Raw genomic sequence first — 172,280 nt, forward strand, 5'->3', positions numbered from 1 at the left:
TAAAATAATACATCAATGGAAAGAAGGCATAGTTTTTAGTGCTAAAAAGATACTTAGATTTGCAATTATCTTTTATGGTTTTAACTTAACTTTTCAACTTATAGCATCAGTCGGTTTAGCAGGACTATCTGTTTCTATAATTATGCTAGTTTCTACATTACTAATAGGTATTTTTCTAGGTACTAGAGTCTTTGGACTAGATAGAGATAGTTCTATCTTAGTTGCAGCTGGTAGTGCTGTATGTGGCGCTGCTGCTGTATTAGCAACTGAAGGCACACTAAAATCAGAACCATATAAAGCAGCTATGGCTGTAGGTACCGTTGTTCTATTTGGTACAACTGCAATGTTTCTATACCCTATCTTAATGAAAGCAGGCCTTTTAGGCCATATGAGTGATACTCAATATGGTATATTCGCTGGTGGCTCTATTCATGAGGTTGCTCAGGTTGTAGCAGCTGGAAGTGGTGTTAGCGCTCATGCTGAAGAAGTAGCAGTAACTGTTAAAATGATACGTGTAATGATGCTAGCTCCGATGCTAATTGTTATTGGCATATGGTTAGCAAAATCTGCTGCTAAAGCTACTGGTAAAATTGGTACTCGACCAGAAAAAGGTTCTATCAAAAAAATAATCCCATGGTTTGCTATAGGTTTTATCATTGTTGCTGGATTTAACTCTTTAGATCTATTACCTGTAGCAACTGTAAGTAGTATTAGACTAGCTGACCAATTTTTATTAGCTATGGCAATGACAGCTTTAGGATTAGAAACACATGTATCTAAATTTATCCAAGCAGGAATCAAACCTTTAGTATTAGCTCTAATACTATTTGCATGGTTATTCTTTGGTGGCATAGCTATCACATATGGCGTAACTAGCATAATATAGTATCTTATTTACCTAAAGCTATCCTATTTTGTTATTAAATAATGTATCATATAAAAAAATAATTATTATTACAAAATCTCTACTATGAAACCCATTCTTAATGTTGTAACAACTATCGCTAGAAAAGCTGGAAAAATCATCCTTCAAGCACAAAATGATCCAAGTACTATAAAAATTTCAAAAAAACCTGACAACTCTGTTGTATCTAACGTTGACGTTGCAGTTGAAAATTTTATCATCGATAATATTAAAAAGTCTGGTTTTAATGATTACTTTATAACTGAAGAAAATGGCGAGTTTGGTAACAAAGATAGTCGTTTTACTTGGATTATAGATCCAATTGATGGCACTAGCAACTTTGTGCACGGATTACCGCACTGCTGTATTTCTATAGGTGTAAAAAAGGATGATGATATTGTTCTTGGTGTTATCTATAACCCTTTCTTAGATCTAATGTTCTATGCTTATAAAGGTGAAGGTGCCCTTTTAAATGGTAAAAAAATCCGTGTAGCACAAAAACAAGATTTAACTGATACTCTTATTTCAGCATCTCTTAAATACTCACGCAGAATATTTAATGATAGCTATGTTGCGGAAATCATAAAACTACAACAAGTAATTTCAGGATATAGATACTCCGGTAGTATAGCTATGGATATGGCGTATGTGGCTGCTGGTTATATTGATGGTTTATGGGCTTGTGGTAATGTGAAAATCTGGGATCTAGCTGCTGGTTATATCATCATGAAAGAAGCTGGTGCTATTGTTACAGATATCCATGGTACAAATAACCTAAACTCAGGATTAATAGTTGCTGGTAATAAAAAAGTTCAACCTAAACTTATCAAACTTTTAGCAAAACATATTAAACAATAATGAATACTCGAGCTATAGCAGCTAAAGTTATCTTAGATATTCTAGATCAGCAATATTCTCTTTTAACTATTGAACACAAGCTTTCAAACCTAGATATATCTGATCAAGATAAGTCCTTTGTTAAACTTCTATGCTATGAATTTTTTAGAAACTACTTTTCTTTAGAGAAGATTCTAAAGCCACATATCTCAGACAAAACCAAACAAAAAGCAAAGATTTTAATAATGCTTGGAATTCTACAGATTTTTGAGATCAATCAGCCTCACTATGCAAGTATTAATGAAACAGTCTCTGCATGTCAAAAGCTAAAGATAGTTTGGGCAAAAAAATTAGTTAATGGTGTTCTTAGAAAAATTCTTAGAAATATAGATAGTCTAACTGAAGAATATAATAACCATAAGAAATATGATATGCCTGAATGGCTTATTAATATATTAAAACAACAGTACCCTAATAGCTATCTAAATATTATACAAGCTAGTAATTCAAAAGCAGATATGTTTGTGCGTTTAAATAGCTCAAAAGATCCTGCTAAAGTTATAGAACACTTTAATGAAAACGATATCCCTTATGAGTCACAAAATAAGCTTAAAAACTCAATAAAGCTTAAAAAACCAATAGCTGTAGAAAAAGATACCCTTTTTCAAAAAGGCTATTTTACAGTACAAGACTTATCTGCTCAATACGCAGGTTGGATAATTAATCCACAAAATGATGATAAAATCCTCGATGCATGTGCTGCTCCTGGAGGCAAGACTTCACATATTTTAGAACTGGCTCCTAAAGCAGACATTACAGCTATAGATATCTTAGATAGGCGCCTAGAACTTCTAAAAGAAAACCTAAATAGAGTCTCTCATAATAATAACGTAAAAGTTATTAAACAAGATCTTACAAAAACACTTGACGACAGATTTAACAAAATAATCCTCGATGCTCCTTGTACAGCTTTAGGAACTATTCGAAGAAATCCTGATATCAAATTATTACGTAATAATAGTGACATAAATAATATTACAAAGTTACAAGCACAAATTTTACAAAATATTTGGGATAATAATTTAGAAGATAATGGCCTGCTTCTATACGTGACTTGTTCAATATTAAAACAGGAAAATCAAGATCAAATAGAAAAATTCTTAGCAAAAAATAATAATGCAAACATTGTTAACGTTGATATTTTAGAAGAGTATAAAACTAAGTACGGTTATCAAATACTACCTGACACTAAAAAAGGTGATGGATTTTATTATTGTCTGATTATAAAGACTTCTTCTTTTTAGCTGTTATTTTAGCTGCTGCTTCCTTAGGAGATACAGTTAGCTTCAACCTATTTAGTTGATAATCATTATCGAAGAATATATCTTCTATCTTATCATCAATAACAAAACCTAATGCTGTATAAAATGCTAAAGAATGTATATCATTTGAATACACATAAGCAGTATCTATTTCATGCTTCTCAAATAAGTATTTAACTACATTTTCACCAATTCCTTTACCAAAGTATCTAGGATCTATAGGAGTAAAAAGAAGCTCTCTATCACGGATACATGTAAATCCAACAATCTCATCATCTATAACTTGAACAAAGGATTTAACATTTGGATCTTTAAAGTATTTTGCTTCTAAAGCTTCCATCTCTTTATTGATCTCACTTGTTGTAAGAAATTGACAAGTTTTAGATATGCACTCTTCCCATATGATCAACATATCTTTAAAATCTTTTGGAGTTGCCTTTCTTATTTGCATTTTAATCCTTTAAATTAAATGAGTTTATAATATGTAACTTCACGTAATTCTACGATAAAGAATTAAGGTTGTAAACAATTATTGCATATATACGTAAACCAATTCCAATAAATATTTCATTTAAATTTCATCAAATATCTACTTAATTTTTATCGCAAAACCTTAATATTAAAGGCTTTACTAGTATTAAATACCTTGTATTATTGTCATAGTAAAATATTGTAATATAGCAATCTTTGTGTTAATCCTAAATTAAGTTAATTTTTTGGGAAAAATTATGATTAATTGGAAGCCTCATCAAAAACACACTGTAACGGGCTGTTTTATCAGTTGGACTCTCGATGCCTTTGACTTTTTTATTCTAGTTTTTCTATTTCATCGTATCTCAGCTTATTTTAATACGAGTATTACTGTAATATCTTTTACCGTAATGCTAACTTTGATCTGTAGACCAATAGGAGCCTTTATATTTGGTATACTTGCAGAAAAGTATGGACGAAAAAGAACTTTATTAATTAATGTTGCTAGCTACTCGATAATACAAATTATCTCAGCCTTTTCCTCTACTGTTTCATTCTTTATGGTTACTAGACTTATCTATGGTATTGCTATGGGTGGGGTATGGGGAGTCGCATCAACACTAGCATTTGAACAATCTCCTGCAAATGCTAGAGGCGCTATATCTGGATTATTCCAAGCTGGATACCCTTTTGGGTATTTATTAGCCTCCATAGTATATGGCATCTTTATTAATTTCTTTGATTGGCAAGGTATGTTTATTTTAGCAGGACTTATTCCTCTTGTATTTTTATTACCATACCTATATTTCAAAGTACCTGTATCTGATGTATGGCTTGAGCAAAAACAACAAAGACAGAACAAAAGTGTTGCTATCGATATTGTTCATTCAATCAAAAATAATTGGAAGGTTTGTATCTTTATAGTAGTAATGATGGCTGCCTTTAATTTCTTCTCTCATGGAACACAAGATCTATATCCCACATTCCTAACTATCCAACATCATCTAGATAGTACAACTGTTAGTATAATTGCTGTCTGTTATAATATTTCATCAATCATTGGTGGTATATTCTTTGGTATATTTTCTCAAAAAATAGGTAGAAGAAATGCAATTTTAATAGCTGCTTTATTAGCCTTGCCAGTAATACCTCTTTGGGCATTTGCTGGAGCCCCTATTTGGTTTGGCTTGGGAGCTGTCTTAATGCAATTCTTTGTTCAAGGTGCTTGGGGAATTGTACCTACTTATTTAAATGAACTAACTCCAAAACAAGCCCAAACGACTTTACCGGGATTTGCATATCAATTAGGAAATGTGGTTGCCTCTATTAATGCTCCTCTTCAAGCAATTATAGCAGCACACCATGGCGGCAACTATGGTGTAGGATTAGCTTGGGTTGCTGGAGTAGTAAGTGTCATACTAGTAATATTAATGCTAGTAGCAAAATTGATGCCTAATATTACTAATCCTAAGAATCTATCTACTATTTAGTTATTCATCGATTTTCAAATAAATGATATATTTAGTGACAATATAACTAATCTTAAAAATTTTGGTAATTTAATATGGAAAATAACTACGATGTAGTAATTATTGGAGCGGGTATTATTGGATTATCTACAGCCTGGCAACTATTAAAAAATCATCCTTCATTAAAAGTTTGTATCTTAGAAAAAGAAGATAATCTTGCAAAACATCAAAGTGGTCATAATAGTGGAGTAATTCATGCAGGAGTGTACTATACACCAGGTAGCCTAAAAGCCAAGCTTTGTCTAGAAGGTTGTAGAGAAGCTAAAAAATTTTGCCAAGAATATAATGTAGATTATAAAGAAACAGGAAAATTAATAGTTGCACTAAATGCTCAAGAGTTAGAATGGATGGAAAACTTGATCCTCCGTTGCCAAAAGAATGGATTATCTATACAACGATTAGATAAAGATGAGGTTAGTAAAATACAACCAGGATTAAAATCTGAAGGTGGCTTTCTTGTTAAAGAAACCGGAATAGTTAACTGGAAAGATGTTTGCTTAAAATACGCTGAGTTATTTCAAAATTTTGGTGGAGAAATATTTTATAATAAAATTGTTGAAAATATTAATGAATCTTCACAATGTATAGATATCTTGACTAAAGATAAAACTACAATTTCTACAAAATATCTAATCTCATGTGCAGGACTATATTCTGATAGAATTCTAAAGATGTCTGGAATTATCCCTGATTATAAAATTGTTCCTTTCCGAGGAGAATATTATAGTTTAGATTCAGAGCTTACAAAAACTATTAAATATTGTATATACCCTGTTCCGAACCCAAATCTACCATTTCTAGGTGTGCACTTTACTCCTCAAGTTAATCAAGACGTAACTATCGGACCTAGTGCTGTTCTAGCACTAGCCAGAGAAGGATATAAGTGGAGAAATATAAATCTAAAAGACTGCGTAGAAACTATATTTTACCAAGCTTTCTGGAAACTAGTATCAGCTAATTTAAAAGCAACCTATGATGAGCTTAAAGACTCTATGTTTAAAAAATCATATTTAAAAAAAGTACAACAATACTTTCCAAATATTCAAACTGGAGATTTAAAGCCTTACCCAGCCGGTGTTAGGGCTCAAGCATTAGGAAAAGATGGCAAGCTTGTTGATGATTTTCTTTTTAAAATAACATCTCGAGCTTTACATGTCTGTAATGCCCCTTCTCCTGCAGCAACATCTAGCTTACCTATTGGCAAATATATCATTGATAAATTTGAGAAAGAGATTTTACAATCTTAATAATGTTTAAATATCTAGGAAAAACCGCTTATAAAACTTCTCATCTAAAGATAAATTATTTGGATGCGAACCTGATAATCCTTGTGGAACCTTAAGTCCATACTGATTATAAAACTCTATCCAATATTGTGAAATTGTAGAATCATTTTCAGAAATATAGTTAAGCTCATGTTGTGTAAAGTATTTTTGTTTACTTGCTAAGTTAAAAGCCTCATGGATTAACTCTGAGCAGTAAAGCTTTCTTTTTATATCAGGTAAAAATAAGTCATTATAGCTAAAACCAATAAATTCTTTTGCTTGTAAAATAACTTTATCTAAAAAGTTATTACTTTCATTTACTCGTGCTGCAAGAATCTTTTTATTTAAATATTTAGAGATATTGGATTTAATTACTCCACCAACCTTTACAGCTTCAATAATCTCTCCAGATCCGATATACAAAGCACAATGATAGTAGCTATCTTGAGCATACCCTCTTGATAATTCAGATATGTTTTTCTCAGAACTATCAGAAATAAATAGTACATCACCCTTCTTTAAGTTTTGAATATTCATAATAGATCTTTTAGTTGCTCTTCATTTATAACATCTACACCTAAATCTTGAGCTTTTGTAAGTTTGCTACCAGCATTATCTCCATAGATAACCATATCAGTCTTCTTAGAAACACTTGAAGTAACCTTAGCACCGATTAATTTTAAAAGCTGAGTAAGTTCAGTACGACTATAATTTTCAAAAGTACCTGTAATAACTACTGTCTTACCAACAAAGTTATCATTAGTCTCTGACTCGACTTTCTCAGGGTTTTGTATATCAATTCCGACGCTTAGAAGATCATTAACAATATTTATATTTAATGAATCTTGCCAAAAAGAGACTATATTATTAGCCATAATCTCACCGATATCACTAATTTCTACTAGCTCTTCAATAGTTGATTTTTTAAAGCTCTCCAAATTACCAAAATGATTTGCTAGTGCTTCTGATGAAACTTCACCAATATCTTTGATACCAATAGAGAAAATAAATCTCGCTAAGCTTGGAGTCTTACTTTTAGCAATAGAATCTAAAACGTTCTGTGATGATTTAGTTCCCATTCTTTCTAAGTTAATTAATTGCTCAAAACTAAGCTTATATATATCAGCAGGGTATTTAATCAAATCCGCAGCAACTAGCTGTTCTATCAATTTTGCACCTAGCTTGTCAATATCCATAGCTTTACGTGATACAAAGTGTTTTAATCGTTCTGTAGTTTGCGCTTGGCAATGCCACCCACCTGTACAACGATATATAGCTTGATCATTAATATTCTCTATCGATGAGTCACATACTGGACAACATAAGGGCATCTCTACTATTTGAGCATCTGGCTTACGATATTGCACTAATGATTTAACAATCTCAGGAATAACATCTCCAGCTCTACGCACTATCACCCTATCACCTACACGAATATCTTTACGCCTAATCTCATTGATATTGTGCAATGTAGCATTTGAGACTATCACACCGCCGACAGCAACAGGTTTAAGTCTAGCTACAGGAGTAATAGCTCCTGTCCTACCAACTTGAAACTCCACATTTAAAATCTCTGACTCAACCTCTTCTGCTGGGAATTTATAAGCAATAGCCCACTTAGGACCTCTTGCCGTATAACCAATAGCATCTTGTAGCTTAATGTTATTTACTTTAAAAACTAAGCCATCAATATCATAAGCTAAATCCGCACGTTGATGACTCATTTTACTATGGTACTCTTTAAGCTCTGCAAAATCTTTTGCTAAAAACATATTATCACTAATAGTAAAGCCAAAATCCTTTAACTGATTCATCAAATCAAACTGTGTTTCTGGATGGATAAAGTCTTTTGAAAAATAACCTATACCATAACTGTATAGTTTTAACGGTCGCTTTGCTACAACTCTAGAGTCTAACATACGAATACTACCAGCTGCTGCATTACGTGGATTTGCAAAAGTTTTATTTTCATTAGCCTGCATATACTCATTAAGAGCTAAGAAACTTTGCTTATCTAAAATAATCTCCCCCCGAACCTCTAATTCTTCAGGTGGATTCGCTGTATTTAATTTAAGTGGGATATTTCTAATAGTCTTAACATTTTCAGAGACCTTTTCACCTTGAATACCATCACCACGTGTCACAGCATAGTCAAACTCACCATTTTTATAGAAAATGCTAATAGCTAGGCCATCCATTTTAGGCTCACACTCAAGCGCAACATCATACTCAATTTTTTCATAAAAATCTTTAAGTTCTTCAAGACTAAAAACATTAGCTAAAGAAGTCATTTTCTTTTTATGTTTGATAGTTTCAAAACCTGCCAACACCTCTCCCCCAACTCGATCAATGACTGAGTTTACAGGTTTAACCTGAGGATTTTTATCAACTAAATCCTGAAGTAATTTAAAAAGCCTGTCATAGTCAGAATCAGAAATTATTGGCTTATCTAAGGTATGATACAGATAGCTTTGGTGATTAAGAAAATCTGCAAGTTTATCAATATTTACTTTTAGTTCTGTCTGACTAAGGACACTATAGTTTAGAGAAAGAAAATCATTAACATTCATGAAAATAAGAATGGTCTATAAGTTATTTTATAAGGGATATTTTATACTATTTAATTACTTTGTATAAGGCAAAATCAATCAAATATTCTTTAGATAAAAAGAAAATATAAATCTCTTATTGTTTGTATTAAAAGCATTGTCATCAAACTAAACATATGGTATAAATTCACGTTGTGAAAATAAGACTGTATACATTATAAGTAACAGTACTTATAAATAGCATTGATATTGACCTATCTTATAGGCAATAATAGTTAAAAATTAATTTAAAAAATGGACTTGATTTATGCAACAGGTACCTAAGTATGTAATTGTCGGCGACGGCAATGTAGCATCTCATATATGCTACTATTTCGAATGTTTAAAATTAGATTTTAAACAATGGTCTCGTAAAGAAGATATATCTAGATTAAATAATCTACTAGATAAAGCAACTCATGTTTTAGTTTCAATCAAAGATGATCAAATAGAGAACTTTATAGAAAGCAATCTTTCTAACAGATTAGACTCTCTAGTTATAATACATTTCTCTGGCGCGCTAAGTATTGAGAATGCAATTGGAGCACATCCACTACAGAGTTTTCCTGATAAATGCTTATACACACTAGAAGAGTATAAATCTATCCCATTTATTATAGATAATAAAGATATAGAGTTTAGTAAACTTTTACCTGGATTACCTAATCCTAATTTCTCAATAAATAAAGACGCCAAACCTTACTATCATGCGATGTGTGTTCTAGCAAATAATGTAACTGCTATAATTTGGAAAAAGTTTTGTATTGAAATGGAATCTCGCTTCAACATTAACAAAACTCATCTAATGCCTTACCTAGATAAAACATTTAAAAATATCCAACAAAATCATAATGCAATATCTGGACCAATTTCAAGAGGAGATAATATAACTTTACAAAAAGATCTTGAAGCCTTGGTTGGCGATGATTTTTATAACTTCTTTAAGGCTATCGTTAATCAATTTATAACTACGGATAAAATATGAAATCAATTTTAGACTTCGAAAAAGCTAAAGCAAAGCAACAAAAGATATCCATGATTACATGTTATGATTACTCTTTTGCGAATATTATCAACAATACTGATATTGACTGTATTCTTGTTGGTGATAGTGGTGGTATGGTTTTGCTTGGTAAAGAAAATACTACTCATACTACTTTAGCTGATATGCAATTTATGACAAAAGCAGTAGCTCGAGGAGCTAAAAATAAGCTTATAATTGCTGATTTACCATTTATAAGCTATAGACAGTCACTTGAGATAACAATGCAATCTGTAGCAACCCTGATACACTCAGGTGCCCAAGCAGTCAAATTAGAGGGTGCGGCTGGTAATTTAGATACTATAAGACATATTGTTGATTCAGGCGTTCCTGTAATGGGTCATATTGGCTTAACTCCACAATTCATAAATGGTTTAGGTGGATTTAAAGTCCAAGGTAAAACTGAAGTTGCTGCTATAAAACTACTAAATGAGGCAAAGCAACTAGAAGAAGCTGGGTGCTTTTCAATAGTATTAGAATGCATCCCTACTAAAGTTGCTAAGAAAATAACACAAGCTTTAAATATCCCAACAATAGGCATAGGAGCTGGTTCAAATACCGATGGTCAAGTTATTGTTCTACAAGATATGTTAGGAATGAATAATGATTTCCAACCTAAATTTGTAAAAAAGTTTGTAGATGCTTCACAATCTTTTTCTAAAACAATAAATAACTATGTTAAAGAAACAAAAACGGGTATTTTCCCAAGTAAGGAACACACATATGATTATAACTAATAATATTGAAAATTTTCAGCTAGTAAGGTCTAGCTTTGGTAGCGAGAAAAAGATTGGTTTTGTTCCTACTATGGGTACTTTACACAGTGGTCATGTTAGTTTGATTAAAAAAGCTCAAGCAGAAAATGATTTGGTTATAGTTAGTATATTTGTAAACCCAACTCAATTTAATAATCATCATGATTTTCAAACTTACCCTAATAATTTAGAGCAAGATATAAAAATACTAGAGTCTCTAGAGGTAGATATATTATTTAATCCTAATCAAAAAGATATCTATCCAGATGGCGATTCTCTTAAGATACTGCCTAATATTGAAATAGCTAATATATTAGAGGGAAAAGCACGCCCTAGACATTTTAGTGGTATGTTAACTGTAGTTCTAAAGCTTTTACAAATAACTAGACCAAATAATTTATACCTAGGTGAAAAAGATTATCAGCAGCTAGCTTTAATTAGGCAACTTGTAAAAGATTTTTTCATTGATACTAAAGTAATTGGTTGTCCAACAGTTAGAGAAGATTTTGGACTACCTCTTAGCTCAAGAAACAAAAATCTATCAATCTCTGATATCGAGATTACTAAAGAGATCTATAACATTCTCAAAGATGATGATTTCTCTAACTTAGAAGATCTTTACAGCAAAATTGAAACTATAGGAGCAAAACCAGAATATATAAAAGAGATAGATAATAGAATATTCTTGGCATTTTATGTCAAAAAAGTACGCTTGATTGATAATTTTTTTAAGGAGACAGGACCAGCATGCTAATTTCAATGTTAAAATCAAAAATCTCATATGCTACAGTAACAGGTAAAGATCTATTTTATGTTGGAAGTATAACTATCGATAGCGAAATAATGAAGCAAGCTAATATTGTAGAAAATGAGAAGGTCCAAGTAGTAAATCTAAATAATGGCGAGCGCCTAGAAACATATGTAATAAAAGGACAAGCTAATAGTAAAACTATCGCACTAAACGGCCCAGCTGCGAGAAAATGTGAGAAAGGAGATCAACTTTTTATTATCTCATATGCACAGATTGATCCTAGCAAAGAAACACTAAAACCTAAACTGGTTGATCTAAAACACGGAGAATAAAAAATGTTAGTATGCATTGATATCGGAAATACGCATATATTTGGTGGAGTTTTTATAGGTGATAAGATCAAATATAATTTTAGATACCCCTCAACTACACCATGTACTTCTGATACTTTAGGCATATTTTTACTTTCATTTTTTGAAAGAAAAAAACTGGATATCGAAGATATTGAGGCCGTTGTGCTATCTTCAGTGGTTCCTCATTTAGAGTATTCTGTTAACTCTGCATGCAAGAAATACTTAGGCATAACTCCACTTGAGCTAAAACCTGGAATAAAAACTGGACTCAAACTCAGTATTAAAAATCCGCTAGATTTAGGCGCAGATCGTGTAGCAAATTCAGTGGCAGCAATGTCACATTTTCCTGCAAAAAATATTATGATTGTTGACTTTGGCACAGCTACTACTATCTGTGCTATCTCAGATAACAAATCATATATTGGTGGTGCGATCCTACCTGGAATTAGCTTATCAATGGATAGCTTATCTAGAAAGACAGCAAAGCTATCTGATGTCACAATATCAAAACCAGACTCAGCTTTAGGTAAAACAACTATCTCACAGATCCAATCTGGTTTAGTCTATGGACAATTAGGTGCAATCAAAGAAATAGTTAGTCGTATATCTCAAGAAAGTTTTCCTGAAACAGCCTCTGTATTAATAGCTACAGGTGGTTACGCTCACTTATTTGAGAGTGAAAAATACTTTGATGTTATTATTCCTGATTTATTACTTCACGGTTTAAAAATAATTCACAAGATGAATAAATAAACTTACAATTTGAAGAATGTTCTCAAAATTTTTATCTATTCAAATATGATAATAAAACTAAAAAGAATCTATCTAGAACCTATACAAGAGAAACATGCTCTTAAAATGAATAGCGCAATAAATGAATCATATTTTGAGTTAAAAGAATGGTTATACTGGTTAGACAAAAGACCTACTAAAGCTGAGTCTTTTGAGTTTTGTAGAGAAATATATAAAGATTTTTTAAATCAAAAGTCTATGCAGTTTTCTATTGTAAACAATAAGAGTGATGATTTTATTGGATGTATAGGAGTAAATACTTTTAACTATCAAAACAACCCTAAGCATCTAGAAATTGGTTATTGGATTAGTACTCGATATACTAAAAAAGGCTATATGATGGAAGCTCTTTTAGGCCTTATAGACTATATAAATAAAAATATAGAGTATGTAAATATAATTATAACTACAGATCCTGCTAATACATCAAGCAATAAATTAGCAGAAAAATCTGGTTTTATTCTACTAGAAACAAGAGTAAATGATTTTAAAAAGCCTAATGGTGAATATAGAGATACAAATGTTTATGCTTATAATAAATAAATTACCCATATCCATCGCAGTATTATATTTCATAGAGATCACATCTCGTAATATTATAGTGTTTTTAGCTAATAATACTTAAAATAAGTACTTATAGTGCTAATAAAAAGAATTATAAAGAAAATTATTTTTATTAAATTCATATTCTTATTTGAAACAATATGGCCTCCAAACTTTCCACCTATATAAGCTCCTAAGGCCATCACAATAGCATATGTGTAGTTAATCTTGCTAGTAATAATAAATACTACCAAAGCACTGATATTTCCTAGTAAATTCAGTGGTTTTGTATACATTATTGCTGATTTTATATCTAAATGAAAAAACTTCATTAGCATAATTGTCCAAAGAGACCCTGTTCCTGGACCAAAAAAGCCATTATAAAACCCTATTGATGTCCCCATAACCATAAACTTAGTTTTATCTGGTTTTAGAGTATCACTTTCTGATTTATTCTTTCTCATAAATATCGTCAAGATCATTTGAATTAAAACATAAGTTAGAAGAATAGGTATCAATTTTTCTAGCCACGATACTGAAATAAACAAAAGTATAATAGTTCCTATTACAGAACCTAAAATAACAAATATAAAACATGGTATTACTAATTTATAATTAACGCTTTTCTTTTTAAAGAAATATAATGTTGAAGATGCTTCACCAATAACCGTTTGAAACTTATTTGTCCCAAGAGCAAGCACCGGAGGTAAACCACAAAATAATAAAGCGGGTAACGTTATTAAACCTCCTCCACCTGCTATAGTATCAGTAACCGATGCCATAAACCCTACGACAAATAATATTGGATCAATAATGTGTTGGTAAATCATATTTTATCTATGCTAAAGTTATTAAAATCTAAATATTTTTTAGAATAAAGATTATAAATTAAAAGAAATTTAGCAATTTGTGGATAAAATTACTATTAAATATTTAGCAATTACTGAGCTTAGCTTATTTTATTAATTATTCGTGTATGAACACCTAATTTAAAATAGTAAATGTTATTTATTCTATAAATAGAATAATCAAATATTTGTTGATGGTTTATTATAGATTTTTAACCATAAAATAGCTAAAAAAATAAATGTAGTAATTATTCCATATAAAATATTAACATTAGAAAATTTTACTAATACAATACTACTTTGTGCCACATACTGAGAATACAGACCAGCTATAATTATACCTATAGCATTTCCAAATGTACTAAACATAAAGTACATCCCTGTAACCGAGCCATAATTACTATTATTGGTTGATTTTGTTGTTATTGCAAGTAATGATGGTGATGCTATCGCATACCCAGCCCCTAATACAATAATAAGAAACTCTAAGAATAAAACTGAACCATTTCCATATCCAGAACTTAGAATAATATATGCTACTATCATTAGTATAAGTCCACTTAAAGTAATGCTATAGATAGATATTCTTAAATCTATCAACCTTCCACTAACAAAAGCTAAAATAAATAAACAAATAGTGCAAGAAAGAAATGATAATCCTGCCTTGAATGGAGACAGGTGAAAGTAATTCGATACATAGATTATAAATGAGTACGTGAAACCCATAAAAACAGTTTGGAATAATAATCTACAAATACAACCTATTAATACATTACGATCCTTGAATAAGTTAATTTTGATAATTGGATTATTTTTATACTTTAAATAAACTCCTAATACAAAGCTTAGTACAACAATTGTTATTAAATATAAAAGATGAATATATAATGTTATTGAATTAAATGAACTTAAATAAAAAGATATTGTTAATAATAATAAACAAGTAATCAATACCCCTAAATAATCGACTTCCTTTTTTGAATTATTTTCTGAAGTAAAATTTGATTTATAAAAAAAATGAAAACCGCATATTACTAACATAGCTACAGCAGTTATTATAAATATTCCTCTCCAACCAAATAGATCCGTAAAATAGCCACTTACTACAGGCCCTGAGGCTATTGCTAACCCAACAGATGCTGTAAATAGTCCTATTAACTTACCTTTAGGATATATATCTGTTTGTTTTAAAATCAATGATGCCGCGTTAGGCCAAACAAGAGCCCCTCCAACACCCTGTAAAATTCTCATTATTATTAACATAGTAAGGCCATTTGAAAAAGCACAACCAAGTGTAGAAAGTAAAAAAACATATATACCTATAAGATATATATTCTTACTATGATATATATCTCCAAGCCTACCAGCGATAATTACAGTCGATGAAAAAAATACCATATATATACTGCCAATCCATTGAGCACTACTTATAGATATATCTAAATATCTAGATATATTATTAAGCAATACTGCGACAGCATTTATTTCCAAATTAACAAAGAAAATAGCCGCTAAAAAAACATATATTAGAACTTTATTTTGAGATATTTCCATCCTTTTATATCTCGATTAGATGACATATATTATTGTAATAGCATTTTTTATATTTATCATAATCACCAACATTTACTGTTTTCATAAACCACCTTTGTTTTGCATATCTGGGTTCTTATAGATAATATTGTCTTAGAATGATCTATCATCAAGAAATTTAACAGCAGTTATTCATCTATTATTGGGTTATATGAGTTTCTTTATCTATCAAGTATTGTATATTTGAATTTCTAGTTACTGATTTTTTTATAACTTTATTGAATATCTTTGATTGGCTAATTATATCTAGTTTATTTTTAGTCCTAGTTATAGCTGTATATATAAGCTGCTTTGTTAAAGCTTCATTATCATTATCAGGTAATATAATAGCTACCTCTTCAAACTCTGAACCTTGAGTTTTGTGAATTGTCATTACATATACTGTTTCATAATTAGGAAGCATATTCAAAGAAAATACTCTATCATCTTTACCATCAAAATACGCCCGAAGCTTACCGCTAGAGTCTGGCCAAATAATACCAATATCACCATTAAACAAACCTAATGAATAGCTATTTTGCGTTATCATAATAGGCCTAGCTTTATAGTTAGAATCTATTGTTTTACCCAATAACTTCTCAATCTTCTGATTTAGCTTATCTGTACCAATATCTAAATTTTTATTTGCTACTAATATTCTAAATTTACTTAGCAGTTCCAAAGCTTCTTTATAGCTACTACATTTTTCTAAAGCTTTATATTTATCTGTATAGTTTCTAAGCAGTTTTTCACTATCTCTCGAGTCATAAAAACTAATATTCTCACTTCCATGATCCACTGGTGATACTTCACCTATCAATACACTATTTGCAAGATTATTTATATTTTGCTGTGAACGATAATTCTTTAAAAGCTTAGTCGTATAGTTTGGTATATTTCCAGTTATATCAACAGTTAAGCTTGCTAAAAGGCTTCCTACTTCTACTGATGGTAATTGATTAATATCTCCTAACAATATTAACTTGGTATTTTCACCAACAGCTCGTATAAGTTTGATAAAAATATTTATATCTAACATAGATGCTTCATCTACAATAATCACATCATAAGGAGCTTTTAATTCTTTATGATACTTAATATATTTTGAATTTGGACGCAAGCCTAAAAAGCGATGTATTGTTTGAGCTTCTAAGTTTTGTAGATAGTTAATAAGCTCCTGATCAGGGTTAGGAATGACTGAAAGAGCTAAAATACTAGCCAAAGTTTTCTTTAACGATTCTGTCATTCGCTGTGCCGCTTTACCTGTTGGTGCTAAAAGTGCTATCTTCTGCTGTTTATCATTAAACATTTGCATGGCTAATAGTAACTTTGCTACACTAGTTGTTTTACCTGTTCCGGGTCCTCCAGAAATTATGCTAAAGTCATAGTTAAAGCTATTTAAAACAGCTTGTCTTTGATAATCTATCTCTTCAGTAGTTTCAAACAGTCTAGATGCGATCTCATTTAGTTTAGCATTATCACTGCAAGCTATGTTTTTACTAGTTTTTTGCCTAATAAATTCTGCAATTTCTTTCTCATAACACCATAACCTTTTGATATATAAAGAATCAAACTCTTTAGCAAAATAAACAGGGAGTTTTGTATAGTTTATAGAGCCTAAAATATCTATAAGCCCTTTATAACTAGGTAGCTTATACCCTTCTCTAAACTCTTGCTTATCATCTTGTGAAGCAAACAAAGTCTTATCTGCTAAATCTTTTATCTTAATACAGCTATGTCCAAAACTATGTGCTGACATAAGCTTCATTAATAAGTGAAATAAAGTATCTTTAGAGCTATTCTCTAATCGTATATTATGAGAGTTAATCAAAGCTAATACTTCTTTAGCAAAGAAAAAATCTACTGCCTGAATATCTGCCAACCTCTCTTTAGCTTCATGGAAAGTCTTATACATTAGTACCTCCATTTAGTAAATTAGATAATTTACTAATAATTTCAAAAGATGGACTAGCTTGATATATTCCATAACCATTTTTCATACCACGTAAATAGAAATAATATACGCCACCAAAATGCTTCTCGAAATTATAATTTGGAATATTTTGTTTTAGATATTTATTTAACGCAACACTATATATTAGATACTGTAAATCATAAAAACTACTTTGATTTTTCTCCTGCATAGCTTGCTGATTATAGTCTTCCAATTTATCACCAAGATAATTTGATTTATAATCCGCGACGTAAAACTTACCATCATATTCAAAAATCAAATCTATAAAACCATGTAGCATACCAAAAATCTTATAATTACCTAGTTCATCAACCATTATTGAGCTATTACGATATTCTTCTAAGATCTTAATAATATTGTTTTTATAAAGCTTCTCATTAGCAATAGGAAAGTAGAACTCTGCTTCCTTAAGAGTTTTTGAGTTTGGAATATCTTTTAAGCAAAAGCTTTTTATATCCGTATTATGTTGAAATTGATTTGGCATTTCACCGTTATTATCAAACAAGCTATATTGAATATCTTCATTAGAGTTTAACGATTTTGAACTAGATTCTGATATGTCACTATTTTTTATAGGCTTAATCTCTGCAACTAAACATTCTTCTAACCAAGTTTTTAAATTATCAAAATCCTCTGTAGCAACCACTCTATACCTGTCCATTTGCTCTTGTAACAAAGTATGGTCAATTAAACCTGTACTAAAATCAGTATATTCTAAGACATTATGCAATATATTACCTATATCAGCACCTTTTACAGCTGTAAATCTAAACTCTAATTCATCTTGTGATTCTTGAATTTGACTATCTTCCGACTCATCATTTTCTTTTTCTAAAGCTGTATTTTGTGCTTTTGATTTGGATATTTTTGAGAAAGATAACATCTCCCAATTATCATCTTTTAATTTAGCTATTTCATTAGCTTGAAGATGCTGATTAACTTCTGTTTTATTTATATTATCTAACCCTAAAACTTCAAAATTATTTATCTCTAAAAGCAGACTTTGATTATCTGGATTAGCTGTGATTTTTTGTACTTTTTCTAACCAGCTTTCATCTTTTTCATACCCTAAAAACTGTGCTAAAGGACTGTTAAATGAGTCATCACTAGCTACTTTAGCTCCCCCCTTTTTAGACTGATATCTAGCAACGCCAATATAACATCTATGTTCAGCTCGAGTTACCGCGACATAAAATAGTCTCATTATCTCTTGTATAGTTTCTTGCTCAACTAGCTTTTTAGTCACATCACCTTTACCAATCTTATAAACAGTCTGCTCTAAGCTGCTATCATAATATTTATTAGCATTATTTAAGCTAAGTTTTTTAGAACTTATATAGCTTGCAAAAGGTATAAAAACAACTGAATACTCAAGCCCTTTTGAACCATGTATCGTAATTATTTTAATAAGATTATCATCACTTTCTAGTCTAAGCTCTCCCTCTGCTGTCAATGAACTTTTAATCTGCTGACGATACCATTTGATAAGTTGGTTCGGGTGTTTATATTTATTCTCAGCTACTTTTATAAGCTCTGCTAGATGTAATATATTTGTGATAGTCCTTTGTTTTGAACCATCTCTTTGACTAAAGCTTTCATGGATTAGTTGCATTATAAAAGCCATAAAACCACATTTATGCCATTTCATGCGTAGACTTTTAGCTTTTTCTATTTCCTCATCCCATGCTGAGATATCATCATCGTCTGTATATTTTATAAATTTATCAGCACTACCTCCTAAAAGACTAGTTGATAATGCTTTTTTTAATAAAGATTTATTCTCAAGCTCGTTAATACCTTCCATAACAGCTAATATTTCTGTCGATTCTTGGCTATGGTAGACATTATCCCTTTGACTTAGATAAACTGAACTTAATTTTTTATTACTCAAAGCTTGCTGAATTTCTTTAGCTTGGGTACCATTTTCAACTAGTATAGCAATATCATTTTCTGCTACTTTTTTAGAGTTTAATAGTCTGACAATTTCATTTGCTGTCCATGCTGATAAATTTTTATCAATATCATTTTTTTTATCTTCTTCTGATACTTCATAATAGAAATAGTTTATCGGCTTTAAACCATCTCCAAAATCTCTAGCCTTCTCATTTGCTTTTGGTGATGCTTTAACAGTCTGATAACCAATACCTTTGCTAAATATATTTTCCCCAAGTTTACCCTCATCTTTTGGTTTATAATCTTCTTTATAAAAAAGACGATTATAAGCTTTTATCATTTCGCTAGTTGAGCGCCAGTTAGTGTCCATACTCCATTGATTTTCTTCTGGACAACTATTCTTAGCTTTCAAATATGTAAAGATATCCCCGCCTCTAAAACCATAAATTGCCTGCTTAGGATCGCCAATCATAAGAAGTAATAACTCATTCATTCCCCTTTGGGACGAAGGGGTGGCAGTCGTAGACTGACGGGGTAGTTTACTATCTTGAGGATAAATAGTATCTAATATTTCATACTGCTCAGCATCCGTATCTTGAAACTCGTCAATAAGAGCTACAGGATACTGTGCTTGTAAGGTTTTTACTAAATCTGGAGAACTCTTAACACTTTGACAAAGCTTGGTAATTAAATCATTAAAATCTAAAACTCCTTTTTGCGCTTTAGCATTTGCAAAATCTTGGCGAATCTTTAGACATACTTCTTTAATAAATTGAGCTGATTTTTGCTGTCTAATTTCTAGCTGCAATTCTTTTAGTTCTTTAACACTAACAAATACTGGCTTTACTTTAGCCCCTTTAATCTTTTTACCATTTGTAATTATAGATATACCATCTGGAAATGGTGTTTCATCATCTAGTTTTAACCAGTCTAAAATTTTATGATATTCTTCTACTCGCCTTCCCTCTGGCTCCCCTTTACCTAACTTAGATAGAAAGTCATCAACAATATCTTGATTATTACTAAGAATATCTACTTGTTGTTTTTTACGTATATTAAATTCATCTAGACTAATAGGTTTATCAACAACTATTTGATGATTAGACCTAATAACATTTAACAAACCACTTCTATCTAAAAACTTCTCTGGAGTATGTAGTTTATATGCTTTTAGATACTCAAAATTAGTTTTATTTTTATTGATATGTTTCCTAAAAAAATCCTCAACTACTTTTTGCAAGATATCAGAAGTATCAACTTCCATTGAAACATCCATCTCCATACCGCTTGCAAATGCTTGCTCATTCAAGACTTTTTTACAAAAACCATGTATTGTAAATATAGCAGCTTCATCGATCTCAAGTAATGCTCGTTTTAGATGTTTATAATTTTCACTATCAGATTCTTTTTTCTCATCCGTATAGCTAGCTAATACTTTTCTGATCTTAGCTTCAACTCTACCAATAATTTCTTGGGTTGCATCTTTAGTGAATGTCATTACAAGAATATTATTGGGCAATAACTTTTTCTCTAACAAAAGTCGGATATAGAGCTTAGTGATATTAAAAGTCTTACCCGTACCAGCACTAGCCTCGATAATATGGCGATCTTGTAGGGGTATTATTTTTGCATCTAGGTTTTTCATACTCATTAATTTTAGTCTTAAACCTTTTGAGATTATAGAAATTGACTAAAATAATTATAACCTAAGCACCTTTCTTTCCATAATTAGAATCCACTTTTATAAACTTCACACAAATTAATAAAGGTACAACTATGAGAAATATAAAAACAAATGTCCACTCATAGCCAACTAGTTCTTGGATATAACCACTAACAGCACGTATTGGAATCTGTACTAAAGTTATAAACCCTGAAAAAAATGCAAAGTGAGATGTTTTATAACTGCTATTTCTTATTAGATACATCATAAAAATGGCATACGCACATACAGCAAATGTAAAGCAAAACTTTTCAATTATAATAAATATTAATACTATGCTGTAACTCATATTTGGATCATGTGCAAGTATTATAAATAAACCATGAGGAACATTCATAATCAACACCATAGGTGCTAACCAAAATTTCAACCCCTTTTTATATATAAGATAGCCTCCTAATAATCCAGCAATAATAGTAAAAGGCACCACAACGGTACCATAGGCAAACCCAACTGATGCGTTACTCAGACCCATACCACCATGAGCATGAGTATCTATAAGAAAAAGCGGAAATATTGCTGAAACTAATAGCTCTCCAAGCTTATATAACACGATAAATGCTAGACCTATCCAGATTCCCTCAAGCTGGAAAAATGTTTTATAAATTTGACATATCCGTTCAATTACACCTTCTCTTGGAGTTAGAGAATCAGTATTTTGCTTTTTATAACTATTAGGTCTCTCTGGTAATACAAAAAAGTGATATATAGCAAGACATAGTGTCACTATAGCAGCTATAGCTAATGATATTTGCCATGCAATAAAATAATTATGTGTATAACTAAAAACAATACCTGATAATATAACCAAGAATCCTTGTGAAAAAAATTTCCCTAAGACAACAAATACAGACTGAAAGCCTAAGAAAAAAGATTGCCTCTCTGTCGGAAGATTTGAGACATAGTTACCTTCAACAGACATATCATGAGTATTACTATTAATAGAAAGTAGAAAAAATAATGCTATAGTTATTGAGAAAAAATATGAACTACTAAGTGCTAGAATTATTAATAAAATAAATAAAGCTAATAATAGCTCTGTCATATATATCCACCACCTATTTGATTTATAGATATCTAAAAAGACAGCTAAAAATGGCATTACTAATGATGGAAATAGAAACAAACTTGTATATGATGTAATCACTGCATTACCTACACCTAAATTCTTAAGCATAATACTAGATACTACGAATATAAGAATATAAGGAAATCCTTCCATAAAGTATGTAGTTGGAACCCAGAACATACCTGATTTTTCGTATTTATTTAAATACATAGAGCCTCTTGACCTTACGTCAACATTGTTCACGCGTACATAGTATTATTATACTAAGGATAAATGTTTGCAAACTATCTCTAGCACTTAGACAAATATATGTTTATAAATGAGTAAATATTCATTTATGAAAACTTGTAGTTATATAGGGAAAATAATTAAAGCAGTAGATTAGGTGTCAAATTACTTAACAAGTCGGTAAACTTCTAAGATTTAAAAAGAATTAATCCAAAATCTGCTCCAAAGCAGCCAAAGCTCTTTCTCTAATAGCCCAGCCTGTACCAGCTTCAACATAATTATCATTAGGATTTATTCTAATTAGCTTGGTATTATCACCATGTATTGCCAAAGTCCATTCATTATTCATACGTACTGTTGGAATTGTTGTGCCACAGCCTATTTCTATGATTGCTAGCTTTTGGTTTTTCGCCATAACAGAATCATGTAGCCATTTTTTATATTTCCCTTTTTGTTTGTCAGTATGATTAGCAACCCAATAGAAATCATCAAACATTAATATATTTGGTCTAGCTATACCACCACAATTATTACATTTAGGAAACCTATCAACTGTCATTTGCTCTTGATTGACATATATAATTTCACGGTTATTCCATATCTCATCATTACAGTTCATAGCACATTGTAAATGATGGATGCTACCGTGTATCTCATATATTTTATTATCATCATAACCAGCTTTTTGAAAGTGTCCATCAACATTTGAAGTATATACAAAATAGTTATTATTCTTGCTTTTGACTAAATCTAATAGCATCTTAAAACCTACATGAGGTTGAGTTTTACGATACATCTCCAATCTATGCCCATAAAATGCCCATGCTATATCAAGATTTGAGAAAAATTGTTGGACACTTGCAGCTTCCATAAAATCTATATCTAACTTCTCAAATAATGGATATTCTTTCCAAAAACCATTCTTACCTCTAAAATCAGGTAAACCACTATCTACACTCATACCAGAGCCAGTTACTATAAGTACAGCATCAGCTTCTTGGATATAGTCTTTTATTTGGTTTAAATTTTCTATCATTATTTCACCTGTATACTATTACTATGTGCATGAAGCTTTATATCATAGCCAAAGCTCTCAATACGCAATATATTCATCAAATCCAAATCTGTATGGTCATACAAAGCATGAAAAACATAACAATGATTAAGACAGTCAAACTCTCTAATAGTGCAATGATCTTTTTCATTAAGCTCTATACCAAATGGATGAATCTTAAGATTTCTACGAGCGACTTGCATATTTGACTCTAAAGTAACTAGGATATTATCAGCATCTTCACGATACAAAGGGTCTAGCTCTCCAACATGACCTTTAATCAAAACTGAGACTTCTAGATCAGTATCCCATAAAAAAATATCCCCTCGCATATACATCTTGGCAAGCTTCATATACTCTTTTGTAACTTCTACAGTAACTTTTTCGAGTTTCTCATTTATATCCCTAAAACCACTTATAAACTTAGTAGCTAGCTCTTGATCGCTCAAAGGTTTATTTAGAAGCAAAAGAGGCATTGGCTCTACACCACAGTCATAATCATATTTATAACCATCTTCATAAAGCATATGCTTTCTTTCGATCTTTTTAGATTTTTCGTGCCAGTATTTTTCTACCATCATATATCCTCCCAAAACTCTGCTGTGTCTCGTTCTGTATATTTGCCTTACCATATGACAATATACAAAGCCGTACATTGCCATCTAGTCGCTCGCCAGTATAGTTAAAATACCCATCTATCTTTTGTATCATTTCGATAGAGTCATCATTAGGTATATCAATATAAATATCACCACAATATCCTGCTAAGATACGACTATCTTTAAAAAATGGACCGCAAATTTCATGAGGAATATTATTTGTCTTCTAGCCATTTCTTTGTTTCTTGCCATGGTTTGTAACTTTCATAATGCTCAAAAGATTTCAAATGATTGGATTTAACCTATATAAATAAGACATCTCTTTGCTTTTCTCTAGCTATTTGATCGATGGTTTTTATTGCTCTCATTTTTTCTCCTGATCCTGTCCATACATCATGCCCATTACATTTTTCAAAAGAAGCATTCCAATCATTACAGCAAGGCCTTTTTTGAAAAATCCAGATTGAGGATTTTGTACTGTATGTACGCACCAACCAACTATTGAAAAATATAAAACTACCAAAGCTAAGATTATAAAAACACATATTGCTATTAGTATATACGGATGAGCATCAAAAAGACTTGTCAGATTTTGCATAATATCTCCTTATAACTTTATTAGTACAAATTAATTATAAAGAACAAAAATGACAGCTTTATGTCGTTGATTTAAACTTCTAGAAAAATTAATTTAGCTATCCCAAGTAACTTTTGAAACCATTTTTGTCATCCTATAGCTTGACCATAGGATCTAGCTGTCATGAGCTCAAAACTTAGATTCTACGATCAAGTCGTAGAATGACTTATTTCTTTTGAGTTAACTATACTTAAGCTATTTGATCAAGTACTACTTTTAAGGGTAGTAGGCTATATTTTAAAACTTACTCAAATACCTTTCAGATACTCTTCTAGCATATTTTTTAGAGAAATATTTAAAGACTGTGGCTCTATAACTTTGATATCAGGAAGCCATCTTTTTATAACTGGTAAAATCTCCATTTCATGACTAACTGTTACAGATATTACTAAACCATTTTCATCTTGTTTGATAATCTTTTGCGTTGGTGAGCATGGTTTTCTAATCAAATATCTAGCTATCTCTTGAGAGACTTCTAACTTCACTTCAAATGGTTCATTGCTCTCTTGAAACCACACATTTGTTGATTCTGTAAGCATCTTATTGATATTTCTAGTTATCTTAAAAGTTTTATCTGTGATAAAAATATTACCAATACCTTTTAGATAGTACTTTTTGACGATCTCATTATGTACAGCCATTAGATACCAAAAGCCATCATAGTTAATAATTTTCAAAGGCCAAGCTTTGACTATATAGGTTACTTTATTTGAACTATACTCAAACTCTATCCAAAGTTGCTGACTAATAGCCGATTCTAATTGTTTAAGCTCAGCTAAGTTTGCTGATACATCTTCTATATGTAGCTTTGCATAGATTGTGTTATCTTGCTCATTTGTGATTTTAGCTAGTAACTTCTTAGTACGGCTATAAAACTGCTCACCAACACTCTCAGCAAATTTATCAAGGATTTTAAGCACAAGAGAGTCTTCCGTATTTAAGTTCTTCTCAAGTGTATAGCCTTTGATAAAGTACCATTTGCCTTTATCCTTATAGATTGGGAACATTGCTAGTCTTTCGCTAAAATCTCTTTGGATAGTTCGCACCGAGACATTAAACTCTTTAGCAATATCTTTACTAGCTACTCCCTGCCCTGTGTTTAGGATGTTTAAGATACTTACTAGTCTTGTTAGGGTTTTGTCGTAGTCGTGTTTATACAGCATTTTGGAGTTCCTATTTACCCACTTAATTGTAGATCTTTTCTATTTCTTGCTTCTTATCAACTATCTTTTGAATATCTACCTTCACTCTTCTTATAAGATCATTGTTACTTATTCCATCTATTTTAAAATATTTATATTTAAACACTGAGTTTTTCCCTTTAAATTGATTATAAAGCTTACATTTCTTAGATGATTTATTAGGATAGATTTTACCCTCATCAATATCATCACCAAAGCTAAACCATAGATTGTCTTTAGATATTGATTTTAATAAGTTACAAATATCTTTTTTAGAACTATCAAAAAGCTCTACAAAATGACGATACTGATTACCTTGAATTTGTATACCAATAAAAAAATTATCATTAACTCTATACTTTATATCCACTAAACCACTGCTGTTAGTAAAACCATGATATATAGATATATTTTTATGATTGTTCGGCTTACTCGTATACTCAACTTTACTTTTTAACTTATCAAGCTTATATAGTTCATCATATATAGCACAAGCAAAACTCTCATATAAACCTTTTAAGAAAATATCATGCATTTTAATCTCTCTTAGAGACTCTAAGTATTTATAACACTCTTCTTTTTTTATCATATAAGTTAGATATTTGGATTACATCTATGTTGATTTTATCAATTAAATTATTTTTGATATCTGTTACAAATTTTACATAATCATCTATCAAAGACTTATGATATTCATTTTTAAACTCTAAACTTTGAAAAGCCTCTAATAAATTTTTGTATGATAATCTTATCCAACCAATATCTTTTAATTCCTTATCCGATATTTTACTCTCTTTTAGAGAGAGTAATACTAGCTTTTTATTTGCTACTTTTTTGAATTTATCAGTATATTTTTGTAGCTGCTCAATACTAGCAATACTTTTAACTTTATTCTCAATAAGAACAAGAGTATCACCAAGCTTAAAAGATATATCTATATTTTGTTTTTCTCTTTGGATTTTTTCTATTTTATTACTATTTGATAACTCTAATTTTTCTGAGAAAAACTTACCCAACTGCTCAAAATAAGTTTCTAATACCCATGCTATAAAGTTACTATGAAAAAGTTCTTTTGAACTTAACGACATATTGAATATTGGTGATTTTTTTAAATCCTTTATCCAATTGCTTTCTATATTTCCCATAACTTTTCAATCTCCTTTTAAACACCTACAAACCATAATACACCACAACCATGACAATACCATGTCGTAAAATCTTCTTTACTCTTCTTAAAACACAATTAAACCTTTTGAGAATTTTATTGTTCTAGTTAGTCATTGAGCAAAGATTTTATAGTTGTGTTTTAGATGTTTTTGTAAGATTTAAATTATAGTAGTATAGATCTGATATATGATGGACTTATGTCACAACTCAACTAACTAGTCCGTATCTTAAAAATTCGACTAATAAAGATAAAAAATAATGCTATTGCAGTACCACTGAAAGTCTCAATCAAACGTAATCCAGTATTCACAAAAGGTGAATAATTAGGTTGATATAATCCTAATGCAACTATCACTCCAGCATTAGCACTACTCATTTTCACAGCATTTTCAAGACCAATACTTGCTGTAATAAAAACACTAATAGCGACAGCTAAGATCATAATCCAATAATAATAGCCAAAAATAAATGTAAAAATAAAGGCTGTAACTCCTCCAATGATCGATCCTACAAATATTTGAAAAGCTGCAGAATACGAATCTTCAACACTTAGTTGTAATATTGTAGAAACGGTAATCAAACACCAGAAACCTCCGATAATTGACTGTCCTTTATGTAATAAATCAGAGACATAAAAACCAAATAAGAAACATAAACAAGCAGCTATAGCAATCTCAAAGCTTATGTATATATTTTTATATGTCTGTGGTACTTTGTAATATCTATTTAAAATTTTCATTTATAACCTTAAAAAAATCTCGATAAATTTCTTCGCCTTCAAAATCCTCAACTTTTGGGAACTTTGTATAGAAAAGTTTAAAATATCTATCATCTTCTAAAGCACTAAAACTATACTCCGAAGATTTTATAACACCTTGCCATGCATTTAATCTATCACTATTATTTTCATGATTATAAATAGCTTCTGCCAAAGCTAAATGTACTAATTTAACTTCAGATACTATTTGCTCAGCCTTTCTTATATAGTGCTCAAGCACTTGCTTAGATGTTGCATACTGAATATTCTCAAACCTAAATTCTTCAACCTTATTATCCTTTAATCCATAATATACAGCTGAAATATCTCTTTGCTCAATATGCGACACCATTAGTGCTGTTAAATATAGCTCGAATTTTTTTGTTATACTCAAACGAGAAGTAGTAGATAACAAAACATAATTATCTTTAATATAACAACTTATTTCTAGCTCATATCCAGCGATATCTTGAAAAAATGTGCGTTGTTGATAGCTTTCTAAACCTATCTCTTGTATTAGAGCTTTTATACTTTCAACTTCAGAATCTAACTCTATATCTGTAAGTAATGATTCTGGAAATTTACCACTTAATTTTGCTGTTTTAATTGTTAAACTATTATCTCTATTATCTTTCAAAACATCAAATAACTCTTGCTTTAAGCTATACTTCTCAAGACTATCAATATCAAATGGCTCACTATCTTCTAACTCTTCAAAATTATCTTCAAGATATAAATCTAAACTATAGTTTGTGTATGCTTTTAAAGGATTTTCAAAAATCTTAGCTAATTTAGATATTGTGAGGCTTTGAGGTAATTTGGTATTTATATTAATACTATTGTCATTCTCACGCAGGTGGGAATCTCTTAAATTTATCCCATCACTACTGAGATACTCTCGGTCACTGAGCGGAGTCGAATGTGCGCGGGTATGACTATGCTCTTTATTGATGGATTCCGTGGTCAATCCTGACAGAATGACAGAATTATTAGCACTCCCCTTCGCTTCGTGAAGGGATGGATTGCGTAAGCAAGACGGGGTAGTTTTTTTAAAATCATAAAAAGGCTTAGGTTCCGCCTGTAACAAATTAAGCCACGCATTATCATAGCTTCTATATTCTTCGGAATAGCATTTTGGACTAAAAGCATGTAATGGATACTCTTTTATATCACTAACTATATTCTTCCTTTCAGGTTTATGTTTCTGCTTCTCTTTAATTTCGTCCTCAAATGTATACCAATTATAATTTGCTCTCAAATAGCTAATTAATTCTTTAAGAACTAAGCTAGGCTGTTGCTCAACATTAGTCTTAACACTTCTACCTAGATAGCTAAAATATAAGTAATCTCGAGCTGATAGTATTGCTTCTAAAAATAAGTACCTATCATCATCTCGCTTCGTTCTATCACAGGCTCTTCTACCTAACCTTGCCATTAAATCAAAACTAATAGCTGACTCTTGACGTGGAAATTTACCATTATTTAAGCCAAGCATCGCTACAACTTTAAATGGAATACTCCGCATGGGTGTCATTGAGCAAAAAGTAACTTTACCATTAAGAAAGTGGTTATTAATAATCGGCTCAGATAACTGTGAGATTAAACAATATCTAATTGTATATAAATCAATAAGTATATCAGCAGATATTTCTTTAGCAGTCTCAATTGTCCTAGCTATAATATCTTTTATTTTTTTAGCAATATATTGTTCTTCTTGTGTAATGTCAAAAACATTATCAAACATCTCTAAAAGATAACTATGCCAATCCTCAAGGCTCCTAGTTTCAAGTAGTTCCTCAGAGTGTGCTGCTAAAAGCTCTAATAACTCATATAACCCTCCTAATTCAGCTACTTCACTACCCTCGATAATAGGTACAGTCATCAGCTGATCCAACTCCTGAAAATCCATATCAATTCCCCTTTGGCACGAAGGGGTGGCAGTCGCAGACTGACGGGGTAGTTTTAAATCAACAACATAATTATCATCACTATAGCTAAACCCAAGCATTAATCTCTTTAGCCCCCAGCTCCATGAGAATGTCTCCCCATCATTACTATGATGGATACACGCCTCTTTTAGCCAATAGCGTATAGTTTCTAATTGCTCATTTGAGATTTTAAATTTATGCTGTATTGCTGGAACTGATAAGTAATCTAATATTTTATTAACCTCAAAATCACTCTCTGGCAACTGTAGAAGTTCTATAAAACTAGCAGCTAATGGCTCTGAATCAAGTAGCGTTCTATCTGCTATTGAACACGGTAGCTTTTTATCTTCCGCATATCTAGAGAAAACACTATCAATATATGGTGAATAATCCTCAATATTCGGACACATTACCAAAATATCGCGAGGTTTGATATTAGGATTATCATTTATCATATCCAAAAGTCTATCATGTAGCACTTGTACTTCTCTAAGAGGACTGTGACAAGAGTTAATACTTATTGATATATCTTTTTGATGTGAGTAGTTTTGACAATTAAGTTCAAGTAAATTGCGTTGTAGACTGACTAGTTGACTTTGATTATTATCTTCAAGCTTTGCAAAATTCAAATAATCATTATCAAATTTCTCAAATATTTCTAGCTCATTTTTTTCTTCATTATCTAATAATTCACTAAAAAACTCTTTGCCCTGCTGACCTAAATTTGCTAAAAGTGGCTGGATCTCATAATCATCATTATCTAGCCAAACAGAAACTTTATCTTTCTTTAAATCATACCAATATTCACTACATGGATTAATATACAAAATATTCACATCAATGTGCTTAGCTAATGCAAATATGAAATTAAGATTTTTCTTTGAAATACTATTTATACCAAAAATATAGATACTATTAGGAACATTTATATTTTTCAAACTTTCTTTGCTTAATAACTCTAATGCTTGAGCTTGTATTTTATATGGAGTTGCTGGAACTTCTTCAACTAGTCTTTGCCAAAGTTGCATTTGCCAAAGCTCATCGACTTCTTCTTTAGTAGGATTTATAAATTTGTTTTGTTCCCAAACTTCTAACCAATCAGTACGATAAGCTAGATATTTTGAAAAAACTTCAGCTATTTTTGCTGATAATTGATATTTTTTTAGATCACTATTTTTATAATATTCTTTAAGCTTATCATTATCAATATCATCTAAATGTTTAAAAACTCGCCAAGCTAATATATCTTTTGTATAAGCTTTTTTATATTCATGATTTTTCGTTAACTCATAGCAAATATCTAAAATATAACCATTAATCATGTCGTACTTGAGATTCATAGCAATATCGCGTGTTTCTGCTAACTGCATACTCAGCCAATGTTGCATACCACGGCTACCAACTATTAATTGTGTTGGTGTAAATAAATCTTTTTTCTCAAGATCTAAGAGCTTAGATAAAACTCTAACCAAATACTCTAGCTTATTTGATGGATAGGTATATAGTGACATTTTTCTTAGATAAGAATACTTGTAGATAATATTTTAACAAATAAATCTAGACTATAGTTTAGTTATTTTTTGGAAAATCTTTTATTGCTGATAAAAACTAACTCCTTTATTTATTTGACAGTTTATACTGTAACCTTTGTCCATTGCTGAAAAATCACTAGCATTAAGAGTTTTTGTATTAATTGCTAAATTTCCTTTAGAATCAAGCTTATATGATACACTCTCATAAGTAGGTTTACCTTTGTAACGAGGATTGTTTACTGTAAAATGTAGATCTGAAAAACTTATATTCTTAGAAGACTCATACATTACTGCATCAGGAGAAAAAGAAGCTTTTAGATCCATCTTTTTCATATCCATTACTTTTGAAGAACAATTTTTAAAATCAATTGCAACAGTAAATCTATTTCCTTGATTTAATGATTTCTCAATGTCTTTAAAGCTATTAAGCTTCGTAGATGCAAACACAAAAACTGGCAATAAGCTAAGAACTACTAAAACCTTTTTCATAAGCTACAATTAATTATCAATTGGTATAATATCAGTATCACCTTTTAATTCATCATTAGTCAATATATTAACAGCACTAACTGAATTACACTCAAAAAGAATCCGCTGAAGATTTTTCCCATGATCTCTTAAATGTCTTTGGAATATTACCTTCAACTAAGCAGTTTTCAGAAATAAAATCATATAAATCAATATATGACTTAACTTCGTTTACAGATATACGTTTTTTCAGATTTTCAGGTCCAACATCTTTAGCAGAAGTTAAGCCCATAGCTCCTATAATTTCAGCACATGATCTAATAGTTGCTTTATGGAAATTATAAACACGATGCTTTTTATCATCTACAACTAGGGCTTTCTCTAAACGAGGGTTTTGAGTAGCTACACCAACAGGACAAGTATTGTTGTTACATTGGCGAGACTGAATACATCCAACAGTCAACATCATAGCTCTAGCTGAGTTACAAGTATCAGCGCCCATAGCGAATAGCCTCACCATATCAAATCCCGAAGCAACTTTACTACTCGCTACGATACGAATCTCATCTCTTATTCCACAGCCCACTAAAGCATTATGAACAAAAACCACACTATCCTCTAGAGGCATACCAATATGATTAGCAAACTCTACAGGAGCTGCACCTGTCCCTCCATCTGCACCATCAACAGTTATAAAGTCTGGTTTTATACCAGTCTCTAGCATTGCTTTACATATAGCTAGAAACTCAATATGGCTTCCAATACATAACTTAAACCCAACAGGCTTACCACTTGATAAATCTCTTAACTCTTTTATAAAATAACAAAGTTCTTTAGGTGTCGAAAAGGCACTATGTGCAGGGGGAGATAATACATCCTGACCCATAGGTACACCTCTAATCTTAGCAATCTCTGGTGTAATTTTAGCAGCTGGCAAAACCCCTCCATGAGATGGCTTTGCCCCTTGAGATAGCTTAATTTCTATCATTTTTACATTTTCTAAATTAGCCCTCTCAGCAAATTTTTCAGGTGAGAATTTACCATCTTCTGTACGACAACTGAAATACCCTGTACCTACTTGATAAACAAGATCACCTCCTTGTAAGTGATAGTCTGTTAAACCACCCTCACCAGTACTATGACAAAAGCCTCCTAGCTTAGCACCTTTATTTAAAGCCATAATAGCATTTCCAGATAAAGCTCCAAAGCTCATCGAAGAAATATTTAAATGCGATGCCATATATGGCTGCTTACAATCAGGCCCCCCAAATTTAACACGCGTTTCAACTTCGTCTAAATGCTTTGGTGCTAGTGAATGTGTTACCCATTCATACCCTATTTTATAAATATCCTTCTCTGTACCAAAAGCCCCTGTATCATTAACTCCTTTAGCACGACGATAAATAGTAGAACGTTGCTCTCGATTAAAAGGCTTCTCACTTTCATTATCAGCAATAAAATACTGCTGAATTTCCGGACGTAAAAACTCCAAGATATAACGGATGTGTCCAAGTATAGGAAAGTTCCTTAAAATAGAATGACTTTTTTGAGAAAGATCATACACTGCAATTACTACTAAAATTGCTATAAAACCAATACTAAACCATATTGAGGCATGAAATAAAGAAAGAGATAATAAAACTATTATTACGAAAATGCCTAAACCAATATACCATTTTCTACGTTCACTTATATGCATAGGAGATTTTCCACAAAAGCTATTTAAATCTTATAATAATAATGCTCTTCAAAAGTAGATTTTGCAATAAGAGCAGGATAAATATTTAAACTCTATTTAGGTATAATAGTCTCATCTTCTGTAGGTGTTGATTCCACTGATGTAAAATCTGCTGGATAGGAAATATCAATATCATGATTTAAAGCTATTGGATTACTTGAATATACTGACTTTATAGGTGGTGAAGATAGTTTACGTCTAGGAGTAGGTAATGCAGTAGCATAAATATTATAATCATTACCACACTCTACTTCACCCACACTTGCTCTAGTTTGTCCTGAGAAAGCAATATTTCTGTAATCCTGATCCTTTTTGGTATTAACCATATTTAAAACTACTCTATCTGAGTCATTATAAACACTTGGTTTAATCCTTATATATACATTACAAAGGTTCCCATCTGCGAAGACAAATATAGGCAACATTATTATGCTTGATAATAAGAGTGTACATTTAAACAATTTCATTATTTATAATTTCTTATATTGTTTGGTAATAAAATACTATTATCAACAACCTAAAACAAGTGATAAGCTAAAAAGTAGCCTCTGAATTTAAAAGATATATTAATTATCATCTTCTTGACTTAAAGATTTTGCTGTTTCCTGAGGTAGTTTGAATACCATATAACCAGCACCTCCTACTGCAAGCCCAGCTGCGGCAAATGGCGCTACAAAAATATTAACTATATCACTATCTCCAGAGTGATGTTCTCCATTATATAAAATAGCGTTAGTCTTTGTTATTCCTTCAAATACCCCAACAAACGCTCCTATTGGAGCCATTATTAAGGATGCTACACCTATCCCAACACTCTTAATAGGCTTAATAATAATATTACCTAAAGTACTACTATCACTTACTTGAGAGCTTTCAGAAGAACTTGTAGCCTTTACAGAAGCATTAGCTTTATTATCATTAGATAAACCATAGCTAAACAATATAAGAAAAACAAATACATAGCATGCTAACTTTTTAATCATTATTTTTAACCCTTTTAAATAATATTAATTAAAGCCTAACATCTAGTTAATATCAATATTTCAACAATTAAATTATGCAATAATGTTTTTTATATTATTCATGATGGTTTGTTTTTTGATAATTATTTTTCTCATACCTAAGCTAGCTCCATTATTGGAGGAGGAAAAGAATCACTAGATACTTGATTTGCCAGCCCATAACTATAACCAGCTGAATTTAAACTTAACAGTATTAATATAGAAAATATTGCTTTTTTCATTTCAATTAACCTCTCATTTAACTCTATATCTCACACTCCTATTATGATCAAAAATTCTCTTATAGTTAAATATATAGTTCTTACTATTCCTATAACATTATCTTATACATATAATTTATATATTTTGAGACAGTACTTTCTCTTAGGTTTACATAGGCGCATATGGCTATAATTTATTATTAAAATAAGCTATGATATTTTAAACCCACTCTTCATTATTTTTTGATATGAACTCTAGGTCTATTGGCTCAATTTTTCTTATAATTGGTACAACCACTGGTACAGGAATGTTGTCATTACCGCTAATTGTATCTGCATGCGGCTGTTTTACCGCAGTGATACTCCTAATTCTATCATGGAGTATAATGTATATCGCAGCTAAGAAGCTTTTAAAAACCTGTGCCGAACATCCTCTTGGTGCTGATTTTACATCAATAATGTATTCAAAAGTACCAAAGCCATATTTGATATTTTTTACTATTATCTACTTACTTTTCTTTTACTCAATGTTATCCAGCTACATCTCTCAAGGCTCTTCACTTTTATATAATTTAGATGGCATGTATCATTTAAATAAATCTCAAACAGGTATATCTTCAATTATTTTTATACTAATATTTGGAGCCTTAATATTTAGTTATAAAATCAGTGATTATACAAATAGAATCTTTGTTATTTTTAAATTTATATTTTTTATAATAGCAATAATAACTATGTTATTTTACATAAATACTAATTATTTAAGTGATTCTCCTGCTGGAGCATCTGCAATTATATATGCTTTCCCAACTATCTTACCTGCATTTGTATTTCATAGCATAATCCCCTTCATCTATGAATATCAAAAAGGTGATGTAAAACGCATAAAAAAAGATATCTTAATAAGCAGTATAGCTGTTCTAATTATTTATATAGCTTGGGTTTTCGTATCATTAGGGGTCATTCCTCAACATAACCAGTATAGTTTCCATAGTCTTTACTTATCAAATAACTATACACCAAGTGGCTTAATTCATGAAATTAGACTTATATCAGGATCCAATATACTAGACTTTGCATTAAATTTATTTATTCATTTTGCAATAATAACTTCATTTATAGGTGTTAGCATAGCTTTAGTACACTATATCCGAGATATATTTAATAAATATAATAAACATCTCAGTAGTTTGGCTTTAATACTAATATACTTTATCCCACCGTTGGTCTCTGCTGTACTATATCCTTCAGAATATATACTTATTCTTCAGTATGCCTCGATATTTACTGTTATTATATTTATCTATACACCAATGTTTCTTAATACAAAAACAGATCTTAAAATATATTTTTCTCATACGTATATAGTATCTATCGGGAGCGTGATTATTCTATTTGAGATATTTAACTTATTCTATGAAACTAACCCTTTTATGTGGTTTTAATAAAATCTTTTAATTTCAAAATTTAATTAATGATGAATATAACAAATAAATGGCACAGGACCAACGAATCATATACTTTAAAATATTGATGTATAAAGTTTTAATTCTAAATAAAAGTACCAATATAGCAAAAAGTACCCTATATCTTGATACTTTTTACTTAAGATGCTAGCTGCATTACTGGAGGTGGAAAAGAACCTCTAGATACTTGACTAAAAGAGCTATAACTAAAACCAGTTGAAACTAAACTTAAAACTATTACTGTTGATAATATTACTTTTTTCATTTTGATGATCTCTTATAATGTAAATTTTATATTGCTATTATGATCTTTGATTTAATTAAAGTGAAATATATAGTTTCTATGAACTCAATAAGATTAAGTTATGCAACAATATTAGACTTTTAAATGACATTTGATTTTCTTTTGAGTATTTCCAGTTTCTTTATCAAATATACTTACTATTTACCAAGGCTCTATTTCATCTATTTTGCGATACTTAAGCTTTGGTAGTATATATTTTATCAAGTAATCTTTTATTTTGCCTATAAGTATCTTCTGATCTCCAAAGGTCTCCCTTTAATATCAAAGTATTTATTAGCTATATTTACAAATAAACTATCTGCTTGTAGTTTTTACTTTTCTTTACCTATCTTTGGATTCTTAGAAGCTTATTATATTCCGATACCTTATCTCTGGCCTCTGCTATTGATATATCTTTATACTTTCCAAGAGTAATCTTATCTCTAGTACCATTGTATGTAAATCTGTAGAACCAACTATGATTACCTCCAGGTCTAGCCAATAGGTATAGTCCATCACCATCTCTATAGGCTTTGTCTTTCTCTAATTCTTTTATTTCTTTTGATCTTTCTATTAATTGTTTAGTTAAAATACCCATAATGATAAATAAAAAATCTCAAGGTACCACAAAGTCAGAGATTGGGCAATACAATTTGATACGTGATGATACAATGAAAGTATCTCAAAGTATTGATTTTATTATGATTATGATACAGCTTGAAACAGCATGAAATAAGAATATGGTGCCCGGGGCCGGACTCGAACCGGCACGGAGGTTAAGCTCCGAGGGATTTTAAGTCCCTTGTGTCTACCAATTTCACCACCCGGGCAGTATGGAGGCTGAGGCCGGAATCGAACCGGCGTCCAAGGCTTTGCAGGCCTCTGCATAACCATTTTGCTACTCAGCCACACATGCAAGAGTATGTGGAGCGGGAAACGAGGCTCGAACTCGCGACCCCAACCTTGGCAAGGTTGTGCTCTACCACTGAGCTATTCCCGCTTTATAGAGACATATATTACCCTATTTAAAAGTTTTGTCAACACTGATATACGCTAAATTACTATAATATTTTCTTTATTTTATTATTGGTTTAACTATTAACATCAAAAGTTATTTTAAATATTTTCTGTATATCGTTTATTAGCTTAATGTTAGGTGATTTACTTAGATCAACTTTCCCATTTTTTTGTTGCATAGGGTTATGTCTTTTTAATGCTTTAGTATCATCTACCAACATATTTAATAACGCTGTCTGATTCACAGGCTTATTAGCTTTAGCATGTATACTTATATTTTTAGGATTTTGTAAAAATATCGCAAAAGATGACAATACCTTTCTCAAGAACGGATCTTGCTGCTGTGTTGCAAAAAGTTGCAATAACGCACCATATGATCCAAGCACTTGTTGCGGTGTTGTATTTGGATCTTTATTAGTATATCTAGCAATTTTCTCTAATAGTCCACTATTTGCAAAACTAAAATCAATGTCTGTCAAACATAGCTGATTGTCGCAATTATATAGATCTTTCTGGTTTTTACCATTTGCCCCAACATACGGTAATAAACTTAGCTTACCATTAACTATAGCCTTAGTGCTTGCGCTTAAGTTAGCTAAACCATCGGCTTCTAAGTTAAAGTTATTATTATATTTTGAATCTTTATAACTATTGTTTGAAGTTATTTTTATATTTAAATCTTTTTTACCTAGAATATTTAGGACTTGTTGCATTGGTGATTTTTCAGAGAAAGAATCTTTATTAAAGTTCAAATCAATAGCAACATCTGCAGAATTTGTCTCAATATATGCATTTTTTAGGAAAGCATTAGATCCACTTACTATATCTTCTATTGGAGTATTATTTAAATCAATACCATCAACTATAATATTATATTTAACATGACTTTGTGTGCCTAAATTACCATTAACATTAAACTCAAGTTCGCCCGGTGTTTTACCTAAAGATCCGTTAATATCTAAGCTTGGTGTTTGCTTATAGTCTTTACCTAAATACTCCGAAGTTATTTCTTTCAAAACTTCTGTAAAGTTACCATCAAATTCAAGGTTTTCAATTTTTGAGCTCATCACCTTATTTTTTAAGCTTGCTAAGAAGTCATTATCAAAGCTAGTATCAGATAAGTCAAAGCCTTTTAACTTAACATCTTCTTTAACAAAAGCTTTATTATTCACTGTAGAGTCAAGATCAAATTTTAATGTACTATCACTATGATCATAATCAATTTCAAAGTTATAAACACCCTTACCTATAGTGTTCATAACTATCTTATAAAGACTACTATCACCAGATAGATCCTTATGATCCACTCTTGCACTAACAACATTACTACTTGCAATAGAGGATGCTAGATTTGTAACCTTTAAACCTTCTACTTTTACAGAGACATCATCATTAATCTTTTGATTAACCTTCAAGCCTTTAACTATAAGCTTATCGATAGATAAATTAGGATTATCTTTACTACTACTTACTATTAAAATATTTGAAGCGGTAATATCACCATTACTATCTTTATCAACCTTACCCACTGTAATATTAGTTTGAAAAGGAAATAAAGAATCCAAGTTACTAATAATAGTGTTTTTTATAACACTATTATCCTGTGTGGTAGTCTTATGTGATGGTGTAACTACCACAGCATATAGATTAGTAGTTGCTAAAGTAGCTGTACAGATTGATGTCACTAAAAATGCTTTTTTAAAACTCATTTTACCCCTCTTTTTAGTTTATTTTCTCTAATTTTAAAAAGTCTAAGTCTTTCTTACGTAATGAAAAGATTCCACAATTTGTCTCAAATGCTATAGGGCCGCCAAATATAGATTTATTTATAACAGTCATTTGTTGACCTTCTATAACTCCCATAGCTATTATCTTATCTTTAAAAGCATTTGGACAGCTTTCATGAAAACCTTTAATAATAAATTTATCATTTTTCTGATAGCTCATAACAAAACCCTATATATTTTTATATCACTATTAATTATAATCTTTGTTTAGTATAACACTAATAAATTAAACCATAGTTTAGTTTATAAAAAAATTGTTGCCAAAATAAAGCTTATGAAAGATCTATCAAAACTAGATATACCTAAAAAACAAAAGAGTGAGGTTCCTCAAGAGCCAAAGAAAACTAAATTAAATAAGAAAAAGAAATTGCTAATTATCGGTGTAGTATGTCTTTTGTGTATTGCTGTTGCTTCAAAACTTATCAACAAGCATTTAAAGAAAATTAGAGCTGAAGAAAAAGCAAAAATAGAGCTACAAACAGATAAAAACAAAACAGCCACAAAAGACTCTAAGCCTGATAAAAAAACTAATAGTGATCAAAAGCCTAACTTCTCTGAGAATACGCCTAGTGGCAAGATGGTATTTACATTTTATGATAACCTCAAACACGATAGTGTCAGTGTAAATGTCGAACCTGAAGCTAAGCGAGCTCAATATAAATATACATATATTTACCAAGTTGCATCTTTTAGAAATATGGATGAAACATCTTGGTATGTTAGCAAAATGAAAAAAGTTGGCTTAAATCCACAATTCAAACGTGTCGGAAATTGGGTTAGGATGTACATAGGTCCATATGATAGTAAACGAGCTATGGCTCCAGACATTATTAAATTACAAAGAATAGGTCTAAATGGTGGATTCCCTAGAGAAATTAGTCGCACCAAAATAGAACCTAAAGATGATAAAAAAGACTCTAAAACATCTGATAATAAAAAAAATAATACTACTGAAGAAACTCAAGATTAATAAATAGTAATTAAAAATTATTTTTTAACTCTCGTAATTTTACAAACATATCTCTACCTAGTAAATGACCTGGTAATGCTTGCTTAAGAGTACTATCATTAATTGACCTAATAAATATATTAAGTCTACTTTCCTCTGCCAAGTCAACTATTGGTTTTGCTTCAGCATCTAAGTCACCAATTTGCTCTCTATAGTGTTTAAAACTTTCATCATCCGGTAAAATGCTTAAAGCAAAATCTAAATTACTTTGCCAGTAATCATGGGCTGGATAAGGTTTAATATCTGCATCTAATTTTGCTATTCTAACTAATGATTCATATAGCTCATTTACATCTGCTGTTTCAGCATGAACACCACCAACCCCCGCATTGAAAAGTGTATCGCCACAAAATAGCGCTTTCTCTTTCTCAAACAAGAAGCTCACATGGTCTGAAATGTGCCCAGGAGTATACATAATTTTAAAACTAGCAAAACCTAAGTCAATTGCATCACCATCTTTAACATATACATCCGGCTTAAATAAATCATTATCTGTATATGCATAAATCTTAGCACTAGGATATAACTCTACTAACTTTTTTACTCCAGCTATATGATCTCCATGCTTATGCGTTATAAGTATAGCCTTAAGCTGTAAATTATTTTCTCTAATAAAATCATCAAAAATGTCAGCTTTTAAAGGATCTACAATTATTGCATTATTATTATCATATAAAAGATATTGGTAGTTTCTCAAGCTATTGTTTAAGAACCATCTTTTAACTTGCATATACAAACCTCTTAATTAATTACTTCTATAAACTAGTCTTGCTTCAGATAAGTCTAGACCTGCAGTTTCACCATTTTTTATAAAAAACTTACATAAAATATGTGAATATTTTTCCAAATCCGACTTTGAAAGCAAGTCTTTAATATTTCTCTCAATATAATCATAAATCATTTTAAAACTTACATTATCTGATTTAACTACAGCTAACTCTAATAATGTAATAATACTACTATAGTCACTATTGCCTTTATCTAAGATTTTAGGTACTAGTTTTGAAACTGGAATACCCAATGCATTAACATAAAGCCTCAACATTTCTGTAGACAAATTTAAATTATTTAATTGTTTTTTTGCAAATTTCTCTGCAAGAGTCATCTCATTAAACCCTACTAATTGTTCTAGATACACTCTACTTAAAACAGGTGTAGTGTCTGATTTAGTATAAATATCTGACAATTTATCAACATTTTCTGCTTGTTTTAACGCTAGTATTATTAGCTTTTCTTCAATATCAGTTCTTAAATAAGCATCATATTTTTCCAAAATCTTTAATGCAAAAGTATCGTCTTTATCAGACAAAGCAATAGATCCTGCCAAATTTGCAACACTTGGTAAAAATCTATTGTCATTACACTCAAGTAATACTAAGACTCTTGTCTTAGCTTCCCCAAGCTTCTGCACCATATAAAACTTATATACTTCAAAATATTTATATGTAAGACTATCACTCTTTAATTGCTTCAAAGACTTTTCAAGCTCTTTCACCCCACCTGAAGTAGATATCATTTCAAACTTCCTAAAAAGAATATAATCTCTCAAATATTTAGGTGTTAATTTCACCAAAGCTGAAACACTTATTTGTTGCATTAATTTGTTATTTTCTAATGAAATATCAGCAACTATATCTATGAACTTTTCTTGTTTATCAACTACAAACAAGCCAAAAAACCAACTAAACAATAAATAAGGAAAGCTGAATATTAACCTGATAATTCTAACACCAAAAACTATTAAAAAAAATAATATAGCTATTGCAAAAACAAATGCCACTAAATTCATCTTTATAGTTTTATCAGATAAAACAAGCATAATGTAACCATGATATTTAGTAGCCCAAATACCAACTATCGTAGCTATGATAACTGCTATTATAAGTTTTATAATATTTATCATTTATTACTTCCTTTTTTACTTGCACTAACTTTTAGCTGAGACTCTTTAGTTAAAAGTTCATTTTGCTGACTCGATAATTGATTAATAACTTTATCAAGAGCATTATTCAGATCTTGAGTTCTTCGAGCTTGAATATTTTGTATAGATTTTTCAAGGTTTTTTGCATTATCATCTTGAACGAAGTACTTTTGTAAAATATTTGTAATATTTATTTTTGCTTTTGTAATATCAGCTTCATTATTTGTATACATTGCTGTTTGTAAAGCTATTAAAGATTGGTATAAATTATCAGATATAAATTGTTTTGCTTGCTTGCTTGATACAATAGTTTGATTTTTAGGTATATCTTGAATCTCCACGATCGAACTTAACAGCTTCATATATTTACTCTTAGTCTGATTCCCTTTTGCCGAACTAGCATTTTCAGGCGTTATATACTGTAACTTACCAAACTGCTGTTCAATATTAATAAATTCTTTTATTACATCCTCTTTAGAAGCATAATTTTTCAAAACATTTTTGATATTTTGGCGATCATTTGCACTGATATTTGCAACCTTACTTGCTTGAATCTTATCAAAAGCCATACCTACCAAATCATTTGCTCTTTGAACATCTCCACTAAACGCTACAACATCTTTAGCTAAAATTAGATAGTCAATAGCTGACTGAATATTTATAATGCTCATCTGCATATACAAATCTTTTGCAGGAGTCTCTAACTGACTATTTACTGTAGTTAACTGTGATTGGATTGCTTTTATACTATTTTGTTGTGAATCATTTTGACTACTTAAATCATTGATAATACCATTTTGATCATTTTGAGCTTGTTTAAGCTTATTTAGCAGTTTTTCTAAAGAAGAATACTGCTGATTTGTATCATTAGTTTTATTTTTATGTTTGATTACTGAGTCAGCTGTCACATATCCAGCCATGCCTATAGCTACTAATGATATTACAATACTAAATTTAGATAGACTTGATTTTGATTTTTTTACTTTAGTTGTGTCTTTTCCTACAATAGTGCTTTTAGCATCACTACTTTGCTGATGGGAGTTTTTTGTTGCCGACATTTTTACTAGCCTCTGTGATTTCCAGTATTTTTTTATAAATATAATCGTTGTTTATTTTCTCAAGCTCTAAAGTATTCTTAAAGCCTTGCTTATTTACAAATTCTAGCATTTTTGAACTAGTTATGGTAATAATTGCGTCTATCGGGAGTGATGTTTTTGCAAAAACTCTAATTAATGATTTAAATACATCGAGGCTTGTCACAACTATAAGTTCTGGATATTTTTCTGAAAAGAACTGTTTATATTTAGCTTCTAAAAGATCAATATCTATAAACACCCTCTCATATATTTCAAACTTTTTACACTTTGTTACTTTAGAAAGCTGTTTTATTAAAAGATCATTACCCCCCACGCCAGATGCTATCGCATAGTTTTGTTGAGATGGATTATCTTGAAAAATCAGTCTAAATAATTCCTGAGAATTATACTTAGTATGAGGATATTTTGCTACCAAACCAAACTTAGCTAAAAGATTAGCTGTACTAGCTCCTATTGCGTATATTTTTTTGTCTGCAAAAAATTCTGGTGAATACTTTTTAAATAAACCTTGAACTGCATATTTGCTTGTAAATATAATCGAGTTATACTCATAAATTTTTTTAGAAATATCTTTATAATAAATTTTTATAGTTGGTAGACTAATAGCATTACAGTTATGAGAATTAAGTAACTCAACTAAACCATAAGCATCTTTTTCTGGTCTACAAACAAGTATTTCCATTTACTGATTTCTAGTAGCTGTTGCGTATATGAAATTAAGCATTGATTTTAAGCCATTAGCCCTATTTGAACTTAAATTATTACCAAAGCCAATCTGCTGGATAAAATCAGTATTTGACTCTAATATTTCAGTTGGAGTTGCATTATTATAAACTTGCAACAATATAGCTATAAGCCCTGAAACAATTAATGCATCACTAGTTGCAATAAAATTTAACTTACCATTTTCAACACAGCTATCAAACCAAACTTGTGATTGGCATCCTCTAACTAGATGATCTTCCGTCTTTCTATCCTCAGGAAAGTCTGGCAACTGTTTACCAAGTGAAATAATATAGTCATATTTATCTTCCCAGTCATCAAAAAAAGATAACTCTTCTATTAACTCTTGCTGTTTCTCTATAACTTGATTAGTCATTTTATTAAAAGTAAATTAGCTAAAAACTTAGCGAATATATTAACATAAATACAGATTCATATAAAAGATTATAAAAAGCTATAAAAACTTTAAAAAAACATTGACAGCACATGAAAAGGATCATATAATACATCTCGTTACTCCCCGATAGCTCAGTCGGTAGAGCAGTTGACTGTTAATCAATTGGTCGGCGGTTCAAGTCCGTCTCGGGGAGCCACAAAAAATTTCAGAAAAGTTCTTCATGCACTACTATAAATTAAGTTTTACTTAGAGCTGTTTAGTAGTTTATATTTTTCTCCTCCTTTCTTATCTCTAAATTATGAATTCTAAACAGCTCTAAGTGCGCGTGTACATAATGTATAAATTAGATTTATGTAACATAAAACATACATAACTTAAATTTATACTTAATGAAAAAATAATTAATTTTTAATCATCTGCCATAACTTTATTACTAGAAAGATTCTCCCTATCTCATAGAATACTATCGATTTAATAATACTTTATTGAATATAGATCATATGTTTATTAAACCCACCTATTTATCAGTCATTTATCTTTTATAAACAACTGCGAAATTCGCTGTAATAATTATTGATTTATTTTTCTTTTATTATAAAATATTTAGTCTTAAAAGTTCCGATGTTTGAAATAATCCCTATATTTAACATCTTACTTTTGGGCTCATAAAAAATGACTTTAGATAGAGACTCCTTTTTAGTTTTTTCATATCTCCTTACTTTCCCTATCTAAGGTCAATTTTTATATTTTATAATATTTTTTTTGCTATAATTTAGCTCATATTTTGATTTATAAAACTTATTAAACTTATGAAAGCAACTCAAACTCTTATTGCTACAACTAAAGAACTTCCAAAAGAAGCTGTACTTACTAGCCACCAATATATGCTAAAAGCTGGTCTTATTAAAAAACTGGCTTCGGGTATATACACTTGGATGCCTATGGGACTAAAAGTATTACAGAAAATCCAAGAAATTGTCCGTTCAGAGATGAACAAAGCTGGTGCTAGTGAGTTACTACTACCAAGCATATTGCCATCGGAGCTTTTACAAGAAACTCACCGTTGGGATAAGTTTGGACCAGAGCTTTTAAAACTTAGAGATAGACATGACAGAGATTTCTGCTATGGCCCGACTCATGAAGAACCTATAGTAGATATGGCTAGAGATACTATTAAAAGCTATAAACAACTACCTTTAAATTTATATCAAATCCAAACAAAATTTAGAGATGAAATACGCCCTCGTTTTGGAGTAATGCGTGCTCGTGAATTTATAATGAAAGATTCATACTCTTTTCATGAGAGTAATGAATGTCTAAACAATACCTACAAAGTAATGTATCAAACTTATTGTAACATTTTAGATAAAATAGGTTTAGCATATCGTCCGGTAAAAGCTGATAGCGGTGCTATTGGTGGTGATAATAGCCATGAGTTTCAAGTACTAGCAAATGCTGGTGAAGATATTATCTGTTATAGTAGCGATAGTGATTACGCTGCAAATATAGAGCTCGCTACTTATGCAAAACCTGATCTTAGCAAAAGAGAAATATCGCAAAACTCAATAGAAAAAATTCATACACCAAATATAAAAACTATTGAAAAACTTTGTAAAGAAATGAAGTTTGATATTAAACAAACTATAAAAACTATGGTTATAAAAGATTCCCAGGGGAAATTCTTTGCATTAGTAGTTAGAGGTGATCATGAGCTAAATGAAACAAAGATTCATAAGCTTCCGCAAGTATCTGCTCCATATACTTTAGCTTCACGTGAAGAAATTTTTGGGCTTTTCAACGCAAATCCTGGCTCACTTGGAATATATAACTCCCCTATTCAAATAATTGCTGACTATAGTGCTGTAGCAATCTCAGATTTATGCTGTGGTGCTAATGAAGATGGTTATCACCTGACAAATGTAAATTGGGATAAAGATGTAACTAACTATGAAGTTGCTGATATCAGAAATGTAGTTGCTGGAGATATTTCTCCTGACGGTAAAGGCACTCTAGAGTTAACAAATGGTGTAGAAGTTGGTCATATCTTTGAGTTAGGAGATGTCTACTCAAAACCAATGAATGCGACTGTAATTGCTCAAGATGGTAAATCTAAGCCTATATTAATGGGATGTTATGGATTTGGTGTATCTCGAGTTATGGCTGCAGCTATCGAACAATCACATGATGATAAAGGCATAATATGGCCAGAAGCTATAGCTCCATTTGAAGTCGCTATACTTCCAATCAATTACAATAAATCAGAGAATGTCAAAAAAGTTGCTGATACTTTATATCAAGAACTATCAGTAAAAGGAATAGATGTATTATTAGATGATCGTGGTGCAAGACCTGGAGTAATGTTTGCTGATGCAGATCTTATTGGCTACTCTCATCACGTTGTAATCGGTGACAGACTTTTAGAGCAAAATCTAATAGAATATAAAAACCGCAAAACCCAGGAAAAACAAGAAATAACCCTAGAGCAATTAAGAAATCTTTTTTACTTATAATTATCTATAGGAACACCTATAACACTATTAAAATCATAGAATTTTGCAAATGCGATATTACTATATGTATTTTTATCGGCCGTAATATCATTAATGAAAACTGTCTGCCCTATATATTCAGGAAGCATTGGTAATACTGGATTACTAACATTATTCTGATGGCAATACACAATCAGGCTTTTACGGTCTTGTTCAAACTCATATATTGAAAAATAAATACTAAATATTAAATAAAGCTGTATAACTAATAATATAGAAAAAAGCCAACTTAATTTCTTCATATTTAAATACAACTTGTCCATAAAATTACTGCTATGATTATAAAATTGCTGTAAAAAAGCAATAAAGAAAATAACATAATAAATAAGCAACACTCTTTGATTTAATGCATAAGATTTTGCTACTGGTGTTAAAACAAAAATACTTCCAATAAGAGCTATACTATAAATGCTCGCCTTAAGTCTAGAGACATTTTTATTTAGAAATATAAGAATTAAAAAAAGTGCTATTAATATTATAAGTATTGTAGTGTCAGGGCTATTCATTATTTGACTTATCAAATTTACCAAATTTCCAAAAATTGAAATATCTACATTTGATGAAGTAGCAGAATCTAGCCTTACATAGTTTCCTGGAGCTGCAATTAGAATAACACCTCCAACAAAACAACTAATAAAAAAATAAATTATACTTTTATTAATATTCTGCCTAGATATTTTCTTATCTATAAAATAAGCTAAACAAAGTAAAAGAGTAACCCCAACGAATATCTCGTTATATAACCCTATAAAAAAACCAATAAGTAAGCTAAACACGATACTTGACTTATCTTTTATAATAGTTAAATAATAAAAAACTGTTAATAACGTTATTCCCCAAAAATACTGTATTGCGGCAGTTTTCCAAATTATATTGGCTATAAAGCCTGTTTGATAAAAAACAAATATGAAAAAGAATACATATAGCAAAAAGTCTTTTGATAAAATTTTACCTTTATCTAGAGTTACAATTCTAAAAGAAATTAATAAAAATAAATAAAAACAAATAGAGTTTAAAATATTGATAATAAAAACCAATATATGAATATACGACTTATTAAGGAATAAATAAATTAATGCCTGAGCTGTTATTCTACCAGTCCAATGAAAATAGTTTGAGCCTATACCTCTTAGATAAATTATAAATCCTTTACTAAGAGCATCAGTATAAGCCCTCCCAAAATCATCTGCTCTTAATGGCTGTAAATAATTTAATAAGAAGAAATAAGATACAAATAAAATTGATATTACAAAGATAAAACAATATTTTTTTCTCATTAGTTTATAAAAACTGTAATAAATAGATAACCTATTATATTTTGTTAGAAAAGAAAAAAATAGCTTAAATATTATCTGATAAACAATTTCTATAAAAATTTAAAAATTCTAATATTTCTACCGAAACTATTTTATTTTATTTAACTAATAAAAAGCTGTATTATTAGTTCCTAGATAAGTTAAAAAGTAAGCTATTACCAACAATAATGAGTAACATAAAATATAGAAAAGATATTGATGGATTAAGAGCACTAGCTGTTCTATCTGTTGTATTATTTCATCTTAATTTAAGCTGGGTCAAATCAGGGTTTCTTGGAGTAGATATCTTCTTCGTTATTTCAGGATATCTTATAACCTCTATAATAATTAGAGATTTAGACAATAATTCATTTTCCTTGAAAAACTTTTATTTAAGAAGAATGAGAAGAATATTACCAGCTTTAATCACTGTCTTGATATTTTCAAGTGTTTTAGCATGGCTAATATTACTACCACAAGATTTAAAAAACTATTCTGAGTCACTTGTTAGTGCTATTGCTTCTGTATCAAATCTCTTTTTCTTTGTGAAATTAAACTTCGGATATTTTGGAGCAGACTCTCAACTCATCCCTCTTTTACATACATGGTCTTTAGGAGTAGAAGAACAGTTTTACTTATTATGGCCTATAATTTTGATATCCCTATTTAAAATAGGAATATCAACAAAGAAAAAGCTTTTCACAATATCAATAGTGCTCCTAATTGTTTCTTGTCTACTTTTTTTATCCGGAGAGGTTGATATTTACATGCTAAGCTCTCAAAGATGGTATTACTTTCCAACTCATAGAGCTTTTGAGCTACTATTTGGTTGTAGTTTAGCAATTTCATTATATAAAAAAAATATTAAAGTAATAAATAATAGACTTCTTCTTAATACAATTTCAATAGTAGCGATACTATTAATGATAATTCCTATATTTACTATCAATGTTGGGTTTCCAAGCCTTTGGACTATAGTAGCCTGCTCTGGTGCTACACTATTTATTTACACAGGTAGTAACAAAAGTTTCACTCCCATTGCTAATAAAATATTATCTATAAGACCTTTCGTGGCTATAGGATTAATTTCTTACTCCTTATATTTATGGCACTGGCCTATAATTGCTTATGTAAATTACCTTAGCATAGATAAAACTGGAGAGGTCTGCACAATAATATTTATAATAAGTATATTATTAGCAACTCTTTCATATTTTCTAGTAGAAAAACCTTTTAGGCATAAATTCAAATTCAGCTTTGCTAAGAGCTTTTTTGCATTATGGCTTATACCTTTAATTATTGCTATGTGTTTTTACACAGCTTCAACAAATCATAAATTTGGATTTAATCAACCTAAAATAAACCAGAATGAACTAACCTACTCTTATGGATTTGAAAATATTGATAAGAACAACTGTTTTCTTATGATTGCATCTAGTAGTTTCGAATCAAAACAATTACCAAATATAAATAAGTGCTCTATTGGATATAAAAACATAGAGAAGCCTAATACCTTGTTAATAGGTGATTCTCATGCAAGATCTGATATTCCTATGGTTAGCGTTTGGTTAAAAAATGTAAAACAAAAAGCATATGTCATATCTCAAAAGACTACTCCTTTTATTTATGATTTTAAGAATGTTGTCGAGTATGTATCTGTTACAGATAGAAATCATGCCATAGCACAATTAATTAAAACTAAAAAATATAAATATGTGATTCTTGCTGGTGAATGGTCAAAAGGAATATATTCTAGCTCAATAAAGTCAATTAAGAAATCAATAAAACTAATTATAGATAATGATGCAACACCTATAATAATCCTTGATACCCCTACTCTTTCATCAAATATTAGCAATCTATGCCCACTAGAACAGCAAAATTTACCTTTTCTTTTTGACAAGCATTCTTGTCAAATAAATGCAAACTTTGTTAAAGAACAACAGCTTGCATTCTCAAATCTAATTAGAAAACTAAAAAAAGAATTTCCTCAAATGATTATAATAGATCCTAAAAAAGCGATATGTAATGATAAGTTCTGTAATATTGAAATAAATAATATTCCAATATACGCAGATTCCAATCATTTGAACTATATAGGATCTAAGTTACTTGGTAAGAAATATATGACAGAATATGGCAACCCTCTAAGCTTTATGAAATAGTTTAAGTTATTATATGTAATTTCATGATTTACTTATTTAAATTTTCACACATATTTATTAACTTAAAATAGTGTCATGGCAAGATTTATAATATAATTTATCCTAATACATTATCACAAAATACGGGATAGTAACTTATGATCCAGTCAAAACCCTACATTGATACAACACCTTCAATATATGGTACATTCGGTAGTTTAACAGCAAGCCATAAGGCTCTTAATTTTACTCAAGGAGCTCCAGACTTTGATACTCCAGAATGGTTAATTGATCGCACAAATTTTCATATGAAAAAAGGAGAAAATAAGTACTCTCCAATTCCTGGAGTTATGGCTTTACGTCAAGCAGTAGTTCAAAAGACTAAGATTTGTTACGATGTAGATATCACAACTGATAATGTCGCAATTACTGTTGGCGCTCAAGAAGGGTTATTTACTACTATATCCGCATACCTTGATAAAAATGATGAAATTATAATGTTTGATCCCGTATTTGATGCTTATGTAGGGATTACAAACTTTAACCAAGGTAAAGCTATAAGGCTTAAGTTACTACCAAATGGCAACATTGATGTGCAAGCTATAGCAAATGCTATTACAGAGAAGACAAAAGTTATACTTCTTAACTCTCCTCATAACCCAATGGGAACTACTATTTCAAAAGAAGAATATCAAGAAATTGCCAGCATTGTTAAAGATAAAGATATTTTAATAATCTCTGATGAAGTCTATGAACATATATATAGTGGAGATAGCTTTACGAGTGCCTTACAAATTCCTGAACTAAGAGATAAGCTTATAGTACTACAATCTTTTGGTAAAACATATAATCTCACTGGTTGGCGTCAGGGATCAATGATTGCTCCAACAAATATTTTAAAAAATATCTTAGCTATAAAGCAATTTTCAACTTTCTCAGCTTGTACTCCGATGCAACTGGCATTAGCAGAAGGAATTTTAGAACACCCTGAATTCTATCAAAATCTACATAAGCTATACAAGAAGCAAAATGCTCTACTAAGAGAAAGCCTAAAAGGATCAAGGTTTAATCTTTTAGAATGGAAAGGCTCTCCTTTTCAAGTTCTAGACTATAGCCAAATAAGCGATGAAGATGATCATACTTTTGTAACAAAACTTATCAAAGAACATGCTATAGGACTAATCCCACTATCTTCATTATTTGTAAACCCAGATAAAGGGTTATTAAGACTCTGCTTTGCTAAAAAAGACAATACTATAATTGAAGGAGCAAAAATACTAACTCAAATATAAAAGTTATCCTAGCTTCCTTCTACTAAACTAATAAATGTAGCTGATTTAAGTGAGTTTCCTTTCTTACCATACTTCACTGCTAAGTTTGTTGTATTTTGAGATACCTTATTCATCACAACTTCTATAAAATCATTAGAATCATTATCATTAACTGCTAGTACTAAGGCTTTCTGATCACTCTTTTGATTTGTATTTATTGCATAAGATTCACCTGCTAAGCTAGGAGCTTGCCCAGATTCTATCAACCTTAATGTTTCACTATAAACCTTATTTAAGCTTTTATGGACATTCTCCGAAGAATAACCTTCATTATTATATTTGATATTATTAGTAGCACATGCTGAAATAAAAGCCATAATAATAACTAAGACAAGGAATTTAAAATTCAATTTAATATTTTTCATTTAAAAAAATGTAAATTAGAGTAATTTCAATTATGTTATTAGAACACTCATTTGTCAATATTTTAAAATTAGTTAGATTTAGAGTTTATGAATTTAGCATTTTTGAAATAATAATAGATAAATATTTATTAAACATCAATTAGGAATTAAAACCATTATAAATTAAAAATTTGGAGTTACTTTAGATATGGGCTAGACATACTAATTAACTTTATTCAAAATTTAGTTTTTCTACGAGACACATTTCTCTCTGTATAAAAAAACTAAACAACCTCTAACTTAAAGTTGGGGGTTTTTAGCTTGCCTTGTTTGTATAAACTTAACCCACTTCTTCTCATTAAAACTATCTTAACATAGTTATCTAGAACAGCCACTAAATTAATTATATAAAGCAACTAAGTTTATAAAGAATCATCATGTGTACAGAGAAATTTTACATTTTAATAATCTTTTTTAAAAACAGGTATACAATCTTCACGTTGGATAGGTTGTTTAAAGCTTTTATCTTTATATATTTCATGGGCATAATATAGTCTTTGAGCATATTCATTATCTGATGTAAGTTTCCATGAAATAACATCCTCTCTCAAGAAAGCTAAGCCAGTAACTTTAATACTTTCTATCGTAGCATTGTCATTTACTTTTCGAAGGTAAAATATCCCGACATATTCATAACCAATCGGCATATCATCGTAATCATTTTGAGATTTTTCAACTATAGATTCTAAATATTTTAAAGTTTCATCATATCTTTGATTTGATGATTTTGAAACTATAAAGTCTCTCATATAAGTATATAAATCAATAATTCTCTTAATATGGTCAGTATTAGTTTTAAGCTGTTTTCTTTGTCCTAACATTATCATCTCCTCTTTTTTCTTTCTTCTGAGTTGAACAAGTTAGTTACAGTTTCAGAGTATACTAAAAAGCCATATTTGGGAATTAATACTATATTGAATTTAGTATAAAAATCATTACATTAACTCTATTATAAATATAAATTTAATTATTGTTATTTTTAAATTATTCTTCTCGATTCCCTTTTATAAGGCCAAAAGCTTTTATTAAAGATCTTTCATTCTATACTCTATACTTAAACAAATTTATCTAAGTTTTTTTGATAGTAGCATAGTTTTATAGGCACTATTACTAAAATAAGATGTGTATGTATCAACCCCATCTCCCATGTAAAATTCTGGGATATCATCCAGCTTCATATAATAACTTGATTTTATTCCGAAAATATTCCATTTAATTATAATAGTAAATCTTTTTGATAATACTATGTCTATAAAAACTCTTCATTGAATGAAGTTCATACTATAATCATTTTGTAAAATGGACAGCTATAACAATGCCACCATCAGTAGTATTCATATCAACTAGCTATGTAAAACATACAGATTTATATTTTACAAATGCTATACGAAAATACCTGTTTGTCATAATTTAACAGAATCTAGACATAAGGTCTAACAGCTAAAAGTAATACTAGTGATGATCAATATTACCTTGTATAATCGGAATTAAAGCTGATGATCTAATAGCATTGCCTTCACTTCCATACTTTATAGATACTTGTGTTTTATCTTTTGATTTTTTCTCAATTACAATTTCAACAAAATCTGTAGGAGTACTATCACTCTCTGCAGCAATTACCGCTTCATTTGACATTTTTTTATTTATTTTAATGTCATACGGACTGCCATTTAAATCATATGTTTGTCCATTTTTTATAGTAGCTAATGAAGCTTTGTAGACATTATCAAAATTTTGATTTAATGTCGTTGTGTAATAGCCATTATTAAAACTAGAGCTATCAAAGGTTGAACACCCTGATAATATTGTTATAGTAGCAACTAAAATTATTAAACTAAGCTTAGATTTTAAAAATCTCATTTCTTTACACTCCAAATTACAATAAAATGATTATCTTATTAGATATCTTATTTGTCAATATTCAAATAAACTAGATTACTTTTATAAAAATAATTAAGATTTATTTAAATTATCACTTTGTAACATAGAAATAAAAGCCGATGACCCTATCGTATCACCATTCTTATTATGTTTTACAGCAACTTTTGTCTGGTCCTTTGATCTTTTAGTAAAAATAATCGCAATAAAATCAGATGAATCAACACTACTTTTTGCAATAATCTCTGCTTCATCTACCATTTTTTTATTTACATCAATATTATATTCGTGTCCTGTATAATCTCTCAACTGACCACTCTTTATAAGGTCTAGTGATTTGTTATATACTTTTTCAAAACTTTGATTAATAGTTACTACTAAATAACCATCTTTATAATAACCATCTCTATTAATACTAGAGCACCCATATATTAGAGCAAATACTATAACTAAAATAAATACACTTAATCTTAACTTCAAACTCCTCATTTCTTACACCTGAATTCTAAATTAAATTAATTTTCATTATCTTCCTGAGATTTCTTGTTGTCAATAATTTTAAAAGCACTTTAATATTTTTTATATAGGATAACTTAAATACAATAATCACAGCTCAAAAAGTGTTAGAATTGTGATATTTAGCTAAATACATCTATTTATTTAAGGTACGAAATGTCGAATTTAAAAGTTAGCATAATTCAAACAGACATTATTTGGGATAATAAACAGCAAAACTATAATAATTTAGAAAGAAAATTAGCTCAAATAGATAATGACATAGATATTGTTGTTTTACCAGAAATGTTTAATACCGGTTTTATAATGAACCCTACTAATGAAGCTAGTACAGAGCAAGATATTATAGACTGGATGTCCAAGCAAGTGAAAGGTAAAAACTATGCTCTTGTTGGCAGCGCTGCTACATTTACAGATACAAAAATAGCAAATAGACTATATTTTGTAACTCCTGAACAAAAAATCCATACCTATGATAAAAACCATCTATTTATTCATGCAGGAGAAGGTGAAAAATATTCTGGTGGTAATAAACGAGAAATTATAAATTATAAAGACTTTAAAATATTACTTACAGTATGCTTTGACTTACGTTTCCCAGTATTTAACTGTAATAATAATGACTATGACATATTACTAAATGTCGCATGTTGGCCAGAGTCTAGGCGTGAACATTGGCAAGCTTTACTTAAAGCTAGAGCTATAGAAAATCAAGTTTTTGTAATAGCGTGTAATAGAGTTGGTAAGGACCCTAACGTTAGCTATTCTGGCGATAGCATGATTATAAATTATAATGGCGATATTCTAGCTCATGAAGAATATAAAGAAGCAATATTAACTGCTAATTTGAGTAAGAAAGATCAACAAGAACATCGTAAAGCTTTTAGTTTCTTAGCTTCTCAAGATAAGTTTACTCTGCATCTCTAATAGATTTAGAAAGCTTCTGTAAAACAGCATTTATAAACTTATAACCCTCTTCGGTACCCATGCTAAATGCTATCTCAACATACTCTTTTATTATTATTTGATATGGATTTTCTAAACATTCTATAAGCTCAGCTATGGCTACCTGTAAAACTGCATAATCAACATAATTAATAAAATCCATTCCTTCATCTGAGTTTTCTGAGATATAACTATCAATTGTAGTCTGATTTGCCTCAACAGCATCAACAAGCCTATAAAAAAGTTCCCAATCAGTTTGATGACGACCAGCGTTATCAGCATAGTATTGTACTTTCAGCTCATCAAAAGTATTATCATTAACTTTTTTTTGGTATAAAGCTTGTACAGTATATAATCGAGCATTATTTCTAGCTCTAGCAGTAGTTTTCATAAATTCCTTTGATGTTTTTTTAGATAATTTAAGATATTATTACTTCGCAAATAACTATTATAACCTATCAGTAAAAAATATGTATAAATGGTGGCAAGAAATTGATCTAAAAGATATGACAAATGAGCAGTGGGAATCTATTTGCGATAGATGTGGTCTATGTTGTTTAAATAAACTTCAAGATGATGAAACTGATGAAGTGTACTATACTAAGATTAGTTGTAAGCTTTTAGATACTAATAAATGTCAATGTAGTATGTATCAAAAAAGAAAGCAACTTGTACCAGAATGTATAAACCTAACTTATAAGCAGCTAAAAAATCATGCTTATAAATGGTTACCAAACAGTTGTAGCTATAAACTATTATTTGAAGGTAAGGATATACCTGATTGGCACCATTTAAATAATGATGGCTCAACAGAGAAAATGCACCAAGAGAAAAAATCTGCTAAACATTTTGCAATTTCAGAATATGAGCTAGATGTTGATGAATATTTAGAGGATTTTATTATAAAAATAGATAACTGATTTTTAGTTTTTGCTATATAATTCGCTCACTTACTTCTTATTGGGCATCTAAATGTCTAATTTACCCTCCCCATTCCCCTTGTATGAAAGAGTCATAAACGATTATCTAAATGAAGGATATTGTATAATTGATAATTGGTTAGACACTTTTGAAACAACATTCTTAAGATCTGAACTAAATATGCTCAACGAGTCTGACTCTTTTAGAAAATCAGCCATAGGTAATCGTTTAAATGAAAGTCTTGAAAGATCTATTCGTAATGATTTTATATATTGGCTAGATGAAGCAAAATATGCTCAAATATTTTTTTCAAAAATAAATAATTTTATCGAATATATAAATAAAACCTGCTTTGCTGGTATTGTTACAAAAGAGTTCCATTATGCAATATACCCACAGGGTTCTTTTTATAAAAAACATATTGATACTTTTCAAAATGATTATCGAAGAACTATATCAATAGTTTGCTACCTTAATCAAGTTTGGCAACCAAGCTTTGGTGGGCAGCTAAAATTATATTTAACTGATAAAAATCTAGAAATTTTTCCTACTAACGGAAAAATCATACTTTTTGATAGTAAAACAATAGAACATGAAGTGTTACCTGTACTTACTGAAAATAAAAGATTAAGTATTACAGGTTGGTTAAAGACTAATTAAACTTATCGATTTTTCTTAGAACTGCAATGTTTTTTTCTAATGATTTTACGAGTTTCTCAACATCACTATCAGTTGTAAAGCAACCAAACGATATTCTTAATGTATTTGCTGCCTGGCTTTTATCTAGACCAATAGCACTAAGTACATGAGATGGTTTATCAGCATTTGAAGTACATGCTGAGCTCATAGATAATGCAAAATCTGGCATCAAAGTAAATAAAATATCTCCAGGAACTCCCTTAACAGTTACACTTAAAATACCAACATAACTTTGTTCTAAAGGAGTATTAACTATAACATTATCAAACTTTGTTAAGCACTCAACAACAGACTCTCGATATTTTTTCAATTTTGTTAAATCTGTTTTTTTCTTAAGTAATTCAATTGCTAAAGCAAATGCTACAATCTGTTGAGTTGACAATGTCCCGGAACGCATACCATTTTGGTGCCCTCCACCATGTATTTGCTCTTCTAGCTCTATGTCTTTGGCAACATACAATGCACCTATACCTTTTGGACCATAACATTTATGCGCTGACATAGACAACATGTCAATATTCATTTTTTGTACATCGATTTCAACTTTACCTATACCTTGGGCTGCATCAACATGAAATACAATATCCTTCTCCTTAGCAATTTTACCAACCTCTTCTAAAGGATTTGCTACACCTATTTCATTGTTTACCGCCATTATAGAAATTAGTACAGTATTAGAGTTTATTAAGCTTCGCAACTCATCTAAATCTATACGTCCATGCTTATCAACACTTAAATAACTTACACTAATTGAATCATCTTTCTTAGATAGGTATTTACAGACATCTAAAACTGCTTTATGCTCAATTGAAGTTGTTATAATATGTTTTTTATCCTTCTCACTTACCTCAACTAGGCCTTTAATTGCTAGATTATTTGATTCTGTTGCTCCAGATGTCCAAACAATATTTCCACCTGAAGCATTTATAAATTTAGAGATAGTCTTTTCAGCTTCATCGATCTTTTTCTTAGCTAATCTTCCTAGGTAATGTGTTGACGCTGGGTTAGCAAAAAATGTATCTATTTCCATATATTTTTGCATTTCCTCAACAACTTCATGAAAAACTGGTGTTGTTGCAGCATAATTAAAAAACAAAACTTTCTCAAAATCAAAATACTCAAGTTTAGATGGAACAATAGTTTTATTACCATTATTACGCCAACCTGCAATACCTCCTAATAAGCAGTTAGCATCTTCAAATAGATTTTTAAAAAAACTATGTACTTTACTTGATCTGCCAGCTGTTTCACAATATATAGCTACACTTTTATGATGCTTATACTTATCATAATTAATTAAAAATTCACTTATATGGATAGCTCCAGGAATAATATCAACTAAATATTCTTGATAGCTACGAATATCCACTAATAAAACACCTTTTCCTAATTGTTCTTTTAGAACTTGATCTGTGATCATTGCCATAACTTACTAATCCTCAAAATTCTAACTTTTAAATTCAAAATACTATAGATAATGCGACTAGACTAAATTTTTACATCATATATTTAATCCAAATAACTTTTAAAATCACTTTTGTCATCCTATCCATGTCACTAAACGGAACCAAAATGTAATTATAGGATTACTTTATGAGCCTTAAATTTTCGAATTAATTATACATATAACAATTCAATGTCGTTTGAATAGATTATATAATATTTATTAGCTACAAAAAGTCTTTTATCAAATTATTAATCTTATCTATAGCATTTAGCATAACAAAGTGTCCTGCATTTATCTGAATATATTTAGCTTTATCATATAAGCACAAAAGATCATTTTTAGATGTTCTTGGTGACGCACTAGCTATATATAATAATGGCATATTTAGTTTTGCAAATAAATCTCTCTTATCATAATAAAATGCTTCTCTAAGAACTTTATTAAAAAACTTTGGTTGCCTTTGCCAATAAGCTAACATTTGTATAGCTTTATCTTGCATAATAGTATAATTGTCAAAACGTTCATCTATTATATAGTTATGTATATAATCTGTCAGAGTTTCTAAACCACTCTGACTATCAAGCCCCTCTAAAAAGCTCTTTTCATTATCTGTAAGTTTTAATTTTAACGTAGTATCAATTGCTATAACTTTTTTAATATCCAAATCAATTTGAGCTAACTTTAGAGCTAAAAAGCCACCCATGCTATGGCCTATAATTATGATATCTTTATATTTAGATAACTGATCATATAAATATACAACCACTTCTTCTACACTGTCTTTTCCTAGCGAAATTATTTCGGAATAATTAGGAGCTATTACATTGTAGTTTTTACTAAAAAAATCAATTTGGGCATTAAAATCTGACGGCTGACAACACCAACCATGTAAAAAAACTAAAGTAGCTTTATTTGAATGGCTCATTAATATGATATGGAAATAATTAAATCTTAGATAAATATTAACCTAGATAGATTAATTACTAAAGTATATAAACACTCCTAGGACAACAAGCATTACTGCAAATATAGTTTGTAGAACCTTATCATTAAGCTTTTTCTTAATTTTATTTGCTATAAGCATACCTATAGCCCCACCAATTATAAACATACTAGCAATATACCAGTTTACGCTTGTCTGTCCATAATGTGATGCAAAACCAGATATTGATACAACAAATATTACTAATAAAGATGTGTTAATAGCTCTTTTAATAGGCATTGCTGTGATAAAGACCAATGCTGGTACTATCAAAAAACCTCCGCCAACACCAAAGAAGCCTGTCAAAGTACCTACAATACCACCACTTATTAATAAAGCAATAATACATTTAGGTCCTATACTTTTACAAACAGATTTATCTGAACTAGACATCACTTTAGCTTTTATTAAGCTCCAAATACCTATCACAATCATAAGTATAGAAAAGCTAAGCATTAGTAAGTTATCAGATAGTGCCTGTGAAATATAACTTCCTATAGGTGCAAAGATTATACCTGTGATAATCATCACAACTGCTGCAATATAGTGAATATCTTGATTTTTATAATTTACCGCAATACCAAAAATTGCTGTAAAACCAACGACAAGTAAAGATATAGTGACTGCATTGTGAAAATCTAAGCCAACACCATAAATCAAAAGAGGAACGGCTAATATTGATCCACCTCCTCCAGTTAGACCTAATGCTATTCCACAGATAAAGCCAAACACTAACAAAATCATTTTATTTTACTAAACCACATTTTAAGTTAGCAGGAACTGCAACATCCATATATTTTGGTCGAGGTAAATTAAGGTTTGCCATAAGCTCAGCATATTCTTCAGCAGATTTTACTTGCAGCCTTGGATTAAATTTAATTTCTTCACCAATAGTACTTGATGTAAAACCATTATAGTCATGACCTGGATAAACTATAGTATCCTCTGGAAGCTTAAAAAGCTTATTCTTGATACTATCATACTGAGCAAAAGAGTCACCGTGTTGAAAATCTGTTCTACCAGTACCTCTCACAAATAAAGTATCACCTGTAAAAAGCTTATCACCTAGAATAAAGCTATATGAATCATCAGTGTGGCCTGGTGTATAAATTGCTTTAAGCTTCATACCATCAAAATCAATTGTTTCATCTTCTTTAATTTTTACAGAAACACACTCAGCCTTACTATGATTCCCCATTATAGACTTACAACCAAAATCATTTCTTAGATGTCCAATCGCTGTAATATGATCAGCATGAACATGAGTATCTATAGCAGCAACTAGCTTAATATCTAACTCACTTAATAACTTATGATATTTTTGCATCTGAGTATCAACAGGGTCAATAATAACTGCTTCCCTACCATATCCAGATGCTATTAAATAAGTATATGTCCAAGTATCTTGATCAAACAACTGTCTAAAAATCATAATTTCTCCTCTTTTTTATTCTCTAATTAAAATTTGCTTTATTAAAAGGCCTTTCTTCCCTCTTAATTCTTGCAATAGTATCATAATAATATGACATCATAATATATCCTCCAGCGATATTATAAACATCATAACCTTGTTGCTGGAGCATCAATACAACATTGTAAGAGCGTTGACCAGTACGACAATGCACATATACAGGTTTTGACTTATCTATCTCTGCTAACCTGTCTCTAATTTCAGTCATTGAAATATTTTTTGCACCATTTAGCATACCATTAGCTATCTCTGATGGATTTCTCACATCAATAATTTGAGCATTTTCATCAATCAAATCTTTTACCTTAGTAAAGGGTACTTGCTTAAAATCACCATTTAAAATATTACTCGCAACATAACCTGCATGATTTATAGCATCTTTACCAGTTGAATATGGTGGAGCATAACAAAGTTCAAGATCCTGAAGATCCTCTACTGTCATACCTGCTTTTATAGCTGTAGCAAGCACATCCATCCTTTTATCAACGATACCTTGACCTGTTGCTTGAGCACCTAATAACTTACCAGTATTTTTCTCGAATATAATCTTCATAAATATTGGTTTAACTCCTGGCATAATACCTACTCTATCTACAGGCACAACATAAGTATAATCATACTCAATATTTAGGTTATGAAACTTAATCCAAGCCTCATTTAAACCAGTACTTGCACCAGTATAGTTAAAAACTTGTATTATTGATGAAGCTATATAGCCATTATTTACAATCGTCTTACCATTTATATGATCAGCTATTAAACGTCCTTGTTTATTTGCTGGTCCTGCTAATGGCAAATTAAAATCTTGATTACTCAAAGCATTCTTAACTAAGATAGCATCACCTGCAGCATAGATATCTTCATCTGATGTTTGATAGTTTTCATTAACTTGAATATGACCGCTCTTAGCTAGATCTATTCCAACATCTTTCAAAAATTTAGTATCTGGAGCTACACCTATAGATAAAACTACCAAGTCAGATTTGATTTCTTTACCTGACTCAAGTAAGACTTTATCAGACTCAAAACCAACAACTTTTTCTGATAACATCAGTTTAATATCATGCTCAAATAATTCTTTTTCTAAGAACTTAGCCATTTCATAGTCAAAAGGACGCATAATTTGATTAGCCATCTCAACTATAGTTACATTAAAGCCTCTTTCTCTAAGATTCTCAGCAACCTCTATACCGATAAATCCAGCTCCAATAACAGTTACATCCTTGACTGTTTTGTTAGCATTAAAAACTGCTTGATGTATCTTTTTAACATCTACTACATTTCTTAGGATAAAATGATCTATCAAATCAAGTCCCTCAAATGGAGGCACTATTGGTTTAGCTCCTACAGCTACAATTAATTTATCATAGCTTTCTGTATATCTTTCATTAGTTTGAAGATTTAAAACTGTAACAAGCTTATTTGTCCTATCAATATCTATAACTTCAGAGTTTGTACGAGCATCGATATTATATTGCTTATCAAACTTTTCTGGTGTCATTAAAACTAGCTTCTCAGCTGGCTCAATATGTCCACCAAGGTGATATGGTAAACCGCAGTTTGAGAATGATACATGAGGATCCTTTTCAAACATGATAATCTCTGCTGATTCATCTAACCTTCTTAGCCTAGCAGCTGCTGATGCCCCTGCAGCAACTCCTCCAATTATTAGATATCTCTTAGTCATAAAAAGCTCCTTTTATTTTAAATTATTTTCTTTTGTTATAGGGTAAAAACTCTAACATCACTGCTAACCCACAAGTTCCTGATAACCCTGCAAATAGAAGCCCTGCGCCAAAGAAACCACTTAAAATTGCAAAATATTGAGATATTGTAAATGAAAGCACAACACCTAAAAGCACCATAAAACCTACTATGATCTGTACTTGTCGCATAATTGGTAACGGTTCTTTAACATTTTTTTGTGTTGGCTGTTTATGCTGTTTCCATGCATTAATGCCACCTTCTAACAAATAAACCGCCTTTGCATTTAAATCTTTAACTTTCGTAGCTGCTTGATTTGTTCTATTTCCAGACTGACAATGAAGCACTACTATCTCATTAGACTGAATATTTGCATCATAAATTTCATCAACTGTGATATTCTCAGCACAATCAATACACTCTCTACTATGCTCACCAGCTGTTCTAATATCGATTAGCTTAACTTTTTCTTTCTTTTTTAAATCAAGAAACTCTTTAACTGAAATATTTTTTACTTGATGCATTCCACTACTCCTTTAGATTTATCTAATTTAGATTTAACTAATATTTAATGTAAATTTTTTATCCACAATATATGTTATATAAAGCTTCTAATATTTTCTTAACAGCAGGATCTTTTAAACTATAGAAAACTGTTTGAGCTTCTTTTCTAGTCTGTACTAACCCTTCTCTTCTCAAAACAGATAAATGCTGAGAAAATGCTGACTGGCTAAGATCGGAATATTCAGCAAGCTCACCAACTGTCATCTCTTGTCTTAAAAGTAAACATAGTATCAATAATCTAGACTCATGCGAAATAGCCTTTAATAGTGATGATGCTTTACTTGCATTATCTTTTATTTGCATTAAATCCATAGTTAAATTTATCCTTTTAAAACTTCAATACACACATATTAGCAAATACTAATTTAGATATCAATAATATAAATAATAATTTTAAATTAATTTCCATAAGTTTATAAACCTCTGTAACAATATGATAAAAGTCAAAATAAAGCTATATGATATAATTACATTAAAAATAGACTATAGAGGATAAACTGATGTTAGAAATAATCCAAATTTCTGTTGCTGCTCTCTGTGGTATTGCAGTAGGAATTGAAAGACAACATTATGGATCATCCGCAGGAATTAGAACTTATGCTCTTGTTTGTGTTGGATCGTGCCTATTTGGAATTATATCAACTCATGCAAGAGGCGGAGCATATTATGAAAGTGTTGTTGACCCTACTAGAATAGCTGCTCAAATTGTTACAGGAGTTGGATTTATTGGAGGAGGTATTATCTTTAAAGATAGTAACCGTGTTAGAGGAATTACAACAGCTTCTACAGTTTGGATTATGGCCTCAATTGGTTTAGCCATTGCTTTTGAGATGTTTTTATTACCTATTGCAGCTACTATACTGTGTATTATTATTTTAACTTCAAATAGATGGCCTTTTTTTAAAAAAATAGGTAAAAAACATCAGCATTATTCAGAAGATGAGGAATAAATTTCAAGCTTTACGATCAGTCTTAGAGAAAGTTTAGAGAAAGGCTAAAAAACCTCTCCAAACTCCTTTGCATAATAAACTGTTTGACCCTTTAAAAGCTCTAGCTTATTAGTTAGATCTAAAACCATAAAGACATCACTTGGTACATCATACTGACATTTTATTGTATATTCACTTGTTGGTTTAAAACCAAAACGAGGATAATAACTAGGATGACCTAAAACGAATATAGCATCTATATTATTTTTTTTAGCTTCTTTTATAACTGCTTCAACAAGTTTTGTGCCTATTCCTTGATTTTGATATTCTGGTGCTACGCTCATTGGAGCTAAGCCAAATATGCTTATATTACTTGCTTTTGCTTCCATTTTAGAGAGAACTATCTGGCCTACAATTGTATTATCTATCTCAGCAACTAGAGATATTAAACTCTGATGATCAGTATGCAATAGTCTAACTAACTTCTCTTCATCATCAGTTTCAAAAGATGAAGCAATAAGCTGATAAACAGCTTCTTGATCTTTTAGTTGTTCATAACGAATATTTATATTCATAAATTAATCCTTTATAACTAAATCTCTAGTTGAACGTATTTCAATATTTAAAAACTTATCTGTTTTTTTGATTCTTCCAAAGACTGCAAACTTAGCTCTTTTACTTTTATCAAAATCTAAATACTTCACTTGATTTGGCACTATAAATATAGAAAATCTTGACTCTTGATCAAGCTTAAAAAGAAGCTTTTTACTGTCATCTATATCTGAAGCTGTAATTCCTGCTACCCCATAAATAATACAATATTTATTATTAATACTCTGTATATCCATATCAGCTAGTTCCAAACCATTTATTGTATAAATATCTTGCTTTGAGTATTCTCGAGTGCGATTTTCAGCTAACTGTTGCTTTTTAAAAGGCATTAGATTTAGTTCATCTTCCTTTTTAAGCACACCATCATTTTCAAGTTTTGTAAGAAGATTTATGTATCTTTCAAGATTTTTATTAACTAAAAAGTTAAGCTTACTCATATCTTTTTTTGAGTCACTTAGAACAAGTTCTTTTATCTTATCATTTGCTATTGGTTTACTAGATCTAAGACATAGCTCATCATGCTTATCTTCACCTTTAATAAACTCAAAGTACGAATCTTGATTTGCCTTACGGATAAGCTTTAATTTAGCCTTACCACAATCTGGACAGAAAATGTTGCCAAAGTGTAGTTTACTACTATATTCACTAGCTTTTATAAAACCTTTTTTATATCTGGCTACTTTCACTATTATTTCCTTTATTCAAAAGATTGAACAATGTTCAACCACTATAGTTTTTTTAAATTTTAACCTAAATTTTTTTAAACAGTATATCTGATATTTGATGATCTAGGTTTTGACCTCTTTTTTCAAATTTTGTCAAAGGGCGCCATTCTGGCCTTGGTGCAAACCCAGAATACATATTTTGATATTTATCATCACTTTCAAGTAGTTCTAAAACATCTTCAGCATAAGGCAACCAATCACTAGCATAATGAAATACTCCGCTAGTCTTAAGCTTCTTAGCAAAAAGATCTATATTAGATTGATTAACTAATCTACGTTTATTATGTTTTTTCTTATGCCATGGATCAGGAAAATATACTTGCACTCCAGATAGAGACTCATCAGCAATCATATTTTCTAAAATCTCAACAGCATCATGGCTCATTACCAGAAGGTTTGATATATTTTGATGTTCTATTTCATATAAGATATTTCCAACACCAGCTTTATGTACTTCTATGCCTAGATAGTTCTTATCTGGATTCTCTAAGGCCATTTGAATCAATGATCCTCCCATTCCAAAACCAATTTCTAAAACTACTGGATTAGCATTAGAAAATATCTCTGAAAAATCTATTCGTCTATCATGATTATAGCTAATCATATATTTCTCAGCATAACTTTCAAGCGCTTGCTGTTGCTTCTTCGTTACCCTACCAGCCCTTTGTACATAACTTTTTACTTGGCGTAAATTTTCTTTAGATTTATCACACATTTTTCTAGATTTACAATTTTATTAATACTATTCTATATCAACTATAATAAAAATAAGAGTGTATCCGTGTTAATATTTTTAACAATTCTTGCTTTACAGATTAGTTGCTTAGTTCTTCCGGGACCAGATTTTTTTATAACTATTAGTAATTCTATCAAATTTGGTCAAAGACAAGGGGTTTATACAGCTTCTGGGATAGCATCAGGAATTCTTATCAATACATTTATCGTCTACTGGTTCGGGTCATTTTTACTCTATAAACAACCGATACTATTTAAGTGCTTAATCTTAATCGGATCCATATATTTAGCTTATCTAGCCTTTAACCTATATAAAAGTATATTTACAAAACAACAAGATTTAAATCCAAACGCTAGTCAACATATTAAAAACCTAAATACTTTTGCTGTGCCATCAAGTCTTAAGCTTTTTTTAAACGGAGCCTTCACTAATTTAGCTAATGCAAAAGTTTTAGTTTTCTTTAGCTCAATGTTAAGTTTAGTTGATGGTCTATCTAGTTTAGGTAAAGTCGGTATTTGGATATGTATAGCTCTTACAACATTTATTTGGTTTTGTATTGTTGCTACTTTTTTTGGCAATAATAAGCTTAGACAGATCTTCTTTAGAAATATTAAAAAGCTAGAGTTTATTTCGGCAATATTTATAACTGTTTTTGTAATAATTATTGTAATTGAACTTTTCTAAAATAAAACCTTACTCCAACCTAATTTTTCTCTTAAAGTATCATAATAGTTATAATCTTGTGTATGTAGAACTGTAACTTTCTTTTCCGCCTTTTTAATAGTCACTTTCTGATGAGAACTTAGGATAGTATCATGTCTACCATCTATACTTAAGACAGGCTCAGGATTATTATATTCTGTTATATAGATATCAATAACACTATCATCTGATATTACCAAAGGTCTACTATTTAATGAATGTGAACATATCGGTACAAGAACTATACTATTTTGATTAGGATTAAGAATCGGACCACCTGCTGCCATAGCATGTGCTGTAGAGCCTGTAGGTGTCGATACAATTAGTCCATCTCCACGTTGATCAAAAGCATATCTTCCATCGATATAAACTTTTAAACCAAACATTAATCCTCGACTTGAAGTTATTGCTATCTCATTAAGTGCTATTGATGCCTCTAAAGGAACACGTAAGTTATCATCAACCCGACACTTAAGCATACTTACATTAGAAATAGAAACTTGACCTTTTAGAATATTCAAAAGATCATCTTTTAAAGTTCTATCATTTGGAGCTATAGTTGTCAAAAAACCTAGCTTACCTTTATTAACACCCATAACAGGTATATGACTATACAAGGCTAATACTCTAGCTGCTTTTAAAAAATTTCCATCGCCGCCGACAACAATTGCAACATCGCAATTAAGTGCTATTTCTTTTAAACTAAGAACTTCAATATCTCTTAAATTAATATCTTCAGCAGTCTCAGTTTCTACAACTATTTGTAAGCCTTTTTCAACAAGAAAATTACAAAGCATTTCGACAGTTCGACTAACATCCTCTTTATAGTGCTTCCCTATAATGGCTACTTTTTGATATTCAAACATTCTCTTTGCTTTAAAAAAATTTTATTAGAACTAGTATAGCAAAAAATAAATTAACCAATAAATATTAATATCTGATTTTTTTGATAAAGAAAATATTCTAAGACTTTAAACGAATACCTTTTTCTAATAAGTACCAGCAAAGGTAATACAATATAAATGTAAAAATAATAATTGCAGTAAATGCATAATATGGATTAACAGTTGAAACACCAATAAAACCATATCTCACAAAATCAACTATATAAAATAATGGATTACATGAAGATATAAAATGCCAAAAACCAGTAAGACTATTTATATTATAAAAAACTCCTCCTAAATAGATAAGAGGGGCTAATATAAACGTAGGGAAGATAGTAGTATCATCAAATTTCTGTGAGAATATAGCATTTATTAAACCACCAAGTGAGAATAATGCTCCACAAAATATAAACCCAGCTAAAACTAAAAATACACTATGAATAGTACTAAAGCCATCCAATACAAATGCTGCTATACTTACTAATATACCAACTACAAATCCTCTAAATATTCCCCCTGAGATGTATCCTAAAATTATTACATGATTATTCACAGGAGAAACTAACAGCTCTTCAATCGCCTTACTAAAACGTATCCCAAAAAAAGAGCTTACAACATTACCATATGAGTTTTGAATCACTGCCATAATAATAAGACCTGGCGTGATGTACTGCATATAAGTAATACCATCTCCCATAGTACCTATACGTGATCCAACAATCTTACCAAATATCAAAAAATATAAAATAATAGTTATAACTGATGGTAATAATGTCTGTGGCCAAATTCTAAACATCCTTTTACATTCACGACTAAAGATCGTTACGTACGTTATCCAATAATCTTTTAAATTCATAAATTTACCTATTTATTCCTTGCAACATCTATAAATAATTTCTCTAGTTTTGCTTCTTTAGTACGTACATCTAACACATCTAGATGATACTTATTTGTCAATTCTGAAAAAATCTCATTTAAAACAACACCTTTTGAAACTTCTACTTCTAACGTATATTCATCGACCAACTTTATATTACCCGAACTAAGCTTAATATCCACTTGGCATTTATCCTTTAAGTCAAAGATATAGGTATGCTGATCTGCTGTTTTTAGGAAACTTTTCATATCTGTATTTACATGAACATCACCCCTATGAATAAGAGCAATACGGTTACACATAGACTCTGCTTCTTCTAAGTAGTGTGTAGTCAAAATCACAGTCAACCCTTCTTTATGAAACTGCATAATCATTTCCCATAAAGAGTTTCTAAGCTCAACATCAACTCCAGCTGTTGGTTCATCTAATATCAGTAATTTTGGTTTATGTATTAATGCTCTGACCACCATTAACCTTCTTTTCATTCCACCTGATAAGAATCTTACTTGGGTATTTCTCTTATCATAAAGATCTACTTTTCTAAGTAGCTCCTCTGCATAAGGTATAGCCTCTTTTCTAGAAATCCCAAAAAATCCAGCCTGTGTAATTAAAATATCTATTGGTTTTTCAAAAAGATTAAGATTTACCTCCTGAGGCATAACTCCTAAATGTTTTCTAGCACTTATAAAATCATTATCAATATCATGACCAAATATTTTTATTTGTCCTGACGTTTTATTTACAAGAGAAGAGATCATCCCTAATGTTGTTGATTTTCCTGCTCCATTTGGACCTAAAAGAGCAAAAAAATCTCCTTTATTTACATCTAAACTAATATCATTTACGGCTTTAAAACCACCTTTATAGATTTTAGTTAGATTTTTTATTTCTAACGCTTTTTCACTCATATGACTAAGATTTATTTATTTTAACTATAAAATGTGAGGACTATTATAGCACTATGGTTTTATAGTTATATTGATTTTATGGATTAATTTTTGTTAAAGTGACTAAGCAATTACCTTTTATAAGAAGTTATAACTGATTATTACTCATCACTATTACGCTCATTAGGTATATCACTATAATACTCAACAAATTCAACTTCATAATCACTAGGATCTATAAAATAGACATTTTTCCTATATTTATTTTCAGCGCCTAATTTGGCATCAAACCCAGCATTTAATAACCTCTTTTGAATAGATTCAACATCATCTACAACATAAGCAAAATGTGCTAATCCTATTTCATGACCTTTCAAATTTCGATTTTCTCCTTTTCCATTACTATTAAATGTTAAGTACTGAAAGTCATCTCCAAAATGAACCCAATCTCTATCGACTCCGTTCCAGGTCGAATGTCCTTTAGCCCTCACATACCAATGAGGAAATGCTGACTTATAAAAATCAATCATACTACCTATATCTTTAACTACTAAGTTCAAATGTTCTATCCTCATTTTTCCTCTCAATTATTAATAATCCTTTTCAAGTTACTTATGATTGTAATACCTCAACATAAGTTGAGGGCAAGGCTTTTTTGAGAAATTTTACTAAATTACCAGAGAAACAACCTTCAAAGATAAGGCTAGATAATAATTATTAAGAGATACTTTTATATTAAGAAAAAGCTAAAAGTATGTATTTTTTATCATAAAAATAATACTTAAACCAACCACTACTATAAATATTGGCCTAACAAGTTTTGAGCCTTTTAATATAACCATTCTAGATCCTACAATGCCACCGAAGAAACTTCCAATAGCCATTAAAAATCCAAATATATAATTCACATGTCCTGATAAGATAAATACTGTAAGAGAAAAAACGTTACTTTTTAAGTTTAATACTTTGGCATACCCTGAAGCTTGTAGAAATGTATAACCAAGAAAATACACTATTGCAATAATCCAGAAATTTCCTGTACCTGGACCAAAAAATCCATCATATGCACCTAAAAGAAACCCAAATAATGTAAAAAATGCCACTTCTGACATCTTTTTTTTACCTTGATTAACCCCAAGATTCTTATTTACAATGCTAAAAATAAAAACCACAATTAGGAGTATTGGAACAAGTTTATTCATAAAATCATTATGGATCACAACAGCTAATATTGTGCCCAACGATGCCCCAATAAAACCAGCTATCAAACCTCTTAGAACTGTTTTGAAATTTATCAGACCATTTTTATAATACTTAAAAGTTGCCATCGCTGTACCAATACTAGCTTGAAGCTTATTGGTACCAAGGATCATAACAATTGGTAGTCCCGTCATACTTAAGGCTGGAATACTTATCAATCCACCACCACCCGCAATAGCATCAATAAAACTAGCTAAAAAACCCATCAATATTATAAAAAAACATAATATAAAAAAATGGTTAGCAAAAAACTCTTGCATATATTTATTTTCCTTTAAAATGTATAGCTAACCATATAGTTGGATTAGCAGTATAAGTAACCCAATGCTTAGTATTTCTGGGTATTAGCAGATACTCACCTTCTCCTAGGTTATACTCTTTATTTTCTAATACAAGCTTTGCGCCACCTTTTAATATTAAAACCCACTCATCATGATTTTGAATATATGGTTTATCGATATCAGTAACTTGCCCATAAGAAATAATTTTCTCAATTTGAACATCTTTATGATTTAAGAGATTTATAAAAATTTCATCATCACAAAAATCATTAGAAATACTGAAAATATTATCCATAATTATAGAAGCCTTTTAGGTGTCTAGAATTCTCTACATTACATTATTTGAGAATCTTTTTTATTGTCATTTTTAATGTATATATCCATTTTAGCAAGTGAAATTCTAATATTATTTGCGTTAAACTCTTCTAACACTTTTATTCTTAAGTCACTTAAAATATGAATTTTCATAGTTCTCAAACAGTATGCTCTAACCATAAGAATCATAGATGACTCACCGTAGTCATATAAAAGATACTCTGGTTTTGGCTCCAAAAGTATTCTTCTATCTGCCTTAATTACTTTCTCACATATAGACACAGCCTTTTTAAAATCATCCTCGTAAGATAATCTTATTGGTAAATCAAGTCTTACTTTCTTATCAAGTGTTTCATTAGAAACCACATCTGTTACCATGACATGATTGGGAACTATTAGTGAATTATTATCAAACGTTAATATTTCTGTAGCTCTAATACTAATATTTTTTACTACACCAATCTCTTTATTAACTTTAACCCAATCACCTATTTTAACTGGTCTCTCAAACAGCATAATAAGGCCCGCAAAGAAATTTTTAATCAAATCTTGCATAGCAAACCCCAGTCCGACAGATAGACCAGAAACAATAAATGTAATTGCCGTATTACTCATACCCAAACATTTAATAAATATAAATACTGCTATTAATATAAATAGATATTTAATTATAGACATTGCTGCTTCTATAGATCCATGATCCATTTTTGTATAAGGAAACACTCTTCTATTACAAAATATTATCGTAAGCTTACCGACAAACAAAGTTATAACAAATAGCACTAGTGACTCTAATAAGGTAACCGCAGGTATTATCTTTATACCCAAAATACTAATTCCATGATAAGCAAAAATTTCCCATAAATCTTTAAGCTTTTCTGGTTGAATATTTAAAGATAAAGGCAACAAGATCAAAAATATTAATATCGCCAAAATAAACATTATATTTTTTACCCAATATCGAAGGTTAGCTCTTTTAAAACCACCTAAAATATTTTCAACCAAACCTCTAGTTAGAATAATCTTATTTTTCTTACATAGAATTAAATCTACAGCTAATACAAGAAGCTTATAAAAGACATAAACATATGTGCCCCAAAAGAAAGTTTGATATAAATCAAATCCTATAGACATCCCAAGATTAGGATACCCTCCTAAAATCATTGTAAAAATACTAACAACTAAACTAATAAATATAAAATATTTTGTACAAACTAATACTTTTAATTTAGTTTCTCGTGACCTAATCTTAGGTTTACTTAACATTATGAAAGCAATAGTTGCTGGAATAAGCATCAACAACATAAAAAAGAAAACTAAAACTAAAATATCATCTTTAGGCATTACTGCGATAAAATGACCTCGTTCAAAGTTAATCAAATTTGATCTAAATAGATACATAATTAAACCAAAAATACTATATAAAACTAAGATTGTTACTTTTATGCTTCTTGAAAGAACAACCTTAGCAAACGATTCCAAGACAAATAATATAGCCGAGTAGATAACAATAACTTGTAATATAGTATCAATTACATAGATAGAGTTATTAGATAGATTTCCAATATAGTTTAGATAATTAGCTATAGCTAAAATCACTAAAGGATAAACAATAGTACTTAGCATTAAAATATAAATGCTGTTAAATTTAATAGTTGCCTTGGATATGTTTCTTTTATGCTGCAACCTTGGGTTTTCAACCAATATTTTCTTAAGTGAAAAAAATCTTTTTATAAGAAAATAAATACCTAGTATAAAAATAAAAATCAGCATATCTTTTGATATCATTGCTAGGTTTTTTATAAAACTGTTTTTAGCACTAATCCAATTACCCCACTGCCATAAAACATTATTTTTTTCGAACCTAAACTGATTTCGTAAATAAGTTCTCATATTAGAAATATGTGTCAGAGCATCTTCAACATTTAATTTAGTCTCTTTTAAAAGTATCAATTCATTTAGAATAGAAGCTCTACGGTGAGTATAATTTTTTAACTTTGCCTTAAACTCACTATTTTCTTCGACCTGCTTATTTATAAAGCCTGAGAATTTTTTTATTTGATATTTTTTTTGAATAAATGAAAGCAAAGAGTCAACTCTTTCAAGCTTACTATTTAAGTTAGCCATTTGTTTACTTAAATAATGTTTATAGCTTAGAAGCTTACTTCTCTGGTAAGCTATCTTTATTTCACTATTTGCTTTATCATCTTTAATAACTAAAAGATAACTATTTATCTCTTTAACTTTATGGTCTATATCATTTGAGCGACTACTTGCATAAGATTGTTGACAAAGTCCTAATAAAAGAAATAATATAATACAAAAATAATTATTTATTGATATAAGTTTTAAATTTTTCATATAAAGTTCCAAATCTAAAATTTCAACAATCTCCTTCCTTAAGGTTAGCATATTAATACCAAATAATATTAGTTTTAAACAAAGACTTATTCATAATATGAAATATTTCAGACAATTTTTTTGCTATAATCTGTTACAAATTAAATAAAGCTTTATCAAAAATGATAATAGACTCACATTGCCATCTTAATTATTTAAAACTAGAAGATACAAGCCTTGATAATGTCATTACAAATGCTAAAAATGCAGGTATAGATAAAATAGTTTCAATTGCGGTAGCATGGCATGAGATTAATGATATCCAAAAAATAGCTGAATCATATAATAATGTGTTTTTTTCAGTTGGAGTTCATCCAAGTGAATTAGATTCGCATCAGCCTAGCACAAAAGAAATTATTACCAGATCAAATCATTCAAAATGTGTCGCAATTGGAGAAACTGGATTAGACTACTACTATAATGACCAAGAAACAAAACCTAAACAAATATCTAAATTTGTAAATCATATCCAAGCAGCTATTGAAGTAGCAAAACCTATAATTGTACATACTAGAGCTGCCAAGCAAGATACTTTAGATATTTTAAGATCTGAAAATATCGAAAAATGTGGCGGTATTCTACATTGTTTTACAGAAGATTATGATATGGCAAAACAAGCTATAGACATGGGAATGTATATCTCGTTTTCAGGAATATTAACTTTTAAAAATGCCAAAGATATCCAAGAAACTGCCAAAAAGCTTCCCTTAGACAGAATACTTATAGAAACTGATGCGCCATATCTTACTCCAGTACCATATAGGGGCAAGCCAAACTATCCAGAGTATGTTAAATATGTTGCAGAATTTCTTGCACAATTAAGAAATGAAGATCTTGAAAAAGTAGCTAAACAAACTTATGAAAATACTTGTGATGTTTTCAAATTAAACCAATAATTATAATAAACCCAGCTTATCAAAACCTATATTATTTAGAGCACCATATAATATAACAGCCACTGAATTCGATAGATTTAAACTTCGACTATTTTTGTGCATAGGGATCTTAAGTTGGGTCTGTTTCAGTAGTTCTAAAACTTCACTAGGAAGTCCTCTTGTCTCAGGACCAAAAAGTAGAATATCATCACGGCCAAAATCTACTTGATGATAATATTGTTTTGCCTTTGTAGTACAAGCCCAAATTTTTTTAGCTTTATTTTTTTGATAAAACTCATCAAAGTTTTTATAAATCTTAAGATCCGCAAACTCATGATAATCTAACCCAGCTCTTCTTAACTGCTTATCTTCTAGTTTAAAACCTAAAGGTTCTATCAAATGCAAATTAGCACCTACATTCGCACATAATCGAATAATATTACCAGTATTTGGTGGTATTTCTGGTTCGTATAAAGCTATATTTATCATATGAATAATTACTCTAATTTCACTTTTTGGAAATTTTAAAACTTAGTTGTGAATTCTATAGAATATTACTTTTTTTTACAATTTAATTATAAGACTAAAATAAATGCGCAGCATTTATATATGTAGCTCGTCATCTAAAAAATGCTCGAATTCATTTTCTTTAGCATTTTTTTTCTTTATTTGTTTATTGTATAAATCTTCATAGCTTTTAATAGCTTTTTCATTCATAACTTCCTCTAAATACTCAGGATCTATTAGAAATGGTTTTGTAGAGGTTTTTTGGTTTTGAATAACCGCAGGCATTCTTAGTGAATATAATACGCGGACATTATTATTATTTTTCTTAGACTTATCCAGCATAACTATTAAATTAGCCTTTACATCGTATTTTCTTGGCACAAGATGATATTCTTTCTTACCATATGCATTAATCTGCTTTATTGGTCGTAACTTAAGGTTTAGTTGAACAGGCCTTTTAATTACTCTCTTATTATATTTTTTTAAAGCTGCAATAACTTTTTCTTTATTATCTTCTTCCAGTCTATCTTCAGTCTCACTTAACTGTGGCAAAATTTGTTTAATAAAATCATCCGCTTCCTGCTGATTTAAGGCCATACATGTCCCTGCACCATCAACACTTTTATCAAAGCAACTATGCTTATCTATAAACAGGTAGAGATTTTGGGTTTTATCATAATAAATTTGGTACTCTGGTAACTTTACAGGATGACCTAAATATACAAATTTATGATCTGTAATAATAGCACAGGCTGAAAGAGTAATAACAAATACTATCAAAGAAAAAAACTTAATGAATCCAGTCATTATTTACTTATAGGGAATATAGTGTGCTTATCAAAAATTCTATATAAAATTATTTTTATTACAATTGATTTAATCAGCACTTAACCCAATCAGCTACATCTAAGGCAGTATAAGTAAGAATAATCTTAGCTCCAGCACGTTTCATTGATGTGAGTGTTTCAATTGTAATAGCTTTTTCATCAACTAAGCCAGCTTGAGCAGCAGCTTTTATCATCGCATACTCACCACTAACATGGTACGCTGCAATTGGTAAACCAACTATATGGTTTAATTCATTTATAATGTCAAGATAACTTAATGCGGGCTTAACCATGATAAAATCTGCACCTTGCTCTATATCAGCAACAGCTTCTCTAATAGCTTCTTTCTTATTACGATAATCCATCTGATAAGTTTTACGATCACCTCTCAAAGAAGAGTCACAAGCGCTTCTAAATGGTCCATAGTAAGCCGAAGCATATTTTACTGAATATGACATGATACTTACAGTTTCAAAATTAGCTTCATCTAAAGCCTGACGCATAGTTATAATCATACCATCCATCATACCACTTGGTGCAACTATATCAGCGCCAGATTTGGCATGAGATACTGCAGTTTTTGCTAAGATTTCTAATGTTTTGTCATTATCAACATACTCAGCTTCATTTAAGATCCCACAATGTCCATGAGGTGTAAAGCTACACATACATACATCTGTGGCAACAACTAACTCTGGGGCTAGTTGCTTAATCTTTCTAATTGCTTGTTGTGTAATACCATTTGGATCATAGTTCTCAGATGAAACTAGATCTTTAGATTTTGGTACTCCAAATATCATGACACTTTTTATACCTGCTTGTAGAACCTTCTCAACAAGCTCATCTAACATATCTATAGACCAATGATATTGATTTGGCATACTTGAGATTTCTTTTTTAATATTCTCACCATGCACAACAAATATTGGATACATTAGATCATCAACATTTAAGGTTGTTTCAGCAACCATATCTCTAATGTTTTGTGACACTCTAAGTCTACGCGGACGTGATATTGGAAAACTCATCTCTAAACCTATTTTCTATTTTTATTAGGATTTTTTCTATATAGAACTAGAATATTACCTATTATTTGCACTAACTCTGATTTTGTTGCTTTAACAATCTCAGCTGCAATTTGTTGTTTTTCTTCTTTTGGTAAACGTCCTGCTTTTACTTTTATAAGCTCATGCGATGCTAAAGCTAAATCAATCTCTAGCATTACATTTTCAGTAAGACCTTTCTCACCCATTAAAACCACAGGTTTCAAACTATGAGCTTGAGCCTTTAATTTTTGTTGTTGTTTTACTTCCATTTTTTACCTACTTTATAATTTTTAATATTAAATTTTCTAGAACTAATTCTTTATCAACATTTTTAAAATTAAGAAAATAATCATTAGCTTCTAATGTTTTTTGATATAGCTTATATATTTCATCTTCTGAGAATTTAGCAGCAAGATATTTAATAACCGCAATTTTATCATAATTAGCAATATTTTGATCTTGATCATTAAGCTTATAATAATACACATCAACAATTAAGCTTGTTAACCAATAAAGCGTATCTTTAAAATTAGGGTTAACCTCTTTAAGAAAAATATTGGGGTTTAGCTGATTTACTAAAACTCTCATTAGACTATTTCTAACTTGCCAAAAATGCTGCTCTAACTTAATCTTAGCAATAACATTAACATCATCTCTAGCCATTAATAAAGATTTTTCTATAGCATCTTTTGACATATCAAATGTGTACTTTAAGTAACTATACTTATCCTCTTGGTCAAAGCTTATATCATAACTTAAAGATCTACTTTTTACAGTCGCTAAAATATTATTATAATTGCGTGTAAACATTAAAAAGAAAGTATTTTCAGCTGGCTCTTCAAGCGTTTTTAAAATAGCATTTGCCGCAGATTCATTTAAGAATCCAAGCTCTGGAATTATAATAATTTTAGCTAAGTTATTATGTGCTGTTAGCTCACAGTTTTTTATAATTTTTTTAACCTCTGCGACTCTAACCTCATTATTCTCTGAATTAGCTATTGTCACATATGGTGACTCATTATAGTCATCAACTTTTTGCCCTAATAATACTTGGCATAAAGAGTTTATAAAACTATCTAAAAGTACAGCATCTTTAACCCTAAAAATAAAAGCATGATGTAGCATCTGCTTAGACTTCTGCTCAAGAAAATTATCCAAGATTTTTTGATGTGTATTTAAAGAAAGCACTTTGATCCTATAATATTTTACGTGCGTATAAGAAGTTTGTTAGAGATCTTTTGATCATAGCAAGCTTAGACTTCAACAACCCTTTATCTTTTTTCCTAACAAAGCTTACCTCATACACATCATGTTTGTTACTAAGTAAACTTATCAAATAATCATCATAAGTTTGAATCTCATCAACTAAACCCAACTCAAGAGCATCTTTACCAAACCAGTACTCTCCAGTACCAACTTTATGCATATCTAGATTAGGACGATAATTTAAAATATGCTTTTTAAATAACTCATGAATATTTTCAAGGTCTTGCTTGAATTTCTTACGGCCCTCTTCAGTATTTTCACCTACTGTTGTTAATGTACGCTTATACTCTCCAGAGGTATGCATCTCGACATTGATGCCATTCTTTTCAAGTAGATCTCTAACATTTGGAATAGTTCCAACTACACCTATCGAACCAACTATAGCAAAAGGAGCTGAAATTATTTTATGCCCAACAGCAGACATCATATAACCACCACTTGCAGCAACCTGGTCAATACAAATAGTTAAATTAATACCTGCTTGACGAATCCTCTCTAGTTGAGCTGCGGCAAAACCATAGCCATTTACAACCCCACCAGGACTATCGATTCTAACAATAACTTCATCATTTGATTTAGATACAGCTAAGATAGCAGATACTTCTTTACGTAGATTTTCAACTTGAGAGGCATGTATGTCACCTTTAAAGTTAACTACAAAGATTTTTCCTTCAGGCTTATCATCTTGTTTATCTAGTTTTTTCTGTTCTTTAAGATAGTTTTTATAATCTTTCTTGCTTAATAATGTTTCTAAAACTTCTTTTTTAGTTTCTTTATAGTCTTTACCAATTTTATTAATTTTTAGTTTACCCTTAGTCAATTTAGCAGCTTCCTGCTTTGCCTTTGCTAATAATGAGAAAAAACTTCCAATGACAAAAACTATCGCTACTACAATAAGTATCACACTAAGAGCAAAAAAAACAAAATTTACAAAACCTTGATACCACATATAACGTTACCTTACCTATGTGCTCTTAAAGTTTTTAATAATGACTCATTTGCATTGCCTTTTAAGTTAGCCTTCTTAACAGAATCTCTAGCAAATACTCTTTTCTTATAAGCATGCATAGCACCAAATGTCTCATCTATAACAAAACCTTCAGCTTCTAAACAGATTATTAATGCAGCAATATAACAATCTGCTAAAGTAAAACTAGATGATATAAAATAATCAAATTCACTAAATGCTTTCTCAATTGTTAAAAAACTTTCCTTTAGATCTTTAAATAACACAGCCAATTTTTCATTATCTGTTTTATTTTTTCTAATTTGATCTAATACTGGATACCATTCGTTATCTATTTTTTCTAATGATAAGCGAATTTTTATACGCTCATTAACTAAGCTAGGTAATAATCCAGGTGCAGGAAATCTCTCATCGATATATATCAAAAGAGCTTTTCTATTATTTATACTATAATCTTTTTCTTTTAACACAGGAAAAAGACCATTAGGAGATATCTTTTTTAGCTTTTCTGGAGCTAAATCACCAGCTTCAACAACATCCATATTCATTTTTTTCTCAGATAGAGCAATTCTTGCTCGAAGAGAGTATGGACAATATTTTGTAGTATATAAAGTAACTTTCATTAAATATGCCTTTTTATAGATTAAAACAACTATTCTTATTTGTTATAATTGTCAGATAGTAAAAACTAGTAACAAATTTTATCATATTTGTGGATAACTACAACATAGACAAACAAGGCTTTTTAATAGATTTCGAAACTTGGGATATAGATTTCTGTAAATTAACTGCTACAAATGAAGATATTGATCTAACTGAAGATCATATGTTAGTTATTAACTTTTTAAGAAGTTTTTACCAAGAAAACAAAAAATCACCAGCAATTAGAGAACTTGTAAAAGCCTTAAAAGAGAAGCATGGAGATAAAATAGGTAATAGTTTATATTTACAAATGCTATTTCCTTGTTCTCCAGCTGTACAAGCTGCCAAATTAGCTGGATTACCAAAACCTAAAAGATGTATCTAAAAAATTTTAAAGGAGAAAAAATGTCTACTGTTTTTTGTAAAAAATATAATCAAGAATTAGAAGCTATACCATTTCAACCTCTTCCAGGTGAGCTAGGTAAAAAAATTCATACAGAGATTTCAAACAAAGCTTGGCAGGCTTGGTTATCTCATCAAACTATACTAATAAATGAATATAGACTTAACCTTATGGACCCAAAAGCAAAAGAGTTTTTACAAAAAGAGATGCATAAGTTTTTATTTGAAAATAAAGAAGATAAACCAGAACAATTTAGTGAAGTTTAGCTCTCTAATACACGATATTCTAAAATAATTCATGACTATTATCATCAGTCGCTATTTATTACAATTCTCTTGAAAAAATCATAATTAAAAGATACATTAAGTCATTAATTTATCTTTTTTTTAGAAACCTAAATGAATAAATTTAAAAACTCTTATGCTTATGACATCATAATTTTATTAGTAATCTATATAGTATATTTCATTATATTTCTCGGTCATAGACACTTAAGTATTCCTGATGAAGGGCGTTATCCAGAAATAGCTAGAGAAATGCTAAGTACTAATAACTGGGTCACCCCGTTAATCAATGGTGTTCCTTTTCTAGATAAGCCACCTCTATACTATTGGCTCGAAGCTACCTCAATGCACTTTTTTGGTATAAATGCCTGGGCTATTCGCCTACCCCAAGCACTTTTTGGCATATTAGGATGTATCTCAATATACTCTTTTGGTAGATATTTTTATTCACGTTTTGCTGGTGTTCTGGCAAGTTTTATACTTGCAGCGAACGTTTTATACTTCTTTGAAGCTCACTATGCGAATATGGATCTTATAGTTGCTAATCTTCTTTGGATTGCATTCTTTTTATGTCTAGTTAGTTTAAAACAACCAACAGGCAATAAAAAACGCTTTTTTATGTATGCTGCATACCTTGTATCTGCATTAGCATTTTTAACTAAAGGATTGATGGCTATAGCTTTTCCTTGTATGACTATTTTTGTCTGGATGCTTGTAACAAATAACTGGTCTAGAATAAAAGAATTATATATACCAACAGGTGCTGTTATATTTGTAATTATTGTTACGCCATGGTTAGTTTTAGCTCAACAACAAAACCCCGATTTTCTATATTTCTTCTTCTATTTTCAGCAATTCTACCGTTTTGTTGGACATGGCTTTAATAATGCTATTGGACCTTGGTTTTATTTTGTAATTATATTAGCTGTATTTTTACCATTTAGTATTTTATTACTTAATAGACTTTCAAAAGGTTTTAAAGCTATTTGGCAAAATAGGAAAAAAGACTACACTACATTTTTAATAGCGCTTTGGTGCCTACTCATACTAATATTCTTCTCAATCCCTAGTTCAAAAATCGTAAGCTATATCTTACCTATTTTTGGACCGTTATCATTACTAATGGCTCTATCGTTTGAGAAAGTAATTAAAGATAGTGATAGAGTAAATACTTTTAAAAAGATGCATATAGCTGCTAGTACACTTTTCTTAATAACAGCTATTGTAGTTGCCCTATTCCCTATAGTTCAACATCTATTCTTAGACACGCATGCTTCAACAGTATATATTCTACTAGTGGCACTATGTGCTTTTGTAATTGCATTTAGCTTAAGATTATCTATAAAAGGTCAAATCAAACAAGCAATCATACTAATAATCTCAGCACTTATGGTTCTTAATATCTTAGGTCAACTAGTTATACCTTATTTTGATATTAGAACATCTGAACCTTTAGTTGAAAAAGTGATAAAAGACTCGCCTAAAGACACTATATTTGTGTACTATAATAGACCTCAACCAAAACACTTTATCTTAAAAGAAGAGATAAAGAAAAAAGGCTATGAAGAGGACCTACCGTTACTATTAAATGATAATATCTATATCGTTTATAACTGGAAAACTTATAGACCAGAAATCGATAACTGGGCAAGAGAATTCCATTATGGTATCAAACAATATCAACAATCTCATAATGGTGAATGGCCTAAATATTTAATAACTTACCCTCAATTTGGTGAACTTCTAAAAACTAAAAAAGATATTGTTATTTTCACAAAAGAAAAGCAACTTCAGAAAATTAGAGAAAAATATCCTAATATAAACTTCCAAATTAAGGGAAGATACAACAAAAATGTTGTAGTAAAAATAATTAAAAGTTAATTATTAAACAGTGCCTCATAAATTATACGGAGTTTGTTCTAAACTTCTCATTAAATAATCACAATGTCTAATTTTATACGAATAAACATACATTAAATCAAATATGTATTGGTCATAGAATCATTTTCAAATTAGGCTTATAGTTCTCTATTACTCATATTTTAACTTTATAGTGTAACAACTTTTAGCATAACTTCAGAGATTAAAAGAGAACTTTAAAAATTAGAAAAAAAATTTATTTAGAATAATTAAATATTTCGACTTTCATCCTCATCAATAATATATTTAGGACGATTTTTTGCTTCATCAAATATACGACTTATATATTCCCCTAGAACGCCTAAAGAAATAAGCTGAACCCCACTAAAGAACATAATGCTCACCACAATAGTTGGCCAACCACTAACACCAACACCAAAAAGTAAATTAGCTAAAATCGTATATAAACCATATGCTAATGCAAATATAGAAATTATCATTCCCATAAGAGATATCATTCTAAGAGGAACAGCTGAAAATGAGAAAATTCCAGTAAAAGCCAATTTGAAGAGTTTTTTATAGCCCCACCTACTAGGTGTTTCATCTTTTCTATCAGCAACTTGAAATGGTATAGCATACCCTTTAAAACCTATCCATGAGAAAAGACCACGAATAAAACGATTATTTTCTGATAATGAATTAAAAGCTTTAATACATTGCTTATCTAATAATCTAAAATATCCCGCATTAGCTGGAATATCAACACCCATCATACTTTTACTGAATTTAAAAAATGTTTCTGATAAAAAACTTCTAGTTTTACTTTGATCATCTCTAGTTCTTATACCATAAACATTAGAATACCCTTCACACCATTTTTCATAGAACTGATCTATCACTTCTATAGGATGTTGAAAATCACAATCCATAATAACTGCAGCATCTGCATTTTTAGAGGCTTCTAATCCTGCTGTTATAGCAGCTTCTTGGCCAAAATTTCTAGAAAAGCTAATAAGCTTTATATTTAATTTACCAACAAGGCCTTGAATGATTTCTCTAGATTTATCTACACTGCCATCATCAACAACGACTATCTTATAATTTGATGATATATCACTAAGTTTAGCAGCTAGCTCTTCTAAAAAAGAGCCTATTAAGGCTTCCTCATTATAAACTGGTATTACAGCATAAAGATGTGAATTTTCAATATTTCTATTTACCATTTTCTAAAAAATATTTAACTAATTAATATAATTATAACTTTAAAATGTTAAAAATGTTGATTTTTTTAATGATGCAATTTAGGTGCTATTTACAGTACCTAATCTTCTTTAAATTATAATATGAGGCATAATCATGATTATAGTTACGGTAACCATATTTACCTTTAGAATTACCATAAGCATTAAAGTCTTTAAAATAAATCAAATACCAAACTGGTGAGTATATTTCATTAAGACAAACACTTTGATTTATATGTTCATTCATATACTTAAATCTATCTTTAAATTCATAATGTATATAAGTACTTCCAAAGAATAATAAGAATATTGCTAATATCGATAAAGTATATGATATTCTCTTTAACTTAACACTATTAGCAACTTTAACAATGATATCTGTGTTGTAACATATTATACAAAAGTACAATATTATAAATAACATATATACTCTTCCTGTTCCTACATATCTAAAAAATATCAATGCTGCTAAAAAAGTTAATACTAACGCTACTTTAATAGCTACTTTCTGAGCATTTGTAAGTAAATAATTTCTTGTTGTACTTTTAAAAGCCCAAATTAAGAATGGTAAAATCAAAATTCCTCTAAGAAATGCAAGGAATATAGTAATCATCTGATCTATATAAATATTATAGCCAAACTTCATAACTTCTTCTTGAGCTCGATGTGTATTACCTGGAGCTAGGCAATCAATAACACCAAATACAAACAACAACACAAGCATAATCACAATATTTTTATTTAACTGGCCTAGCCTATATTTGTAAACACAAAACACAAACAAAAGAGTAAAACAAAGTGCGAAAATTTCTTCATTATATAATCCTATAAATAGTCCTATAAATATAGTTAGCAAAATATTAATCTGATTTTTACGTAGTAACTTATATGCAATATATACACATATAGATATACCCCACAAATATTGTACTGCCACCATTTTCCACATAGTCGTACCAATAAAAGCACTAAAGGTAAATATAAAGAAAAATATCGATAAGTAACTAACATAAACCTTATCAAAAACGACCTTATCCTCTCTAGTAATAATTTTATACATATATATAATTAGCACATTAAAAGATAGTGCACTAATGACATTTAGTATAGCTATCATATAAGGCATTGGCTTATTAAAAAATATATATGAAAGATACTGTGCTGAAATCCTGCCTGTATATGTTTGATAATCATTAATTAAATGTTTAATTACTGTATGATTATAAAGTGCAGCCATCTGAGAACGAAACAAATCATCTATCATTAAAGGCATGCATGAAAATATATATAGGAAGAATAAAAATATAAAAACTTGGGAATAAAAATACTTCCTAGTTGAAGACATAAAATAAATATAGTACGATTAGCGTACGTGAATGTTAGCATGTCTTTTAGCTATGTTCAAAAAAATAATAATTTGCGCTGATGATTTTGGCCTAAGTGATAATGTTAATGAAGGAATTATTAAGCTTCTCGAGAAAAAAGTCATTAATGCTACAAGCTGTATGTCAAATATGCCAGCATTAAAGCATGGCATGCCTAATTTAAAAAATATCTATAACAGTTTTATTGACGTTGGCATACACCTAAACCTGACAGAAGGCACTCCTCTTACAAATGCTAAATCTATAAGCAAAAATAAAGAGTTTTTACCTCTTTCAAAACTGCTTGCTAAATCAAAACTAAGAGCAATAAGTTATACTGATGTTTATAATGAGCTTAAAGCCCAAATAGATAATTTTATAAGTCTATGGGGAGACTTACCGGATTTTATTGATGGACACCAACATGTACACCATTTTCCTATAGTTAGAAAAGCTGTTATAGATTTATATAAAAACTTTGATATGTTTAAACAGCAAACATATATCCGCTCAACATTTAATATGGATAAGTCAAACTTTAAATCCTTAATAATTTATCGTAGTGGTGCAAAGAAATTCAATAAATTATTAGTTGATAATAACATCAAACATAACTCCTCTTTTTCTGGAATATACGCACTTGAAAACAATAATGAAGACTTTAGAAAAGTCATTTTAAAAGCATATTCTGAAATCAAAGACGGGGGCCTAATAATGTGTCATCCGGCTCTAGATATTGATGAGGGCGACCCTATATCAAAATCTAGAGTTAATGAGTTTAAATATTTCAAATCTGAACAAGCTCTAAATGATCAAAAAGATAACAATATAGTACTGCAGTAATATGACACATAGTAATATTCTTAGAAAGCTTGCTTTAAGGAGCTATTCGCTCTAGAATATCAAAATTAGATGTAAATTCTATAATTTGATATTAATGACTCATAAAAATAAATTAACAAGTATATTAATCCCAGTAAAAGATGAATCGGATACTATAGAGCATTTATTCGATAGATTAATGCCTATTTTAAAAAAACTACCTACAAAATATGAAATAGTTTTTATTAACGACGGTAGTAGTGATAATACTCTAGAACTATTACTAAAAAAGCAGCAAGATATTCCTGAAATAGTTGTCGTAGATTTATCAAGAAACTTTGGTAAAGAGTCTGCGTTATTTGCTGGTTTTGCAAACTGCAAAGGTGATGCCGCTATCTCTATAGATGCTGACTTACAAGACCCTCCTGAGCTTATTTTAGAGATGGTTGAACATTGGTTAGATGGTTATGAAGTTGTTACCGCTGTTAGAGAAAACCGAAATACTGATACCTCAACAAAAAAACATACTGCTGGTCTTTTTTATAAGCTTATCAACCGTATTAGTGATACAAAACTTACACCTAATGCTGGAGATTATAGGCTACTTAATAGATCTGCAATAAATGCTTTTCTTGAGTTAAAAGAAAAAGTTCGCTTTAATAAAGGTCTACTAACATGGATAGGCTTTAAAGAAAAACTTGTTTATCACACAAGAGAAGAAAGAGTCGCAGGTCAAACTAAATGGAACTATTGGAAGTTATTTAAATTTTCAATTGATGGAATTACAAGCTTTAGTAAAGCCCCTCTAGAGATATGGTCATATATAGGTGTCTTTGTTGCTTTTATAAGTTTTATTTATGGCTCAATAATAGTCTTAAAATCACTAATATTCGGAATAGATACTCCTGGTTACCCATCATTAGTAACTTTCATACTATTTTTTAGTGGTTTGCAAATGATTGGAATAGGTATGTTAGGTAGCTATATAGGTAGAATCTTTATAGAAACAAAGCATAGACCTTTATATATTGTTAGGAATGTACATACCTTAGAAAAGAGCTCATAACAATAAGATTTTTATTATTTAACTTTTTTATATACATATCTAGGATTTATCGTATCTGCTAAAAGTTTATTCTCAAAATCCACTCTAACTAAGATTCCTAACGTATAGCACATTATCAATAGACTGCTTCCTCCATAACTTATTAAAGGTAAAGTTAAACCTTTTGTCGGCAATAACCCTGTATTTACACCAACGTTTACAAAGACCTGAAAGCCAATCCAAAAGCCTATACCATAGGCTAAGAAAGCTTGATAATACCTTTTTAACTCAAAAGCTAGTTTAGCAATATTTATCGCCTTTAAAACAATAAATAAATACACGAATAATAAAACCATCAAACCAAAAACACCTAGCTCTTCGGCTATAACAGAAGTAATAAAATCAGTATGTGCCTCTGGTAAGAAAAACTGCTTTTGTACCCCATTACCTAAGCCATCACCAAACCAACCACCTCTACCAAAACTGATAAGAGCTTGAACTAATTGATAACCCGAACCATTAGCATTTTCCCATGGGTGTAAAAACCCTGTAATCCTATGCATCCTATATGGGGATATAATAACCAACATTGATGCCATTAATACCATAGCTACTAAGAGTAACCCATACCAACGTACCTTATTACCAGATACAAATAGCATGCCCATAACACATATTGATATTACAACTGTAGAGCCGAAGTCTGGTTGCATTAATAAAAGTATGGCAATACATCCTAACAAACTTATTGGAGTAAGAATTCCTTCTTTAAAATTCCCCATATTTTTTAAATTCGTAGCAATATAGCCAGAAAAAAATATAATTGCTAATAACTTAGCTAACTCAGCAACCTGAATATTGATAATTAGCAAAGGTATCCAGCGCCTAGCACCATTAACACTTTTACCCAATCCTGGGACTAGTACAGCTACTAAAACCAAAAGCATTATAAAGAAAAATGCATTATAGTTCTTCTCATAGTTTTTAGTTGGTACAAGCAATGCTAATAAAAATAAAAATATTGATATGATCGCAAAGAAACCTTGTCTTATAGAATAGTGATATGGGTCATTAAAATCGTACAACGCATCTACCATAGATGCAGAAGTAACCATAACCCAACCAAAGGTAAGCAATCCTAGCATTATAAAAACTATTGAAATATCTATTTCAAGCTTCGCTCTTACTCGTTCTCTTTTTACGTTTTTTCTACTTAATAAAAGTTTTAATCTATATAACACTTTTAGCTTCCTAGATGTTTTAACTGTGCAACATAATCTTCAAAAGCTTCACCACGTTTCACATAATTTTTAAATTCATCAAAACTTGCACAAGCTGGAGATAATAAGACTATTTCACTACCATGTGCTTTTTTATTTGCTAACTCAAGAGCTTCATACATATTATTACATAGCTCATACCTACAGCTATCTTTAATATACTCTTGTATATATTGCTTATCTTGTCCATATATAAAAACATGTTTAACATATTTCTTGAGTGACTCAATCATTAGGCTAAAGTCCCCACCCTTAGCTACACCACCTAATAACAATATAATATTTTTTGTATTAGTTATACTATTGAGTGCTGCAACTGTAGCTCCAACATTAGTACCTTTTGAATCATTTATATAAGTCACGCCGCTAACATTTTTAACAATTTTACAACGATGGGCTAAACCTTTGAATTTTTTAATAGCAGTTATTGCTTTTAAGGTATCTAGCCCTAATCTATCTAATATATTTAAAACAACTATAATATTCTCTAAATTATGCTCTCCGAATAGTTTAATCTCCGCAATATCAAGAAGTTTAGTAGCATTCTTATATATACTAGATCTTACTATTTCATATTCCCCTGCATATTTAACACCATTATTATGAACATCATATACAAAAAAATCTTTACTAAAGTTTGCTAGATTTAGCTTTGATTGTTTATACTCAGTAAAACTTGCATATCTATCTAAATGATCGGGGGATACATTAATAACACAACCAATATCAAACTTTACAGAGTGAAATATATCTATTTGAAAACTTGATGTTTCTATAACACAATAATCAAATTTCTCATCTATTTTATTTAGTGCAGGTGTACCAATATTTCCAACTAGAATACTTTTATGTCCAAGCTCTCTAAGCACAAAATCAAGTAAAGTAACTACTGTACTTTTGCCATTTGATCCTGTTACGGCGATGGTTTTTGCTTTTGTATTTTTAATATATTGATAAAATATATCTATATCACTAACAATTTTATCTTTGTATTTAGATAACTCTCTATATGGAGACTTATTAAGTGGTATACCTGGACTAACTGTTATTAAATCATAACTATTTAAATCATAATTTTGAAATTCTTCATCACTTTGTGATATATCTACTTCAAGGTCAATGAAATTTGCTAGAAAATCACAAACAGACTTCCCTGTGACTCCATATCCAACCATTAATAACTTAGAAATCCTAATGTCATTATAGTGAAAACTAAACATTATCGAACCTTAATAGCTACCAAGCCAATTAAAAAAAGTATTAATGAGATTATCCAAAAACGCACTACAACTTTAGTTTCAGGCCAACCTTTTAACTCAAAATGATGATGTATGGGTGCCATTCTAAAGATTCTTTTACCATTTCTAAGTTTATAAGAACCTACTTGTAGCATCACAGACAGAGCTTCTACAACAAAAAGTAACCCCATTATAAAAAATATTAACTCTTGGCGAATCATTATAGCTATAACACCTAAAACAGCTCCTAAAGTTAATGATCCTACATCTCCCATAAAAACTTCAGCCGGATATGAATTAAACCATAAAAAACCTAACCCTGAACCGCATACAGCAGCACAAAAAACAGCAACCTCAGCAAGCCCTTGATTACCTAAATAATTAAACAAAAGATAACTTGCTAAATTACTATTAGTTTCAATATATGCATATATACCTAAGCCTAAAGCTACTAAAACGACTGGCATTATTGCTAAGCCGTCTAAACCATCTGTAAGATTGACAGCATTACTACTACCGTTGATAATAAAAAATGTTAGAACTATAAATAATACTATTCCCAAAGGTATACATAAATTCTTTGAAAACGGTATAGATAAACTCATTTGTCCATCTTTTGATAAAAGATAAAACAAAATTATTGCCAATATAATTGAAAATATGGTTTGTAATGCAAATTTATGTTTAGCTCTTAACCCCTTGGGGGTTTTAAGTACTAGTTTCAAATAATCATCGATAAATCCAATAGCTCCAAAAAAAACAACTACCAGTATTAAAATCCATAAATAGATACTTGATAAATCACCCCATAGCAATGATGATATAACTATAGATGCTAATATTAATACACCTCCCATTGTTGGTGTGTTTTTCTTAGAAAAATGACTTTCTGGACCATCATCTCTCACAACTTGACCTATTTGCATCTTTTGTAACCAGCGAATCATTGGAGATCCTAAAAAAAGTGTGATTAGTAAAGATGTGATTGAAATCATAATAATTCTGATAGAGATATAATGACTAAAAACCCCTAAACCATTGAAATAATGGCTTAGCCATTTAAAAAGATAAATTAACATTCTATTTTTAAGTTCTTGCGGATTAGGGATATTATAATAAATAAAGAAGATTTTTCATATAGCCAATGGGATTAACACTAAATATCCGGTTGGAACTTTTTGTATTTTAATGCAAACTCATCATTTTCGAACTGTGTATAGTTTTTGATAAAGTCTTTTGCCAAAGCTCTGTATTGTTTTTTATACTCTGATTTATCATCCCAAATATTATTTAAATGAAACACTTCATCATTATCATAAATGGATGTTAATGCTTTAAAATTAAAGTACTTTTGTCTTTCAAATTTAAAACCAACATTTTCTGACTTATTTAATAAGTAATCAACCACAATCTTTGTTTCTTCGGTAGGTACTCTTCTACCAGTTTTATGATCACCATCGATCCAACCAACGTTAACCATATAAATATTAGCATTACTATGCTTTAACCTTTGACGCAGAATACTTGCATATCTAGTTGGTCTAAGTAATAAAAATGGCTGTGCATAGCAACTTGAAAACTCTGGTTTAGGCTCTGTAACCCCAGACTCGACACCGGTAGAAGTACATGTATAACCGGATAGAAAATAATAAATAGCTTGACCTTTACTTAATTTTGCAACTCTTGGTAAAATTCCTTTTGCATCTTTAACGAGAAAGATTATAGTACTTGGACTATCAGTATTAATAAGGCTATCAAAATTTTCTCGTGGAAAAGTCACATAAGTATTACTTTGGGATCTACTCTTCTGACCAAATATAATATTTTTATTCTCATCAAAATTAGGATTCTCTATTAGAAGATCACTTTTCAAAGGTTTTGCAATTCGAGGATCATCCTTTTTAAAACTTGCAGACTTTATAGTTAATCCAGACTCTAAACTATATACTCCTCGCATTTCTGTCCAAGCAACAGCTTCATTTGTCACTAAAGTCTTTTGCTTATCTAAAGCTAATGTTGTTTTGCCACTACCTGATAAACCAAAAAACATACTACTTTTGGCCTCTGCATCAACTCCAACAGCGCAATAAAAAACACCAATATCATTTAAAGATAAGTAATAACTCATCACAGATAGCAGAACTTTATTTATTTCTGCTAGATAATAGGTTCCGACAAGTATACTCTCACGCTGTTTCAAATTTGTCGCAACAGCCTTTGATGAATTTAATTCAAGTTCCTCATAGTTCTCGATCTCTGTTTCAGGCGAATGCATTACCACCCATTGTGGCTCGAACTGTTCAGAACCATTATCAGATATTGTTACAAGCTTGAAAAAATAAGCCGCTGAAGCCTGTGTAGTTATTAGTCTAACAGCAACTCTTCTTTTCTCATCATGATTATAAAACCCATCTACTACAAACAAATCTCTTTGAGATACATCTTGGCAAAGCTTTTGCTTGATAAGCTTCCAGTTTTTTCTTTTTAGTCTTTTATTATCAGAACCTTCTTCATTCCACCAGACATTCTTTTTTGCATATTTAGTTTCTACAATATATTTATCATCAGGCAGTCTTCCTTTAATACTACCGCTATCAACTACAAGAGTTTTACCTTTCCGCTGTATAAAGCCACGATTATGTTCTGCATATTTTGCAAGTTGCTCTAAAGATAAGTTTCGATATACATTTTTTGAAGTATATAAGTATTTATTATCATCTATGGTAGAAGGATCCATTGCTAAAGTTCCTTAGCTTAAATAACAATTAGCTTTTAAGTGAAAATTATAGCCAGTATATACTTTTTTTTCAAAAAAATATGTTATTGTTTTGTGAATAAAGTAAACTATTAGTAAATTTGTTAATTCAACTATTTCTATATAAAAAATCATGAGTAATGAGACTAAAGTAAACAAAACTAATTTTATAAAAAATATTATAAAAAAAGATCTAGGAACTAAGAAGGTTTCGAGCATATTAACAAGATTTCCACCAGAACCAAATGGATATTTACACATAGGTCATGCAAAGTCTATCTGCTTAAATTTTAGTATTGCAGAAGAGTTTGAAGGTAAATGTAACTTACGCTTTGATGACACAAACCCAGATAAAGAAGATATCGAATATATAAATGCTATCCAGGAAGACGTTCAGTGGTTAGGCTACACATGGAAAAATGAGCCTCACTTTGCTTCTGAATATTTTGATAAGATGTATGAGCTAGCTGTATTGCTTATCAAAAAAGGCAAGGCTTACGTTTGTGACTTATCAGCTGAACAAGTTAGAGAATATCGCGGGACATTAAAAGAGGCTGGAAAAGATAGTCCATATAGAAATCGCTCTATTGAAGAAAATATAGAGCTTTTCAAAGCAATGAAAAATGGCAAATTCCCCGAAGGAAGCAAGACATTACGAGCAAAAATAGATATGTCTTCTGGTAATATAAATCTAAGAGATCCTGCCTTATATAGAATAAAATTCTCAAACCATCCTAAAACTGGTGATAAATGGTGTATCTATCCAATGTATAGCTTTGCTCACCCTCTAGAAGATGCCATTGAAGGAATTACACATTCACTATGTACTTTAGAGTTCCAAGATCAAAGACCTTTTTACGAATGGGTAGTTTCTGAAACAGAGTTTGAGACAAGACCTCAGCAAATCGAGTTTTCTAGACTTAACTTAAACTATACAATAACAAGTAAAAGAAAACTAAAATACCTCGTAGATAACCAACTTGTTAATGGTTGGGATGATCCACGTATGCCAACTATTAAGGGCTATCGTCGTAGAGGCTACACGCCAGAATCAATGCGTAATTTCTGCGACCTGGTTGGGATATCTAAGCAAGACTCTATTATTGATGTATCTGTTTTAGAAGAATCAATCCGTGATGATCTAAATAAAAATGCTCTAAGAAAAAATGCTGTGTTAGACCCAATAAAAGTAAGCATTATAGATATGCCGACTCATGAACTAAATGTACCAAATCATCCACAAAATCCTGATTTAGGTCGTCGTGATATTACAATATCTTCAGAGATTTTTATCGAAAGAGATGATTTTGTATTTGAGCTTGAAAAAGGTATGAAAAAGCTCTGTCCAAATGGCAGAGTCCGCTTGATGAATGGTTATGTCATCGAGTGTCTTGAAGCTATAACTGATGAGACAGGATATGTTACTGAGTTAAAATGTTCATATCTACCAGAAACATTAGGTGGTAAAAAGCCAGAAGATGGTATAAAACCAAACGGAATTATCCATTGGATTGATGCTAATAACTGTCTAAATGCAGAAATAAGAGTTTATGATCGTTTATTTAACAATGAGAATCCTGGTAGCTTTGATAATGTTGAAGATATTATAAATCCAGAATCTTTGCAAATTATAAAGAATGCTAAAGTTGAAAGATCTCTTGAAAATGTAACTCCTGAGCAACGTTTTCAGTTTAATCGAATTGGCTATTTTATCGCAGATATCAAAGACTGCAAAAAAGATCAGCTTGTATTTAATAGAACTGTAACTCTTAGAAATACTTGGGAAGTAAAAAAGTAGAATCATTAAAATAAAAATAATCTATATAAGTCTAGACACTTTCATAATAGTACAATTAATATTGCTACTAAGAATTAATAAATTTACTCTAAGCTTAAATTATATAGGAGTTTTTATGAGTATAGTTAAAATAGTTCCTTTTAATACGATTGGGGAGGATGAAAGAGGAATAACATCTTCTTTCAAACTTTGTCGTCAACAAGATAACTTTATTTTTATCACCAGGAAATCAGGAAGCATCAGTGGTAACACTTATCATAAAGGCTTATCAGATGCTACTAATCCTAAGTTATTTGTATTGTTAACAGGAAAAATTAAATTTTCATATAGAGATATTAATAGTGATGATATACATGAAAAAATAATAGAAGGACAAAGTTTAATAGAAGTGCTTCCTAATGTTACACATCAGGTTGAAGCTATTACAGATATAATAATTTTAGAGGCTAACTCAATTCAAGATATAGCAAACGATAGAAAACAATTAGATGTATATACAGGAAAAATATGAAAATATGAGTTTTTGTTGCAACTATTCAAGATTTACTAAAAAGCTATATTTCTAGTTTTTGTTTAACCAAAGTATCAAAGTGACTTTTCTAAATTCCCACCTCTCAAAAAAATATGCTTAAACATTCCTATTTACAAACTTTCTTAATAATAAAATTGAAAGACTTGTTAATACAGCTAAAACAATAAATGTATCTAAACCATCACACATATTTGCCTTAGCTAAGCTTAGATTATTTTCTGATATATAGAAGAAACTAGCTATAAAGCCTCCAAGCTTACCTCCTACACCTAAAGTAACTAGCCATATGCCCATATATAAAGCTACAAAACCTTTTGGAGCTATCTTTGTAATCATTGACAAGCCAATGGCGGATAAAGATAGTTCTGAAATACCTAAAATTATATAGCCAAATATAATTCCATAGGCAGCAACCTTAGCACCCTCTGAAGAAGCAAGTATTGAAACTAATATAATTAAGAATGTCACAATCATTAATACAAAAGCTATATTAAATTTATCAACATCCTCAACTTTCTTACCTAACTTATCTAATAGCGTCCAAATATAGCCCAGTATACTAGCAAAAAACAAAACACTAAGTGATTCAATGCTTAAAAACTGACTCGGATTTAATGTAGAAGTATCAACAGCATACTGTGTAAACAATAATACACTAATAAATATTTGGAAATACAATCCCCAATATATTATTGATAATAAGAAAAATATTCCTGCTATTATCACTTTTTTAATACTAGATTTTTTTATAGAAAGTATAAGTATTACTACAGATCCAGCCAAAGCTACAATTATAGAAAAGTTAGCTATCATTGGCTGCTCAAAAATATAAAACAAAATCATTATATATACAGCTAGCAAAACTGTTACTTTTATGATGATGGATAAGCTAAGTTTAAAATCTATAATATGCTTACCTAAAAACTTAAACCCTATAATAAGCATACATAACATACAAGCACTAACAGCCATACTACTATAAAAAGGAGCTCCATAGCCATATTGATCTTTTAACCAGCTAGCAATGAACAAGGCACTAAAGCTACCCAAATTAATACCCATATAAAAGATATTAAATCCAAAGTCTCTTTTTGAATCATTTAAAGTAGATCTATCATAAAATCTTCCTATAAAAGCAGACATATTTGACTTTATAAGACCTGTACTAACAGATACAAAACTTAATCCTAAATATAGCATGTTTTGATTTGAGGAGTATGCAAGTATAAAAAAACCACATACCATAAAAAATGAACCTAAAAATCCTGCTCGATAATATCCTAAATATCGTTCTGCTATAAACCCACCTAAAATAGCTGAGATATAAACCATCGCAAGAGTGGTTCCAACTAAGGAAGCCGATAAGTGTTGAGAAATATGAAATTTATCAATTAAATAAAATATTAATAACGATTGAATTATATAATACCCATAACGCTCAGAGAATTCCGCTAATGACGTTATGACTAAAACTTTTTTTTCCTCTTTAAGATCTTTTGAATCTATTTCTTGTGTAACCATATTTTAGTAATATAACAATTAAAAATTAGATGAACATAACTAATATAATAACATAGATAAACAGACAAATTTTGATTATTCTAACTCTAAAAGCTCTTCCCAAAGAGCGTATTTTTCCTCTAATTCTTGGTTGGATTGATCTAACTGATTTTGAATTTTTGTTATTTCTTGTTGAGGTTTTTGATAGAAGTCTAATTCCCCCATTTGTGCTTCTATCTTAGCGATATTATTTTCTAACTTCTCTATTTGATTTGGTAAGTTTCTTAACTGCTTACGTTGCTCATAAGTTAGTTTATTTTTAGGCTCATCAATTTTTTTAGGAGCTTTAGTCCGCTCAACTTGCTTTTGCTGTGATACCCAATCATCATAGCCTCCAACATATTCATTTAATTGGCCTTGTTCAAATACTATTGAACTTGTCGCAACGTTATTTATAAACTCTCTATCATGACTAACTAAAATTATAGTACCTTGGTAGTTTATTAGCATTTCCTCTAGGATTTCTAAAGTTTCAATATCTAGATCATTAGTAGGTTCATCAAGAACTATAACATTACTAGGCTTAGATAAAATCTTAGCTAATAATAAACGATTTTTCTCCCCGCCTGATAAATGTGTAATCGGAGAATGTAGCCTCTCTGGTGTAAATAAGAATTTCTGTAGATATGTTATCACATGAGTCTCTTTACCGTTTATATTAAGAAAATCAGAACCTTCTTTAACATTATCAATTATACTTAAGCTTTCATCTAACTGGTCTCTTAGCTGATCAAAATATGCTATTTTAATATTATCTGCTAATACCACACCACCTTGAGTTGGTTTTTCAACACCTAATAAACAATTCAAAAGAGTAGTTTTCCCACAACCATTTTGGCCTATTATCGCAATTTTATCTGATTTGTGAATTTCCGTTGAGAAGTCTTCAAAAAGATAACTCCCCTGATACTCAAAACCAATACTATTTGCTTGAATAACTTTTTTAGAAGATTTCTCAGCTTGTGCAACTTTAATATCTGCTTTACCAACACCTTCACGTCTTTGTTTACGCTCACGTCTCATTTGCTCTAAGGCTCTAACTCGCCCTTCATTTCTTGTTCTGCGAGCTTTTATACCTTGGCGAATCCAGACTTCCTCTTGAGCTAGTTTTTTATCAAACTCACTATTAGCCTTCTCTTGTGCATCTAAAATTTGCTCTTTCTTCTCCAAAAACTTAGTATAATTGCCATCAAAAGAATATAGATGACCTCTATCTAGTTCAATAATGCTCTTTGCTACATTATTTAAGAATTTTCTATCATGCGTAATAAAAAGTATCGCCCCACTAAAATTAGCTAAGAACTCCTCTAACCACTTAATAGAATTTATATCAAGATGGTTTGTCGGTTCATCTAAAAGTAACAAATCAGGTTTATTTATTAATGCTCGAGCAAGTATAACTCTTCTTTTCATTCCACCAGATAGATCACTAAATTGGGCTTTTGAGTCCAGGCTAAGTTTAGAAGCTAAAACTTCAACATCATTAAGGTAACCCCAGCCATGATTTTCGTCTATATATTTATGTAGAGATTCTAACTCTGCTGATTGAGCATTATGCACTAGAATATCTTGATATGAAATCAGTTTTTCCCCAAGCTCTCCTAATCCTTGGAGAATAACATCTGTAATACTACCAGCTATATCACTTGGAACCTCTTGGATCATGCTGGCAACTTTAGCATTATTATGAACTATAATTTCACCATCATCTGGAGTAACATTTCCTTCAATAACTTTTAATAAGGATGATTTACCAGTACCATTACGCCCAATTAAGCATATTCTTTGCCCTTTAGATATATCAAGATCAACTTGATCTAAAACTATATGTGTACCAAAATTAAGACTTATATTTTTTAAAGATATTAATTGCATTTAAAGAATAAAACAATTTTAATTAAATTGGCTATTATTGTACCCTCTCACGCAAGATTTTGATAGAAAATACAAAAATAATCGCAGCACTAAAATACATAATTGAACCAAATGATATAGGTGATGATGGCGATATTGCTGATAAATGACCCATCATAATATCATTTAAGAACCAAGCTAATCCAAATCCTGCTCCTGCAGCTCCCATTGCTTTACCTTGCTCTTTATCTGTTACCGCTGCAGATATCATTGATAGTAAAGCCGTATAGCAAATCAACTGAGCAACAGATACTACTATAGCTAATAACCATTGAACTCCTTGACTAGTTAAAATAGAAACTAATGCAAAGACAATACCACAAATTACTGCAGATCTAACAAATGCTACTTGCTTTGATGATTTTGCAAAAACTTTAGGTTGGATAGTGATACTTGCAATAGCTGTAGATAATCCCATCACAGCATAGAAAAGTCCTGTTAAAGATATACTGTAGTGATATGTTAAATTTAAGAATAATGCTACACCCTGGCCATAAAAGCCCCATGCACATTGTATAAGTAAGTAAACAACACCTATTAGCCTAACTCTTTTATCAGATAATAAAAATGATATCGTTTTATATATTGTTCCTAGCTCAACAACTAAACCAGGGTTCTTAGGAAGATCTTTTTTCATTACAATTGCAATAAAAATCATATTTATAAAAGATAATATTGCTGCAAACATAAATGGTATTATATGATTAATGCTCATCGATGAAACAAAACTAGTTACAATGGGACCAACTACAAATCCTAGTGATGCTGCCATTGTAATATAACCTAAATTTTTAGACCTTTCTTCTTCTGATGATATATCGATAACTGCAGCTTGAGCAATTTCAAAAGCTCCTCCAGCTAGACCACTAATAAACCTACTTGAAATAAATAGTAAGTAATCATGAGAATATATTGCATATGCTGATAGCATATATGAAATACATGTCGTTATTAGTGCAACAATTAATATAACCTTACGGCCATATTTATCTGATAACTCACCTATAACAGGGCAACCTATCAATAACCCTAATGGCCAACAAGCCAAAGCAATTGAATAATACCAATTTTGGAAATTACCTCCTGGGTCACCGAATGTAATACATGCCTTACCAAAAAATAATGATGGCATAATTGGAAAAACTAATCCAGCCCCCATAATATCAACGATAATTGTTACAATAAGTATTGGTATTAAAAGATTTTTTGAATGCAGATTCATAAAAATTAAACCTCTTAAAATATAATAATAAAATTTCAAGGCTACATACTATCTTAAAGCCCCTATTTAATCAATGTTTTGAGATTTGTAGAATATAATTATATTCTAAGGCCAGTCTTTTTAATGCATTTAAAAACATATTAATATAAAAAGTAAAACTTTCGTCCTTATCGTTTAAGAATTCAACGTCTTTTAATAAAGGTAGTATATGCTTCTCAAAACGCAACAATTCTTTATAACTTATTCTTTTTCTAACTTTAATATCATTAGAAATATCCGATAGTGATTGCATAATATGATTCTTAAATTCAATAAAAGCAGGCTCTTTATCTAATTTCTCTATAGTTTTAGTGTCAAATGATGCTTCTATATATTCATACATCACTATCATATACCTATATAACCTGCGAATATAAAGACTCATTTTCTCAAATTCACGTACTTTTTTAGCAGATTTCTCATACTTAAGCTCTTTTACAAGATTTAAATGCTTAGTAAACTCATGAAAGATACTTTCTCTAAGCTTTTTATGAGAGTGATTACGTTCGATAAAAAGAATATCAAAAAAGTCATGTATCTGAGAAATTGTTTTAGCAAAACTTTCTTTAAGTCTAGTTTCAGCTCTTATAGGAAAAATAAACCTATTTACAATTAGGGAAATTATTATCCCTAAAGATATCTCTACGGCTCTATATATTGCAACTTGGACCCCAGGATGCTGATTTAATATGATGATAATTAGTGTTATACCAGCTAGAGTTCCCGCATAACTATATCTAGATGCTCCAGCGAAATATACAGCTAAGAATATAAACGGTATAGATAGTAAAACCTGGATAATATCATTACCTACACAAGCTACTATTATGGTAGCAATAATTGCTCCTATAAATGTCCCTAAGAACCTCATAATAGCTTTATCTAATGCACCGCCTAAGTTTGGTTGAGTTGACATCACAACAAGTATTGTTATTACTATCCATAGATACATTCCTTGGATCTCAAGAATATCACCTAATATATATCCAACCAAATACCCCAACATTACCGCAATACTTGCTTTTAAAGCATTAATAGCTGCGTATTTATTGCTATTCAAAAAAGCAAACTGCATGATTTTATCGACTTTATTAAAGACTACTTTTGAAATAGTTTACCATAAAGTTATACTTATATTTATATAAGCATTAAGCAGTACTGCTAAACTAAATTAAATAAGATTTGAAATTTTAGATAATAATAAAACAAATTATACTTATTAAGTATTGATCCAGTTATTAACATCATCACTAGGTATACAGTTTACTGATGAAAGTCCATTATTAGGGCCTAGAATCCATGCATTTTCATCTTCTATCGTAACTCCTGCCTGTATGACTTTATTGTAAGCTGTAAAACTAGCATTCCCGCCTGTTAAAATAAATTGAACTCCAGAAATTAAACAACCTTGCTTAAGGTTACATTTTTTACCTACAATTGTGCCAGCAGCAATTAAACGTTGTACAAGTAAGACTTGTCCTTTAGGACATTTTACATCTATACCACTACCATTTCTTTTTGCTACAACTGTAATACCATTTTTAAAAGTTGCTGTAGGTCGCCCCTTATCTGGCCAGCCAGGGACTGTTCTAACATATATAGAATTAGGAGTCTCTATAGTTCTAGAGTTCCGACAACGATTCCGTGGAGCACAACTTACTAAAAATATAGAAAATGATAGCAATATAATCACTATTGTCTTTTTCATTATAGAAAATAAGTATTAGCCTGTTCTTTAAATATAAATTAAAATTTAGTTAAGGGTATCTTTTTTGCAGCAGACTCATTTTATTTTTTAAAAAAATTTATCGATAAGCTATTTTTTTAATTTTTTTAAATATCTTTATTCGCTAGAATATATTGCCTAAACTATCTCCTTCTCAGACCTTAAAGGATTCTTTCACTATAATAAAAAAGATAATAAACAATTTCTATTAACTTAGCTTTTTAGTTATGTTAGACAACTTCAATCATCTAGCTTAAAGTTTATAATACGGGCTATATCCTATTTGTAAAAGATCTACTAATCAAATTCTCTGTCTTACAGTTTCATATAAAGCAATACCGGTAGCTACAGAGACATTTAAGCTAGAAACTTCTCCAAACATCGGCAGCTTAGCTAGAAAATCACAACTTGCCTTTGTACGCTGGCGCATACCACTTCCTTCTGCTCCAGCAATTATAGCGATAGAGTCACCTAAGTTCATATCATATAAACTCTCATCTGCCTCACCAGCTAAACCGATAACCCAAACACCTTGCTCTTTTAGTTTCTCAATTGCTCTAGCTAAGTTTGTAACTACCATGATTTTTGTATGCTCAGCAGCTCCACAAGCAACTTTTTTAACTGTTGCATTTATTGGTGCACTATTATCTTTAGGTACAATAATAAAATCAACTCCAGCAGAATGAGCACTACGAATACATGCTCCAAAATTATGAGGATCCTGAACACTATCTAATATTAAAACAAAGGCATTTTTATCATTAGGTATTAAACTTTTAATATCCTTTTCTGAGTAAGTCTTAAAATTATTTTTTTCTATTGCAAAAATATTTTGATGATTAGCATCTTTTCTAATACGGCTAGGCAATGCTTTAAAATTATCAATAAAAGTGATTTTAATATCTTTTGATTTAGCATTAGCAATAATGCTTTCAATCTTAGGATTTATATTTTGTTTTTTAAATACAATCACTTCTTTAGCTTGATTTGACTCAACCAAGCTATCTACCGCATGTATTCCATAAATTAAACTACTCACTTATGCCTCCACAAGCTCAACTAACTTTTCTCTTAAACCATCAAATGAACCATTACTCATCATTACAATTTGAATATTGCTATTTTGATGTTTAGTTATTAAGTCTTTAATATTTTTAGTAAAATCTTCTACATTAGTCATAAAACTAACATTATTAGAGTTTTTCAAAAGCTTTTTAGCATCCCATTTTAATAGACTATGGTTATATAAAAGCACTTTATCTGCATCAACTATTGCCATAGGAAGATTATCTTTGTTATCACCTTGTCTCATAGTATTTGAACGTGGATCAATTAAAGCTAGAATATAAGCTTCTGGATCTTTGTTGCGTACTGCTTCTATAGTTAGCTTTATAGATGTTGGATGATGAGCAAAATCATCATACAAAGTAATATTATCTTTGCTAAATAAGATTTCTAAACGTCTTTTAACACCCTTAAAACTAGCTAAGGCTTTTTTAATATCATCATCTGAGATATTTAGCTGCTTTGCTACAGCATAAGCACTCATCGCATTTAAGGCATTATGTTCACCTATAGATCCCCATGAAACATCTACACCCTGCTGATTATCACTCAGCTTAAATTTAGAAAAATCAGGTAAGTTTTCACTAATATGAATACCCTCAGGCGAATTAATCTTTGTAGTTTCAGACCAGCAGCCCATAGCTATAATATTCTGTACATTTTTATCTGCTGCATTATAAATAATATTGGCATTAGCTGGCATTTTTCTAATAAGCTGATGAAACTGCCAATATATAGCATCAATATCTTTAAAAATATCAGCGTGATCATATTCAATGTTATTTATAACTAAAATACTCGGATCATAGTGTATCAGCTTTGAACGCTTATCAAAGAAAGCTGTATCATACTCATCTGCTTCAATAACAAAATACTCAGAATCATTATAACGTGATGAAACCCCAAAATCACTACTAACACCACCAACTAAAAAGCTAGGATTTAGACCTGCTTGTTCAAGCATCTTTATAGTCATTGTTGTAGTAGTAGTTTTACCATGAGTTCCAGCTATTGCAATGACTTTTTTATATTTAAGAATATTTTGGTATAGCCATTCTGGACCCGAGAAATAATTTAGCTTGTCTTCAAGAATTTTTTCTATTATTGTCATTCCTCTTGTCATAATATTGCCAATAATGATTTCATCTGGATTTATATCTAACTGCGAGCAATCAAAACCTTGTAATATTTCGATTCCTTGTGATTCAAGATACGTGCTCATTGGGGGATATACATTAGTATCAGATCCTGTAACTTTATAGCCTTTTTGTTTTGCTAAAACAGCTAAAGAACCCATAAAAGTCCCACAGATACCTAAGATATGAATATGTTTTGACATTAATTGATTTTAAGCATTTACAAAATTTGCTAAATTATAGCAGTTTATAATTTCTAAATATACTTGTAGTTTATTTATACCCTCTAGTTTAACCAGTCTAGCTTGTAAATAGATTACCTTGGTATTATGTGAATTATTATTTATACTTATAGCTAGATTTAGATACCTTAGGATAATGATATGTTTATAGAATTTGCTCTTGAAAGTAAAGTTCTTAAATTTGGAGAGTTTACTTTAAAATCAGGACGTATAAGCCCATATTTTTTTAATGCTGGTTTGTTTAACTCTGGTAATCAACTTGCAACATTAGCAAATTATTATGCTCAAAAAATAGCTCAAAGTAATATAAAATATGATGTTTTATTTGGTCCTGCATACAAAGGAATACCTTTGGTAGCTGCTATATCAACAGTTTTAGCTCTTAAGTACAACATTGATATTTCCTATGCTTTTGATCGTAAAGAAGCAAAAGCTCATGGTGAAGGTGGTGTTTTTGTTGGAGCTGATATGACAGACAAAAAAGTCTTATTAGTTGATGATGTAATGACAGCTGGTACAGCTTTTTATGAATCATATAACAAACTTAAAACAATAAATGCTGAAATTGTAGGTGTTATTCTATCTATTGATCGCCAAGAGAAAGCTAAAGATAGCGACATTTCAGCAACAAAAAAGATCTCTCAAGACTTTAATATCCCGGTAATAGCTGTGACAAACTTTGAAAGCATATTTCAATATGTTAAAGAGAACCTTAATACAGAGATGATTAATAAATTTAAAGATTATCGTGGCAAATATGGTTCATAATAAAGATATATATATAATTGCAGATTTACACCTAAATATTTCTCATGCTGAGACTGCTGAGATATTTGAAAAATTCATAGAAACTATCTCATCTGAAAATAATTGTCTTTATATTCTTGGAGATTTTTTTGACTATTGGATAGGTGATGATCATACAGATGAGTTTTATCACCAAATTACTGGCTATCTAAAACTAGCTAGTGACAAAGGTTTAGAAATCTTTTTTATGCATGGTAATCGTGATTTTCTAATTGGTAAAAAATTCACTCAACAAAGTGGTGTTAAGTTAATTAAAGATCCATATTATTTAAATATTGCTGATAAAAAAATAGTTTTAGCACATGGCGACCGTATGTGTGGTGATGATAAAAGTTATTTATTCTATAGACATCTAGCTAGAAATAGTATTTTACAATTTATATTTTTAAAACTACCATTATTTTTCCGCCAAAGATTAGCTAAAAAAGCCCGTAGTCATAGCTACTCTAAAAACACAAAAAAACCCAATATCGATGTAACTACTAAAGGCATCAATAAATACCGTAAAGATTGTGATATCGTAATTCATGGCCATACACATAAAATGGCTATACATATTGCTGATGGTTATACCAGATACGTATTAGGAGATTGGTTTAAAAATGGTAATTATATAAAGATCTCTAAAGATGGAGATATTACGCAAGTCACTAGTATCAACTAAACAAATTAATAAATATTTTGAATAAATTATTACCATATCTTATTCTATCTAATAGAATTCTTTAGTTTTTTAGATAATATAAGGAGTAAAATAATGTTTAAAAATTTACTAATCGTTTTTTCAAGTCTAATTGGACTATCATCTATCGCAATGGCCGCTGATTATAATAACTATCAAAATTCTGCTGGAGCAACCCTGCTTCCTATAATAATATTTCTAATCTTTTTTGCTATTTATATATTTATTTCTATTAGATATATTATGTCGCAACAAAGCTTGTCTAATGCTTATAGTGAAGCTAACCAAACAGATAAGATTAGTGGTGCTTGGTTTTGGACTCAATTAATACCATTATGGAATATGGTAGCTATTATTGTTTGTGTTACTAAAATATCTGAACAGGCAAAAACTTTCTCTAAGAATACTGGTGCAAAAGCAATTTACAACCCAACTTTATTTTATTGCTACTTTGGTATTAGCTTCTTATCTATTATTCCTTTAATTGGCTTAGTTGCAATTTTAGCCTCTTTTATTCTTTGGATTATATTTTGGGTAAACTTATCTTCTTCAAAAAAACAGGTTCTTGATCATATATCTCAAAAGTGTTGATTTAATGACTGAGAGTCGTTCCCTGCGAAGGCGAGAATCTTTTAAACAGTCAGGAGATCCCCGTGTCAAGCACGAGGATGACAATAGTTTTTTTATAGAATTCTTTCTATTATTGATAATGTTAAATTATAGTTTTCAATAGATTCTACAAGTAAGTCGTAAGTTATATATTTTACTGAATTAAGCTAAACATCAAAAGCCTTTGAATAAACCTCACAAAGCTCATTCATGGATTTATCTATTGATACTTTGTGCTGCTCTTTATCTAATAACTGCTGTAGCGCTTCTGTTGGAGCAACTTCTATATCTAATACAGGCTCAATTACAGATTCAAACTTAGCAGGATGTGCTGTAGCTACAATTATATAATCTTTGTTACTATCACTTTGCTTTCTAGCTACAAAACCTGTAGCTGTATGCGGACAAACAACTTCGTTATATTGTTTATAAACTTGCTTTATTTCATCCTTTATCTCAGAATCTGATACACACGTAGCTTTTACATTATTTTTGAAATTCTCATAATTGCCTAGTAGATATAATAATCTCTCAAAGTTGCTAGGATTACCTACATCCATAGCATTTGCTAAAGTCTCAACACTTGCTCTTGGATTAAATTCACCTGTATTTAAATAGTCTATGACAGTATCATTTGCATTTAAGCTCATTGATATTTCATCGATTGGAAAGCCCATTTGTTTAGCCCAAAAAGCAGCTGTTATATTACCAATATTTCCTGATGGCACGATATAGTTAGCTTTTTTACCAGTTTTTAAGTAATACTGCCAAGATGTATATGCATAATAAGTTGATTGAGGTAATAATCTACCTATATTTATACTGTTTGATGTATTTAATTTTGTCTTATCTGTCCACCAAGATGTCTTAAATGCTTCTTTCACCAATGTTTGACAATCATCAAAAACACCTTCAACTTCTACAGCCTGGATATTATCTCCCCAACAAGTTATCTGTTTTTCTTGTCTTTTAGAAATTTTACCTTGAGGAAACATTACTACCACTCTGATATTACTCTTACCATGAAATGCCGCTGCCACAGCAGATCCAGTATCACCAGAAGTCGCAACTAAAATAGTAAAAGGCTTATCACTATCTATAGAACTTAAGCAATTTGCTAAAAATCTTGCGCCAAAGTCTTTAAATGATAATGTTGGACCATGAAAAAGTTCTAAAACAGAAGTATTATCATCTAATCTTTTTAATGGCACAGCAAAAGTAAATGCATTTTCACAAATATTATCTAATGAACTTTCTAACTCATCACCTTTAAAAAATTCTCTTAATGTATTTGCAGCAAACTCAGCATAGCCTATATCTTTATCAAAATTCTGCCAACCAACAGTTGGGAATCTTTCTGGCACAAACAACCCACCATCTGGAGCTAACCCTGATTGCATAGCCTCACTTAATGAGACTTTAATATCTTTATCTCTTGTACTAATAAAATTCATTGTTATATAACCTTTACTACCCTTTCTCTAATACATACGCGCCTTTGCTACTCATAGTGCTAATCCAACTGTCAGATTTTAAGTTAAATTCATTAAATTTATTTTGCATAGCTTGAGCAACATTTGCAATATTATCTTTTGTTGCTAGTGCAAACATTGTAGGTCCAGACCCTGATATCCCACATCCAAGTGCGCCAGCATTATATGCCGCATTCTTAACATCATAAAAACCAGTAATTAGCTCTGCTCTTCTTGGTTCAACAAGTATATCTTTTAAATTATCACTTAATAAATCTAAATCTTTTGTGTATAAAGCACTTATTACTGAAGCCAAACACGCACCATGTTTAACAATTGTTGGTAGATCATATGGTTCTTTTAGAAGCTCTCTCGCTTGTTTTGTCTCAATCGATAATTCAGGACAAATTATGGCAACTTTACAATCAGCAATTGGTAATTGCACTTTTTTGCATGGTTTTGAGCTTTGTAATAAAACTAAGCCTCCATACATACAAGGTACTGCATTATCACCATGATAAGCGCCAGATATAAGGCTTTCACCATAGATCGCATAATCAACCAACTCATCATATGATAGTGGTTGCTCAAAAAAAGCATTCATAGCTACTAATGCTGCTACTGAAGATGCTGCTGATCCTCCCATTCCTGAACCAAGGGTTATACCCTTATGAATATAAACATCAAAACCTATCTTTATATTTTTATCAGTTAGGAATTTCTTAATAACAGCTGTAGCAACATTTTTATCGCTATCATATGGAAGCTTATCTGCACCTGTTGTACCAGTTATTTGCTTTATAACTAAATTATTATCATTTCTTTTAATAAGCTCTATAGTATCACCTACACCTTCTAAAGCAAAACCTAACAGATCATAGCCAACCGCAAAATTAGCACTAGTTGCTGGAGCAAAAGCTTTAGCAAAATTTACATTCGCTAATTTCATAATTATTTTTCTCTTATTACAGTTATAACATCACCATAAACACCTGCAGCAGTCACTTCAATACCAGCTCCAGCACCTTGAATAACCATTGGCTGTGTATATCTTTGGGTATTTATCATTACTATATTATCAGTACCTTTAACATTAGCAAAGGGGCTAGTTTCATTATATGCTTGGATACCAACATTCGCAGCTCCATTATTAATAGAGCCTACATAGTGTACTCCTGCTAGATCTTGCTTCTTATCTTTTATTTGATTCATTATCTGATCATTAAATGCAGGTAATTTTTCAAAAAACTCTTCGACACTACACTCTCTTAGCTCTTCTGGGACTAAATTCTCTACCGTTAGATCACCTATACTAAGGTTTAGACCTATTTCTCTAGCTAAAATTATAGTCTTTCTCGCTACATCCATACCAGATAAATCTTGACGAGGATCAGGTTCCGTATAGCCAGCATCATATGCCATTTTTACAGCATCTGAAAAGATCACACCATTATTTAACTGTGTAAATAAATAGCTTAATGTTCCAGAGAAGATACCACTAATTGATTTAACTTGGTCTCCACTTCTCACCATACTTTGTAAAGTCGCTATAAGAGGTAGTCCTGCACAAACATTTGTTTCATAGCAGAACATAGAGTCACTTTCATTAGCAACTTTTCTTAGTTCTCGATAGTAATCATAGTTACCAGAGTTCGCATATTTATTTGGTGTGACAATGCTTATACCTTTTTGTAGGAAATTAATATAACTTTTTGATACTTCTTCACTTGCAGTAGCGTCAATAACAATCTTTTTAACTGCTGAAGCACGAGACATAAATTCTGCTAATTTCTCTAGATTTACTGGCTCAATATTCTCTTCAAGTAAAGTATCTACATTTTCAAACAATAGATTCTCATATACAGTTCTCATCTGTTTTGAATTAGTTGCTCCAATAAGTATGAGATTAATACCCTTTTCATACCATTTTTGATATGTCTGCTTCATTTGTTTAATAAATTCTTTACCAATATTTCCTGCTCCAATCACAGCGATAGCAATATCATCACTTACAGTATTATAGTGGCGATGCATTGCTTGCACACCTCGAGCTTCATCTTCTGTTTTAACAGCAAAAGTAACACTTCGCTCAGATGATCCTTGGGCAATAGCATGTATGTTTATATTTGCTAATCTAAGAGAGTTTACTAATTTTGCAAGTGATCCAGTTTTTGCTCTCATACCCTCACCAACAGCAGTAATTAGTGAATGATGTTTGTGAGCAACTATCTCTTCTATAAGGTTATTTTTTATTTCATTAGCGAACTCTCTTTTTAGAGTATCTATTGCATTATCAGCATTTATACTATCTATAGCAAAGCATATAGAATACTCTGAGCTTGCTTGTGATATCATCATTACTGATATTTCTGCCTTTTCTAACGCTCCGAATACTTTAAATGATATTCCTGAGACACCAATCATCCCAGCACCTTGCACTCGAACTATAGCAACATCTGAAACACTTGTTAAACCTTTAATAAGACCTTGATTTTCATCTTTCTCAGCACAAATCTTAGTACCCGGCTCTTCAGGAGCATAACTACTTTTTATATAGATTGGTGTTCTCTCTATTGCCATTGGTGTAATAGTTAGAGGATGTACAACAGATGCTCCAAAATATGCTAGCTCTAAAGCCTCTTTATAAGTTAGCTGAGTTAAAGGTTTTGCTTCTGGTACAACTTGAGGGTTCGCACTATATACACCTGCCACATCTGTCCAAATATATAATTTTTCAGCTTGTAGTAGTTTTGCGAAAATCGCTGCTGAATAATCACTACAGTTCAAACCTAAAATAGTTCTTTTACCAAATTTATTCTGTGCAATAAATCCTGTTATAACGTAAACATCCGCAGGGTTTTCTTTTTTTATACTCTCAAGCTCTTCTAAGCTTTTCTGCCAATTTACAGTCACTGGATAGCTACGATCATTTACGATCAAACAATCAGAAGCATCTATGAAATGCGCATTTTCTCCTTTTGATTTCAAATATACTGTTAGAATGTTTGCTGACCATATTTCGCCAAACCCTAGAATAAAAAATCTTAAATCATCCGCACAGAAGTTTGTAATAGTAATAGTATTTAAAATATTTCTTATATTTCGTAAATCTCTAATAATTAAGGCTTTAATAGTTGTATCTTCTGGAGTTAACTCACTAATAATTTGGGTATGATGTTCCAAAATAGTATTAAGTGTTTCATCATAGTCACCGCCTATGACCGCTTGATCTATAGCTTTTTGTAAATTGCTAGTAGTCTTTGCTGATGCCGAAACAACAACCGTTTCGTCATGACACTCTATAATATTAGACACATTTTTTATTTTTTCTGCTGTAGCGAGACTACTTCCTCCAAATTTATGTACTATCATTGTATACCTTAAGATTTTAACAAATATTAAATTAGTTAGTTTTGTATTATACTTTATCATTAGTTTATATACACTAGTAGTTACGGAGGATTTTATGCTTAAAGTTGGTTTTATTGGTTGGCGAGGAATGGTTGGCTCTGTTTTGATGTCTAGAATGGTTGAATCAAAAGATTTTGATGACATTTCACCTACTTTCTTTTCAACATCTCAAGCCGGGCAAAATCCATCTGGTTTTATGCAAGAGTATGGAGTATTGCAAGATGCTTTTGATGTTGAGCAGCTAAGCAAAATGGATATACTACTAAGCTGCCAAGGTGGAGAATATACAAAAGATATCCATCCAAAACTTAGAGCTAATGGCTGGCAAGGTTTTTGGATAGATGCTGCATCCACTTTGCGTTTAGATGAGAATAGCACTCTAGTTTTAGACCCTTTAAACCAAAATCAGATCTCTGAGGCTATAAATAGTGGCAAAAAAGATTTTATTGGTAGTAATTGTACAGTTAGTTTAATGTCACTTGCAATAGCTGGCTTACTAAAAGAAGATTTAGTTGAGTGGGTTAACTCCAGTACTTACCAAGCTATTTCAGGTTCAGGCGCTGCAGCAATGCAAGAGTTACTAGAGCAAGCTTCTTTACTAAACAAAGCTGATAATATTAACCAAGATATTTTAACAAGAGAGAAAACTCTTCGTGAACTATCAAAAAATGCTGATTTGATACCGCAGCAAAAGACTGGTCAAACACTTGCCTATAATCTTCTACCTTGGATTGATGTTGCTATGGATAATGGCCAAACTAAAGAAGAATATAAAGCAGCAACTGAGCTTAACAAAATTCTTGATACTAAAAAAACTATTCCAGTTGATGGTGTATGTGTTAGGGTTCCTAGTCTAAGATCTCACTCTCAAGCACTAACTATAAAACTTAGAGAAAAGCTAACTATCGAAGAAATTAAACATAAGATCTCTAAAGGTAATCAATGGGTCAAAGTAGTTGAAAACAACAAAGAAGATACATTAAAAGATCTAACTCCTCAGGCAACTTCTGGAACTTTAGATATTGCTATTGGGCGAATTAAGCCGTCGCTTCTAGCTAATGATATATTTCATTGTTTCACAGTTGGTGATCAACTTCTTTGGGGTGCTGCTGAACCTTTAAGAAGAGTATTAAATATTATTAAAAATAAAGTTAAATAAAGCTATAAGGTCATTCCCATAAAGGAGGGAATCTTTCAACTGATAATGTTTATTGCAATTTCATTTATAAACTGTTCATTTAATTAAATATTGCTTTTACTCCCAAACATAACCTTTTGGAAGATCACAAGATGCAATTTTTGAATGTAATCTAAATGATTTAACATTTTTAGTTATAGGACAAGTACAATTTGCAAACTCCTTAGATCCCTTCTCATATTTACATGGCTGAGCCATACAACCAGCCACATCTATATTAGAACATACTGGACCACCTTTTGGCCCTGCTGCATCATAGGCTTTATTCATATTAAAGCTATACGTCGATATTAAATCATATCCAGGTATAAATGAAACTCTATCATCTTTTCTATTTTGAGCAGCAACATATGAACATACAGGTGCTATTTTACCTACACAGTTACCTTTTCCTCCTGGCTTACAGGTAGATAAGTTTTTACATTTAGAGCCATCTTTGCCACATACAGCAACAGTTTCATAATAAACACCTAAATTCATAATACCATCAATATTCACATAGCTTGGTCCAGTAAAAACCTTACATCTACAATTAGCTGTTTTACCATCTTTATTTACTTTACAAGGCAAACTTGGATTCTCATTCGGGTTTACTCCTGTAGGAGATGGCGGACCAGAGAAGTGACAATTTGCAAAGGTTGACTGAGGACAATATAACTGTTTAGTTTCACTTGTCACGCCGGCACCAGCCCAGGCAGAACCAGCGCTAGTAGGCCAACATGTTGTTTCACAGAATGGAGTATTACTACAGTTATCTCCACAAAAAGGCTTAACACTAGAACAAACCTGACCTGGTTTAAAAACAGGGCAGTTAAAACTTTTTGTAGTAGTTGATGAATATGAATAAATCAGAGCGAATAACAACGCCATAAGTATGGATAATCTCTTCATCTAAATAACCTTACAAATTTATAGATTAATTTGATTATATACTATTTATTTTTTTTAGAGAAAGAAATTTTTATATACTCAACTATCTCTTCCATTTTATAGCTTCTAGCCCCTTTGACTATTATTTTAGTCTCAGATAACTGAGATTTTTTTATAAAATCTAACAAGTCATTATTTAAGCTTTGCTTTGATTCATAATAACTTACTCTATGATCATCAACTTGCTTAAGCACACAATTCATCAGCTGGCTATCACCAAATAAAAATACTCTATCTAAGTTTGCTTGCTTTAACCATTGTCCCATTTCTCTATGATAATTTTCAGCCTCATCACCTAGCTCTCTCATAGAACTTGCAACAAGTATTTTCTTACCGTTAAAATCAGCCAAATCATCAATAGCTGCTTTCATTGCAGCAACACTAGCATTATAAGTATCATCAACTAAAGTTAATTTTTCTGCTATTTTTTCACTAGTAAATCGCCCCTTGTAGCTCTTGATTTTTTGAGTATTTGATAAAAATTCAGCTGGCTTTATACCTACAGCAACCACACTTGCTATAGCTAATATACTGTTAAGTAAATTATGCTTACCAATATTAGGTAACTTATAGTTATATTCTTTATCAAAGATTCTAGCTCTGACATCATAAAACTGTGATGATACTTGGTGATCTAGAAGTAAAATATCGGCAGATTTATTACTCATTGAGCAAGTTATCTTACGACAATTCAACTTATCTACATAAGTAGGAATTCTGTCATCATCAAGATTTACTATACAATAACCATCATTAGGTAGTGCTTTCAAAAGCTCACCCTTTTCTATCATAACACCATCTAAAGTTTTTAGATTTTCTAAATGACTTGCACCAACATTTGTAATCATAGCAATATCTGGCTGAATAATATTAGCCGCTGCTTTTATTTCTCCGCCAACATTTGTACCTGCTTCTACTACTGCAAAATCAACATCCTGAGGTATTTCTAATATTGTCATTGGCACACCAAGATAGTTATTAAAATTACCTTGAGTAAAATGCACCTTTTTATTTGATAAAAGAGTTACAATCATCTCTTTTACTGTTGTTTTTCCACAGCTTCCTGTTAGGGAAATTATCGGCATTTTTAATGATTTACGATATTCTTTTGCTAAAGCTCTTAAACCTTTGATAGTGTTAGCACAAACTACTTGTGGAATATCCAAATCCTGCTTCTTTGAAACCAAGAGTGCTTTTGCTCCGTTAGCAATAGCACTTGGTATAAACTCATGCCCATCACGATTAGCTACAATTGCTATAAATAAAGCATCTTGTTTTATTTCATTTGAGTTAATAGCTACTGTTCGAATTGTAATATCTTTACCGATATATTCTAAGCCTGCTTGTATCGCTAGCTGTTTTAGTGATTTGATCATCTTTTCTCCATAATCTAAAATTTCCCTTTAGGTTGACGGTGTAGTACTTTCAAGTTTATTTCTTAAGTATATCAATATATTTTCAACATTATCTTTTACATCACTATCATTAATTCTGATAACCTTTAGTCCCAGACTTTCTAAATATGTTTGTCTTACTAAATCATACTCATATTTATTATCATGGCTAGAGCTAGCTATTTCTATTACAATATTTTTATTTGGACAATAGAAGTCTACGATATAGTTTCCTATAATCTTTTGCCTATCAAAATCTAAACCTAAAAACTTTTTTGCTTTTAAGTTGATTCCAAAGCAGAACTTCTGATAAATTCCCGGTCTTGCGTAGTTCTCTTGCTCGTTGTTTTAATTTATTATTATATGGTAGTTTAAATCTCATATTTAATAAAACTCCCTTTTAAAAGTGCTACCACGACCTGCTTCGCAGCCCGCCCCTTCGACACTCGAAGGGGAATAGCCGCATTCAACTTTACACCTAATTATCACTCATATTTCAATCCCATGTTAAAACCTGAAGAGAGTGCAATCTTTAAATTATTACACTTTGCCATACCACGACTTGACCGCAGCGTCGATTTCTAAAAACTACTGTAATAATTATATAGCTGAAAAAAGAAAATCTAAAAATTTATTTTCTCAGAACCAAAAGTTACAAAACTACCAGGGTTTGAGTTAAATTGAACCGAGCTACAACTAGATAAAATCAATAAAGTAAAAAGTGACAATGTAAGCTTTTTAAGCATTATTTATTAGAGAAAAATTATATATAGAAACCATTATAAGAGAATATTAGATCAATCACAAATACCTAGAATAAATTATAAGTTTTTATAACTCTAATATTTTAAATTTAGTTATTTGGACAATTATAAACAGATCCTGTCACTGTATAATTAGTCTGTTGTGAACTATAATCAAAGTTTCCATTAAAGCTATTTCCTCCGCCGGTATTTCCTGCTTGACTAGAAATTAGTTGAATATAGTTACCGCCCATTTGTGCTGCTTCATTTCTTGCTTTATTATATGCGCCTTCTTGTAAATTATTATTTGATGTAAAGCCACCGGTAAAGAAGTTACCTTGCGTAGCCGTTACTGTATTAACAAACTTACAGTCTTTTGCCGGAGCGACTGTAGACACTTGCACCCTACTAGCAGCAGGATTTAACTGAACAGATGAGCAGCTTGCTAAAAGAATCATACTGATTGATACAGCCAATATTTTTTTATTAATCATTCTTACAGTCCTCTGTTTAAAAATTAAATTTTGCTAGATTATACATAGTTATTTATTAAACACAATATTTTTTACAGCATAAATTACTTACTAACTTTCTTTGCATAGTATTAACTAAAAACCAATATTCTTTAGCTTTAAAAAATGTTTTCTAAATCATTATTACAACAAATATCTGTAATAATTATGTCAATATCTAAACGATTATTAATGATTCTAAACTACTGCTTTAACTTATTTACCTAACCCCTATTAAGCTCTTGTAGTCTGCTTTCTATATCCCCTTCAGAAGATGAATCATAAGATTTATGATTACTCATACTGGGTTCATTAATAGCCGAGCTATAAGACCCCGTTGGATTAGCATTAGAAAAACTTATAAACGTTGTTAATAATACGATCGATAGTAATAATATTTTTTTTTATTTTTTGCATGATATACACCTAAAATGACAATTAAATTTATTTATATGATATAGCTTTTAAATTAATTAAACAGACCATTATAAGAAACATATCTTTTCCAGTATGGAAACATCTAATAAGGAAGACAAAATTAGGCTATTAAAACCATTAATAGTCAAGTTTTCTAAATGTTAATCTTGAGGTAATAAAGACATCCCAGGTATTTCATTAGCTAGATTTTTAATATGCTCACTTAGGTAGTTTACAAAAATAGCAATAGGAGATGTACTATTTACAGGACGATGATATATATAAATATTAATATCAGCAAGTTTCTTGCCCACATCAACAAAAACTAAATTGTTATTAGCTACCTCTTGATAAAGTTCAGGATAGGAGCTCATAAATATTCCAAGCGAATTTTTAGCTGCATGAATATTTAGAAAATTAGAGTCTGTTGTATATCTACAAGGCATTTTCACTTTAGTATTATCTAGGAAAGTCAAAGTATGTGTTGATCCTATCATTCTTCTATTAGATATTAAGTAATGATTTTCTAAATCATTAATATTTTTAGGATTACCTTTTTCTTTTATATATTCAGGAGATGCAAATAGTCTACATTCAAGTGAGCAGAAAGGAACTTTTATTACTTGAGGGTCATTATATTCTACTCCACTAATAATCATGTCATAATCACCATTAACTACTTTAGCAATAGAATTTGCAACATAAAGCTCCATAGAAATTTTTGGATAATCTTTTAGGAAACTTGTGATTATGTTCATTAAAGGACTAATCATAAGAACTAGTGGAATAGAAAACTTAATTTTACCACTTGGCTCATCTGACAAAGAATCAAAACACTCATGAATATTTTTGACATCGGCTAATACACGCTGACAATGTGATAAAAATATCTCTCCAGCTTTTGTTAAAAATACTTTCTTTTTAGATCTTTCAAGGAGGATAGTATTGTTTTCTGATTCTAACCAACGAACCTGTTTGCTCAATTGAGAAGTGCTTACATTTAGCTCCCTAGCAGCCTTAGAAAAACTTGAATGTTTAACAATCTCTACAAAATTTTTAATACATATTAAGTAGTTATACATGACAAACCAGATTTAGTTAATATTTACATTAAAGTAAAATATTTTAGTTTATAGTATTTTTAACAATTTCTCGCTCATCAAAATACTCTTTTACACCATTTTTATCCAAATAACATTCATGTCCCTTTCCAGCCAAAAGAATAATATCACCAGCTTCAGATTTCTCAATCGTATATTTTATGGCATCTCGACGTGATGGTATAAACTTATGCTGATTTACATTATTAAATCCTTTTTTAATATCATTAAAAATATTATCTATATTCTCAAATCGGTTATTATCTTCTGTAACGATGACTTTATCAGCATATTTCTCAGCAATTTTAGCCATCTCAGGTCTCTTTGTAGTATCCCTATTTCCACCACAACCAAAGATACTCCATAAAGTATTTTGAGAATAGTTTTGTAATGTCTGCAGGGCTTTTTCTAAAGCATCAGGAGTATGAGCGTAGTCAATCACTACTTTGACATTATTTGCTAACTCTATGACTTCCATACGCCCCTTTACAGACTCTATATTTTCTATATTTGATATACAGTCCCAATCTAGCACACCATCTAATGATGCAAAGCTAAGACCTAAATTCATTAGATTAAAATCTCCAAGTAGCTTAGTAGTATACTCGCCTACAAGCCGTCCATTAAAAAACATCTCAAAATTAGTTCTAATACCTTCAATGGATTTAGGTCTTATATACAGATCTGCATACTCGTTTTTAAGACTAACAGTGATAATAGGTATTTCGATCATATTACAAAGCCTACAACCATAATCATCATCTATATTTATAACTGCTTTTTTTAAGCTCTCAAATTGAAATAGTTTAGCCTTTGCCTCAAAGTAGTTTTGCATAGTCTTATGGTAATCAAGATGTTCATGACTAAGGTTACTAAAAACTGCTATATCAAAATCTAACCCTTTAACACGTTTTTGATCTAATGAATGAGAGGAGACTTCCATTACTAAATTTTGAACATTATGGTGAAATTCAGAATGACTTTTATAATTATTACAATGATCAGAAATAGTATGATACAAAGATAAAATATCCAGTGTAGTATGAGAGCTTTCTTTTAGGTCAGGGTAAATGCCATTACCATTTGTACCTAACAGTAATGTTTTTTGGTAGTTTAAGTCTAGAAGTTGAGCAATATAATTAGAAATTGAGGTCTTACCATTTGTACCAGTTATACCTATTATATTTTTTGGTTTTCTATAGTCATAAAACCATATTGCTAAACTTGCAAGTTTATTTTTCAAATCTTCGACGTAAAAAACTTTATCACCATCCTCAAATTCGACGCTATCAGTTAAAACTAGATTAACTCCTTTAGAAATAACAGTATCAATATACTTATTACCATCAGTAGCTTGACCTTTTAGAGCTATAAAAGCCGACTCACTACCACATTTACGACTATCCAAATATAAGGATTGAATTTTAAAATCACTCTTAGATAAGTTTTGAATGCCAAGAAATTTCAATACTTGATTTAAATTTTTCATTTTATTTTTTACCGCAAAAAAACACATTGTGGCAAACTATTGTCAAAGCCATTGAATCAGTAGCTATAACTATTTGAGCTTGCGAGTTTTGTAGGCATCAATTGACTTACAATAAAAGTAAACATCTGCTAAGTAAGTTTATGAAACCTTTTAAATTATTTACTTCTTAAAGGCCGGAAAACCTAGCTTTTCTCTAGCACTATAATATTCCTTAGCAACTTCTAAAGCTAACTTTCTAACTCGCAAAATATAACCTTGTCTCTCTGTAACAGATATTGCATGACGAGCATCTAATAAGTTAAAAGTATGAGATGCTTTCAAGACAAATTCATAAGCAGGAATAGGAAGATTCTTCTCAACTAAACGATAGCCTTCTTTCTCTAGCAAATCAAACTGTTTAAATAACTCTTCAACATTTGCCTCTTCAAAGTTATAAGTAGACATCTCAACTTCATTTTGCATAAATACATCACGGTAATATAAAGGCCCATTCTGAGTATTTGCCCAAAGTAAGTCATACATACTATCAACATTTTGGATATACATTGCAAGACGCTCAAGGCCATAAGTGATTTCACCCATCACAGGTTTACACTCTAGTCCACCAACTTGTTGAAAATATGTAAACTGTGTAATTTCCATTCCATTTGACCATACTTCCCAGCCAAGTCCCCAAGCACCTAATGTTGGCGACTCCCAGTTATCTTCAACAAAACGAATATCATTTTCTAAAGCATCTATACCAAGCTCTTTTAGAGAACCTAAATAAAGCTCTTGAATATTATCTGGTGATGGCTTCATTACAACCTGATACTGATAATAATGTTGCGTACGGTTTGGATTCTCACCATAGCGACCATCTGTAGGTCTTCTTGAAGGCTGGACATACGCAGCTGTCCATGGCTCTGGACCTATTGCTCGTAGAGTTGTCGCTGGGTGAAAAGTACCAGCTCCGACTTCCATATCTAATGGCTGAATAATAGCACATCCTTTAGATGCCCAATAATGATGTAACTTTAAAATAATTTCTTGAAATGTAAGCATACTAATTAAAAATTTCACATAACTATAATTTTGTAAAAGATTCTACCATATTTGGATGTTAATAAATATTATATAAAAATATCTAGCTTGGATTATTATAAAAATCTAGCAGCTAATACTGATCAATTTAATTATTATCACACTAAAACTATAGTCTCCACAAAAAACTATAGCTCTTAAATTCTTATTAAACATAGATTAAATATAACTATATGTTATTTGACTTCCTTAGTTAGTAATATAGAATGACTATTACCTTAATCTAAAGATATAAGAATATGATTTTATGAGAATAGCAATTAATGGTGCGGGTGTTGCGGGATTATCTTTAGCCTGGTGGATTGAAAGATATGGTTTTGAAGTAGTTATATTTGAGAAAAAACAAAAGCTACCTCCTGAAGGATATCTCATTAACTGCTGGGGTTCTGGATACGAAGTATTAAAAAGGATGGGGTTACTAGATGACATCAAAGACAAAGTCATTAACTTAAAGCATCTAAAGTGCTATGATCATACAGGCAAAAACTCTAATACAGTCGAAGTCTCATCGATAATAAGAAAAAACTACGGCAAGTTCATTAGCATAAAAAGATTTGATCTTTTATCTATACTTCACAAAAATCTTGAAAAAACTAATGTAGTTTTTGGTACTTCGATATCTGGTTTTAAAGAAGATAATAAAGGAGTTATCATAGAACGCTCTGATGGTAAAAAGGAATGCTTTGATCTAATCATTGGAGCTGATGGCTTCCACTCTCACATTCGCTCATTAACATTTAAAAAAGAAGAATATCAAGAAATTGACATAAATACTTATATTGCTTCATTTTATTATAATCATGATGCTACTGTACATACTGACGAAGATTCTTATGAGCTTTTTTTAGATAGAGACAGACAAACTTCATTGATCTCTCTTAATGATAAAGAAACTAGCGTTTGTACATTCGCATTTGATAAAGACTTGGTTGATAACCACCCTAAAACATTACAAGATAAAAAAGACTTATTAAAATCTCTATTTAAAGGATTTGGTGGCAAAGTTCATGAAATATTAGAAAATCTTGAAAATGTCGATGACATGTTTCTTGATAATGTTGGCCAAGTAAAAATGGATAGCTGGTATAAAGGTAGAGTTGCTTTAACAGGAGATGCATCAAGTGCTCCTACATTACTAGCGGGACAAGGCTCTATATTTGCACTATGTGAAGCATATATACTTGCTGGAGAATTGCATAAGGCTAAAGGTGACTATAAGATAGCTTTTGCTGAATGGCAGAGTAAACTAAAAGATATTATTGATGATAAACAAGATAATAGCCTTACAAATTTATCATTTTTTATGCCTGAGGAAATTTTTACTAGGTATATAGTTTCTATGAGTGGCAATCTTCAGTCTGTACCTATATTTAACCAAATCTTTGGTGCTGAAGTATTAAGATATAGTATTGATCTGCCTGATTATCAGCATGAAACTACGTACTCTGAATTAAATACTAATAAGCTTCGGTTCTAAAAGTTTAAAATCAACCAATTTCCATTGCCAATTAGGTTCACCTACAGTACCAGGCGTATTTAGTCTAGACTCACTACCTAATTCTAAGATATCTTGTACTGGCAAAATTACATATTCAGCATCACAATTTATTAAATATTTAATAACCTTTCTAAAGATATTTTTATCATTAGCTTTAAAATATTTCTTTAAAAGTTTTCTCTGGTATCTGCTTAGCTCATCAAAATACCAACCTTTTAACGTATTGTTATCATGTGTTCCAGAGTAAGCAACAATATTTGCATCATCAATAAAACCACCAGTTTTCAGATCAAAGTGAAAAGGAAATACTTTCATACCCTTTAGATTATAGTGATCACGTAGTTCTAGCACTTCAGGACGTAAATCACCTAAATCTTCAGCAATAATATTTACATTAGGCAATTTTTCAAAAACAGTATCAAAAAACTTATATCCAGGAGCCTCGACCCATTCACCATTGATAGCTGTTTCAGCATCTGCAGGAATCTTCCAATATGTATCAAAAGCTCTAAAATGATCAATCCTAACAATATCAAATAGTTTAAAATTACCTTTTAAACGCTCTATCCAAAACTCAAAGTTAGTCTCTTCTAATCTATCCCAATCATATAGAGGATTACCCCACAACTGCCCTGTTGCAGAGAAAAAGTCTGGTGGAACTCCTGCAACAAAAGTAAGATTTTGATCGTCATCTAATAAAAATACATATTGATGCTCCCATACATCGGCAGAATCAAAACCTAGATAAATAGGTAAATCTCCCATGATTTCGATATTATTTTCATTTGCATATTCTTTTAGCTCAAACCACTGTTTGTAAAATATATATTGTAGAAATAGCTCATAATCAATATCTGACTGATATTGCTCAAGTTTTATAGATTTATCCTTGATCCAGTTTTTATACTCTTGTGGCCAAAGATTCCAAGCTTGATTATTATTAGCTTTTCTAAAAGCTTTAAAAATAGCATAGTTCAGAACCCAACTATTTTCATCAATAAACTTTTGATATTTTAATTCAAGAGTCTCGTCATTAGATGCTTTAAAGTTTTCAAAAGCTTGCTGCAGTGATTTATCTTTATGCAACCTAACTACTTCGTAATCAACTTTATCTAAATCAGCATTACAATATTTGATATCAGATTCATCTAGCAAACCTATCTCAACTAAGTTATCAATAGCTATATATATTTCATCACCTGCAAATGATGAACTTGATTGATATGGTGAATTTCCATAACCTAACGGTGTAAGTGGTAATACTTGCCATAGCTTAATATTTGCTTGTTTTAAGATATCTATAAATCTATAAGCATTTTTACCTAAATCACCAATCCCAAAGTGACTAGGAAGACTTGATACTGCTAATAAAACTCCAGTTTTTTCCATATATTTTCTCTAAATTAAAGCGCACATTGCATTAAGCTATTATGAACTGATAAATAGACGGTTACGATTGTCTAAACTTTAGTGAGTTTTGTAACTGTCATTAGTTCACAATAAAGCGATAGCACAGTGCTAGGCAGTTTTGCATACTTTTTCTGCCATGAAAAAAGTATGTCGCTAAAATTTGCAAAGCAAATAGCGAAAAAACATGTTTATATATTATATCTTCCAAATATGCTTATTGTATTGACTAATAGTTCTATCAGAACTAAAGAAACCAGATTTAGCTGTATTTACTAGGCTCATTCTTGACCAATGCTCACGATCTTCATAATCTCTAAATACTTGATCTTTAACTTTGATATACTCAACCAAATCTATCAAAGTCATAAACCAGTCTTTACTTATTAATTCGTTAAATAAAGGAATTAGCTTATCTTTATCACCAATTGACACTAAAGTTGGCGAGATTATAAAATCAACAACATTTTTAATCACCGGATTATGATAGTAATCTATCGATTTATAACCATGCGTTTTATACAAATCAATAATCGTATCACTATCCTTGCCAAATGTATAAATATTAGCACTTCCTACTAACTCCGCTATCTCAACGTTAGCCCCATCCATAGTACCAAGAGTAATAGCTCCATTTAACATGAACTTCATATTTCCAGTACCACTAGCCTCTTTAGAAGCTAAAGATATTTGCTCTGATACATCTGTAGCAGGGATCAACTTCTCAGCAACACTTACATTATAGTTCTCAACAAAAAGTACGCGGATATATTGATTTACTTCTTCATCATTATTAATCAACTCTTGTAAGCATAGAATCAAGTGAATAATGTGCTTAGCAATCGTATAAGCAGGAGCAGCCTTACCACCAAAAATAAAGTTTATTGGACGCTTAGGTTTTGGATATAAACCTGATTTGATTTCAAGATATTTATGAATAATATATAAAGCATTCATCTGCTGACGCTTATATTCATGAATACGTTTGATTTGAACATCAAAAATACCATCTTTTAATAGCTCAACACCTGAGTAATAGCTTGCAAATTCTATAAACTGCTCTTTTTTAGTTTTCTTGATTTCATCAAGTTTAGCTAATACATTTTTATCATTATGGTATGCAAGTAGCTTTTCTAACTGCTTAGAGTCTTCAATAAAGCTATCACCTACTAAGCTTTTTAGATAAGATGCTAACTCTGGGTTTGCTTGTAATAACCAACGTCTAAATGTAATACCATTAGTTTTATTATTAAATTTATCTGGATATATGTCATTAAAATGTTTTAATTCTGAGTTCTTTAAAATATCTGTATGAAGTGCTGCAACACCATTTACACTAAAGCTATAATGAATACAAATGTGTGCCATATGGACACAGTTATTATCATCAATTATTGCCAAATCATGATCTTTATATTGCTCTTTAACTTTTCTATCTAGATATTTAATGATTCCAATCATCTCTTTAGATAAAACCTTCTCTAAATAACTCAAAGGCCATTTTTCTAAAGCTTCAGCTAGAATAGTATGGTTTGTATAAGCAGCAGTTTTACTAACAAGCTCTATAGCCCTATCTATATCAATACCATTTGCAACTAATTGACGGATTAACTCAGGGATAACTAAAGTCGGATGAGTATCATTAATCTGTACAACAGCATGCTCAGGTAAACTTTCTAATGAGTGGCCATTTTTAGTGATATCTGAGAAGATTAGGCTAACTGCATTACTAACCATAAAATATTGCTGGAAAATTCTTAAAAGATGTCCATTCTCATCACTATCATCTGGATATAAAAATAATGTCAGATTCTTCTCGATAGCAGTTTTATCAAAGGTGATATCATCTTCTATCACATCAGGATCAACACTAGTTATATCAAATAAGCATAACTTATTTACAAAGTTATTTTTATAACCAACAACGTCAATCTCACATAATTGAGACTTAACACTAAAGTTATTGAAGTCCACTTTATAGCTAACATCTGTTTTATTTAACCAGCCTAGCTTTTCTATCCATGGATTTGGTTTCTCAGTTTGGCTATGGTTTTTAAATTTCTGTTTAAATAAACCATAGTGATAGTTCAAACTAATACCTGTTCCAGGAATGCCTAAAGATGCTATTGAATCTAAAAAGCAAGCTGCTAATCTTCCCAAACCTCCATTACCTAATGATGGCTCTGGCTCAAACTCTTCTATTTGTACGATATCTTTACCACTATCTTTTAGTATCTGACAAACATCATTATAAACACCTAAGTTAATCAGATTACTAATTAGCATCTTGCCAATCAAAAACTCGCTAGATATATAGTAAATTTTCTTTTTATAATCTTGCTCGGGAAGCTTTTGTGTTTGTTCTTTTGCATAAGTTAACAAAGCATAGTATAAATCTTGATCATTTGCTTGACTAACTTTACAATCTAGTGTTTTCTCAAGATATAACTCAATGGGATTTTTTTCATTCATTTTAATAAAACCTTTAATAAGAAATTTACTTCAGTTAAAAATATTGATGTAATTGGCAATATAATGTCATTAAAACATTTTCTATACAAGATATATGAGATTTTTTTAATCCATTTCTTTAATTAGCTGTTGATAAATACCATTTAGTCTGTCTGCGGCAGCATTCCAGCTCACATCCTGTTGCATAGCTATTTTTCTCACCTTTCGCCAATCGACTTTACGATCATATAGTGCAAAAGCTCTACGAATAGCTCGCTTGTAATCTTCTACCGTGAATTTCTCAAATACAAAACCAGTTGCAGTATTATCTGCTAAATTCTCTAAAGATGTATCTGTTATAGTATCTGCTAAACCTCCAACCTTATGAACAAGAGGTAAAGTACCATAGACTAATCCATAAAGCTGAGTCAAGCCACAAGGCTCAAAACGAGAAGGAACCAAAATAACATCACAAGCTGCAACGATCTGGTGAGCATATTTTTCATCATAACCTATCTGTACAGATACAGATTCAGGATATTTCTCTGCTATAGCTTTAAACTCATCTTCTAAAATACGATCACCACTACCTAGTAAGACAAGCTGACCTCCTCTAGATATAATCTCCTCTAATCCAGCAATAACAAGATGTAAACCTTTTTGTTCAGTTAATCGACTAACCAAACCAAACAAAGGCGCCGTATTTTGGACCTTAAGCCCTTTTGATTTCTGCATAAATGATTTATTTTTTGCTTTACTAATAGCAACAGATTCTTTAGTGTATTTATTCTTTATAACAGGATCGATACGAGGATTCCAAACATTAGGATCAACACCATTTAAAATACCATATAAATCATTTTTCCTCTTAGAAAGCAACCCATCTAAACCACAGCCTTGTTCATGTGATTGAATTTCTTTTGCATATGTAGGACTAACAGTAGTTATCTTATCAGCAAAACTCAAACCTGCTTTCAAAAAAGATATTTGACCATAAAACTCCATACCATCCATATCTAAGAAATCCTTAGGTAGCCCTAACTCTGGAAAAATATCCATTGGGAAAAGACCTTGATATGCTAAGTTATGTATAGTAAACACAGACTTAACACTTCTTATGCCTGTTGCAATTTCAGCTGCTTTTATATATGCAGGAACTAACCCTGAATGCCAGTCGTGACCATGTACTATATTAGGAATCCATTGACAATCAAGACCTTTTACTAACTCAGCAGCAACCCATCCTAATAAAGCAAACCTTTTATAATTATCAGTATATTCTTTATTATCCTTATCTGTATAAGGGTTTCCTGGACGATTATATAAAGCTGGGGCATCAATAATATATATCTTGATTTTTGTATTAGGAATTTTTGCTAAATAAATAGATACTTGATCATCAAAACTTGATGATAACTCAATTAACAATTCTTTTTCTTCAACACTGTCGATAAACGCTGGAAAGCCCGGAACTAATACCCGACTATCAACTCCTAACTCTGACAATGCTGGAGGCAATGCAGCTGTCACATCTGCAAGCCCCCCTGTTTTTAGTAATGGATACAATTCACTACAAACATGTAAAACTCGCATGATTTTCTCTTATAGTTCAATTAGTTTTTTTATTTAATTTATCAATCATTGGTTTAGTAACTAATACTACGCCTTTTTCAGTTCTAAAGAAGTTTTTAGCATCTTCTTCAGGGTTCTCACCAATTATCATACCAGCAGGAATATTACACCCTTTATCAACGATAACCTTTTTCAAACGACAGTTTTCACCAATCTCTACATCAGGCATAATTACTGACTGATCAATACTACAGTATGATAAAACTCTCACATTAGAAAACATTAATGTTTTAGATATTTCTGAGCCTAATACTATACACCCACCAGAAGCTAGAGTATTCGTTATAACACCATGATTTCCTTTTGAATCAGGAACAAACTTTGCTGGTGGAAGCTGCTCTTGAGCAGTCCAAACAGGCCAATCTTTATCATACAAGTTTAGCTCTGGAATATTAGCTGCTAGGTCCAGGTTTGCTTCCCAAAAAGCATCTATAGTTCCGACATCTCTCCAATACGGTTCAATATCATCTCCTCTAGGCACACATGACATACTAAATGGATGAGCTAAAGCCTCTTGCTCTTTTACTACTCTTGGAATGATATCCTTACCAAAGTCATGACTAGATGCATCATTTGCAATATCTTCCTCAAGTAGATCATATAAATAATCTGAATTAAATATATATATTCCCATACTTGCTAAGCATCTATCAGAATCACCTGGTATTGTTGGCGCATTTTCTTTAGGTTTCTCAATAAAACCTGTTACCTCACGCTCTTCATTAATTCCCATTATCCCAAATGCAAATGCTTCTTCTTTATGAATTTCAACACAACCTACTGTACACTTATAGCCACTTTTAGCATGATCACGTAGCATTCTTGAGTAATCCATCTTATAGATATGATCACCCGCTAAAACAATAACATATTCAGGAGAATATGAACGTAAAATATCAATATTCTGATAAACTGCATCAGCAGTACCTCTATACCAATGCTCTTCATTAACTCGCTGCTGAGCTGGAAGTAAATCTATAAACTCATTCAACTCTCCTCTTAAAAAGCCCCAACCACGTTGTAAATGACGCAACAAAGAGTGTGACTTATACTGAGTTACAACACCTATTTTACGTATCCCAGAATTTAAACAATTTGATAACGCAAAATCTATAATTCTAAACTTACCACCGAAATAAACCGCTGGTTTTGCACGAGTGTCAGTCAGATTATATAAACGTGAACCACGCCCACCAGCTAAGACTAAAGCCATAGCTTTTTTGTATAGTTGGTGATTTTGTGAGGTATCAGAATATTTCATAATATTATTAACTCCTTTGGTTTAATATTTCATAAAAAATTATGTTATAACAGTTGGTTCTCTCATTCCTGTTAATGACTTAACATTTGTTAGCTTTTCAGCCAAAGCTACTAAATCTGCTAAAGCTTGCTGTGTCGGAATATTAAATTTATTAACATCCGCTTCATATTTTTCTAAATATACCCTTAGAGTAGCTCCTTGTGTTCCTGTACCAGATAGTCTAAATACAACACGAGAACCATCCTCTAAAACAACTCTTATCCCTTGTTTATTTGAAACTGAATGATCTATTAGATCTCTATAGCTAAAATCATCAGCTAGTTTCACATTTTGACCACAAAGTTTAACTCCTTGTAACTTTGACACCTTTTGTCTTAATGAAGACATAATCTCATTAGCAATATCACTATCAATCGCCTCATAATCATGTCTAGAATAAAAGTTACGTCCAAACTTTTGCCAATGATCAGCGACTAACTCATCTACATTTTTATTTGTTGCTGCTACTAGATTCAACCAATATAGTACCGCCCAAACACCGTCTTTTTCACGAATATGGTCAGATCCTGTTCCATAGCTTTCTTCACCACATAGAGTAATCTCATTAGCATCAAGAAGGTTACCAAAGAATTTCCATCCTGTAGGAGTTTCATAACATGGAATATCTAAAGACTTTGCAACCCTATCAACAGCCATAGATGTTGGCATAGATCTTGCAACACCTTTGATACCTTCTGAGTACGCTGGTATAAGATTTGCATTAGCGGCCATAATAGCTAAGCTATCTGATGGTGCTACATCAATCTTTTTACCAACTATCATATTCCTATCAGCATCTCCATCAGAAGCCGCTCCAAAATCATACTCACCACTGCGCATATGTTTTACTAGATCTGCAGCATTTACAGGATTAGGATCAGGGTGAAGACCTCCAAAGTCTTCTAACGGCTCTGCATTTACAACAGTTCCTGCAGGAGCATTTAACGCTGTTTCAAAAATATATTTTGCATAAGGGCCAGAAACTGCGCTCATAGAATCAAAACGAACTTTAAAGCCATTTTTAAAAAGTTCACGAATCTTGTCAAAATCAAATATTTGTTGCATTAGTTCAGCATAATCTGCTACTGAGTCAATAACTTCTACCGTTGTACTCTCTATCGCATATGTGCCTACTCTGCTTAAATCAATAGCATCCTGTTTAGCATCACTTATATAGTACTTATCAATATTTTGAGTTTCTTGATAAATCTTTTCTGTGATTTTTTCTGGTGCCGGACCACCATTTGAAATATTATACTTTATACCAAAGTCACCATTTGGGCCACCTGGATTATGACTTGCAGATAAAATAACCCCTCCAAAAGCCTTATATTTTCTAATAACACAGCTAGCAGCAGGAGTTGATAATATTCCATTATGCCCAACAATTATTTTAGAAAATTTATTAGCTGCAGCTATACGGATAATAGTTTGTGTTGCAACTTTATTGTAATACCTACCATCTCCACCTACTACTAGGGTTTTTCCAGCTATATTATCTAAAGAGTTAAAAGTTGATTGAACGAAATTTTCTAGATAACCAGGTTGCTTAAAAGCTTTAACTTTATTTCGTAGTCCAGAGGTTCCTGGTTTTTGATTAGCAAACGGTTTTGTTGATACAGTTTGAATTGCCATTTTTTTTATTTTATCCTTGATGTTTTTTTATTGATTAATACATAACCAACATTCCATAAATAAAACTAAGATACTATTCATCTTATCACTATCTTTCTCAATTTAGAATAACTAATAAATTTATTATTTATAGATTTTTTTCTTTAACTATTTAGACAATTTTATTAGGCTGAAATAAAGTTATTAATACTATAGCTATCAATAATTTGTTAGTATAAAAACAGTAATATTTATAAACTTTTTAGTAAATCCTGTTTTTTAAAGGATATATTAATTTTATATTTAGGTTTAGGAGCTTTTATGAAGGATTTAAAACAACAATGCAACACGGAAACTAACATAGGCGATCTAGATAAGTACTATTTTCACGAAGGTAAACATATTTACGCATATAGCTTTATGGGTGCGCATGAAGCTAAAGAAAGTGGCATTACAGGAATTAGATTTACAACATGGGCTCCTAATGCAAAAAGTATCTGTGTAATTGGGGATTTTAGTTACTGGGGTATTAATGATAATTACTACATGAAGCCAATAAGCGAAGCTGGCTTATGGAGTGTATTTATACCAGAGGCAAAAAATGGTGATAAATACAAATTTGTTATTACAAGCAAACATTCAAATCAAGAAGTTCATAAAAGCGATCCATATGCTGTCTTGTCTGAATTAAGGCCTAATATAGCCTCTATCATTAATACAAAAACACAATATAAATGGCACGATAACAAATGGCTAGAAAAGCGTGCTAAGACTAATCATTATGAAACTCCAATAAATACCTATGAACTACATTTAGCATCTTGGAAAACTAAAAATGGTGAGTTTATGAGCTATGATGAAATAGCCAAGACTTTACCTAAATATGTTAAAGAAATGGGATATACTCATGTTGAGTTCATGCCTCTTCACGAACACCCTTTAGATGCATCTTGGGGATATCAGCCAACTGGTTTTTACTCTGTAAATAGTCGCCATGGCGATCCTATAGGTCTAAAGCGCCTTGTAGATAAACTTCATTGTGAAGACATCGGTGTAATTTTAGATTGGGTTCCAGGTCATTTCTGTAAAGATATCCATGGTTTAATCAATTTTGATGGTAGCCCTTGTTATGAATACCAAAACTATAACAAAGCAGAAAATAAAGGTTGGGGTACAAAAAACTTTGATCTAGGTCGAAATGAAGTCAAATGCTTTTTAATATCAAATGCAATGTATTGGTTAAGTGAATTTCATATAGATGGAATTCGTGTTGATGCTGTATCAAATATTCTTTACTTAAACTATGATCGTGAAGATGGTCAGTGGGAGCCAAATATATATGGTGGTCATGAAAATTTAGAAGGAATTGCCTTCTTAAAAGAGCTAAATAGTGTACTCAAACATACATGCAAAGGTGTTTTAACAATCGCTGAGGAGTCATCATCTTGGCCAGATATTTCAACTCCTGTAGAAAACGGTGGTCTTGGCTTTGACTTCAAATGGAATATGGGTTGGATGAACGATACTCTAAGATATATAGCTCTAGATCCTGTTTATCGTAAGTATCATCATAACTTAATTACCTTCTCAATGGTATATCACTACTCAGAGAAATTTATCTTATCTATATCTCATGATGAAGTTGTTCATGGTAAAAAATCTTTAATCAATAAGATGTGGGGAGATTTATGGAACAAGTATGCCGGCTTACGCTTATATATGACATATATGATCGGACACCCTGGTAAAAAACTTATTTTCATGGGTAGCGAGTTTGGACAGTTTGTTGAATGGCGTGAGTATGAGCAACTACAGTGGCAAGTTGTAGATGAGTATGACTCTCATAAACAAACTCTAGAGTTTTTTAAAAACTTAAATGATTTCTATCGTCATGAAACAGCACTTTGGGAATGTGATTACGATCATCAAGGTTTCCAATGGATAGATGCAAATAACTCAGAACAGAGTATTTTATCTTTTGTAAGAAGTGATAAAGCTGGTAATCATTTAATTTTTATATGTAATTTTACTCCAGAGGTATACTATGACTACCATATAGGGGTACCAAAAGCAGGAGCATATAAAGAAATATTTAACTCAGATGAGCTTAAATTTGGTGGCTCTGGACAAATTATCGAAGGTGAAATATTTACTGAACAAAGAGCTTCTCATGGCTTTGATCAAAGAATCAGCATCAAGATACCTCCAATGGCTACATTAGTTCTAAAGCCTATGGCTTCATAATAACTTAAATAATCATATGTATATTTAATTGAAAGAGAATTATATTATATGCAAACAATAGATCAAAACATATGGATTCAAGACAAGCATGGAAACTTTAGTTTACTAAATGTTGCTCATGATATCAGTCTAGATTTTGAAACAAATAGTATTAGGTTTAGAATACAAGCAAATGGATTTTTACATGGATATGTGGTCGGAAAATTTAACGACTGGAAAAAACAAGAAGACCTAAAACTAACGTGGACTATAGATAATGATGACGGTAGCTTATGGCTAGCTAAAGATATATTTTCTATAGAAAACCTTGTTCCAGGAACAAACCAGTATTCATTTATATTAGTTGACCGAGATGGTAATGAATTTAAAGTCTCAATTAATGATAATGATTTTATTCCTTTAAGCTTTAACTGGCTCGTCAATTCAAATAAATTAGAAATTAAGTCATCTGAAAACTTTATTGCTTTAGGATATAAGGTTGACTTAGTTGCTGTTACAAAGTCAGTTAGTCAACGCTACAAAATTGTAGATGTGGATTGGCAGGTTTACCCTAAAAATTCTCAAATACACATTACTGATAATAAGCTTTTTGTTGATCCGAATATTAGTGAAGAAATCTCTCAAGTTAATATCAAATGCTTTAGCAAGCAAGATCCATCAATCACTGCTGAAAAAAGTTTTGAGATTGTTAGAGAAGAACGTCAAGGTGCTTTAGTTCACTTTATAAAAAAAGATCGCCAATATCATGGTGAAAACTTTAGCTGGGACTTATGGACATATAGTGAAGATCAAACCACTGAAATAGTCTTTTTATCTAGCCAAAGTGATTTTGGATTTTATGCTCTATGCGATAAAGATAATGTTATTGCAAGGAAAAAAACATGGGGTATAAACTGGCATAACGAATGGAGTGAACAAACAAATTCTTTTGATATATCTGAGCAGTATAACAACTACTACATTATTCATGGAGATGCTTGTATCTACACATCTTTAGTTGATGTTATAAATAGAACAAATCCTAGAATAGAATATGCTGTGATGGATGAGAGTGATAAAATCAAGGTTCACCTCTCAGATAGAGCGCAAGTTGGGACAATATTTGAGTTATGGATAAATTCTAATAAAGCTAAAGATGTTGATATTATTGTAAAAGAGAAGTCTCAACAAGTAGTATTTACAAATCTTCCAGAAGGTATAAAAGGTTCAGACTTAGTTGAAGTTCGTGCAAATAATACTTTTTTACCTACAAAAATATTGATGAGAAATTACTTAGATAAGTTTTACTACCCTAAAAATGATATGGGGGTAATCTTTAATCAAAATGCAATATCTCTAAGGTTATGGGCTCCTACAGCTAAAAAAGTCGAAGTTCTATTATATAATGAAGATTTAGCAAATAGTAAAAAGCCTGCTGATTTCTCATATGAACTAACTCCAGAACCTGAATATGGAACACACCATATAGAAATAAGCCGTAATAACTACGAAAACAAATACTATTTATATAAGTTATATTTTGATGATTTAGATCCAAGAGGAGATATCTACACAAAAATAACTTATGCGGTAGATCCTTATACATGCGGATTAGGTATAAATGGTGATAGTGGCTTCTTAGTAGATCTTAGCAGTTCTGATTTAATGCCAGAAAACTGGCTAGAAGATAAATCACAAAGTATCGTAAGTAAAGATGACGCTATTCTTTATGAAGTACATTTGCGTGATTTTACAATAAGTCCTGAAAGTGGCATAGATGAAAGTCTGCGCGGTAAGTTTCTTGGTGCGGTAGAGAAAAATACTATTTATACAGATGGTGAAAAACAGGTATCAACAGGGATTGATAGTTTAGTGGAGCTTGGTATTACACATGTACACCTATTGCCTATTTTTGATTTTTCTTCTGTCGATGAAAAGAAAATTGATGAAAAAGACAATAGAAACTGGGGGTATGACCCTAAAAACTATAATGCCCCAGATGGTAGCTACTCACTAAATCCTTACGATCCAACTCAAAGAATCAAAGGTGTAAGAGAGATGATTCTAAAGTTTCATCAAAAAGGCATTGGTGTAGTAATGGATATGGTTTATAACCATATGACTGATACATCAAACTTAGATAAAATTGTACCTAAATACTATTTTAGAACTGATGAATTTGGTAATTTCACCAATGGTTCAGGTTGTGGTAATGAGTTGGCAACTGAGCGTCCTATGGTAAGCAAATTTGTTCAAGACTCCGTTGTGCATTGGATTAAGAACTATAAAATAAATGGTGTGCGTTTTGATCTGATGGAGCTAATTGACTTAGATACTATAAAAAACATAGTCACGAAAGTAAAACAGGTAGATCCAAATGTAATAATCTATGGTGAACCGTGGAAAGCTGATTACTCTCCTCTAACAAATGGTACTCATAGAGGGACTCAAAGGAATCAAGATTTCTCTATATTTAATGACTCTTTTAGAGATGCTATTCGTGGTAATAATAATCCTGGTAATGGTTTTATAAATGGTAATCCTCATAACCCTGAAAATATGGGTAATGTTATTGAAGGCTTAAGAGGTTCTATTCATAACTTAACTGCTAGACCAAATGAATCTATTAACTATGCTGATGCTCATGATAACTATACATTGTGGGATCAAATAGAAAAAAGTCAAAATCATAATATAGCAACAAACTGTTATAGAAAAAATATACCTAATGATATTTTCCAAAGTACTCTTGTACGTCAAAATGCCCTAGCTTTAGGGATAATTCTAACAGCTCAAGGAATACCATTTCTTCATGGTGGTGTAGAGTTCTTAAGAACTAAGCAAGGCGACCATAATAGCTATAAAAGTGGCGATGATGTAAATGCTTTCCACTGGTCTGATAAACTACATTACAAAGACTTCTTTGACTATGTTAAAGGACTGATAAAGCTACGTAAGGAACACCCTGCATTTAGAATAAATGATAGAGTAATTGTTGATAAAAACCTAAATATAACAACTGCCCATCATGATAGTAAATCAGGAGTTATCATTTCTCACTTTAAAAACTATGCTAATGGTGATAGTTGGAAAGACATTGTTATAGTCTACAATGCAACGGCAATAGATAATTATGATATAAATGATCTTTTACCCAAACCTGATAGTAAAGAATGGCATATTGTTGCCAATCATAAGCAAGCTGGTACAGAAACTATACAAAAAGTTAGCATTGGTGAACTTCCAAGCTTAAGATCCCATTCTTTAATGATTATCCATAGTTAATAAATAATAGGTTAAAATATATGTCAGATATCTTTAAAACTCCGATAAATACTAAAACTAAATTCTTACTATCGACATCAGGTAGTAACTCTTCGATAACAAGACATAATACAGCTATACAGAAATTAGGTCTAAACCTTTGCTACTTCACATTTGAGGGAGAAATCTCTGCAAAAACTTATACTAATGCAATTAAAGCACCTTTTATAAATGGTGGTACTGTTACAGCTCATAATGGTCTAAAATCAAAGGTAATACCTTTCTTAGACTATGTCGAACCTCTTGCTCAGAAGACTTTAGCTGTAAATACTATTATTAATAAAGATGGTAAACTTTATGGTTATAATACTGATTGTCACGGTTTACAAACAGCTTTAGCTAAAGGTATAAAAGAATCAAAACAAGATATAAAAACAGCTGTAATTTACGGTAATGGTGGTGTCTCTGGTGTTGCTTTTAAGGTGTTGCAAGATTTAGGTATTAAAGTAACTATCATTGGTAGAAATGCTGAAAAAGTAGTTCAAAAAAGAAAAGAGCTTGGTATAAAAAACATTCCCCACTTTGAAGGGCCTTATGATCTAGTAGTTGATGCAACTCCTATTTCATCATCGCCTAATCTAGAGCAAAATACTCAGTTTATAGATTTAGTTAAAAATGCAAAAATAGTATTTTGTCATGCTATGCCTGAAAAGGATAATAAGAAAAATCATCTATTAGAATACTGCAATAAAAATAATATTTTCTATATTTCAGGTGAAGATATGTATATTGCCCAGCTTATAAAGCAATATATGATTTATTTTAAAAACCTTAATCAAAAGAAAATTTCTGAAGAAGATATAATTACTGCCTGGAATTTATAAAAGACACATACAATAGCAAATCCTACCCTTTAATGTTAAACTTTAACGGAAAGGATAGGATATAAATTATGAATAAAAAGCTTACTCGCAATATTATTCTAGCTATGATCTTGGGGGCTGTTTTTGGCTCAATGTTTCATTTTTTCTCTGATGTTTTTTGGGTTAAAGAATATCTTGTAAACGGTATTTTAGATATTATTGGTACAATTTTCATTACCTTAATGAAAATGCTAGTTGTGCCACTAGTTCTGGTATCAATAATTTGTGGTACAAGTAATATATCTGATCCAAAAATTCTTGGACGAGTTGGTGGTAAAGCTATTTGTCTTTATATAATGACAACAGCTATAGCAATTTCTTTAGCTATTTCAATCGCGCTCTTATTCAATATTGGTGCTGGAGCAAATATAGCTACAACAGATTTACACTATAATACAGGTCAGACTCAAAGTTTAACTCAGACAATTTTAGGATTATTCACTGAGAATCCTTTTAAATCATTTGAACAAGGTAATTTATTACAGATAATAGTTTTTGCTATTTTATTTGGCTTAGCTATAAGTCTTACCAAAGAACCTTCTAGACAAAGAATAAACCAATGGTTTCACGATATAAACAATGTAATTATGTCATTAACAAATATCGTCATAAGCCTTACTCCATACGGTGTCTTCGCCCTAATTTCAAAACTAGTTATAACGACTGAATTTAGCAAATTTCTACATATTTTTAGTTATTTTTTTACAGTACTGCTAGTTTTGATTATTCATCTTTTTATCACAAATGGAATCTTAATAGGGATTCTTGCAAGATTAAATCCTCTTAGATTCTTTAGTAAACTATTACCTGTTCAACTTTTTGCTTTCTCAACTGCTAGTAGTAATGCTACTATTCCCTTAACACTAGATACAGCAGAAAATAAGGTTGGTATAGATAGGAAAATATGCGGTTTTTCAATCCCTCTTGGTGCAACTATAAATATGGATGGTACTGCTATTATGCAAGGAGCAGCTACCGTATTTATAGCCCATATTTATAATATTGATCTTAGTTTTTCTGCATATATCACAGTTATATTAACTGCTACATTAAGCTCAATAGGAACTGCAGGAGTCCCTGGCATAGGTCTTATTACTTTAACTTTAGTATTATCACAGGTTGGCTTACCTGTTGAAGGCATAGCTCTAATAATTGGTATAGATAGGATATTAGATATGATTAGAACAGCTGTGAATGTTACTGGTGATCTTGCTGTATCAACAGTTATCGCCAAATCAGAGAACTATTTAGATAAAGAAGTTTTTGATAAATAGAATATTAAGATTTATCTTCTTTTAAGATACCTAACCAGTTAGAATAAAAAATTTGCTGATCATTCTGCCAAGAATAATCTATATCTCCTTTCTCATTATAATAATTATCTGGCTTAGCTATATCCATAATTTTTTTATCTCTTATGTATTCAGCTTCTAAAACTCCTTTAGAATACTCTAAATGATTAAACATATATGTTATTTTATGAGTTTTATCAACCAAACAATCTAAACCATCTATAGGTGATGCCAAAATAACATCCGTATACTTTAAAACATTATTATCTCTTACGATTGTTCGTCTTGATATACAAGCTTTCAATTGAGTACCTATATTTTTTAGCAAAGAATGATCCTGTTTCATAATTTTATGCTCATATACTCCAAATAACTTTCTATCTAAACCTTCTTTTTCAATATCATATAAAAAATGTACACCTGCCATAGCGGCCCAGCACACTAACATTAGAGGCACATCATGCTTAAGGCTCTTTGTAATAATTTCACAAATTTCTTTATAGTAATCTACATCTTCAAACTTTAATAACTCTACAGGAGCTCCAGTAATAATAACACCATCTAGGTCATCAAAATTATAAGCTTGCCAATTAGCATAATTCTCATCTAAATGATTCTTATCTACTCGGCTACTTGGTCTAATCAAAGAATGAAAAAATACAAAATCAACAACTGTAGAGCTATCCTGCGAAAGCACCGCTTTCCATTGTTCTTCCGTATCTTTAACATTTGGCATTAGATTTACAATAGCTATACGAAGATGCCTAGTGCTAACTTGCTTAAAACCAATCTTACTTGAGAAGTCTATTTTCAAATCTTTATTAAAATACTCAGATGACTTTTTCACTTTCATCCTCATCATTCACCTCCACATACCCTAAAGCTTGTTTTAAATCCTCAATTAAGTCATTAGAATCTTCTAAACCTATAGATAGCCTAACCAAACCATTAGAGATACCTGATTGTGCTTTTTCTTCTTCGCTTAATTGAGAATGAGTAGTAGATGCTGGATGAATTATCAAGCTTCTTGCATCACCAATATTTGCACAATGAGTAAATAATTTTGTTTGTTCCACAAGATTCCTTCCAGCTTCAAAGCCTCCTTCTAACTCTACAGTTAAAAGTCCAACTACTCCTTTAGTAAAATATTTATTAGCTAAAAGATTATATGGAGAATTCACTAGTCCTGCATAGTTTACTTTTTTAACTTTTGGATGAGCATTTAAAAACTTAGCGACTATTTCAGCATTTTTAACATGTCTATCTAGTCTGGCTCCTAAAGTTTCTAAGCCTTGAATTGCCAAAAATGCTGTATGTGGACTAAGTGTAGCACCTATATCACGTAAGCCAACAGCTATACCTCTAACAGTAAATGCAAGATTACCAAAAGATTTAGCAAATGTAATATTATTATACGAAGCATCTGGCTTTGACAGCAATGGAAACTTGTCATTAGTAGACCAATCAAAAGTACCTCCATCAATCACAGCACCTCCAACTATAGACCCATTGCCACTTAGATACTTGGTTAGTGAATAAGAAACGATATCAGCGCCATGCTCTAATGGATTTAATAAATAAGGGGTCGCAACTGTATTATCCACAATTAGCGGAATACCAGCCTCATGAGCAATTTCTGCAAGAGCTTTTATATCAGCAATAACTCCAGATGGATTTGACTGAGACTCAATATAAAGTGCTTTTGTATTTTCTTGGATAGCATTTCTAACTTCATCAAGTTTATTTATATCCACTAGAGTTGATTGCCAACCAAACTGTCTTGGAAATGTGTGTGTTAATTGCGTTGTAGTACCACCATATAAGTATTTAGAAGCTACAATATGGTCACCATTTTGAAGTAGATTTAGCAATATTAAAAATTGAGCAGCATGACCAGATGAACAAGCAAAACCTCCGGCTGCACCATGCAGATTAGCCAATCTAGTTGCATACTCATCTACAGTTGGATTAGTTAAGCGTGAATATATACTACCAAACTCTTCTAGCGCAAAAAGCTTAGCTGCATGCTCTGTACTTTCAAATACAAAACTAGATGTTTGATGTATTGGTGTTTGTACAGAACCGCTTTTTTCTGGGATTGAACGGTGTACGGCTAAAGTTTCTAAAGAATATTTACTCATAATAGTTTTCTCCTATTTATAAGGCTCTTTAGCTTGGGATAAATCTGAGAGATGAAGGATTGATATCCAGCACCCTTTTAGCAGATTGTTTTTCGTGTCCGCAAGCTGAGTTAACAAATCAACACGTTTATAAGCACCAGCTTATAAGTCTATATGAAACTAAATTTCATACTTTTAGCATAATCATAAGGTTTAACGTTGTCAAACAGTTATACGACACTTTTTAAAAATTTATTTACAAAGATCTGGATGTATCCGTTTTATCAAATATTTCTTAAATATTTGTTTATACCATTTAAGCTACAAAAATCATTACAGCTTAAGCAGTTAGTATAGGCATCATGTGAATTAAAAATATTCTTAAGAGCGAACCCTGGTCCAATTTCAACTACATTTGAATAACCATATTCTAATACACATTGAGAAAGTTTACCAAACTGTAGAGTTGTACTTAACTCTTTTGCCAAAAAATTTGTAGCTGATGCTGAAGTATAGTTCTTACTAAGGCTCAAGGAATCTATAATTGGGTATCGAAGGGAACAATTATCATACTGTTTAAGATAACTAGCAAACTTAGATGTCGCATCTTTTAGAAAATATGTATGAGATGGAACATTTACACTAACTTTTTTAACAAATTTTGCTCCTAGCTCTTTAACTACTTTTGCAAACACTTCAAGCTTACTATTTGATCCAGCAACTATAGCATGAGTATCTGAAAGACAAATAGCTAGCTCACATTGATACTTATTTGCAACTTTTTTGATTTGAAAAACATCAAGACCATCTTTGACAGACATCATTGAAAACTTACTCTCATCATTATCTATCGCATCAAGCATAAACTCAGCACGCATTGATACTAACTCTAGAGCCTTATCTAAACTTAAATTAGCAGAACAAATAAATGCTATAGCCTCACCTAAACTATAGCCACAAAGACCACTATCTGACTTTATAGATAATAAATCAAAGATCCCCTTAGATAATATAGTTATAAACAACTGAGCAAATTTTTGATCAAATAAATACTTACTAAAGTCATTCTTGTTTAATAGATTTACATCAACTAATTTTGCTGCTTCTTCTAAAAAAGTAACTCCTCTTTCATCCTCAGATAAAAGTTTAAACATATCTACATTTTGCAAACCTTGGCCACTAAAAGCATACATTATTGCCATACTAAATCCTTATAGTAATACTGACCTAATAACAATAGTAAAGCTATCATATCAGCTACTCCTCCAGGACTAATATTTGCCGAAGAGAATTCTCTATGCACAGAAACTGCATTGTTCAATAATTCTGTTGATTGACAATTTAATAAATCCTTTGAACGGTTTTTTGCGTATATGAGAGTATCATAACCACATCTATTTAAAATGTTTGTATCATCCATATTCTGCATTAAATATCCGTAAGCATTGGCGATGGATATATTTAAACCATTATCTTTATAGTTATATACAAATTCCTCAAAATAATCAAAAACTATAGAATAACCATCTATAGCTAAATCCTTAGCTCCCTTAATATTATATTTTTCTCTTTGCTGCTGGCGTGACTTAGGTATCAATGTATCATGCATTTGTAATGGCTTTTGCCACTGTGACATAAAGGACTCTTTTAGATCTGATAAATCTATAACATCATCAAAAGAAGCAAGTGTTGCACTCATAAGCCCTAAGGCAAATATTGCTCCTTTGTGAGTATTTATATCATTAGTCGCTCGCAACATTGTATTTTCAGCTTGTATTGCTAATTTCTTAAGCGTAAGAAAATCACATCCTTTATTTGCATGTTCAACAACTTGTGAAAAATAATTCCTTAAAGTAAATAAACTCTTATAAAAAGTACTAGCATTCATATCATTATGGGCACCACTATCTACAAAACTAACCAAACCAGGTTTAGGATAGCTCTTTAACTCTAAAAAAAGAGCTTTTACAGCATAGCTAGCTATTTTTTTATAATTAGTTCTCATACAAGGTTGGCTCAAGCTCATATAATTCTCTTTTATCAATAGCATATACAGATAATTTTGTTTTACATATCACATCATTAGTTTTATCACTAATTAGCTCTCTTAAATTAATATCTCCAATATTATTAAAGCGTATTTCAATATCAATCTTACGGCTTAGACATCTTTGAAGACCATCAAGAAGACTTTTTAAAGAGATTATAGTTTGTCCACTATATATCAAAAGCATATCTATATCTGAGGTTTCTGTAAAAAGTTCTTTTTTAGTCAGATAACTAATAGCATAAGATCCATAAACGTAGATTTCGTTTTGATCAAAAGTTTTGGTTCTCCATTCGAAATATTCAGATATTTCTTTTAAGGTTGGTGGTAATTGTATCTTAATAATATCAGTACTTTCAAACAGCATTGCCGCTTTTATTTTATGGCTTTTTTCTAGTGTAGAGATGGCAAGCTTAATTCCATTTTGAGCATTTTCCTGTCTTGCTACAATCAATGGATACGAATTTTTGATCCAAGCTTTAACAATATCTAAATGATTTTTATAAAAATCATCTGAATTAAATGTAGCATTAGGTTTCACATAGGCAATATTATGTCGATCTAATAAATTATCTAGCTGTTTAATATTTGCTCCATCACAGGTAAAGCCCACTTTCTCCCTCCTCGCTCAAAGCCCAATTTTGCACGCTCATCACCCTCATAATCAAGATATAAATCTTTTTTTAAGTTCTCTGGGATTTCTTCAATATTTAGGACTTTATGTATGCCACCTAAATTTTTGAAATTTTCTATTCCTGGAGCAAATACTGCCGAAGTTTTACTAAGCTCTTCTAATCTTGATTGAGAAATCTTTGTAACTTTGGCCATTCCTTCTAACCACATCACAGCTACTTTAGCTTCTGGAAGTGCATAGATCTGATCACACATTAAACCAAAAGCAATGAAACCTCCTCCTATTGCTTGATTATATACCGCAGAAATTAATGTATGACCACTATTTCTAGCTACCTCCAAAGCTTCTAAAAGATGTGCAAAATATTGATTCATACTTAACCATTCATCTTGCATTGCTAGCTTTTGACCTGCCACATCAACAGGCATAAAAATAGGAGTCTGCTTACCTTCCTCAATAGTTTCAACAACCTTCTCAGCCATCAACAATGCCTGCTTAACACCTAAAAAGGTATCGTTTTCAACACCTAATATCTTAACAGGTTTACCATCTAAAATAGCTTGACCAAATACAACACCGTCAGTAGTGTCGTAGCTGCAACCCTCCGCAAATACACTATTTAAAAAGTCATTAGTTTTCATATTAACTCCTTTTGATATCTTCAGCTATTTTTAGAAAATCACTATAATTCATATCAAAAATCTTATCAGCTAATTCACCATAGTTATTCTCATTAAGATACTCTGCTTCTTCTCTACAATCTCCAGAGTCTAATAACCTTTGTTTAAGTAGCTTTTGTTCAGCTTTAACTACTTCTAAATCTAATCTGGCTTCTTTTTGCAATGCTTCACTAATTCTGATTCGAATCGTATCTATATTATTATCAGCAAAAAGTTCAACCTCACTATTTAGATAACGTGTTTTACCGCCATAAACTCTCCATACAAGGGCTCGATCATTAGCATCAAATGCTTCAATACCTTTAACTGCTTGGATAACTTCGGCCCCTGAGACGCCCATTCGTGATACTTCAGAAACAATTCGACAATCTAGCGTTGCCGCAATAATTCCCATGCCTCCATAGGCACCATTTTTACCACAGATGACACCTATTGTTTTGACTCCATTCCTTCTTGCAGCAAATATAGATCTGATAATTTCAGATATAGCAATCTCTCCGGCATTTGCCTCATGTAAACGGACACCGCCACTATCAATCAGTAAAATAACTGCTTCTATATTTTCCTTCACTGCTTTTTTAAATAATGCATTTAGCTTTGCACCGTGCATCTCTCCAACAGCGCCACCAATAAAATCCTTCTGTTGTGCAGCAACAAATACTTTTTTATTTTTAAAATTAGCTCTACCTAAAACAATACCATCATCATGCTCACTAGTTATTCCTAGATCATCGAGATGATGACTATAGCAGCCATCTTTACAATTAAATTCCTCAAAGTTTTCAAAAAGAGAAGCTATCCTGCTTCTAGCATCAAGCTCCAGATAATTATTACCCTTTGGAACTTCTTGCTTATAGTATACTTCAATTGCCTGTCTTAACCTAAGAGCTACAACAGCTGGCGTTGCTCCGCTATCATTTATTCTGAAACCTAATGCTTCTGGCTTATACTCATCAACAAAATATGTACATACTGCTTGCCATAACTGTTCAAAACCATCTACTGATGTAAATATGTCAAATGTTACTTTACTTTCTCGCTTACTTTTGTCTACTAACACTTCACAATTTCCAGAACCTACAACACCTATAGTACAAGCTAAGCCTTTCGTTGTTGACTTCGTTGCCTCAAATACATAGTTTAATTTTTGCATATCAACCTACCTACCAGTTTCTAAATTTACTTGGTGCTTTATATAATCCTCCCGAAATATCTACAAGGTCACGTATAGATTTAGCTGCAAGTAAATCTCTAGAGGCATCACTAAGTTTTATCCCTAAATCTTCAGGGCGCTGAATCACTCCTCTTTCTCTTAGCTTGGCAACCTTTTGTTTATCTCTTGCTAATCCAACTGGCGTATAACCTGCTACTCCTCGAATCGCCTGCTCTCTTTCATCTGCATTTTTACACATCAAAAGATTTGCGATACCTTCTTCTGTAACAACATGCGATATATCATCACCATAAATCATTACCGGAGGTAAATCTGCTTTCATTTCTTTTTGCAAATCCCAAGCATCAAGATTTTCAACGAATGTTGGCTTGCCAGAACCCTGGAATGTCTCGATCATTTGTATTACTAACTTTCTCCCACGTGGCATCTTATTAGAAGTAGCTTGTGTAATCTCTTGCCCTGCTTTTAGCCATGCATAAGAGGAATGTCGTCTACCTAAAGAATCACAACCCATATTTGGAGCTCCTCCGAATCCAGCCACACGTCCTTTTGTTGCAGTTGAACTGTTTGCTTGTAAATCCATCTGTAAAGTTGCCCCAATAAATACATCGCAACCATAATGCCCCGCTAACTGACCGAATAACCTATTTGATCTAAGTGACCCATCTCTTCCTGTAAAAAACACATCTGACCTTGCTTTGACATAATCATTCATACCAAGCTCTCCACCAACAGAGTGGATAGATTCAACAAAACCTGCTTCAATTGCAGGAATTAGCGTTGGTAATGGATTAACCATCCAATGTTTACAGATTTTCCCTTTTAAGCCTAATGATTCGGCATATGTAGGTAAAATAAGCTCTATGGCACAAGTATTAAAACCAACCCCATGATTAAGGCGATTAACCTGATATGGAGCATATATACCTTTAATAACCATCATAGCCATTAAGATTTTGATCTCATCTATTAAAGCTGGATCTCTAGTAAATAGTGGCTCAATATAGCAAGGCTCTGGTGATTCTATTATTACATCAACCCAATCACCCGGTATATCAACTCGTGGAAGCTTATCGACAATTTTATTAACTTGTACTATTATCAAGCCCTTTTTAAATGAAGTTGCCTCAACAATTGCTGGCGTCTCTTCAGTATTTGCTCCAGTATATAGATTGCCAGCTCTATCTGCTTGCTCTGCAACAATAAGTGCTACATTTGGCGTCAGATCCATTACCATTCGAGCATATAGCTCATTATAAGTATGTATATTGCCGATCTCAATCTTACCATTTTTAATCATCTGCGACAGTCTAATTGACTGAGGACCTGAGAAACTAAAATCAACCTTTGAAGCAATCCCTTTATCAAAAATATCTAAATGTTGAGATAATGAAATAGCAGATTGTATCATATGAAGATGATTAACTTTTGAAACATCACAAGCCAATAATGATTTAGCTAAAAAACTTGCTTGCTTTTGATTATCCCCTTCGATACAGACTTTATCTTTTGGTAAAATGGCATTTTCTAATAATGATACACAATCACTACTTTTACAAACTTTACCATCTAAAAACTTACTTATAGAACGAACTCTACTTTGATACTCTTTTTCTAGACTACTCCAATCTCTCACGGAGAAACAACTCCCAAAAAAAATCCCTATACAAAAAGTCTACGAGAAAAGTATATCATTCACAAGCGATAACTTGTTTGTCTACGATTTAAAACTCAGTATTGATTTTACTTTTGAAATAAACATCGGAATAAGTAAATCTTTTTTCATCTGCTTCCATGGTTTAATAACAACCTCTATAAAGGAATCTCTCTGCCAAAGATTTTCCGTATATTTTTTTATACGCTGACTATCTCCCCACAGGTACTCTCCTAAATTTAGAAAATCTAATCTCCATAAAAACACTCCTAAATAAATATCTATAGCAGAGAAGTCTTTGCCTAGGGCAAACTGATCACTATGACTCTGTAAATACTCATTTAACTTAGCTATAGCCTCTTTTGTGCCTTGTAAAGTTTGCTCCATTAGCTTTGGACTATGAACAATCTTATTTGTTCTAGAAACAACTTTAAGTTTATTCTCAAAAGCTCTCCTTAAAAAAGGATCATTTGAATGCTTCTTGATCTTCTTCTCTAAAATTTCAATTTTATTCTGATGACTATTTTTAGAAAGAAACCTAAACATAAAAGGTCTTTTAGCAACAGAAACATCTCCATAAGTTAATGCTTCAGGATCAATTTGATCTACTAATGTTTGCAAATATTCAAATTCTTTTTGAAGCTTTTTATCTACTGGAAATAAGGTTGCATGTATAGAAAAATATTTATCTGCAAATTTAGCGATGTTATAGGCATTATTCGTCACTTTACCATCTATAACAAGAATAGGAACAACACAAAATGGTGAAATTCTTACGAACTTAGGATCATACTGCTGACAAGCATTATTTATTAATATCATATGACTCTCATATTTAGCATTCTTCTCAGCTAATGCTTGTCTAGCAATTTGTGAGTAAAGTGAGCCAGGGAAATAATAAAGATGAACTCCTTTTTGAGGAGCATATTTATTATGTTTTTGAGTAAAGACCTTTTCTTTGAGATCTTGTGTGCTGTATGTAAATTCGTTCATCAATTAAGTCCCCTATAACGAATATACTTACAGTATTACAAATAAATTAGCTCTTGTCATCTTAAAACCAGTGTTTTAAGACTGTATATAACTTTATAATATTCCCTATAGCAAGACTCAATAGAAAGTTATAGATTCACTAGACTATTATTCTTAATAAATTCTATTATTTCATTTTTATAACCAAAACATATCCCTACAACAGTATCTGCCGCGCCATAATATATAGCAACTTTCTCACCATCACATAAAGCTGCACAAGGAAACACTACATTTGGCACATCACCTGTAAGCTCATACGATGCCGCTGGTGCTAATAAATATGGCTTCGTACGGTATAAAACTTTATCTGGATTCTGTAAATCTAAAAGTGCAGCACCCATTGAATAACGGAAACCATTACAAGTATTAATCACACCATGATAAAAGATCAACCAACCATCATCTGTCTTGATCGGAACTGATCCAGCACCTATCTTGGTACACTGCCAAGCACTTTGGTCAAAAGGTGTCACTTTCATCACACAACGATGCTCTCCCCAATATTTCATATCAGGACTATAGCTTATATAGATATCACCAAAGGGAGTATGACCATTATCACTTGGACGACTAAGCATTGCATATTTACCATTTATTTTTTCTGGAAACAAAACTCCATTTCTATTAAAAGGTAAGAATGCATTTTCACACTGGTAGAATTTTTTAAAATCATAAGTATATGCTATACCAATAGTTGGACCATGATAGCCATTACACCAAGTTATCCAATATCTATCTTCAATCCATGTAACTCTAGGATCATACTTATAATCAGAGTCTATCATTTGAGTATTTCCACAATCCATAATGATTGGATCATGATTTATATCCCAATTTATACCATCTTTACTAAATCCCGCATGTATATTCATCTGCACAGCTTTATTATCACAACGAAAAACTCCAGCAAAACCATTTTCAAAAGGCACTACAGCACTATTAAAAATACTATTTGATGTTGGAATAGCATAGCGCTGTATTATTGGATTGGCAGAATATCTCCAAATGACATCTTGGCATCCTTCAGGTTTTGACTCAAATGGTATATTTAACTCTTCAAATTTCATTATAAAATCCTTAATTTGACTTACGATTTACTTTCTATTTTGCTATCTGAATATCGATATGGTACAAAGTATGTCACTAAAAATGCTGGAATAGTAGCAAATAAAACTCCTATAAAAAACCATTTATAGCCCAGTAAATCACTAAAATATCCACTTAACATAGATGGGAACATAAATCCCAAATTCATAATTGATGTTGCAAAAGCATAATGTGCCATCTTATATTTACCTGGTGCGACCTGCTGCATCATAAATAAAATCAATCCGACAAATCCAAAACCATAACCGAAATACTCTAATACAACACAACTTGAAATAACATAATAATTTTGAGTTTGTGTAAATGCCAAATATGCATAAACTGCAAATGGTATATTAAAACAAGATACTAAAACCATTCTAGCATTTCTAAGCCCTCTCTTGGCAATAAAATATCCACCACCGATAGAACCAAAAACAAATGCTGCTGTACCAAAGGTTCCATATATCAAACTATATTGCTCTGTAGATAGACCCAACCCTCCTACACTAACTGCAGATATTGAAAATAATGGAGCTATTTTTATAGCAAATCCTTCGGCAAAGCGATAGAAAACTATAAAAACAATAAACCAAATAATATGTTTTTTCTTAAAGAAAGTTACTACAACATCTACAAAAACCTTCAAACCCTGCTTAACTAATTTACCTTGCAAATTATTTGCTTCTTCCTTAGGTAACACTAAAAGGTGATATAAACATAGTACAAACATTAATATTCCAAAAACAACCATAGTAATCTCCCAAGCCTTTACAGTTCCTAGTTGATTTTGTAAACTCCCTGCCAAATATATTAAAGGTCCTGCAGCAATAATTTTTGCAATATTATAAAATGCCCCCTGCCAACCTATATATTTCGCTTGAGTTTTAGGATCAAGAACATTTATATAAAGCCCATCTGTAGCTATATCATTCGTAGATCCCATAAATGCCACAATTGCCAATAGTGCTATAGAATATCTAAAAAAACCATCTAATGATCTCTAAGAAAGGACTCCAAAAAGGCTTAAGGCTCCATGGAAGGATCAAAAGACCTGTCCAGAATGTTATTTGAGCATCATTTATACCTAAATTTTTATACATCACAGATGATACTTGTGCTATAAATATAAAAGGAAAACCCATTGCAAAGTAGGCACTTAATATCCAAGTAATAGGTGTTTTTTTATTAAGCATAGTGATCAAACTCTAATAGATAATAAAATTAAATATAGCAATACCTAAACTATTAGTCCATAAACGCTATGGCTTAATCATAATAGGTTTTGTGCACAAAAAAATATAAATTAGATTGAAAACAACTAAACCGTTGTTATTTAAAAGTTGAAAGACAATAAATATCAGCGGTTTAGTAAGATGCATTATCATATAATACCAATTGATGAACCTAGTCCATAACACCTTCATTTTAAAACTTTGATTTTATTATTTCCCCTTCCACAAAGACACTATTTTGTCTTTTTTAAAAAAAATTTAATACGTCAGTTCATACAAAAATATTGAAGTACCATTTAAATCAGGATTTTCTACAGGCATAACAGAATCATCATTTATACAATACCATCTATTATTTATTTTAGAATAATTTATATAATGACCTGAATTTACATTACGTCCGATATGATTTACAGCACTTATTAAACTATAAGTTTTATTATTAATTGTTATTTCTAATGATTCTATGAATTTAATATTTATCTTGCTTCCTGTATGCGTAGTAGCATCCATTCTAAATATTATAGGGGCTATAATAAGATACTGGCCCGTAGATAATATATTATATTTTGAATTAAAAATTACATTCCTATCATTACAGAAATTACAATCTTTATTTATGCGTTCAATATTTTCTTGATAATCTTTTAATAATCTTGAGACTGTATATATATATGGGTTATCATCTAAATTAGGCTTTGTATCATCATTAGGAGGAGGCACTAATTTTTGTTCATCTACATTCATACTAAATATAGAATATTCCTCACTTTTGGCTTCATCATAATGTCCCTTTGCTTCATGATAAAAACATTGAGATACTTTAGTTTTTATATTAGATAAATTAGTATTGGTAGCTTTACTAATATCTTCTAATAGATTAGATAGGAAGATAGTAGGGTCATTTTGCTCGCGTCCTATTGGAATATCTTTTCCATATTTTTCATTCCACTTTTCAAAAAAAATTTGCAATCGTACTCTTGATGGCGATTTTTTATTGTCTAATTCCTTTAAGATCTCCATATATGATGGAAAGTATTCTTCCGCTTTGCCTAGGTCGACTAGGCTGTATATCTCTTTTTTAAGCTCTACACATCTATGTATTAACTGAGTAGCCGAATTAAAAAAACAAGTATTAACTGAGTTTAGTATACCTTTTACATCTTGTATTTTTTTTACTTCTACATTTGAAGTATTTATGAGAAATCTACTTCTACTAAAGTAACCATCATATTTAGTTAACATACCATAGTTTCTTATTTCAGTTTTAAGAAGAGCACGTAAATTCTCAAATTTATTTTCTTTTGCGAAACCTCTACAAAGTTCACCAAGTCTACCATCTCTTATGCACCCAGATAAATTATTTGGAAATTTACTTATACCATTTATATGTGATAAAAAAGCTATAGCAGCACTAACTTTATCTTTTTGATTATATCTACCATACCAGTGATGCTTGTGTTTTTTATTATATGATGACTCAATGAACCTAATATTTATATAATTCCATATTCTTCTATTTATACGAGCAATAATTTCTTCTTTCATATAGACAATATTTTTTTTCATTTATGTTCCTTTAAATAAAATGATTTACCCTAGCAATTTGGGAGATTTTACTTCTTTATTTTCGATTATACATTCAAACTGATATAATTATTTCAGTAAAAAGTACTGATTATAGAAAAATTTTTATTCCTAAATATTATATTTAATTAGGTTCTGCGCACAGAACATATATTTAATGATTTTATACTTAAGCTTTATCTATTTAATATTGATTTCTATTCAGATTTCTTTGATTAACTATATTTATAGTTTACTGTAACTGTTAATATTAAACATATCTCTACAAAACTGAAAATTAAGATGAAAAATATAGCAATTATTGAGCCAATTGGTATGACTCTAGAGCAAGAAGCTCAGCTAAAAGAAATTTTAAAGGGTCACAAATTAAGTATTTTTGATAGTCGTAACTATAATGATCAAAAGCTCCTAGAGCTACTAAAATCTGTAAATATTATTTTATTAACCAATAGAACTCTTTCGTATGAACTTATTAGCCAACTTGATAATTTAGAATTTATTTCTGTAGCTTTCTCAGGAGTAGACCACATCGATAGCCAAGCTGTTAAAGAAAAAGGAATAATAGTTAAAAATTCTGCAGGATATGCTAACAGTGCTGTTGCTGAACTAACAATGGGTTTTATGATTTGTCTTGCAAGAAATATTGTAAACAATCATAACAATATGACTAATGCCATTGGAACAAATACAGGAACTGAGTTAAAAGGTAAAAAACTAGGAATTGTTGGTTATGGTAATATAGGCAAAAAACTAGAACATATTGCTAATGCTTTTGAAATGCAAACGATAAAGTATAATTCAAAGAGCTCCCAAAATGATTTGGAAAACTTATTTAAAGAAAGTGACTTTGTCAGCTTAAATATTCCTCTAAATGATCAAACAAAAGGTATGATTAATAGCCATTATTTTAACTTAATGAAACCTTCAGCATATCTAATTAACTGTGCAAGAGGACCAATAGTTAATCAGCAAGATTTAATTGATGCATTAGATAATAAGAAACTTAAAGGTGCAGCTATTGATGTTTTTGATACTGAGCCACCATTAAGCTCTGACAATTTACTTTTAAATAGAAAAGATATAATTGCCACTCCACATATTGGATTTAACACACAAGAAGCACTAGCTTCTAAAGCAAAAATCGCTATTAATCATGTTATAGAATACTTAAATAAAGATAGTTAATAATATTACTAACTTATTGCTTCTCTTTTAGCTGATAAAAAGTCTAATAAGCAGTCATTGAATAACTTAGGATTTTGTAAGAAAGCAAAATGACTTACATCTGGCAATATTAATAATCCTGCATTAGAAATCTCATCTGCCATATATAAAGTATTCTCTCTTTTTATAGCTTCTTCATCCTGAGAATCCACAATCCACACCGGAACTTTAATTGAGTTTAGCTGCTTTTTCGTAAGGTTTGGTTTCGTTGCCCACATATTAGCAATCTCTTTTAAGAGATTATCATATCCATTTGGTGTTAGAGATAACTTCTCATATTCTATCTGACTTCTAGCAACATATTTACTAAAGACGGGACTCTTGGCATAATCTTTAATTGCTTTAGGATTTGAATTAGCAGCGAAAGCAAAAAGTCTAGAAACTCTATTTGGATAGTTAATAGCAAGTTCAAGACCTGTATTTGCTCCATCACTCCATCCAACTATAGCAGCTTTTTTAAGATTTATAGAGTTCATAAAAGCAATAACATCAGAAGCCATTAACTTATAAGTGATCAGGCTACCATCATTAGTACTACGCCCTTGACCACGGCTATCAATTACAATAACTTTATAGTGCTTTTCTAATGCTCTTACTTGATTTCCCCAGTAATTTGAATTACCAACTCCTCCATGTAGCATTATTACAGGCTTGCCCTTGCCAAACTCTGCGTACCATAAACGTATACCATTTACATTTGCATACCCAGACTTCTCGGCCTTCGGCAATGTTGGTGTTGGAGGTAACTTTAACCACTGATGTGTACTTGCATAAACAGTAGTTAAACTAAGGATAAAAGCAAGCCATAAACAGATAATTCGCTTCATATATTAAGCCTAAGTATAATAACTATAGTAAAATTATTCTATCAACAAAATTGCTATAAAATTTTACTATTTACTCTTAGGAGAAGACAACTGATCTATTTCTTCCTTGAGATTTAGCTTGATATAACGCCTTGTCAGCAGCTTTTATAGTTTGGTTCACCGATAAATTATCATTAGCTGCGATACCACAGCTTATAGTATAATCGATACTTTGATCATCTATGATTAATTTCTGTTCTTGTACTTTAAGACGTATCCTTTCAGCAACATTTTTAGCATCATTTTTGTTTGTATCAGGCAAGAAAATTATAAATTCTTCTCCGCCAAATCTTACAGCTAGATCATCACTACGGGAGTATTCTTCAATTATATTAGCCAAAGATATAAGCACTTTATCTCCATGCAGATGAGAAAAATCATCATTTATTTTCTTAAAATGATCCACATCTATCATAATCACAGAAAAAGACTGAGTTTTAGTAAAGTTGGCATATTCTTTTTTTAGCCCTCTTCTATTTAAGAGTCCAGTTAAAGGGTCCTTTTGAGCATCCTCAACACTCTCTATCTCTGATTTTTTAATCTCTGTAATATCTTTTTGTATAGAACAAAAGTGTGTTACGCTATCATCAGGAGCTAAACTCAATGGAAAAATAGACATATCTACCCAATATACATCGCCTGATTTTTTATAATTTAACATTACTTCTCTAATTGGAGATTTCTTTTCTAAAGCCTTCCTGATTTTTGATATTGATTCTTCGCTCGTATCATAACCTTGAAAAATTCTAGGAGTATTGCCGACCAGCTCCTCTTTAACATAGCCTGTCAGTTCTATTAAATGATCGTTAACATATATAATTTCAGGACCATTAGGCTTATCAATATTATCAGCTTTTGTGATTATTACACCATCAATTGCATGCTCAACAATATCGTGAAATGCATGAGTATATCTATGTGTTACATCACTAAAAGTTACTACAACATTATTATTATCTCTATATGCATTAGTTAGCATCCAGATAGGCTCTTCTATATTTTCATTTGTCAAACCTATTATACGATTGATTATATTATCATCTTTTAAAGCAACTGTATGAGCAGGATAATGTTCTTTTTTAAGCTTATCACCTGAAGCATTAAGCAATGTCCAATTAATATCATCAAAGCTCTTATCAATAAGCTCTTGCTTTTGCATTTTGAGTATATCTAAAGCACTAGAGTTAACAAAGATCACTACCGAATTAGAATCATATACTATAACTCCGTCCTGAATCTTTTCCAAAAGGAGTTTAGTATTTAAATCTTCCATCTAATTATTCAAAAGGTCTTTAATTAACTAATTATATTGTAAATAATATCTAAAGGCTATCGATTATTATGTAAACCCTATTAAATAGAAAATTATTTTGGTTGCCAAACTATATCAAGCTCTTTGGCAGCTTTGACATCGTCTAAGCGACGTGAAGGTAGGCTATATGGCGCTTTTTTAAGATACTCAGGATTATCTTTTGCAATATCTCTAATCTCTACCATGGCTTGGATAAACTTCTCCATACTATCAACGTTTTCAGTTTCAGTAGGTTCTATTAGCAAGCACTCTGGCACCAATAATGGGAAGTACATAGTAGGAGCATGCACTCCTCTATCTATCAAACACTTAGCAAAATCTGTAGCTGTAACACCATATTTTTGCAATTCAGGTTTTAAAGTTACAATAAACTCATGAGATGCTCTTCTATCAGGATATGCTATCGTGAAACCTTCTTCTTTTAGGCGAGCCATCATATAGTTAGCGTTTAAAGTTGCTATTTCAGAAGCTTCAGTTAAACCATTACCACCCAACATTGCTCCATAAATATACGCTCTAAGTAGCACGCCAATATTACCATTAAATGCTGATAATCTACCGATAGTGTTTGGTACATCTTTTTCTTCTAACCATACAAACTTATCAGCTTTTTTACCAACCATTGGTACAGGTAAAAACTCTTTTAGTTTGTCATTCACAGCAACAGGACCAGCACCTGGACCACCACCACCATGAGGAGTAGCAAAAGTCTTATGTAAGTTCATATGTAAAACATCAAAGCCCATATCACCAGGACGTGCTTTACCCATAATCGCATTTAGATTTGCGCCATCATAGTACAATAGACCACCAGCTTCATGAACTTTCTTAGCTATTACAGCAATATTTCTTTCAAATACCCCAACAGTAGAAGGATTTGTAAGCATGATACCTGCTGTCTTTGGTCCAAGTACTTTATCTAATGCTTCAAGGTCAATATCACCACATTTCTTAGTTGGAATCTCGATAACTTTCAAGCCGCATACTTTTGCAGTAGCTGGGTTTGTACCATGAGCTGCATCTGGCACGATAATCTCATTACGCTCAAAATCACCTCTCTTATGATGATACGCTTTGATCATAGCCACACCAGCAAACTCGCCTTGAGCACCAGCCATAGGCGCAAGCGAAACACCTGTCATACCTGTTAGTTCTTTGATCAAATCTTGAAGATCGTATAGACACTCTAAAGTTCCTTGAGCACTTTGATTACTTGCATATGGGTGTCTCTCTAAGAAACCCGCAAGTGATGCATATTTATGTGCTGCACGAGGATTGTACTTCATAGTACAAGAACCTAACGGATAAAAGTTTGTATCTATACAAAAGTTTTTACGTGATAGCTGTGTATAATGTCTAACTACATCTAGCTCTGCTTGCTCTGGCAAAATAGGCTTTTTAGAACGTAGCATATCCGTTGGGATATTTGAAACATCGCCTTTCTTACTAGGCATTACAGCTGGTGAATTCACACCTCTAGTTTTTTCAAAAATAACCATTTTCCTAACCTCCTAACCTAGCTAAAACTTTTTTAGCTGCAGCAATATACTCAGCATGGTCATCTGCTGTATGAATCTCTGTAGAACAAATCATAATAGATTTTTCCAAATCACTACTATATTCGCCTAAGAAATAACCTGCATCAATACCTTCTTTTTCCATCTCTGTTACAAAAGTTACCGCACTTATAGGTAAATCAATAACTACTTCATTAAAGAATGCATTTTCAAACCTAATGCTCACACCATCTAGCTTAGATAATTCATTTGTCAAGTTTGTTGTATTTTCATGAGATACACTAGCAACTCTTTCTAGACCCTCAGCACCAAGCAAACTCATATAAATAGTTGCAGCAGTTACCATAAGACCTTGATTAGTACAGATATTAGAAGTAGCTTTTGCACGACGAATATGTTGCTCTCTAGCTTGTAGAGTTAAGCAAAAACCTTCATTACCATCTAAGTCAACTGTTCTACCAACAATACGTCCTGGCATTTGACGAATATGAGGCATTTTACAAGTCATAAAACCAAAATATGGACCACCTGAAGCTAGTGGCACTCCCATAGTTTGACCTTCGCCACATACTATATCCGCACCATTATCACCCCATTCAGCTGGCGATTTTAAGATTGCTAATGACATTGGATTTGTTACAGCTATTGCTAAAGCTCCATGTTCATGTGCCCAATTTGTAAGGCTATCAACATCTGCAAGTTGACCTAAAAAGTTAGGGCTTTGGATAACTACTGCAGCATATTGAGTATCTGCAAAATCAGCTAACTTTGCTATATCTGTTTTACCATTTTTAGAGTCTAGATTTACAACATCTACCTCAATGCCTTGATGCTTTGTAATAGTTTCTAATACATTTAAATATGTTGGGTGTAGTGCTTCAGCTATTAGGACTTTTTGTGATTTTGCCTTTTTATTAGAGCGAATCGCCATAAGTACAGACTCTGCTAATGCAGTTGCTCCATCATACATAGATGCATTTGAAGCATCCATACCTGTCAATCCAGCCATCATAGTTTGAAATTCATAGATAACTTGTAGACCACCTTGAGAAGCCTCAGCTTGATACGGTGTATATGCTGTATAAAATTCTCCACGAGCTACAATATCCCATATTGCTGATGGAATATAATGACTATATGCTCCAGCTCCTATATAGTTTGTATTATGATGATTCTTATTAGCTCTTTTTCTAGCTAAATTCGCTAGCTGTATCTCATTGATACCATCAGGAATTTTTAAGGTCTTTGATCTTAATTCTGAAGGAATTTCATCAAATAGTTGATCTACAGAGCTTGCTCCTATAGTATCCAGCATTTTTTTAATTTGTTCTGGTTTATGTGGAATAAAAGACATATTTCCTCCATGCCTTTGAATGAAAATAATTAATTTATAATAAGTTAGTCATACTAAATATTAATCAATTTCTGAATAATTAAAGATTTTAACTTTGGATCTTTATTTTAGTATATTAAGAATTATTTAGTCTTCCATAACTTTTACATAAGCATCAGCAGTTAGTAGATTAGCTAACTGAGACTCATCAGAAATTTTTAGTTTAAATAACCAACCATCTTTGTATGGTGCATGGTTTACCTGAGAAGGATCATCTACTAGAGATTCATTTACTTCAATAATTTCACCATCTAGTGGTGAGTAAACATCTGATGCTGCTTTCACAGATTCTACGACACATGTATCATCCCCTCTTGAAAACTCCTCCCCAACTTCAGGAAGCTCAACATATACTAAATCTCCGAGTAATGATTGAGCGTGTTCTGTAATACCTACTGTTACTTCATCACCCTCTACTTTTATCCACTCATGCGACTCTGTATATTTTAATTCATTAGGAATATTTGACATTTTTTACCTCCAATAATTAACCAGTTTAATTTTTCGCTTAAAATTTCCAATACTAATAGTTTAAAATTCATTGTCATTCTAAATCCTAGCTAAAATGACTTGAATACTTTATATCATCTATATTAAAGATTTACCATTTTTAACAAATCTAGGTTTTACAATCTCTACATCTAGCTCTTTACCACGAATGTTTACTTTAGGATTAGATCCTTGTTTTGGTACATATGCCAAAGCTATAGCTATTTTTAAAGTTGGTGAGAAACTACCACTTGTAATATAACCTTTTTCACCATTATCTAAAATGATTTCTTGACCAGATCTTAAGACACCTTTTGATCTAAGAACTATACCAGCCCATTTAGTGTCAACGCCCTTTGCTTTTTTAGCTAATAGAGCTTTTTTGCCAATAAAGTTTCTACTCTCATCAGATAAATCAACGCTCCAACCAAGACCTCTTTCTAAGGGTGTTGTTGAGCTATCCATATCTGAACCATATAGATGCATCCCAGCTTCGAGTCTAAGAGTATCTCTAGCACCAAGACCAGCCGGAGTTGCACCATGTTTCAATAGGTTATTCCAAAAATCCATAGCTTGATCTGCTGGAAGCATAATCTCAAAACCATCTTCTCCGGTATAACCTGTACGTGCAAACATCCATTTACTAAAAAATTTAAATGAAAAAGGCTTAAGGTGACCTAACTGCTCAGCAATTTCTGATGTCACTACATGCTCAACTACTTCAGCTGCTTTTGGACCTTGAACTGCTACTATAGCTAGATCTTCTTGAGGAGTTATCTCAACTGTAAAATCTTTAGCATTTTCTCTAAACCATGCTACATCAGATTCTCTATTACCTGCATTTACAACGATTCTAAAGTTTTCCTCATCAATCTTATAAGTAATTAAATCATCAACAATTCCAGCTTCGTGATTTAGCATACAACCATACTGTGCTTTGCTACTAATCAATTTAGCTACATCATTTGCCAACATATGGCGTAAGAATTTTTCAGCATCCTTACCTTTAATATCTACAGCAAGCATATGTGAAACATCAAATACACCACAATTTTCTCTAACATTATTATGCTCTTGAATCTGTGAACCATAATTAATCGGCATTGACCAACCAGAGAAATCAACCATTTTTGCATTCGCAGCTACATGTGCTTCGTAAAGAGGAGTTTTAAACATAAGAAATTACCCACTGAATTTGAACCTTAACAAAAGACACTATACATCTTTTTATAGTCTTTTATAAGCATTTTTTCTCATTTTTTTTATGATTTTTGTTCATCAAGAACTTTTATATATAACTTACCATCTTTAGCTCTCTCTGGACCATGAATATCTGTATCAAATCCTGGTAACATCGAGCCTATTTTTTCTAACATTAATAAGAAGTCTAAAATTACTTTTGATTCTGCTGTTACTCGCTCGCCTGGAAATATCACTGGAATCCCAGGTGGATATGGAAGTATCATAACAGCACAAATATGCCCGTATATATCAGCTAGTGGAACTTTTTTAACTTTGCCTTTTAGTAATTTTTGAAAAGCTCTATGCGGATTTAACTTTTGCTCTGGTAAAACATTAAAAGCATGGTACATTAAGTTTGGTAAGTTAGCATCTTTCATATATTGATGTAATTGCTCACTAATCTCTTGTATTTTTTTACCGTCATAGAACTTAGCATCTTCTGCGTACAAAGTTGGTAGCATCTTTTCTATTAAAGTATTCTCATCATACATCTGCTTAAACTTATTTAATACAGATATAAGTCTTACAGATTTTGCTTTTGTAGTTCCTAAACTAAATATAAACAATAAAGAATAAGGTCCAGATTTCTCAACAACAATATCATGCTCATCTAAGAACTTAGCTACAACATCTGCCGGAACACCCCATTCTTGAACATCATTATCTTTTATCCCTGGAGTTAAAATAGTTATCTTAATAGGATCTAATGATAGAAAATCATCATCAACATTTTTAAAACCATGCCATTTATCAACATTTCTAAGCGACCAAGTCTCTTTATCTGAAATGTCATCAGGCTGCCAAACATCAAAAAACCAGCCATTAGCCTCAGATTTTAATTTAACTAACTCCCTTCTAAAATCTATAGCTAAATTAATAGTTTTATCTATAAGATTATATCCTTGCTCACCCTCCATCATAGCAGCGGCCATTTCAGTGCTTGAAACAATTGGGTAAAATGGTGATGTTGATGTATGCATCATATAGGCTTCATTTAAAACTTCTTCATTATAATCACCTTTGATATGAAGCATAGATGATTGACTAAATGCTGCTAAAAGCTTATGGGTTGACTGTGTCTCAAAAATTATATGCTCAGGTTTAGGATCAATCTGCATAGCAGTTTTATGTTTATATATTGAGTGAAATATTGCATAAGGAATCCATGCACTATCAAAGTGTAGTTTTTTGACATCTAATTCATTATGTATTGTATCAGTATTATATAAAATTCCATCATAAGTAGAATTTGTGACAACCGCATATTCTGGCCACTTATCTGCAATACTACTATTTTGTATTTTATTTTGAATTGCTTCTTTTTGAAATTCAGCTTTGGGAATTCCCCCAATTATGCCATAAGCATTTCTAGTTGGCTTAAGATATACAGGATTAACATCGACCATCATCATCAGATGAGTTATAGACTTATGGCAATTTCTATCAACTAATATAGTATCACCATCAGCAACACTATACATACCAACAATCTTATTAGCCGTTGACGTGCCATTAGTTACAATAAGAGATCTTTCAGACTTAAAAACTTTTGAAATATATTCTTCAGCATCTTTATGAGCCTCTGAGTGATCTAGTAAGCTACCAAGTTCTTTCATTGAGATTGATAGATCAGTTTTAAAGACATTCTCACCATAAAAATCATAAAATAAAGCACCAACTGGAGATCTTTGGAAACCATAACCTCCTTGATGCCCTGGTGTACAAAATGCCGAATTAAAATCTTTTGAATACTTAAATAACTCATAAGTCAGTGGTGGCAGAATATCATTAAAATAATTTGTGATAGTTTTATGAATAAAATCCGAGTCTTCACCAGCTAAAGCGTCATACTGGATAAAGTTAATATTTAGATTAAAATCTCTTAAATTAAGCTTTATACTTTGACTATAATCAGAAGCTACAAATATAGGTAGCTTTGTATTTAAATGGGCAATGTTATGAAAAGCTTCGATATTAAAGCTTGCTCTATCTAAGACGATACAACATATCCTAGAGTTCTCCTCAAGAATCTCAACAACCTCTGACATATCGTCTATAACCAAAGTATTATAATGATAACTTTTAAGATCTCTTTCGATTTTTAGAAGAAATTTTTCTTTGTATGATTTTAAAGAACTATTGTAGACAAACACCACAGTTTTCATAGTTTTACTACCTATAAAAATAACTATCTACTAATGCAGTATACTAAATGTCTATTAATTAGAAATGTTTTTATTAAAGAAATATAAAAAAATAGAGTTATTCAGAATGCTGAACTAATTGGATTTCACCATCTACTAATCTATAGATTTTATTCATTCTTTGAGCTAGTTCTTCATCATGAGTTACAATTACAAAACTAGTTCCAAAATCATCACTTAACTGCTGCATTAGTTGAAAAATGCTTTCAGATCGTTGACTATCAAGATTTCCTGTTGGTTCATCTGCTAAAATGCAACTTGGATTAGTCACAAGTGCTCTAGCTATTGCTACTCTTTGACGCTCTCCACCTGAAAGCTCTGCCGGTTTATGATTTGCTCGATGATCTAAGCCAACTTTCTCAAGTATTTCTTTGGCATATTTGATAGAATCTTTTTTGTTATATTTCTTAGTGATTGCTAAAGGAATCATAACATTCTCTATAGCCGTAAACTCAGGTAAAAGATGATGTAACTGATATATAAAACCTAAGTGTTTATTACGCATCATTGCTCTTTTATTAACAGATTGGTTATCAAATCTTTCACCCATTAAATACACTTCACCAGAGTTACATTTATCTAACCCACCCAGTACATTTAATAAAGTTGTTTTACCAGAACCTGATAAACCTAATATAGCGACTTTTTCACCTTTTTTAATCTCAAGATTAATATCTTTAAGAATAGCTATATCATTCTTAAATTCAGTATATTTTTTTGAAACATTTTTACAGTTTAAAACAATATCACTCATATCTTAGCGCCTCTACTGGTTGAACTCTTGAAGCACTCCAAGCAGGATACAATGTTGCTAAGAAACTTAAAAACATTGATACTAAAGTCACTTTAACAACATCAGAGAACATTAAATCTGATGGAATATAGTCAATCAAATAAACACTAGCACTTAAGAACTGCCTACCTGTAACATGCTGGATAAAATTAACTATTTCTGTAGCATAAGTTGATAATATCACCCCTAAAAATACACCAATAATTGTACCTATTAGACCGATTATAAAACCTTGATATATAAATACTGTGATAATTTGGCGTGAGGACATTCCCATAGTTCTTAATATAGCAATATCACTACGCTTATCTGTAACCACCATCACCAAAGACGATAATAAGTTAAATATTGCTACTGTTATTATCAATAGCAATATAAAGAACATCATAGTTTTTTCCATCTTCAAAGCATCAAAGAATGATTTATTCTCATCTGTCCAATCACGAGTAAAATAATAAGATGATAAGCCTCCATCATTTAGCTTATTTTTAATGATAGGAGCATCATAGACATTTTTTGTGCCTAACTGTAAAGATGTAACAGCATTTCCTGTCTCAAAAACTTTTTGTGCGTCTTTGAGATTAATCATCGCATAATAGGCATCATACTGATAACTCACAGAGAAGATTCCCGTTACTGTAAACTGCTTGATCCTAGGAATCATACCGGCCGGAGTTAGACTAACTTTTGGCACAATAAGAGTAACTTTATCACCCACAGATACACCCAAGTTGCCTGCTAAAACACTACCTAAAATTATATTATAGCCCTTACCATCATCTAAAGATGACAGGCTTCCATCAACAATATGCTTCTTAATAGGCAAGACCTTAGTTTGATATTTTGGCTCTATCCCTTGGATCTGCACAAACGCGGTTGTACTACCGCCAGTATTTGCACTAAGTAACCCTTGAGACTCTACTATAGGAGCAGCTGAAGTGACTTTCGGATTATTTGCCAGTATCTTTTTTGAAAGAGGTTGCCAATTATTAAGTTTCCCACCCATTTCATATACTTTTAATGGCGGCACCATCATTAGGATTCTACTTTTAATCTGTTGATCAAAACCATTCATAACAGACATCACAGTGATTAAAACTGCAACACCCAAGGATATACCCAGAAAAGATATTGCTGAAATAATAGATATAAACCTATTACGCTTCTTCGCACGAATATATCTTAAGCCAATAAATAAAGGTAAACTTCTAAACATTTAATTTTTTAATAAGAAAAATTGTATTATAGGATAACATATTAGGATGTGAAAAACATTTCAAAAATATTTACCAAAATTTACCGATACTTAAAATTATAGCCTTTATTAAAAATTAATTGTCCTTGTTAATTTTACATAATTGCTATAACACTTTTTTATCTTATAATTAAGCAAGATCATCTTACGTTAAAATAAGAAGCAAAATGAAAGATTTAGTTAAGTCTCGAGTTAATTACATTTGCATCTATTTAGGAGGATTAGTTATAACTTATACAGGTATAACATTTTTAATCTTGGAAACGATGTTCTAAATACAGTTAATATATTTTGACTACACAAAGTCAAGTGTTGTACCCACACGCTATAACTCTAAGCAACACTTAGATAAATCCCTTAAAAAAATCAAAATGTATTGACTGTATTTAAACAAATTATAAACACTTATTCATATATAAGTAACACTACCAGCGCTGAAAAATTTCCATGCAAATGTCCTTTATAGCTTTGCCTGTTTGTTTAGCTTTTTCAACATCTTGAGCATGAATATTTGTCAATACAATGGTATCAAATGGTCGAGTCTTATACTCAGGAAGTAAGTTGACTATTTCATAGTTTTCCTCACCAGGCTCATCAAAATATTTTTCTGGAAGTAACCCTATTCCATAACCTAAACGCACAAGATCTCTTAACTGCACTAACACATCTGTTGCAAAGTTACCATTGATTACAACTGAGTGCTCTTTATTATCATCATCAAGTAGATTCCAGCGAGTTTTTGACCAAAGATTTGTATATAAGCAGTTATGATCTTTAAGATCTTCTAATTTCTTTGGTTCACCATGCTGTTTTAAATACTCTCTAGAAGCAAAAATCTTCATAATATCTGAACGTCGTGTAACAATATTCCAGTGATCAGGATTTATTGCATGAAAGAACAAATCTTCTATTATACAAATATCAAAATGTTGAATAAAGTTTTTAAGCTTAAGAATTTCACGCTCCATCATATTAAATGTATATGTTGATAGCTCAATTTTAATATTTGGAAATTTTTCTTTTAGCTTTGGATAAATGTTATAAATAAAAAAGTATGAAAAACCAATAGACAAAAATATTTTGATAGGAATATTCTCATCATCAAGGTTGCTGATATTACCCTCCACATCATCTAATACTTTTTCAATACTCTCAAGATGGTTTAATGTCGAGTTATATAAAATTCTACCGGCAGAAGTTAGCTCAATACCTTTGTTTGAGCGTGTAATTAATTTCTTACCAATTTGATCTTCAAGTTGTGAAATTTGTCTTGAAATAGTTGTATGTGCTATTCCAAGCACTGCGCTTGCTTGCGAAAAAGAACCACTATTTATTAATGTTTTAAAAAAAAATAAATTATCGTAAACTTTCTTCATCTCTATATTATAAGAAAATTATATAGAGTAATAATATCAACTTATTCTATGTTTTGTTTGCTATTCTTGAAAATTAACTACAAAAAATGACTTCAGAAACATATTATAAATTTCCTAGATAAATTTATAATATTGGTTATAGCTAGCTTAAACCTATAAAAATAGATTATAAAAGCTGCTCGATAAAACTTTAATAAACGATATATAAAAAGTGCTTCTAAGACTATAAAGGTTCCTGTTAAAAAGCACATTGATGCAATAAATAAAGCTATAACCCAACTACGCATTTCTAATACCTCTAGATAAAATAAAATATGCTCCAATATCTGGTCTTTTGCTTGTTATTGACTTTGGTAACTGATGTTTTGTTAGTTCCATATCTTTACATGACTTAAATAAACGTATTAAAAAATTACTCTTCACATTACTAACTAACTTTTTTGAAGGGAGTAAATGAAAAGTGTTAATATCTTTATATAACTTATAAAATACAGTCTGAGTAAATTTATATTTATAAATAAACATCATCATTGGCATTCTATATTTTGGTTGAAATGCATGAAGATGTAATTCACATTGAGAGTTTCTACTATCAATATTTTTAACTAAAACATAACCCACAGGGGTATCTTTTTCATCTGTAAAAACAATATGATCACATTTTAACTCAAATATTCTTTGATAAAACTTCTCTATAGTTAATGGGCTCTGTATATAGGCTAAAATACTTTTAACTAATTTATCTGTATAACTAGTTCTCTTAGTATCATGATAAAGTATAGTATAGTTTAGACTCATTTTACTCTCCTAGGATTAGTTTTTATCTAAATAGCTTCTGCAACATCATTACCATATGCCCAGACTCGATCAATATACTGCTCACCCCAATCATCCATTAAAAATAATAACTGCTGTTCAAAAACTTCTGGATCCATAGGTTCGCCTTTAAATGGATTCTCTGGATTATGGTGAACACACTCAATACCAAATAACTCCTTTGACATCGTCAAGTAATCTCGTGTATGTAAAATGTATGCATGCCAAACTTCATCTAAGTAATTCATTGAATCCATCATAAATGATTTTTGTTTCTCTAAGCGCCATCTTTGTGCAGAGTAAAGCCAACACATAAAATCTGTAAACCACTGTTTTGCCTGTGCTCTATTCATTTTTAGCTCTTTCATAACTCTCAGAATTACTGACTCATTATTCCAGTTTAAAATATCAGTCTTTAATGGAAGTTTTATTTTTTGCATACTACTGTCACCCTATTTTTTTACTAGTCTTTTACTTCTATAGTTACTAAGCCGCGCACATTATTCCACAAGCTTTGCAAGATAGTGATATATTTGATGTTAGTCTTTTCAGATTTTCAATTGTTCTCATTTTTTTCTCCCTTTTATATTTAAAAAAACCTCTAAACTCCACATGAAACAACGTTACAAGATGCTATCTGCGTAGTTAATTTCTTTAAGTTTTATTCTTTTATCAGCTCTGATTAACCTCCACATGGTGGAACGCTACATGCTGCTAATGTTTGTGATGTTAGTTTCTTTAAGTTCTTGATCGTTTTCATTTTATTTCTCCTTTTTTAACTTTTCTCTAAATCTTTATTCTTTATCAGCTCTGATTAACCTCCACACGGTGGAATGCTACATGCTGCTAATGTTTGTGATGTTAGTTTCTTTAGGTTCTTAATCGTTTTCATTTTATTTCTCCTTTTTTAACTTTTCTCTAAATCTTTATTCTTTATTAGCTCTGCTTAACCCCCACATGGTGGAACGCTACATGCTGCTAATGTTTGTGATGTTAACTTCTTTAGGTTCTTAATCGTTTTCATTTTATTTCTCCTTTTTTAATTTTTCTCTAAATCTTTATTCTTTATTAGCCTGCTTAACCCCCACATGGTGGAACGCTGCATGCTGCTAATGTTTGCGATGTTAACTTCTTTAGGTTCTTAATCGTTTTCATTTTATTTCTCCTTTTTATTTTCTTTTCATCTTTCAACCTCTCAGCTGATAATGAGTATTATATGAGGCATGACTCTTATCTGGAATACTATAAAATGAACACTGCTGTGCAAAAATGCATAAGCAATCATAGGACTAGAAAAGATAGAGGAAATAAAAATAGTAATCTTTTACTTAAAATGAATATCCAAACTATCCTTAAAAACTAATTTATTAATATCTGATAATTTACTATTTAAATTTCAAATTACTTTTCACTGAATATAGCTAATAGTTAAGATAAATATTGCTGTAAAAAAGTTTTCTTTCTCAATCACACCGTTAGAATAAATTGTATAAAATAGATTTTTAATTCTAGTTAAAGAATTATATTTTGGAAATACTTCTAGCATAAAAGTCATTTATAAATCTGACTAAATATAAGTATTCAACAATACAATTAAACATACAACCGGAGAATAGGTATGACTGAAACAGAAATACATTCACTACTACTTGACGCTCACCCGCACCCTATCGTCTTTGTTGATAAGGACTATATTATTAGATACATGAACAAAAAAGCGAAATTTTGGTACAATCAAGAACGCGGATACCCTAATATGATTAGTAAGGTATTATTCGAAGGCCATAATAAGCAAGATCCGAAGAAGTTATAAAAAGCATGCCGTAGCATTAAAGAATCATGCAGCTGAACAGTTCCTATATGTGCATAAAGGATTAAATATGCGTCTATATATGACTGCTGTTAGAAATGATAAAGGTGAATTTTTAGGATTTTTTGAAAGGTTTGAAGGTAACTATACTTTATAAAAGCATAACTTAAACAACTAATAGCTTCTATAATATAAATCTGGACTTTAAAGTATATATTTGGAAAACATTTCTTGAAAAAGGTCTGACGACTACCTACTTTCACCTGGGCAAATGCCAGACTATCATCGGCGTGAGCCCGTTTCACTTCTGAGTTCGGAATGGGATCAGGTGGTTCCAGACTGCTATCATCGTCAGTGGGTACTATAATACTCCTCTTAATTTATATGTCAACCTATATATCAACAGAAAAATTACTCTATAAAATTCTAATTATTTTTATTTAAGTATAAGTATTGGCTTTCCCTTATTAATAATTAAAATCATAAAGGATGCTAGCATAGTATATATGCAGATTATATCTACAATATGCATACTAAATACGCTCATTATACTAGCAATAACTCCAGATAATAAAAACTGTAATAAGCTTGCACCAGCAGCTCCTTGTCCAGATAATCCAGGTATGGAACTAAGTGCCAATGTTAAACTACATGGTCTAGTAATAGTCCCACCAGCTATCATTATTAGTATCAATATACTAAAGATATAAATATTAGAATTATTAGTAATAGAGAGTACTAATAATAGCAATGCACTTGTTAACATAATTATGGTACCTATAACAATAATTTGAGCATTATGATATTTAATACTTAATTTATTTGTAACAACTCCACTAGCAAAAAGCATTAAGCCATACAGTACCATAAAGAAACTATATACAAATAGATTATAGTGCATTTGTATTACTATTATATAAGAAGACATTATTACAAAACAAAAATGAACAGAGTATCCTAGTGCATACTGTATATTACGTTTCATATAGCTAGGATTATATCTCACTAAAGTATAATAGTTATTAATAATGTTTTTACTATTGATAGAGTTGGAAGTATTAGTTTCTTTAAAGAAAAAAACTATAAAGACAAATGTTAAAAGAAATACTCCTGAACTTAAGATAAATGTTCCACGCCAACCGGAGATATACACAAGAAAAGATCCTAGAGATGGAGCCACTGATATTATAACTCCAGCAATCATAGTTGAATAACCTCTTAGCCGTGTAGCTATAGGACCATCATGTAGATCCCTAATAATGGCATGCATAACTACAAAGCATGAAGCTCCAACAGCCTGTAATATTCTGAAAGTAAGAAGTTCCCAAAAGCCACTTGCCAACCCACATAAAAACGTTGATACAGTAGCTAAAAATAATCCAATAATTAAAATCGGCTTTCTTCCATATTTATCAGATAAAGGACCTACAATTAATTGTGAAATAGCAAAAGTGATTGAAAATATTGTAAAAGTCCAGCTAATTGCTGTACTACTAACATTTAGTGATTTAATTTGTTCAGGGACACCTGGTAAATATATATCTAAAGTAAATATTCCAGATATGGCGATACATGTAAGAATAAATTTAATCATAATTTTCCTTTTATTAATAAAGTATGTACCTTCATTTAGAATATTTTTTTTAAGAGAAAAGTTGCTAAAATTACAGCTTCAGAAGATTATGACTAGTAACCTAGATATTAATTATGTTCTGCTACCTTCCCATTGATAACATCAATTGTGTGATGGATATGTTCACCATTCGAGTTAGAATAGTCAAACTTTTGAGTTACATTTTGACTAGCATTTCCAATAACCATATTCTTAACTTGGTTAATATAAGTTTTACTAATGCCTGTAATATATCTAGACATATTACTAGTGTAAACTACTGGACTTTTTGATTCTTTAACTGATTTGATTTTACTATACCCTTGATGTATTTGATTAAGCCATGCATTTTTCTCTTTAGAATCTAGAGTATTGGTAAAAGTAATGTTTAACGGCCAACTGATATACTCTTTTGTAGTAGTCGTCTCATCTGCAGTTTTTTGTATATATTGATTTTCAATATTAGTATATTGGTTCATAAACTGCTCTGACTTCTTAGAAGAAACTATCCAGTTTTGTAAATTACTAAAGTTTATAGAAGTCTTAACTATCGTAGTTATTTTCTTACCATTATGATCTAGAATATAACCAGATGTTGTAAAAGATCTAGTTGATGCTGTTACAAAGCGTCCACCATTTTTATCAAAATTTTCATTTGAAATTACATTTGGTGAATCTACCAAAGTATTCTTAGTTACAGCGCCTTTAACTATACTTTGACTCTTATCTAAATATAGAAGTAAATTTCCTGCGACTGAAAAACCATCATTAGCATTATAAACTTTTATACTTATCTTATGACTTTTACCATCTGACAATAAACTTGCAAAAGGAGTTAGGTTTACTCGATATGGATCAAAGTTTAATGTTTCTATTGCTGGAGTTGGACGCCATAAATAAGGATCTACTCCACCAGTATATATTTTAGGAAATATTGGTACAATCCCAACTAGCTGTCCATCAATATATACTTGTCCTTCGCGAAAAGCTCCATTACCACAAGTACCTAGCCTCTTAGCTAAGCTACTTGGTACACATTGGAACCATTGCTCATCTATCTTTTGACTTTGTAATGTAACATCTAAATAAGCCTTAGTAATATTTCTTGGGAAAGTTTTACTAATACTATAAGTAGAGTCAGAATTTACTAAATAACCAGGTTTAAAATTATCAGTCCCAGCAAAACCTATAACTTTATCTGCAATAGATGTACTAAGTTTTGCTTGCTTAGTTTCTGGATAAAATAATAGTTTTGATGACCCTACAGGGTATCCAGGTCGCTTAGGAGTAAGCACATTTGGTAAAAACACAAAGCCTTTGCCACTTTTCATAAGTAAATTTTGATACTCAGTGATATCGCTTTGAGTTTGCCATTTTGACCCTTTTACTTCTGCAGTAGTACCAAAGAAAAGATTCACTCCATCTAACCATAAAGATGCTGTACGATCATACTGTACACCTTTTTTTGTTGCAAAGGTATTTTCTAAAATAACTTTTGACCATGGACCTGGACAATTTTTAGGAGGTGTATAGCTAAAACTCTTTTGCTGAGTATTATTAAATTTCAAATTATTATATAAATTAACTACACACGGCTTCTCATTAGGAACATTTAGGCTAGATTCAGATGATAAAACCTTATCTTTTTTATAGCTATCCTTAGCTGTTACAGCTACTCTAAGAATATCATTTGTTGGCTGAGTATTTTGATTTAAATCATAACTATAACCTAAAAAAGGAAATAGCAAAGCTATGGATAGACCTATTTTTTTCTTTCTTTTTTTAGTTTTTCTAAACATACTCCACCTCATTACTCAAACTATTCTTACTACATTTACCTTGTGTCTTTAGATTAACGCATTGCCAGCCCGTTACTTTACCTTGTTTAATAATTGGAGTAAGTTTCAAATTAATATTTTTACTTTCAAAACTAATCCCTCCAACACTAGTTACTTTTGTATAGCTAGGTACTGTAATGCCTCCTATCAGATCATTTACAGCTCCAGATCCTAGCATATATTGACCTTGGTGCTGAAGTATATTTTGTTGTATTACATCTTGAAGATTCTCTAAATATACTGGAGATTTCTTATCAATCTCACTAGAAAAACTATAATTAAATGAAAGTAATACACCTATTAATAGTGCAAAAAGTTTCATTATTGATTTACTCATTAAATATAAATTAATTATTTATTATAGGATAATTCTAAATAGTTTTTATACTTTTTTCTCTATTTAAAGACCAAAATAATAAAACTCTTATTCTAAGACTAATATATATTAGTTCCTATTTCATACCCTTCTAGCAAGAAAGGAATATTTTCACCACACTCCTCATATGGACTAATCTCACCACTTGCAAACTTTGCTTGAAGTTCTTCATTATCCATATATTCAGTATCAAAATCAACATATACAGAACCAAGCAAATGATTGAATTCATGCTGAAAAATTACTGCAGCAATCGAATCTAACTTACCAATAATTTTCTCACCATATTGACTATATGCCTCATATTCAATTTCTTTGTATGTTGCAAGCTTACCTCTTTTTTCACCTATAGCACTTAAGCAACCATGCCAAAAGCTAACTCTTTCCTTAGAGGCTTTTGTAATTTTTGGATTAATAAACACCTGATATGCTACACTCTCAAAATCTAATGGATATCTAGAATTAGAACCATCAAATTCAAGCATAAATATTTGATAAGGATAGCCAATCTGATTAGCTGCCAGACCGATACCGTTACCACTCATTTTTTGATGCATCTCAGAGATAATATCTTGTATTTTAGCACTTTTGATATCTGTTACAGGTCTACACTTTTGATATAGAACTTCGTTATTAGGATCGTTATATTGTATAAACTGTGAATCCATCTTATACCTCACTAGAATATATTTTTATAGATAAAGAATTATATAAATAACTTTATACTAAGTTATTATTTAACTCCAATAATACCATTAGTAGAATCAAATAAAACACTTTTAGTATAAAACAATGCATGGCCAGAATTAACTCTATCTTCCCTATACTGAGAAGCTCTAACAAAAGTTGTTGTTGCGATATTAAGATCACTTGATGCAAATAATGCCGATTTTAGCTTACTATTTACTAACTGATCTTTTTTTATATATTGTTTTAAGCGTTCAGGAACTCTTGAAAATAATAAGTGAGTATAATATCCCCCTGAATCCAATAATGTTCTAATTGTTTTATCAAATATAACTTCTCCATTATTATTTATGAGAGTATATCTAACAGGGACATATGGATCCCAACATTTAGTTTTATTTATGGGATCTCTTGGAGTAACTGTATTATGACATCTTACCGTAGATCTTATTTTATAAGTTGTATATTTATCTAAAGTTTCTCTTGTTGAAGCTCCAAAAGATATAGCTTGTTTTGGTCCATCTATTATCATTAGCTGGTTATAAGGGCTTGGTAAATAATTCCAAGGAGAGTTTTGTGTAGCCAGCTTTAAGCCTAAAATCCCAGCATAACCTTTAAAAGTACCATTCGGAACCATAATAATTGGCACATGTTTGGCTGTAACTTTTGGCTGTGTATCAAATGTAATATCTGAATAAACAAGCTCACCTATAACTTTTGATTTTAGATTAGCATAGCCATAATTAATAGTTACTTTTTTATCGGTCGCTTGATAATTTGACAAATACTTTTTCTCAAGAACTAAACGTGAAGATCCTGTATCTATCTCAACAAATGCTTTTTTCTCAGACATATTACCCTTTCCTACAAAAATAGCTGTACCAATACGAGCTTTATGGAATCTTTTTATTGGTGCGGAAATCATTTTTGGCTTTTCTAAAGCATCATTTGTAGTATCTGTGAGCTGACTTGCAGATAAGTTTAATATTGGAATAAATAGTAGCAATAATATTTTAATATTTTTTCTTGATAAACTCATATCTAACAAACACTCAAGTTAAATAATTACTACATACATAATATCTTAGCCATAACTAATGTTGCAAATATTTGAAGTTATAGACAAAAAAGATTGGGGCTGTCCTAGATAAGTTTACTTTAAACTCTCTCTAACCCAGTGTCTAATTAGCTTTAGCTGTTCCTTAGA

At 30.9% G+C, this 172,280-nt stretch carries 157 protein-coding genes, 4 tRNA genes, 1 rRNA gene, 3 pseudogenes and 1 riboswitch (1 of these 166 only partly in view); of the genes and pseudogenes, 41 read left to right on the forward strand and 124 right to left on the reverse strand.

The features are described from left to right. From F3D62_RS03920 to rsmB, 3 genes are all read left to right on the forward strand, one after another. On the forward strand, nucleotides 1–886 hold the 3' portion of the coding sequence (locus F3D62_RS03920; protein WP_150466945.1) for a YeiH family protein. 167 nt of this gene lie to the left of the window's left edge; only the last 886 of its 1,053 coding nucleotides appear in the window; its start codon lies beyond the left edge, outside the window; the stop codon is at nucleotides 884–886. Between the two features lie 84 nt (nucleotides 887–970). After that, entirely contained in the window at nucleotides 971–1,762 is a 792-nt protein-coding gene (locus F3D62_RS03925; protein ID WP_150466946.1) for an inositol monophosphatase family protein, read from the forward strand. After that, nucleotides 1,762–3,045 (forward strand): 16S rRNA (cytosine(967)-C(5))-methyltransferase RsmB, encoded by a 1,284-nt coding sequence (gene rsmB / locus F3D62_RS03930; RefSeq protein WP_150466947.1) that lies wholly within the window; start codon nucleotides 1,762–1,764, stop codon nucleotides 3,043–3,045. The genes F3D62_RS03925 and rsmB overlap by 1 nt, the downstream gene beginning before the upstream one ends. Here the strand turns inward: rsmB and F3D62_RS03935 are convergent. Further along, nucleotides 3,023–3,514 (reverse strand): GNAT family N-acetyltransferase, encoded by a 492-nt coding sequence (locus F3D62_RS03935; protein WP_150466948.1) that lies wholly within the window; start codon nucleotides 3,512–3,514, stop codon nucleotides 3,023–3,025. The two genes, rsmB and F3D62_RS03935, sit on opposite strands and share 23 nt — an antisense overlap. Before the next feature lie 277 nt (nucleotides 3,515–3,791). Here F3D62_RS03935 and F3D62_RS03940 point away from each other — a divergent pair, with 277 nt between their 5' ends. Continuing rightward, a complete protein-coding gene (locus tag F3D62_RS03940; RefSeq protein WP_150466949.1) occupies nucleotides 3,792–5,024 on the forward strand; it encodes an MFS transporter in 1,233 nt (410 codons plus the stop codon). 74 nt (nucleotides 5,025–5,098) lie between these two features. Continuing rightward, entirely contained in the window at nucleotides 5,099–6,310 is a 1,212-nt protein-coding gene (lhgO, locus tag F3D62_RS03945; RefSeq protein ID WP_150466950.1) for an L-2-hydroxyglutarate oxidase, read from the forward strand. A 6-nt stretch (nucleotides 6,311–6,316) separates the two neighbouring features. Here lhgO and F3D62_RS03950 read toward each other — a convergent pair whose 3' ends face one another. Continuing rightward, nucleotides 6,317–6,865 (reverse strand): YiiX/YebB-like N1pC/P60 family cysteine hydrolase, encoded by a 549-nt coding sequence (locus F3D62_RS03950; protein ID WP_150466951.1) that lies wholly within the window; start codon nucleotides 6,863–6,865, stop codon nucleotides 6,317–6,319. Next, complete coding sequence (gene ligA, locus F3D62_RS03955; RefSeq protein WP_150466952.1) at nucleotides 6,862–8,898, reverse strand: NAD-dependent DNA ligase LigA; 2,037 nt, start codon at nucleotides 8,896–8,898, stop codon at nucleotides 6,862–6,864. The genes F3D62_RS03950 and ligA overlap by 4 nt, the downstream gene beginning before the upstream one ends. Before the next feature lie 286 nt (nucleotides 8,899–9,184). Here ligA and F3D62_RS03960 point away from each other — a divergent pair, with 286 nt between their 5' ends. From F3D62_RS03960 to F3D62_RS03985, 6 genes are read left to right on the forward strand one after another with little or no spacing between them, the layout of a single operon-like run. Further along, nucleotides 9,185–9,901, forward strand: coding sequence for a DUF2520 domain-containing protein (locus F3D62_RS03960; protein ID WP_150466953.1), 717 nt, complete (start codon nucleotides 9,185–9,187; stop codon nucleotides 9,899–9,901). Beyond that, nucleotides 9,898–10,695 carry a 3-methyl-2-oxobutanoate hydroxymethyltransferase gene (gene panB / locus F3D62_RS03965; RefSeq protein WP_150466954.1) on the forward strand — a complete coding sequence of 266 codons (798 nt, stop codon included), beginning with the start codon at nucleotides 9,898–9,900 and terminating at the stop codon, nucleotides 10,693–10,695. The genes F3D62_RS03960 and panB overlap by 4 nt, the downstream gene beginning before the upstream one ends. After that, nucleotides 10,682–11,467 (forward strand): pantoate--beta-alanine ligase, encoded by a 786-nt coding sequence (gene panC / locus F3D62_RS03970; protein WP_150466955.1) that lies wholly within the window; start codon nucleotides 10,682–10,684, stop codon nucleotides 11,465–11,467. Before panB ends, panC begins: the two co-directional genes overlap by 14 nt. Beyond that, nucleotides 11,461–11,796 carry an aspartate 1-decarboxylase gene (panD, locus tag F3D62_RS03975; protein ID WP_150466956.1) on the forward strand — a complete coding sequence of 112 codons (336 nt, stop codon included), beginning with the start codon at nucleotides 11,461–11,463 and terminating at the stop codon, nucleotides 11,794–11,796. Before panC ends, panD begins: the two co-directional genes overlap by 7 nt. Nucleotides 11,797–11,799: 3 nt before the next feature. Further along, nucleotides 11,800–12,570, forward strand: a complete 771-nt coding sequence (locus F3D62_RS03980) for a type III pantothenate kinase (RefSeq protein ID WP_150466957.1) — start codon at nucleotides 11,800–11,802, stop codon at nucleotides 12,568–12,570. 45 nt (nucleotides 12,571–12,615) lie between these two features. Continuing rightward, nucleotides 12,616–13,152, forward strand: coding sequence for a GNAT family N-acetyltransferase (locus F3D62_RS03985; protein ID WP_150466958.1), 537 nt, complete (start codon nucleotides 12,616–12,618; stop codon nucleotides 13,150–13,152). 68 nt (nucleotides 13,153–13,220) lie between these two features. On the opposite strand, the gene F3D62_RS03990 is transcribed toward F3D62_RS03985, so the two are convergent. The 20 genes and pseudogenes from F3D62_RS03990 to F3D62_RS13035 form a co-directional block, all read right to left on the reverse strand. After that, nucleotides 13,221–13,982, reverse strand: coding sequence for a sulfite exporter TauE/SafE family protein (locus F3D62_RS03990; RefSeq protein WP_150466959.1), 762 nt, complete (start codon nucleotides 13,980–13,982; stop codon nucleotides 13,221–13,223). 198 nt (nucleotides 13,983–14,180) lie between these two features. Then, nucleotides 14,181–15,554, reverse strand: a complete 1,374-nt coding sequence (locus tag F3D62_RS03995) for an MFS transporter (protein ID WP_150466960.1) — start codon at nucleotides 15,552–15,554, stop codon at nucleotides 14,181–14,183. Nucleotides 15,555–15,732: 178 nt separating this feature from the next. Then, nucleotides 15,733–17,487, reverse strand: coding sequence for an exodeoxyribonuclease V subunit alpha (gene recD / locus F3D62_RS04000; protein WP_150466961.1), 1,755 nt, complete (start codon nucleotides 17,485–17,487; stop codon nucleotides 15,733–15,735). After that, nucleotides 17,480–18,475: pseudogene (locus tag F3D62_RS13235) on the reverse strand (exodeoxyribonuclease V subunit beta); the annotation flags it as partial. The pseudogene F3D62_RS13235 and the gene recD, both read right to left, overlap by 8 nt. A gap of 65 nt (nucleotides 18,476–18,540) precedes the next feature. Then, nucleotides 18,541–21,085 (reverse strand): annotated as a pseudogene (locus tag F3D62_RS04005) (UvrD-helicase domain-containing protein); the annotation flags it as partial. Nucleotides 21,086–21,146: 61 nt separating this feature from the next. Beyond that, nucleotides 21,147–22,442, reverse strand: a complete 1,296-nt coding sequence (locus F3D62_RS04010; RefSeq protein ID WP_150466962.1) for an MFS transporter — start codon at nucleotides 22,440–22,442, stop codon at nucleotides 21,147–21,149. 223 nt (nucleotides 22,443–22,665) lie between these two features. After that, nucleotides 22,666–23,496: an SIR2 family NAD-dependent protein deacylase gene (locus F3D62_RS04015; RefSeq protein WP_150466963.1), complete on the reverse strand. Its 831-nt coding sequence runs from the start codon at nucleotides 23,494–23,496 to the stop codon at nucleotides 22,666–22,668. After that, entirely contained in the window at nucleotides 23,496–24,095 is a 600-nt protein-coding gene (locus tag F3D62_RS04020) for a hypothetical protein (RefSeq protein WP_150466964.1), read from the reverse strand. Before F3D62_RS04020 ends, F3D62_RS04015 begins: the two co-directional genes overlap by 1 nt. Beyond that, nucleotides 24,061–24,225 (reverse strand): hypothetical protein, encoded by a 165-nt coding sequence (locus F3D62_RS12720; protein ID WP_191092530.1) that lies wholly within the window; start codon nucleotides 24,223–24,225, stop codon nucleotides 24,061–24,063. Before F3D62_RS12720 ends, F3D62_RS04020 begins: the two co-directional genes overlap by 35 nt. A 252-nt stretch (nucleotides 24,226–24,477) precedes the next feature. After that, entirely contained in the window at nucleotides 24,478–24,711 is a 234-nt protein-coding gene (locus tag F3D62_RS04025) for a hypothetical protein (RefSeq protein ID WP_150466965.1), read from the reverse strand. Nucleotides 24,712–24,998: 287 nt separating this feature from the next. Continuing rightward, nucleotides 24,999–25,913 (reverse strand): helix-turn-helix transcriptional regulator, encoded by a 915-nt coding sequence (locus F3D62_RS04030; protein ID WP_150466966.1) that lies wholly within the window; start codon nucleotides 25,911–25,913, stop codon nucleotides 24,999–25,001. Nucleotides 25,914–25,935: 22 nt separating this feature from the next. After that, nucleotides 25,936–26,520 (reverse strand): hypothetical protein, encoded by a 585-nt coding sequence (locus tag F3D62_RS04035; RefSeq protein WP_150466967.1) that lies wholly within the window; start codon nucleotides 26,518–26,520, stop codon nucleotides 25,936–25,938. Then, a complete protein-coding gene (locus F3D62_RS04040; RefSeq protein WP_150466968.1) occupies nucleotides 26,495–27,076 on the reverse strand; it encodes a PD-(D/E)XK nuclease family protein in 582 nt (193 codons plus the stop codon). Before F3D62_RS04040 ends, F3D62_RS04035 begins: the two co-directional genes overlap by 26 nt. A 233-nt stretch (nucleotides 27,077–27,309) precedes the next feature. After that, nucleotides 27,310–27,837, reverse strand: a complete 528-nt coding sequence (locus F3D62_RS04045; RefSeq protein ID WP_150466969.1) for an FUSC family protein — start codon at nucleotides 27,835–27,837, stop codon at nucleotides 27,310–27,312. Then, entirely contained in the window at nucleotides 27,821–31,294 is a 3,474-nt protein-coding gene (recC, locus tag F3D62_RS04050) for an exodeoxyribonuclease V subunit gamma (protein WP_150466970.1), read from the reverse strand. Before recC ends, F3D62_RS04045 begins: the two co-directional genes overlap by 17 nt. 81 nt (nucleotides 31,295–31,375) lie before the next feature. Next, nucleotides 31,376–31,804 carry a VirK family protein gene (locus F3D62_RS04055; RefSeq protein ID WP_150466971.1) on the reverse strand — a complete coding sequence of 143 codons (429 nt, stop codon included), beginning with the start codon at nucleotides 31,802–31,804 and terminating at the stop codon, nucleotides 31,376–31,378. 91 nt (nucleotides 31,805–31,895) lie between these two features. Then, nucleotides 31,896–33,482, reverse strand: a complete 1,587-nt coding sequence (locus F3D62_RS04060) for an FMN-binding glutamate synthase family protein (protein WP_150466972.1) — start codon at nucleotides 33,480–33,482, stop codon at nucleotides 31,896–31,898. Between the two features lie 92 nt (nucleotides 33,483–33,574). After that, nucleotides 33,575–33,946 carry a hypothetical protein gene (locus F3D62_RS04065; RefSeq protein WP_150466973.1) on the reverse strand — a complete coding sequence of 124 codons (372 nt, stop codon included), beginning with the start codon at nucleotides 33,944–33,946 and terminating at the stop codon, nucleotides 33,575–33,577. 141 nt (nucleotides 33,947–34,087) lie between these two features. Continuing rightward, complete coding sequence (locus tag F3D62_RS04070) at nucleotides 34,088–34,504, reverse strand: hypothetical protein (RefSeq protein ID WP_150466974.1); 417 nt, start codon at nucleotides 34,502–34,504, stop codon at nucleotides 34,088–34,090. Nucleotides 34,505–34,641: 137 nt separating this feature from the next. Continuing rightward, entirely contained in the window at nucleotides 34,642–34,764 is a 123-nt protein-coding gene (locus tag F3D62_RS13035; protein ID WP_263478751.1) for a hypothetical protein, read from the reverse strand. A 227-nt stretch (nucleotides 34,765–34,991) separates the two neighbouring features. Between F3D62_RS13035 and F3D62_RS04075 the strand changes: the two genes are divergently transcribed. Further along, nucleotides 34,992–36,188, forward strand: coding sequence for an aromatic amino acid transport family protein (locus F3D62_RS04075; protein ID WP_150466975.1), 1,197 nt, complete (start codon nucleotides 34,992–34,994; stop codon nucleotides 36,186–36,188). 160 nt (nucleotides 36,189–36,348) lie between these two features. On the opposite strand, the gene F3D62_RS13040 is transcribed toward F3D62_RS04075, so the two are convergent. Both F3D62_RS13040 and F3D62_RS04080 read right to left on the reverse strand, forming a co-directional pair. Continuing rightward, the gene (locus F3D62_RS13040; protein ID WP_263478752.1) at nucleotides 36,349–36,474 is read right to left on the reverse strand and encodes a hypothetical protein; all 126 of its coding nucleotides are present in this window, start codon (nucleotides 36,472–36,474) and stop codon (nucleotides 36,349–36,351) included. A gap of 364 nt (nucleotides 36,475–36,838) precedes the next feature. Beyond that, complete coding sequence (locus tag F3D62_RS04080; protein WP_150466976.1) at nucleotides 36,839–37,090, reverse strand: Arm DNA-binding domain-containing protein; 252 nt, start codon at nucleotides 37,088–37,090, stop codon at nucleotides 36,839–36,841. Nucleotide 37,091: 1 nt separating this feature from the next. Here F3D62_RS04080 and F3D62_RS13045 point away from each other — a divergent pair, with 1 nt between their 5' ends. After that, nucleotides 37,092–37,223, forward strand: coding sequence for a hypothetical protein (locus F3D62_RS13045; RefSeq protein WP_263478753.1), 132 nt, complete (start codon nucleotides 37,092–37,094; stop codon nucleotides 37,221–37,223). 10 nt (nucleotides 37,224–37,233) lie between these two features. Here the strand turns inward: F3D62_RS13045 and F3D62_RS04085 are convergent. From F3D62_RS04085 to F3D62_RS04105, 5 genes are all read right to left on the reverse strand, one after another. Further along, a tRNA-Leu gene (locus tag F3D62_RS04085) sits at nucleotides 37,234–37,322 on the reverse strand. A 4-nt stretch (nucleotides 37,323–37,326) separates the two neighbouring features. Then, nucleotides 37,327–37,400, reverse strand: a tRNA-Cys gene (locus F3D62_RS04090). A 17-nt stretch (nucleotides 37,401–37,417) separates the two neighbouring features. Then, a tRNA-Gly gene (locus tag F3D62_RS04095) sits at nucleotides 37,418–37,492 on the reverse strand. Between the two features lie 91 nt (nucleotides 37,493–37,583). After that, the gene (locus F3D62_RS04100) at nucleotides 37,584–39,218 is read right to left on the reverse strand and encodes a hypothetical protein (RefSeq protein WP_150466977.1); all 1,635 of its coding nucleotides are present in this window, start codon (nucleotides 39,216–39,218) and stop codon (nucleotides 37,584–37,586) included. A gap of 13 nt (nucleotides 39,219–39,231) precedes the next feature. Beyond that, a complete protein-coding gene (locus tag F3D62_RS04105; protein WP_150466978.1) occupies nucleotides 39,232–39,456 on the reverse strand; it encodes a ferrous iron transport protein A in 225 nt (74 codons plus the stop codon). A 114-nt stretch (nucleotides 39,457–39,570) separates the two neighbouring features. Between F3D62_RS04105 and F3D62_RS04110 the strand changes: the two genes are divergently transcribed. Beyond that, the gene (locus F3D62_RS04110; protein ID WP_150466979.1) at nucleotides 39,571–40,266 is read left to right on the forward strand and encodes an SPOR domain-containing protein; all 696 of its coding nucleotides are present in this window, start codon (nucleotides 39,571–39,573) and stop codon (nucleotides 40,264–40,266) included. 10 nt (nucleotides 40,267–40,276) lie between these two features. On the opposite strand, the gene F3D62_RS04115 is transcribed toward F3D62_RS04110, so the two are convergent. From F3D62_RS04115 to F3D62_RS04135, 5 genes are read right to left on the reverse strand one after another with little or no spacing between them, the layout of a single operon-like run. Further along, nucleotides 40,277–41,035 (reverse strand): MBL fold metallo-hydrolase, encoded by a 759-nt coding sequence (locus tag F3D62_RS04115; RefSeq protein WP_150466980.1) that lies wholly within the window; start codon nucleotides 41,033–41,035, stop codon nucleotides 40,277–40,279. Nucleotides 41,036–41,050: 15 nt separating this feature from the next. Further along, entirely contained in the window at nucleotides 41,051–42,208 is a 1,158-nt protein-coding gene (locus tag F3D62_RS04120; RefSeq protein ID WP_150466981.1) for a heme biosynthesis HemY N-terminal domain-containing protein, read from the reverse strand. Further along, nucleotides 42,205–43,284 carry a hypothetical protein gene (locus tag F3D62_RS04125; RefSeq protein ID WP_150466982.1) on the reverse strand — a complete coding sequence of 360 codons (1,080 nt, stop codon included), beginning with the start codon at nucleotides 43,282–43,284 and terminating at the stop codon, nucleotides 42,205–42,207. Before F3D62_RS04125 ends, F3D62_RS04120 begins: the two co-directional genes overlap by 4 nt. Beyond that, complete coding sequence (locus tag F3D62_RS04130) at nucleotides 43,250–44,005, reverse strand: uroporphyrinogen-III synthase (RefSeq protein ID WP_150466983.1); 756 nt, start codon at nucleotides 44,003–44,005, stop codon at nucleotides 43,250–43,252. The genes F3D62_RS04125 and F3D62_RS04130 overlap by 35 nt, the downstream gene beginning before the upstream one ends. Further along, nucleotides 44,006–44,422, reverse strand: a complete 417-nt coding sequence (locus tag F3D62_RS04135) for a SufE family protein (RefSeq protein ID WP_150466984.1) — start codon at nucleotides 44,420–44,422, stop codon at nucleotides 44,006–44,008. Nucleotides 44,423–44,563: 141 nt separating this feature from the next. Between F3D62_RS04135 and F3D62_RS04140 the strand changes: the two genes are divergently transcribed. Together F3D62_RS04140 and F3D62_RS04145 are read left to right on the forward strand one after the other, a co-directional pair. Beyond that, nucleotides 44,564–44,639: transfer RNA gene (locus F3D62_RS04140), tRNA-Asn, on the forward strand. Nucleotides 44,640–45,252: 613 nt separating this feature from the next. Further along, the gene (locus F3D62_RS04145; protein WP_150466985.1) at nucleotides 45,253–46,953 is read left to right on the forward strand and encodes a proline--tRNA ligase; all 1,701 of its coding nucleotides are present in this window, start codon (nucleotides 45,253–45,255) and stop codon (nucleotides 46,951–46,953) included. Here the strand turns inward: F3D62_RS04145 and F3D62_RS04150 are convergent. Next, nucleotides 46,944–48,269 carry a DUF6056 family protein gene (locus tag F3D62_RS04150; protein ID WP_150466986.1) on the reverse strand — a complete coding sequence of 442 codons (1,326 nt, stop codon included), beginning with the start codon at nucleotides 48,267–48,269 and terminating at the stop codon, nucleotides 46,944–46,946. The two genes, F3D62_RS04145 and F3D62_RS04150, sit on opposite strands and share 10 nt — an antisense overlap. 206 nt (nucleotides 48,270–48,475) lie before the next feature. Here F3D62_RS04150 and F3D62_RS04155 point away from each other — a divergent pair, with 206 nt between their 5' ends. Next, nucleotides 48,476–50,452, forward strand: a complete 1,977-nt coding sequence (locus F3D62_RS04155) for an acyltransferase family protein (RefSeq protein ID WP_150466987.1) — start codon at nucleotides 48,476–48,478, stop codon at nucleotides 50,450–50,452. Between the two features lie 137 nt (nucleotides 50,453–50,589). Next, nucleotides 50,590–51,723, forward strand: coding sequence for an aminotransferase class I/II-fold pyridoxal phosphate-dependent enzyme (locus F3D62_RS04160; protein WP_150466988.1), 1,134 nt, complete (start codon nucleotides 50,590–50,592; stop codon nucleotides 51,721–51,723). An 8-nt stretch (nucleotides 51,724–51,731) separates the two neighbouring features. Here the strand turns inward: F3D62_RS04160 and F3D62_RS04165 are convergent, their stop codons facing one another. The 4 genes from F3D62_RS04165 to F3D62_RS04180 form a co-directional block, all read right to left on the reverse strand. Continuing rightward, complete coding sequence (locus F3D62_RS04165) at nucleotides 51,732–52,079, reverse strand: DUF3568 family protein (RefSeq protein ID WP_191092531.1); 348 nt, start codon at nucleotides 52,077–52,079, stop codon at nucleotides 51,732–51,734. Nucleotides 52,080–52,567: 488 nt separating this feature from the next. Then, nucleotides 52,568–52,987: a hypothetical protein gene (locus tag F3D62_RS04170; protein WP_150466990.1), complete on the reverse strand. Its 420-nt coding sequence runs from the start codon at nucleotides 52,985–52,987 to the stop codon at nucleotides 52,568–52,570. Nucleotides 52,988–53,618: 631 nt separating this feature from the next. Beyond that, the gene (locus F3D62_RS04175; RefSeq protein ID WP_150466991.1) at nucleotides 53,619–54,026 is read right to left on the reverse strand and encodes a DUF3568 family protein; all 408 of its coding nucleotides are present in this window, start codon (nucleotides 54,024–54,026) and stop codon (nucleotides 53,619–53,621) included. A gap of 93 nt (nucleotides 54,027–54,119) precedes the next feature. After that, nucleotides 54,120–54,533, reverse strand: a complete 414-nt coding sequence (locus F3D62_RS04180; protein ID WP_150466992.1) for a DUF3568 family protein — start codon at nucleotides 54,531–54,533, stop codon at nucleotides 54,120–54,122. Between the two features lie 183 nt (nucleotides 54,534–54,716). On the opposite strand from F3D62_RS04180, the gene F3D62_RS04185 reads away from it, so the two are divergent. After that, a complete protein-coding gene (locus F3D62_RS04185; protein WP_150466993.1) occupies nucleotides 54,717–55,487 on the forward strand; it encodes an amidohydrolase in 771 nt (256 codons plus the stop codon). On the opposite strand, the gene nusB is transcribed toward F3D62_RS04185, so the two are convergent. Then, nucleotides 55,471–55,896: a transcription antitermination factor NusB gene (nusB, locus tag F3D62_RS04190; protein ID WP_150466994.1), complete on the reverse strand. Its 426-nt coding sequence runs from the start codon at nucleotides 55,894–55,896 to the stop codon at nucleotides 55,471–55,473. The two genes, F3D62_RS04185 and nusB, sit on opposite strands and share 17 nt — an antisense overlap. A 79-nt stretch (nucleotides 55,897–55,975) precedes the next feature. Here nusB and F3D62_RS04195 point away from each other — a divergent pair, with 79 nt between their 5' ends. Together F3D62_RS04195 and F3D62_RS04200 are read left to right on the forward strand one after the other, a co-directional pair. Next, on the forward strand, nucleotides 55,976–56,425 hold the full coding sequence (locus F3D62_RS04195) for a YcgN family cysteine cluster protein (RefSeq protein WP_150466995.1): 450 nt from the start codon (nucleotides 55,976–55,978) through the stop codon (nucleotides 56,423–56,425). 52 nt (nucleotides 56,426–56,477) lie between these two features. Beyond that, nucleotides 56,478–57,086 (forward strand): 2OG-Fe(II) oxygenase, encoded by a 609-nt coding sequence (locus F3D62_RS04200; protein WP_150466996.1) that lies wholly within the window; start codon nucleotides 56,478–56,480, stop codon nucleotides 57,084–57,086. Here F3D62_RS04200 and F3D62_RS04205 read toward each other — a convergent pair. The 7 genes from F3D62_RS04205 to F3D62_RS04235 all read right to left on the reverse strand — a co-directional run bounded on the left by F3D62_RS04205 (nucleotide 57,079) and on the right by F3D62_RS04235 (nucleotide 63,605). Continuing rightward, complete coding sequence (locus F3D62_RS04205) at nucleotides 57,079–58,551, reverse strand: aminotransferase class V-fold PLP-dependent enzyme (protein WP_150466997.1); 1,473 nt, start codon at nucleotides 58,549–58,551, stop codon at nucleotides 57,079–57,081. The two genes, F3D62_RS04200 and F3D62_RS04205, sit on opposite strands and share 8 nt — an antisense overlap. 244 nt (nucleotides 58,552–58,795) lie before the next feature. Then, a complete protein-coding gene (locus F3D62_RS04210) occupies nucleotides 58,796–59,497 on the reverse strand; it encodes an alpha/beta fold hydrolase (RefSeq protein ID WP_150466998.1) in 702 nt (233 codons plus the stop codon). A 51-nt stretch (nucleotides 59,498–59,548) separates the two neighbouring features. Further along, nucleotides 59,549–60,298, reverse strand: coding sequence for a sulfite exporter TauE/SafE family protein (locus F3D62_RS04215; protein ID WP_150466999.1), 750 nt, complete (start codon nucleotides 60,296–60,298; stop codon nucleotides 59,549–59,551). A gap of 1 nt (nucleotide 60,299) precedes the next feature. Next, the gene (locus F3D62_RS04220) at nucleotides 60,300–60,986 is read right to left on the reverse strand and encodes an MBL fold metallo-hydrolase (protein WP_150467000.1); all 687 of its coding nucleotides are present in this window, start codon (nucleotides 60,984–60,986) and stop codon (nucleotides 60,300–60,302) included. 22 nt (nucleotides 60,987–61,008) lie between these two features. Then, on the reverse strand, nucleotides 61,009–62,712 hold the full coding sequence (locus F3D62_RS04225; protein ID WP_150467001.1) for an FAD-dependent oxidoreductase: 1,704 nt from the start codon (nucleotides 62,710–62,712) through the stop codon (nucleotides 61,009–61,011). A gap of 22 nt (nucleotides 62,713–62,734) precedes the next feature. Continuing rightward, nucleotides 62,735–63,253 carry a rhodanese-like domain-containing protein gene (locus F3D62_RS04230; RefSeq protein ID WP_150467002.1) on the reverse strand — a complete coding sequence of 173 codons (519 nt, stop codon included), beginning with the start codon at nucleotides 63,251–63,253 and terminating at the stop codon, nucleotides 62,735–62,737. Between the two features lie 58 nt (nucleotides 63,254–63,311). Continuing rightward, nucleotides 63,312–63,605, reverse strand: a complete 294-nt coding sequence (locus tag F3D62_RS04235) for an ArsR/SmtB family transcription factor (RefSeq protein ID WP_150467003.1) — start codon at nucleotides 63,603–63,605, stop codon at nucleotides 63,312–63,314. A gap of 188 nt (nucleotides 63,606–63,793) precedes the next feature. Here F3D62_RS04235 and F3D62_RS04240 point away from each other — a divergent pair, with 188 nt between their 5' ends. Continuing rightward, nucleotides 63,794–64,243 carry an MgtC/SapB family protein gene (locus tag F3D62_RS04240; RefSeq protein ID WP_150467004.1) on the forward strand — a complete coding sequence of 150 codons (450 nt, stop codon included), beginning with the start codon at nucleotides 63,794–63,796 and terminating at the stop codon, nucleotides 64,241–64,243. A gap of 44 nt (nucleotides 64,244–64,287) precedes the next feature. Here F3D62_RS04240 and F3D62_RS04245 read toward each other — a convergent pair whose 3' ends face one another. The 3 genes from F3D62_RS04245 to trmB form a co-directional block, all read right to left on the reverse strand. Then, a complete protein-coding gene (locus F3D62_RS04245) occupies nucleotides 64,288–64,797 on the reverse strand; it encodes a GNAT family N-acetyltransferase (RefSeq protein ID WP_150467005.1) in 510 nt (169 codons plus the stop codon). Between the two features lie 3 nt (nucleotides 64,798–64,800). Continuing rightward, nucleotides 64,801–65,520: a hypothetical protein gene (locus F3D62_RS04250; protein WP_150467006.1), complete on the reverse strand. Its 720-nt coding sequence runs from the start codon at nucleotides 65,518–65,520 to the stop codon at nucleotides 64,801–64,803. 64 nt (nucleotides 65,521–65,584) lie between these two features. Beyond that, nucleotides 65,585–66,274 carry a tRNA (guanosine(46)-N7)-methyltransferase TrmB gene (gene trmB, locus F3D62_RS04255; RefSeq protein WP_150467007.1) on the reverse strand — a complete coding sequence of 230 codons (690 nt, stop codon included), beginning with the start codon at nucleotides 66,272–66,274 and terminating at the stop codon, nucleotides 65,585–65,587. Between the two features lie 66 nt (nucleotides 66,275–66,340). Between trmB and F3D62_RS04260 the strand changes: the two genes are divergently transcribed. Further along, entirely contained in the window at nucleotides 66,341–66,979 is a 639-nt protein-coding gene (locus tag F3D62_RS04260; protein ID WP_150467008.1) for a LysE family translocator, read from the forward strand. On the opposite strand, the gene F3D62_RS04265 is transcribed toward F3D62_RS04260, so the two are convergent. From F3D62_RS04265 to F3D62_RS04295, 7 genes are all read right to left on the reverse strand, one after another. Then, a complete protein-coding gene (locus F3D62_RS04265) occupies nucleotides 66,976–67,863 on the reverse strand; it encodes an NAD(+)/NADH kinase (RefSeq protein ID WP_150467009.1) in 888 nt (295 codons plus the stop codon). The genes F3D62_RS04260 and F3D62_RS04265 overlap by 4 nt on opposite strands. A 97-nt stretch (nucleotides 67,864–67,960) precedes the next feature. Then, nucleotides 67,961–68,740, reverse strand: a complete 780-nt coding sequence (locus tag F3D62_RS04270; protein WP_150467010.1) for an ABC transporter permease — start codon at nucleotides 68,738–68,740, stop codon at nucleotides 67,961–67,963. Nucleotides 68,741–68,748: 8 nt separating this feature from the next. Then, entirely contained in the window at nucleotides 68,749–69,669 is a 921-nt protein-coding gene (locus F3D62_RS04275; protein WP_150467011.1) for an ABC transporter ATP-binding protein, read from the reverse strand. 140 nt (nucleotides 69,670–69,809) lie between these two features. Next, entirely contained in the window at nucleotides 69,810–70,208 is a 399-nt protein-coding gene (locus tag F3D62_RS04280; RefSeq protein WP_263478754.1) for a VOC family protein, read from the reverse strand. Nucleotides 70,209–70,394: 186 nt separating this feature from the next. Further along, complete coding sequence (locus tag F3D62_RS04285) at nucleotides 70,395–71,168, reverse strand: TSUP family transporter (protein ID WP_150467013.1); 774 nt, start codon at nucleotides 71,166–71,168, stop codon at nucleotides 70,395–70,397. A gap of 4 nt (nucleotides 71,169–71,172) precedes the next feature. After that, nucleotides 71,173–71,484, reverse strand: coding sequence for a cupin domain-containing protein (locus F3D62_RS04290; RefSeq protein WP_150467014.1), 312 nt, complete (start codon nucleotides 71,482–71,484; stop codon nucleotides 71,173–71,175). A gap of 38 nt (nucleotides 71,485–71,522) precedes the next feature. Further along, complete coding sequence (locus F3D62_RS04295) at nucleotides 71,523–73,865, reverse strand: mechanosensitive ion channel family protein (RefSeq protein WP_191092532.1); 2,343 nt, start codon at nucleotides 73,863–73,865, stop codon at nucleotides 71,523–71,525. A gap of 161 nt (nucleotides 73,866–74,026) precedes the next feature. Here F3D62_RS04295 and F3D62_RS04300 point away from each other — a divergent pair, with 161 nt between their 5' ends. Then, nucleotides 74,027–74,800, forward strand: a complete 774-nt coding sequence (locus F3D62_RS04300; RefSeq protein ID WP_150467016.1) for a TatD family hydrolase — start codon at nucleotides 74,027–74,029, stop codon at nucleotides 74,798–74,800. Here the strand turns inward: F3D62_RS04300 and trmL are convergent, their stop codons facing one another. The 7 genes from trmL to F3D62_RS04335 form a co-directional block, all read right to left on the reverse strand. Next, nucleotides 74,801–75,268, reverse strand: a complete 468-nt coding sequence (trmL, locus tag F3D62_RS04305) for a tRNA (uridine(34)/cytosine(34)/5-carboxymethylaminomethyluridine(34)-2'-O)-methyltransferase TrmL (protein WP_150467017.1) — start codon at nucleotides 75,266–75,268, stop codon at nucleotides 74,801–74,803. A gap of 114 nt (nucleotides 75,269–75,382) precedes the next feature. Next, nucleotides 75,383–76,093 (reverse strand): hypothetical protein, encoded by a 711-nt coding sequence (locus F3D62_RS04310; RefSeq protein WP_150467018.1) that lies wholly within the window; start codon nucleotides 76,091–76,093, stop codon nucleotides 75,383–75,385. A gap of 73 nt (nucleotides 76,094–76,166) precedes the next feature. Continuing rightward, a complete protein-coding gene (hemB, locus tag F3D62_RS04315; RefSeq protein WP_150467019.1) occupies nucleotides 76,167–77,141 on the reverse strand; it encodes a porphobilinogen synthase in 975 nt (324 codons plus the stop codon). An 8-nt stretch (nucleotides 77,142–77,149) separates the two neighbouring features. After that, the gene (gene yhbY / locus F3D62_RS04320) at nucleotides 77,150–77,428 is read right to left on the reverse strand and encodes a ribosome assembly RNA-binding protein YhbY (RefSeq protein WP_150467020.1); all 279 of its coding nucleotides are present in this window, start codon (nucleotides 77,426–77,428) and stop codon (nucleotides 77,150–77,152) included. A 7-nt stretch (nucleotides 77,429–77,435) separates the two neighbouring features. Further along, nucleotides 77,436–78,347, reverse strand: a complete 912-nt coding sequence (locus F3D62_RS04325; RefSeq protein ID WP_150467021.1) for a DNA polymerase III subunit delta' C-terminal domain-containing protein — start codon at nucleotides 78,345–78,347, stop codon at nucleotides 77,436–77,438. Between the two features lie 7 nt (nucleotides 78,348–78,354). Continuing rightward, on the reverse strand, nucleotides 78,355–79,374 hold the full coding sequence (gene sohB, locus F3D62_RS04330) for a protease SohB (protein WP_150467022.1): 1,020 nt from the start codon (nucleotides 79,372–79,374) through the stop codon (nucleotides 78,355–78,357). A gap of 11 nt (nucleotides 79,375–79,385) precedes the next feature. Further along, nucleotides 79,386–80,015: a glutathione S-transferase family protein gene (locus F3D62_RS04335; RefSeq protein WP_150467023.1), complete on the reverse strand. Its 630-nt coding sequence runs from the start codon at nucleotides 80,013–80,015 to the stop codon at nucleotides 79,386–79,388. An 89-nt stretch (nucleotides 80,016–80,104) separates the two neighbouring features. Here F3D62_RS04335 and F3D62_RS04340 point away from each other — a divergent pair, with 89 nt between their 5' ends. From F3D62_RS04340 to F3D62_RS04350, 3 genes are all read left to right on the forward strand, one after another. After that, nucleotides 80,105–80,419 (forward strand): TusE/DsrC/DsvC family sulfur relay protein, encoded by a 315-nt coding sequence (locus F3D62_RS04340; protein ID WP_150467024.1) that lies wholly within the window; start codon nucleotides 80,105–80,107, stop codon nucleotides 80,417–80,419. A gap of 20 nt (nucleotides 80,420–80,439) precedes the next feature. Beyond that, the gene (locus tag F3D62_RS04345) at nucleotides 80,440–80,703 is read left to right on the forward strand and encodes an oxidative damage protection protein (protein ID WP_191092533.1); all 264 of its coding nucleotides are present in this window, start codon (nucleotides 80,440–80,442) and stop codon (nucleotides 80,701–80,703) included. Between the two features lie 132 nt (nucleotides 80,704–80,835). Then, entirely contained in the window at nucleotides 80,836–82,602 is a 1,767-nt protein-coding gene (locus F3D62_RS04350) for an ArnT family glycosyltransferase (RefSeq protein WP_150467026.1), read from the forward strand. A 248-nt stretch (nucleotides 82,603–82,850) separates the two neighbouring features. Here the strand turns inward: F3D62_RS04350 and F3D62_RS04355 are convergent, their stop codons facing one another. Further along, nucleotides 82,851–83,804 carry a glycosyltransferase family 2 protein gene (locus F3D62_RS04355; protein WP_150467027.1) on the reverse strand — a complete coding sequence of 318 codons (954 nt, stop codon included), beginning with the start codon at nucleotides 83,802–83,804 and terminating at the stop codon, nucleotides 82,851–82,853. An 85-nt stretch (nucleotides 83,805–83,889) separates the two neighbouring features. Then, nucleotides 83,890–85,167: a DUF6056 family protein gene (locus tag F3D62_RS04360; RefSeq protein ID WP_224732635.1), complete on the reverse strand. Its 1,278-nt coding sequence runs from the start codon at nucleotides 85,165–85,167 to the stop codon at nucleotides 83,890–83,892. A 52-nt stretch (nucleotides 85,168–85,219) separates the two neighbouring features. Here F3D62_RS04360 and F3D62_RS04365 point away from each other — a divergent pair, with 52 nt between their 5' ends. Next, complete coding sequence (locus F3D62_RS04365) at nucleotides 85,220–86,029, forward strand: ChbG/HpnK family deacetylase (RefSeq protein ID WP_150467029.1); 810 nt, start codon at nucleotides 85,220–85,222, stop codon at nucleotides 86,027–86,029. A 94-nt stretch (nucleotides 86,030–86,123) separates the two neighbouring features. Continuing rightward, complete coding sequence (locus F3D62_RS04370; protein ID WP_150467030.1) at nucleotides 86,124–87,074, forward strand: glycosyltransferase family 2 protein; 951 nt, start codon at nucleotides 86,124–86,126, stop codon at nucleotides 87,072–87,074. 14 nt (nucleotides 87,075–87,088) lie between these two features. Here F3D62_RS04370 and ftsW read toward each other — a convergent pair whose 3' ends face one another. From ftsW to F3D62_RS04390, 4 genes are all read right to left on the reverse strand, one after another. Next, complete coding sequence (ftsW, locus tag F3D62_RS04375) at nucleotides 87,089–88,294, reverse strand: putative lipid II flippase FtsW (protein WP_150467031.1); 1,206 nt, start codon at nucleotides 88,292–88,294, stop codon at nucleotides 87,089–87,091. A gap of 2 nt (nucleotides 88,295–88,296) precedes the next feature. Then, nucleotides 88,297–89,553: a UDP-N-acetylmuramoyl-L-alanine--D-glutamate ligase gene (gene murD, locus F3D62_RS04380; protein WP_150467032.1), complete on the reverse strand. Its 1,257-nt coding sequence runs from the start codon at nucleotides 89,551–89,553 to the stop codon at nucleotides 88,297–88,299. After that, a complete protein-coding gene (gene mraY, locus F3D62_RS04385) occupies nucleotides 89,553–90,650 on the reverse strand; it encodes a phospho-N-acetylmuramoyl-pentapeptide-transferase (RefSeq protein WP_150467033.1) in 1,098 nt (365 codons plus the stop codon). Before mraY ends, murD begins: the two co-directional genes overlap by 1 nt. 77 nt (nucleotides 90,651–90,727) lie before the next feature. Next, the gene (locus tag F3D62_RS04390) at nucleotides 90,728–92,308 is read right to left on the reverse strand and encodes a phosphoenolpyruvate carboxykinase (ATP) (RefSeq protein ID WP_150467034.1); all 1,581 of its coding nucleotides are present in this window, start codon (nucleotides 92,306–92,308) and stop codon (nucleotides 90,728–90,730) included. Between the two features lie 151 nt (nucleotides 92,309–92,459). Here F3D62_RS04390 and F3D62_RS04395 point away from each other — a divergent pair, with 151 nt between their 5' ends. Together F3D62_RS04395 and F3D62_RS04400 are read left to right on the forward strand one after the other, a co-directional pair. Beyond that, a complete protein-coding gene (locus tag F3D62_RS04395) occupies nucleotides 92,460–94,124 on the forward strand; it encodes a glutamine--tRNA ligase/YqeY domain fusion protein (protein ID WP_150467035.1) in 1,665 nt (554 codons plus the stop codon). Nucleotides 94,125–94,239: 115 nt separating this feature from the next. Then, nucleotides 94,240–94,635, forward strand: a complete 396-nt coding sequence (locus F3D62_RS04400) for a hypothetical protein (RefSeq protein ID WP_150467036.1) — start codon at nucleotides 94,240–94,242, stop codon at nucleotides 94,633–94,635. A gap of 117 nt (nucleotides 94,636–94,752) precedes the next feature. Here F3D62_RS04400 and F3D62_RS04405 read toward each other — a convergent pair whose 3' ends face one another. The 7 genes from F3D62_RS04405 to mpl all read right to left on the reverse strand — a co-directional run bounded on the left by F3D62_RS04405 (nucleotide 94,753) and on the right by mpl (nucleotide 103,521). Beyond that, complete coding sequence (locus F3D62_RS04405) at nucleotides 94,753–96,177, reverse strand: peptide MFS transporter (RefSeq protein WP_150467037.1); 1,425 nt, start codon at nucleotides 96,175–96,177, stop codon at nucleotides 94,753–94,755. Between the two features lie 75 nt (nucleotides 96,178–96,252). Then, nucleotides 96,253–98,091, reverse strand: a complete 1,839-nt coding sequence (locus F3D62_RS04410) for an ATP-binding cassette domain-containing protein (RefSeq protein ID WP_150467038.1) — start codon at nucleotides 98,089–98,091, stop codon at nucleotides 96,253–96,255. 34 nt (nucleotides 98,092–98,125) lie between these two features. Continuing rightward, complete coding sequence (locus F3D62_RS04415; protein ID WP_150467039.1) at nucleotides 98,126–99,352, reverse strand: MFS transporter; 1,227 nt, start codon at nucleotides 99,350–99,352, stop codon at nucleotides 98,126–98,128. A gap of 70 nt (nucleotides 99,353–99,422) precedes the next feature. Beyond that, on the reverse strand, nucleotides 99,423–100,466 hold the full coding sequence (locus tag F3D62_RS04420; protein WP_150467040.1) for an FUSC family protein: 1,044 nt from the start codon (nucleotides 100,464–100,466) through the stop codon (nucleotides 99,423–99,425). A 144-nt stretch (nucleotides 100,467–100,610) separates the two neighbouring features. Then, entirely contained in the window at nucleotides 100,611–101,099 is a 489-nt protein-coding gene (locus F3D62_RS04425; RefSeq protein WP_150467041.1) for a hypothetical protein, read from the reverse strand. Nucleotides 101,100–101,418: 319 nt separating this feature from the next. After that, on the reverse strand, nucleotides 101,419–102,156 hold the full coding sequence (rlmB, locus tag F3D62_RS04430) for a 23S rRNA (guanosine(2251)-2'-O)-methyltransferase RlmB (protein ID WP_150467042.1): 738 nt from the start codon (nucleotides 102,154–102,156) through the stop codon (nucleotides 101,419–101,421). Beyond that, nucleotides 102,157–103,521: a UDP-N-acetylmuramate:L-alanyl-gamma-D-glutamyl-meso-diaminopimelate ligase gene (gene mpl / locus F3D62_RS04435; RefSeq protein ID WP_150467043.1), complete on the reverse strand. Its 1,365-nt coding sequence runs from the start codon at nucleotides 103,519–103,521 to the stop codon at nucleotides 102,157–102,159. A 180-nt stretch (nucleotides 103,522–103,701) separates the two neighbouring features. Here mpl and pyrE point away from each other — a divergent pair, with 180 nt between their 5' ends. From pyrE to F3D62_RS04450, 3 genes are all read left to right on the forward strand, one after another. Continuing rightward, nucleotides 103,702–104,328, forward strand: coding sequence for an orotate phosphoribosyltransferase (gene pyrE / locus F3D62_RS04440; RefSeq protein ID WP_150467044.1), 627 nt, complete (start codon nucleotides 103,702–103,704; stop codon nucleotides 104,326–104,328). After that, the gene (locus tag F3D62_RS04445) at nucleotides 104,318–105,031 is read left to right on the forward strand and encodes a UDP-2,3-diacylglucosamine diphosphatase (protein WP_150467095.1); all 714 of its coding nucleotides are present in this window, start codon (nucleotides 104,318–104,320) and stop codon (nucleotides 105,029–105,031) included. The genes pyrE and F3D62_RS04445 overlap by 11 nt, the downstream gene beginning before the upstream one ends. 93 nt (nucleotides 105,032–105,124) lie before the next feature. Continuing rightward, nucleotides 105,125–105,640: a hypothetical protein gene (locus F3D62_RS04450; RefSeq protein ID WP_150467045.1), complete on the forward strand. Its 516-nt coding sequence runs from the start codon at nucleotides 105,125–105,127 to the stop codon at nucleotides 105,638–105,640. Nucleotides 105,641–105,825: 185 nt separating this feature from the next. Here the strand turns inward: F3D62_RS04450 and thrC are convergent, their stop codons facing one another. The 3 genes from thrC to thrA are packed head-to-tail and all read right to left on the reverse strand — an operon-like array spanning nucleotide 105,826 to nucleotide 110,502. Continuing rightward, nucleotides 105,826–107,112 carry a threonine synthase gene (gene thrC, locus F3D62_RS04455; RefSeq protein WP_150467046.1) on the reverse strand — a complete coding sequence of 429 codons (1,287 nt, stop codon included), beginning with the start codon at nucleotides 107,110–107,112 and terminating at the stop codon, nucleotides 105,826–105,828. Between the two features lie 16 nt (nucleotides 107,113–107,128). Then, nucleotides 107,129–108,079: a homoserine kinase gene (locus F3D62_RS04460; protein ID WP_150467047.1), complete on the reverse strand. Its 951-nt coding sequence runs from the start codon at nucleotides 108,077–108,079 to the stop codon at nucleotides 107,129–107,131. A gap of 2 nt (nucleotides 108,080–108,081) precedes the next feature. Next, nucleotides 108,082–110,502 (reverse strand): bifunctional aspartate kinase/homoserine dehydrogenase I, encoded by a 2,421-nt coding sequence (gene thrA / locus F3D62_RS04465; RefSeq protein WP_150467048.1) that lies wholly within the window; start codon nucleotides 110,500–110,502, stop codon nucleotides 108,082–108,084. Between the two features lie 94 nt (nucleotides 110,503–110,596). Between thrA and asd the strand changes: the two genes are divergently transcribed. Then, a complete protein-coding gene (gene asd / locus F3D62_RS04470) occupies nucleotides 110,597–111,700 on the forward strand; it encodes an aspartate-semialdehyde dehydrogenase (RefSeq protein ID WP_150467049.1) in 1,104 nt (367 codons plus the stop codon). 96 nt (nucleotides 111,701–111,796) lie between these two features. Here asd and F3D62_RS04475 read toward each other — a convergent pair whose 3' ends face one another. The 7 genes and pseudogenes from F3D62_RS04475 to glyQ form a co-directional block, all read right to left on the reverse strand. Further along, nucleotides 111,797–112,630: a hypothetical protein gene (locus tag F3D62_RS04475; RefSeq protein ID WP_224732636.1), complete on the reverse strand. Its 834-nt coding sequence runs from the start codon at nucleotides 112,628–112,630 to the stop codon at nucleotides 111,797–111,799. 41 nt (nucleotides 112,631–112,671) lie between these two features. Further along, on the reverse strand, nucleotides 112,672–114,045 hold the full coding sequence (locus F3D62_RS04480) for a UDP-N-acetylmuramoyl-tripeptide--D-alanyl-D-alanine ligase (RefSeq protein WP_150467050.1): 1,374 nt from the start codon (nucleotides 114,043–114,045) through the stop codon (nucleotides 112,672–112,674). A 27-nt stretch (nucleotides 114,046–114,072) separates the two neighbouring features. Continuing rightward, nucleotides 114,073–114,445: pseudogene (locus F3D62_RS13135) on the reverse strand (endonuclease domain-containing protein). 471 nt (nucleotides 114,446–114,916) lie between these two features. Then, entirely contained in the window at nucleotides 114,917–115,300 is a 384-nt protein-coding gene (locus F3D62_RS04490; protein ID WP_150467051.1) for a DUF4156 domain-containing protein, read from the reverse strand. A gap of 596 nt (nucleotides 115,301–115,896) precedes the next feature. Next, nucleotides 115,897–116,817, reverse strand: coding sequence for a LysR family transcriptional regulator (locus F3D62_RS04495; RefSeq protein WP_150467052.1), 921 nt, complete (start codon nucleotides 116,815–116,817; stop codon nucleotides 115,897–115,899). 43 nt (nucleotides 116,818–116,860) lie between these two features. Next, nucleotides 116,861–118,324: a UDP-N-acetylmuramoyl-L-alanyl-D-glutamate--2,6-diaminopimelate ligase gene (locus tag F3D62_RS04500; RefSeq protein ID WP_150467053.1), complete on the reverse strand. Its 1,464-nt coding sequence runs from the start codon at nucleotides 118,322–118,324 to the stop codon at nucleotides 116,861–116,863. 159 nt (nucleotides 118,325–118,483) lie between these two features. Then, a complete protein-coding gene (gene glyQ / locus F3D62_RS04505) occupies nucleotides 118,484–119,368 on the reverse strand; it encodes a glycine--tRNA ligase subunit alpha (RefSeq protein ID WP_150467054.1) in 885 nt (294 codons plus the stop codon). 286 nt (nucleotides 119,369–119,654) lie between these two features. Between glyQ and F3D62_RS04510 the strand changes: the two genes are divergently transcribed. Further along, nucleotides 119,655–120,884 (forward strand): FAD-dependent monooxygenase, encoded by a 1,230-nt coding sequence (locus F3D62_RS04510; RefSeq protein WP_150467055.1) that lies wholly within the window; start codon nucleotides 119,655–119,657, stop codon nucleotides 120,882–120,884. Here the strand turns inward: F3D62_RS04510 and malQ are convergent. From malQ to F3D62_RS04535, 5 genes are all read right to left on the reverse strand, one after another. Next, complete coding sequence (gene malQ, locus F3D62_RS04515) at nucleotides 120,858–122,294, reverse strand: 4-alpha-glucanotransferase (protein WP_150467056.1); 1,437 nt, start codon at nucleotides 122,292–122,294, stop codon at nucleotides 120,858–120,860. The two genes, F3D62_RS04510 and malQ, sit on opposite strands and share 27 nt — an antisense overlap. 216 nt (nucleotides 122,295–122,510) lie before the next feature. Next, entirely contained in the window at nucleotides 122,511–124,784 is a 2,274-nt protein-coding gene (locus tag F3D62_RS04520; protein ID WP_150467057.1) for a glycogen/starch/alpha-glucan phosphorylase, read from the reverse strand. A gap of 105 nt (nucleotides 124,785–124,889) precedes the next feature. After that, the gene (gene glgA / locus F3D62_RS04525) at nucleotides 124,890–126,356 is read right to left on the reverse strand and encodes a glycogen synthase GlgA (RefSeq protein WP_150467058.1); all 1,467 of its coding nucleotides are present in this window, start codon (nucleotides 126,354–126,356) and stop codon (nucleotides 124,890–124,892) included. Between the two features lie 16 nt (nucleotides 126,357–126,372). Further along, nucleotides 126,373–127,656: a glucose-1-phosphate adenylyltransferase gene (gene glgC, locus F3D62_RS04530; protein ID WP_150467059.1), complete on the reverse strand. Its 1,284-nt coding sequence runs from the start codon at nucleotides 127,654–127,656 to the stop codon at nucleotides 126,373–126,375. A gap of 39 nt (nucleotides 127,657–127,695) precedes the next feature. Next, the gene (locus F3D62_RS04535; RefSeq protein WP_150467060.1) at nucleotides 127,696–129,330 is read right to left on the reverse strand and encodes an alpha-D-glucose phosphate-specific phosphoglucomutase; all 1,635 of its coding nucleotides are present in this window, start codon (nucleotides 129,328–129,330) and stop codon (nucleotides 127,696–127,698) included. A 300-nt stretch (nucleotides 129,331–129,630) separates the two neighbouring features. On the opposite strand from F3D62_RS04535, the gene glgB reads away from it, so the two are divergent. The 4 genes from glgB to F3D62_RS04555 all read left to right on the forward strand — a co-directional run bounded on the left by glgB (nucleotide 129,631) and on the right by F3D62_RS04555 (nucleotide 136,993). Continuing rightward, nucleotides 129,631–131,553, forward strand: coding sequence for a 1,4-alpha-glucan branching protein GlgB (gene glgB, locus F3D62_RS04540; protein WP_150467061.1), 1,923 nt, complete (start codon nucleotides 129,631–129,633; stop codon nucleotides 131,551–131,553). Between the two features lie 48 nt (nucleotides 131,554–131,601). Continuing rightward, on the forward strand, nucleotides 131,602–134,817 hold the full coding sequence (gene pulA, locus F3D62_RS04545) for a type I pullulanase (protein WP_150467062.1): 3,216 nt from the start codon (nucleotides 131,602–131,604) through the stop codon (nucleotides 134,815–134,817). A gap of 20 nt (nucleotides 134,818–134,837) precedes the next feature. Beyond that, a complete protein-coding gene (locus F3D62_RS04550) occupies nucleotides 134,838–135,680 on the forward strand; it encodes a shikimate dehydrogenase family protein (protein WP_150467063.1) in 843 nt (280 codons plus the stop codon). A 68-nt stretch (nucleotides 135,681–135,748) separates the two neighbouring features. Beyond that, the gene (locus tag F3D62_RS04555) at nucleotides 135,749–136,993 is read left to right on the forward strand and encodes a dicarboxylate/amino acid:cation symporter (protein ID WP_191092534.1); all 1,245 of its coding nucleotides are present in this window, start codon (nucleotides 135,749–135,751) and stop codon (nucleotides 136,991–136,993) included. Nucleotides 136,994–136,997: 4 nt separating this feature from the next. Here F3D62_RS04555 and F3D62_RS04560 read toward each other — a convergent pair whose 3' ends face one another. The 13 genes from F3D62_RS04560 to F3D62_RS04615 all read right to left on the reverse strand — a co-directional run bounded on the left by F3D62_RS04560 (nucleotide 136,998) and on the right by F3D62_RS04615 (nucleotide 150,245). After that, complete coding sequence (locus F3D62_RS04560) at nucleotides 136,998–137,864, reverse strand: homoserine O-acetyltransferase/O-succinyltransferase family protein (RefSeq protein ID WP_224732637.1); 867 nt, start codon at nucleotides 137,862–137,864, stop codon at nucleotides 136,998–137,000. After that, entirely contained in the window at nucleotides 137,842–139,152 is a 1,311-nt protein-coding gene (locus tag F3D62_RS04565; RefSeq protein WP_150467065.1) for an O-acetylhomoserine aminocarboxypropyltransferase/cysteine synthase family protein, read from the reverse strand. Before F3D62_RS04565 ends, F3D62_RS04560 begins: the two co-directional genes overlap by 23 nt. 56 nt (nucleotides 139,153–139,208) lie before the next feature. Continuing rightward, a riboswitch (SAM riboswitch) is annotated at nucleotides 139,209–139,287 on the reverse strand. A 128-nt stretch (nucleotides 139,288–139,415) separates the two neighbouring features. After that, nucleotides 139,416–140,333 carry an ACP S-malonyltransferase gene (locus F3D62_RS04570; RefSeq protein ID WP_150467066.1) on the reverse strand — a complete coding sequence of 306 codons (918 nt, stop codon included), beginning with the start codon at nucleotides 140,331–140,333 and terminating at the stop codon, nucleotides 139,416–139,418. Beyond that, complete coding sequence (locus tag F3D62_RS04575; protein WP_191092535.1) at nucleotides 140,324–141,157, reverse strand: triphosphoribosyl-dephospho-CoA synthase; 834 nt, start codon at nucleotides 141,155–141,157, stop codon at nucleotides 140,324–140,326. Before F3D62_RS04575 ends, F3D62_RS04570 begins: the two co-directional genes overlap by 10 nt. Continuing rightward, nucleotides 141,126–141,791 carry a phosphoribosyl-dephospho-CoA transferase MdcG domain-containing protein gene (locus F3D62_RS04580; RefSeq protein WP_150467068.1) on the reverse strand — a complete coding sequence of 222 codons (666 nt, stop codon included), beginning with the start codon at nucleotides 141,789–141,791 and terminating at the stop codon, nucleotides 141,126–141,128. The genes F3D62_RS04575 and F3D62_RS04580 overlap by 32 nt, the downstream gene beginning before the upstream one ends. Further along, nucleotides 141,752–142,453 carry a biotin-independent malonate decarboxylase subunit gamma gene (locus tag F3D62_RS04585; protein ID WP_150467069.1) on the reverse strand — a complete coding sequence of 234 codons (702 nt, stop codon included), beginning with the start codon at nucleotides 142,451–142,453 and terminating at the stop codon, nucleotides 141,752–141,754. Before F3D62_RS04585 ends, F3D62_RS04580 begins: the two co-directional genes overlap by 40 nt. A 1-nt stretch (nucleotide 142,454) precedes the next feature. Continuing rightward, on the reverse strand, nucleotides 142,455–143,645 hold the full coding sequence (mdcD, locus tag F3D62_RS04590) for a biotin-independent malonate decarboxylase subunit beta (protein WP_150467070.1): 1,191 nt from the start codon (nucleotides 143,643–143,645) through the stop codon (nucleotides 142,455–142,457). A 10-nt stretch (nucleotides 143,646–143,655) separates the two neighbouring features. Beyond that, nucleotides 143,656–145,302, reverse strand: a complete 1,647-nt coding sequence (mdcA, locus tag F3D62_RS04595; RefSeq protein WP_150467071.1) for a malonate decarboxylase subunit alpha — start codon at nucleotides 145,300–145,302, stop codon at nucleotides 143,656–143,658. A gap of 81 nt (nucleotides 145,303–145,383) precedes the next feature. Continuing rightward, the gene (locus F3D62_RS04600) at nucleotides 145,384–146,313 is read right to left on the reverse strand and encodes a glutathione S-transferase family protein (RefSeq protein WP_150467072.1); all 930 of its coding nucleotides are present in this window, start codon (nucleotides 146,311–146,313) and stop codon (nucleotides 145,384–145,386) included. A gap of 128 nt (nucleotides 146,314–146,441) precedes the next feature. Further along, complete coding sequence (locus tag F3D62_RS04605; protein ID WP_150467073.1) at nucleotides 146,442–147,422, reverse strand: glycoside hydrolase family 130 protein; 981 nt, start codon at nucleotides 147,420–147,422, stop codon at nucleotides 146,442–146,444. 20 nt (nucleotides 147,423–147,442) lie between these two features. Further along, nucleotides 147,443–148,387, reverse strand: coding sequence for an MFS transporter (locus F3D62_RS04610; protein WP_263478755.1), 945 nt, complete (start codon nucleotides 148,385–148,387; stop codon nucleotides 147,443–147,445). Nucleotides 148,388–148,421: 34 nt separating this feature from the next. Continuing rightward, complete coding sequence (locus F3D62_RS12920) at nucleotides 148,422–148,637, reverse strand: hypothetical protein (RefSeq protein ID WP_224732638.1); 216 nt, start codon at nucleotides 148,635–148,637, stop codon at nucleotides 148,422–148,424. A 297-nt stretch (nucleotides 148,638–148,934) separates the two neighbouring features. Then, complete coding sequence (locus F3D62_RS04615) at nucleotides 148,935–150,245, reverse strand: ubiquitin carboxyl-terminal hydrolase (RefSeq protein ID WP_150467074.1); 1,311 nt, start codon at nucleotides 150,243–150,245, stop codon at nucleotides 148,935–148,937. 300 nt (nucleotides 150,246–150,545) lie between these two features. On the opposite strand from F3D62_RS04615, the gene F3D62_RS04620 reads away from it, so the two are divergent. Then, complete coding sequence (locus F3D62_RS04620; RefSeq protein WP_150467075.1) at nucleotides 150,546–151,448, forward strand: NAD(P)-dependent oxidoreductase; 903 nt, start codon at nucleotides 150,546–150,548, stop codon at nucleotides 151,446–151,448. An 8-nt stretch (nucleotides 151,449–151,456) separates the two neighbouring features. On the opposite strand, the gene F3D62_RS04625 is transcribed toward F3D62_RS04620, so the two are convergent. From F3D62_RS04625 to F3D62_RS04710, 18 genes are all read right to left on the reverse strand, one after another. Continuing rightward, a complete protein-coding gene (locus F3D62_RS04625; protein WP_150467076.1) occupies nucleotides 151,457–152,314 on the reverse strand; it encodes an alpha/beta fold hydrolase in 858 nt (285 codons plus the stop codon). Between the two features lie 76 nt (nucleotides 152,315–152,390). Then, on the reverse strand, nucleotides 152,391–153,626 hold the full coding sequence (locus F3D62_RS04630; protein ID WP_150467077.1) for a sensor domain-containing diguanylate cyclase: 1,236 nt from the start codon (nucleotides 153,624–153,626) through the stop codon (nucleotides 152,391–152,393). Between the two features lie 92 nt (nucleotides 153,627–153,718). Further along, nucleotides 153,719–155,164 (reverse strand): aminomethyl-transferring glycine dehydrogenase subunit GcvPB, encoded by a 1,446-nt coding sequence (gcvPB, locus tag F3D62_RS04635; protein WP_150467078.1) that lies wholly within the window; start codon nucleotides 155,162–155,164, stop codon nucleotides 153,719–153,721. 4 nt (nucleotides 155,165–155,168) lie between these two features. Then, on the reverse strand, nucleotides 155,169–156,536 hold the full coding sequence (gene gcvPA, locus F3D62_RS04640) for an aminomethyl-transferring glycine dehydrogenase subunit GcvPA (RefSeq protein WP_150467079.1): 1,368 nt from the start codon (nucleotides 156,534–156,536) through the stop codon (nucleotides 155,169–155,171). A gap of 126 nt (nucleotides 156,537–156,662) precedes the next feature. Beyond that, nucleotides 156,663–157,046, reverse strand: a complete 384-nt coding sequence (gcvH, locus tag F3D62_RS04645; RefSeq protein WP_150467080.1) for a glycine cleavage system protein GcvH — start codon at nucleotides 157,044–157,046, stop codon at nucleotides 156,663–156,665. A gap of 117 nt (nucleotides 157,047–157,163) precedes the next feature. After that, nucleotides 157,164–158,240, reverse strand: a complete 1,077-nt coding sequence (gene gcvT / locus F3D62_RS04650; protein ID WP_150467081.1) for a glycine cleavage system aminomethyltransferase GcvT — start codon at nucleotides 158,238–158,240, stop codon at nucleotides 157,164–157,166. 86 nt (nucleotides 158,241–158,326) lie between these two features. Further along, entirely contained in the window at nucleotides 158,327–160,471 is a 2,145-nt protein-coding gene (ldcC, locus tag F3D62_RS04655) for a lysine decarboxylase LdcC (RefSeq protein ID WP_150467082.1), read from the reverse strand. 97 nt (nucleotides 160,472–160,568) lie between these two features. Next, nucleotides 160,569–161,264, reverse strand: a complete 696-nt coding sequence (gene lolD, locus F3D62_RS04660; RefSeq protein ID WP_150467083.1) for a lipoprotein-releasing ABC transporter ATP-binding protein LolD — start codon at nucleotides 161,262–161,264, stop codon at nucleotides 160,569–160,571. Continuing rightward, nucleotides 161,257–162,519, reverse strand: a complete 1,263-nt coding sequence (locus F3D62_RS04665; RefSeq protein ID WP_150467084.1) for a lipoprotein-releasing ABC transporter permease subunit — start codon at nucleotides 162,517–162,519, stop codon at nucleotides 161,257–161,259. The genes lolD and F3D62_RS04665 overlap by 8 nt, the downstream gene beginning before the upstream one ends. A gap of 464 nt (nucleotides 162,520–162,983) precedes the next feature. Further along, on the reverse strand, nucleotides 162,984–163,934 hold the full coding sequence (locus tag F3D62_RS04670; protein WP_150467085.1) for a LysR family transcriptional regulator: 951 nt from the start codon (nucleotides 163,932–163,934) through the stop codon (nucleotides 162,984–162,986). 279 nt (nucleotides 163,935–164,213) lie between these two features. Further along, the gene (locus tag F3D62_RS04675) at nucleotides 164,214–164,732 is read right to left on the reverse strand and encodes a hypothetical protein (protein WP_150467086.1); all 519 of its coding nucleotides are present in this window, start codon (nucleotides 164,730–164,732) and stop codon (nucleotides 164,214–164,216) included. Nucleotides 164,733–164,758: 26 nt separating this feature from the next. After that, complete coding sequence (locus F3D62_RS04680; RefSeq protein ID WP_150467087.1) at nucleotides 164,759–165,190, reverse strand: hypothetical protein; 432 nt, start codon at nucleotides 165,188–165,190, stop codon at nucleotides 164,759–164,761. Between the two features lie 1,610 nt (nucleotides 165,191–166,800). Next, nucleotides 166,801–166,916: ribosomal RNA gene (rrf, locus tag F3D62_RS04685) — 5S ribosomal RNA — on the reverse strand. A gap of 80 nt (nucleotides 166,917–166,996) precedes the next feature. Then, nucleotides 166,997–168,154, reverse strand: a complete 1,158-nt coding sequence (locus tag F3D62_RS04690; RefSeq protein ID WP_150467088.1) for an MFS transporter — start codon at nucleotides 168,152–168,154, stop codon at nucleotides 166,997–166,999. Nucleotides 168,155–168,261: 107 nt separating this feature from the next. Beyond that, entirely contained in the window at nucleotides 168,262–169,971 is a 1,710-nt protein-coding gene (locus F3D62_RS04695) for a peptide-N4-asparagine amidase (protein ID WP_191092536.1), read from the reverse strand. Next, nucleotides 169,964–170,347 (reverse strand): hypothetical protein, encoded by a 384-nt coding sequence (locus F3D62_RS04700; RefSeq protein ID WP_150467090.1) that lies wholly within the window; start codon nucleotides 170,345–170,347, stop codon nucleotides 169,964–169,966. Before F3D62_RS04700 ends, F3D62_RS04695 begins: the two co-directional genes overlap by 8 nt. Before the next feature lie 98 nt (nucleotides 170,348–170,445). Further along, nucleotides 170,446–171,054 carry a peptide deformylase gene (locus F3D62_RS04705; protein WP_150467091.1) on the reverse strand — a complete coding sequence of 203 codons (609 nt, stop codon included), beginning with the start codon at nucleotides 171,052–171,054 and terminating at the stop codon, nucleotides 170,446–170,448. A gap of 65 nt (nucleotides 171,055–171,119) precedes the next feature. Continuing rightward, nucleotides 171,120–172,112 (reverse strand): hypothetical protein, encoded by a 993-nt coding sequence (locus F3D62_RS04710; protein ID WP_150467092.1) that lies wholly within the window; start codon nucleotides 172,110–172,112, stop codon nucleotides 171,120–171,122. Nucleotides 172,113–172,280 lie beyond the last annotated feature (168 nt).

It is taken from the genome of Francisella sp. SYW-9 (genome assembly GCF_008711465.1).
Lineage (GTDB): Bacteria > Pseudomonadota > Gammaproteobacteria > Francisellales > Francisellaceae > Francisella.

What these genes read in the sequence shown, in the direction of transcription:
- F3D62_RS03925 (WP_150466946.1), top strand. Translation starts at nt 971, where the DNA reads ATGAAACCCATTCTTAATGTTGTAACAACTATCGCTAGAAAAGCTGGA.
- rsmB (WP_150466947.1), top strand. Translation starts at nt 1,762, where the DNA reads ATGAATACTCGAGCTATAGCAGCTAAAGTTATCTTAGATATTCTAGAT.
- F3D62_RS03935 (WP_150466948.1), bottom strand. Translation starts at nt 3,514, where the DNA reads ATGCAAATAAGAAAGGCAACTCCAAAAGATTTTAAAGATATGTTGATC.
- F3D62_RS03940 (WP_150466949.1), top strand. Translation starts at nt 3,792, where the DNA reads ATGATTAATTGGAAGCCTCATCAAAAACACACTGTAACGGGCTGTTTT.
- lhgO (WP_150466950.1), top strand. Translation starts at nt 5,099, where the DNA reads ATGGAAAATAACTACGATGTAGTAATTATTGGAGCGGGTATTATTGGA.
- F3D62_RS03950 (WP_150466951.1), bottom strand. Translation starts at nt 6,865, where the DNA reads ATGAATATTCAAAACTTAAAGAAGGGTGATGTACTATTTATTTCTGAT.
- ligA (WP_150466952.1), bottom strand. Translation starts at nt 8,898, where the DNA reads ATGAATGTTAATGATTTTCTTTCTCTAAACTATAGTGTCCTTAGTCAG.
- F3D62_RS03960 (WP_150466953.1), top strand. Translation starts at nt 9,185, where the DNA reads ATGCAACAGGTACCTAAGTATGTAATTGTCGGCGACGGCAATGTAGCA.
- panB (WP_150466954.1), top strand. Translation starts at nt 9,898, where the DNA reads ATGAAATCAATTTTAGACTTCGAAAAAGCTAAAGCAAAGCAACAAAAG.
- panC (WP_150466955.1), top strand. Translation starts at nt 10,682, where the DNA reads ATGATTATAACTAATAATATTGAAAATTTTCAGCTAGTAAGGTCTAGC.
- panD (WP_150466956.1), top strand. Translation starts at nt 11,461, where the DNA reads ATGCTAATTTCAATGTTAAAATCAAAAATCTCATATGCTACAGTAACA.
- F3D62_RS03980 (WP_150466957.1), top strand. Translation starts at nt 11,800, where the DNA reads ATGTTAGTATGCATTGATATCGGAAATACGCATATATTTGGTGGAGTT.
- F3D62_RS03985 (WP_150466958.1), top strand. Translation starts at nt 12,616, where the DNA reads ATGATAATAAAACTAAAAAGAATCTATCTAGAACCTATACAAGAGAAA.
- F3D62_RS03990 (WP_150466959.1), bottom strand. Translation starts at nt 13,982, where the DNA reads ATGATTTACCAACACATTATTGATCCAATATTATTTGTCGTAGGGTTT.
- F3D62_RS03995 (WP_150466960.1), bottom strand. Translation starts at nt 15,554, where the DNA reads ATGGAAATATCTCAAAATAAAGTTCTAATATATGTTTTTTTAGCGGCT.
- recD (WP_150466961.1), bottom strand. Translation starts at nt 17,487, where the DNA reads ATGTATAAGACTTTCCATGAAGCTAAAGAGAGGTTGGCAGATATTCAG.
- F3D62_RS04010 (WP_150466962.1), bottom strand. Translation starts at nt 22,442, where the DNA reads ATGTATTTAAATAAATACGAAAAATCAGGTATGTTCTGGGTTCCAACT.
- F3D62_RS04015 (WP_150466963.1), bottom strand. Translation starts at nt 23,496, where the DNA reads ATGATAGAAAATTTAAACCAAATAAAAGACTATATCCAAGAAGCTGAT.
- F3D62_RS04020 (WP_150466964.1), bottom strand. Translation starts at nt 24,095, where the DNA reads ATGATGGTAGAAAAATACTGGCACGAAAAATCTAAAAAGATCGAAAGA.
- F3D62_RS12720 (WP_191092530.1), bottom strand. Translation starts at nt 24,225, where the DNA reads ATGATACAAAAGATAGATGGGTATTTTAACTATACTGGCGAGCGACTA.
- F3D62_RS04025 (WP_150466965.1), bottom strand. Translation starts at nt 24,711, where the DNA reads ATGCAAAATCTGACAAGTCTTTTTGATGCTCATCCGTATATACTAATA.
- F3D62_RS04030 (WP_150466966.1), bottom strand. Translation starts at nt 25,913, where the DNA reads ATGCTGTATAAACACGACTACGACAAAACCCTAACAAGACTAGTAAGT.
- F3D62_RS04035 (WP_150466967.1), bottom strand. Translation starts at nt 26,520, where the DNA reads ATGATAAAAAAAGAAGAGTGTTATAAATACTTAGAGTCTCTAAGAGAG.
- F3D62_RS04040 (WP_150466968.1), bottom strand. Translation starts at nt 27,076, where the DNA reads ATGGGAAATATAGAAAGCAATTGGATAAAGGATTTAAAAAAATCACCA.
- F3D62_RS04045 (WP_150466969.1), bottom strand. Translation starts at nt 27,837, where the DNA reads ATGAAAATTTTAAATAGATATTACAAAGTACCACAGACATATAAAAAT.
- recC (WP_150466970.1), bottom strand. Translation starts at nt 31,294, where the DNA reads ATGTCACTATATACCTATCCATCAAATAAGCTAGAGTATTTGGTTAGA.
- F3D62_RS04055 (WP_150466971.1), bottom strand. Translation starts at nt 31,804, where the DNA reads ATGAAAAAGGTTTTAGTAGTTCTTAGCTTATTGCCAGTTTTTGTGTTT.
- F3D62_RS04060 (WP_150466972.1), bottom strand. Translation starts at nt 33,482, where the DNA reads ATGCATATAAGTGAACGTAGAAAATGGTATATTGGTTTAGGCATTTTC.
- F3D62_RS04065 (WP_150466973.1), bottom strand. Translation starts at nt 33,946, where the DNA reads ATGTTGCCTATATTTGTCTTCGCAGATGGGAACCTTTGTAATGTATAT.
- F3D62_RS04070 (WP_150466974.1), bottom strand. Translation starts at nt 34,504, where the DNA reads ATGATTAAAAAGTTAGCATGCTATGTATTTGTTTTTCTTATATTGTTT.
- F3D62_RS13035 (WP_263478751.1), bottom strand. Translation starts at nt 34,764, where the DNA reads ATGAAAAAAGCAATATTTTCTATATTAATACTGTTAAGTTTAAATTCA.
- F3D62_RS04075 (WP_150466975.1), top strand. Translation starts at nt 34,992, where the DNA reads ATGAACTCTAGGTCTATTGGCTCAATTTTTCTTATAATTGGTACAACC.
- F3D62_RS13040 (WP_263478752.1), bottom strand. Translation starts at nt 36,474, where the DNA reads ATGAAAAAAGTAATATTATCAACAGTAATAGTTTTAAGTTTAGTTTCA.
- F3D62_RS04080 (WP_150466976.1), bottom strand. Translation starts at nt 37,090, where the DNA reads ATGGGTATTTTAACTAAACAATTAATAGAAAGATCAAAAGAAATAAAA.
- F3D62_RS13045 (WP_263478753.1), top strand. Translation starts at nt 37,092, where the DNA reads ATGATAAATAAAAAATCTCAAGGTACCACAAAGTCAGAGATTGGGCAA.
- F3D62_RS04100 (WP_150466977.1), bottom strand. Translation starts at nt 39,218, where the DNA reads ATGAGTTTTAAAAAAGCATTTTTAGTGACATCAATCTGTACAGCTACT.
- F3D62_RS04105 (WP_150466978.1), bottom strand. Translation starts at nt 39,456, where the DNA reads ATGAGCTATCAGAAAAATGATAAATTTATTATTAAAGGTTTTCATGAA.
- F3D62_RS04110 (WP_150466979.1), top strand. Translation starts at nt 39,571, where the DNA reads ATGAAAGATCTATCAAAACTAGATATACCTAAAAAACAAAAGAGTGAG.
- F3D62_RS04115 (WP_150466980.1), bottom strand. Translation starts at nt 41,035, where the DNA reads ATGCAAGTTAAAAGATGGTTCTTAAACAATAGCTTGAGAAACTACCAA.
- F3D62_RS04120 (WP_150466981.1), bottom strand. Translation starts at nt 42,208, where the DNA reads ATGATAAATATTATAAAACTTATAATAGCAGTTATCATAGCTACGATA.
- F3D62_RS04125 (WP_150466982.1), bottom strand. Translation starts at nt 43,284, where the DNA reads ATGTCGGCAACAAAAAACTCCCATCAGCAAAGTAGTGATGCTAAAAGC.
- F3D62_RS04130 (WP_150466983.1), bottom strand. Translation starts at nt 44,005, where the DNA reads ATGGAAATACTTGTTTGTAGACCAGAAAAAGATGCTTATGGTTTAGTT.
- F3D62_RS04135 (WP_150466984.1), bottom strand. Translation starts at nt 44,422, where the DNA reads ATGACTAATCAAGTTATAGAGAAACAGCAAGAGTTAATAGAAGAGTTA.
- F3D62_RS04145 (WP_150466985.1), top strand. Translation starts at nt 45,253, where the DNA reads ATGAAAGCAACTCAAACTCTTATTGCTACAACTAAAGAACTTCCAAAA.
- F3D62_RS04150 (WP_150466986.1), bottom strand. Translation starts at nt 48,269, where the DNA reads ATGAGAAAAAAATATTGTTTTATCTTTGTAATATCAATTTTATTTGTA.
- F3D62_RS04155 (WP_150466987.1), top strand. Translation starts at nt 48,476, where the DNA reads ATGAGTAACATAAAATATAGAAAAGATATTGATGGATTAAGAGCACTA.
- F3D62_RS04160 (WP_150466988.1), top strand. Translation starts at nt 50,590, where the DNA reads ATGATCCAGTCAAAACCCTACATTGATACAACACCTTCAATATATGGT.
- F3D62_RS04165 (WP_191092531.1), bottom strand. Translation starts at nt 52,079, where the DNA reads ATGGCTTTTATTTCAGCATGTGCTACTAATAATATCAAATATAATAAT.
- F3D62_RS04170 (WP_150466990.1), bottom strand. Translation starts at nt 52,987, where the DNA reads ATGTTAGGACAAAGAAAACAGCTTAAAACTAATACTGACCATATTAAG.
- F3D62_RS04175 (WP_150466991.1), bottom strand. Translation starts at nt 54,026, where the DNA reads ATGAGATTTTTAAAATCTAAGCTTAGTTTAATAATTTTAGTTGCTACT.
- F3D62_RS04180 (WP_150466992.1), bottom strand. Translation starts at nt 54,533, where the DNA reads ATGAGGAGTTTGAAGTTAAGATTAAGTGTATTTATTTTAGTTATAGTA.
- F3D62_RS04185 (WP_150466993.1), top strand. Translation starts at nt 54,717, where the DNA reads ATGTCGAATTTAAAAGTTAGCATAATTCAAACAGACATTATTTGGGAT.
- nusB (WP_150466994.1), bottom strand. Translation starts at nt 55,896, where the DNA reads ATGAAAACTACTGCTAGAGCTAGAAATAATGCTCGATTATATACTGTA.
- F3D62_RS04195 (WP_150466995.1), top strand. Translation starts at nt 55,976, where the DNA reads ATGTATAAATGGTGGCAAGAAATTGATCTAAAAGATATGACAAATGAG.
- F3D62_RS04200 (WP_150466996.1), top strand. Translation starts at nt 56,478, where the DNA reads ATGTCTAATTTACCCTCCCCATTCCCCTTGTATGAAAGAGTCATAAAC.
- F3D62_RS04205 (WP_150466997.1), bottom strand. Translation starts at nt 58,551, where the DNA reads ATGGCAATGATCACAGATCAAGTTCTAAAAGAACAATTAGGAAAAGGT.
- F3D62_RS04210 (WP_150466998.1), bottom strand. Translation starts at nt 59,497, where the DNA reads ATGAGCCATTCAAATAAAGCTACTTTAGTTTTTTTACATGGTTGGTGT.
- F3D62_RS04215 (WP_150466999.1), bottom strand. Translation starts at nt 60,298, where the DNA reads ATGATTTTGTTAGTGTTTGGCTTTATCTGTGGAATAGCATTAGGTCTA.
- F3D62_RS04220 (WP_150467000.1), bottom strand. Translation starts at nt 60,986, where the DNA reads ATGATTTTTAGACAGTTGTTTGATCAAGATACTTGGACATATACTTAT.
- F3D62_RS04225 (WP_150467001.1), bottom strand. Translation starts at nt 62,712, where the DNA reads ATGACTAAGAGATATCTAATAATTGGAGGAGTTGCTGCAGGGGCATCA.
- F3D62_RS04230 (WP_150467002.1), bottom strand. Translation starts at nt 63,253, where the DNA reads ATGCATCAAGTAAAAAATATTTCAGTTAAAGAGTTTCTTGATTTAAAA.
- F3D62_RS04235 (WP_150467003.1), bottom strand. Translation starts at nt 63,605, where the DNA reads ATGGATTTAATGCAAATAAAAGATAATGCAAGTAAAGCATCATCACTA.
- F3D62_RS04240 (WP_150467004.1), top strand. Translation starts at nt 63,794, where the DNA reads ATGTTAGAAATAATCCAAATTTCTGTTGCTGCTCTCTGTGGTATTGCA.
- F3D62_RS04245 (WP_150467005.1), bottom strand. Translation starts at nt 64,797, where the DNA reads ATGAATATAAATATTCGTTATGAACAACTAAAAGATCAAGAAGCTGTT.
- trmB (WP_150467007.1), bottom strand. Translation starts at nt 66,274, where the DNA reads ATGTGTGATAAATCTAAAGAAAATTTACGCCAAGTAAAAAGTTATGTA.
- F3D62_RS04265 (WP_150467009.1), bottom strand. Translation starts at nt 67,863, where the DNA reads ATGTTTGAATATCAAAAAGTAGCCATTATAGGGAAGCACTATAAAGAG.
- F3D62_RS04270 (WP_150467010.1), bottom strand. Translation starts at nt 68,740, where the DNA reads ATGAATTTAAAAGATTATTGGATAACGTACGTAACGATCTTTAGTCGT.
- F3D62_RS04275 (WP_150467011.1), bottom strand. Translation starts at nt 69,669, where the DNA reads ATGAGTGAAAAAGCGTTAGAAATAAAAAATCTAACTAAAATCTATAAA.
- F3D62_RS04285 (WP_150467013.1), bottom strand. Translation starts at nt 71,168, where the DNA reads ATGCAAGAGTTTTTTGCTAACCATTTTTTTATATTATGTTTTTTTATA.
- F3D62_RS04290 (WP_150467014.1), bottom strand. Translation starts at nt 71,484, where the DNA reads ATGGATAATATTTTCAGTATTTCTAATGATTTTTGTGATGATGAAATT.
- F3D62_RS04295 (WP_191092532.1), bottom strand. Translation starts at nt 73,865, where the DNA reads ATGAAAAATTTAAAACTTATATCAATAAATAATTATTTTTGTATTATA.
- F3D62_RS04300 (WP_150467016.1), top strand. Translation starts at nt 74,027, where the DNA reads ATGATAATAGACTCACATTGCCATCTTAATTATTTAAAACTAGAAGAT.
- trmL (WP_150467017.1), bottom strand. Translation starts at nt 75,268, where the DNA reads ATGATAAATATAGCTTTATACGAACCAGAAATACCACCAAATACTGGT.
- F3D62_RS04310 (WP_150467018.1), bottom strand. Translation starts at nt 76,093, where the DNA reads ATGACTGGATTCATTAAGTTTTTTTCTTTGATAGTATTTGTTATTACT.
- hemB (WP_150467019.1), bottom strand. Translation starts at nt 77,141, where the DNA reads ATGAGTTTTCCAATATCACGTCCGCGTAGACTTAGAGTGTCACAAAAC.
- yhbY (WP_150467020.1), bottom strand. Translation starts at nt 77,428, where the DNA reads ATGGAAGTAAAACAACAACAAAAATTAAAGGCTCAAGCTCATAGTTTG.
- sohB (WP_150467022.1), bottom strand. Translation starts at nt 79,374, where the DNA reads ATGTGGTATCAAGGTTTTGTAAATTTTGTTTTTTTTGCTCTTAGTGTG.
- F3D62_RS04335 (WP_150467023.1), bottom strand. Translation starts at nt 80,015, where the DNA reads ATGAAAGTTACTTTATATACTACAAAATATTGTCCATACTCTCTTCGA.
- F3D62_RS04345 (WP_191092533.1), top strand. Translation starts at nt 80,440, where the DNA reads ATGTCTACTGTTTTTTGTAAAAAATATAATCAAGAATTAGAAGCTATA.
- F3D62_RS04350 (WP_150467026.1), top strand. Translation starts at nt 80,836, where the DNA reads ATGAATAAATTTAAAAACTCTTATGCTTATGACATCATAATTTTATTA.
- F3D62_RS04355 (WP_150467027.1), bottom strand. Translation starts at nt 83,804, where the DNA reads ATGGTAAATAGAAATATTGAAAATTCACATCTTTATGCTGTAATACCA.
- F3D62_RS04360 (WP_224732635.1), bottom strand. Translation starts at nt 85,167, where the DNA reads ATGTCTTCAACTAGGAAGTATTTTTATTCCCAAGTTTTTATATTTTTA.
- F3D62_RS04365 (WP_150467029.1), top strand. Translation starts at nt 85,220, where the DNA reads ATGTTCAAAAAAATAATAATTTGCGCTGATGATTTTGGCCTAAGTGAT.
- F3D62_RS04370 (WP_150467030.1), top strand. Translation starts at nt 86,124, where the DNA reads ATGACTCATAAAAATAAATTAACAAGTATATTAATCCCAGTAAAAGAT.
- murD (WP_150467032.1), bottom strand. Translation starts at nt 89,553, where the DNA reads ATGTTTAGTTTTCACTATAATGACATTAGGATTTCTAAGTTATTAATG.
- mraY (WP_150467033.1), bottom strand. Translation starts at nt 90,650, where the DNA reads ATGTTAATTTATCTTTTTAAATGGCTAAGCCATTATTTCAATGGTTTA.
- F3D62_RS04390 (WP_150467034.1), bottom strand. Translation starts at nt 92,308, where the DNA reads ATGGATCCTTCTACCATAGATGATAATAAATACTTATATACTTCAAAA.
- F3D62_RS04395 (WP_150467035.1), top strand. Translation starts at nt 92,460, where the DNA reads ATGAGTAATGAGACTAAAGTAAACAAAACTAATTTTATAAAAAATATT.
- F3D62_RS04400 (WP_150467036.1), top strand. Translation starts at nt 94,240, where the DNA reads ATGAGTATAGTTAAAATAGTTCCTTTTAATACGATTGGGGAGGATGAA.
- F3D62_RS04405 (WP_150467037.1), bottom strand. Translation starts at nt 96,177, where the DNA reads ATGGTTACACAAGAAATAGATTCAAAAGATCTTAAAGAGGAAAAAAAA.
- F3D62_RS04410 (WP_150467038.1), bottom strand. Translation starts at nt 98,091, where the DNA reads ATGCAATTAATATCTTTAAAAAATATAAGTCTTAATTTTGGTACACAT.
- F3D62_RS04415 (WP_150467039.1), bottom strand. Translation starts at nt 99,352, where the DNA reads ATGAATCTGCATTCAAAAAATCTTTTAATACCAATACTTATTGTAACA.
- F3D62_RS04420 (WP_150467040.1), bottom strand. Translation starts at nt 100,466, where the DNA reads ATGCAGTTTGCTTTTTTGAATAGCAATAAATACGCAGCTATTAATGCT.
- F3D62_RS04425 (WP_150467041.1), bottom strand. Translation starts at nt 101,099, where the DNA reads ATGAAAAAGACAATAGTGATTATATTGCTATCATTTTCTATATTTTTA.
- mpl (WP_150467043.1), bottom strand. Translation starts at nt 103,521, where the DNA reads ATGTCAAAACATATTCATATCTTAGGTATCTGTGGGACTTTTATGGGT.
- pyrE (WP_150467044.1), top strand. Translation starts at nt 103,702, where the DNA reads ATGTTTATAGAATTTGCTCTTGAAAGTAAAGTTCTTAAATTTGGAGAG.
- F3D62_RS04445 (WP_150467095.1), top strand. Translation starts at nt 104,318, where the DNA reads ATGGTTCATAATAAAGATATATATATAATTGCAGATTTACACCTAAAT.
- F3D62_RS04450 (WP_150467045.1), top strand. Translation starts at nt 105,125, where the DNA reads ATGTTTAAAAATTTACTAATCGTTTTTTCAAGTCTAATTGGACTATCA.
- thrC (WP_150467046.1), bottom strand. Translation starts at nt 107,112, where the DNA reads ATGAATTTTATTAGTACAAGAGATAAAGATATTAAAGTCTCATTAAGT.
- F3D62_RS04460 (WP_150467047.1), bottom strand. Translation starts at nt 108,079, where the DNA reads ATGAAATTAGCGAATGTAAATTTTGCTAAAGCTTTTGCTCCAGCAACT.
- thrA (WP_150467048.1), bottom strand. Translation starts at nt 110,502, where the DNA reads ATGATAGTACATAAATTTGGAGGAAGTAGTCTCGCTACAGCAGAAAAA.
- asd (WP_150467049.1), top strand. Translation starts at nt 110,597, where the DNA reads ATGCTTAAAGTTGGTTTTATTGGTTGGCGAGGAATGGTTGGCTCTGTT.
- F3D62_RS04475 (WP_224732636.1), bottom strand. Translation starts at nt 112,630, where the DNA reads ATGAAGAGATTATCCATACTTATGGCGTTGTTATTCGCTCTGATTTAT.
- F3D62_RS04480 (WP_150467050.1), bottom strand. Translation starts at nt 114,045, where the DNA reads ATGATCAAATCACTAAAACAGCTAGCGATACAAGCAGGCTTAGAATAT.
- F3D62_RS04490 (WP_150467051.1), bottom strand. Translation starts at nt 115,300, where the DNA reads ATGATTAATAAAAAAATATTGGCTGTATCAATCAGTATGATTCTTTTA.
- F3D62_RS04495 (WP_150467052.1), bottom strand. Translation starts at nt 116,817, where the DNA reads ATGTATAACTACTTAATATGTATTAAAAATTTTGTAGAGATTGTTAAA.
- F3D62_RS04500 (WP_150467053.1), bottom strand. Translation starts at nt 118,324, where the DNA reads ATGAAAAATTTAAATCAAGTATTGAAATTTCTTGGCATTCAAAACTTA.
- glyQ (WP_150467054.1), bottom strand. Translation starts at nt 119,368, where the DNA reads ATGCTTACATTTCAAGAAATTATTTTAAAGTTACATCATTATTGGGCA.
- F3D62_RS04510 (WP_150467055.1), top strand. Translation starts at nt 119,655, where the DNA reads ATGAGAATAGCAATTAATGGTGCGGGTGTTGCGGGATTATCTTTAGCC.
- malQ (WP_150467056.1), bottom strand. Translation starts at nt 122,294, where the DNA reads ATGGAAAAAACTGGAGTTTTATTAGCAGTATCAAGTCTTCCTAGTCAC.
- F3D62_RS04520 (WP_150467057.1), bottom strand. Translation starts at nt 124,784, where the DNA reads ATGAATGAAAAAAATCCCATTGAGTTATATCTTGAGAAAACACTAGAT.
- glgA (WP_150467058.1), bottom strand. Translation starts at nt 126,356, where the DNA reads ATGCGAGTTTTACATGTTTGTAGTGAATTGTATCCATTACTAAAAACA.
- glgC (WP_150467059.1), bottom strand. Translation starts at nt 127,656, where the DNA reads ATGAAATATTCTGATACCTCACAAAATCACCAACTATACAAAAAAGCT.
- F3D62_RS04535 (WP_150467060.1), bottom strand. Translation starts at nt 129,330, where the DNA reads ATGGCAATTCAAACTGTATCAACAAAACCGTTTGCTAATCAAAAACCA.
- glgB (WP_150467061.1), top strand. Translation starts at nt 129,631, where the DNA reads ATGAAGGATTTAAAACAACAATGCAACACGGAAACTAACATAGGCGAT.
- pulA (WP_150467062.1), top strand. Translation starts at nt 131,602, where the DNA reads ATGCAAACAATAGATCAAAACATATGGATTCAAGACAAGCATGGAAAC.
- F3D62_RS04550 (WP_150467063.1), top strand. Translation starts at nt 134,838, where the DNA reads ATGTCAGATATCTTTAAAACTCCGATAAATACTAAAACTAAATTCTTA.
- F3D62_RS04555 (WP_191092534.1), top strand. Translation starts at nt 135,749, where the DNA reads ATGAATAAAAAGCTTACTCGCAATATTATTCTAGCTATGATCTTGGGG.
- F3D62_RS04560 (WP_224732637.1), bottom strand. Translation starts at nt 137,864, where the DNA reads ATGAAAGTGAAAAAGTCATCTGAGTATTTTAATAAAGATTTGAAAATA.
- F3D62_RS04565 (WP_150467065.1), bottom strand. Translation starts at nt 139,152, where the DNA reads ATGAGTAAATATTCTTTAGAAACTTTAGCCGTACACCGTTCAATCCCA.
- F3D62_RS04570 (WP_150467066.1), bottom strand. Translation starts at nt 140,333, where the DNA reads ATGGCAATAATGTATGCTTTTAGTGGCCAAGGTTTGCAAAATGTAGAT.
- F3D62_RS04575 (WP_191092535.1), bottom strand. Translation starts at nt 141,157, where the DNA reads ATGAGCTTGAGCCAACCTTGTATGAGAACTAATTATAAAAAAATAGCT.
- F3D62_RS04585 (WP_150467069.1), bottom strand. Translation starts at nt 142,453, where the DNA reads ATGAAAACTAATGACTTTTTAAATAGTGTATTTGCGGAGGGTTGCAGC.
- mdcD (WP_150467070.1), bottom strand. Translation starts at nt 143,645, where the DNA reads ATGCAAAAATTAAACTATGTATTTGAGGCAACGAAGTCAACAACGAAA.
- F3D62_RS04600 (WP_150467072.1), bottom strand. Translation starts at nt 146,313, where the DNA reads ATGAACGAATTTACATACAGCACACAAGATCTCAAAGAAAAGGTCTTT.
- F3D62_RS04605 (WP_150467073.1), bottom strand. Translation starts at nt 147,422, where the DNA reads ATGAAATTTGAAGAGTTAAATATACCATTTGAGTCAAAACCTGAAGGA.
- F3D62_RS04610 (WP_263478755.1), bottom strand. Translation starts at nt 148,387, where the DNA reads ATGGGATCTACGAATGATATAGCTACAGATGGGCTTTATATAAATGTT.
- F3D62_RS12920 (WP_224732638.1), bottom strand. Translation starts at nt 148,637, where the DNA reads ATGCTTAATAAAAAAACACCTATTACTTGGATATTAAGTGCCTACTTT.
- F3D62_RS04615 (WP_150467074.1), bottom strand. Translation starts at nt 150,245, where the DNA reads ATGAAAAAAAATATTGTCTATATGAAAGAAGAAATTATTGCTCGTATA.
- F3D62_RS04620 (WP_150467075.1), top strand. Translation starts at nt 150,546, where the DNA reads ATGAAAAATATAGCAATTATTGAGCCAATTGGTATGACTCTAGAGCAA.
- F3D62_RS04625 (WP_150467076.1), bottom strand. Translation starts at nt 152,314, where the DNA reads ATGAAGCGAATTATCTGTTTATGGCTTGCTTTTATCCTTAGTTTAACT.
- F3D62_RS04630 (WP_150467077.1), bottom strand. Translation starts at nt 153,626, where the DNA reads ATGGAAGATTTAAATACTAAACTCCTTTTGGAAAAGATTCAGGACGGA.
- gcvPB (WP_150467078.1), bottom strand. Translation starts at nt 155,164, where the DNA reads ATGGTTATTTTTGAAAAAACTAGAGGTGTGAATTCACCAGCTGTAATG.
- gcvPA (WP_150467079.1), bottom strand. Translation starts at nt 156,536, where the DNA reads ATGTCTTTTATTCCACATAAACCAGAACAAATTAAAAAAATGCTGGAT.
- gcvH (WP_150467080.1), bottom strand. Translation starts at nt 157,046, where the DNA reads ATGTCAAATATTCCTAATGAATTAAAATATACAGAGTCGCATGAGTGG.
- gcvT (WP_150467081.1), bottom strand. Translation starts at nt 158,240, where the DNA reads ATGTTTAAAACTCCTCTTTACGAAGCACATGTAGCTGCGAATGCAAAA.
- ldcC (WP_150467082.1), bottom strand. Translation starts at nt 160,471, where the DNA reads ATGAAAACTGTGGTGTTTGTCTACAATAGTTCTTTAAAATCATACAAA.
- lolD (WP_150467083.1), bottom strand. Translation starts at nt 161,264, where the DNA reads ATGAGTGATATTGTTTTAAACTGTAAAAATGTTTCAAAAAAATATACT.
- F3D62_RS04665 (WP_150467084.1), bottom strand. Translation starts at nt 162,519, where the DNA reads ATGTTTAGAAGTTTACCTTTATTTATTGGCTTAAGATATATTCGTGCG.
- F3D62_RS04670 (WP_150467085.1), bottom strand. Translation starts at nt 163,934, where the DNA reads ATGAAGAAAGTTTACGATAATTTATTTTTTTTTAAAACATTAATAAAT.
- F3D62_RS04675 (WP_150467086.1), bottom strand. Translation starts at nt 164,732, where the DNA reads ATGAGTCTAAACTATACTATACTTTATCATGATACTAAGAGAACTAGT.
- F3D62_RS04680 (WP_150467087.1), bottom strand. Translation starts at nt 165,190, where the DNA reads ATGCAAAAAATAAAACTTCCATTAAAGACTGATATTTTAAACTGGAAT.
- F3D62_RS04690 (WP_150467088.1), bottom strand. Translation starts at nt 168,154, where the DNA reads ATGATTAAATTTATTCTTACATGTATCGCCATATCTGGAATATTTACT.
- F3D62_RS04695 (WP_191092536.1), bottom strand. Translation starts at nt 169,971, where the DNA reads ATGTTTAGAAAAACTAAAAAAAGAAAGAAAAAAATAGGTCTATCCATA.
- F3D62_RS04700 (WP_150467090.1), bottom strand. Translation starts at nt 170,347, where the DNA reads ATGAGTAAATCAATAATGAAACTTTTTGCACTATTAATAGGTGTATTA.
- F3D62_RS04705 (WP_150467091.1), bottom strand. Translation starts at nt 171,054, where the DNA reads ATGGATTCACAGTTTATACAATATAACGATCCTAATAACGAAGTTCTA.
- F3D62_RS04710 (WP_150467092.1), bottom strand. Translation starts at nt 172,112, where the DNA reads ATGAGTTTATCAAGAAAAAATATTAAAATATTATTGCTACTATTTATT.